202 protein-coding genes, 6 tRNA genes and 3 pseudogenes (1 of these 211 running past the window's edge) are annotated in these 230,686 nt (G+C 71.2%); 98 read left to right on the forward strand and 113 right to left on the reverse strand.

Annotated features, from left to right (window positions below; translation table 11 throughout):
• Positions 1-292: 292 nt before the first annotated feature.
• Positions 293-502 (reverse strand): e9imm peptide, encoded by a 210-nt coding sequence (locus OG892_RS11200; protein ID WP_371629037.1) that lies wholly within the window; start codon positions 500-502, stop codon positions 293-295.
• Between the two features lie 23 nt (positions 503-525).
• Positions 526-993 (reverse strand): NUDIX hydrolase, encoded by a 468-nt coding sequence (locus OG892_RS11205; protein WP_371629038.1) that lies wholly within the window; start codon positions 991-993, stop codon positions 526-528.
• 18 nt (positions 994-1,011) lie between these two features.
• Here OG892_RS11205 and OG892_RS11210 point away from each other — a divergent pair, with 18 nt between their 5' ends.
• The 12 genes from OG892_RS11210 to OG892_RS11265 all read left to right on the forward strand — a co-directional run bounded on the left by OG892_RS11210 (position 1,012) and on the right by OG892_RS11265 (position 8,324).
• The gene (locus tag OG892_RS11210; RefSeq protein ID WP_123526243.1) at positions 1,012-1,791 is read left to right on the forward strand and encodes a GntR family transcriptional regulator; all 780 of its coding nucleotides are present in this window, start codon (positions 1,012-1,014) and stop codon (positions 1,789-1,791) included.
• Positions 1,792-1,930: 139 nt separating this feature from the next.
• Positions 1,931-2,284 carry a hypothetical protein gene (locus tag OG892_RS11215; RefSeq protein WP_371629039.1) on the forward strand — a complete coding sequence of 118 codons (354 nt, stop codon included), beginning with the start codon at positions 1,931-1,933 and terminating at the stop codon, positions 2,282-2,284.
• A gap of 2 nt (positions 2,285-2,286) precedes the next feature.
• Entirely contained in the window at positions 2,287-3,642 is a 1,356-nt protein-coding gene (locus OG892_RS11220; RefSeq protein WP_371631617.1) for an FtsK/SpoIIIE domain-containing protein, read from the forward strand.
• Between the two features lie 84 nt (positions 3,643-3,726).
• Positions 3,727-3,930 (forward strand): hypothetical protein, encoded by a 204-nt coding sequence (locus OG892_RS11225; protein WP_371612578.1) that lies wholly within the window; start codon positions 3,727-3,729, stop codon positions 3,928-3,930.
• The gene (locus tag OG892_RS11230) at positions 3,930-4,592 is read left to right on the forward strand and encodes a DUF2637 domain-containing protein (RefSeq protein ID WP_371629040.1); all 663 of its coding nucleotides are present in this window, start codon (positions 3,930-3,932) and stop codon (positions 4,590-4,592) included. The genes OG892_RS11225 and OG892_RS11230 overlap by 1 nt, the downstream gene beginning before the upstream one ends.
• A gap of 21 nt (positions 4,593-4,613) precedes the next feature.
• On the forward strand, positions 4,614-4,805 hold the full coding sequence (locus tag OG892_RS11235; RefSeq protein ID WP_362539379.1) for a mobile element transfer protein: 192 nt from the start codon (positions 4,614-4,616) through the stop codon (positions 4,803-4,805).
• A 12-nt stretch (positions 4,806-4,817) separates the two neighbouring features.
• Positions 4,818-4,973: a hypothetical protein gene (locus tag OG892_RS11240; protein WP_123526237.1), complete on the forward strand. Its 156-nt coding sequence runs from the start codon at positions 4,818-4,820 to the stop codon at positions 4,971-4,973.
• Between the two features lie 23 nt (positions 4,974-4,996).
• The gene (locus OG892_RS11245) at positions 4,997-5,317 is read left to right on the forward strand and encodes a SpdD-like protein (protein WP_371629041.1); all 321 of its coding nucleotides are present in this window, start codon (positions 4,997-4,999) and stop codon (positions 5,315-5,317) included.
• Between the two features lie 89 nt (positions 5,318-5,406).
• Positions 5,407-5,601: a hypothetical protein gene (locus OG892_RS11250; protein ID WP_371629042.1), complete on the forward strand. Its 195-nt coding sequence runs from the start codon at positions 5,407-5,409 to the stop codon at positions 5,599-5,601.
• Positions 5,598-6,983 (forward strand): replication initiator protein RepSA, encoded by a 1,386-nt coding sequence (gene repSA / locus OG892_RS11255; protein WP_371629043.1) that lies wholly within the window; start codon positions 5,598-5,600, stop codon positions 6,981-6,983. Before OG892_RS11250 ends, repSA begins: the two co-directional genes overlap by 4 nt.
• Entirely contained in the window at positions 6,976-7,188 is a 213-nt protein-coding gene (locus OG892_RS11260; RefSeq protein WP_371629044.1) for an excisionase family DNA-binding protein, read from the forward strand. The genes repSA and OG892_RS11260 overlap by 8 nt, the downstream gene beginning before the upstream one ends.
• Complete coding sequence (locus OG892_RS11265; protein ID WP_371629045.1) at positions 7,188-8,324, forward strand: tyrosine-type recombinase/integrase; 1,137 nt, start codon at positions 7,188-7,190, stop codon at positions 8,322-8,324. The genes OG892_RS11260 and OG892_RS11265 overlap by 1 nt, the downstream gene beginning before the upstream one ends.
• 100 nt (positions 8,325-8,424) lie before the next feature.
• Here OG892_RS11265 and OG892_RS11270 read toward each other — a convergent pair.
• A tRNA-Val gene (locus OG892_RS11270) sits at positions 8,425-8,499 on the reverse strand.
• Positions 8,500-8,748: 249 nt separating this feature from the next.
• On the opposite strand from OG892_RS11270, the gene OG892_RS11275 reads away from it, so the two are divergent.
• From OG892_RS11275 to OG892_RS11290, 4 genes are all read left to right on the forward strand, one after another.
• Positions 8,749-9,513, forward strand: coding sequence for a DUF4097 family beta strand repeat-containing protein (locus tag OG892_RS11275; RefSeq protein WP_242436688.1), 765 nt, complete (start codon positions 8,749-8,751; stop codon positions 9,511-9,513).
• 71 nt (positions 9,514-9,584) lie between these two features.
• Complete coding sequence (locus tag OG892_RS11280) at positions 9,585-10,979, forward strand: hypothetical protein (protein ID WP_371629046.1); 1,395 nt, start codon at positions 9,585-9,587, stop codon at positions 10,977-10,979.
• A gap of 199 nt (positions 10,980-11,178) precedes the next feature.
• Positions 11,179-11,790 carry a DUF4383 domain-containing protein gene (locus OG892_RS11285; RefSeq protein ID WP_073735855.1) on the forward strand — a complete coding sequence of 204 codons (612 nt, stop codon included), beginning with the start codon at positions 11,179-11,181 and terminating at the stop codon, positions 11,788-11,790.
• 96 nt (positions 11,791-11,886) lie between these two features.
• Positions 11,887-12,105: a zinc ribbon domain-containing protein gene (locus OG892_RS11290; protein WP_371629047.1), complete on the forward strand. Its 219-nt coding sequence runs from the start codon at positions 11,887-11,889 to the stop codon at positions 12,103-12,105.
• A gap of 42 nt (positions 12,106-12,147) precedes the next feature.
• On the opposite strand, the gene OG892_RS11295 is transcribed toward OG892_RS11290, so the two are convergent.
• The 4 genes from OG892_RS11295 to OG892_RS11310 form a co-directional block, all read right to left on the reverse strand.
• Complete coding sequence (locus tag OG892_RS11295; RefSeq protein WP_371629048.1) at positions 12,148-12,807, reverse strand: O-methyltransferase; 660 nt, start codon at positions 12,805-12,807, stop codon at positions 12,148-12,150.
• A gap of 122 nt (positions 12,808-12,929) precedes the next feature.
• Complete coding sequence (locus OG892_RS11300) at positions 12,930-13,796, reverse strand: HAD family hydrolase (RefSeq protein ID WP_371629049.1); 867 nt, start codon at positions 13,794-13,796, stop codon at positions 12,930-12,932.
• Positions 13,793-16,372, reverse strand: coding sequence for a phosphoribosyltransferase (locus tag OG892_RS11305; protein WP_371629050.1), 2,580 nt, complete (start codon positions 16,370-16,372; stop codon positions 13,793-13,795). Before OG892_RS11305 ends, OG892_RS11300 begins: the two co-directional genes overlap by 4 nt.
• 136 nt (positions 16,373-16,508) lie before the next feature.
• On the reverse strand, positions 16,509-17,672 hold the full coding sequence (locus OG892_RS11310) for an HpcH/HpaI aldolase/citrate lyase family protein (RefSeq protein WP_371629051.1): 1,164 nt from the start codon (positions 17,670-17,672) through the stop codon (positions 16,509-16,511).
• 221 nt (positions 17,673-17,893) lie between these two features.
• Here OG892_RS11310 and OG892_RS11315 point away from each other — a divergent pair, with 221 nt between their 5' ends.
• Positions 17,894-18,775, forward strand: a complete 882-nt coding sequence (locus OG892_RS11315) for a TerD family protein (protein ID WP_371629052.1) — start codon at positions 17,894-17,896, stop codon at positions 18,773-18,775.
• A 57-nt stretch (positions 18,776-18,832) separates the two neighbouring features.
• On the opposite strand, the gene OG892_RS11320 is transcribed toward OG892_RS11315, so the two are convergent.
• The 6 genes from OG892_RS11320 to OG892_RS11345 form a co-directional block, all read right to left on the reverse strand.
• The gene (locus OG892_RS11320) at positions 18,833-19,567 is read right to left on the reverse strand and encodes a Tellurium resistance (RefSeq protein ID WP_073735861.1); all 735 of its coding nucleotides are present in this window, start codon (positions 19,565-19,567) and stop codon (positions 18,833-18,835) included.
• A gap of 173 nt (positions 19,568-19,740) precedes the next feature.
• Positions 19,741-20,898: a DUF475 domain-containing protein gene (locus OG892_RS11325; protein WP_073735862.1), complete on the reverse strand. Its 1,158-nt coding sequence runs from the start codon at positions 20,896-20,898 to the stop codon at positions 19,741-19,743.
• A 70-nt stretch (positions 20,899-20,968) separates the two neighbouring features.
• Positions 20,969-21,544, reverse strand: a complete 576-nt coding sequence (locus tag OG892_RS11330; protein WP_073735863.1) for a TerD family protein — start codon at positions 21,542-21,544, stop codon at positions 20,969-20,971.
• Positions 21,545-21,693: 149 nt separating this feature from the next.
• Positions 21,694-22,269 (reverse strand): TerD family protein, encoded by a 576-nt coding sequence (locus OG892_RS11335; RefSeq protein WP_024491201.1) that lies wholly within the window; start codon positions 22,267-22,269, stop codon positions 21,694-21,696.
• Between the two features lie 150 nt (positions 22,270-22,419).
• Positions 22,420-22,878 carry a peroxiredoxin gene (locus OG892_RS11340; RefSeq protein ID WP_073735864.1) on the reverse strand — a complete coding sequence of 153 codons (459 nt, stop codon included), beginning with the start codon at positions 22,876-22,878 and terminating at the stop codon, positions 22,420-22,422.
• Between the two features lie 251 nt (positions 22,879-23,129).
• On the reverse strand, positions 23,130-23,570 hold the full coding sequence (locus tag OG892_RS11345) for a DUF3052 domain-containing protein (RefSeq protein WP_073735865.1): 441 nt from the start codon (positions 23,568-23,570) through the stop codon (positions 23,130-23,132).
• A 539-nt stretch (positions 23,571-24,109) separates the two neighbouring features.
• Between OG892_RS11345 and aceE the strand changes: the two genes are divergently transcribed.
• Positions 24,110-26,851: a pyruvate dehydrogenase (acetyl-transferring), homodimeric type gene (gene aceE, locus OG892_RS11350; protein ID WP_371629053.1), complete on the forward strand. Its 2,742-nt coding sequence runs from the start codon at positions 24,110-24,112 to the stop codon at positions 26,849-26,851.
• A 70-nt stretch (positions 26,852-26,921) separates the two neighbouring features.
• On the opposite strand, the gene OG892_RS11355 is transcribed toward aceE, so the two are convergent.
• Together OG892_RS11355 and OG892_RS11360 are read right to left on the reverse strand one after the other, a co-directional pair.
• Positions 26,922-27,305 (reverse strand): peptidase inhibitor family I36 protein, encoded by a 384-nt coding sequence (locus OG892_RS11355; RefSeq protein ID WP_328867203.1) that lies wholly within the window; start codon positions 27,303-27,305, stop codon positions 26,922-26,924.
• A 216-nt stretch (positions 27,306-27,521) separates the two neighbouring features.
• Positions 27,522-29,009: an MFS transporter gene (locus OG892_RS11360; protein WP_371631618.1), complete on the reverse strand. Its 1,488-nt coding sequence runs from the start codon at positions 29,007-29,009 to the stop codon at positions 27,522-27,524.
• A gap of 239 nt (positions 29,010-29,248) precedes the next feature.
• On the opposite strand from OG892_RS11360, the pseudogene OG892_RS11365 reads away from it, so the two are divergent.
• The 7 genes and pseudogenes from OG892_RS11365 to OG892_RS11395 form a co-directional block, all read left to right on the forward strand.
• Positions 29,249-29,902, forward strand: a pseudogene (locus tag OG892_RS11365) (TetR/AcrR family transcriptional regulator); the annotation flags it as partial.
• A 222-nt stretch (positions 29,903-30,124) separates the two neighbouring features.
• Positions 30,125-31,336, forward strand: coding sequence for an alpha/beta hydrolase (locus OG892_RS11370; protein ID WP_371629054.1), 1,212 nt, complete (start codon positions 30,125-30,127; stop codon positions 31,334-31,336).
• A gap of 84 nt (positions 31,337-31,420) precedes the next feature.
• Positions 31,421-32,374, forward strand: coding sequence for a DUF4429 domain-containing protein (locus OG892_RS11375; RefSeq protein WP_073735870.1), 954 nt, complete (start codon positions 31,421-31,423; stop codon positions 32,372-32,374).
• A 121-nt stretch (positions 32,375-32,495) separates the two neighbouring features.
• Positions 32,496-33,915, forward strand: a pseudogene (locus OG892_RS11380) (sensor histidine kinase).
• Positions 33,912-34,598 (forward strand): response regulator transcription factor, encoded by a 687-nt coding sequence (locus OG892_RS11385; RefSeq protein WP_073735871.1) that lies wholly within the window; start codon positions 33,912-33,914, stop codon positions 34,596-34,598. The pseudogene OG892_RS11380 and the gene OG892_RS11385 overlap by 4 nt, the downstream one beginning before the upstream one ends.
• A gap of 179 nt (positions 34,599-34,777) precedes the next feature.
• Entirely contained in the window at positions 34,778-35,857 is a 1,080-nt protein-coding gene (locus tag OG892_RS11390) for an alpha/beta hydrolase (protein ID WP_371629055.1), read from the forward strand.
• 103 nt (positions 35,858-35,960) lie between these two features.
• The gene (locus OG892_RS11395) at positions 35,961-36,536 is read left to right on the forward strand and encodes an RDD family protein (RefSeq protein WP_371629056.1); all 576 of its coding nucleotides are present in this window, start codon (positions 35,961-35,963) and stop codon (positions 36,534-36,536) included.
• Between the two features lie 41 nt (positions 36,537-36,577).
• Here OG892_RS11395 and OG892_RS11400 read toward each other — a convergent pair whose 3' ends face one another.
• Positions 36,578-37,594: an aldo/keto reductase gene (locus OG892_RS11400; protein ID WP_327336713.1), complete on the reverse strand. Its 1,017-nt coding sequence runs from the start codon at positions 37,592-37,594 to the stop codon at positions 36,578-36,580.
• A complete protein-coding gene (locus OG892_RS11405; RefSeq protein ID WP_371629057.1) occupies positions 37,594-38,061 on the reverse strand; it encodes a MerR family transcriptional regulator in 468 nt (155 codons plus the stop codon). Before OG892_RS11405 ends, OG892_RS11400 begins: the two co-directional genes overlap by 1 nt.
• A gap of 80 nt (positions 38,062-38,141) precedes the next feature.
• Here OG892_RS11405 and OG892_RS11410 point away from each other — a divergent pair, with 80 nt between their 5' ends.
• The gene (locus OG892_RS11410; RefSeq protein WP_073735876.1) at positions 38,142-38,957 is read left to right on the forward strand and encodes a serine hydrolase; all 816 of its coding nucleotides are present in this window, start codon (positions 38,142-38,144) and stop codon (positions 38,955-38,957) included.
• Here OG892_RS11410 and OG892_RS11415 read toward each other — a convergent pair.
• Entirely contained in the window at positions 38,923-39,396 is a 474-nt protein-coding gene (locus OG892_RS11415) for an ATP-binding protein (protein ID WP_371629058.1), read from the reverse strand. The two genes, OG892_RS11410 and OG892_RS11415, sit on opposite strands and share 35 nt — an antisense overlap.
• Positions 39,397-39,494: 98 nt before the next feature.
• Here OG892_RS11415 and OG892_RS11420 point away from each other — a divergent pair, with 98 nt between their 5' ends.
• Positions 39,495-40,343, forward strand: coding sequence for a helix-turn-helix domain-containing protein (locus tag OG892_RS11420; protein WP_371629059.1), 849 nt, complete (start codon positions 39,495-39,497; stop codon positions 40,341-40,343).
• Positions 40,303-40,566: a DUF397 domain-containing protein gene (locus OG892_RS11425; RefSeq protein WP_371629060.1), complete on the forward strand. Its 264-nt coding sequence runs from the start codon at positions 40,303-40,305 to the stop codon at positions 40,564-40,566. The genes OG892_RS11420 and OG892_RS11425 overlap by 41 nt, the downstream gene beginning before the upstream one ends.
• Positions 40,567-40,630: 64 nt before the next feature.
• Here OG892_RS11425 and OG892_RS11430 read toward each other — a convergent pair whose 3' ends face one another.
• Positions 40,631-42,664 (reverse strand): alkaline phosphatase family protein, encoded by a 2,034-nt coding sequence (locus OG892_RS11430; protein WP_371629061.1) that lies wholly within the window; start codon positions 42,662-42,664, stop codon positions 40,631-40,633.
• Between the two features lie 229 nt (positions 42,665-42,893).
• Here OG892_RS11430 and OG892_RS11435 point away from each other — a divergent pair, with 229 nt between their 5' ends.
• On the forward strand, positions 42,894-43,517 hold the full coding sequence (locus tag OG892_RS11435) for a GNAT family N-acetyltransferase (protein WP_371629062.1): 624 nt from the start codon (positions 42,894-42,896) through the stop codon (positions 43,515-43,517).
• Between the two features lie 30 nt (positions 43,518-43,547).
• On the forward strand, positions 43,548-43,862 hold the full coding sequence (locus OG892_RS11440) for a hypothetical protein (RefSeq protein ID WP_073735882.1): 315 nt from the start codon (positions 43,548-43,550) through the stop codon (positions 43,860-43,862).
• Positions 43,863-43,895: 33 nt separating this feature from the next.
• On the opposite strand, the gene OG892_RS11445 is transcribed toward OG892_RS11440, so the two are convergent.
• Positions 43,896-44,552 carry a pirin family protein gene (locus OG892_RS11445; protein ID WP_371629063.1) on the reverse strand — a complete coding sequence of 219 codons (657 nt, stop codon included), beginning with the start codon at positions 44,550-44,552 and terminating at the stop codon, positions 43,896-43,898.
• 113 nt (positions 44,553-44,665) lie between these two features.
• On the opposite strand from OG892_RS11445, the gene OG892_RS11450 reads away from it, so the two are divergent.
• From OG892_RS11450 to fabF, 5 genes are all read left to right on the forward strand, one after another.
• Positions 44,666-45,865: a CdaR family transcriptional regulator gene (locus OG892_RS11450; protein ID WP_185092363.1), complete on the forward strand. Its 1,200-nt coding sequence runs from the start codon at positions 44,666-44,668 to the stop codon at positions 45,863-45,865.
• An 89-nt stretch (positions 45,866-45,954) separates the two neighbouring features.
• Positions 45,955-46,869: an ACP S-malonyltransferase gene (locus tag OG892_RS11455; protein WP_327336721.1), complete on the forward strand. Its 915-nt coding sequence runs from the start codon at positions 45,955-45,957 to the stop codon at positions 46,867-46,869.
• Positions 46,870-46,882: 13 nt separating this feature from the next.
• Positions 46,883-47,884 carry a ketoacyl-ACP synthase III gene (locus OG892_RS11460; protein ID WP_073735886.1) on the forward strand — a complete coding sequence of 334 codons (1,002 nt, stop codon included), beginning with the start codon at positions 46,883-46,885 and terminating at the stop codon, positions 47,882-47,884.
• Positions 47,885-47,948: 64 nt separating this feature from the next.
• The gene (locus OG892_RS11465; protein WP_053730594.1) at positions 47,949-48,197 is read left to right on the forward strand and encodes an acyl carrier protein; all 249 of its coding nucleotides are present in this window, start codon (positions 47,949-47,951) and stop codon (positions 48,195-48,197) included.
• Between the two features lie 77 nt (positions 48,198-48,274).
• Positions 48,275-49,537, forward strand: coding sequence for a beta-ketoacyl-ACP synthase II (gene fabF / locus OG892_RS11470; RefSeq protein WP_073735888.1), 1,263 nt, complete (start codon positions 48,275-48,277; stop codon positions 49,535-49,537).
• Between the two features lie 256 nt (positions 49,538-49,793).
• Here the strand turns inward: fabF and OG892_RS11475 are convergent, their stop codons facing one another.
• Positions 49,794-50,288, reverse strand: coding sequence for a DUF3145 domain-containing protein (locus OG892_RS11475; protein WP_123526144.1), 495 nt, complete (start codon positions 50,286-50,288; stop codon positions 49,794-49,796).
• Between the two features lie 352 nt (positions 50,289-50,640).
• Here OG892_RS11475 and OG892_RS11480 point away from each other — a divergent pair, with 352 nt between their 5' ends.
• Together OG892_RS11480 and OG892_RS11485 are read left to right on the forward strand one after the other, a co-directional pair.
• Complete coding sequence (locus OG892_RS11480) at positions 50,641-51,549, forward strand: SGNH/GDSL hydrolase family protein (RefSeq protein ID WP_371629064.1); 909 nt, start codon at positions 50,641-50,643, stop codon at positions 51,547-51,549.
• Positions 51,550-51,576: 27 nt separating this feature from the next.
• The gene (locus tag OG892_RS11485; RefSeq protein ID WP_371629065.1) at positions 51,577-52,575 is read left to right on the forward strand and encodes an aldose epimerase family protein; all 999 of its coding nucleotides are present in this window, start codon (positions 51,577-51,579) and stop codon (positions 52,573-52,575) included.
• A 42-nt stretch (positions 52,576-52,617) separates the two neighbouring features.
• On the opposite strand, the gene OG892_RS11490 is transcribed toward OG892_RS11485, so the two are convergent.
• The 3 genes from OG892_RS11490 to OG892_RS11500 form a co-directional block, all read right to left on the reverse strand.
• Entirely contained in the window at positions 52,618-53,457 is an 840-nt protein-coding gene (locus tag OG892_RS11490; protein WP_328867190.1) for an EI24 domain-containing protein, read from the reverse strand.
• A gap of 94 nt (positions 53,458-53,551) precedes the next feature.
• Positions 53,552-53,980, reverse strand: coding sequence for an organic hydroperoxide resistance protein (locus OG892_RS11495; protein WP_371629066.1), 429 nt, complete (start codon positions 53,978-53,980; stop codon positions 53,552-53,554).
• An 88-nt stretch (positions 53,981-54,068) separates the two neighbouring features.
• Entirely contained in the window at positions 54,069-55,088 is a 1,020-nt protein-coding gene (locus tag OG892_RS11500) for an NADP-dependent oxidoreductase (RefSeq protein WP_371629067.1), read from the reverse strand.
• A gap of 151 nt (positions 55,089-55,239) precedes the next feature.
• On the opposite strand from OG892_RS11500, the gene OG892_RS11505 reads away from it, so the two are divergent.
• The 4 genes from OG892_RS11505 (at position 55,240) to OG892_RS11520 (ending at position 59,161) form a co-directional block, all read left to right on the forward strand.
• Entirely contained in the window at positions 55,240-55,674 is a 435-nt protein-coding gene (locus OG892_RS11505) for a MarR family winged helix-turn-helix transcriptional regulator (protein WP_073735895.1), read from the forward strand.
• A 37-nt stretch (positions 55,675-55,711) separates the two neighbouring features.
• Positions 55,712-56,371: a hypothetical protein gene (locus OG892_RS11510; protein ID WP_371629068.1), complete on the forward strand. Its 660-nt coding sequence runs from the start codon at positions 55,712-55,714 to the stop codon at positions 56,369-56,371.
• 147 nt (positions 56,372-56,518) lie between these two features.
• Entirely contained in the window at positions 56,519-57,556 is a 1,038-nt protein-coding gene (locus tag OG892_RS11515; RefSeq protein WP_073735897.1) for a rod shape-determining protein, read from the forward strand.
• Between the two features lie 21 nt (positions 57,557-57,577).
• Positions 57,578-59,161, forward strand: coding sequence for a GAF domain-containing protein (locus tag OG892_RS11520; protein WP_328867188.1), 1,584 nt, complete (start codon positions 57,578-57,580; stop codon positions 59,159-59,161).
• Here the strand turns inward: OG892_RS11520 and OG892_RS11525 are convergent.
• Positions 59,139-59,570 (reverse strand): Lrp/AsnC family transcriptional regulator, encoded by a 432-nt coding sequence (locus OG892_RS11525; RefSeq protein WP_073735899.1) that lies wholly within the window; start codon positions 59,568-59,570, stop codon positions 59,139-59,141. The two genes, OG892_RS11520 and OG892_RS11525, sit on opposite strands and share 23 nt — an antisense overlap.
• Positions 59,571-59,680: 110 nt before the next feature.
• On the opposite strand from OG892_RS11525, the gene OG892_RS11530 reads away from it, so the two are divergent.
• Positions 59,681-60,886 (forward strand): MFS transporter, encoded by a 1,206-nt coding sequence (locus tag OG892_RS11530; protein WP_328867187.1) that lies wholly within the window; start codon positions 59,681-59,683, stop codon positions 60,884-60,886.
• 63 nt (positions 60,887-60,949) lie between these two features.
• Here OG892_RS11530 and OG892_RS11535 read toward each other — a convergent pair whose 3' ends face one another.
• A complete protein-coding gene (locus OG892_RS11535) occupies positions 60,950-63,133 on the reverse strand; it encodes a ThuA domain-containing protein (protein ID WP_371629069.1) in 2,184 nt (727 codons plus the stop codon).
• A gap of 6 nt (positions 63,134-63,139) precedes the next feature.
• Entirely contained in the window at positions 63,140-65,602 is a 2,463-nt protein-coding gene (locus tag OG892_RS11540) for a PQQ-dependent sugar dehydrogenase (protein ID WP_079193421.1), read from the reverse strand.
• 284 nt (positions 65,603-65,886) lie between these two features.
• On the opposite strand from OG892_RS11540, the gene OG892_RS11545 reads away from it, so the two are divergent.
• The 3 genes from OG892_RS11545 to OG892_RS11555 all read left to right on the forward strand — a co-directional run bounded on the left by OG892_RS11545 (position 65,887) and on the right by OG892_RS11555 (position 69,660).
• Entirely contained in the window at positions 65,887-67,347 is a 1,461-nt protein-coding gene (locus OG892_RS11545; RefSeq protein WP_371629070.1) for an acyl-CoA synthetase, read from the forward strand.
• Positions 67,340-68,797, forward strand: coding sequence for a carboxyl transferase domain-containing protein (locus OG892_RS11550; RefSeq protein ID WP_371629071.1), 1,458 nt, complete (start codon positions 67,340-67,342; stop codon positions 68,795-68,797). The genes OG892_RS11545 and OG892_RS11550 overlap by 8 nt, the downstream gene beginning before the upstream one ends.
• A gap of 65 nt (positions 68,798-68,862) precedes the next feature.
• Positions 68,863-69,660, forward strand: a complete 798-nt coding sequence (locus OG892_RS11555) for a VOC family protein (RefSeq protein ID WP_073735904.1) — start codon at positions 68,863-68,865, stop codon at positions 69,658-69,660.
• A 31-nt stretch (positions 69,661-69,691) separates the two neighbouring features.
• Here the strand turns inward: OG892_RS11555 and OG892_RS11560 are convergent, their stop codons facing one another.
• On the reverse strand, positions 69,692-70,963 hold the full coding sequence (locus tag OG892_RS11560) for an MFS transporter (RefSeq protein WP_371629072.1): 1,272 nt from the start codon (positions 70,961-70,963) through the stop codon (positions 69,692-69,694).
• Between the two features lie 319 nt (positions 70,964-71,282).
• Between OG892_RS11560 and OG892_RS11565 the strand changes: the two genes are divergently transcribed.
• Positions 71,283-72,302 carry a glycoside hydrolase family 16 protein gene (locus OG892_RS11565; RefSeq protein ID WP_328867182.1) on the forward strand — a complete coding sequence of 340 codons (1,020 nt, stop codon included), beginning with the start codon at positions 71,283-71,285 and terminating at the stop codon, positions 72,300-72,302.
• 112 nt (positions 72,303-72,414) lie between these two features.
• Complete coding sequence (locus tag OG892_RS11570; RefSeq protein WP_371629073.1) at positions 72,415-73,221, forward strand: SAM-dependent methyltransferase; 807 nt, start codon at positions 72,415-72,417, stop codon at positions 73,219-73,221.
• Positions 73,222-73,306: 85 nt separating this feature from the next.
• Here OG892_RS11570 and OG892_RS11575 read toward each other — a convergent pair whose 3' ends face one another.
• A complete protein-coding gene (locus OG892_RS11575; RefSeq protein ID WP_371629074.1) occupies positions 73,307-73,978 on the reverse strand; it encodes an NAD(P)-dependent oxidoreductase in 672 nt (223 codons plus the stop codon).
• Positions 73,975-74,898, reverse strand: a complete 924-nt coding sequence (locus OG892_RS11580; RefSeq protein WP_079193423.1) for an EamA family transporter — start codon at positions 74,896-74,898, stop codon at positions 73,975-73,977. Before OG892_RS11580 ends, OG892_RS11575 begins: the two co-directional genes overlap by 4 nt.
• Before the next feature lie 79 nt (positions 74,899-74,977).
• Here OG892_RS11580 and OG892_RS11585 point away from each other — a divergent pair, with 79 nt between their 5' ends.
• A complete protein-coding gene (locus OG892_RS11585; RefSeq protein ID WP_328867179.1) occupies positions 74,978-75,889 on the forward strand; it encodes a LysR family transcriptional regulator in 912 nt (303 codons plus the stop codon).
• Positions 75,890-75,903: 14 nt separating this feature from the next.
• On the opposite strand, the gene OG892_RS11590 is transcribed toward OG892_RS11585, so the two are convergent.
• The 5 genes from OG892_RS11590 to OG892_RS11610 all read right to left on the reverse strand — a co-directional run bounded on the left by OG892_RS11590 (position 75,904) and on the right by OG892_RS11610 (position 84,345).
• Positions 75,904-76,659 (reverse strand): SDR family oxidoreductase, encoded by a 756-nt coding sequence (locus OG892_RS11590; protein WP_328867178.1) that lies wholly within the window; start codon positions 76,657-76,659, stop codon positions 75,904-75,906.
• Positions 76,660-76,749: 90 nt separating this feature from the next.
• Positions 76,750-80,475 carry a glycoside hydrolase family 2 TIM barrel-domain containing protein gene (locus tag OG892_RS11595; RefSeq protein ID WP_371629075.1) on the reverse strand — a complete coding sequence of 1,242 codons (3,726 nt, stop codon included), beginning with the start codon at positions 80,473-80,475 and terminating at the stop codon, positions 76,750-76,752.
• An 87-nt stretch (positions 80,476-80,562) separates the two neighbouring features.
• Positions 80,563-81,597, reverse strand: coding sequence for an ABC transporter permease (locus OG892_RS11600; protein WP_073735910.1), 1,035 nt, complete (start codon positions 81,595-81,597; stop codon positions 80,563-80,565).
• Positions 81,594-83,189, reverse strand: coding sequence for a sugar ABC transporter ATP-binding protein (locus tag OG892_RS11605; protein WP_328867176.1), 1,596 nt, complete (start codon positions 83,187-83,189; stop codon positions 81,594-81,596). The genes OG892_RS11600 and OG892_RS11605 overlap by 4 nt, the downstream gene beginning before the upstream one ends.
• Before the next feature lie 115 nt (positions 83,190-83,304).
• A complete protein-coding gene (locus OG892_RS11610) occupies positions 83,305-84,345 on the reverse strand; it encodes a substrate-binding domain-containing protein (RefSeq protein WP_371629076.1) in 1,041 nt (346 codons plus the stop codon).
• A gap of 321 nt (positions 84,346-84,666) precedes the next feature.
• On the opposite strand from OG892_RS11610, the gene OG892_RS11615 reads away from it, so the two are divergent.
• The 15 genes from OG892_RS11615 to OG892_RS11685 all read left to right on the forward strand — a co-directional run bounded on the left by OG892_RS11615 (position 84,667) and on the right by OG892_RS11685 (position 101,929).
• Positions 84,667-86,427, forward strand: a complete 1,761-nt coding sequence (locus tag OG892_RS11615; protein WP_073735911.1) for an IlvD/Edd family dehydratase — start codon at positions 84,667-84,669, stop codon at positions 86,425-86,427.
• A gap of 9 nt (positions 86,428-86,436) precedes the next feature.
• On the forward strand, positions 86,437-87,381 hold the full coding sequence (locus OG892_RS11620; protein WP_371629077.1) for a dihydrodipicolinate synthase family protein: 945 nt from the start codon (positions 86,437-86,439) through the stop codon (positions 87,379-87,381).
• The gene (locus OG892_RS11625; protein ID WP_073735913.1) at positions 87,378-88,337 is read left to right on the forward strand and encodes a sugar kinase; all 960 of its coding nucleotides are present in this window, start codon (positions 87,378-87,380) and stop codon (positions 88,335-88,337) included. Before OG892_RS11620 ends, OG892_RS11625 begins: the two co-directional genes overlap by 4 nt.
• Before the next feature lie 49 nt (positions 88,338-88,386).
• A complete protein-coding gene (locus OG892_RS11630; protein ID WP_371629078.1) occupies positions 88,387-89,007 on the forward strand; it encodes a bifunctional 4-hydroxy-2-oxoglutarate aldolase/2-dehydro-3-deoxy-phosphogluconate aldolase in 621 nt (206 codons plus the stop codon).
• Positions 89,008-89,069: 62 nt separating this feature from the next.
• A complete protein-coding gene (locus OG892_RS11635) occupies positions 89,070-89,825 on the forward strand; it encodes a FadR/GntR family transcriptional regulator (RefSeq protein WP_371629079.1) in 756 nt (251 codons plus the stop codon).
• 174 nt (positions 89,826-89,999) lie between these two features.
• Positions 90,000-91,217 carry a lipase family protein gene (locus OG892_RS11640; protein ID WP_371629080.1) on the forward strand — a complete coding sequence of 406 codons (1,218 nt, stop codon included), beginning with the start codon at positions 90,000-90,002 and terminating at the stop codon, positions 91,215-91,217.
• A 599-nt stretch (positions 91,218-91,816) separates the two neighbouring features.
• Positions 91,817-92,806: an HEXXH motif-containing putative peptide modification protein gene (locus OG892_RS11645; protein ID WP_371629081.1), complete on the forward strand. Its 990-nt coding sequence runs from the start codon at positions 91,817-91,819 to the stop codon at positions 92,804-92,806.
• On the forward strand, positions 92,806-93,996 hold the full coding sequence (locus OG892_RS11650; RefSeq protein ID WP_371629082.1) for a YcaO-like family protein: 1,191 nt from the start codon (positions 92,806-92,808) through the stop codon (positions 93,994-93,996). Before OG892_RS11645 ends, OG892_RS11650 begins: the two co-directional genes overlap by 1 nt.
• A 151-nt stretch (positions 93,997-94,147) precedes the next feature.
• Positions 94,148-94,903, forward strand: a complete 756-nt coding sequence (locus OG892_RS11655) for a class I SAM-dependent methyltransferase (protein WP_073735917.1) — start codon at positions 94,148-94,150, stop codon at positions 94,901-94,903.
• A gap of 76 nt (positions 94,904-94,979) precedes the next feature.
• Positions 94,980-96,182 (forward strand): cytochrome P450, encoded by a 1,203-nt coding sequence (locus OG892_RS11660; protein WP_371629083.1) that lies wholly within the window; start codon positions 94,980-94,982, stop codon positions 96,180-96,182.
• A gap of 7 nt (positions 96,183-96,189) precedes the next feature.
• Positions 96,190-96,468, forward strand: a complete 279-nt coding sequence (locus OG892_RS11665) for a ferredoxin (RefSeq protein ID WP_371629084.1) — start codon at positions 96,190-96,192, stop codon at positions 96,466-96,468.
• A gap of 63 nt (positions 96,469-96,531) precedes the next feature.
• Complete coding sequence (locus OG892_RS11670; RefSeq protein ID WP_371629085.1) at positions 96,532-96,843, forward strand: aldo/keto reductase; 312 nt, start codon at positions 96,532-96,534, stop codon at positions 96,841-96,843.
• A 410-nt stretch (positions 96,844-97,253) separates the two neighbouring features.
• A complete protein-coding gene (locus tag OG892_RS11675; protein WP_371629086.1) occupies positions 97,254-100,097 on the forward strand; it encodes an FtsX-like permease family protein in 2,844 nt (947 codons plus the stop codon).
• A gap of 148 nt (positions 100,098-100,245) precedes the next feature.
• On the forward strand, positions 100,246-101,061 hold the full coding sequence (locus OG892_RS11680; RefSeq protein ID WP_371629087.1) for an ABC transporter ATP-binding protein: 816 nt from the start codon (positions 100,246-100,248) through the stop codon (positions 101,059-101,061).
• Positions 101,062-101,233: 172 nt separating this feature from the next.
• Positions 101,234-101,929 carry a hypothetical protein gene (locus tag OG892_RS11685; protein WP_371629088.1) on the forward strand — a complete coding sequence of 232 codons (696 nt, stop codon included), beginning with the start codon at positions 101,234-101,236 and terminating at the stop codon, positions 101,927-101,929.
• A gap of 269 nt (positions 101,930-102,198) precedes the next feature.
• Here the strand turns inward: OG892_RS11685 and OG892_RS11690 are convergent.
• The 3 genes from OG892_RS11690 to OG892_RS11700 all read right to left on the reverse strand — a co-directional run bounded on the left by OG892_RS11690 (position 102,199) and on the right by OG892_RS11700 (position 102,668).
• Positions 102,199-102,272, reverse strand: a tRNA-Ile gene (locus tag OG892_RS11690).
• A 245-nt stretch (positions 102,273-102,517) separates the two neighbouring features.
• Positions 102,518-102,590: transfer RNA gene (locus OG892_RS11695), tRNA-Asn, on the reverse strand.
• A 5-nt stretch (positions 102,591-102,595) separates the two neighbouring features.
• A tRNA-Asn gene (locus tag OG892_RS11700) sits at positions 102,596-102,668 on the reverse strand.
• Positions 102,669-102,849: 181 nt separating this feature from the next.
• On the opposite strand from OG892_RS11700, the gene OG892_RS11705 reads away from it, so the two are divergent.
• From OG892_RS11705 to OG892_RS11720, 4 genes are all read left to right on the forward strand, one after another.
• Positions 102,850-103,149: a hypothetical protein gene (locus OG892_RS11705; protein ID WP_073735922.1), complete on the forward strand. Its 300-nt coding sequence runs from the start codon at positions 102,850-102,852 to the stop codon at positions 103,147-103,149.
• Between the two features lie 106 nt (positions 103,150-103,255).
• Positions 103,256-104,701 carry an FGGY family carbohydrate kinase gene (locus OG892_RS11710; RefSeq protein ID WP_371629089.1) on the forward strand — a complete coding sequence of 482 codons (1,446 nt, stop codon included), beginning with the start codon at positions 103,256-103,258 and terminating at the stop codon, positions 104,699-104,701.
• Positions 104,702-104,869: 168 nt separating this feature from the next.
• Positions 104,870-106,603: an ABC transporter ATP-binding protein gene (locus OG892_RS11715; RefSeq protein WP_371629090.1), complete on the forward strand. Its 1,734-nt coding sequence runs from the start codon at positions 104,870-104,872 to the stop codon at positions 106,601-106,603.
• On the forward strand, positions 106,603-108,534 hold the full coding sequence (locus tag OG892_RS11720; protein WP_073735925.1) for an ABC transporter ATP-binding protein: 1,932 nt from the start codon (positions 106,603-106,605) through the stop codon (positions 108,532-108,534). The genes OG892_RS11715 and OG892_RS11720 overlap by 1 nt, the downstream gene beginning before the upstream one ends.
• A gap of 54 nt (positions 108,535-108,588) precedes the next feature.
• Here OG892_RS11720 and OG892_RS11725 read toward each other — a convergent pair whose 3' ends face one another.
• The 6 genes from OG892_RS11725 to OG892_RS11750 all read right to left on the reverse strand — a co-directional run bounded on the left by OG892_RS11725 (position 108,589) and on the right by OG892_RS11750 (position 117,077).
• Positions 108,589-109,782: an RNA polymerase sigma factor gene (locus tag OG892_RS11725; protein WP_371631619.1), complete on the reverse strand. Its 1,194-nt coding sequence runs from the start codon at positions 109,780-109,782 to the stop codon at positions 108,589-108,591.
• A 109-nt stretch (positions 109,783-109,891) separates the two neighbouring features.
• The gene (gene dnaG, locus OG892_RS11730) at positions 109,892-111,811 is read right to left on the reverse strand and encodes a DNA primase (protein WP_073735927.1); all 1,920 of its coding nucleotides are present in this window, start codon (positions 111,809-111,811) and stop codon (positions 109,892-109,894) included.
• A 493-nt stretch (positions 111,812-112,304) separates the two neighbouring features.
• Positions 112,305-113,564 (reverse strand): NAD(P)/FAD-dependent oxidoreductase, encoded by a 1,260-nt coding sequence (locus OG892_RS11735; RefSeq protein WP_073735928.1) that lies wholly within the window; start codon positions 113,562-113,564, stop codon positions 112,305-112,307.
• Between the two features lie 244 nt (positions 113,565-113,808).
• A complete protein-coding gene (locus tag OG892_RS11740; protein WP_327336761.1) occupies positions 113,809-115,164 on the reverse strand; it encodes a deoxyguanosinetriphosphate triphosphohydrolase in 1,356 nt (451 codons plus the stop codon).
• A gap of 36 nt (positions 115,165-115,200) precedes the next feature.
• On the reverse strand, positions 115,201-116,142 hold the full coding sequence (locus OG892_RS11745; RefSeq protein WP_371629091.1) for a sirohydrochlorin chelatase: 942 nt from the start codon (positions 116,140-116,142) through the stop codon (positions 115,201-115,203).
• An 89-nt stretch (positions 116,143-116,231) separates the two neighbouring features.
• On the reverse strand, positions 116,232-117,077 hold the full coding sequence (locus tag OG892_RS11750) for a Cof-type HAD-IIB family hydrolase (RefSeq protein ID WP_371631620.1): 846 nt from the start codon (positions 117,075-117,077) through the stop codon (positions 116,232-116,234).
• A gap of 133 nt (positions 117,078-117,210) precedes the next feature.
• Between OG892_RS11750 and OG892_RS11755 the strand changes: the two genes are divergently transcribed.
• Entirely contained in the window at positions 117,211-117,948 is a 738-nt protein-coding gene (locus OG892_RS11755) for a vancomycin high temperature exclusion protein (protein ID WP_371629092.1), read from the forward strand.
• A 176-nt stretch (positions 117,949-118,124) separates the two neighbouring features.
• Here OG892_RS11755 and cutA read toward each other — a convergent pair.
• Together cutA and OG892_RS11765 are read right to left on the reverse strand one after the other, a co-directional pair.
• Positions 118,125-118,328, reverse strand: a pseudogene (gene cutA / locus OG892_RS11760) (divalent-cation tolerance protein CutA); the annotation flags it as partial.
• 36 nt (positions 118,329-118,364) lie between these two features.
• Positions 118,365-119,021, reverse strand: a complete 657-nt coding sequence (locus OG892_RS11765) for an NADPH-dependent FMN reductase (RefSeq protein ID WP_371629093.1) — start codon at positions 119,019-119,021, stop codon at positions 118,365-118,367.
• A gap of 87 nt (positions 119,022-119,108) precedes the next feature.
• Here OG892_RS11765 and OG892_RS11770 point away from each other — a divergent pair, with 87 nt between their 5' ends.
• The 4 genes from OG892_RS11770 (at position 119,109) to OG892_RS11785 (ending at position 122,533) form a co-directional block, all read left to right on the forward strand.
• Positions 119,109-119,909: an aminotransferase class IV gene (locus OG892_RS11770; protein ID WP_371629094.1), complete on the forward strand. Its 801-nt coding sequence runs from the start codon at positions 119,109-119,111 to the stop codon at positions 119,907-119,909.
• Positions 119,910-119,998: 89 nt separating this feature from the next.
• On the forward strand, positions 119,999-120,460 hold the full coding sequence (locus tag OG892_RS11775) for a DUF5990 family protein (protein WP_371631621.1): 462 nt from the start codon (positions 119,999-120,001) through the stop codon (positions 120,458-120,460).
• Positions 120,461-120,860: 400 nt separating this feature from the next.
• The gene (locus tag OG892_RS11780; RefSeq protein ID WP_242436693.1) at positions 120,861-121,808 is read left to right on the forward strand and encodes a hypothetical protein; all 948 of its coding nucleotides are present in this window, start codon (positions 120,861-120,863) and stop codon (positions 121,806-121,808) included.
• A gap of 101 nt (positions 121,809-121,909) precedes the next feature.
• Complete coding sequence (locus OG892_RS11785) at positions 121,910-122,533, forward strand: class F sortase (protein WP_073735936.1); 624 nt, start codon at positions 121,910-121,912, stop codon at positions 122,531-122,533.
• Between the two features lie 21 nt (positions 122,534-122,554).
• On the opposite strand, the gene OG892_RS11790 is transcribed toward OG892_RS11785, so the two are convergent.
• Positions 122,555-123,343 (reverse strand): sulfite exporter TauE/SafE family protein, encoded by a 789-nt coding sequence (locus tag OG892_RS11790; RefSeq protein ID WP_371629095.1) that lies wholly within the window; start codon positions 123,341-123,343, stop codon positions 122,555-122,557.
• A 214-nt stretch (positions 123,344-123,557) separates the two neighbouring features.
• On the opposite strand from OG892_RS11790, the gene nirB reads away from it, so the two are divergent.
• From nirB to OG892_RS11805, 3 genes are all read left to right on the forward strand, one after another.
• The gene (gene nirB, locus OG892_RS11795) at positions 123,558-126,152 is read left to right on the forward strand and encodes a nitrite reductase large subunit NirB (RefSeq protein WP_371631622.1); all 2,595 of its coding nucleotides are present in this window, start codon (positions 123,558-123,560) and stop codon (positions 126,150-126,152) included.
• Between the two features lie 11 nt (positions 126,153-126,163).
• Positions 126,164-126,568, forward strand: coding sequence for a nitrite reductase small subunit NirD (gene nirD / locus OG892_RS11800; RefSeq protein ID WP_328868476.1), 405 nt, complete (start codon positions 126,164-126,166; stop codon positions 126,566-126,568).
• Positions 126,569-126,652: 84 nt separating this feature from the next.
• Entirely contained in the window at positions 126,653-127,582 is a 930-nt protein-coding gene (locus OG892_RS11805) for an oxidoreductase (protein ID WP_073735939.1), read from the forward strand.
• A 25-nt stretch (positions 127,583-127,607) separates the two neighbouring features.
• On the opposite strand, the gene OG892_RS11810 is transcribed toward OG892_RS11805, so the two are convergent.
• The 4 genes from OG892_RS11810 to dusB form a co-directional block, all read right to left on the reverse strand.
• Positions 127,608-128,018 (reverse strand): VOC family protein, encoded by a 411-nt coding sequence (locus OG892_RS11810; protein WP_073735940.1) that lies wholly within the window; start codon positions 128,016-128,018, stop codon positions 127,608-127,610.
• A 132-nt stretch (positions 128,019-128,150) separates the two neighbouring features.
• A complete protein-coding gene (locus tag OG892_RS11815; RefSeq protein ID WP_328867130.1) occupies positions 128,151-129,170 on the reverse strand; it encodes a helix-turn-helix domain-containing protein in 1,020 nt (339 codons plus the stop codon).
• A 530-nt stretch (positions 129,171-129,700) separates the two neighbouring features.
• Positions 129,701-132,412 (reverse strand): pyruvate, phosphate dikinase, encoded by a 2,712-nt coding sequence (gene ppdK / locus OG892_RS11820; RefSeq protein ID WP_073735942.1) that lies wholly within the window; start codon positions 132,410-132,412, stop codon positions 129,701-129,703.
• A gap of 531 nt (positions 132,413-132,943) precedes the next feature.
• Positions 132,944-134,092, reverse strand: coding sequence for a tRNA dihydrouridine synthase DusB (gene dusB, locus OG892_RS11825; protein ID WP_328696942.1), 1,149 nt, complete (start codon positions 134,090-134,092; stop codon positions 132,944-132,946).
• Between the two features lie 118 nt (positions 134,093-134,210).
• Between dusB and OG892_RS11830 the strand changes: the two genes are divergently transcribed.
• On the forward strand, positions 134,211-135,749 hold the full coding sequence (locus OG892_RS11830) for an MFS transporter (RefSeq protein WP_371629096.1): 1,539 nt from the start codon (positions 134,211-134,213) through the stop codon (positions 135,747-135,749).
• On the opposite strand, the gene OG892_RS11835 is transcribed toward OG892_RS11830, so the two are convergent.
• Positions 135,719-136,675 carry a helix-turn-helix domain-containing protein gene (locus OG892_RS11835; protein ID WP_371629097.1) on the reverse strand — a complete coding sequence of 319 codons (957 nt, stop codon included), beginning with the start codon at positions 136,673-136,675 and terminating at the stop codon, positions 135,719-135,721. The two genes, OG892_RS11830 and OG892_RS11835, sit on opposite strands and share 31 nt — an antisense overlap.
• 227 nt (positions 136,676-136,902) lie before the next feature.
• Between OG892_RS11835 and OG892_RS11840 the strand changes: the two genes are divergently transcribed.
• Positions 136,903-138,324, forward strand: a complete 1,422-nt coding sequence (locus tag OG892_RS11840) for an MFS transporter (protein WP_371629098.1) — start codon at positions 136,903-136,905, stop codon at positions 138,322-138,324.
• Positions 138,325-138,437: 113 nt separating this feature from the next.
• On the opposite strand, the gene OG892_RS11845 is transcribed toward OG892_RS11840, so the two are convergent.
• A complete protein-coding gene (locus OG892_RS11845) occupies positions 138,438-138,668 on the reverse strand; it encodes a DUF6243 family protein (RefSeq protein ID WP_371629099.1) in 231 nt (76 codons plus the stop codon).
• A gap of 333 nt (positions 138,669-139,001) precedes the next feature.
• Here OG892_RS11845 and OG892_RS11850 point away from each other — a divergent pair, with 333 nt between their 5' ends.
• Both OG892_RS11850 and OG892_RS11855 read left to right on the forward strand, forming a co-directional pair.
• Positions 139,002-140,015 carry an aldo/keto reductase gene (locus OG892_RS11850; RefSeq protein ID WP_073735950.1) on the forward strand — a complete coding sequence of 338 codons (1,014 nt, stop codon included), beginning with the start codon at positions 139,002-139,004 and terminating at the stop codon, positions 140,013-140,015.
• 86 nt (positions 140,016-140,101) lie between these two features.
• On the forward strand, positions 140,102-140,689 hold the full coding sequence (locus tag OG892_RS11855; RefSeq protein ID WP_371629100.1) for a TetR/AcrR family transcriptional regulator: 588 nt from the start codon (positions 140,102-140,104) through the stop codon (positions 140,687-140,689).
• 81 nt (positions 140,690-140,770) lie between these two features.
• On the opposite strand, the gene OG892_RS11860 is transcribed toward OG892_RS11855, so the two are convergent.
• Together OG892_RS11860 and OG892_RS11865 are read right to left on the reverse strand one after the other, a co-directional pair.
• On the reverse strand, positions 140,771-140,977 hold the full coding sequence (locus tag OG892_RS11860) for a hypothetical protein (RefSeq protein WP_073735952.1): 207 nt from the start codon (positions 140,975-140,977) through the stop codon (positions 140,771-140,773).
• A gap of 91 nt (positions 140,978-141,068) precedes the next feature.
• Positions 141,069-142,451, reverse strand: coding sequence for a glycine--tRNA ligase (locus OG892_RS11865; protein ID WP_024491652.1), 1,383 nt, complete (start codon positions 142,449-142,451; stop codon positions 141,069-141,071).
• A 155-nt stretch (positions 142,452-142,606) separates the two neighbouring features.
• On the opposite strand from OG892_RS11865, the gene OG892_RS11870 reads away from it, so the two are divergent.
• The 4 genes from OG892_RS11870 to OG892_RS11885 all read left to right on the forward strand — a co-directional run bounded on the left by OG892_RS11870 (position 142,607) and on the right by OG892_RS11885 (position 145,795).
• Positions 142,607-143,560: a metal ABC transporter substrate-binding protein gene (locus OG892_RS11870; protein WP_371629101.1), complete on the forward strand. Its 954-nt coding sequence runs from the start codon at positions 142,607-142,609 to the stop codon at positions 143,558-143,560.
• 56 nt (positions 143,561-143,616) lie between these two features.
• The gene (locus OG892_RS11875) at positions 143,617-144,399 is read left to right on the forward strand and encodes a metal ABC transporter ATP-binding protein (RefSeq protein ID WP_371631623.1); all 783 of its coding nucleotides are present in this window, start codon (positions 143,617-143,619) and stop codon (positions 144,397-144,399) included.
• Between the two features lie 2 nt (positions 144,400-144,401).
• On the forward strand, positions 144,402-145,295 hold the full coding sequence (locus OG892_RS11880) for a metal ABC transporter permease (protein WP_073735955.1): 894 nt from the start codon (positions 144,402-144,404) through the stop codon (positions 145,293-145,295).
• Between the two features lie 65 nt (positions 145,296-145,360).
• Positions 145,361-145,795 (forward strand): Fur family transcriptional regulator, encoded by a 435-nt coding sequence (locus tag OG892_RS11885; protein WP_073735956.1) that lies wholly within the window; start codon positions 145,361-145,363, stop codon positions 145,793-145,795.
• Between the two features lie 40 nt (positions 145,796-145,835).
• On the opposite strand, the gene OG892_RS11890 is transcribed toward OG892_RS11885, so the two are convergent.
• From OG892_RS11890 to leuA, 7 genes are all read right to left on the reverse strand, one after another.
• Positions 145,836-146,654, reverse strand: coding sequence for an isoprenyl transferase (locus OG892_RS11890; protein WP_073735957.1), 819 nt, complete (start codon positions 146,652-146,654; stop codon positions 145,836-145,838).
• A gap of 21 nt (positions 146,655-146,675) precedes the next feature.
• Entirely contained in the window at positions 146,676-147,422 is a 747-nt protein-coding gene (gene recO / locus OG892_RS11895; protein ID WP_024491646.1) for a DNA repair protein RecO, read from the reverse strand.
• A 58-nt stretch (positions 147,423-147,480) separates the two neighbouring features.
• Positions 147,481-148,164, reverse strand: coding sequence for a response regulator transcription factor (locus tag OG892_RS11900; protein WP_073735958.1), 684 nt, complete (start codon positions 148,162-148,164; stop codon positions 147,481-147,483).
• Entirely contained in the window at positions 148,161-149,330 is a 1,170-nt protein-coding gene (locus OG892_RS11905) for a sensor histidine kinase (protein ID WP_079193436.1), read from the reverse strand. The genes OG892_RS11900 and OG892_RS11905 overlap by 4 nt, the downstream gene beginning before the upstream one ends.
• 89 nt (positions 149,331-149,419) lie before the next feature.
• Positions 149,420-151,528 carry an MMPL family transporter gene (locus tag OG892_RS11910; RefSeq protein WP_371629102.1) on the reverse strand — a complete coding sequence of 703 codons (2,109 nt, stop codon included), beginning with the start codon at positions 151,526-151,528 and terminating at the stop codon, positions 149,420-149,422.
• A 161-nt stretch (positions 151,529-151,689) separates the two neighbouring features.
• A complete protein-coding gene (locus OG892_RS11915) occupies positions 151,690-152,367 on the reverse strand; it encodes a TerB family tellurite resistance protein (RefSeq protein ID WP_073735959.1) in 678 nt (225 codons plus the stop codon).
• Positions 152,368-152,608: 241 nt separating this feature from the next.
• The gene (leuA, locus tag OG892_RS11920) at positions 152,609-154,405 is read right to left on the reverse strand and encodes a 2-isopropylmalate synthase (RefSeq protein ID WP_371629103.1); all 1,797 of its coding nucleotides are present in this window, start codon (positions 154,403-154,405) and stop codon (positions 152,609-152,611) included.
• A gap of 322 nt (positions 154,406-154,727) precedes the next feature.
• Here leuA and OG892_RS11925 point away from each other — a divergent pair, with 322 nt between their 5' ends.
• The gene (locus OG892_RS11925) at positions 154,728-155,804 is read left to right on the forward strand and encodes a M4 family metallopeptidase (protein ID WP_371629104.1); all 1,077 of its coding nucleotides are present in this window, start codon (positions 154,728-154,730) and stop codon (positions 155,802-155,804) included.
• A gap of 38 nt (positions 155,805-155,842) precedes the next feature.
• Entirely contained in the window at positions 155,843-156,109 is a 267-nt protein-coding gene (locus tag OG892_RS11930; protein WP_328867123.1) for a protealysin inhibitor emfourin, read from the forward strand.
• Positions 156,110-156,138: 29 nt separating this feature from the next.
• On the opposite strand, the gene era is transcribed toward OG892_RS11930, so the two are convergent.
• The 5 genes from era to OG892_RS11955 form a co-directional block, all read right to left on the reverse strand.
• Positions 156,139-157,113, reverse strand: coding sequence for a GTPase Era (era, locus tag OG892_RS11935; RefSeq protein ID WP_199884410.1), 975 nt, complete (start codon positions 157,111-157,113; stop codon positions 156,139-156,141).
• Between the two features lie 63 nt (positions 157,114-157,176).
• Entirely contained in the window at positions 157,177-158,130 is a 954-nt protein-coding gene (locus OG892_RS11940; RefSeq protein ID WP_371629105.1) for a WxL protein peptidoglycan domain-containing protein, read from the reverse strand.
• Positions 158,131-158,218: 88 nt separating this feature from the next.
• Positions 158,219-159,586, reverse strand: coding sequence for a beta-xylosidase (locus tag OG892_RS11945; RefSeq protein ID WP_371629106.1), 1,368 nt, complete (start codon positions 159,584-159,586; stop codon positions 158,219-158,221).
• A gap of 217 nt (positions 159,587-159,803) precedes the next feature.
• Positions 159,804-160,157 carry a cytidine deaminase gene (locus tag OG892_RS11950; protein WP_024491636.1) on the reverse strand — a complete coding sequence of 118 codons (354 nt, stop codon included), beginning with the start codon at positions 160,155-160,157 and terminating at the stop codon, positions 159,804-159,806.
• A 54-nt stretch (positions 160,158-160,211) separates the two neighbouring features.
• Positions 160,212-161,105 (reverse strand): helix-turn-helix transcriptional regulator, encoded by an 894-nt coding sequence (locus OG892_RS11955; RefSeq protein ID WP_328867121.1) that lies wholly within the window; start codon positions 161,103-161,105, stop codon positions 160,212-160,214.
• A 101-nt stretch (positions 161,106-161,206) separates the two neighbouring features.
• Here OG892_RS11955 and OG892_RS11960 point away from each other — a divergent pair, with 101 nt between their 5' ends.
• Positions 161,207-162,652 (forward strand): MFS transporter, encoded by a 1,446-nt coding sequence (locus OG892_RS11960; protein ID WP_371629107.1) that lies wholly within the window; start codon positions 161,207-161,209, stop codon positions 162,650-162,652.
• Between the two features lie 45 nt (positions 162,653-162,697).
• Here the strand turns inward: OG892_RS11960 and OG892_RS11965 are convergent, their stop codons facing one another.
• From OG892_RS11965 to OG892_RS11985, 5 genes are all read right to left on the reverse strand, one after another.
• On the reverse strand, positions 162,698-163,051 hold the full coding sequence (locus OG892_RS11965; protein ID WP_371629108.1) for an MmcQ/YjbR family DNA-binding protein: 354 nt from the start codon (positions 163,049-163,051) through the stop codon (positions 162,698-162,700).
• The gene (locus OG892_RS11970) at positions 163,048-164,343 is read right to left on the reverse strand and encodes a hemolysin family protein (protein ID WP_073735967.1); all 1,296 of its coding nucleotides are present in this window, start codon (positions 164,341-164,343) and stop codon (positions 163,048-163,050) included. The genes OG892_RS11965 and OG892_RS11970 overlap by 4 nt, the downstream gene beginning before the upstream one ends.
• Entirely contained in the window at positions 164,340-164,837 is a 498-nt protein-coding gene (gene ybeY / locus OG892_RS11975; RefSeq protein ID WP_073735968.1) for an rRNA maturation RNase YbeY, read from the reverse strand. The genes OG892_RS11970 and ybeY overlap by 4 nt, the downstream gene beginning before the upstream one ends.
• A gap of 9 nt (positions 164,838-164,846) precedes the next feature.
• Positions 164,847-166,976, reverse strand: coding sequence for a PhoH family protein (locus OG892_RS11980; RefSeq protein ID WP_073735969.1), 2,130 nt, complete (start codon positions 166,974-166,976; stop codon positions 164,847-164,849).
• Between the two features lie 133 nt (positions 166,977-167,109).
• Positions 167,110-168,210 (reverse strand): carbohydrate kinase family protein, encoded by a 1,101-nt coding sequence (locus OG892_RS11985; RefSeq protein WP_073735970.1) that lies wholly within the window; start codon positions 168,208-168,210, stop codon positions 167,110-167,112.
• A gap of 334 nt (positions 168,211-168,544) precedes the next feature.
• On the opposite strand from OG892_RS11985, the gene OG892_RS11990 reads away from it, so the two are divergent.
• Positions 168,545-169,903, forward strand: coding sequence for an MFS transporter (locus OG892_RS11990; protein WP_073735971.1), 1,359 nt, complete (start codon positions 168,545-168,547; stop codon positions 169,901-169,903).
• On the opposite strand, the gene OG892_RS11995 is transcribed toward OG892_RS11990, so the two are convergent.
• From OG892_RS11995 to hrcA, 9 genes are all read right to left on the reverse strand, one after another.
• Positions 169,867-170,859, reverse strand: a complete 993-nt coding sequence (locus OG892_RS11995) for an adenosine deaminase (protein ID WP_073735972.1) — start codon at positions 170,857-170,859, stop codon at positions 169,867-169,869. The two genes, OG892_RS11990 and OG892_RS11995, sit on opposite strands and share 37 nt — an antisense overlap.
• Positions 170,860-170,892: 33 nt before the next feature.
• Positions 170,893-171,801 carry a ribonuclease Z gene (locus tag OG892_RS12000; protein ID WP_371629109.1) on the reverse strand — a complete coding sequence of 303 codons (909 nt, stop codon included), beginning with the start codon at positions 171,799-171,801 and terminating at the stop codon, positions 170,893-170,895.
• Positions 171,802-171,984: 183 nt separating this feature from the next.
• Entirely contained in the window at positions 171,985-172,344 is a 360-nt protein-coding gene (locus tag OG892_RS12005) for a histidine triad nucleotide-binding protein (protein WP_073735974.1), read from the reverse strand.
• A 333-nt stretch (positions 172,345-172,677) separates the two neighbouring features.
• Positions 172,678-175,908 (reverse strand): S41 family peptidase, encoded by a 3,231-nt coding sequence (locus tag OG892_RS12010; protein ID WP_073735975.1) that lies wholly within the window; start codon positions 175,906-175,908, stop codon positions 172,678-172,680.
• A 77-nt stretch (positions 175,909-175,985) separates the two neighbouring features.
• Positions 175,986-176,492, reverse strand: a complete 507-nt coding sequence (locus OG892_RS12015; protein WP_371629110.1) for a hypothetical protein — start codon at positions 176,490-176,492, stop codon at positions 175,986-175,988.
• Between the two features lie 133 nt (positions 176,493-176,625).
• Entirely contained in the window at positions 176,626-177,372 is a 747-nt protein-coding gene (locus OG892_RS12020) for a 16S rRNA (uracil(1498)-N(3))-methyltransferase (RefSeq protein WP_371629111.1), read from the reverse strand.
• Entirely contained in the window at positions 177,369-178,442 is a 1,074-nt protein-coding gene (locus tag OG892_RS12025) for a nitronate monooxygenase (protein WP_073735978.1), read from the reverse strand. The genes OG892_RS12020 and OG892_RS12025 overlap by 4 nt, the downstream gene beginning before the upstream one ends.
• A gap of 114 nt (positions 178,443-178,556) precedes the next feature.
• Positions 178,557-179,693, reverse strand: coding sequence for a molecular chaperone DnaJ (dnaJ, locus tag OG892_RS12030; protein WP_073735979.1), 1,137 nt, complete (start codon positions 179,691-179,693; stop codon positions 178,557-178,559).
• Complete coding sequence (gene hrcA / locus OG892_RS12035) at positions 179,694-180,710, reverse strand: heat-inducible transcriptional repressor HrcA (RefSeq protein ID WP_073735980.1); 1,017 nt, start codon at positions 180,708-180,710, stop codon at positions 179,694-179,696.
• 186 nt (positions 180,711-180,896) lie between these two features.
• Here hrcA and OG892_RS12040 point away from each other — a divergent pair, with 186 nt between their 5' ends.
• The 3 genes from OG892_RS12040 to OG892_RS12050 all read left to right on the forward strand — a co-directional run bounded on the left by OG892_RS12040 (position 180,897) and on the right by OG892_RS12050 (position 185,445).
• Entirely contained in the window at positions 180,897-181,619 is a 723-nt protein-coding gene (locus OG892_RS12040) for an MBL fold metallo-hydrolase (protein WP_371629112.1), read from the forward strand.
• Between the two features lie 25 nt (positions 181,620-181,644).
• Positions 181,645-182,463: a DUF3097 domain-containing protein gene (locus OG892_RS12045; protein WP_371629113.1), complete on the forward strand. Its 819-nt coding sequence runs from the start codon at positions 181,645-181,647 to the stop codon at positions 182,461-182,463.
• Between the two features lie 117 nt (positions 182,464-182,580).
• On the forward strand, positions 182,581-185,445 hold the full coding sequence (locus OG892_RS12050) for a hypothetical protein (protein ID WP_371629114.1): 2,865 nt from the start codon (positions 182,581-182,583) through the stop codon (positions 185,443-185,445).
• A gap of 34 nt (positions 185,446-185,479) precedes the next feature.
• Here the strand turns inward: OG892_RS12050 and hemW are convergent, their stop codons facing one another.
• From hemW to lepA, 4 genes are all read right to left on the reverse strand, one after another.
• The gene (hemW, locus tag OG892_RS12055; RefSeq protein WP_073735984.1) at positions 185,480-186,721 is read right to left on the reverse strand and encodes a radical SAM family heme chaperone HemW; all 1,242 of its coding nucleotides are present in this window, start codon (positions 186,719-186,721) and stop codon (positions 185,480-185,482) included.
• 56 nt (positions 186,722-186,777) lie between these two features.
• Complete coding sequence (locus tag OG892_RS12060; protein WP_073735985.1) at positions 186,778-188,685, reverse strand: ATP-binding SpoIIE family protein phosphatase; 1,908 nt, start codon at positions 188,683-188,685, stop codon at positions 186,778-186,780.
• Positions 188,686-188,970: 285 nt separating this feature from the next.
• On the reverse strand, positions 188,971-190,860 hold the full coding sequence (locus tag OG892_RS12065) for a long-chain fatty acid--CoA ligase (RefSeq protein WP_073735986.1): 1,890 nt from the start codon (positions 190,858-190,860) through the stop codon (positions 188,971-188,973).
• Positions 190,861-191,120: 260 nt separating this feature from the next.
• The gene (lepA, locus tag OG892_RS12070; protein WP_073735987.1) at positions 191,121-192,995 is read right to left on the reverse strand and encodes a translation elongation factor 4; all 1,875 of its coding nucleotides are present in this window, start codon (positions 192,993-192,995) and stop codon (positions 191,121-191,123) included.
• A gap of 225 nt (positions 192,996-193,220) precedes the next feature.
• On the opposite strand from lepA, the gene rpsT reads away from it, so the two are divergent.
• Entirely contained in the window at positions 193,221-193,487 is a 267-nt protein-coding gene (gene rpsT / locus OG892_RS12075; RefSeq protein WP_024490123.1) for a 30S ribosomal protein S20, read from the forward strand.
• 345 nt (positions 193,488-193,832) lie between these two features.
• On the opposite strand, the gene holA is transcribed toward rpsT, so the two are convergent.
• Positions 193,833-194,819 carry a DNA polymerase III subunit delta gene (holA, locus tag OG892_RS12080; protein WP_073735988.1) on the reverse strand — a complete coding sequence of 329 codons (987 nt, stop codon included), beginning with the start codon at positions 194,817-194,819 and terminating at the stop codon, positions 193,833-193,835.
• 126 nt (positions 194,820-194,945) lie between these two features.
• Between holA and OG892_RS12085 the strand changes: the two genes are divergently transcribed.
• Positions 194,946-195,191 (forward strand): hypothetical protein, encoded by a 246-nt coding sequence (locus tag OG892_RS12085; protein WP_073735989.1) that lies wholly within the window; start codon positions 194,946-194,948, stop codon positions 195,189-195,191.
• A 47-nt stretch (positions 195,192-195,238) separates the two neighbouring features.
• On the opposite strand, the gene OG892_RS12090 is transcribed toward OG892_RS12085, so the two are convergent.
• Together OG892_RS12090 and OG892_RS12095 are read right to left on the reverse strand one after the other, a co-directional pair.
• Entirely contained in the window at positions 195,239-196,123 is an 885-nt protein-coding gene (locus OG892_RS12090; RefSeq protein WP_371631624.1) for a YceI family protein, read from the reverse strand.
• Positions 196,124-196,310: 187 nt separating this feature from the next.
• Positions 196,311-197,141, reverse strand: coding sequence for an arylamine N-acetyltransferase (locus OG892_RS12095; RefSeq protein WP_371629115.1), 831 nt, complete (start codon positions 197,139-197,141; stop codon positions 196,311-196,313).
• 276 nt (positions 197,142-197,417) lie between these two features.
• Between OG892_RS12095 and OG892_RS12100 the strand changes: the two genes are divergently transcribed.
• Complete coding sequence (locus tag OG892_RS12100; RefSeq protein WP_371629116.1) at positions 197,418-197,873, forward strand: pyridoxamine 5'-phosphate oxidase family protein; 456 nt, start codon at positions 197,418-197,420, stop codon at positions 197,871-197,873.
• Positions 197,874-197,881: 8 nt separating this feature from the next.
• Here OG892_RS12100 and OG892_RS12105 read toward each other — a convergent pair whose 3' ends face one another.
• The 8 genes from OG892_RS12105 to OG892_RS12140 all read right to left on the reverse strand — a co-directional run bounded on the left by OG892_RS12105 (position 197,882) and on the right by OG892_RS12140 (position 208,988).
• Entirely contained in the window at positions 197,882-200,386 is a 2,505-nt protein-coding gene (locus tag OG892_RS12105) for a ComEC/Rec2 family competence protein (RefSeq protein WP_371629117.1), read from the reverse strand.
• Positions 200,383-201,198: a helix-hairpin-helix domain-containing protein gene (locus OG892_RS12110; RefSeq protein WP_371629118.1), complete on the reverse strand. Its 816-nt coding sequence runs from the start codon at positions 201,196-201,198 to the stop codon at positions 200,383-200,385. The genes OG892_RS12105 and OG892_RS12110 overlap by 4 nt, the downstream gene beginning before the upstream one ends.
• A gap of 558 nt (positions 201,199-201,756) precedes the next feature.
• Positions 201,757-202,602, reverse strand: coding sequence for a DegV family protein (locus OG892_RS12115; protein ID WP_073739067.1), 846 nt, complete (start codon positions 202,600-202,602; stop codon positions 201,757-201,759).
• A gap of 218 nt (positions 202,603-202,820) precedes the next feature.
• The gene (locus tag OG892_RS12120; protein ID WP_371629119.1) at positions 202,821-203,582 is read right to left on the reverse strand and encodes a hypothetical protein; all 762 of its coding nucleotides are present in this window, start codon (positions 203,580-203,582) and stop codon (positions 202,821-202,823) included.
• Positions 203,583-203,729: 147 nt separating this feature from the next.
• Positions 203,730-206,603 carry a leucine--tRNA ligase gene (leuS, locus tag OG892_RS12125; protein ID WP_328867105.1) on the reverse strand — a complete coding sequence of 958 codons (2,874 nt, stop codon included), beginning with the start codon at positions 206,601-206,603 and terminating at the stop codon, positions 203,730-203,732.
• A 295-nt stretch (positions 206,604-206,898) separates the two neighbouring features.
• A tRNA-Ala gene (locus OG892_RS12130) sits at positions 206,899-206,971 on the reverse strand.
• A gap of 111 nt (positions 206,972-207,082) precedes the next feature.
• A complete protein-coding gene (locus tag OG892_RS12135; RefSeq protein WP_073739064.1) occupies positions 207,083-207,316 on the reverse strand; it encodes a hypothetical protein in 234 nt (77 codons plus the stop codon).
• A 178-nt stretch (positions 207,317-207,494) separates the two neighbouring features.
• On the reverse strand, positions 207,495-208,988 hold the full coding sequence (locus OG892_RS12140; protein ID WP_371629120.1) for an MFS transporter: 1,494 nt from the start codon (positions 208,986-208,988) through the stop codon (positions 207,495-207,497).
• Positions 208,989-209,090: 102 nt separating this feature from the next.
• Between OG892_RS12140 and OG892_RS12145 the strand changes: the two genes are divergently transcribed.
• Positions 209,091-209,975 carry a helix-turn-helix transcriptional regulator gene (locus OG892_RS12145; protein ID WP_073739063.1) on the forward strand — a complete coding sequence of 295 codons (885 nt, stop codon included), beginning with the start codon at positions 209,091-209,093 and terminating at the stop codon, positions 209,973-209,975.
• Positions 209,976-210,008: 33 nt separating this feature from the next.
• Here OG892_RS12145 and OG892_RS12150 read toward each other — a convergent pair.
• From OG892_RS12150 to OG892_RS12180, 7 genes are all read right to left on the reverse strand, one after another.
• Positions 210,009-210,081: transfer RNA gene (locus OG892_RS12150), tRNA-Ala, on the reverse strand.
• Positions 210,082-210,209: 128 nt separating this feature from the next.
• Positions 210,210-210,863, reverse strand: a complete 654-nt coding sequence (locus OG892_RS12155) for a histidine phosphatase family protein (RefSeq protein ID WP_073739062.1) — start codon at positions 210,861-210,863, stop codon at positions 210,210-210,212.
• Positions 210,860-211,291: a ribosome silencing factor gene (gene rsfS, locus OG892_RS12160; RefSeq protein WP_024494266.1), complete on the reverse strand. Its 432-nt coding sequence runs from the start codon at positions 211,289-211,291 to the stop codon at positions 210,860-210,862. The genes OG892_RS12155 and rsfS overlap by 4 nt, the downstream gene beginning before the upstream one ends.
• A gap of 175 nt (positions 211,292-211,466) precedes the next feature.
• On the reverse strand, positions 211,467-213,230 hold the full coding sequence (locus OG892_RS12165) for an LCP family protein (RefSeq protein WP_371629121.1): 1,764 nt from the start codon (positions 213,228-213,230) through the stop codon (positions 211,467-211,469).
• Positions 213,231-213,249: 19 nt separating this feature from the next.
• On the reverse strand, positions 213,250-213,867 hold the full coding sequence (gene nadD, locus OG892_RS12170) for a nicotinate-nucleotide adenylyltransferase (RefSeq protein WP_073739060.1): 618 nt from the start codon (positions 213,865-213,867) through the stop codon (positions 213,250-213,252).
• A 38-nt stretch (positions 213,868-213,905) separates the two neighbouring features.
• Positions 213,906-214,070: a hypothetical protein gene (locus OG892_RS12175; RefSeq protein WP_024494263.1), complete on the reverse strand. Its 165-nt coding sequence runs from the start codon at positions 214,068-214,070 to the stop codon at positions 213,906-213,908.
• Between the two features lie 84 nt (positions 214,071-214,154).
• Entirely contained in the window at positions 214,155-214,316 is a 162-nt protein-coding gene (locus OG892_RS12180; RefSeq protein WP_199884546.1) for a hypothetical protein, read from the reverse strand.
• A gap of 110 nt (positions 214,317-214,426) precedes the next feature.
• Between OG892_RS12180 and OG892_RS12185 the strand changes: the two genes are divergently transcribed.
• Entirely contained in the window at positions 214,427-215,563 is a 1,137-nt protein-coding gene (locus OG892_RS12185; protein ID WP_328867103.1) for a M48 family metallopeptidase, read from the forward strand.
• Here OG892_RS12185 and OG892_RS12190 read toward each other — a convergent pair.
• From OG892_RS12190 to OG892_RS12215, 6 genes are all read right to left on the reverse strand, one after another.
• Positions 215,484-216,614, reverse strand: a complete 1,131-nt coding sequence (locus tag OG892_RS12190) for a hypothetical protein (protein WP_328867102.1) — start codon at positions 216,612-216,614, stop codon at positions 215,484-215,486. The two genes, OG892_RS12185 and OG892_RS12190, sit on opposite strands and share 80 nt — an antisense overlap.
• Before the next feature lie 334 nt (positions 216,615-216,948).
• Entirely contained in the window at positions 216,949-217,569 is a 621-nt protein-coding gene (locus tag OG892_RS12195) for a hypothetical protein (protein ID WP_073739057.1), read from the reverse strand.
• A 65-nt stretch (positions 217,570-217,634) separates the two neighbouring features.
• Entirely contained in the window at positions 217,635-218,918 is a 1,284-nt protein-coding gene (locus OG892_RS12200; protein WP_328867101.1) for a glutamate-5-semialdehyde dehydrogenase, read from the reverse strand.
• Between the two features lie 83 nt (positions 218,919-219,001).
• On the reverse strand, positions 219,002-219,502 hold the full coding sequence (locus tag OG892_RS12205; RefSeq protein ID WP_073739055.1) for a hypothetical protein: 501 nt from the start codon (positions 219,500-219,502) through the stop codon (positions 219,002-219,004).
• Positions 219,503-219,646: 144 nt separating this feature from the next.
• Complete coding sequence (gene proB / locus OG892_RS12210; protein ID WP_073739054.1) at positions 219,647-220,774, reverse strand: glutamate 5-kinase; 1,128 nt, start codon at positions 220,772-220,774, stop codon at positions 219,647-219,649.
• 92 nt (positions 220,775-220,866) lie between these two features.
• Positions 220,867-221,046, reverse strand: coding sequence for a hypothetical protein (locus OG892_RS12215; RefSeq protein ID WP_371629122.1), 180 nt, complete (start codon positions 221,044-221,046; stop codon positions 220,867-220,869).
• 12 nt (positions 221,047-221,058) lie between these two features.
• Here OG892_RS12215 and rfbC point away from each other — a divergent pair, with 12 nt between their 5' ends.
• Positions 221,059-221,721, forward strand: a complete 663-nt coding sequence (gene rfbC / locus OG892_RS12220) for a dTDP-4-dehydrorhamnose 3,5-epimerase (protein ID WP_073739052.1) — start codon at positions 221,059-221,061, stop codon at positions 221,719-221,721.
• Between the two features lie 6 nt (positions 221,722-221,727).
• Here the strand turns inward: rfbC and rfbD are convergent, their stop codons facing one another.
• Genes rfbD through OG892_RS12235 form a run of 3 tightly spaced genes read right to left on the reverse strand, consistent with a single transcriptional unit; the run spans position 221,728 to position 224,662 of the window.
• A complete protein-coding gene (rfbD, locus tag OG892_RS12225) occupies positions 221,728-222,576 on the reverse strand; it encodes a dTDP-4-dehydrorhamnose reductase (protein WP_371631625.1) in 849 nt (282 codons plus the stop codon).
• A gap of 32 nt (positions 222,577-222,608) precedes the next feature.
• Positions 222,609-223,595: a dTDP-glucose 4,6-dehydratase gene (rfbB, locus tag OG892_RS12230; protein ID WP_371629123.1), complete on the reverse strand. Its 987-nt coding sequence runs from the start codon at positions 223,593-223,595 to the stop codon at positions 222,609-222,611.
• Complete coding sequence (locus OG892_RS12235; protein WP_327340573.1) at positions 223,592-224,662, reverse strand: glucose-1-phosphate thymidylyltransferase; 1,071 nt, start codon at positions 224,660-224,662, stop codon at positions 223,592-223,594. The genes rfbB and OG892_RS12235 overlap by 4 nt, the downstream gene beginning before the upstream one ends.
• A 533-nt stretch (positions 224,663-225,195) precedes the next feature.
• Between OG892_RS12235 and OG892_RS12240 the strand changes: the two genes are divergently transcribed.
• Positions 225,196-227,268 carry a hypothetical protein gene (locus OG892_RS12240; RefSeq protein ID WP_371629124.1) on the forward strand — a complete coding sequence of 691 codons (2,073 nt, stop codon included), beginning with the start codon at positions 225,196-225,198 and terminating at the stop codon, positions 227,266-227,268.
• 61 nt (positions 227,269-227,329) lie between these two features.
• Here the strand turns inward: OG892_RS12240 and galE are convergent, their stop codons facing one another.
• Entirely contained in the window at positions 227,330-228,301 is a 972-nt protein-coding gene (gene galE / locus OG892_RS12245) for a UDP-glucose 4-epimerase GalE (protein WP_371629125.1), read from the reverse strand.
• Between the two features lie 205 nt (positions 228,302-228,506).
• On the opposite strand from galE, the gene OG892_RS12250 reads away from it, so the two are divergent.
• Positions 228,507-230,686, forward strand: the 5' portion of a protein-coding gene (locus OG892_RS12250; protein WP_073739078.1) for a bifunctional glycosyltransferase/CDP-glycerol:glycerophosphate glycerophosphotransferase. It continues 52 nt past the right edge of the window; only the first 2,180 of its 2,232 coding nucleotides appear in the window; its start codon is at positions 228,507-228,509; the stop codon falls past the right edge of the window.

Consider the following 230,686-nt stretch of genomic DNA (forward strand, 5'->3'; position numbering starts at 1 on the left):
CATGGCCCCTTAAGCTCCCGGCGAGTCGGGCAGTCTGTGGACCTGCCCGTTGAAGCACGACGTTGGGGCCATGATCTTAGAGGCTCGCCCCAAAGTGGCTGCCTAAAGCCGTGGAGCCGGCCGCCCCAGCCACAGAGGGTGTCTCCCGCTTCATGCCCGCAGCTCGCTAGCGCGCCGCCGGGCGCGGCCAGCCGGGGCGGAGACAGAGGCAGGCCGCGCCGCTGAGGCGGCGCGCGCCCGCGCCGTGCGCGGGCCTTGATGAAGTAGAGAAACTCTTACCGCGCAGCTTGGGTCAGAGTGCGATCGGCTTGTAGGCCAGGGCTCGATCGACGATCTTGTCGGCGTTCAGGTCGGGATCGAGGTCCCAGTAGATGTACTCGCTGATGTGGGGGCATGCGAGTCCGCGATGCAGGGTGTCCAGGATCTGGTCGCCCTCTGCTTCGCTGGCAATGTCGCCTTCCAGGAGGCGCTGAATGAGGGGTAGAGCTTCGTCACGGCTCATCCTCTCGTGAGGGCCTGGAGCCGTCACTGTGCCTGGTTCAACCGACGGCCGTCGTGACTCCGCACGTGGGGGCCGGCCCCGTCCAGGGCGTCCAACAGGCGGATCGCGTAGACCTCGGACATGCGCTCGGTGATCTGCTCCGGGGTGAGCCAGTCGACCGCGGTTGATTCGGTTGATGTGCGCTCGGTGCCCCCGGAGGGCTTGCACCGGAAGACCATGGCGACGATGCCCCTGGTCGTGTTCTTGTAGACGCCCGTGAGCTGGTCGACCTCGACGCGGATGCCGGTCTCTTCCCAGACCTCGCGGCGGACGCCCTGCTCTGGGGACTCCTCCAGCTCCAGCACTCCGCCCGGCAGCTCCCATGTCCCGTTGTCCGCGCGGCGGATCGCCAGGAGTCGGCCGTCCTCGCGCACGACAGCCCCCGCCACGGACACACTGTGCTTCGGCGTTGACGGAGCTTCCTGGGCGCTGTTACTCATGTACAGGAGCATAGGAGAGTGAGTAGGTCGATGGGAACAGCAGTAGGAGGTGACAGGGCCGTACCTCGGTACGTTCAGATCGCCGAGGAGATCGTTCAGCAGATCCGGGCCGGTGTCCTCAAGCCCGGCGACATGGTGCCCAGCGAATCCGAGTTGGTGGACCGCTACGGCGTATCCGGCGGGACGATCCGTAAGGCCATGGTGGAGGTCCGTGCGAGCGGCCTGGTGGAGACCCGGCATGGCAAGGGGTCCTTGGTGAAGGCTCGGCCCCCGGTGCGTCATCGGTCTTCCGATCGGTTCCGGCGCTCGCATCGCAAGGGTGGCAAGGCCGCGTACCTCGCGGAGTCGGAGCAGGCCGGCGCGACCGCCAAGGTGAGCGTGCTGTTCATCGGCCCCGCCGATGCACCCGCCGACATCGCGGAGCGTCTCGGTGTGGACCCCGGAGCCAAGGTGCTGGCTCGCCGCCGTCTCTACTTCCGCAATGGCACTCCGGTCGAGACTGCAACGTCCTACCTGCCGTGGGGCGTTGTGAAGGACATCCCGGAGCTGTTCTCCGAGAACCCCGGGCCCGGTGGGATCTACGCCCGGCTTGAAGACGACGGCCATGTCTTCGCGGAGTTCGTCGAGACCCTCCAGGCGCGGCCGGCCTCGAAGGCGGAGTCCTCCGAACTCGCACTGAGCCCCGGCGCCCCGGTCATTCACCTCATCCGAGATGCCGTGACCGAGGAGGGTCGTGTGGTCGAGGTCTGCGACACCCTCATGGCCGCTGACCAGTTCGTCTTCAGCTACAGGATCCCCGCCACCGACTGACGTCCGCTCAACTCATCCCAGCCCGCTGCGATTTCCTCTTCGTAGCGGGTTGACTCATGTACAGGAGTGATGCACTCTTCTTCATGTCACTCATGTACATGAGTGACGGAGTTCAGCACTTACAGAGGAGTGATTTGCTGTGCGTCAGATTCCCGTCGACACCACGAACGCGACCGTGATGGTTGCCAAGGCTCCCCAGCCGAAGGTCAAGGACCGCCGTACCGGTGAGATCGCCCTCGACAAGGACGGCGTCACGCTGATGACGGTGGAGGTCATGTTCTCCACGCCGGACGAGGTGGAGATCCTCAAGCTCACCGTTCCCCAGCCCGGCGTCTCCGAGGACCTGGCCATGGGCACCCCGGTCGCGTTGACCGGCCTGGTCGCCTCGGCGTGGGAGAACGAGTTCAACGGACAGAAAAGGCACGGGATCGCGTTCCGCGCGGTCGCTGTCACCTCGCTCGCCGCCGCTGCATCGCAGCCGAAGGCGGCCTGATGATGACCGGCTTCACGGTCGCCCTGGTGCTGGTTGTCGCCACCGCAGTGATCCTGCGGTGGCGGCGCCCCGCCTGGTACTGGCTGGCCTTCGGCGCTGTCTTAGCCGCTTTGCGGGTACTGGTCCGCTACGTCTCCGTGATGGACGCGTGCGGACTGACCGTCCCGCCCTCCCGCTGGCGTCTCGCCCTTGCCCGGATCGCGAACCGGCCCGTGCCGGAATCCCGCGCCCCGCGCATCCTGCGCGTCCACCCCACACGCACCGGCCTGGTGCTACGCCTCAAGCTCCGCCCCGGACAAGATGCGTTCGACGTCTCCGCCGCCTCGGACCGGCTGCGCCACTCCTTCGGCATGTACGGCGTGACCTCACGCGAACTGCGCTCCGGCGTCGTCGAAGTGCGGATGACCGGATACGACGTGCTCAAGCGGGTGCAGATGCCCGCCAAGACCGACCCTGCACCTATGCGGGTACCGGTCGCCCTGCGCGAGGATGGGGCAGTCCACTACCGCGACTACCGCAGCGTTCCGCACGGGCTCACCCTCGGCGCCACCGAGTCGGGGAAGTCTGTCTACCAGCGCAACCTGGTGGCCGGCCTCGCGCCCATGGACGTCGCCCTGGTCGGAATCGACTGCAAGCAAGGGGTCGAACTCTTCCCGCTAGCAAGCAGGTTCAGCGCCCTTGCCGACAACCCTGACACCGCCCTGGAGCTCCTCGAAGCTCTCGTCACGCACATGGAGAACGTCTACCAACTGATCCGGGCTGAACAGCGGATCACGGTGAACGTGCCGGACGCGGAGATCGCCGCTGACATCTGGGACCTGCCCGAACGCCTGCGCCCGGTGCCGGTCGTGGTCCTGGTGGACGAGGTCGCCGAACTCGCCTTGTTCGCGTCCAAGGACGAAGAGAAGCGTCGCGACCGGATCATCACCGCACTGGTTCGCCTCGCCCAGCTCGGCCGTGCCGCCGGGATCTACCTGGAGATCTGCGGGCAGCGCTTCGGCTCCGAACTCGGCAAGGGCATCACGATGCTCCGCGCCCAGCTCACCGGCCGCACCGCCCACCGCGTCAATGACGAGTCCTCCGCCAACATGGCCTTCGGCGACATCGCTCCGGACGCCGTCCTGGCTGCCATCCAGATTCCCACCGAGACACCCGGCATCGCCGTCACCGGCGACTCCTCCGGCGGCTGGGCCCGTATCCGCGCCCCGCACACCTCGCTGCGCCAGGCCGTGAACATCTGCAACCGGTACGCCGACCGCACCCCGGCCCTCCCCGTCCTCGCGGCCTTCCGCCCCATGGTCGGTTCCCTGGCCCCGGCCTCCGAGCCGCTCGCCAAGGCCACCACCGCCACGGCCTGAGTCCTCCCGCATTCCCGGTCGGCGCGACCGCATCGCGCCAGGTCCCTACCCGCTCCATGCCTGAAGGAAGGGAGACCGACTCCCATGTGTGAGCACATCGAGGACTTCCACCGCACCGTCCTGATGCTCGGCGCTCTGGCCCTGTACGCCGAAATGCCGGGTGCCGACGACGACTTCATTGACACCATCGGCCCGTCCCTGGCCGTGTCGCTTCCGGAGCCCCCGCCGGGGATGTTCCCGCCCGGCTACGACCCCATCGGCGGGACCGACCACCCCGGGGGCGTCTGATGGCCCGCCCCGCGTTCCGCGTGGACGCCGTCCTGGTCCAGGCCGTCATCGCCGGTGCCCTGTCCTTCGCCCACCTGCACGACCTCGCCGACGCCGCGGGGCAGGACGGCTGGAAGGCCTGGGCCTACCCGATCTCGGTGGACCTGCTCCTGGTCGCCGCCTGGCGACGCCTACGCAGTGAGGGCCCGTCCCGGCTGGCCTGGTGCTGGTTCCTCATCGCGCTGTTCGCCTCACTGGGTGCCAACGTCGCGACTGCCGGATTCCTCGACCTCACCCACCCGCCGGCCTGGTTGCGATTCGGCATCGCGGGATGGCCCGCCCTCGCCTTCCTCGGCGGCACCCTCCTCGCCCACTCGCACTCCGCCGAGGAGCCGGAGCCAGTTCCGCCGGCACCCGCAGTCCCGCATCCCGCGACAGAAGTCGAGCGGGAATCCGCCCCCGATCCGGCACCCGGGACCGAGCCGATCGCCGCCGCTGGCGAGAACACCCCGGCACTCGCCCCGGCCGGTCCGTCGGTCCCGGCCGCGCTGGTCGACCACGCCCGCAAGCTCGCCGCCGACCACCACGCCCGCACCGGCGGCCCGATCGACACCGACACCCTGCGCGCCCGGCTCGGTGTCCCGCCGCAGCTCGCCGAGACCATCGCCGCCCAACTCGCCTGATCAGACGGGAGAACCACCGCCATGCCCGCTCGTGACCACTTCCACTCCGTGATGCGGATCGGCCCCGTGCAGATCGGCACCCACCGCGACCGCCGCGGCCAGACCAAGCACGCCGCCGTCTGCAGCGCTGACCGCTGCGGCTGGTCCGCCGACTACTCCAGCCAGAGCGCCGCCCAACTGGCTGCCCGCACCCACCGCTGCACCGCCCGATAGGAGAACGCCCCCGTGGATGTCCCGCTCTGGTTCGCCCTGATCATCGTCGGCTGGCTCGGCATCAAGCTCATCCGCCCGCCCCTGTGGCTCGTCGCCGTCCTCCTGCTCGGCGGCTACCTCCTCGCCGACAGCCTCCTTGCCCCCGCCATCGACACCGCCGTCAAGTAACCACCCGCGAAGGGAGATCCACCATGTTCAAGCCCAAGGTTCCGACCATGCCCCAGCCCGCCGGCCTCATCACCCGACCGACCGTCGTCGAGCCGACCGCCGCGGTCCAGCACACCCCGCCGAGCCCTACCCCACTGAGTGTCCCGACCGCTGCGGCCAGGCCCACCGTCCAGTTCACGCCCGGCGCCGTCGTCGCCCTCGTGGGAGGTGGGACGGCCGTCGTCCTGGTCGTCGGCGCGGTCCTGGTCTCGATGCTCCTCGCGGTCGCCGTCACCGGCGCATCCATCGCCATCTGCGCCCTGGTTATCCGCTCGCTCATCACTTCCGCAGACCAGCACCGCTGACCGGACCCCGGACGGCGCACAAGCCGCCAAGCATCGCCGCCGCCCGGACAGTCCAGTCCCTTCCAACCGCAGCCGAAAGGACCGCCATCATGGCCCAGCACAGCCCTGCCCCGCTGCGTCTCTGCCCGGACTGCAACGGCTTCCCCGTCGTCGCCATCGACGCCGGCACGCTCCTCGACTACGGCACCCGCGGCACCCTTCTGGTCGCCTGCCGCCTCTGCCGCGGCACCGGCTCGGCCCGCACCGCGACTCCGGCCCCGGTCGTCCAGCGGGAGCACGCGTGACGGACTCGATCCTCGCGAGCCTGGACCCGGCCATCCTCGGCGATCTGCTGCGGGTGGCCGGGTCCACCGGCTTCGACCGCTGGCAGGACCAGATCCGCCGCACGGGCGGCTGCTCCAACCCCATCCACCTATCCGGCTGGACCCTCACCAAGGACAGGACCACCGGCCAGACCCTGCACCGCTACTCCACCAGCACCGAGCCCGGAGGACGGCTCCGCGTCGCCTGCGGCAACCGCCGCGCCTCCCGCTGCCCGGCCTGCGCCTGGACCTACTCCGCCGACACCTACCACCTGATCCGCGCCGGACTCGCGGGCGACCAGGACAAGGACGTCCCCGCCACCGTCCGCGGCCATCCCCGCGTCTTCACCACGCTCACCGCCCCGTCCTTCGGCCCGGTCCATAACCGTCCCGACTCCGGCCGCTGCCGCTGCGGCACCGCCCACAGGCCGGATGACGATGCCCTCGGCACCCCGCTCGACCCCGACACGTACGACTACGCGGGCGCGGTCCTCTTTAACAACCACGCCGGGGACCTCTGGCAGCGCTTCACCAATCGCCTCCGCCGCGAGATCGCCGCCCGCGCCGGCCTGACCCAACGCGAACTCAAAGAAGCGGCAAGGGTCTCGTACGGCAAGGTCGCCGAGTTCCAGAAGCGCGGCGCCGTCCATTTCCACGCCGTCATGCGCCTCGACGGCTCGGACGGGCCCGACAGCCCGCCACCCTCCTGGGCCTCCGTGCAGCTGCTCAGCGACTCCATCCGCGCCGCCACCGCTCACTCGTACACGACCATCACCGTCCCGGCCGCCGCCGGCCAAGCCGCCCGCCCGCTGCGCTGGGGTACCCAGCTCGACATCCGCCCCATCCGCGCCTTCGACGCCGGGACCGACATCACCGAACAGGCTGTCGCCTCCTACGTCGCCAAGTACGCGACCAAAGCAGCCGAGACGACCGGCACCGTCGACCGCCGCATCGGCAACCGCGAGGCCCTGGCCCTCCTCGACGTACCCGACCACCCGCGCCGCCTCATCGAAGCCTGCTTCGATCTCGATGCGCTCTACCCGGACCGGCGGCTGAGGGCCTGGGCACACATGCTCGGCTTCCGCGGCCACTTCTCCACCAAGTCCCGCCGCTACTCCACCACCCTCGGCGCACTCCGCCAGATTCGCGCCGACTACCGCGCAGCCCAGCAGCGCGAAGAACTCGGCCTGCCCGACCCGGACCAGGACCCGACCGTCCTCCTCCTCACCGACTGGCAGTACGCCGGACCAGGCCACAGCCCCGGCGAATCGATCCTTGCCGCCTCGATCGCCAGAGACCTGCAACACAACCGAGAAACCGCCCGCGAAGCCCTCGCCCTGGAAGGAGACAAGCCGCATGACTGACCGACTGCTCACGGTGGAGGAGGCCGCTCAACTCCTCGGTACAACTGCGCGTTTCCCGCGGCGCCTGATCGCCGAACGGCGGATCGTGTTCGTGAAGGTGGGGAGGCATGTCCGCATCCCTGAGAACGCCTTGACCGACTTCATAGCGGCCCACACCGTCCAGCCGATCGTCACGAGTCTGCGGCGCTTCGGGGCGGTGGCGTGATGGCGAACCAGAAGGGCAAACGCCGCCGCTTCGGTTCGGTCCGCAAGCTGCCGTCCGGCCGCTTTCAGGCCCGGTATCCCGGCCCGGATGGTCTGCTGCGTTCGGCTCCGGAGACCTTCCCCACTCAGACCGACGCTGATCGGTGGCTCGTCCGCAAGGAAGCGGAGATCCTCGACGGCCGGTGGAAGAACCCGGACGACAAGGTCCTCTTCGGGGTCTACGCCGACGCCTGGTTCAAGGAGCGCGACTACGCGGCGACCACCCGCGAGCGCAACGGCAGCGCGCTACGTCTCCACGTCCTGCCTACCTTCGCGAACGTGGTCCTGAGCGAGATCACCACACCGCAGATCCGCCGCTGGCGTGCCGGCCTCCTGGAGTCCGGTGTTGGTGAACCGACGGTCGCCAAGGCGTACCAGATCCTCCGCGCCATCATGAACACCGCAGTCGACGACGAGTTGATCCAGCGGAACCCCTGCCGTATCAAGGGCGCTGGGGCAGCGAAGACAGCCGAACGGCCGTTCCTCGATGTCACGGAGGTCTTCCAGCTCGCCGACGCCGTGCCTGCGCGTTTCCGGGTTTTCATCCTCCTGGCGGCCTTCACCGGCCTCCGCTTCGGGGAGCTCGCCGCGCTCCAGCGCCATGACATCGACCTCGAACGGCGAACCGTCGCCGTGAGGCGTGCCCTGGCCGAGACCCGCTCGCACGGCATCCTGGTCAAGGCACCCAAGAGCGCGGCAGGTGTGCGTACCGTCGCCTTCCCTGCCTCGCTGACGGAGAGCCTGGCTGCTCACCTTGATGTCTACGCCGAGCCAGGTCGCACCAGGCTGGTCTTCACGGGAGCAAGGGGCGGGCAGCTTCGCCGGAACAACTTCCGCCGCCTGTGGCTGCGAGCCCTGGCGACGACAGGTCTGGGAGACGTCCACTTCCACGATCTGCGCCACACCGGGAACACACTCGCCGCGACCGGCGGTGCGACCACACGGGAACTGATGCAGCGTATGGGCCACTCGTCGGTGCGTGCCGCGCTGATTTACCAGCACCTGGTGAACGGCCGCGACCATGCGATCGCCGCTCACGTCGACGAGCAGATCAGAAAGGCCCGGCCGGCAGAGCCCGACGACGCATCTGGCACGTGAATGGCACGACGCCACTCCCCCACCTGATTCGCGGACGAACGAACAAGGCCCAGGCTCTCGGCATACTGCCGGTGACCTGGGCCTTCTCCGTGTGTCCTGCTGGTGGGCGCGGGCAGTTTCGAACTGCCGACATCTGCTTTGTAAGAGCAGCGCTCTACCCCTGAGCTACGCACCCGTGGATGAGGGAACAGCCTACATGGACTACAGCCCCTGGTTACAAACGGTTGCCGGCGGCAGCGGCCCGGCGGCAACCGCACTCGTACGGGCAGCCCGCAAAGGCAGGCACGGGACGGGGAGAGACGGGGGATAGCCCCACCCCGCATACGGTGGTCGTCCTGATTCCCCGGGCTGCCGTTGCACACATACCGTGAGCCGGAACGCAGTAGAGGGAATCGGCCGGCGCACGACCTGGGGGACGAACACCGTGGCACACCACACCCGAACACTCATCGCGTCCGGCGGAGCGGTGCTTGCCGCGCTCGTGCTCTCCGGCTGCGGCGGCGCGGATACCGACGACGCACCGGTCGAGCACAAGTCGTTCGCGTTCAGCGGGAAGACGCTGACCATCGAGACGTCCAACACGACGCTGGAGCTCGTACCCGCGGACGTGAAGAAGGTCGAGGTGACCCGGCAGGTCGACGGGTGGGTGGTGCTCGGGAGCGGGCCCGATCCGCGCTGGGAGATGCACGACGGCACGTTGACGCTGAAGGTGAAGTGCGATGCCTTGATCAGCAACTGTGCGTCCAAGCAGCAGGTGAAGGTGCCGCGCGGGGTGGCGGTCACCGTGCGCGGGGACAACGGGAAGGTCACGGCGTCGGGCTTCGACACCGCGCTCGACCTGCGCTCCGACAACGGCAAGGTGACCGTGCGCGACGCCAGTGGGCCGCTGAAGCTGGACAGCGACAACGGCGGCATCGTCGCGGAGGGGATCTCCGGAGCGTCGGTCGAGGCCGACTCGGACAATGGTGCGGTGCGGCTCGGGTTCTCCGCTGTGCCCGCGTTGGTGGACACCAGCAGTGACAATGGCAAGGTCGTCATCGAGCTGCCGGGCGGCAGCACCTCGTACGCGGTGAGCGCCAGCGCCGACAACGGGAACACGTCGGTGGAGGTGCCGCGCAGCGACAACAGCTCCCATGTGGTGAAGGCCCGGAGCAACAACGGCGAAGTCACGGTGCGAACCGCGAACTAACCGGCCCGTGTGTTCGTCCTTACCTGGTGGGAGAATGTACCGGGCAGGGCGAATCGGCACGGGAGAGGGATGTGACGGCGACACACGCGAAGCCGCAGGCGAGAGCGGGTGCGAGTTCCGCCGTCAGGGATGTCCGTCGGACGAGTGGGGTCCGCGATGTCCTCGTGTTGATACTGCTGCCGGTGCCCCTGCTCGCGGGCGCCCTGTCGGGCGCCTTCGCCGGTGGTGGCACACGGCGCTGGTTCGGCGGGCGTGGGGAGGGGCAGCGGGCCGAGGCGCAGGCCGCGAAGGACGCCGCCGCCGAGGCCTTCGTCGAGCTGGACACGGCCCAGCGCGATCTGCAGATCTCCATCGAGACGATCACCGCGGTGGACAGCTCTCCCGCCGCGCGCAAGGCCGTGGACGGCTTCGCCGCGCTCGGGCGGAGCATCGACGCGGTCAGCAGCGCCTACATCGCCGCCGTCGACGCACACGATCTCGACCGGGACGATCTTGAACCGTCGGTCGCCGCACAGGCCAAGGCCCAGCTGTCCTCCGCCAAGAACGACCTCGTACGGGTCAAGGGCGAGCTGGACCGTTACGCGGCCGGTCTCGGGCCGCTGCTCGGCAGCGCCGAGACCCAGCTCGCGCGGCTCGCGCCGGCTGTGGAGCGGGCCCGGCAGGCGCTCCTGTCCGCGAGCAATGCTCTCGACGCGGTGCGGGAGTCCGGACTGCGGGCGGATGAGCTGGCCGCACGGCTCGCCGCCCTCGCCCCCGAGCTGACCAAGCTCAACCAGGGCGCCGGCCGGCACGGTGTGGCCGAGACCCTCCAGCGGGCCGATCAGGTCTTGCGCGACGCGGAGGCGGTACGGGCCGAGGCGGCTCAGCTGCCCGAGCGGGCCGCCGAGATCGACCGCCGGCTGGTGACGCTGCGTACGCGCGCCGAGGCCCTGACGACCCGGGCGTCTTCCGTCGAGCCCGTGCTCAGCGAGTTGCGGCGACGGTTCTCTGCCGCCTGCTGGCAGGACCTCCAGCCCGTTCCGGAGCAGGCCGCGGTCAACGTCCGCCAGGCCGAGGAGAAGCTCAAGGAGGCCGCGAAGGCGCGCAGCGAGCAGCGCTGGGCCGATGCGACCTCCCGCCTGAGTACGGTACGGGCCCTGCTCAACGCCACCGACGAAGCGGTGTCCGCGGCCGGTGACCGGCTGCACCGGCTGAACGAGGTGGCCAAGGACCCGCAGCAGGAGATCCAGCGGACCCGGTTCGCGATCCGGGACGCCCAGCGGTTGGCCATGGCCGGGCGCAACACCCCCGAGCCGCGCCACGCCCGTCCGCTGGACGACGCCGTGGCCCGGCTCGATCAGGCCGTCAGCGGTCTTGAGGGACGCCATCCCGACTACTGGCACTTCCTGACCGTCACGGAAGGCGTACGCCAGACCGCCGCGCACGTCGTGTCCGAGATCCGCGAGGAGCGCGGGGCCGGCACCTGAGCCCTCCCGCGCCGGCCTTCAGAGCCATCAGGGCCCGTCAGAGCCGTCCGGTATGCCTGTATGCCCGTGTGCCCTTGTGCTCGTGTGCCCTGTGCTCGTGTGCTCCTGTGCCCGTGTGCTCGTGTGCTGACGTACGGGTGCCGGGGTGCGGCGTACCCGTCGCCGAGCGATCCTGGTAGTGGCCGAAGGAGGCTCCTCCATGGCGACCCATGCGCCCCATGTACTGCGTCCGGCCCGTCGACCCGCCGCTCACCGCAGGGCCACTCGACTCGATGAGCACCTCCCGGTCGACCACCGCCTCAGCCGCGTCTACCGGGTGGGGGCGGGGCTGATGGGTCTGGTGCTGCTCGCCTTCGGCATCCTGGGGCTGATCGACAAGATCGGCTTCTTCGACACCGGTGGTGACACCGTCGCCGGCCTGAGCACCAACGGCGCGCTCAGCGTGCTGTCGATCTGTGTCGGGCTGCTGCTGTTCATCGGGATGGTGATCGGCGGCAACTTCGCCTCGACCCTCAACATGGTCATCGGCATCGTCTTCGTCCTCAGCGGCTTCGTGAACCTCGCGCTGCTCGACACCGGGATGAACTTCCTCGCCTTCCAGATCCAGAACGTGCTGTTCAGCTTTGTCGTCGGGCTGCTGCTGATGATGTTCGGGATGTACGGGCGCGTCAGCGGCGGACTCGCCCACGACAACCCGTACTGGCGAGCCCGCCATCCCGAGGAGGTCGCGGAGGAGGAGCGGCTCACGCGGCGCAGGCAGGTCGAGGAGATGCCCGTTGTCGTCCCGCCCTCCTCCGGGCGACGGGTATAACCCCGCAGGGGCCCGCAGGGCCGGTGCCGGTAGTGGTACCTGTAGGAGTGCCTCTGCCTCTGCCTGGAATCCGGTCCCTGCGGATAGCCTGAGCACATGCCTCGTTACGAGTACCGCTGCCGCTCCTGCGGACACACGTTCGAACTCCGTCGTCCGATGGCCCAGTCCTCGGCCCCCGCCTCCTGCCCCGCCGGGCACGAGGACACCGTGAAGCTTCTCTCCACCGTCGCTGTGGGCGGCTCGGCCGGTTCCGCGCCCGCGCCTTCGGGCGGCGACGGCGGTGGCGGTTGCTGCGGCGGGGGCTGCTGCGGCTGACCCGGCCGCCGCGGCATACGGCCGCTACCGCTACCGCCAGGGCTACCGCTTGCGCGACAGGGTCAGGCCGTCCGACACCGTGAGCAGCACGCTGTCCATCCGCGCGTCGGCGGACACGTGGTCGTTGAACTCCTTGATGGCCGCAGCTCCGCCGGTCGCGTCCGGGTCGGTCACGCGGCCGTGGAAGAGCACGTTGTCCGTGGCGATGACGCCGCCCCGGCGCATGCGGGGCACCAGCTCCTCCCAGTACGGGATGTAGCTGCCCTTGTCCGCGTCGAGGTAGGCGAAGTCGATGTGCGGTTCGGTGGGCATCGCGCGCAGGGTCTCCAGGGCGGGGGCGATCCGCAGGTCGATCCTGTCGGCCACGCCCGCCTTCGCCCATGCCTCACGGCCGTACGCCGTCCACTCCTCCGAGACGTCGCAGGCGATCAGCCGTCCGTCGGCGGGCATGGCCTGGGCCATCGACAGGGCGGAGAAGCCGGTGAAGGTGCCGACCTCCACGATGTGACGGGCCCCGGTCAGCCGGACGAGGAAGGCCAGCAGCGGGCCCTGCTCCTCTGCCGACTGCATGCCCGCGTGGTCGGGGAGACGGGCGTACGTGGTCTCGACGAGCTCGCGCTGCACCGCGTCCAGCGGCGGGTTGTGCGCCAGCATGTAGGCGTACAGCTCGTCCGTGATCTTGGTTTCGTTTCCCTTGGTCATCGCACAACTCCTTGGTCTGCCGCGTGCTCCCCCGGCGGGCGGGAACGCGGCGACTGTAGCCGCCGGTCACCGCCGGTTCGAGCGGATTCGACGGCGTGGCGGCCGGCATGGGCTCCCGGGTGTCAGGCCGCCCGGACCGGGCTCGACCTCCGCAGCAGGAAGCGCCGCAGGATCTCCTCGCCCGCGGCCACGCCCCGCTCCGCGGTCGCCTCCACGTGCGGGGCGCTCCAGCCCGCGTCGGCCAGTTCGCCGTGGCCGGGGCGCCAGCCGTGGTCGGCGGCGAGCAGCAGGTCGGCGTCCAGGAGGGAGTCACCGGCGGCGAGCGTGAGCGTGGCGCCCGCGCGGCGGGCCACCTCGCGCATCGCCGCGCTCTTGGTGAGCGGCCTCGGCACGACGTAGATCTTGCGGCCCTGGAGCGAGACGGACCAGCCGCGCGGCTCCGCCCATTCGGCCAGCTGCTGCCTCCAGTCCGGGGGCAGCAGGGCCCGGTCGACCACGAGGTAGGCGAAGAGGTCCTCCGCGACCCGCTCCTTGAGCAGCCAGGCGGGATCGGCGGCGGATATGAGGTGGGCGCGGATCTCGGCGAGCGGGGCGCACTCGTCGGCGAGCCGGCGGGTCACCGTCCGCTGCCAGTCCGGGTCGGACTCGCCGTCCACCAGGATGTGTCCGCCGTTGGCGCAGATCGCGAACCGGGGTGCGGGTCCCGGGAGATGGATGCGGTGGTACTGCTCACGGGTACGGGTGGTGGTCGGCACGAAGACCGTGGAGCCGGCCAGTTCGACGAGGAGTTCCGCCGCCGTCTCCGTGACGTACGAGAGCGGCTTGTGGTCGTACACCTCGACGCAGAGCAGCCTGGGGGCCTCCGCGTCCGGCATCGGGAGCTGGAGTGCGGCCGCCGAGTAGATGAGGGTGCGGTCGAGGTCGCTGGCGACCAGCGTCACCGGGGAGGGCGCGGGGAGCGTCACCGGGGAGGGCGCGGGGAGCGTCACTTGGACTCCACCGCCTTGCCGTCCGCACCGGTCGCCCCGCGCGTGTACTTGGGGTGGATCAGTCCGACGCAGGTGTACGGAAGATCGTCGACCTCCTCGACCGGGACGCCGCGCTGCTCGGCCAGCAGCCTGATGTGCTCCAGGTCCGCACCGGCGCCGCGCTTGGCGAGGATCTTCCAGGGGACCCGGCGCAGCAGGACCCGGGTCGTCTCCCCGACACCCGGCTTGACCAGGTTCACGTCGTGGATGCCGTACTCCTCGCTGATGCGCTCCACGGCGGCCCAGCCCTCCCAGGTGGGTGCGCGGTCGGCGGTGAGCAGTTCCTTGGCATCGGCGTCGACCGCTTCCGCGACCTCACCGAACCGGTCCGCGACGGTGTCGAGGAAGTGTCCGGAGACATCCGAACCGGCGAGCTCGCGGTAGAACTTCGCGCCGTGGAAGTCGTCCGGTCCGACCAGGTCGGAGCGCAGGACGGTACGGGAGATCAGGCCGGACACCGTGGAGTTGAGGCAGGCCGAGGGGATCAGGAAGTCCTCGCGGGTGCCGTACGTGCGGACGCAGCCGCCGGGGTCGGCCAGGACCGCGATCTCCGGGTTGAAGCCCTCGGTTCCGTCGGTCTCCTCGAACTCCGCGATGGCCGCGGCCAGTTCGCGGGTGATGGCGCCCTTGCCCGTCCAGCCGTCGACGAAGACGACGTCGGCCGGGTTGTGGTGGGCGGCCAGCCAGCGCAGGGCGTTGGCGTCGATGCCCCGGCCGCGCACGATGGAGACGGCGTAGTGCGACAGGTCGACGCCGTGGCGGTGGCGGGCCCAGCGGCGCATCAGTACGCCGACGGGCGTGCCGGCCCTGGCCAGCGAGACCAGCACGGGGCGGGGTCCGCGCTCGGCGAGGACGGTCTCGGTGACGGCACCGACGGCGCGGGCGATCCGGGCGGCCGACAGGTCCAGGGCCGCCTTGAACAGGTCCTGGTACTGGTCGGACGGCTGGTACTCGACGGGCAGCGACTCGGCGTAGTGCGCGCCGCCGCTCTGTATCGCCTCCTCGCGCTCCTCCGTGGGGGCCTCCAGCTCGGTGTCCGAGAGGTCCTGGAGCAGCCAGCCGACCTCGTCGGGCGCGTAGGAGGAGAAGGCGGGGCCGCGGAGGGGCTCGGGCAGCATGCGGGGTTCTTCCTGGCGGTCGGGGGACGGCGACGGGACGGAGGCGGTGGAGGGGACGGAGGCCGTGGACGGGCCGGACATCGCGGGTATCGCATCGGCCGGTATGTACGAGGGCACCACCGCGAGGAGGACCTGGGCCGTGTGCGGGGCGAGCCGCGCCAGCAGTCCGTCGGGGGCGTGCAGTTCGGGCGTGTCGGCGGTGGAGTCGACGACGGCCACGACCGCGTCGAAACCGGCGCCCGCGACGTTGTACGCGTACCGGGCACCGGGGCCGTCGGCCGGGTCGTCGTGGGCCGGGAAGACCAGCCGGGTGCGTATCGCGTAGCCCGGGTCGTCCACCGCCAGGACCGGGGAGCGGGTCGTGGTGGAGTAGCGGACCTCGGCGTCGAGGCGGTCCTCCAGCGCGGTGCCCAGACGCAGGGGGGCGTACATCAGCTCCTCGAAGCCGAGGACCAGTACGCGGCGCGCCGTGTCGTCCAGCTCGGCGGCGACGCGGTCCGCCATGGCGGGGAGGGCCGCTTCCAGGGTGGCGCGGTGCTCGGGGGTGAAGCCGTGCCTGCCGCCGTCGGGCACACCGGCGGGCCAGCGCAGGTCCACCCGGGTACAGGGGCGGGGAGCACCGGACGCGGTCTGCGGTGCCGCCGCTCCGGCGCTCTGCGCCAGGTCCTGCGCCGCCTCCTCCGCCGCGACCAGCGCCTGCCCCTTCTCCAGGACGCCGTCCGGGAGGCGGACCGTGCCCGCGTTCCTCGCCACCAGGTCGACGCGGGCGCCGATCTCCGCCGCGAACTCGGCCAGCCGGCCGCGGTCGGCCGGTGAGCGCATGTCGGCCAGGGCCACGATCACGTAGCGGTTGCGGGGGTAGCGCTCGTGCAGGGCCCGGATGGTGTTGAGGACGGTGTTGCCGGTGGAGAACTCGTCGTCGACCAGCACGAGCACCGCGTCGGCGGAGTCCGCAGCAGCCGGGTCGGCCGGATACGAAGCCGTCGCGTCGCCCGTCAGCAGGTCCGGGTCCTCCGGCAGCAGCAGGTGCGAGGTGGCGTGCGAGTGCGACTCCTCGAATCCGCCCGCCCGCGCCACGCCCGCCACGGGGCGGCGCGTCGAGTGGAGATACGGTGCGGTGCCGAGCCCGTCGGCGACCGCGTGGCCGAGGCCGGTGGCCGTCTCCGCGTAGCCGAGCACGACCGCGTGCCGTGACCCGGCCTCCCCGAGGAGTTCCCGCACCCGGCGGCCGAGCTGGAATCCGGCGCCGTAGACCACAGAGGGGTACTGCGGCACGTGCTTGCCGAGCACATGGGACACGAGCAGATGCGCCCGCTTGGGGTTGCGCCGCAGGGCGAGGCCCAGCAGCTCCCGCAGTTCGGCGTCGCCCACCAGCTCGACGCCCAGCCGCTCCGCGACCCAGCTACCCGACCACACCACGTTCGTCGTCTCTTTCCTCAGCCGTGCGCCCGCTCATCGGATCGCACTCGGAGCCACGCCCATCCGCACCCGCACCCGGGACCGCCCGGGACCGTCGTACAAACACCGTCACCGGACCACCCTCACCCGAACAGGCTCATTCCGCGAGGCTCGCGGCCAGCAGTTCCACGAAGCCCACGTCTTCCCTGGCCACCCCGAAGACCTCGGCCCGCTGAAGGGTGCGCTCGGCCCAGGCCCGGTGCGGCTTCACTTCGTTCATCTTGTTCGTGTACGCGGACCGCAGCACTCCGCCGCCCCCGCTCTCCGGCCGCAGGATGTCCTGGGCGTCGCTGAACTCTTCGTGACTGACCACCGACAGTGCGTGCACGGGTGCGACGTGCGACGGGTGGATGCAGGTCTTGCCGAGCAGGCCGTTGGCCCGGTCCAGCTCGATCTCCCGCAGCAGGCCGTCCAGGTCGTGCTCGATCAACGCGGTGCGCAGTTCTTCGGCCCGGCCCTCCAGGAAGGGGCTGCGGCGCAGCTGCGGCTTGAACATGCGCTCCTGGAGCCGGAAGTACTCCCACACGGGTCCGGTGATCGTGAAGCCGGTGCCGTCCGCCCGGCCCAGCACGTTGACCACGTCGGCGATGACGTCACCGACGATCCGGACGTCGTACGCGGTCATGTCGGGCGCCCTGCGCAGTCCGTACGCCGAGCAGAAGTCGGTGACGCCGAGCCGTAGCGCGAGCACCCGGTCCCGGTACGAGCCGACCGTGGCGGCGATCTCCTGGAGGACTTCCCGCCGGGTCTCCAGATGGAGCAGCTCGGGCGATTCGAGCACAGGCATGGCGAAGAGCCGCCGGCCACCGGCGCCCTCGGCCTTGGTGAGCGCCTCCATGAAGGGCACACCACGCTCCTGCGTGAACTTCGGAAGTACAAATCCGGACAACAGTCGGACGGAATCACCGAGCCTGCGCACCAGGTCCGTGATCTGGTGCGGCTCACGGACCCGGATGAAGAGGAGCGGCAGCTCACCGCCGCGCGCGTCGAGTTCCGCGAACTGGCCGACCAGGTTCTCCTCGGCTCCGGCCACCTCGGAGTCGTCGATCGAATCCTCCAGGCACAGCACCATGGAGACGACGCCCCTGGCCGCCTGCTTGATCACGTCGTCGGCGAGCGTCGGCCGGGTGGCGGGGCTGTAGAGGGTGGCGCCCAGCGCGGCCGAGAGGATCCGGGGCGGTGCGTCGGCGTCGAAGGAGCACGGCTCCTGGAAGAACAGGCCGTCCCTGACAGCCGGTGCGATATGACCGAAATGACGCATCTGATTCCCCCCGTGCTACCTGACCGATCGGACAACGTGTGGCCGGTAATAGTACGTACGGACGGGTGTCGGCAGTTCCCTGGCCACATGAATTCCGGGTAACTCGTCCATTTGGCGATGGTTCGGCAGGGTGCGGACGCGGCGCTTCCGGTATTCCGCCGGGACGCGACTCGCGACCCCCACGTTGTCCGCGGGGGCGGCCAGCAGGCAGGATGACCGCCATGACGCACGCGATGGTGAAAGGCTCGAACGTCCCACTCGACGCCATGGCCGTACGGGCGGTGCTGCGCTGGACCCCGGGCAACGGGGTCCCGGACGTGGACGCCTCGGCCCTGCTGCTCGGCTCCGACGGCCGCGTGCGCTCGGACGAGGACTTCGTCTTCTACAACCAGCCCCGCCACCCCTCCGGCCTGGTACGACGACTGCCGAAGCGGAGCCTCGCCACCGGGCTGACGGACACCATCGAGGCCGACCTGAACGCACTCGACCCCTCGGTCGACCAGGTCGTCATCGCCGCGTCCTCCGACGGCGCCTCCTTCGAACAGGTGCGCGATCTGTCCATCATGCTCTTCGACGCGGCGGCGGCGAGCGGTGAGCCGCTCGCGGTGTTCGAGATCCGGCCGGAGACCGGCGCGGAGACCGCGATCATCTGCGGCGAGCTGTACCGGCGCGGAGATGGCTGGAAGTTCCGGGCCGTGGGGCAGGGCTACCCCACCGGCCTCGTCGGTCTCGCGACCGCGTTCGGCATCTCGGTCGACGAAACGGCGGCCTCGGCCGATCCCGAACCGACTCCGGCCCAGGCCCAGGCACCACTGCCCGTAACGTCCGCACCGCCCGTCCCACCCGTACCGGCCTTCCCGCCCGCACCGGCGCCTGACCCGGACGCGCAGCTCACCGTGCAGCACCAGCAGCCCGCGTACGGCTACCCGCAGCCGGCCGTGGCCCCGCCCGTACCCGCGGCGCCGCAGCCCGCGTACGGCTACCCCCAGCCGGCCTCCGCGCAGCCCGCGTACGGCTATCCGCAGCCCGCGGCGGCGGCAGCACACGCCCCGGACCCGAATTTCGTCCTGCCGCCGCAGGGGCCGCAGTTCATACGCCCCTGAGCGGACACCCTCGGACCCGCCCTCGAACACTCGGCTGAACCCGGACACCCCCGGCCCCTACGTCCGGGACTTGTAGCCGCGTCCCCACTGCATCCCGTAGCCGTACAGCCGGTCCAGCTCCGACTGGAAGCCGTAGACGAACTTCACCTCGCGCCGCACGATCAGCTCGTCCTTGACGTTCTCCACCGTGAACACGGCGCACGAGCGTGCCTGCGGGGCCCGCTCGTCCAGCTCGATCTCGATGCGCGGCCCGTTGCCCGGGTAGAGCGTCACCTTGGCGTGCGTACGGTCGAAGGCCGGGGTCTGGTCGTAGATGTAGACGAAGAACAGCAGCCGCTTGATCTGGTCGCGCTGGTCGAGGTTGACGTAGACCGTCTCGCCGGACGGTGCGCCGAAGCGGTCGTCGCCGCTGAGCCTGATGTAGGGCGGCGCGTTCAGGTCACCGATCAGGTTGCCGAGCGGCTGCACCACGCCCTTGGTGCCGTCCGCCAGCTCGTACATGCAGCCCAGGTCCAGGTCGACGTTGACCACGCCCTGGGTGTGCGCCTGGACCACGTCCGGCTTGAAGAGCTTGAGCGGTCTCAGCAGCCGGCCGCTCTGCCGCGACCGGCCCTCGATGTCGGAGGTGCGCATCCGCCAGGAGAGGTTGACCCGGAGGTTGCCGGTCAGCGCGCCCTGTTTGGTCAGCGAGACCGTGGCATGCCGCCGCGAGAGCACGATGGAGTTGGTGGCCGCGTTGCCCGACTCGAACTGCGCTTCCCGCCCCGGCCACAAGTTGTCCCAGAACGCCATCCCCAACCCCCACACATATCGGCCACGCCGGATACCCGGCCCCGCACCCGCCGCATGCGCCACACACGACGCACGCACCGCTGCGGGGCGGCTCCGGGCCGGGTCCGGGATCTTCCCGAAGACCTTCACCGTACGAGCCGCCCCGCAGAGAGCGTTCCTCATTACCTACCGGGTCACACCCCGGCGGGCACTTCGGACGTGGAACCACCGTCCCCGCCACCGTCTCCGCCGCCGCCTTCGGCCTCCAGCGCCTTGTTGCGCCGGACCGACGACCAGAACGACCAGGCGATCAGGACGACCCCGACGAGACCCGTGATGAGCTCGTTGATCTCGTACTGGATCGTGACGAGCAGGATGACGGCCAGCGCGCCGATCGCGTAGTGCGCGCCGTGCTCCAGGTAGACGTAGTCGTCCAGGGTGCCCTGGCGGACCAGGTAGACCGTGAGCGAACGGACGTACATGGCACCGATACCGAGGCCCAGCGCCATCAGCACGATCTCGTTGGTGATGGCGAACGCGCCGATCACGCCGTCGAACGAGAAGGACGCGTCGAGCACTTCCAGGTAGAGGAACATGAAGAACGCGGCCTTGCCGGAGAGTACGACCGCGGAGACGTTCTTGCCGGTCCGCTTGGCCTGTTCCTCCTCCTCGTGCTCGCGTTCCTCCGCCTCTTCGAGCTTGTCCTCGAAGAAGCCGGAGAGCCCGCCGACGATGAGATAGGTGATCAGACCCGCGATTCCCGCGAGCAGGACCGTCTCCGCCTTGTCCGCGTGGCCGCCGCCGTGCTGGTGCGCGTTGGCCGCGAACGTCATCGACGTGATCAGCAGGACGATCAGCGCGATGCAGACCGACAGCATGTCGACCTTGCCGAGCTTGGCGAGCGGGCGCTCGATCCAGCGCAGCCACTGGATGTCACGGTCCTCGAAGATGAAGTCGAGGAAGATCATCAAAAGGAACATCCCACCGAAGGAGGCAATCGCCGGGTGGGCGTCCGTGACCAGTTCCTTGTAGCGGTCCGGGTCATTGAAGGAAAGATCAACGGCCTCGATCGGACCCAGTTTGGCAGTGATGGCCACGATCACGACGGGGAACACCAGCCGCATACCGAAGACCGCGATGAGCACACCGACCGTGAGGAAGATCTTCTGCCAGAAGGCACTCATCTTCTTCAGGATTCCGGCGTTGATCACCGCGTTGTCGAAGGACAGCGAGATCTCCAGGACGGTGAGGATCGCCACTACTCCGAAGGCCTCCCACCCCCCGTAGAACCACGCTGCGACCAGGCCGATCGCGGTAATCGCGAACGACCAGCCGAAGGTTTTCAGAAGCACTGGCTACCCCATCATTTATGTAACGGGTCTCCCCCGGTGAGTACGGGGCTCCCCCGCGCCGAGCGCGGCTTTACGAAACGTTGACCCCGAAGTCTAGAGCGATGCCCCGCAGTCCCGACGCGTACCCCTGCCCCACCGCACGGAACTTCCACTCGCCGCCATAGCGGTAGAGCTCACCGAAGATCATCGCGGTCTCCGTCGAGGCGTCCTCGCTCAGGTCGTAACGCGCGAGTTCCTGACCGTCGGCCTGGTTCACCACCCTGATGAACGCGTTGCTGATCTGCCCGAAGGTCTGGCCGCGGCTGTCGGCCTCATGGATCGAGACCGGGAAGACGATCTTGTCGCAATGGGCCGGCACCTGGGTGAGGTTGACGATGACGGACTCGTCGTCGCCCTCGCCCTCACCCGTGAGGTTGTCACCGGTGTGTTCCACGGAGCCGTCGGGGCTCGTGAGGTTGTTGTAGAACACGAACCACTCGTCACCGAGCACCCGGCCCGACTGGCACAGCAGCGCGCTGGCGTCGAGGTCGAAATCGGCCCCGGTGGTGGATCGTGCGTCCCAGCCGAGCCCGATGAGTACCTGGGTGAGATCGGGTGCGGCCTTGGAGAGGGAGACATTGCCTCCCTTGGCGAGTGTGACGCCCATGGTGTGTGTCCTCCCCGAGTGGATGAACCGTCTGTTGAGCGCGTCCGGCGCCGCACAGGGTGCGGCGCCGGACGGGGACGTGCTGGTGCCTGCCCGGGGCCGCGCGTGCGCGGGCCCGGAACCGGCGGGTCTAGTAGCCGGTCACGGTCCTAGACGTTGACGCCGAAGTCCTGCGCGATGCCGCGCAGACCCGAGGCGTAGCCCTGACCGATGGCACGGAACTTCCACTCCGCGCCGTTGCGGTACAGCTCGCCGAAGACCATGGCGGTCTCCGTCGAGGCGTCCTCGCTCAGGTCGTAGCGGGCGAGCTCGCTGTTGTCGGCCTGGTTGACCACGCGGATGTACGCGTTGCGCACCTGGCCGAAGCTCTGCTGGCGCGACTCGGCCTCGTAGATCGAGACCGGGAAGACGATCTTGTCGACATCGGCCGGGACACCGGCCAGGTTGACCTTGATGACCTCGTCGTCGCCCTCGCCCTCACCGGTGAGGTTGTCACCGGTGTGCTCGACGGAGCCGTCGGGGCTCTTGAGGTTGTTGAAGAAGACGAAATTGCCGTCGTTGCCGACCTTGCCCTCGGCGTTCGTCAGCAGGGCGCTGGCGTCGAGGTCGAAGTCTCCACCGGTGGTGGTACGAGCGTCCCAGCCCAGACCCACGATGACCGCGGTCAGGTTGGGCGCGGCCTTGGTCAGCGAGACGTTGCCGCCCTTGCTGAGGCTGACTCCCATGAGTCCTCCCATTGGTTTCCTTGGGGGCCGGCCGGTGCCGGCGCCTCCACGTTGCGTTGGCATCGGATCAACGAGTGGATCCTAGTGACCGGTTCCCGGCCAAAACAGGCTTTTGGCCGGGGGTCGCCCGGAGATCCCCCGGATCTCGGATCAGAGAGTGCCGAGCGCCTTGACGTAGTCGTTGAGGTCGCGCGCGTCGGGCAGGCCGTTGACGACCGTCCAGCGCACCACGCCCTCCTTGTCGATGATGAAGGTGCCGCGCACCGCGCAGCCCTTCTCCTCGTCGAAGACGCCGTACGCCCGCGAGGTCTCGCCGTGCGGCCAGAAGTCCGACAGCAGCGGGTACTCCAGGCCCTCCTGCTCGGCGAATACGCGCAGGGTGTGGATGGAGTCGTTGGAGACGGCGAGCAGCTGCGTGTCGTCGTTCTCGAACGTGGGCAGCTCGTCGCGCAGGGCGCAGAGCTCACCCGTGCAGACGCCGGTGAAGGCGAACGGGTAGAACAGCAGCACCACGTTCTTGGCGCCGCGAAATTCGGAGAGCTTCACGGTCCGGCCGTGATTGTCCTTCAGCTCGAAATCCGGGGCCTTGGTGCCGACCTCGATCGCCATGAAACGCGTCCCTTCGCTACGTCGCCGGGCTGGGCTGTCCGGGTGACTCCCACCACCCTACGCAGATGCCCCTGGCGGCCGTGCGGCACCCGCAGAAGGTCACCCCGCGGGTCCTCGCAGGTCCCTGCGGGCCGCTGCCGGGGCTTCACGGCTGCCGACGGGTGTCCCCGGGCGGGCTGCGGGCGAGACGGGTATACGAAGGCCCCCGGGCGGCTTGCTGCCGTCGGGGGCCTCCAGTGGCGATATGCGGTTCAGCGCCTGGGCTTGGCCGCCACCTTCGGTGTGGCCAGACGGCTGCCCGTCCAGTCCTTGCCCGCACTGATGCTCTTGGTCTGGGCGAGACCGGCTGTCTGGGCAGCCTCGTTGATGTCGCTCGGCTCGACGTATCCGTCACGGCCGGTCTTCGGCGTCATCAGCCAGACCGTGCCGCCTTCCTCGAGCAGACCAATGGCATCCACCAGCGCGTCCGTAAGGTCGCCGTCCTCGTCGCGGAACCAGAGCAGGACGACGTCTGCGACGTCGTCGTAGTCCTCGTCGACGAGATCCTGGCCGATAGTGGCCTCAATGCCCTCACGGAGCTCCAGCTCGACGTCGTCGTCGTAGCCGATCTCCTGGACCACCTGTCCGGGCTCGAACCCCAGGCGTGCTGCCGGGTTGGTCCGCTCCTCCGCGTGGTCCGCGGTCGCGCTCACGGGTTGCCTCCTGATCATGTTTCGGAAAATGCTGCAGCCACGCGCGTACGCGGGGCGTTGGCCGTAGTCCACACGGGAGCGGCGGATCGCGCAAGTACCCAGGGCACGAGACCGCCTAAACGGTGACGTTTCGTGCCACGTCGCCGCACTGTTGGCGGCCCCTTGCCGGAGCCTGCGCTACCGTCCACACCCTTTACGTCCTTGAACAGCTTATGCCGTTTCGGTCCGGCAATCGGAGTCGAGCAGTGTTTGGGAACACTTGGACGACTTGGGCGTATGGTTGCGGTTTCGCCCGACCCATCCTGCCCGACCTGCCCACAACACGCCTCCCGCCTCCCGGATACCCGCTCCGGCGCGGCCCATCCGGGGCTTGGGCCGTCCGGTGACACGGTGTCCCGGAAAGCCCCTGGTTACCCTTCGGTAGAGGTGACGTTTGCGCCCTCGCGGTACACGATGGGACGGCGTACGTGTACACATCCCGGGGGCGTGAATCCCGCAACCAGGCCCCGAAGCGCAGCACCGAACAGCGAAGGAACAGCGTGGCTTCCGGATCCGATCGCAACCCGATCATCATTGGCGGCCTTCCGAGTCAGGTCCCGGATTTCGATCCCGAAGAGACCCAGGAATGGCTCGACTCCCTCGACGCCGCCGTCGACGAGCGGGGCCGCGAGCGGGCCCGCTACCTCATGCTCCGGCTCATCGAGCGCGCACGCGAGAAGCGCGTCGCGGTGCCGGAGATGCGCAGCACGGACTACGTGAACACCATCGCCACGAAGGACGAGCCGTTCTTCCCCGGCGACGAGGACGTCGAGCGCAAGGTCCTCAACGCGACCCGCTGGAACGCGGCCGTGATGGTGTCGCGGGCTCAGCGTCCGGGGATCGGCGTGGGTGGCCACATCGCCACCTTCGCGTCCTCCGCCTCGCTGTACGACGTGGGCTTCAACCACTTCTTCCGCGGCAAGGACGACGGCAAGGGCGGCGACCAGATCTTCTTCCAGGGGCACGCCTCCCCCGGGATCTACGCCCGCGCCTTCCTGCTGGACCGGCTGAGCGAGGCGCAGCTCGACGCCTTCCGCCAGGAGAAGTCGAAGGCGCCGAACGGCCTGTCCAGCTACCCGCACCCGCGGCTGATGCCGGACTTCTGGGAGTTCCCGACCGTCTCGATGGGTCTGGGCCCGCTGGGCGCGATCTACCAGGCGCGGATGAACCGGTACATGGAGGCGCGCGGTATCGCGGACACCTCCGATTCGCACGTCTGGGCGTATCTCGGGGACGGCGAGATGGACGAGCCGGAGTCGCTCGGCCAGCTCTCCATCGCCGCCCGTGAGGGCCTGGACAACCTGACCTTCGTCGTCAACTGCAACCTGCAGCGGCTCGACGGCCCGGTGCGCGGCAACGGCAAGATCATCCAGGAGCTGGAGTCGCAGTTCCGCGGGGCCGGCTGGAACGTCATCAAGCTCGTCTGGGACCGCTCCTGGGACCCGCTGCTCGCGCAGGACCGCACGGGCATCCTGGTCAACAAGCTGAACACCACGCCGGACGGCCAGTTCCAGACGTACGCCACCGAGACGGGCGCGTACATCCGCGATCACTTCTTCGGTGACGACGCCCGGCTGCGGGACATGGTCAAGGACATGTCCGACCAGCAGATCCTGCACCTGGGCCGCGGCGGTCACGACCACCGCAAGGTCTACGCGGCGTACGCGGCGGCCAAGGCCCACAAGGGCCAGCCGACGGTGATCCTGGCGCAGACGGTCAAGGGCTGGACGCTGGGGCCGAACTTCGAGGGCCGCAACGCGACCCACCAGATGAAGAAGCTCACGGCCGAGGACCTGAAGCGCTTCCGGGACCGGCTGCACATCCCGATCGCGGACTCCCAGCTGGAGGACGGCAACCCGCCGTACTACCACCCGGGCCGCGACTCGGAGGAGATCCAGTACATGCACGACCGCCGCAAGGGCCTGGGCGGTTACGTCCCGACCCGGGTGGTGCGGGCGAAGCCGCTGGCGCTGCCCGACGACAAGGCGTACGCGAGCGCGAAGAAGGGCTCGGGCCAGCAGTCGATCGCCACCACCATGGCGTTCGTCCGCATCCTGAAGGACCTCATGCGGGACAAGGAGATCGGCAAGCGTTTCGTGCTGATCGCGCCCGACGAGTACCGCACCTTCGGCATGGACGCGTTCTTCCCGAGTGCGAAGATCTACAACCCGCTGGGTCAGCAGTACGAGTCGGTGGACCGCGATCTGCTGCTCGCGTACAAGGAGTCCCCGACCGGCCAGCTGCTGCACGACGGCATCTCGGAGGCGGGCTGCACCGCCTCGCTGATCGCCGCCGGATCGGCCTACGCCACGCACGGCGAGCCGCTGATCCCGGTGTACGTCTTCTACTCGATGTTCGGTTTCCAGCGGACCGGCGACCAGTTCTGGCAGATGGCCGACCAGCTCGCGCGCGGCTTCGTGCTGGGCGCCACCGCCGGCCGTACGACGCTGACCGGCGAGGGCCTCCAGCACGCGGACGGCCACTCGCAGCTGCTCGCCTCGACCAACCCGGGCTGTGTCGCGTACGACCCCGCGTTCGGGTACGAGATCGGGCACATCGTCAAGGACGGTCTGCGCCGGATGTACGGGGGGACGCCCGAGGAGAACGAGGACGTCTTCTACTACCTCACCGTGTACAACGAGCCGATCCAGCACCCGGCCGAGCCCGCCGATGTGGACGTCGAGGGCATCCTCAAGGGCGTCTACCGCTACAGCAGCGGCGAGAAGGGCGAGATCCCCGCCCAGATCATGGCGTCCGGTGTGGCGGTCCCGTGGGCGGTCGAGGCGCAGCGCATCCTCGCGGACGAGTGGAACGTGAAGGCGGACGTCTGGTCGGCGACCTCCTGGAACGAGCTGCGGCGCGAGGCCGTGGACGTGGAGCGGTACAACCTGCTGCACCCGGAGGAGGAGCAGCGCGTCCCGTACGTGACGCGCAAGCTCTCCGGCGCGCAGGGCCCGTTCGTCGCGGTCTCGGACTGGATGCGGTCGGTACCGGACCAGATCGCGCGCTGGGTGCCCGGTGCGTACCAGTCGCTGGGTGCGGACGGCTTCGGCTTCGCGGACACGCGGGGCGCGGCACGCCGGTTCTTCCACATCGACGCGCAGTCGATCGTCCTGGCGGTCCTCACCGAGCTGGCGAAGGACGGGAAGGTCGACCGTTCGGCGCTGAAGACCGCGGTCGACCGCTATGACCTGCTGGATGTGGCCTCGGCCGATCCGGGGGCCGCGGGCGGCGACGCGTAACCGGCACGCACGGCGGTACGGGCGGGGCGGTGGGACCGGGAGGTCCCGCCGCCCCGTCGTGTTCTCCGGGTCAGTTCTCCCAGACCTTGAAGGCGCGCACCTGGTACGGGGACTGCGGCACCCAGGTTCCGCCGCCCGGATAGGTGTCGAACTCACCGGTCTCGCCGCACTCGGCCGACTGGTAGGTGGTGACCGGGCGGCCGGTGCGGTTGGCGAGCGCCTGGCCGGTGGAGCCCGCCGGCAGCGGCACACAGCTGTCGATGTCGATGGTGGACAGCTCGTGGACCTGCCGGCCGCCGGCGAACTCCGGTTTCGCCCAGAGGCAGAGCTGACCGCTCCCGCAGGCGCCGAGCCGGACGGGCGCGGCCTCGGCGGGCGGGGCCAGGCCGGTGGGCAGAGCGGTGACGGCCAGGGCGGTGGCGGCCAGGACGGCGCCGACAACGGTTGTACGCATGTGAGTGAACCCCCGTGCTGATGTGGATCTTCCGCACCCAGCCTGAGCTGCGGGGCGGGCGTCCGGGAAGGGGCCGGGGGCCTTACCACCCTGATAGGCGACAGCCCCGCCGGAGCGTTCCGGCGGGGCTGTCGTGTGCACTGTGTTGACGCCTTCCGGCGCCGGGACGGGGGGGGGGCGGATCAGATGTGACCAGCTCCCGTGGGGGGGGTCGGATCAGATGTGACCGGCGCCCGCGCCCGCCTCCGCGTTCTCACCGCGCTTGGTGAGGGTGGCGACCAGGGCCGCGATCACCGCGACGATGCCCGCGACCATGAACGCCGTGCTCATGCCCGACACGAACGTGTCATGGGCGACGTTCACGATCTTGCCGGCGACCTCGGGCGGGGTGCCGGGGGCGACCGGCGGAATGCCGACCTTGACGGCCTGGGACGCCTGGTCCAGCTGCTCGCCCGACAGCGGGGGCAGCTGTGCGTCCTTCCAGTTGTCGGCGAGCTCGGCGTCGACCCGGGCGGCCATGATGGCGCCGAGGACGGCCGTACCGAGGCTGCCGCCGACCTGCATCGCGGCCTGCTGGAGGCCTCCCGCGACACCCGAGAGCTCCATCGGGGCGTTGCCGACGATGACCTCGGTGGCGCCGACCATGACCGGCGCGAGGCCGAGGCCGAGCAGGGCGAACCAGATCGACATGGTGACGGTGCCGGTGCCGACGGTCAGCTGGGACATGCCGAAGCACGCGATCGCGGTGCACACCATGCCGCCGACCAGCGGGACCCGCGGGCCGAACTTCGTGATCAGGAAGCCCGCCAGCGGCGAGGCGACGATCATCATCGCGGTCAGCGGCAGCAGGTGCAGACCGGCGTCGACGGCCTTCATGCCGTGCACGTTCTGGAGGTAGAAGGTGACGAAGAACAGGCCGCCCATGAAGGCGAAGGCCATCAGCACCATCAGGACCGTACCGGCGGAGAGCGGCACGGAGCGGAACATCGCCAGCGGGATCAGCGGTTCCCTGACGCGCTGCTGGACGAGGGCGAACCCGACGAACAGGGCGACGGCGGCGATCAGGAAGCCGATCGTCTTGGGGTCGCCCCAGCCCCACTCCGAGCCCTTGATGAGGGCCCAGATCAGGCAGAACATCGCGCCGGACAGCAGCGCGATGCCCGCGAAGTCGAAGGAGCGCGGCGCGTTCTGCGCGCGGTGGTCCTTGAGGATCAGCACGCCGAGCACGAGCGCGACCACGCCGACCGGCACGTTGATGAAGAAGACGGACTGCCAGCTGACGTGCTCGACGAGCACGCCGCCCAGGATCGGGCCACCGGCGGTCGAGGCGCCGATCACCATGCCCCAGATGCCGATCGCCATGTTCAGCTTCTCGGCCGGGAAGGTGGCGCGGAGCAGACCGAGCGCGGCCGGCATCAGCAGGGCGCCGAAGAGGCCCTGGAGCACCCGGAAGGTGATGACCAGGGTGACACTGCTGGAGAGGCCGATGGCACCGGACGCCGCGGCGAAGCCGACGACGCCTATCAGGAAGGTCTGGCGGTGGCCGAACCGGTCACCGAGCTTGCCCGCGGTGATCAGGGAGACCGCGAGGGCGAGCATGTAGCCGTTGGTGATCCACTGGACGTCCGCGAGCGAGGCGCCGAGGTCCTTCTGGATCGCGGGGTTGGCGATCGCGACGATCGTGCCGTCGAGCGCAACCATCATCACGCCGATGGCCACGGAGAACAGCGTCAGCCAGGGGTGGCCGCGCAGCCCCTTGGCAGGTGCGGGAACAGGGGCATCCCGGGGCTCCCGCGGTGCCTTTTCGACGGTGGTCTGACTAGTCATACCCGGAGATTAGTGTCAGTCGCTGACAGTTGACAAACCATTTCACAAGTCGGTAACTGTCACGTAGCTCACAGGTAAGCTGAGCTGGACAAAGCAGGGGAAAGAGGACCAGCTCAGTGACCGACGGGCAACAAACCGCCGAGCATCCGACCGGGCTGCGCGAGCGCAAGAAGCGCCGCACCCGGGACGCACTGCTCCATGCCGCCCTCGATCTTTTCACCACCCAGGGGTACGAGGAGACCACCGTCGACGAGATCGTCGACGCGGTGGAGGTCTCCCAGCGCACCTTCTTCCGCTACTTCGCCGGCAAGGAGTCGGCCGCCTTCGCCGTCCAGGAGATGGTGGAGTCGCGCTTCATCGCGGAACTGAGCCAACGGCCCGCGCCGGAAGCCCCCTTCGAGGCGATGCGCCGCGCGGTCCTGTGCGCCTGGGACAGTATCGGGGAAGCCATCGAGGCCCTCGTCCCGGTCGAACTCCACATGCGTACGTACCAGATGATCGAATCGACACCCTCGTTGCTCGCCGCCCACCTGCGGCGCAACAGTGAGCTGGAGAACCAGATAGCCCTGCTGATCGCGCAGCGCGAGGGCCTGGACGTGGAGCGGGACCCGCGCCCGCGCGTCGCCGTCGCCGCGTTCTGCGGGGTGATGCGGGTGACCGGCCAGCTGTGGGGGCACGGCCGGGAGACCAGCATGGACTCGCTGCGGACGCTGACCGAGGTGTATCTCGACCAGTTGGGGCCGGCCCTGGCCGAGGACTGGCGCACGCCCGCCAAGGGCCGTGTGCCGCATGTCTCGGACCCGGCGTATGGCCAAGGTCACAACACGCGGACCACGCAGAGCGGATGCGACACCTGCGGGGTGCCGAGCTCGGCGGAGCGTACGGGTGGCCCGTACGGAGCGTGAGGGAAGAGGCGTTCCATTCCCGACAGTCGGGTGATGTGTGTCACCCGCTTAACGGCGTGCGGCGCGCGTCTCCTAATGTGGGCCGCAGTGACTTCCTTCGATTCCTCCCCGACGCTCACCGCATGGCGCACTCTGCTCGCCATCGCGGTTGTGTTCGTGATGCTGGCGACCACGGGCTGGACCGCCGTGCGTCATCAACGCTCCGACGAGCCACGCACTGTCGCACTCGCCTCCTGGGCCAAGGGATCGATAGGGGGCCGCGCGCTTCCCCCCGCCGACGCCCAGCCGCACAGACTGGCACACTTCTTCGCCACGCTCACGGCCGCGCAGCGCGTCCGGCTGGCGGACAAGTACCCGCTGGTGGTGGGGAATCTGAACGGCGCGCCGATCACCCTGCGCTACCGGGCCAACCGGCTCGCGCTCGTCCAGGCGGGCACGGTCGAAGAGCAGCGCGCACACGACAGCCGGCTCTCCCCCGAGGGCCGCGCCGAGGCGGTCCGCCGGCTGGACCGCTTCCGCTCGATGCTCGGCCGGGACCGGCACTTCCTGGCGTTCGACCCGTCGGGCCGGGGCCACGCCGCCGAGGTCTTCGGTGATCTCGACCGGGCCGAACGGGTCTCGGTGGTCGTACCGGGCGTCGACACCAACCTGCTGACGCTGGAGCGGACCGGGACCAAGACCAACGCCGCGCCCGTCGGCATGGCCAAGTCCCTGTACGCCGCGGAGCAGACCGCGGGCCCCGGCGTACGCACCGCCGTGATCGCCTGGGCCGACTACACCGCGCCCGCGGGCATCGGCATGGACGCCGCCCTCGGGAACCTCGCCCAGCGCGGGGCCGTCCGGCTCGACGCGCTCGTCGGCGCACTCCCGGGCCAGGCACCCGTCTCGCTGTTCTGCCACAGCTACGGCTCGGTCCTGTGCGGCGTGGCGGCGAGCGGACTGCCCGCCCGGGTCACCGACATCGCGGTCGCGGGCAGTCCGGGCATGCGCGCCGACAACGCCGGCGCGCTGCACACCCGGGCCAACGTGTGGGCGATGCGGGACCACGACGACTGGATCGCGGATGTACCGAACCTCGAGGTCGCCGGTCTCGGCCACGGGGCGGATCCGGTCGATCCGGCCTTCGGCGCCCGGATCGCGGCGGCGGGCGACGCGATCGGCCACAGCGGCTATTTCGAGCCGGGAACCGAGAGCCTCGGCAACTTCGCCGCGATCGGTGTCGGCACCTACGGTTCGGTGACCTGTGCGCAGGCCGACACCGCTTGCCACGAACGAATTTCCGGCAACGAGACGGTCTGACGCGCGTAGAGAGCCGCGTCGGTCGCGGATTGCCGTCGACTCGAAGGGGGGACGTCCGGGCAAGTGCCGCATACGATGAGGCACATGGGTGATGTGCTGGCCGGAATTCAAGCCACCTGGGAGTTCGACACCGACTCCGTGCTCATCCGCTTCGAACGGGGTATCCGCACGCCGAGGCTCTTCCAGAGCCTCCGTGAGCGCCGCGTCCCGCACGCGGCGCTTTCGTCGGTGACGCTGACTCCGGGCAAGCGGGGCACGGTGGTGCTGCGTGCCGTCCCGAGACCCGGCGCCGACCCGCTGCTGGAGGCCGCGGCCGGGCAGCTCAAGGACGGCTGCGACCCGTACCGCCTGGTGCTTCCGGCCGAGCGCGAGACGCTCGCCGAGTACTACGCGGACGAGCTGCGGGCCCGGCTGGGCCCCGACGCGGGTGAACCCGCCGAGCGCTTCCTGGTCGCGGCGCCCGAGGCGCCGATGCGCTTCAAGGCGTACGACGGCCGGGCCAGCTTCGACGGGGACCGGATCTCCTTCCGCTGGTTCTGGACGGGCGCCTCCTCCGAGAAGTGGAAGGCGGGCGACCAGACGTTCCCGGTCACCGAGCTGAGCGGCGTCGAGTGGCGCTCCCCCGAGGCCTTCGAGGGCTATCTGCGGCTGGTGCCGAGAGGGCTCGAAGGCACGGGCCCGGCCACAACAGAGGCCGGCGGCGGTCCCGGCCCCGCGCTGTGCACGGGCACCGACCGGAGCGCGCAGTCCGTGGCCGCACGGCCCACCCGGGCCGACGAGGACCCCGCCGCGGTGATCTTCGGCCTCGGCTACGGCCCGGTGCACGAGTCGCTGCCGTTCGCCGCGGCCGTGCTGGAATCCGTCCGCAGGAAGCAGTCCGCGCCCGCCGCCGCGACAACGGCCCTGGCATCCGCCGGGCGGCGCGACCCTGCGGACATCGCGGAGCGGATCCACCACCTCGGCGAACTGCACCGGGCGGGACTGGTGACGGACGACGAGTTCAGCGCGAAGAAGGCCCAGCTGCTCGCCGAGCTGTAGCGGCGGCCTGCCCCGTACGAGACAGCTGCTCGCCGAGCTGTGGCGGCGGCCTGTCCCGTACGAGCCCGGGGCGGGTCATACCCGGGTACGGGGCAGGCGCCCGCGGAACCAGCACTCCGGTATGACGCCGACCGGTGGGCGCGCTGCCTACGCTGAGCAGCCCATGCCCACTTCATCCCCGCCCCCGCCCCCCGCGTCCCCGCCGACGGACGGTCTGCTGAGCGCCGCCCGCCGCCATCTGGGCCCGATGGCGTACGGGCTGTCCCATCCCTCGCATCCGCCGACCCCGCTGCTGGCCGACGCCCCGAAGCGCTGGCAGCGGGTCACGCCGTACATCGTCGTCGTCGCCCTCACGGCGCTCTTCGTGCCGGTCACGATCGCGGTCCTGACCGACCAGTACGCCATGGGCGGCGGGGTGGCGGGCGCCCTCGCCGTCGCCCAGGCCGCGCCGCTGCTGATGCTGGCGCACCGGCCGCTGCAGGCCTGGTGGATCATCTTCCCGGCCGACATCCTGGGCGCGGTCCTGGCGCTCACGCGACCGCCCGAGACGTACGACATCTGGCCGTGGACACCGCCCGCCCTGATCGGCTACCTCTTCCTGCTGCTCGCACTCGCCCTGCGGGAGACCCGGCGCACCCTGGTCGCCGTCTGGCTGGCGACGGGCGCGGCGAGTCTGGCCCTGTACCGGATCTCGCCCGAGCGCAGCAACGGCAGCACGCTACTGCTGGTGATCCTCGGCGCCGTGGTGCTGGTGATCGGCGCGGCCGTACGGGAACGCGGCGTCGCACAGCGCCGGCTGGCCGAGCAGGAGACCATCAGCGAGGCCGAGCGGGCGCGGCGCACGCTGCTGGAGGAACGCACCAGGATCGCCCGTGAACTGCACGACGTGGTCGCGCACCACATGTCCGTGATCACGGTCCAGGCGGACTCCGCCCCGTACCGGCTTGGCGGCCTTCCGGACGGTGTCCGCGAGGAGTTCGAGTCGATCGCCGCGAGCGCGCGGGAGTCCCTCGGGGAGATGCGGCGGCTGCTGCAGGTGCTGCGCAGCGAGGGCACCGAGGGCGAGCGGGCGCCGCAGCCGGGCCTTGACCGGCTGCAGCAACTGGTGGAGGCGACGGTACGGGCCGGGCTCCCGGCCGAACTGTCGCTGCCCGCCGGGCTGACGGGCCTGCCGCAGGCGGTCGACCTGTCCGCGTACCGGATCGTGCAGGAGGCCCTGGCCAACGTGGTCCGGCACGCGCCGGGTGCCCGGACCCGGGTGTCGGTCAGCTCCGACGGCGCGCATCTGACGGTGCTGGTCGTCAACGGCCCGCCGGAACAGACGGGTTCGCCGCGCGAGCCGCTGGAGACGACGGGGACGGGACACGGGCTGGTCGGGATGCGCGAACGCGTACGGTTGACCGGCGGCACGCTGGACACCGGGCCGCTGCCGGACGGGGGTTTCCGGGTGGCCGCGCGGCTGCCGCTGGCCACCGTCGGCGCCGCCGGGTGACCGGTCCGCTTCCCCGCCCGCTCCCGTCCCGCCTCCGGAGGACTCTTGACCATCCGTGTGATCATCGTCGACGACCAGGCCATGGTGCGGGCGGGGTTCGCGGCGCTGCTCGCGGCACAGGCCGATATCGATGTGGTCGGTGAGGCGCCGGACGGGCGCCAGGGCATCGACGTCAGCCGCCGGGTCCATCCGGACGTGGTGCTGATGGATGTCCGGATGCCCGAGATGGACGGACTGGCGGCGGCACGCGAGCTGCTGGACCCGCCGGTGGGCGTGGCGCACGTGCCGAGGGTGCTGATGCTGACCACGTTCGACGTGGACGACTACGTGTACGAGGCGCTGCGCGCCGGTGCGTCCGGCTTCCTGCTGAAGGACGCGCCCCCGGCGGACCTGATCTCGGCGGTACGGGTGGTGGCGGCGGGTGACGCGCTGCTCGCCCCGTCCGTGACCCGGCGCCTGATCGCGGACTTCGCCCGCCAACGGCCGTCCGGGGCGGGGCGCGGCGGGGCGGCGCTGCGGCTGAACGGGCTGACTCCGCGCGAGACGGAGGTGCTGGAGCTGATAGCCCGGGGGCTGTCGAACCAGGAGATCGCGGGGCAGCTGGTGCTGGCGGAGCAGACGGTGAAGACGCACATCGGGCGGATACTCGCGAAGCTGGATCTGCGCGACCGGGCCCAGGCGGTGATCTTCGCGTACGAGGCGGGCGTGGTGGTACCGGGCGAGAGCCCCTGAAGCCCGCGCGCGCCGGGGCCGTCCGGCAGCCCCCCGCATCCCTGATACACCCCCTACCCCGGTATCACTCCTCGGTTGGCCCCTCGGCGTGACGCCCCCGCACCCGTCCTCTTCCTACCTTCCTCCCGTCGCGCCGAACGGTGTGACGGGATCCGGCTCGGCCGGAGGGGGAGGGCCCGATGCGCCGTTACGCGAGGACCTTGGTGGCGGTCGCCCTGGCGACCACGGTGGTGGCCGGGACGGCCGGCTGGGCTTCCGGCAACGCCCAGCAGGCGCTGACCGGGCCGCCGCCCGGCACCGCCGCCTGGCGGGCGGACCAGGTGCTGGGCCGGGAGCTGCCCGACCCGGAGCGGGACACGCCCTCCGAAGTGAGCGCGTTCTTCCGGGGGTTGAGCGACCGGGACCGGCAGACGCTGGTCGTGCGGCACCCGCTCGTCGTCGGGAACCTCGACGGCGTACCGGCCGAGCTGCGCTACCGCGCCAACGCCCGTGCGCTCAGGAGCAGTCACGATCCCCGGTACGCGCATCTCGCCGCGGACCCGCACCGGCAGATCCTCGCGTTCGACCCGCGCGGCCGGGGTCAGGTGGCCGAGGTCTTCGGTGACCTGAGGGCCGCGCGGCAGGTGTCCGTGGTGGTGCCGGGCTCCGACATCGACGCCGGGACCTTCGACCGCCGCACCGATGTCTACGGCACCCCGGCCGGCATGGCCAGGTCCCTCCACGCGCAGACCGGCCGGGGCAGCGCCGTGATCGCCTGGGCCGGGTACACCACCCCCGTCGGCCTCGGCGTGGACGCGGCGACCGGTTCGCTCGCGGAGGCCGGGGCCGACCGGCTGACCCGGTTCGACGACGGGCTGGCCGCCGACGGTGTGCCCACGCCCGCCGTGTTCTGCCACAGTTACGGCTCCGTCGTCTGCGGACTCGCGGCGTCCCGGCTGCGCGCCACGGATCTGGTCGTCCTCGGATCGCCGGGGATGCGCGCCGACAACGTCCGCGACCTGCACACCGATGCCCGGGTGTGGGCCGCCAAGGACCCCAGTGACTGGATCGACAAGGTGCCCCACGTCGAGTTCGCCGGGCTGGGCCACGGCGCCGACCCGGCCTCCGCCTCGTTCGGCGCCCGCCGGGTGCCCGCGGAGGACGCCCAGGGACACACCGGGTACTTCGCTCCCGGAACCGAATCGCTGCGCGCGTTCGCGGCGATCGCCGAAGGCGCACATGCCGGACTGGACAAGCAACCGGTGCTCCCCGCACGATGAGCGCTCACGATTGCAACTGTGCGGGGGCAAACGGCCGTTACGGCCGACCCGGCCCACCGCCCAGGCGCTCCGCACCTCTTACCGGCACGGGAGAAACCTCGCCATGAGCTACGGCGATCCGAACAACCCCTACAGTCAGCAGCCGTACGACGCTCCCCCGCAGTACGGCTACCAGCAGCAGCCGCCGTACGGGATGCAGCAGCCGTACGGGATGTACCCGCCGGCCGGGATGTACGGGATGCCGGGGCCGGGGATGCCGCCGCTGGCCCACTGGGGAGAGCGGGTGGGGGCGTGGATGCTCGACCTGATGATCATCGTGGCGCCGATGTACGCGCTGGGGTTCATCGACATCCTGCGGAGCGATGACCCGGCGACCGCCGACCCCGGGCCCTTCTTCGCCGTCGGCGTGGCCTACTTCCTCGTCATGGGCTTCTACCAGCTCTACCGGGAGGGCAGGTACGGCCAGACGACCGGCAAGAAGGTCCTCCGGATCAGCGTGCGCCGTGAGGCCGACGGCACGACACTCGGTTTCGGCATGGCGTTCGTGCGCAAGCTCGCGCACATAGTGGACAGCCTGGCCTGCTACCTCGGCTGGCTCTGGCCGTTGTGGGACGTCAGGAGGCAGACCTTCGCCGACAAGATGTGCTCCACCGTGGTCATCAAGGTGGCCAAGGGCTGACCGCGCCCGGTCGGTCCGCCGGGCGCGATCAGCCGTAGCCGCTATTCGCGGGCGGTGGCGGTCGAGCTCATGTCCGGGTAGCGGTCCCCCGCGACCTGGCCGGCGATCGGCTCCAGCTGCGCCAGCTCCTCCGGCGTCAGCGTGATCCGGGTGGCGCCGACGTTCTCCAGCAGGCGGCTGCTCCTGCGGGTGCCCGGGATCGGCACCACGGCCAGCCCGTGCACCTGGGCACGCTGCTGCACCCAGGCCAGCGCCACCTGGGCGGCGGTCGCCCCGTGGGCGGCGGCGATCTTGCGGACCGGCTCCAGCAGCGCGGCGTTCGTCTTCGCGTTGTCGCCGGTGAAACGCGGCTGGAACTGGCGGAAGTCGTTCTTCGACAGGTCCTTGCCCGCGTCCGCGAAGGACCCGGTCAGAAAGCCCCGGCCGAGCGGCGAGTACGGCACGAGGGTCACGCCGAGCTCCACGGCGGCGGGCACCGCGCTGCGCTCGCTGTCCCGGCTGAACAGCGACCACTCGGACTGGAGGGCGGCGATCGGGTGCACGGCGTGCGCCTCGCGCAGCTCCGCGCCCGTCACCTCGCTGAGCCCGAGCTGCTTGACCTTGCCCTGCTGGACCAGCTCGGCCATGGCGCCCACGGACTCGGCCAGCGGCACGGCCGGGTCGCGGCGGTGCATGTAGTAGAGGTCGATCACGTCGGTGCCCAGCCGCCGCAGGCTGTTCTCGACGGCCTGCCGGATGTACGCGGGGTCGTTGCGGATGCCCCGGTAGTGCGGGTCGTCGTCCCGGCGCTCGATGGCGAACTTGGTGGCGAGGGTGATCTCGTCGCGGTGCGCCCCGACGAACGGCGCGATGAACGTCTCGTTGGAACCGCTCCCGTAGATGTCCGCGGTGTCGAAGAGCGTGACACCGGCCGCCAGGGCGGTCTCCAGCGTCTCGCGTGCGGAAGACTCGTCGGTGTCCCCGTAGAACTCGCTCATGCCCATGCAGCCGAGCCCCTGGACGCCGACCTGCGGGCCGCCCCTGCCGAGCTCCACGGTGGCGATCTTGTTGTCAGTCATCAGGTACTTGACCTCTCCGGCGCCCGTCGGGCGCCCGCGTAAAAGTCGATCTTGTGGTCGAGTACGGCGAGGGTGTCGTGGAGCTCCGCGATCCGCGTCTTCACATCGCGGCGGGTCGCCTCCAGCAGTTCCTGCCGTTCCTCGAAGGTGTCGTCGCCCTCGCGCAGCAGCTCCGCGTAACGGACCATGTGGGCGACCGGCATCCCGGTCAGCCGCAGCTTGCCGACGAAGGTCAGCCAGTCCAGGTCACGGTTGGTGAAACGGCGCTGACCGGTGTGTGACCGGTCGACGTGCGGCATCAGTCCGATCCGCTCGTACCAGCGCAGCGTGTGTGCGGTGAGCCCGGTGAAGGCGACCACCTCGCTGATCGTGTACTGGTCCTGCCCCTCGGGGCGCGGGTGCGCCTTGGGGGCCGATACGCAGATATCGGTCCTCGTCGAAGTCGTCGTGGTCTCCATCACCGTCATGCCTCCACGCTAGAACCTTGGAGTGCACTCGAAGCAAGCGCAACCGGAGCCGATTTTCCGCCGGTATTAGTCTCGTACGCATGCAGAGCCTGGCGATGATCGAGAACTGGCCCGTGCCCACCGCGGCGGCGGCCGTCGTACGAGCGGACGGCACCGTCCTCGGCCGGCACGGTCCGGGCGGCCACCGCTTCCCGCTCGCCTCCGTCACCAAGCCGCTCGCCGCCTACGCGGCGCTGGTGGCGTACGAGGAGGGCGCGGTCGAGCTCGACGAGCCTGCGGGCCCCGAGGGGTCCACGGTCCGCCACCTGCTCGCCCACACCAGCGGCCTCGCCTTCGACGAGCACCGGGTGACGGCCCCGCCCGGCACCCGGCGGCTGTACTCCAACGCGGGCTTCGAGGTGCTCGGCGACCATATCGCCAAGGCCACCGGCATCCCGTTCCCGGAATACGCCCGCCAGGCGGTCCTGGAACCCCTGCACATGACCGCGACCACCCTGGACGGCTCCCCCGCCCGCGACGGCGTCTCCACCGTCGAGGACCTGGTCCGGTTCGCGGCCGAGGTGCAGGCCCCCCGCCTCCTCGACCCGCGCACGGTGCTGGAGGCGCAGAGCGTCGTGCACCCCGGACTGAAGGGCGTCCTGCCCGGCTACGGCCACCAGAACCCCAACGACTGGGGCCTCGGCTTCGAGATCCGGGACTCCAAGTCCCCGCACTGGACCGGCGCGCACTCCTCCCCCGCGACCTTCGGGCACTTCGGGCAGTCCGGCACGTTCCTGTGGATCGACCCCGTCGCGGGGGCGGCCTGCGTGGCGCTCACCGACCGGCCCTTCGGCCCGTGGGCGGCCGAGGTGTGGACGCCGTTCACGGACGCGGTGCTGGCCGAGCTGGCGGCGTAGCCGGGGCGATCGTCGACGCGGCGGCCAGGCACTCGAACCACACCGTCTTGCCGCCGCCGTCCCGGCGCACCTCCACTCCCCACTTGTCCGTGACGGCATCCACCAGGACCAGCCCCCGCCCGCCCTCGTCGAGCACCCCGCCCTCGACCACGCGCGGCACCTCCGGGCAGCCGTCCGCCACCTCGACGCGGACACCCACGCCGCCCGGGAGCCGGAAGATGAACGTCTGGCAGCGGCGGTCCGGCACGTGCCGGACCACGTTGGCGATGAGTTCCGTGAATGCGAGCTCCGCCGCGTCGGCCACGGCCATCAGCCCCCACCCCTTGAGGTAGAGCCGCAGGATGCGCCGCAGATGCCGGGCCGAGTGCTCACCCATGGCGAAGTCGGATCGGTAGACCGGCTCTTCGGCCTCGGTCCAGGGGGCAATTACGTGATTCATGTCACCATCGTGCGAGCAAGTGACTACGCTCGGCTACCAAAGGAACCGAACGCCGCGAGGCGTTGCGCATCGCGCCTGCACACCGGAGGTCCCCCGCTGTGGCCAACATCCAGTCACTCGACCCCTGCGCGTCCCCCCTCGACTACTACGGCTGGGAATTACGCCGCCAGCGCGAGGCCGCCGGCCTCAGGCAGCAGCAGTTGGGCGACATCATCTTCTGCACGGGCTCGCTGATCGGCCAGGTCGAGACGACGAAGAAGATCCCCACCCGCGACTTCTCCGAGCGGGTGGACGCCGCCCTCGGCACGGACGGCGTGTTCTCCCGCCTGGTGGGCCTGGTCCTGCGCAGCCAGCTGCCGACGTGGTTCCAGGCGTACGCGGAGATGGAGGCGAAGGCCGCGTACATCTCCACGTACCAGGCGCAGTTGGTCTACGGGCTGTTGCAGACGGAGGACTACGCGCGGGCGGTGCTGGCCACCGGTATGCCGGACGATCTGGAGGGCCTGCTCGCCGCCCGGATGGAGCGCCAGCGCATCCTGGAGCAGGAACGGCCGCCGCTGGCCTGGGCCGTCCTGGACGAGGCCGTGCTGCACCGGCCGATCGGCGGCCACGAGGTCATGCGGGCCCAACTGGCACGGTTGTTGGACTTCGCGAACACCCGCTGGATGCGCATCCAAGTACTGCCCTTCGCGGCAGGTGAACACTCCAGTCTGGCTGGCTCGTTCACCACCATGCGCTTCGACGACGACCCAGACGTCGTCTACACCGAGGACCTCATCTCCGGCCATATGACCGCCAGCCCCGACACGGTCAGAGAGGGCTCGCTCCGATACGCTCATCTTCAGGCTGCCGCCCTCTCCGTAGAGGAGTCGGCGGCTCTGATCGCCCGCGTGATGAAGGAGCGTTATGGAGACCGGCCCCGACCTGAAGAGCGCGCAGTGGCGTAAGTCCAGCTACAGCGGAAACACCGGTGGCGAGTGCGTCGAGTGCACCGTGACAGGCGGCGCCGCCTGGCGGAAGTCGTCGTACAGCGGCAACACCGGGGGCTGCTGCGTCGAGGTGGCAACCGGCTGCGCCGCATCCGTCCCCGTCCGCGACAGCAAGGTCCAGGACGGGCCCGTCATCGTCGTCGCGGCCGACGCCTGGCGCGGCTTCGTCGCCGGACTCTGAGGCTCGTACGAGGAAGGGGCCCGGGACGGACCAGTGATAGTCGTCCCGGGCCCCTTCCGGCCGCTCAGACCGTCGACACACGCCCGGCGTACCGCTGGGTCCAGCCGGTCCCGGTGTCGGCGGTGAGCACCACGTCGTAGTAGCCGTCCTCCGTGGGCCAGTGGACGACCGTCGAGTGGCCGCCGGGGACGGTGTACTTCCGGGTGCCGCCGACGTAGTCGTTGGCCTGGAGGGTGTAACGGACGGGACGTCTGCCGTCGTTGCGCAGCTTCAGTCTGACGACGGCGTGCCTGCCTCCGCCCAACTCCGCCTCGACGCGCGGAATGCCGGTGTTCTTCTGGCCCGCGGGGGTCAGCTGTCCGGCGAAGGAGCGCAGGAAGCCGTCGGGTCCGTAGACGGAGAAGGCGTACTTGCCGTCGGTCTTCGTCGCGTCCCAGGTGTACGAACGGGGGGCCGCCCCGGTCACCGTGTACGGGGTGTTGTCGAAGGCGAGGTACCGGTCGGGGAAGACCTGGAGGCTCACCGCCTTGCCCGCCGGGCCCCCGGCCAGTGTCATGGACGCGGTCACCGTGCCCGTGGAGCGGTCCTCGGTGAGGGTGGCGTGCGGGTGGAAGGAGAGGGCCCTCGGCTTCATCCTGTTCCGCGACGGCTTCGGCGGGGTTCCGGTGACCGGGTCCGCGATGACGACCGGCCCGGGGCGCGGGTGCGCGAAGTCGATCGCGCTGGTGAGGTCGCCCGCGACGGAGCGGCGCCATTCGGTGATGTTCGGGCAGGTGAACGGCTTGCCCAGGTGGGAGGCCCAGGTCTCCAGGAACTTCACGGTGGAGGTGTGGTCGAACACCTCGGAGGCGACGTAGCCGCCCCGGGTCCACGGCGAGACCAGCACCATCGGCACCCGGGGGCCGAACCCGTACGGGGTGGTGCCGGAGAACTCCCCTGCCGTGCCCGGCTCCGGGCGCGGGGGCAGCACGTGGTCGAACTTCCCGTCGTTCTCGTCGTAGGTGATGATCACCAGGGTGTGGTTCCAGATGTCCTCGTTGCTCTGGAGCGTCTTGAGGACCTTGTTCATGTAGCGCTCGCCGTGCACGGTGTCGAAGCCCGGGTGCTCGCTCCACGCGGCGGGCATCACCACCCAGGAGACCTCGGGAAGCGGGTGCTCGGCGCCCGGCTCGCAGGCGGCGATCAGATCGCGGAGCACCGCGTCGAGGTTTGCCTCGGAGTCGTCGTTGGGCGTGGTGGCGCCCTCGTAGACGAAGGAGTTGGCCTTCCAGATCTTTCCGGTGCCCGGTTCGAGGTCGGCCGCGTCCGCCGTGCGGGGGTCGAAGGACTTGAAGCTGTTGGTGACGTTGCAGCCGTACTCACCGACGAAGCCGCTCTGGAGGCTTCCGGTGACACCGTTGCCGCTGTTGTCGGAGTAGACCCGCCAGTCGATTCCGGCCCGCTGGAGCTGCTCGGGGACCGTGGTCCAGCTGCGGCTGTAGCCGTTCTGCCTGGCGTTGGTGACCTCCCCGCCCCCCGAACCGGTCATCAGGTAGTAGCGGTTCGGGATGGTCGGGCCGTGCAGCGAGCAGAAGTTCATGTCGCAGACGGTGTACTGGGAGGCGAGCGAGTACATCCACGGCATGTAGTCGGGCGTGTAGTACCACATGCAGTGGTCGCCCTTGTCCTTCACCCAGGTGTTCCAGCGCCCCTCGTTGGCGCCGTAGAAGTTGTGGTTGTCGCTCCAGGTGGCGGTCGACGGGGCGGGCGGCACGATGGTGCCGGTCGCGTCGCGCTGCTGGAAGACGTCGGTGCCGTCCTGGAATCTCAGGACCTGCTTGTCGTGGTGCCCGCGTACGCCCGGCAGCTGGCCGAGGTAGTGGTCGAAGGACCGGTTCTCCTGCATCAGGATCACCACGTGCTTCAGGTCGGAGATGTCGCCGTGGAACCCCTTGGGCAGGTGGTATTCGGCGGCACTGGCCTGTTTCCCGGCGACCGCTTCCGCGACCGGACCGGCCGCCACCGCACCGAGGGCGACGGCGGCCGTCTGGAGGATCCGGCGCCGGGTGATGCGGGACTCCTGGGCGGGGCTCACGGTGTCTTCTGTGGTGAGAGTCATCAGGGGACCTCTGGGGGGAGAGTGATTCAGGGGGCAGATGTCGGCGCGTGCCTGCGAAATCTAGGCCGCCGCGGCGAACGGCGGGCGAACCATGGCCGTACTCCTGAGACACCGGCAGATGATCTCTCTCGCCGTTGCGCCGGTCGGGGACTTACCGGGGGTGAGGATGCCAACAGGCCGCGGTAATGCGGTAGTACGAGATGACGAATGGCCGATACCCTCCCCCGCCATGACCGACATAGTGCGCGCCGCCGCCTCCGACGTCCCGGCGCTAGCCGCCGTACTCGCCAGCGCCTATGCGGAGGACCCCGTCTGGTCCTGGCTGATGCCGCACGACCGGGACCGGCGGCTGCGGCTGCTGTTCACCGCGCACCTCGCCCAGCAGGTCCCGGCGGGCCGGGTGTGGACCGACCGGAACCGCACGGTGGCGGCGGTGTGGGCGGAGCCCGGCCGGTGGAAACTCCCGGCGAGCTATCTGCTGCGCAACGCGGGCACGCTGCTGCGCGCCGGACGGGCCCAACTGCCCAGAACAGGGCTGCGGTTGCTGGCACTGGAGCACCGTCATCCGGCAGACCCCGCGCACTGGTACGTCGAGTACATCGGCACCCACGCCGACGCCCGCGGCACCGGGCGCGGATCAGGGGTGCTGGGCGGGCTGCTGGAACGGGCGGACGCGGACGGACGTCCGGTGTTCCTGGAGTCGAGCAACCGGCGCAACCTGACATTCTACGAACGGCACGGATTCACCGTGCACGAGGAGATGACGTTCCGGGCCGGGCCGCCGATGTGGTCGATGTGGCGCCGGGAGACCACCGGGACAGGACCTGGTGCCCTTCCCGGCACCGGCCGGTGATGTCGCCCGAGCGAGAGGTACGGGACCCGGATGGGCGTGTACGACCGGCTGTTCGTGCCCCGCGACTCACCCTGCCCGCAGTGCGGTTCGCGGGCGGACCTGGTGATCCAGTTCCACTTCGGGGACGTGTGGCTGCACAGGTTCCGGGTCGGGGACACGATCGCGTGGTCGGCCGGGGCCAAGGGGTCCCCGAGGACGGGGCGCTTCGGAATCCCCGGCTATCCGGAATGGTGCAAGGCGTGCGGGCTGGACGACGAGGATCTCTACGTCGTGGAGTTCGACGGTGATGTGATCACCGGCCACCGCAGGGCCACCGAGGAGGACCTGGAGGGATTCGACTGGTGACGGGCCGGCCGGCGGACACCTCCGGCTCCCGGATCAGTCCGGCAGCTCCCAGACCAGCACCTCCGCCGGCCCGCCCGCGACCAGCTCAAGCCCCTCCTCCGAGGTGATCCGCGCCGAATCGCCCGGCGACAGCGCCTCGTCGCCGATCCGCACCTCTCCGGCGACCACATGGACGTACACCCGCGGCGAGTCCGGCAGCGCCGTCCGCTCGTCCGCCCCCAGCCGCCGGACATGGAGCATCGCGCCCGCCTCCGGGAGCGCGTACGGGGTGGAGTCGGCAATTCCGGCGACGGTCGTGTACGAGGGTTCACCGCCGGGCTCCAGCGGTGCGAGCCACATCTGGAGGAAGGTCAGCGGGGTGTCCCCGTCGTTGCGTTCGACGTGCCGGACCCCGCCCGCCGCGCTGAGGTGCTGGACGTCCCCGGCCCGTACGACCGTGGCGTGCCCTGCGGAGTCGCGGTGGGTCAGCTCCCCCTCCACCACCCAGGTCACGATCTCCGTGTGGCTGTGCGGGTGCTCGTCGAAGCCCGCGCCGGGGGCGAGGCGTTCCTCGTTGCAGGCGAGGACCGGGCCGAAGCGGAGGTTGTCCGGGTCGTAGAAGGTGCCGAAGGAGAAGGAGTGCCGGGACTCGATGCCGGCCGCCTCGTCCCCGCCCCTGAAGCGGTCGCCCGAGCGACGTACGGAAATCACCCGCCCCACGGTAGCCCGCACCGCCCCGCCCGGGGCCGGGACCGCCCGGCGGAACGACCCGCGGACCGCCCCGCCCCTCCGGGCAGCTGTCCGGATAGGGCAGTCTTGTGTCCGTGCCCCGACCCGATCCTGAGCAGCCCGCTGCGAACGACGCCCATCTCCATGCCGCGACGCTGAAGCGTCTGGAGCAGTCCTCCGGCCGGCTGGCCGCGAACGCGATCGCCCGCATGGACGAGTCACTGCCCTGGTACCGGGCCATGCCACCGGAGAACCGGTCCTGGATCGGCCTGGTCGCCCAGGCCGGCATCGCCGCGTTCACGGAGTGGTTCCGGCATCCGGAGACCCCGCAGGCCATCTCCACCGATGTCTTCGGCACGGCTCCGCGCGAGCTCACCCGGGCCATCACGCTGCGCCAGACCGTCGAGATGGTGCGTACGACGATCGAGGTCATGGAGGCCGCGATCGACGAAGTCGCCGCGCCCGGCGACGAGTCGGTGCTGCGTGAGGCGCTGCTCGTCTACGCCCGCGAGATCGCCTTCGCGACCGCGCAGGTCTACGCCCAGGCCGCCGAGGCCCGGGGGGCCTGGGATGCCCGGCTCGAATCGCTCGTGGTCAACGCGGTGCTTTCCGGGGAGGCCGACGAGGGCGCCGTGTCCCGGGCCGCCGCGCTCGGCTGGAACTCCCCCGAGCACGTCTGCGTACTGCTCGGAACGGCACCGGACGGCGACAGCGAGCTGACCGTGGAGGCCATCAGGCGGGCCGCCCGGCACGCCAAGCTCCAGGTGCTGACCGGGGTGCTCGGCAGCCGTCTCGTCGTCATCGCGGGCGGCAGCGACAATCCGCTCCAGGTCGCGAAGGCGCTGATCGGGCCGTACGCGGCGGGCCCCGTCGTCGCCGGTCCCGTGGTGCCCGACCTGCTGGCGGCCACCCGGTCCGCGCAGGCGGCGGCCGCCGGGCTCAAGGCGTGCGGCGCCTGGCAGGACGCCCCCCGGCCGGTGCTGGCGGACGATCTGCTGCCGGAGCGCGCGATGGCGGGCGACCCGGCCGCGCGGGACCAGTTGGTAGAGGAGATCTACAGACCGCTCGAAGAAGCGGGTTCCGCCCTCCTGGAGACGCTGAGTGTGTATCTGGAACAGGCGAGCAGCCTCGAAGGCGCCGCCAGGATGCTCTTCGTCCATCCCAACACCGTGCGCTACCGGCTGCGACGTGTGACAGACGTCACCGGTTGGTCGCCGTCGGATGTCCGCTCGGCGTTCACACTCCGGATCGCCCTCATCCTGGGGCGTCTGGCCGACAGGGATCTCCAGTCCTAGACTTTTGTCGGACATCAACAATTCCCCATACGGTTCTTCGTCCCTGTCCCCACGGGTGTTCCGGACCGTTCACAAGAGAGAGTGTGAGGGTGCTCGTACTCGTCGCTCCCGGCCAAGGCGCTCAGACGCCCGGCTTCCTGACTCCCTGGCTCGACCTCCCCGGTGCCGCCGACCGCATCGCGGCCTGGTCCGACGCCATCGGGCTCGACCTTGCCCACTACGGCACCAAGGCTGACGCGGACGAGATCCGCGACACCGCGGTGGCCCAGCCGCTGCTGGTCGCCGCCGGTCTGCTGTCCGCTGCCGCACTCGACGCGTCGCCGAGTGTCGTCGCAGGTCACAGCGTTGGTGAAATCACCGCAGCCGCTTTCGCCGGAGTCATCGGCGAGGACGCCGCACTCCGTCTCGTACGCACCAGGGGGCTCGGCATGGCCGAGGCCGCCGCGGTGACCGAGACGGGTATGGCGGCACTGCTCGGCGGGGACCCCGAGGTCACCATCGCGCACCTGGAGAAGCTCGGACTGACCCCGGCGAACGTCAACGGGGCCGGTCAGATCGTCGCCGCCGGCACCGCGGAGCAGATCGCCGCGCTCGTCGAGGACAAGCCCGAGGGAGTGCGCCGCGTGGTGCCCCTGAAGGTCGCCGGCGCGTTCCACACGCACCACATGGCTCCCGCCGTCGAGCGGCTCCGCGAGGCCGCCGAGGCCCTGGAGGTCTCCGACCCGGCCGTGACATATGTCTCGAACGCCGACGGTAAGGCGGTCGCCACCGGCGCGGAGGTCATCTCGCGCCTGGTCGGCCAGGTCGCCAACCCGGTGCGCTGGGACCTGTGCATGGAGACCTTCAAGGAACTGGGCGTCACCGCACTGATCGAGGCCTGCCCCGGCGGCACGCTCACCGGTCTCGCCAAGCGCGCGCTGCCGGGCGTGAAGACGCTCGCGCTCAAGACCCCCGACGACCTCGACGCTGCCCGCGCGCTCATCGCTGAGCACGCGGGCGCCTAAGGAGCCCGAGAGCATGTCGAAGATCAAGCCCAGCAAGGGCGCCCCGTACGCACGGATCATGGGTGTCGGCGGCTACCGCCCGACCCGTGTCGTGCCGAACGAGGTGATCCTCGAAACGATCGACTCCTCCGACGAGTGGATCCGCTCACGGTCCGGCATCGCCACCCGCCACTGGGCCTCCGACGAGGAGACCGTGGCCGCGATGTCCGTCGAGGCGTCCGGCAAGGCCATTGCCGATGCCGGGATCGACCCGTCGCAGATCGGCGCGGTCGTCGTCTCGACCGTCTCGCACTTCAAGCAGACCCCGGCCATCGCCACCGAGATCGCCCACAAGGTCGGCGCGGGCAAGCCCGCCGCCTTCGACATCTCGGCCGGCTGCGCGGGCTTCGGCTACGGCCTGACGCTCGCCAAGGGCATGATCGTCGAGGGCTCGGCCCAGTACGTGCTCGTGATCGGCGTGGAGCGGCTGAGCGACCTCACCGACCTGAACGACCGCGCGACGGCGTTCCTGTTCGGTGACGGCGCCGGGGCCGTGATCGTCGGCCCGTCCGACGTCCCCGCCATCGGCCCCACGGTGTGGGGCTCCGAGGGCGACAAGTCGGACACGATCAAGCAGACCGTGGCGTGGGACACCTTCCACGCCGACCGTCCGGAGAAGTTCCCGGCCATCACGCAGGAGGGCCAGGCGGTCTTCCGCTGGGCCGTCTTCGAGATGGCGAAGGTCGCCCAGCAGGCGCTGGACGCGGCCGGGATCGCCCCGGAAGACCTGGACGTCTTCATTCCGCACCAGGCGAACATGCGGATCATCGACTCGATGGTGAAGACCCTGAAGCTGCCGGAGCACGTCACGGTCGCCCGTGACGTGGAAACCACCGGCAACACCTCCGCCGCCTCGATTCCGCTCGCTATGGAGCGGCTTCTGGCGACCGGTCAGGCGAAGAGCGGCGACACCGCGCTCGTCATCGGCTTCGGGGCGGGTCTCGTCTACGCCGCGACGGTCGTTACCCTCCCCTAGGCACACCGGGTCTTTTCGACCCGGACACCCGAACCCAGCAGAAATACACCGAAGGAGCGCCAACATGGCCGCCACGCAGGAAGAGATCGTCGAAGGTCTCGCCGAGATCGTCAACGAGATCGCTGGTATCCCGGTCGAGGACGTCCAGCTGGACAAGTCCTTCACCGACGACCTGGACGTCGACTCGCTGTCCATGGTCGAGGTCGTCGTCGCCGCCGAGGAGCGCTTCGACGTCAAGATCCCCGACGAGGACGTCAAGAACCTCAAGACGGTCGGCGACGCCGCCTCCTACATCCTCAAGCACCAGGCCTGATCCAGCCGGTTCGTGTGTCGCCACCCGGCGGTGGCGCCGCTGATTCACGACCCTCTACACGTGGAGAAGATTTTCCAGTGAACTCGACCAATCGCACCGTGGTCGTCACCGGTATCGGCGCAACCACTCCGCTGGGTGGCGATTCCGCATCGACCTGGGAAGGTCTGATGGCCGGCCGGTCCGGCGTCAAGCCTCTTGAGGGCGAACGTTTCGCCGAACTGCCCGTCCGGATCGCGGCCCTCGCGGCCGTCGACCCGGGCGACGTACTGCCCCGCCCGCTCGCCCGCAAGCTGGACCGCTCGGCGCAGTTCGCGCTGATCGCGGCCCGTGAGGCGTGGGCGGACGCGGGCTTCACCGGCAAGGCCGGTGAGGACGCCAAGATCCAGCCCGAGCGGCTGGGCTCGGTCATCGCCTCCGGTATCGGCGGCGTGATCACCCTGCTCGACCAGTACGACGTGCTGAAGGAGAAGGGCGTACGCCGCGTCTCCCCGCACACCGTTCCCATGCTCATGCCCAACGGCCCGGCCGCCAACGTCGGTATCGAGGTGAACGCCCAGGCGGGCGTCCACACCCCGGTCTCCGCCTGTGCGTCGGGCGCGGAGGCGATCGGGTACGCCGTCGAGATGATCCGCACCGGCCGTGCAGATGTGGTCCTCGCAGGCGGTACGGAGGCGGCCATCCACCCGCTGCCGATCGCCGCGTTCGCCAACATGATGGCGATGTCCAAGAGCAACGACGAGCCCGAGAAGGCCTCGCGTCCGTACGACACGGCCCGTGACGGCTTCGTCCTCGGCGAGGGCGCCGGTGTCGTCGTCCTGGAGTCCGCGGAACACGCCGCCGCGCGTGGCGCCCGGGTCTACGCCGAGGTGCTGGGCCAGGGGCTGTCCGCGGACGCCCACCACATCGCGCAGCCCGAACCGACCGGGCGCGGTATCGCCGCGGCGATGCAGAACCTGCTGGACCAGACGGACCTCAAGCCGTCCGAGGTCGTGCACCTCAACGCGCACGCGACGTCCACGCCGCAGGGCGATGTGGCGGAGCTGAGGGCGCTGCGCAAGATCCTGGGCGACGACCTGGACCATGTCGCGATCTCCGCGACGAAGTCGATGACGGGGCACCTGCTCGGTGGCGCGGGCGGCATCGAGACCGTCGCGACGGTCCTGGCGCTGCACCACCGGATGGCTCCCCCGACCATCAACGTCGAGAACCTCGACGACGCGGTCGAGGCGGACATCGTGCGCGACACGCCCCGGCCGCTGCCGGAGGGGCCGGTCGCGGCGATCAACAACTCGTTCGGGTTCGGCGGGCACAACGTGGTGCTGGCGTTCCGTAGCGTGTGACCTTTCCGCCTTTACGCGTGAAGCCCGCTTCCCCCGTACCGGGGAGGCGGGCTTCCTGCTGTGCGCGGCCCTTCTTGGGGGCGCTGCCCCCAAACCCCCGCTCCTCAATCGCCGGAGGGGCTTGAGTGGGCCGCCGGTCCTTGGCATGGCTAAGGGCAACCCAGCGGCAGATTCCCGCCTCGCCGGCAAATCAAGCCCCGCCGGCGTTTGAGGCGCGGGGGCCTCCGGGGGCAGCGCCCCGCGAACCGAGTCCCGGTTACACCACCTGGTGGAGCCAGCGGACCGGCGCGCCCTCGCCCGCGTGGCGGAAGGACTCCAGTTCGTCGTCCCACGGCTTGCCGAGGAGCTTGGCGATCTCCGCCTCAAGGTCCGTCTCCCCACGGACGGAGCGCGCCAGCGCGGCCCGCAGCCGGTCCTCCGGGACCAGGATGTCGCCGTGCATGCCGGTGACCGCGTGGAAGATGCCCAGCTCGGGCGTGGAGCTGTAGCGCTCGCCCTCCGCGGTGGGCGACGGCTCCGCCGTCACCTCGAAGCGCAGCAGGTCCCAGCCCCGCAGGGCCGAGGCGAGCTTGGACGCCGTGCCGGGCCTGGCCTGCCAGGAGAACTCGGACCGCCAGGTGCCGGGCGCGGCCGGCTGTCTGATCCAGTCGAGCTGGACCCGCACACCGAGGACACCCGCCACCGCCCATTCGACGTGTGGGCAGAGCGCGCGCGGTGCGGAGTGAACGTACAGGACTCCACGTGTCGTCACCGGGACCTCCAGTGTGGGACGAGGTTCGCCTTCCCCAGCGGCCTCGCGCCCGTACCGCCTCTTTCCAGCCGCTTCCCGAGGTTGTCATCAGTAAACAGCATCGGGAGTTAATATCCGGAAAGGGGCCAGCATGTGACGTGATGTGAAGTTCGGAAGCCACCCGAGTGGAGCCGGACAGCCGAAGGAACCACTGGTTCGACGGGGAAAAGCTACCGTGCGGCGGCGTCCGAGGTGTGACGTACCGTCGGTCCTGGGCCCATGATTCGCTCAGCATTCACCCAGCGGGGCGCGCGGGCCCGCCGACCGGTGCCAAGAGGGTTTGCCGGGGGCATGGACAGGAGGGGACCAGGGGATGCCGGATCGCTCCGTACGGCGCCGATCGCGCGGCGCGCTGGCCGCGCTGGCCGCGTTGTCGTGTCTCGGCACGGCGGTACTGGCCGGCTGTGACTCCGGCTCGGACAACACGACGAAGGGTGCCTCTGCCGGGCACCCCTCGGCGGCCGCACCGGTCTGGGACCGCAGCCCGGGGTCCGTCGCGGCGGTCGGGGACTCCATCACCCGCGGGTTCGACGCCTGCTCGGTGCTGGCGGACTGCCCGGAGGTCTCGTGGTCCACCGGCACGGACAGCGCGGTGAACAGCCTCGCCGTGCGGCTGCTCGGCGCCTCCGGCGCGGCGGACCACAGCTGGAACCACGCGGCGACGGGGGCCCGGATCGCCCAGCTGCCGGAGCAGATGGCGCTGGCCGCGAAGGAGGACCCCGCTCTGGTGACGGTGATGATCGGCGCCAACGACGCCTGCCGGGACTCGGTGCGGGCCATGACTCCGGTGGCTGATTTCCGTAGGTCGTTCGAGGCGTCGATGCGTCAGCTGCGCGATACCGCGCCGAAGGCCCAGGTCTACGTGTCGAGCGTGCCGGACCTGAAGCGGCTCTGGTCGACGGGGCGCGGCAACCAGCTGGGCAAGCAGATCTGGAAGCTGGGCATCTGCAAGACGATGCTGGCCGACGCGGACGACATGAGCGCCTCGGCCGTGTCGCGGCGCGCGGAGGTGCAGGAGCGCGTGGTGGCGTACAACGGGGTGCTGCGCGAGGTGTGCGCGAAGGATGTGCGCTGCCGTTACGACGGCGGGGCGGTCTTCGACTACCGGTTCACCGGCAAGCAGCTCAGCCAGTGGGACTGGTTCCACCCGGGGCGCAACGGGCAGGCCCGGCTGGCGGAGATCGCGTACCGCAATGTCACGGCCGCCCGGCCCCCCGCCTAGGACCTGCCCGGTCTAGAGTTCGTGATCATGGACACGGGTTCGAACACGGTGACGCGCACGGAAGACTTCGGCACCCTCGGGGACGGCACAGCCGTGCACCGCTGGACGCTGGAGCGGGACGGCACCCGGGTGCGCGTGCTGACGTACGGCGGCATCGTGCAGTCGGTCGAGGTGCCGGACCGGGACGGGGTGCGGACCGGAGTGGCGCTCGGGCTGCCGGACCTCGCCTCGTACCTGAAGTACACCGGGCCCTACTTCGGCGCGGTGGTCGGGCGGTACGCGAACCGGATCGGCGGCGCGGCCTTCGAGCTGGACGGGCGGACCCATCGCCTCACGCGCAACGAGGGGCGCAACCACGTGCACGGCGGGGCCCGCGGCTTCGACAAGCGCGTGTGGGCCGCCCGGGAGATCGCGGACGGGGTGGAGCTGTCCCTGGTCTCGGCGGACGGCGAGGAGGGCTTCCCGGGGCGGCTGGAGCTCTCGGTGGCGTACACGCTGGACGCGGGCGGCGGGCTGCGGATCGCGTACCGGGCGACGACGGACGCGCCGACCGTGCTGAACCTGACGAACCACACGTACTGGAACCTGGCGGGCGCCGGCAGCGGCAGCGCGCTCGGCCAGCGGCTGCGGATCGCCGCCGGGCGGATCACCCCGGCGGACGCGGAGTCGCTGCCGACGGGCGAGTTCCGGCCGGTGGAGGGGACCCGGTTCGACTTCCGGGAACCCCGTCCGGTGTCCGGGGAGTTCGACCACAACTACGTACTGGACGCGGGCCCGCCCGGTCCGGCGGCCGAACTGTACGACGAGGTGTCCGGGCGCGTGCTGACCGTCGCGACCACGGAACCCGGTCTCCAGCTCTACACGGCGGACCACTTCGACGGGGAACCGTTCGTGCCGTGTGCCGGAATCGCGCTGGAGACCCAGCACTTCCCCGACTCCCCGAACCGGCCGGAGTTCCCGAGCACGGTGCTGCGGCCGGGCGAGGAGTACGCGTCGAGGACGGTGTACGGCTTCTCGGTGCGTTGAGCAGGTCCGCGTCAGCCGCCAGAGGTGCACACGAGCTGACGCTCAGTCCCCGAGGGCGTGCGGCGGGGAGAGTGCTGCCGGTGTTCCGCCGCCCGCGCTCGCCCCGTCGCCCGGGTCTCCGTCCGGGTCTTCGTCCGGCCCGCCGTTCTCCCCCACCAGTTCGCGCGCCAGCAGGGTCGCACCGGCGACGGCCCCCGGCATCAGGAAGACGGCGACGAACGGGACCAGGAAGGCGAGGCCCAGCGGTACGCCGAAGCCGAGGATCAGCAGCTTGCGGCCGCGCAGCAGGACCAGCCGGTCCTTCAGCACCATGCCGCGCCGCTGGAGCGCGACGGCGGTGAGCTCCTCCGCCAGGAAGTAGCCGGTGACGCAGAAGCCGATCAGCGGGACGACGGTCTGGCCGGCGACCGGGACGAATCCGAAAGCGAAGAGCAGCACCCCGTACAGCGCGACCCGCACCAGGATGCGGACGCTGTCGCGGGCGGAGATCCACAGTTCCCGCCACAGCGGCAGGCCCGACTCGGGCGCCTCGCCGCCCTCGGCCCGGTCGACCTCCTCCGACAGCGCCTCGTAGAAGGGCTGCCCGACCAGCAGCGTCACGGCGGTGAAGGTGATCACCGCCAGGAACAGCCCGAACGCGAAGACCAGCACGGTCAGGGTGTTGCGGAGCAGCCCCAGCCAGGGCGAGGACCAGTCGTCGGCGAAGGGGGTGGCCCAGGCCGCCAGGTCGTCGGCCCCGTAGCCGAGCCCGACGAGCGCGCCCGCGTACACCACCAGGGTGATGAGGCCGGGGATCAGGCCTATGCCGAGCCACCTGCCGTGCCGGACGACCCAGCGTTGCCCGTTGACCAACTGACTGAAACCCGCCCCTAGATCACGCATGGCGTCAGCGTAGCGGGGAGCCGTAAGGCGAACGGCCGAGGGCCGCACCCCGGGTGGGATGCGGCCCTCTGCCTCGTACGGGGGTGCGGCCGGGTCAGGCGACCGACAGCTCGACCTTGATGTTGCCGCGCGTCGCGTTCGAGTACGGGCACACCTGGTGGGCCTTCTCGATGAGCGCCTGCGCGATCGCGGTGTCGACGTTCGGGATGGTCGCGGAGATCGCGACCTCCAGGCCGAAGCCACCGGCCTCGGTCTTGCCGATGGAGACCGCGGCGGTCACCGTGGAGCCGGAGATGTCGGCCTTCTCCTGGCGGGCCACGACGCCCAGCGCGCCCTGGAAGCAAGCGCTGTAGCCGGCCGCGAAGAGCTGCTCCGGGTTGGTGCCCGCGCCGCTTCCGCCCATCTCCTTCGGCGGGTTGACGACCACGTCGAGCTTGCCGTCGTCCGAGGAGACCCGGCCGTCACGGCCGTTCTCCGCGGTGGCGACGGCGGTGTACGCGACGGCGATGTCCTGAATGGTCATGGTGTGAATCCTCCTGCTGATGCGCCGCGACTCGCGCCCACGATCGCGACGGCCTGGGATGAGCCTAACGGGTGCCCCTGCGGCGGTGTCAGCCGAGGGAAACGATCATCTTTCCGGTGTTCTCGCCGCGGAGCAGGCCGAGGAAGGCCTCGAAGCCGTTCTCGATGCCCTCGACGACGGTCTCGCGGTACTTCAGCTCGCCCGAGCCCAGCCAGCCGGCCACCTCCTGGACGAACTGCCCCTGGAGGTCGGCGTGATCGCCGACGAGCATGCCCTGGAGGCGCAGCCGCTTGCCGATGACGAGCGCGAGGTTGCGCGGGGCGGGGGTGGGCTCGGTCGCGTTGTACTGCGCGATCATGCCGCAGATGGTCGCGCGGCCGTGCACGTTGAGCGAGGAGATCGCGGCTTCGAGGTGCTCGCCGCCGACGTTGTCGAAGTAGACGTCGATGCCGTCGGGGGCGGCCTTGCGCAGCTGCTCCGCGACGGGCCCGTCCTTGTAGTTGAACGCGGCGTCGAAGCCGTACTCCTCGACCAGCAGCTTGACCTTCTCGTCGGAGCCGGCGGAGCCGATGACCCGCGAGGCGCCCTTGAGCTTCGCCAGCTGGCCGACCTGGCTGCCGACGGCACCTGCCGCGCCGGAGACGAAGACCGCGTCGCCCTCCTTGAAGGAGGCGACCTCGAAGAGGCCCGCGTAGGCGGTGAGCCCGGTCATGCCGAGCACGCCGAGGTAGGCGGAGAGCGGGGCGAGGGAGGCGTCGACCTTCACGGCGTGCTTGGCCGGGACGTCGGCGTACTCGCGCCAGCCGAGGCCGTGCAGGACGTGGTCGCCGACCGCGAACCCGTCGGCGTTCGATGCGACGACCTCGCCGACCGCGCCGCCCTCCATGGGGTGGTCCAGCTTGAACGGCGGGGTGTAGGACTTCACGTCGTTCATCCGGCCGCGCATGTACGGGTCGACCGAGAAGTGCAGGTTGCGGACGAGGATCCGGCCCTCGGCGGGAGCGGTGACCGGTGCCTCACGCAGCGCGAAATCCTCGGCCTTCGGCCAGCCGTGCGGACGGGCTACGAGGTGCCATTCACGGCTGGACGTGGGAAGAGCTGCAGACATGGGCTCGGTGTCTCCTCAGTATCTCGGGGGGATCGGGGGATCGGACAGGGTGCGCGGGAAGCCGTTCGGCCGGGGCGGAAAAGCTTCACCATGTGAAACACCATGCTCCTGGATATTTCATGTTGTCAAGTAACCGGCTATCCTCAGCGTCATGGCCACTCGTACAGACCCACTGACCCTCGAAGTCGTCGAGCTCATCGGCACCGTCGTGGCGCGCTACTACGAGGAGTACGAGCAGGCCGCGGCCGCGCACAGCCTCACCGGGGCGCAGGCCCGGGTCCTCGGACTCCTCTCCCTTGAGCCGATGCCGATGCGCAGGATCGCGCAGAAGCTCAAGTGCGAGCCGTCCAACGTCACCGGCATTGTGGACCGGCTGGAGGCGCGCGGCCTGGTGGAGCGCCGCCCCGATCCGGCCGACCGGCGGGTGAAGCTGGCCGCGCCCACCGAGAAGGGCACCCGGACGGCGCGGCTGCTGCGCGAATCGCTCGACTTCGCCCGCGAGCCGCTGGCCGGCCTCTCCGACACGGACCGCGCGGTGCTGCGGGACCTGCTGCGCCGGATGCTGGGCATGGAACCACCGGCCTGAGCCCTGCCCGGGGACTGGGTGTGGAAGCGTTGCCCCCATGACCGCTGCCACGCCCTTCGGCCCCCGAGAGTTCCAGCTCGTCCTGTTGCGCCGGATGGCCGACCACCAGCCGGACCTGGTCGAGGACGCCCGGCACGAGCTGAGCGCCACGCTCGCGGAGATGCGCGAGGCCAACCGGCGCTGGCAGGGAGGGGGCCCCTCCCATGCCCTTAAGGCTATGGGGGCGGTGCGGGCGCCGAGGGGGCGGGGGTCGCTGCGGCGCTACCGTTCCGTGCTCGGTGAGCCCGAGACCTCGCTGCGCCGCACGGTCGGCGATCTGGAGTGCGACGCGCTGCTGTGGCCGGTGCCGCTCTGGCCGGAGCTGCGGTTCGAGGTGATGGCGGGGCCCGGCGGGGCCGTGTGGAACGAGTGGCTGGTGCGGGCCCCCGGCGCGCCCGCCCCCGCCCTGCGCACCCTCGGGGACCTGCGCCCCTGGTCCTGCACCGTCGACGAGGTGGCGCGGGCCTTCGCACCGGCCCGCCCGATGGAGGGCAGCGCGCCGACCCGCTGGGCGCTGGCGATCACCGCTCCGGCCACGGCTCAGGACTCCGCTCCGGCCACGGCTCAGGACTCCGCTCCGGCAACCGCTACGGCCGCCGGGGAACCGTATGTCGCCGAGTTCACCTGGGGACTGTTCCAGCGGCTGCTGCCGCGCTGACGCGGTCGGCGGGACCCGGCCGACGAGCCGTCAGCCGCGTCCCCCCTACGGCGCATCCCAGCGCGCACAACGCCTCCCGGCGGCGCACGATACGAGGACAGCCGGCTGCCCGTCGGTACCCCCATCAGCGCTCTCGGGAGACCCGCCGTGACCGTCAGCCTCGATCAGTTGCGCCGTTGCCATGTCGCCGTCGACCTCGGGGCAGCCCGGACCCGGGTGTACGTCAAGGGGCTCGGCCTCGTCGTCGACGAGCCGAGCGCCGCCGCCGTGAACACCCGGACCGGATCGCTCATCGCCGTCGGCGCGCTCGCCGAACAGATGACGGGCCGCACCCCCGAGTACATCCGGGTGGTCCGTCCGGTCTCCGGCGGAACCGTCGTGGACATCGAGATGGCCCAGCGCATGCTGCGCCAGTTGCTGGGCGACAAGCTCCGCCGCCAGCTGCGCCGCAAGCCCCGGCTGCGCGCCGCCGCCTGCACCCCGCACGACAGCGATCCGCTCGCCCAGCGGGCCGCCGTCGAGACCCTGGTCGGCCTCGGCGCCCGCCGCGTGGAGCTGGTCGACACCCTGATCGCGGCGGCCGTCGGCTGCGGGCTGCCGGTCGAGCAGCCGACCGCCACCATGATCATGGTGTGCGGGGCCGCGACCACCCAGATCGCGGTGCTCTCGCTCGGCTCGATCGTCACCGCCGTACGCATCCCGATCGGCGGCGACGCGATCGACCACGCGGTCATCCAGCACCTGCGCCAGTACCACGAGCTGATGCTGCCGAGCCAGTCCGTGCGCCCCCTGCAACTGGCCCTCAGCGGCAACGGCCTGACCCCGCACGGGCCCGCCGTGACCGAGATCCACGGCCGGGACGTGGCCACCGGCCTGGCCCGCTCCGTACAGGTCGACACCGCCGCCGTGCGGCAGGCGATCCACCGCCCGCTCACCTCGGTCCTGGACGGACTGGGCAAGGTGCTGCGGGACTGCCCGCCCGATCTGGTGGCCGACCTCGCGGACTGCGGGATCATGATGGTCGGCGGCAGCGCGCTGCTGCCCGGCCTCGACCAGATGCTGCGCGACGCCACCGGCATGCCGGTACAGATCGCCGAGCGGCCCGACGTCTGCTCGGTCCTGGGGCTCGGCGCCATGCTGGACGGCAAGATCCGCCCGATGGTCCTCGACCCGCTCTCCTGCTGAGCACCCCGGGTCGGACGGCGGATGACCGACGAACCACGCGACGCGGCACCCCGCGAAGGAGTGCCGCAGGCGCCCCGGCTGCCGATGCTCCTGGAGGCGGTGCTGAGCGTCGGCACCGACCTCGGGCTGCGGGCCACCCTCCAGCAGATCATCGACGCCGCCACCGCCCTCACCGGGGCCCGCTACGGCGCGCTGGGCGTGCTGGACCCCGCGCGCGGCACCATCCGCGAACTGTTCGTCCGCGGACTGACCGACGCGGAGCGGGAGGCCATCGGGGACTTCCCGGACGGCCACACGGGGATGCTCGGGGCGCTCATCGAGGAGTCGCGGCCGCTGCTCTCCGACGACCTCACCGCCGACCCGCGCTCCACCGGCCTGCCTCCCGGCCACCCCCCGATGCACTCGTTCCTCGGCGCCCCGATCCTGGTCCACGACGAGGTCTTCGGGAACATCTACCTCACCGAGAAGAGCACCGCGCACTTCACCGAGACCGACGCGGCGCTGCTGCGGGTCCTCGCCTCGCAGGCCGGGATCGCGATCGGCAACGCCCGGCTCTACGAGACGGTCCGGCAGCGGGAACGCTGGATCGAGGGCGCTGCCGCGGTCACCAACACCCTGCTGACCGGGGAGAACGCGGCCGACGCCCTGATGACCGTGGCGGAACGCGCCAGAATCCTCAGCGACGCGTCGGCCGGGGTGATCCTCCAGCCCACCGAGGAGGGCGGGATGGAGATCGTCGTCGCGTCCACGCTCGACGACCCGGCCGGACTGGTGGGCACCGCCATCGAACCCGGCTCCCCCGTCCTGGTGCAGCTGCTGGGCGGCGAGCCGGTCTTCCTGGAGGACTCCGCGACCGATCCCCGGATGACCACCCACGTACGGTCCCGGTTCGGCCCCAGCATGATGCTGCCGTTGCAGAGCGGCGGCCGGCTCATCGGCACCCTTGCTCTGCCCCGGCGGCGCGGCGGCCGCCCGTACACGGCCGTGGACCGGCTGCTGGCCTCGCAGTTCGCCTCGCAGGCCGCCCTCGCGCTGGTCCTGGCGGACGCCCAGCAGGACCGCGAGCAGCTGGCGGTGTACGAGGACCGGGACCGGATCGCCCGCGATCTGCACGACCTCGTCGTCCAGCGGCTGTTCGCCACCGAGATGATGCTGGAGTCGACCCGCCGCCGGGCCGCCACCGGGCAGACCGACGAGCTGCTCGGCAGGGCCGTCGACGAGCTGGACTCCACGATCCAGGAGGTCCGGACGACCATCTTCGCCCTCCAGCAGCCGCCCGCGGCGGCCCCCACCACCTTCCGGGGCCAGGTGCTGCGGGAGACCCGGGGGGCGGCGGCGGTGCTCGGTTTCCCGCCGTCGGTGCACTTCACCGGGGCGGTGGACGCCCTCGTGCGGGAGCCGGTGGGCGGGCAGCTGCTGGCCGCGCTGCGCGGGGCGCTGGCGGCCGCGCACCGGCGGGCCGGGGTCTCGGAGATCGAGGTGGTGGTCGACGCGACGGCGGTGCTGCCGGACGGCCGGGCCGCCGTCCGGCTGACGGTCCGGGACGACGGGCGGGAGGAGGACGGCACCCGGCCGCCGGCCGTCAGCTGGCAGGCGCCCCTCTGAGCGCGACCCTGGTGTTGGAGTGGGCGACGCCCGCATCCCGCCTGAGCCTGCGCAGCAGTGCGTCGAGCGCCGCGGTGTCGGCGGCGACGGCGCGTACCAGGTAGTCGTGCCCGCCCGTCACGTGCACCACCTCGGTGATGCCGGGCAGGGTCAGTACGGCCCGTTCGAAGACCTCGTCGGTGGTGTCCATCCGCAGGGTCACGTCGATGAAGACGACGAGGCCGGTCCGGGTGTCGGCGGCGGGGTCGATGATCACGGTGAAGCCGCGGATGACACCGTCGCGGCGCAGCCGCCGCACCCGGTCGGCCGCCGCGTTGGCGCTGAGCCCGACCCGTTCCCCCAGATCGCGGTACGACATCCGCGCGTCCTCCTGGAGTACGCCGAGGATTTCCCTGTCCAGACGGTCCATACCGCGATTGTCTCAGCTTTCGGACATTTGCGACTTCGGACGTCCTTTTCCGGCCCCCGGATGGAGCACGCCGACGGGCCCGGGGGCTTCTTCCGACCTTGACTGACTGTGTGGAAACAGCCGTCAAGCAGTCACCCGCTCCGGCCGCCTCCGGCGCCGCCTACCGCAACCTCGTGATGGCCACGATCGGCTTCGCGCTCACCTTCTGGGCCTGGAATCTGATCGCGCCCATGTCCGACGCGTACAAGGAGCGGCTCGGGCTGAGTTCGTTCCAGCAGTCGCTGCTGGTCGCCGTGCCGGTGCTGGTCGGCTCACTGGGCCGGATTCCGGTGGGCGCGCTCACCGACAAGTTCGGTGCGCGGCTGATGTTCCCGGTGGTCTCGGCGCTCACCATCGTGCCGGTGCTGCTGCTGATCCCGGCGAAGGACTCCTACGGCGCGATGCTGGCGGTGGGCTTCCTGCTGGGGCTCGGCGGTACGACGTTCGCGATCGGCATCCCGCTGGTCAACTCGTGGTTCCCGCCCGCGGAACGGGGCCTGGCCCTCGGCGTGTTCGGCATGGGCATGGGCGGCGTGGCGCTGTCGGGCTACTTCACCCCGAGGATCGCCAAGCACGGCGACAACCTGCCGTTCCTGGTGGTCGCCGGGGCGCTCGTGGTGTACGCGGCGCTGGCGGCGGTGCTGGTCAACGACCGGCCGGGCCGGCAGGTGCCGACCGACACGCTGGCCCACCGGCTGGGCTCGGCGGGGCGGCTGCGGGTCACCTGGGAGCTGTCGGCGCTGTACGCGATCGGCTTCGGCGGCATCGTGGCGTTCGGCGTCTACCTGCCGACGTACCTGAAGACCTGGTACGACCTCTCGCCGACCGACGCCGGTACGAAGGCGGCCGGGTTCGCCCTGGTCACGGTCATCTTCCGGCCGATCGGCGGCTGGCTCTCGGACCGGATGCACCCGGCGCTGGTCTCCTCCGCGGCGCTCGGCGTGGCCGCCCTGATGGCGATCGTCCAGGCCTTCGACCCGAAGCTGGTGCCCGGCGGCACGATCGCGCTGCTGATCATGGCGGCCGGTCTCGGTACCGCGAGCGGCAGCGTCTTCGCCCTGGTCTCCCAGGTGACCCCGCAGGCGAAGGTGGGCAGCGTGACCGGGATCGTCGGTGCGATGGGCGGGCTCGGCGGCTTCGTGCCGCCGCTGGTGATGGGCGCGATCTACAGCTCGAAGGGCTCGTACTCGATCGGCTTCATGCTGCTGTCCGATCTGGCGCTGGCCGGCTGTGTGTACGCGTACGGGCGGATGCGGACCATCAAGCGGGAGGCCTGAGGGCCCGCACAGAAAAGAACGGCAGCGTCCCCGCCGGGACGCTGCCGTTCGTCGTGGGGCGGCTCAGTCCGCGGACCGGGCCTCGGCACGCTGCTGCTCGAACCGGTTCGCCCAGTACGCCGTCCGGTCGAGGTAGGCCGTCTCCGCGGCGGCCCCGGTCTTCCCGTACGCCCCTTCGTACGTCTGGTAGCCGTGTCCGGCGGGCGGGGTGCTCGACGCGGGTTCGATCGAGCTGCCCTCGTGCCATTCGTTGAAGGAGGTGACGGAGACCCAGGAGGGCGATCCGCCGATGGCCGGGTCGAGCGCGTTGCTCCACTCCAGGTCGTAGGAGGCGCCGTCCTCGCGTCCCAGGGTGGGGGTGGTGTTGCCGGGGACGGCCCGGTCGTCGATGTAGCCGGGGGCCACCGAGGGCGCCCAGACCAGGTTGTTGGCCTCGGCGTACTCCCCCGCCTGCTTCCAGCCGGGGGCGGTGGCGCCGGCGATGCCGTCGTAGGTGTAGATCCCGCCGAAGTGCGCGACCTTGGTGGTGTCGGTGGTCTGGGCGAGGACGATCGCGCTGTCGCTCACCGCGTCCAGGGCCGACCAGTCCTGGATCTTCAGGCTCTCGAAGATGTAGAACGCCGGGCGGTTGCCGTGCTCCGCGTCCCGGTAGTAGGCGGGGCTGTCGCCGTACTTGTCGTTCAGATAGGTGATGTCGTCGACCACGGAGGCCGCCGTCCGGTCGCCGTACGGTTCGATGTGCCAGGCGACCTTGATGCCGTGCCGGGCGGCGGCGTCCAGGACGACCGGGGCGAGCTTGTCCTCGTAGCCGCCCTGTCCCCACCAGCTGTAGACGATGACTCCGGCGCCCGACTGCTCGATCCACTTCATGTGCTGCTCGACGGCCCCGGCGGCGTCACCGGAGTCGTACGGGCCGAGCTTCGGGTAGAGGTCGGCGCCGATGTCGTCCGGCGGGGTGTGGCCGCCCTGCTCCCAGTGGCGCCAGCTGCCGTTGGTCTCCGGGGTGCCGTACCAGGGGTAGTAGAAGAGGTGCACGTCGGAGGAGCCCGCGGCCTTGGTTTCCTGCTCCTTGGCCAGGGTGAAGCTGTCGATGTCGAAGAGGGAGCCCGCTCCCCCGGTGAACCGGAGGAACAGCGGGCCGGAACCGGCGCCGGTGAGGGCGCCGGTCACCTCCGTGAAGGTCTCCCAGCCGCCGGTCGGGGCGACGTCCACGGAGCCGAGCAGCGGTCCGGTGGCCGAGCCGGAGTGCACCTCGATGGTGCCGCCGGCCCCGGCGGACGAGACCTTCGCGGTGAAGGAGGTGGCCCCGGCGGTGTCGACGGAGGCGTAGCCCGTCCAGTCGCCGTTGTCGATGTAGCCGAGCGTGGCCCCGCCGCCCGCTCCGGCGTGCGCGGCGCTCTGCACGCCGGAGGAGGAGGTGTACGACTCCGCCTCCACGGACTCGTCACCTGGGTCCGTGGTTCCGGAGCCGCAGTCGGCCGCCACCGTGCCGGCCGCGTACTGGATGCCGCCGAGCAGCAGTTGGCGGAAGTCCGGATCGCTGTACGACTCGATGGTGTGGCCGAGACCGGTGTAGAACGACCGCCCCTCCTGCTGCGGGTGGCACCAGGTGATCGGGTGGTCGTCGCCCATCTCGCCGCCGGTGTAGCTGCTTTCGTCCAGGGTCTGGAGGACATGGACGTCGGCGCGCGGGTTGGTGCGGTAGTTGTACAGCTCGTCGGTCCGGATCCACTCGTCGTCCAGGTGCGAGGTCGCCGGGTGGGCGTGGTCCTCCGTGACGACCTTGGCCTCCTGGATCGCCGGGTGGCTCTTGAACCAGGCGCCGACGAGGTGCTCGTAGGACGGCCAGTCGTACTCGGTGTCGGCGGCCGCGTGGACACCGACGAATCCGCCGCCGCCGTCCACGTACGCGGACAGGGCGTCCTGCTGCGCGGTGTCCAGGACGTCGCCGGTGGTGGAGAGGAAGACCACCGCCTCGTAACCGGAGAGGTTCTCCGGGGTGAAGGCGGCGGCGTCCTCCGTGGCCGTGACGTCGAAGCCGTCCGCCGCGCCCAGTTCCTGGATCGCGGTGATGCCGGCCGGGATCGAGTCGTGCCGGAATCCGGCGGTCTTGGAGAAGACCAGCACGTCGTACGGGTCAGCCGCCGCGGCGGCTCCCGCCGGGGCGGGGGCCAGGAAGGCGGCGCCGAGGGCCAGGGCGGCGGCGCACGCGACATGGCGTGCGCGCCGGACCAGTTGGCGTCTCATATGCCGTCACTCCCCCGTCTCGAAGGTGAAGGCGTCCAGGTCGAACAGGTTCCCCTGGCCCGTGGGCCCCTTGAAGACGAGGAAGAGTTCGGTGGTGCCCGCGGGCGCGTCGGTCACGTCCGCCGAGACGTCGGTGAAGGTCTCCCAGTCGCCGGTGGGTGCGACGGTCAGGGTGGAGAGCAGGGTGCCGGTGGGGGAACCCGCGCGGACCTCCAGCGTGCCACCGGGACCGGCGGAGGAGACCCGGGCCGAGACACCGGTGGCGTTGGCCAGGGCGTACGGCTCGAAGGAGATCCAGTCGCCGTTGTCGGTGAAGCCGACGGTGGCGCCGCCCTCCGCCGATCCGTGCTGGGCCGCCTCGACGCCGGACTGGGCGGCGAAGTGCTCGGCCTGCCGGTGCCGGGGCTGGAGGATGTTGGCACCGTGACCGGTGAGCCCGCCCGCGTCGGTGTACTCGGCGTCGAAGACCCCGTAGATGTTGGCGGCGCTGTCGTGCTCGCCGTCGACGGGTACGTCGATGGTGCCGGTGCAGCCGTCCTTCGAGGTGATCTGGTGCCGGTGGCTGTCGTGGCCCAGGAGGTAGGTCACCTTGACCTTCGAGCAGTCGACGGTGCCGTCCTCGGGGTCGGTGACCGTGACGGTGAAGGGCACGGAGTCACCGAAGGAGAAGAGTCCGCCGTTGGCCGGTGTGGTCAGGGTGACCGTGGGGGCGGTGTTGCCGGCCGTCACGACGAGGCTGGCGGTGCCGGTGAGTCCCTCGGGGTCGGTGACCGTGAGGGTCGGGTTGAAGGTACCGGCGGTGGTGTAGGTGTGGTGCGGATTCGCGTCAGTGGAGGTGGCGCCGTCACCGAAGTCCCAGGCGTAGCTGATCGCCCCGCCCTCGGGGTCCTCGCTGCCGGCCGCGGAGAAGGCGACGTCGAGCGGGGTGGGTCCAGAGGTGCGGTCCGCCGCGGCCTTGGCGACCGGGGAGCGGTTGCTGCCCGCCAGGTACTCGACGCGGTACAGCGCCTGGTTGCCGGAGCCGGTGCCGTAGTCCAGGACGTACAGCGCGCCGTCCGGGCCGAACGCGGAGTCCATCACCTGGGTCCCGGTCCACGGGAAGGAGTCGATGGTCCCGGGTGATCCGTCGGCCTTCACCTCGATCGGCTTGATCCACTTGCGGCCGTACTCGGCCGCGAAGAAGCGGCCGTCGAGCGATTCGGGGAACTTCACGGCCGAGTCGAGGTCCGCGTCGTAGTGGTAGACCGGGCCGCCCATCGGCGATTCGGAACCGCCCCCGAACTCGGGCGGTGAGCCCGCGTCCCCGCCGTACCTGATCCAGGCGGGCTGCACGGAGGGCAGCGTCGACTGGCCCGTGTTGCGGAAGGAGTTGTTGGCCGGGCCGCCCGCGCAGTCGTACTTCGCGCCGGAGGGGCCGCTCGGGAAGGTGTACTCGTTGTACGTCTCCGAGGCGGTGTTGGTACCGGTGCAGTAGGGCCAGCCGAAGTTGCCGGGAGCGGTGACCCGGTCGAACTCGACCTGGCCGCTGGGTCCGCGGTTGGCGTCGGTGGTGCCGGCGTCGGGGCCGTAGTCGCCGACGTATACGGCGCCGCTCTGCTTGTCGACGGACATCCGGAACGGGTTGCGGAAGCCCATCGCGTAGATCTCCGGCCGGGTCTTCTCCGTGCCGGGGGCGAAGAGGTTGCCGGCCGGGACGGTGTAGCCGCCGTCGGCCGTCGGCTTGATCCGCAGCAGCTTGCCGCGCAGGTCGTTGGTGTTCCCGGCGGAGCGCTGGGCGTCGAACTGCGGGTTGCGTTCGGTGCGTTCGTCGATCGGCGCGTATCCGGCGGACTCGAAGGGGTTGGTGTCGTCGCCGGTGGTCAGGTAGAGGTTCCCGGCGGCGTCGAAGTCGATGTCACCGCCGACGTGGCAGCACTGGCCCCGGTCGTTGGCGACTTCGAGGACGACCTTCTCGCTCGCGGTGTCCAGGGTGCCGTCGGCCTTCATCGTGAACCGGGAGAGGTTGAGGTGGCCCTTCCACGCCTCGAAGTCGGCGGCGGTGCCGGTGACCGGGGCGTCGCCGGCCGGGGTGTCCAGTACGGGTGAGTAATAGAGGTAGAGGTAGCGGTTGGTGGCGAAGTCCGGGTCGGCCGCGACGCCCTGCAGCCCCTCCTCGTCATGCGTGTAGACATTCAGCTTGGCGGCCGTCTTCGTCGTCCCGGCGGCGTCGGTCAGCCGGACCGTGCCGTCCCGGGCGGTGTGGACGACGGACTTGTCCGGGAGGACGGCGAGGGACATGGCCTCGCCCAACTCGTCGGTGCCGAGTGCCAGTTGGACCTGTTGATAGTCGGCGGCCGGGATGTCGGCCTGTACGTGGAGCGCGGTGGGTTCCACGGGCGCGGCCACCGCGGTGCCGGCGGCGAGACCGCCGGTGGCCACCAGGGTGAGGGCTGTGAGGACCCTGGACCACAGGGGTGGGGACAGAGGCATGAACGCTTCCTTCCTGACGGTGCGTGGGGTTGTCAGGCAAGGCGCTGTGTCGCGCTTTGCGACGTGCGTGTGCTGCCGGAGGGGCGGCGATGCGACCAGGTTCTTACTCCCTGCCGCGCCGAGATGCCCTGCCGGAGTGAACTTTTTGCATGCTGGCAACGCAAAATTAATTTGTCAAGGTCGTATCCAAATTCCCGCCGGATGCCCCGTACAGCCATCCGGCACGGATTCCGGATCACATTCCGAGGACGGAAGCGCTTCGCTTATCTAGGGTTCGCAGAGTGATGCCACTCTTGCCTGCACTCCAGGACCCCGCCGGTTCGCCGGCCGCCCGTGAAGCCGTCCGGTTCGGCGAACAGTCGCTCAGTTACGCCCGGTTGGCCGCAGCGGCGGACGCACTCGCTACCCGGATCGCGGAGGCCGGGCGGGTAGCCGTCTGGGCCACCGCGACCCCGGAGACCGTGGTCGCGGTGGTCGCCGCGCTACGGGCGGGCGTGCCCGCCGTGCCGCTCAACCCGAAGACGGGCGAGCGGGAGCTGGCCCATATCGTCTCCGACAGCGCGCCCTCGACGGTGCTGGCGGCGGCCGGTGACGTACTGCCTCCCGCACTGGCCGCGCTGGCCCGGGTGGACGTGGACACGGCCGCCGCACCTCGGACGCGCTCCACCGAGTTCCCCGAGCCCTCACCCGAGTCCCCCGCCCTGATCGTGTACACCTCCGGCACCACAGGCCCGCCCAAGGGCGCGGTCCTGCCGCGCCGGGCCGTCGCCGCCACCCTGGACGCACTGGAGGACGCCTGGCAGTGGACCGGCGACGACGTCCTCGTCCACGCGCTGCCGCTGTTCCACGTGCACGGCCTGATCCTCGGCATCCTGGGCCCGTTGCGGCGGGGCGGCTCCGTGCGCCATCTGGGCCGGTTCTCCACCGAGGGCGTGGCCCGGGAGCTGGGGGCGGGCGGCACGATGCTGTTCGGTGTGCCGACGATGTACCACCGCATCGCGGAAGCGCTTGCCGAACCGGCCGCGTCCGGCGGGCTCGCGAAGGCCCTCGCGGGCGCCCGGCTGCTGGTCTCCGGCTCTGCGGCACTGCCGGTCCACGACCACGAACGGATCGCGGCGGCGACCGGCCGCCGGGTCATCGAGCGGTACGGCATGACGGAGACGCTCATGAACACGGGCGTACGGGCCGACGGCGAAGCCCGCCCCGGTACCGTCGGCGCCCCGCTGCGCGGCGTCGAACTCCGCCTGGTCGAGGAGGACGGCAGCGCGCTCGCGGACCCCGCGTCCATCGGTGAGATCCAGGTGCGCGGCCCGAACCTGTTCACCGGCTACCTCAACCGCCCCGAAGCGACGGCCGCCGCGCTCACCGCCGACGGCTGGTTCCGCACCGGGGACATGGCCACCCTCGACCCCGACGGGTACGTACGGATCGTCGGCCGCAAGGCCACCGACCTGATCAAGAGCGGCGGTTACAAGATCGGCGCGGGCGAGATCGAGAACGCCCTGCTGGACCACCCGGGCGTCCGCGAGGCCGCCGTCACCGGTGAACCCGACCCGGACCTCGGCGAGCGGATCGTCGCCTGGGTGGTGCCGGCGGACCCCGCCTCCCCGCCCCCGGCCGACGAACTCGCCGCCCATGTCGCGGCCCAGCTCTCCCCGCACAAGCGGCCGCGCACCGTCCGCTACCTGGACGAGCTGCCGCGCAACGACCTGGGCAAGATCATGAAGCGGTCGCTCCATGGCTGACCGGCTCTCGGCCCGCGCGGCGATCGCCGCCGTCACCGCCGACTTCACCGAGTCCACCGCACCGCGCGAGGACACCGCGGCCGACGGCCCCCTCGGCTGGACGGGATACGCGGACTCCCGGGCACGGGCCACCGCCCGCACCGGCGAGCACGAATCCGTCGTGCACGGCCTCGCCACCGTCGGGGGCCACCGCTGCGTGCTGGTCTCGTTCGAGTTCGGGTTCCTCGGCGGCTCGCTCGGGCAGCGCACCGGGGACCGGCTGGAGGCGGCGTACGAGGAGGCCGTGGCCCGGCGGCTCCCCCTGGTCTCGCTGATCGCCACGGGCGGCAGCCGGATGCAGGAGGGCATGATCGCGCTCACCCAGCTGCACCGGGTGGCCGCCGCCTCCGCCCGGCTGCGCGCGGCCGGTCCGGCGCAGCTCGCCGTCCTGCGCGACCCGACGACCGGCGGCGGCTGGGCGACCCTCGGCGCGGGCGCCGACGTGATCCTGGCGCTGCCCGGCGCCCAGGTCGGCTTCGCCGGCTCCCGGGTACGGCCGCCCGGCGCGGACCCGGCCGCGTACACCGCGGAGGGCCAGCTGGCGGCCGGCCAGCTGGACGCGATCGTCCCGCCGGAGGAGCTGGCCGCGACCGTGGGCCACTGGCTGGGGGCGCTGGCGTACCGGGAGGCGGGGGCTACGGCGGGGGCCGGAGCGGAGGCGGGGGCTACGGCGGAGGCGGGGGCCGAAGCGGGGGCTACGGCTGAGGCGGATCACCCGGCCCCCGCACCGGCACCCGTCCCGGACGCCCTCTCCGCGACCGGGCTGCCCCGGACCGGCTGGGACGCGGTGCTCCGGGCCCGCTCCGCGTCACGGCCGCGCGCCGAGGCGTATCTGGACGCCTACTTCGGGATCCGCCTCCCGCTCCACGGCGACCGCTGCGGGGGTACGGACCCCGGGCTGCTCTGCGGCTTCGGGCTGCGCGAGGGGCGGCCCGTCGCGTACGTCGCCCAGTGCGGTACCCCGACCCGGCCGGCCGGCTACCGCACGGCGGCCCGGGTGATCAGGCTGGCCGACCGGCTCGGCGTCCCGGTCCTCACCCTGATCGACACCCCGGGCGCCGCCAACGACGCCGAGGCGGAACGGGCCGGTGCGGGCGCGGCCATCGCTGACGCGTTCGCGGCGATCGCGGCCGCCCGGGTCCCCGTCACGACCCTGGTGATCGGTGAGGGCGGTTCGGGCGGCGCGCTGGCGCTGGCCGCTCCGGGCAATACCCATGTCACCGCCGACAGCTACTTCTCGGTCATCGCCCCGGAGCTCGCGGCGGCGATCCTGAAGCGCTCCCCGGACCGGACGCACGCCACGGCGGACCAGTTGCGGTTGCGCCCGCAGGACCTGGTGGACCTGGGCGTCGCCCGCTCGGTCGTAGGGCCCGGCTCGGCGCGCACAGGAAGCAACAGGCCGATAGCGTAAGAGAAGGGAATAAATCAACAGGAATACATCGGGATAGGCCTTCGAGCGAAGAGAGAGGCCAGGTCATGGCCGCAGAATCAGAGGGCACTCCGTGCTGGGCCGACGCGACGTTCGGTGACATCGAGGGTGCGAAGCGCTTCTACGGCGAGCTGCTGGGCTGGACCTACGGCGACTCGCTGCCCGAGTACGGCAACTACACCCAGGCATACGTCGACGGCAAGACGGTCGCCGCCCTGATGCCTCCCGTGCCCGGCCACGAGGTACCGGCTGCCTGGACGCTTTACCTCGCCTCGCCGGACGCCGCGGCCACCACCGGGAAGATCCGCGAGAACGGCGGCGAGGTGCTGGTGGAGCCCATGCGGGTCGGGGAGTTCGGCACGATGGTGCTGGCCCGCGACCCGGCCGGTACGGCGTTCGGCGTGTGGCAGTCGGGCAGCCACGAGGGGTTCGGTGCGCGCAACGTGCCCGGCGCCTACTGCTGGGCCGAGGTCTTCACCCGGGACCCGGAGAAGGCGGACCCCTTCTTCCGTGCCGTGTTCGGGTACGGGCTCAAGCGCGTGGAGGACGACGCGGTCGACTTCGCGCTCTACGACCTGGGCGCGGACCCGGTGCTCGGCCGGATGAAGATGACGGAGGACTTCCCGCCGGAGGTGCCGCCGTACATGAACGTGTACTTCACCGTCGCGGACTGCGACGCGGCCGTGGAGAAAGCCGAGGCGCTCGGGGCTCAGCTCCGGTTCGGCCCGCTCACCATCCCGTTCGGCCGGTTCGCGACGCTGACCGACCCGCAGGGCGCGCCGTTCTCGCTGATCGACGGGACGACGACGGGCGGCGAGATGCCGAAGTTCGCGGACGTCGCCTGACTCCATGCCCCCGGGAGTTCCTCGCGAGCTCCTAGGCCTCGGGATCGCGTGCGTCGTACCGCGCGAACCGGGGCCACCGCAGGGCCAGCAGCAGCACGGCGGCCACGCACACGACCCCGCCCCCGGTGACGGCCACGGCGGGCGATGCGAGGTCGGCGACCGATCCGGCCAGGAAGTCCCCGAGCCGGGGGCCGCCCGCGACGACGACGATGAACACGCCCTGGAGCCGCCCCCGCATCTCGTCCGGCACGGCGGCCTGGAGCATCGTGTTGCGGAAGACCATCGAAGTGGTGTCGGCGGCCCCCGCGAGCGCCAGGAAGACGAGCCCGAGCCAGAGCTGCCGGGTCAGCCCGAACACCGCGACGGCGGTGCCCCAGCTCGCGACCGCGAAGAGCACGGCGAGCCCGTGCCGCCGGATGCGCCCCAGCCAGCCGGAGAACACCCCGCCCAGCAGCGCGCCCAGGGCCGGGGCCGCGACCAGGAGTCCGGTGGTCTTCGCGTCGCCCCCGTACCAGAGGACGGCCACGACGGGGAACAGCGCGCGGGGGTTGGCCAGCACCATGGCGCACATGTCGGTGAAGAAGGTCATCCGGAGATTGGGCCGGGTCCCCAGGAACCGCAGCCCGTCCATGACGGAGGCCCGCTTCGCGGCCCCGGCGGCGCCCTCGCCCCGGTCCGGCATCATCGAGGGCAGCCGCCACATCGCGTACAGCGAGGCGGTGAAGGTGACGGCGTCGATGCCGTAGGCGGCCCGGTAGCCCCACCAGCCGACGATGAGCCCGCCGAGCATCGGTCCGACGAGCCCGCCCGTGGTGCTGGTCATGGAGTTCAGCGCGTTGGCGGCGGGCAGCTGTTCGGCCGGCAGGAGGCGGGCGATCATCGAGCTGCGGGCCGGTGAGTTGAGCGCGAAGCAGACGGCCTGGAGCGCGACGACCCCGTACAGCAGCCCCACCCGCTCCACTCCGGCGACGGTGATCGCCACCAGGACGACGGAGAGCGCGAACGAGCCGTAGGCGCTGGCCAGTCCCAGCTTGCGCCGGTCCACGGTGTCCGCGACGGCCCCGCCGTACAGCCCGAAGACGACCAGCGGGACGAACGAGCAGGCCCCGATCAGTCCGACGGAGAACGCGGACCCGGTGAGGTCGTACACCTGGAGCGAGACGGCGAGCGCCGTCATCCCCTGCCCGACCCAGGAGACCGTGTTCCCGAACCAGAGCCGCCGGTAGTCGGGGGAGGTCCGCAGTGGGGTCAGGTCGGCGAATATTCGGGTGCGGGGTACATCGGGTTCGGTCGTTTCGGTCACGGAGCATGGTAGCGATCAGCCCGGAAGGAGCGGAGTGTCCCCCCCGCGCCCGGGTCCCGCTCCGTGCACGATCTCGCGCCCGCCACCGGAGCGGCGCACCGCCTCGCGACTTGAACGCACTCGACCCACACAGGACCCTCACGGCATCGGCAGCTGAAGGACCTTGCCCCAACTGGGCTTTTCCAAGGCCCAGTTGGCTTCAGGAAGTGAACGCCGTAGGCGTCTTGACGGGGTCAGTCGCCGTGCCCGACAGTCGTTGGCACAGCGGTTGAGAGCGCTCTCAGCCGCCTCTCCCCCCACCCCACGAAAGCAGCCCGCAATGAAGAGGATCGCTCTGCTCGGCGGATCTCCAGGCGTCTCCCCCGGCACCGGAAACCGCACCCGACGGCGTCTGCCGGTCGCACTCGCCGCACTCGCACTCTGCCTGCCACTGGCCGGCCTCATGGGTCCGGCGGGCCCCGCCGGGTTCTCCGGCACCGCCGCGGCCGCAGAACCGGACGCGACCGCCCGTACGGCGGAGGCCGACTGGACCACCATGTTCAGGGACGACTTCGACGGCGCGAGCGGAACAGGCCTCAACACGGCCGACTGGCTCTACGACATCGGCACCAGCTACCCCGGCGGCGCCGCCAACTGGGGCACCGGCGAGATCGAGACGTCCACGGACTCGACGGAGAACGTCTACCAGGACGGCTCGGGCCACCTGGTGATCAAGCCCATACGGGATGCCTCCGGGCACTGGACGTCCGGCCGGGTGGAGACACAGCGCACCGACTTCGCCGCACCGGCCGGCGGACAGATGCAGCTCAGCGCCTCCCTGAAGCAGCCCGACCCGGCGAGCGGGCTCGGCTACTGGCCGGCCTTCTGGGCGATGGGCGCCGACGCCCGCCCGACGGGGGCGACCAACTGGCCCAGCATCGGCGAGCTGGACATCATGGAGGACGTCAACGCCCTCAGCCAGCACTCCACCACCTTCCACTGCGGCCAGTGGGCCGGTGAGTGCCACGATCCCGACGGGATCAGCAGCGGGCTGCAGGCCTGCGACGGCTGCCAGTCCGGCTACCACACGTACTCGGTGACGGTCGACCGCCGGGACACGGCGGCCGAGCAGCTGCGTTTCTACCTGGACGGCGTCCAGACCTTCGCGGTGAACCAGAACGAGGTGTCCGACGCGACCTGGAAGGCCGCCGTCGACCACGGGTTCTTCGCCATCTTCGATGTGGCGATCGGCGGTTCGTATCCGGACAAGGTCTGCGGCTGCACCTCCCCCGGGGCCGACATCAGCTCCGGCGCGGGGATGAGCGTGGACTGGTTCTCGGCCGAGGTGAGTCAGTCATGAGCCGCTGAGCGCTCGTGGCTCCGCGCACCTGCGGTATCCGGACGCCGGGCACGGTCGACGGCAAATGATCGAAGCCGTGCGGCAGAACGGTGCCGTATGTGAGGCTCTGGCCATGAGCACACCTCAACAGCCTTCGGCAGAGCGGCTCCAGACCGACCGGCCGCACTCTGCGCGGGTCTGGAACTACCTTCTCGGCGGCAAGGACAACTACGCGGTCGACCACCGGACGGGCGATCTGATCCTGGAGATGTTCCCGGACATCGCGGACATCGCCCGTCTCCAACGGGCTTTCCTCGCCCGCTCGGTGCGCTTTCTGGCCGCGGAGGCGGGGATACGCCAGTTCCTGGACATCGGCGCCGGACTGCCCACCGCGGACAACACGCACGAGGTCGCCCAGCGGACGGCGCCGGAGTCCCGGATCGTCTACGTGGACAACGACCCGCTCGTGCTGGCCCACGCCCGCGCCCTGCTCACCAGCACCCCCGAGGGCGCCTGCGCGTACATCGACGCCGATGTGAAGAACGTCGACATGATCCTCGAAGAGGCCGCCAAGACGCTGGACTTCAGCCGGCCGATCGGTCTGACCATGCTGGGGATCATGGGGCAGCTGCCGGACGAGGACGATCCGTGGTCGCTCGTCGACCGGCTGACGGCACCGCTCGCGCCGGGAAGCCACCTCGCCCTGAGCGACGGCACCGACACGAGCGACACGCTGAACCAGGCCATCTCGGCGTACAACGCCAACTCGGCCGGCTCGTACCACCTGCGGAGCCCGGACAGGATCGCGGACTTCTTCCACGGCCTGGAGATCGTCGAACCGGGCATCGTCAGAACATCGGCCTGGCGCCCGGACCCCGGCGTCGAAGGTGCGGACATCCTGCGGGGCCACGCGGTCTGCGGAGTCGGCCGCAAGCCCTGAGGCGGTGTGACACGTGGACCGCGGCCGGAGAGGCGGCGCCGGTGAGCGGCCGGTGGGCGCCGAACACCCTGCCCGGGACGCCCCCCTACCGCACAGGGCGCTCCCCGCGGCTCCGCGCCACGGTGAAGTGCCTTTCCCCACGCGGGTGTTCGATCTCGTCGAGTGCGGCCACGGCGAGGTCCTCCGCGCTGATGCGCGAGGTGCCGTCGGGCTCGGTGAGCAGTGTGGTCGTGCCGCGGCGGTAGGTGCCGGTGCGGATGCCGGGTTCGAGGAGGGACGACGGGCTGAGGTAGGCCCAGTCGCCGTCCGGGTGCTCGTGGCAGGTCCGCAGCTGGGTCGTACTGGCTTCCGCGACGGCCCGCCAGGCGGCGGGGACGTGGTCCGGGTCGTCGATCACCAGCAGCCCGGGATCGCGTGGTGACCGCAGGGGACCCGCCCCGCCGATGACCAGCACCCGGACGCCCGCCCGGCCGGCCGCGTCCAGCACGGCCGAGGTGAGCGGGGCGATCGAGTCCTCCTGGCCCGGGGCCGGCCGGATGGCGAGAAGGGCGGCGTCGGCCCTGCCGAGAGCCTCGTCGAGGGCCGCGTCGCGCTGTTCCGCCGGGGCGCCCGCGTCAACGGTCACGGGTATGACGGCGGCGGACCGGGCTGCGTCCGGGTGTCTGGACGCGGCGGTCACCCGGTGGCCGCGCGCGACGGCTTCGGTGACGAGGCGTGAGCCGACCATTCCGGTGGCGCCGATGACGGTGATGTTCATGAGGCGGGCCCTTTCCGGGTGCCGGTCACGGGAGTGAACTGCCCCGCCGCGAGTGCCACGAGGGCCAGGGCGAAGCCGAGGAGCTGGAGTGCGTCGAGGCTCTCGTCGGCGAGCAGCACGCCGAGGGCCGCGGCGACCAGCGGCGAGAGCAGCCCGAGGAGGGCCGTCGCGGTGACCGGGAGGGCGCGCAGGCCCCTGAACCAGAGGGTGTACGCGATCAGCCCGCCGAACGTGCCCAGCCACAGGTATCCGGCCACGGCCCGGCCGTCCACCCCGCCGGGCACGCCCTCGATGATCAGTGCGGGGGCCAGCAGCACCAGTCCGCCCGCGGTGAGCTGCCAGCCGGCGAACCCGACCGCGCTGACGCCGTCCGGCCGGCCCCAGCGTTTGGTCAGCACCACGCCTCCCGCCATGGCCACGGCCCCGGCGAGCCCGGCGAGGATCCCGAGGGGGTCGAAGGCCGCACCGGGGCCGAGCACGACGAGCCCGACGCCCGCGACGCCGACGACGCCCCAGACCAGGCGCCACGGGGACGGCCGTTCGGAGAGGACCGGGAGGGCGAGGAGGGCCACCAGGATCGGCTGACTGGCCCCGAGGGTCGCCGCCACCCCGCCGGGGAGCCGTTCGGCGGCGATGAACAGCAGCGGGAAGAAGGCGCCGATGTTCAGGGTGCCCAGGAGCGCGGCCTTCCACCACCACGCCCCGCGCGGCAGGGTGCGCGCGATCAGGAGCCCGAGCAGGCCGGCCGGGAGTGCGCGCATGAGCGCGGCGAAGAGCGGCGAGCCGGGCGGCAGCAGCCGGGTCGTGACGATGTACGTCGTACCCCACACCGCCGGGGCGAACGCCGTGACGACCGTCAGCCCGGCCCGGCGGACCGGTGGCGTGGACGTCGTATGCGGAAGAGCTGTCGTTGTGGTCACTCCACCACTCTCGGGCCCGGATCATCCATGAGTCCAACACATGGTTTTCATGGCAACGATCGTGCGAGAAGATTGATGCATGGAACTCCGTCAACTGCGATACGTGCTGGCCGTGGCAGAGACCCGGAACTTCACGCGCGCCGCAGAGCAGTGCTACGTGGTCCAGTCGGCACTGAGCCACCAGATCAAGGCCCTGGAGGACGAACTCGGGGTGCGCCTGTTCGCGCGGACCAGCCGACGGGTCGAACTGACCGCGGCGGGCGAGGCGTTCCTGCCCTCCGCCCGTCTCAGCGTGGAGGCCGCCGGGCGGGCGGCCGCCGACGCCACGGCGGCCGTGGGGGAGCTGCGCGGCCCGGTCGCGCTCGGCGTCATCCCGACCGTCACCGCCCTCGACATCCCGCGGGCGCTGCGGACCTTCCACCACGCCCACCCCGCCGTCCGCGTCACCCTGCGCACCGCGGGCAGCGACGAACTGATCTCGGCCGTGGAAGCGGGCACGGTGGACCTCGCCGTGCTGGGCCTGCCGGCAAGGAGCCCCGCCCCCGCCGGAATCCGGACGCTCGAACTGGCCAGGGAACGGCTCGTCGCGGTCGTCCCCGCCGGGCACCGGCTGGCCGGGCGGCGCCGGCTGCGCCTGGCCGATCTGGCGGCGGAGACGTTCGTCGACTTCCCGGCCGGCACTCCCGGGCGCGCGCAGAGCGACCTGGCGTTCGAGGCGGCGGGCGTCCAGCGCGATGTGACCTTCGAGTCGATGTCCGCCGGACTGATCCTCGACCTCGTCGGGCAGCACCTCGCGGTCGCCCTGCTGCCGCCCGCGATCCTGGCCCCGGACGCGTCCACGGCGGCCGTCCCCGTGACGGACGGGCCGGTCCGGATCGAGTACCTGGCCTGGAGCGCGTTCAATCCCACACCCGCCGCGACCGCGCTGCTGACGGTGCTGCGCCCCGCCCCGGCCTCCGGTGTTGCCGGAGGCCGGGAGGGGCGCAGCTAGGGTTCTCGGTTGGATCACGCGAACCTGGCGGACACGCCTCCGTCCACGGCCCAGTCCGCGCCGGTGACGAATCCCGCGGCGTCCGACAGCAGGAAGGCGACCACGGAGGCGACCTGTTCCGGGGTGCCGAGGCGGCCCAGGATGTGTTTGGACACCGCTTCCCGGCGGACGTCCGGCTGCTCCTGCTCGAAGTACTCGGCCAGCAGGTCGGTCTCGATGTAGCCGGGGCTGACCGCGTTGACCCGGACGCCCCGGGGCCCCACCTCAAGGGCCATGCTGCGGGTCAGCCCCACCAGCCCGGCCTTGGCCGAGGCGTAGGGGAACATGCCGGGGCAGGTCATCGTGGCGTGCATGGAGGCGATGTTGACGATCGCGCCGCGTCCCCGGTCCGTCATGCCGGGCAGGACGGCCCGCGCCATGAGCCAGGCTCCCTTCAGGTCGACGCCGAACACCTCGTCCCACTGCTGGGTGGTCATGGTGACCACGTCGGCGTAGGAATTGCGTCCCGCGTTGTTGACCAGGCCCGTCGCCGGGCCGAGTTCCGCGCTCAGGGCGGTCACCGCGGCATGGACCTGGTCCTCGTTGGTGATGTCGCACTCCGCCCAGCTCGCGGCCGTACCGATGAGGCGCGCGGTCCGCCGCGCACCGTCACCGTCGATGTCCAGCAGCCCCACCCGGGCACCGGCGGCCGCCGCCGCTGTGGCGACGGCGGCACCGATGCCGCGGGCCGCGCCGGTGACCAGCACCACGTCGTCGGTCAGGTCGATCATGTCGGTCCTCTCGTCCCGCGCGAGGTGCGCGGGATGCCGTCGAATCAGATAACGAAACCAGACCCGTCCGTGGCGCGGCGCGGCCGGTTGTCAGGGCAGCAGTCGCACCCGTGCCGTGCCGCTCCAGCCGGCCGGCAGCGTGATCGCGGGGTCGATGTAGTTGCCCCAGGCCAGGTCGGGGTAGTTGAGCCGGGCGCTGACGATCAGGCCGACGCCGGGAGCCCGGAGCGGGAACGCGTCGCCGGTCAGCGCCTCGAACGCGTCGAGCACCACATGGGCGCCGGACGCGGACGCGTTCTTGCGGCCGGTCACGCGGACGGTGACGGTGTGCTCGCCCTCGGCCAGCCCGGTCCGTTCGAACGCGCGCTGCTGGAACACCTTGCCCGTGGCGTAGAGGTCCACCTCGGTGGCGGCGCCGCCGTCGACGGAGACCTCGGCGATCCCCTGGTTGGGGCCCTTGGGGCAGATGAAGCGGACGCCCGTGCCCCAGAACGTGGCCGTCGCGGTGTCGCCCGTGGTACTGCTGAAGGATTCGGTGCGCCCGAGGTCGCCGCTCGTCCATGCCTCGGCCGAGTCCGCGTGCGTCCACGACCCGGTGTAGAGGACCCTGTCGGAGGCGTCGTCGATGACCGGGTTCACGACCTGGAAGGCGTCGACGAGGGCGTGGGTGTCCTTCGAGGCGGCGTTCTTGGTGCCGGTGCACTCCACCCTGACGGTGTGCCGGCCGTACGTCAGCGGCTTGCTCCGGAAGACGAGTTGGGCCGGGGTCTTCCCCGCTCCGTAGAGGTCGACGGTTCCGGCGGCCTTGCCGTCCACCGAGATCTTCACGATGCCGAGGTTGTCCGCCTTGGCGGAGTAGAGCCCGACGCCGGTGCCGGTGAACGTCAGCTCCGCCGCCGCTCCCGCCGCCTTGGTGAAGGACTCCGTGCCGAACAGGTCACCGGCGGTGTAGTCGGCGCTCGCGTCCGCGTGGGTCCAGTCACCCGTGTAGACGATCTCGGAGGAGGCGTCGTCGATCAGGTCCGGTTCCATGGGCGCGAGGCGGACCGAGTCGGTGCCGTCGGACTCGACCTGCACTCCGGCCCCTTCGGCACCCGCTGTCGCCTTGGCGATCCTCACCCCCGCCTTCGTGCTGCGGAAGTCGTTGGTCCAGTGGGCGGTGCTGTCCTTGCCGAACAGGAAGTAGCTGTGGGTGTCCTGCCCCCAGGACCAGTCCGGCCGGGTGCGGTAGCCGTCGGTCCCGGAGCCCCGGGTCCTGGTCGCCGTGCCGGAGGTCCGTCCGATGTGGTCGTCGGGGTACGCGGTCCACTGTCCGTCGCGCTGCCAGCTCAGGGTGTCCGTCCCGTCGGCGAGGACGTACCGGACGCCGACGTCGCTGATCTGGCCGGAGGGCGGGTTGGCGATCGTGTAGGCCGTCGTCAGCAGTCCGCGCGGGCTCACGGTCACCTTGATGGTGGTGTCGATGGTGCCGAACCGCCCCTTCAGGGTGACGGTCACCTGGCTGCCGGTCGTGGCGACGGTCGCGGACGTGCCGGCCCACCGGCCGGGAACGGCGCGCGAGATCACCAGGTCAGGGCCGCCGCTGAGGATCCTGGTGCCGTCCGCGTGCGCCTCTGCGAGCCGTGCGGTGTGCTTGTCGAACACGACCGTGAAGGGGGCGTCGACGCCCTTGACGGTGATCGCGGTCGCGGTCTCGCTGACGGTGGGCGCCGTGCCGCTGTCCGAGGGGAAGGACGGCTCCGCCCGCTTGTTGAGCCACAGGCGGTACTCGTCCACGAGGGCTGTGCCGCGCCGGAAGGTGAGCCGCAGGGAGTCGCCCGGCGACCAGGCACCGGCCGGGACCGTGAGCGTGCCGCTGCTCCGGGGCGCGATGTCGATGCCCTGGAGGGTGCCCGTTCTGGCGCCGAGCTGCCAGCTGACCTCCAGCTCACCGAGGTTGCTGTGGTCGTGCCAGTTCTTGACGGGCACCGCGATGGCGCCTGACGGGGTCAGGCCGGTGAGCACCCCGTCGTCGATCCGCACCGGGGAGAAGGCCTTCTGGGTGAGCCAGAACTCGGGCTTGCGCCGCCGCCAGAGGTCGATGACGCCCCACTCGCCGTAGCCGACCGGCCCGTTGTCCAGGTGGAACACCTCGTCGATGGCCGCCCAGATGGCACCGCCCACGACGCCGTCGGTGGTACGGAACTTCTCCGCCAGCTTCGCGATGCTGTGTCCCCAGAAGTCGCGGACCCCTGGGTCCTCCCTGAGCGTGCCCACGTTGTAGCAGGGCACATGGGCGAACTCGCCGTACTGGATGGGTTGTTTGGCGTTCCCGTTGGCGTTCTGGAGATTGGGGTAGTGACCGCTGTAGATGTCGGTCTGGTTGCCGCCGTTGCTCTGGCCCTGGTCCTCGAAGAGCGTCGGGCGTGACGGGTCGGTCTCGTGGGCGTAGGTGTTCTCCGCGGCGAAGTTGCGGCCCATGCCGCTCTCGTTGCCGACGGACCACTCGATCACGGAGGCGTGGCTGCGGTCGCGCTCGATCATCTCGGCGAACTGGGTCGTGTACTGCTCGGTGTACGCGGGGTCGTCGACGGTGCTCTGCTGGAAGCAGACCGGCGACTCGACCTCCACGTAGAGCCCGAGCCGGTCGGCCCAGTCCAGCAGCGCGGGGGTCGGCGGGTAGTGCGAGGTACGGATGAAGTTGCAGTTCGCCTCCTTGTAGAGGCGGGCGGCCTGCTCCTCCATCGCCGGGTTCGTCGAACGCCCCTGCTTCTCGGTGATGCTGTGGTGGCAGACCCCCAGCAGGTGGACCGGCTTTCCGTTGACGACCAGCTGGTTGCCCCTGGCCTCGACCTGACGGAACCCGATCTTCCGGGTCACCGTCTGCGTCACTCCCCCGGCGGTGAACTCGGCCGACAGCGTGTACAGGTGGGGGTGTTCCGCGTCCCACTTGAGCGGGGCCTTGACCGGTATCGCGGCCTGGCTCTGCGGGTCCTTGTCCGTCAGGGTGATCTTCGAGGGCGTCAGCGGCACCGCCTTGCCGTCGGGGTCGGTGAGGGTGAGCTCGGCCGTTCCGCTCTGGCCGGACTGGAACGCGGCGGCCGCGGTGACGGTGAGCGTGGCGTCCTTGTACGCGCTGTCGAAGGTCGTGTCGGCGTGCAGCCTGGTCAGGTACGAGGCGGGGAGGGCCACCAGCGTCACGTCGCGCAGGACGCCGCCGATGATGTGGTGGGCGTAGTCGGACTGGCCCGCGATGCTGGTGGCCCGGTCGGTGACGCCGAGTGTGACGACGGCTTCGCGGCCGGGCGTGACCAGGGCGGTGATGTCGGCGTACCAGGTGGTGAACCCGCCGTCGTGGGTGCGTACGGCGGTGCCGTTGACCCACAGCCGGGCGTAGTTGTACACGCCGTCGAAGCGGAGCATGACGCGCTTGCCGGCGAAGTCCGCCGGGACGGTGAGCTTCACCGCGTAGGCGCATTCGGTGTCGGTGGGCACGGTCTCGCCCTGGAGGGCGGGTTCGCCCGGTACGTCGAGCGGGTGCCACGAGGACGTGTCGGTGCCGGTGGTCCAGAACGAGGCCGGGGGGCTGGACGTCCAGCGCCATCCCGAGGTGACGGGAACGAGCGGCGTACGCACGCCGGAGACGGTCTCCGGCAGCGGCGGGATCACGGGTGGGGCCGTGGCGGCATGGGCGGGCGCGGCGAGGAAGACGTCGCCCGCGACGGCGAGGAATCCGGCTGCCGCCAGACCCTTCAGCGCGCTGCGACGGGAGAACCCACCGGTCGGCCGGTCGGCGTCGGGGCAGTCGGAAGGCTTACGGCGGTGAGGGAGCGTCACGTCAGGCCTCTCTTCGTAACTTGGCTGCTGCTGGGGTGTGTTCGTGGGCCGGTGAGGGGATGGGCATCGGGGGTTTCGCCGGGTCCCTCAGCTGGGGAGCCCGACCGGGCGTTCGCCGCTGCGGCGTTGCTGGATGACGACGGCGATGACGAGGAGTGCGCCCTGGGCGACGTTCTGCCAGAAGGAGTTGATGCCCTGGACGGTGAGGCCGTTCTCCAGGGCTCCGAGCAGGGCGACGGCGAGCAGGGTGCCGCCGATACCGCCCTTGCCGCCCTTGAGGGCCGCGCCGCCGAGTGCGGCGGCGGTGATGGCCTTGAGTTCGAGGCCCTCGCTGCCGGAGGTGGGCTGACCGGATCCGGTGCGGGCGGTGAGCAGGATGCCGGCGACGGCGGCGACGATGCCGATGAGGGCGTAGACGCAGATCAGGTACTTGTTGATGTTGATGCCGGCGAGCCGGGCGGCGGTGTCGTTGCCGCCGATCGCGTAGATGTTGCGGCCGATGTCGGTGTACCGCAGCAGGAGATGGACGAGTACGGCGACGACGATGAGGATCCAGACCATGACCGGAAGTCCGGCGATCTTGCCCCGGCCGAGGAAGATGAAGAAGTCGTCGTTGAGGACGTAGCCCTGGGCCCGTCCGTCGGACAGGAGCTGGGCGAGTCCCTTGTAGGCGGCGAGGCCCGCCAGGGTCGCGATGGTGGGGTTGACCCGGCCGTAGACGATGATCAGGCCGTTGAGCACGCCGATGAGCAGGCCGACGCCGATGGCCGCCGCCATGCCGAGGAAGGCGTTGGTGTTGGTGCTGGTGAAGACCATGGCGCTGACGACGGAGGCCACACCGGTCTGCGAGCCGACCGAGATGTCGAGCCCGCCGCAGATGATCACGACGGTCTGCACGATCGCGAGGAGACCGGTGATGGTGGCGGCCTCTGCGATGACCTGCATGTTGGACAGGCTCAGGTAGTTGTCGTTGAGGATCCCGAACAGGACGAGTACCAGGATCAGCGCGCCGACGAGGCTGATGTTCTGCCCGCTGACGCGGGAGAGCAGCCTCGGCCGGGAGGGTCCGGGGTCTTCGGACGGCTCCTTGACCGCTGGGGAGGGGACGCTGGTGGTGGTCATGAGGTGGCTCCGGGGGTGCTGGTGCTGATGATGTCGTCGGCCATCGCGAGCGCGAGGATGGATTCCTCGGTGGCCTCGTCGTGGTTCAGCTCGCCGGTGATGCGGCCCTCCTGCATGACGACGACCCGGTCCGCGAGGCCGAGGAGTTCGGTGAGTTCGGAGGAGATGACCAGCAGGGCGACGCCCTCGGCGGCGAGGTCGGCGATGATCTGGTAGATCTCGGCCTTCGCCCCGACGTCGATGCCGCGGGTCGGCTCGTCCAGGATCAGGACCTTCGGCTTGCGGGCCAGCCAGCGGGCGAGGACCACCTTCTGCTGGTTGCCGCCGGAGAGTTTGCGCACCTCGTGGTCGATCGTCGGTGTGCGGACCCGGAGGCGGTCGGTGTAGTGCTGGGCGAGTTCGCGCTCCGCGCTCCGCCGGACGAACCGGGAGCGGCGCAGCCGGCCCAGGACGACCAGGGAGATGTTGGCCCGGACGGACTGCTGCAGGAAGAGGGCCTGGGCCTTGCGTTCCTCCGGCGCGAGTCCGAGTCCGGCCCGGATCACCGCGCCCGGACGGCCGCTCGGCAGCGGGGTGCCGTCGAGGGTGGCGCTGCCGCTGTGGACGGGCTGGTCACCGGCGAGGGCCAGGGCGAGTTCGGAGCGGCCCGCTCCGATGAGACCGGCAAGGCCGACGACCTCGCCCGCGTGGACCTGGAGCGAGATGTCGGTGACGTCGTCCGTGGTGAGGTTCCTGACGTCGAGGACGAGCCGGTCGGTGGCGACCCGCTGCCGCACGAACATGGTGGAGAGGTCGCGGCCCACCATCAGGCGCACCAGTTCCGCCTCGTCCGTCGAGTCCGCCTGCTGGACGCCGACCAGGCTGCCGTCGCGCAGCACGGCGATGCGGTCGGCGAGCCGGAAGATCTCCTGCATGCGGTGCGAGACGTAGACGATCGCGATGCCCTGGTCGCGCAGCCGCCGGATCAGCGCGAACAGGGCCTCCACCTCGTGCTCCGCCAGGGAGGAGGTGGGCTCGTCGAAGGCGATCAGGCGGGCCGTCGTCGTTCCGGTGAGGGCGCGCATGATCTCGACCAGCTGGCGTTGCGCCGGGGTGAGTTGTGAGCCCAGGAGACCGGGGTCCAGGACGCCGGCGAAGCCGAGCCGGGCCAGGTCGGCGTCGATCCGGCGGCGCAGCTCCGCCCGGTCGAACCGCCTGCCGGACTTACGGGGCAGGGCGCCCGCGTAGACGTTCTCGGCGACGGAGATGTGCGGGATGATCTCCGGCTCCTGCGGGATGATCCGGATTCCGGCCGCGCGCGCACGGGCCGGGGAGTCGAGGGTGACGCGCTCGCCACCGAGGACGATGTGCCCCTCGGTCGGCTGGTGGTCTCCGGTGAGGATCTTGAGCAGGGTCGACTTGCCCGCGCCGTTCTCGCCCATCAGCGCGGTGACCTGACCCGGCGGGAAGTCGAGCGTGATCCCGCTGAGCGCCTGCACGGCACCGAACTGTTTGGTGACACCCGAGATGCTGATGGCTCCGGCGCGGTCTGCGGCTTCGGGCGGTCCGCCGGAGGGGTCGGGGCCGGCTGTCGGGTGCGGGGGCTTGGTCATGTGTCGGTTCACCTCGAAGGCATGGCGCGCGGTGTGGTCGGGGGTGTGGGGCCGGGGTCCGGGGCGTGCCGCCGCCCCTCGGCCGCCACGGCTTGCCGCCGCGGGACGGGACGGTTCAGCTGCAGGTGAGGCCGGAGCTCTTCCAGGTGGAGTGGTCGACCATGGTGGTGGGGGCGAAGGCCTCCTTGGGGAAGTCCTTGCCGTTCTTGAGCTTGTCGTACATGGTCTGGACGGCCAGGGCGCCGACGTCCTTGCCGTTGATGAAGAGGGCCGCCTTCATGCCGCTCTTCTTGTCGGTCTGCCATTCCTTGCAGGCGAGGTAGGCGCCCAGGCCGACGCCGATGACGTGGTCGGGGCCGATCCCGGCGTTCTGCAGCGCGGTGACCCCGCCCATGGCGTTCTCGTCGTTGCAGCCCCAGACGACCCAGTTCTTCACCTTGGAGTTCGCGGTGACCGTCGCGGCGATCTTGTCCTGGGCGCCGGTGGGGGTGTTGTCGGTGGCCACGTTGATGGTCCGTACGCCCGGAACCGCCGCGTCGAAGGCCTTCCTGGCCGACGTGACGCGGTCGCCGCAGACGGTGACGTCCTGTTTCCAGGCCGAGACGACGCGGGTGTCCGAGGCCTTCCAGCCGGCCTTCTTGTACTCGGCGGCGGCGCGCTTGCCGACCTCGGTGCCCATCTGGGCGCCGCTGAAGCCGATGCGGGAGACCAGGTCGTCCTTGCCGCACTTGGCGGGGTCGGGGCCGGTGGTGCAGATCTGGTCGTCGGAGGTCAGCAGCGCGACCTTGCCGTCCTTCGCGGTCTGCGCGACCTGGGGCCCCACCGCCGGGTCCGGGACGACGATGATGACGCCCTTGGCCTTCTGGGCGACGGCGGACTGGACCTCGCTGACGGTCTTGTTGGCGTCGTTGCCCAGGTTGACCACCTTGAGGCCGATGCCGAGTTCCTTGGCCTTCGCCTTGGCGCCGGCCGCCTCGCCCACGAAGTACTCCTGGTCGCCCTGCTTCTGCAGGTACGTGATGGAGATCTTGCCGTCGACCTTGCCGACCGAGTCCTCCCCCGAGCTCTCCTTGCCCGACGAGCACGCGGTGCTCAGCGAGAGGGTGAGCAGCAAGCCGGTGGCGACAGCGGTGGACCGACGGGACGGACAGAACATGGGAGCTCCTTCGTGCTGGCAGCGACCGCCGCGGTTCGCGCCGCGGGGGTCGTGTCGTGTGGTGCGGACTGATGTGGTGGTTAGCGGGTCACGCCGGGGTGAGGGGGCGGGGAGCGACGCACCGAACTGCTCCGTCACCGTGCGTCCCACGGGCTCACCCTCGGTTGCGGCGACTGGCTTCTGGCGGTCTGTCCACGCAGGCTCTCGCGCTTTCGTCATTTGATAGCATCATTAAAATCGTCGCCAGGGCAACCCCTTGCACGGTCACAGCGCGGTCTCGGGCGTCAGAGCCTCACGGCCGTACCCACCGGAGGGCCACACATGGCAGAGCCAGAGATACCGTCAGCCGCCGCTCCCGCCACGGGTGGCGGGCCGCTCAGAAGCCGTGCCTGGTTCGGCGACGGCGGCAAGAACGGTTTCATCGCCCGACACCACCTGCGCGCCATGGGACGCGGAGGCCACAACTTCGACGGCCGCCCCGTCATCGGCATCTGCAACACGTACTCCGAACTGACCCCGTGCAACGGCCATTTGCAGATCCTGGCGGACGCCGTGAAGCGCGGAGTGCTCCAGGCGGGCGGCTTCCCGCTGGAATTCCCGGCCATGTCCCTCGGCGAACCGTTCCTCCGGCCGACCTCGATGCTCTACCGCAATCTCGCGGCCATGGAGATCGAGGAGCAGATCCGGGCCAACCCGCTCGACGCCGTCGTCCTGCTCACCGGCTGCGACAAGACCACCCCCGCCGCGCTGATGGGCGCCGCCAGCGCGGGCGTACCCGCCATCGTCCTGACCGGCGGCCCCATGCTGAACGGCCGTTTCAGGGGCCGGGACGTGGGCTCCGGCACCGACATCTGGCGCATGACGGAGGAACTGCGCGCCGGGACGATATCGCAGGAGGAGTTCACCGAGTTCGAGTCGTCCCTGAACCGTTCCGCGGGCCACTGCATGACCATGGGCACGGCCTCCACCATGGCCTGTCTGACGGAGGCACTGGGCATGATGCTCCCCGGCGGCTCCGGCCTGCCCGCCGTGGACGCCCGGCGCGGCACGCTCGCAGAGGAGACCGGCGCACGCGCCGTGGCGCTCGCGGGGAGCGATCTCACCCCGGGACGGATCATGACCCGGCACGCCTTCGAGAACGCCGTCCGGATCAACGCGGCGATCGGCGGCTCCACCAACGCGGTGGTCCACCTGCTCGCCATCGCCGGCCGGCTCGGCGTCCCGCTGGAGCTGGACGACTTCGACCGGCTCGGGGCCGAACTCCCCCTGCTCATCGACCTGATGCCCTCCGGGCGCTTCCTCATGGAGGAGTTCGCCTACGCGGGCGGGCTCCCCGCTCTCGTCAACGACCTGCGGGACGCTCTGCACGACGACACGGTGACGGTCACGGGCCGCTCCCTGACGGCCAGTTGTGCGGGCGCCCAGGTGTACGACCGCGAGGTCATCCGGGCGTTCGACAACCCGGTACTGCCCGCCGGGAGCGGAACGGCCGTGGTCCGCGGCAGCCTCGCCCCGGACGGAGCCGTCATCAAGCAGTCGGCCGCCGCACCGCACCTGCTGGACCACACAGGGCCCGCCCTCGTCTTCGACGCCCTGGAGGACTACCTCGCCGTCGTCGAGGACCCCGCGCTCGACGTCAGCGCCGAGACGGTCCTGATCGTGCGCAACACCGGCCCGCGCGGCTATCCGGGCATGCCGGAGGTGGGCAACCTGCCCCTGCCGAAGAAGCTGCTCGACGCCGGAGTCAGGGACATGGTGCGGGTGTCCGACGCGCGCATGTCCGGCACCGCCTTCGGCACGTGTGTGCTGCACGTGGCGCCGGAGGCGGCCGTCGGCGGCCCGCTGGCGTTCGTCCGCACCGGAGACCGGGTCAGGCTCGACGTACCCGGCCGACGGCTCGACGTGCTGGTCGACGAGCCCGAGATGGAGCGGCGCCGCTCCGCGTGGCAGCCGCCGGAGCCGCCCGCCACCCGTGGCTGGACCCGGCTCTACACCGAACACGTCACGCAGGCCGACACCGGAGCCGACCTCGACTTCCTGGTCGGCGCGACCGACTCGACCCCGCCCCGCCAGGCCTTCTGAGGAGCCGACATGGCCGCACACCTGACCAAGCCCGTCGACACACTGGTCCGCGGGGTCTCGCCCGTCCTGGAGGTGCCCTTCCACAGTGACGGGGCGCTCGACCCGGAGGGTTTCACCACCGTGGTGGACCGGGTGCTCGCGACCGGGGTCGGTTCACTGATGTTCCCGGGCTTCGCGAGCGAGTTCCACAAGCTCGAACCCGACGAGAGGGAGCTGCTCACCGGACTCCTCCTCCAGCGGACCCGCCCCCGCCCCGATGTCGCGGCCATCATCTCCGTACCCGACCACGCCACCCGCTCCGCGGTCCGCCAGGCGCTCCGGGCCGCCGAACTCGGGGCCGACGCCCTCAACCTGCTCCCGCCGCACTTCCTCGCGCCCTCCAGGGACGCCGTCTCCGCCCATCTGCGCGAGGTGCTCGCCGCCGTCGACCCGCTGCCCGTCGTGGTGCAGTACGCCCCGGCGCAGACCGGAACGGCGCTGGACGCGCCCACGCTGCACCAACTGGCCGCGGACCACCCCAACCTGCGCTGGGTCAAGGTCGAGTCCGCCCCGCCGGGCCGGCTCATCGCGGCGCTGGCCGCCGGGCCGCGTCCGCTGCCCTCGCTGGTCGGCTACGCCGGTCTCCAACTCCCCGACGCTCTGCGGCGCGGGGCGGTCGGGGTGCAGCCGGGCTGCTCCTTCACCGAGCTGTACACCGGAATCTGGGAGCTGTGGGAGCGCGGCGACGAGGCCGGGGCCGTCGCCCTGCACACCCGGATGCTGCCCTACCTCTCCTACTGGATGCAGAACGTGGAGCTCATCATCGCCGTGGAGAAGGAGATCTCCGTACGCCGTGGCTGGTTCGCCTCCGCGCACTGCCGGGCGCCGGGTTACCGGCTGGACGGGGAGGAGCTCGGCATGATCGACCGCTTCTGCGCGGAGTTCGCGCCCCTGATACCGGAACTGGCCCGATGAGCGCCGAAGTCGTCGTGTGCGGCGAGGCGATGCTCCTCATGCTGGCCGAGCCCGGAGTGCCGCTGGAACACGCGCTCTCCTTCCGCCGCTCCGTCGCGGGCGCCGAGAGCAATGTGGCCGCGGGCCTCGCCCGGCTCGGGCACTCCGTCCGCTGGCTCGGCCGCGTCGGTGACGATCCGGCGGGGCGGTCCGTGCTGGCCCAGCTCCGCGCCCAGGGCGTGGACACCGGGTACGCGGTGACGGACCCGGAGGCGCCGACCGGGGTCCTCATCCGGGACAGCCACCCGGCGCGCGCGATCGACGTGCAGTATCTGCGTGCGGGTTCGGCCGCGTCCCGGCTGTCGCCGGAGCAGCTGGAGCCCGGCATGTTCGAGGGGGCGCGGCTGGTCCACGTCACCGGGATCACCCCGATGCTGTCGGAGTCCGCGCACCGGGCGACATGGCGACTGGCCGAACTGGCGCGGGCGGCCGGCGCGGTGCTCTCGTTCGATCCGAACATCCGCCACAAGCTCGGTCCGCCGGACCGCTGGCGCGAGATCGTCGGCCCGCTGCTGGCCCGTGCGGACGTGGTGCTGGCGGGCGAGGACGAGCTGGAGGTGCTCGGCGTGCCGGACCCGGCCGCCCTGCTGGAGTCGGGACCCGGCACGCTCGTCGTGAAGCACCGCGACAAGTCCGCCACGTGCCTCACCCGCGACGCCGGGGCGCACCACCGTCCCCCCTTCGACGTGCCGGTCACCGACCCCGTGGGGGCGGGGGACGCCTTCGCCGCGGGCTTCCTCTCCGGTCTGCTGCACGGCTCCGACACCCCGGGTTGCCTGAGCCGGGCCGCCGCGGTCGCCGCGCTGGTCGTCCAGTGCCCGACGGACACGGACGGGCTGCCCGACCGGGCCGGTCTCGACCGCGCCCTGGCCGCGTTCACCGGCACGGGCGCCGGCACCGAGACCGTCATCCGCTGACGTAGCAGGACTCAGGAACAGAACTCAGGAGCAGGAGAGTACGAACGCCATGTACCGCTGGGAGACCGTCCAGGCCGTCACCGCACAGCGCGTGTTCGGCATCATCCGCACGACAGGTCCGGACGAGGCCGTCGCCGCCGCGGAAGCCGTGCTGAACGCCGGGCTGAACGCCGTCGAGATCGCCCTCACCACACCACGCGCCCTCACCGCCCTGGCTCACCTCACCGAGACCCGGAAGAGCGCCCTGATCGGCGCGGGCACCGTGATCGACGCGGCCGCGGCACGCGCGGCCGTGGAAGCGGGCGCCCGCTTCCTGGTGTCACCGAGCCTCCACCCGGAGGTGATCCGCACGGGCCACCGCTACGGGGTCCCGGTCTTCCCCGGCGTCAGCACCCCGACCGAGATGGTGCACGCCCTGGAGGAAGGCGCCGACGCGCTGAAGCTCTTCCCCGCGTCGGCCCTCTCGCCCGGCTGGCTGCGCGACGTACGCGCCGCACTCCCCCAGGCCCCCGTACTGCCCACCGGAGGTGTGACAATCGACAACGCGCCGGACTGGATAGCCGCGGGCGCGGTGGCCTGCGGCATGGGATCGGCCCTGACATCGGGCGGCGCCCGCGCCTCCGGTGAACGGGTGAGCACGCTCCTGCGCACACTCGCCGGGGCCCGTTGACGTCACCGGACGGCAGAATCGGCGGGTGCCGGGCGTTTCTAGAACGAGCGACAGGGAGTGGCGTGGAACTGCACGGACTGCACGGCCAGGTGGTCAACCGGCTCGGGGAGTCCCTCGCCGCGGAGGAGATCCGGGCGGGCGACGTGCTCCGCCTGGAGGACGTACAGGACCAGTACGGAGTCTCCCGCACCGTGGCCCGCGAGGCGGTCCGGGTCCTGGAGTCGAAGCGCGTCGTCACCAGCCGGCCCCGCATCGGCATCACGGTGCGGCCGATGACCGAGTGGAACCTCTACGACCCCCAGGTGATCCGCTGGCGGCTGGCCTCCCCGTTCCGCAGCGCCCAGCTGCGCGAACTCACCGAGTTGCGGGCCGCGGTGGAACCCTCCGCCGCGGCCCTCGCGGCGGTGAGCGCCTCGCCCGAAACCCGCGACGCGCTCGTCGCGCTCGCGGAGGCGATGGAGACCGTCGCCCGCGCCGATGACACCCCCGGCTTCATAGCGGCGGACCTGGCCTTCCACCGCGCCCTGCTGAACGCCTCGGGGAACGGCATGTTCGCCCAGCTCTCCGAGGTCACGGAAGAACTCCTCGTCGCCCGCCGCGACCTGCCCCTGATGCCCGAGCACGTGGACGCGGACGCGGTACGCCGCCACATGGAGGTGGCCGAGGCCATCGCCGCCGGACGCCCGGAGGCCGCGTCACGGTGCGTCCGCGCGATCGTCGACTCCGCCCACCGCGAGGTCGAGCAGCTGCTGGAGGGGGGCACCCACTGCGCGCTCAGCAGCAGCCCTGAACTAGCCGGACGGGACGACGCTTCGTAGCCGGAGGCCGTTCTCCCCTGGCCGGAGCCGTGGTTCCGATGGTGGCTTCTGCGTACGCATGGATCATTCATGGATTATTTCCGGTCAAAAGTGCCGATCCGTGGTGTTTCTGACCACAAGGGCACCTCTCCAGGCAAAGAGTGATCTTTTCGATTCCCTGACCGAGGAGCTCTCTTGCTACGTCGTCGCACCCTGAACCGCCGGGCCGTGGCCGCCTTCACCGCCGCGGCGTCCGCCGCGCTCGCCCTGACCGTCCCGTCCGGGGCGGCCTCCGCCGACCAGCCGCGCGCCCAACCGCCGACGAGCCCGGCCGCCGGCAACGGTGACGTGCTCAGCTCGGAATCGGGGGTCTTCTACCTCGATCCGCTCAAGGCGTTCAAGGTCAAGGCGACCGTCCACCGGATCATGTACCGCACCACCGACCGCACCGGCAAGGTCATCGCCGTCACCGGCACCGTACTGAACCCCGCGACATCCCCCTACGGACAACGCCCGATCGTCGCCTTCGCCCCCGGCACCCAGGGTCTGGCGGACAAGTGCGCGCCCTCGCGCCAGCTGGCCGAAGGCACCGAGTACGAGGCGCTGCCCATCAAGAGGCTCCTGGACCAGGGCTATGCCGTGGTGGTGACCGACTACCAGGGGCTGGGCACACCGGGAGTCCACACGTACATGACCCGCGAGGCCCAGGGCCGCGCCGTCCTGGACTCCGTCCGGGCCGCCCAGCGGCTGGACACGGTGGATCTCCCGGACGCCGGCCCGGTCGCGCTCTACGGCTACTCCCAGGGTGGCGGGGCAACCGCGTCCGCCGCCGAGCTGGCCCCCGTCTACGCACCCGAACTGAAGATCAGGGGCGCCGTCGTGGGCGCTCCGCCCGCGGACATGAACAAGGTGGCCGAGAGCATGGACGGCTCCGTCTACGGGGCGTTCTTCAACTACGCCCTCTCCGGCCTGGCCGCCGCGTACGGCATCGACATCGACCCGTACCTGAACGCCCGCGGCAAGCGCGTGACGAACGACCTGCGGGACAACCTGTGCACGACGCAGGCCCTCGCCACGTACCCGTTCCTGAACTCGCGGTTCCTGACGACCGACGGACGCCCGCTGACCGAACGCCTCAAGCGCGCCCCGTGGGACGCGATCGTGGCCGACCAGCAGCTCGGCAGGCGCAAGCCCGCGGTCCCCGTCCTGCTCTCCCACAGCGCCCTGGACGACGTCATCCCGCAGCAGGTCGGCAAGAACCTGGCGGCCGACTGGTGCCGCCGGGGCACGACGGTGAAGTTCGCCGGCAACTTCGTCCCCGGCCACATCGCCGCGACCGAGGCCACCGGCGCCGAGGGCCTCCCCTGGCTCGCGGACCGCTTCGCCGGCAAGCCCGCACCGAGCACCTGCTGACACCGCTCACGGCATCCGGCGCTCCGGCGCCGGGTGTTCGGTTCGCCCGTAGCTTCGGTCCGGCGCCGCGGGGCCTGACTTCTCGGCATGTTCCGGACAGAAGTGTGTCCGAGAGTGCGCGGGTGACACAGCGGGCCACGGTATGCAGGGATGTGCCGCTCCGGACCGGCGGCGGGTGGCCCCTGCCCGTGGGGCGGGTGCGACCGGCGGACCGGAACCCGCAGGCCGGGAGCCGCACGGGCGTCGGCGACGATCGTCCGGCGCCACCCGGGGGCGGTGCGATCGCGGCGGCGGTCGCCGCGGCCGGGCGGCCACCGCGCGTACGCCGTGACGAACGGACCGCGCCTTGTGCTCACTTCGGCGCGTGCCTACCGTGGTCGCGCCGTGACTCCCCGTCAATGTCGGAGGAGAGCGGTCGTCGAAGGGAGATCGACATGAACGAGGAGATCGAGCAGGTCGCCGAGGAAGAGCTTCCCGAGCTGGCGCTGATGGTCGACGTCCCCAGCTGATCCCGCGCCACCCAGGGTGGCGGGTCGATCCGGCCCGCCACCCGCCCGCTCGCGGCTCCCCGCTCCTACGGCAGCACGGAGGTACGCACGGTGCGAGTTGAACCCGACGCGCGCGAGAGCACCGAGGAGCGCTCCGCCCTGGCGCTCATCGCCCGGACGGCCCTGGAGCGGGTGGGACTGGAGGTCTCCCCGCAGGAGGCCGCGCATCCGGCGGTCATCGAGGCGGCGCACGTCGCACAGCACATCCTGCGGTCCGGTCCGCCCGCGCCCGAACGTCTTGCACGTCTGACCGGCATGCTCGACCGAGCCCGTGCGGGCGGAACGGCGGCTCCCGCGCCCGGACTTGCCTGGCCGACCGGCCTCGCCGAGCCGGGGCCCCACCTGGAGCGCGGTGTCGCCCGCGCGCTGAAGTCCGTACCGGACCAGAGCACCGAGTCCGGTGTCCCGCACCGCTCCGTGGTGGCCGGATGGCGCGCGCCCGAGAAGGATGCCGCGCGCCGAGCGGTCGCCCTGCTGGAGTCGGCCTGGCCCGGTGCCGCAGCCGAGTTGCGCACCGTCCTCGTCCAGATCGCTCTGCTGGACGGGCCCGCCATCGACGGCTTCACCGACTTCACCGTCCACGGCGCCGTCTTCGTCCGGCGCGACCGGCTCACACCGGACGCCGACGGGCTGCCCGGCCCCGTCCGGTTCGCCGAAGCGCTCGTCCACGAGGGCGCCCACACCCGGTGCAACGCCGCGTCCGTGGCGGCCCGGCCCTTTCTGCGGCCCGTGGAGGGCGACGGCCCGGTCGTCGCCACCCCGCTCAGGCTCGACCCGAGGCCGCTCACCGGGCTGTTCCAGCAGATGGTGGTCCTCGCGCGCAGCGTCCTGCTGTACCGGCGCCTGCTCGCCGACGACACGGGCGCCGACGACACGGGCGCGGCCGGTGCGGACCCCGCCGTGCGGGCGCGCCACGACCGGCTCGCCCGCTCCGCCGTCGAGGCGGTCGACATCATGACGCGGCACCGCGACGCGCTCACCGACCACGGGACGGCGGTTCTGGAGGACGCCGCACAGGTGGCGGCGCAGGTGCGCGTCTGATGCCCGCGTCCGCGTGGGCACCCCAGGTCTTCGCCCCGTACGACTCCTGGCCGCGGGTCGTCTTCGCCCGAGTGGCGGCGCGCTCACCGCAGTTCGACGCAGTCTGCGCCGCCGGCGACCGCCCGGTCATCGTGGGGAGCGCGGCCGGACACGACACGGAACGCGTCGCTGCGAGCGCGCGCGGCGAACTCCTCGAACGCGTGGGCAACATTTTGGCGGGTCGCGCGGCCGAGTCGGACGCGGCGGTCGTCGCGACCCACGGAGAGCTCCGCCGCAAGGGATTCCCCGCCGTCGATCCAGCCGGACTCGCGACGGACGGCACAACCACGACGCTGGAGGACGTGCGGGGGGCCCGCCGGCTCTGGGTGCTCGGACGCTCCCTGCGCTCCGGGGCCGACGTGCACGTTCCGGCCGGGGCGGTCTTCCTCCACCACCGGGCTCCGACCGGATGCGACCCCGGGCCGGGCGCCGGCTCGACCGGTCTCGCCGCCCATCCCGATCCGGAGGCGGCCACGCAGCACGCCGCCTGGGAGGTACTGGAACGCGACCTCGTCCGCAGAAGCTGGTACGGCCTCCTTCCGGGCCCGGAGGCAGTGGCGTCGCCCCGGCTGCCCGAGCCCCTGGCCGAACTGCTGGACGGCACCGGGACGACGGCGACCGCGCTCGACCTGCCGGCCCCCGCCGGAGCACGCTGCGTCGCCGTGGCTCTGCACGCGGCCGACGGAACGCGGCAGACCTTCGGAGCGCGCTGCGGCCCGGACACGGGTGGCCTCGGGCCGCTGACCGAGAAGGCCGCTTACGAGGCGCTCATGGTGCGCTGGAGCATGAACACGGTGGTGGCGAAGGACGCATGGGCGCGCTGGCGGGGCGAGGGGCCGCCGGGCTCCGCCGTCGAGCACGCGCTGTGGACCTTCCACCGGCAGGACAGCCTCCGACTGTGGACGTCACGCCCTCCGCCGAGCGGTGTCCGCCCGGCACCGGCCGCCGGGGTGGCGGGTTCGTCCGGAACGGTCGCCCTGTCCGAGCACACCGGCGGGGACCTCGTCCTCGTGGACACCACCTGCGGACCGGCGGGCGCCCTGGGTTCGACCGTCGTACGGGTCGTGGCTCCCGGGGCCCGTGCCCTGCCCACCGGCCCGGACGGCGAACGCGGCCTCCCGGCCACGCCGGGCCCGCACCCTTTCGGATGACCCCACGCCCCGCACCGCCCGCCCCGTCCCTGGCCCCACCCCCATCACCGTCCCCCGTCCCCCGTCCCCAGTCCCCAGTCCCACAGCCATGTCCGCGTCGCCGCCGTTCAGCAACGGCGACCGGACCGACCGCAGGCCGAGGAGCCCCGGCATGACCAGCCCCCAGGACCGCCCGGCCGCCACGGCCGCCCGGTACGCCGAAGACCACGCGGCCGACTACGACCGGTGGTTCGCCAAACCCGGCATCACCGAGGCGACCGTGGACACCCTGGCGAAGCTCGCCGGTGAGGGGCGGGTGCTCGAACTCGGGATGGGCACCGGCAGGGTCGCGCTGCCACTGGCCCGACGCGGCTTCGACGTCCACGGCGTGGAGGCGTCGGAGGCGATGGCGGCCCGGCTCCGCGCGAAACCCGGCGGGGACGATGTCCGACTGACCCTGGGCGACTTCGCCGAGGTGCCCGTGGAGGGGGTGTTCTCCCTCATCCTCGTCGTGGGGGGCACCCTGTTCGAGCTCGCGTCCCGCGAAGACCTTCAGCGCTGCCTGACCGCCGTGGCGGACCACCTCGAACCCGCGGGGGTCTTCGTTCTCGACGCTCACGTACCCGAGGCGCTGGCCGTCGCCGCCGCATCGGGGGTGCCCGAGGTCGTCTCGGAGACGGACGAGCACCTGATCCTCTGCCACCGCCGGATCGACCCGTCCACCGCGACCTACCGGTCCCACTATCTCGTTCACGAGGCGGATCGCACCCACCACCTGCGGGTCCGCTTCCACTACGCGTCACCGGGAGAGCTGGACCTGATGGCGGAGCGGGCAGGGCTACGGCTCCGTACGCGCCTGGGCTCCTGGGGCGGCGGGCCGTTCACGCGCGACAGCACCTACCACGTCTCCGTCTACGAACGCCGCTGACGGCACCTCCTGTCCGCCGTACTTCACGGTCGCCGACGCCCCGCGTCCTCACCACCGAGAACCCGTTGGAGCAGCAGTGACAGACACCGATGCCGAAGGCCCGGCCCCCAGCGCCGGCTTCCCCTTCCCGCACCACGACGGGCTGGGTCCGCTCCCGGAGCTGGCGGCCCTGCGGCGGGACGCGCCGTGTGCCCGGATCGTGCTGCCCAGCGGCGACCCGGCGTGGCTGGTCACCCGCTACCGGGACGTGCGCACCGTACTGGCCGATCCGCGCTTCAGCCGTACCCGTGCCACCAGGGGCGCGGGTCCCCGCATGGCACGCGTCACGACCCTGCCGGACTCGATCCTGGCGGCGGACCCGCCGGAACACAGCAGGCTGCGCAGGCTGGTCGCGCAGGCCTTCACCGCCCGGCGCGCCGAAGCCATGCGGGGTGACGTGGCCCGGCTGGTGGACGGGCTGCTCGACCGGCTCGCGGCACACGACCGGCCGGCCGACCTGGTCCCGCTGTTCGCCCGGCCGCTGCCGCTGGCCGTGATCTGCGATCTGCTCGGCGTTCCGCGAGCGGACGGCGACCGCCTGGACGCCTGGTGCGACGCCCTGCGCAATCTCACCGCCACCGCCGACGCCGAGGTCACGGCGGCCGTGGCGGAGATGACCGGATACCTGACCGAACTGGTCACGGCCAAGCGCCGACGACCGGGTGAGGACGTGCTGAGCACGCTGATCGCCGCACGGGACGAGGGGGACCGGCTCAGCCAGGACGAGCTGGTCTCCTTCGCTCTCGTCCTGCTCGCCGGAGGCTACGGCACCACCGCCGACAGGCTGGCCGGCTCCGTACACCTCCTGCTGGACGAGCCCGAGCGGTGGGAGCAACTGCTCCGCGAACCCGCGATGATCCCCCGTGCCGTCGAGGAGCTGCTGCGTTACGCCCAGACCAACGTCCAGGCCAACCTCCGGGTGGCCACGCAGGACGTCCGGATCGGCGGCGTCCAAATCTCCGCGGGCGAGGCCGTCATGGCGGTCAACTCGTCGGCCAACCACGACGAGACCGTCTTCGACACCCCGGACATCCTCGACCTCGCGCGCGCCCACAATCCGCACCTGGGGTTCGGACACGGTGTCCATCACTGCGTCGGGGCCCCGATCGCACGCGTCCAGCTCCAGGAGGCGCTCTCCGCTCTCGTACGCCGGTTCCCCGGACTGCGTGCCGCCGCACCGCCCCACTGGAAGACCGGCCTCAAGACCAGGGCCCCCCGCAGCCTGCCCGTGGACTGGTGAGCCGAGCGTGTCCCGTGACGAGAAGGCCCCTGCGGCTCACGCGGAGGTCCCACAGACGGCTCTCCGGGTCGTCGTCGACCCGGCCCGCTGCACCGGATCCGGCATCTGCCTCGCCACCGCGCCGAGGCACTTCGAACCCGCCGAGGGCCACCGCTCCCGCGCGAGGCCCGACGCCCCGGTCGCGGACGAGTCGGCCGCCGACGCGGTCGCCCTGTGCCCGGTGGAGGCGATCGGCTTCCTCACCTCAGGGCCGCCCGCACCAGCCCCGGCGCCACCCGGCCGCTGACGAGACGTGCGGTCCGCGCCCGGGTCCGCACCGCCGGGCCCAGCATCCCCGGAAGGTCCGCCCATGCAGACCCTGACCCTCAACATCGCGACCGGCGCGTGGAGCCCGCTGGCGCAGGGCGGAACACTCCTCGACGAGCCCACGCTGAGACACATCGCCCAGCAGCACGGGAAGACGCCCGCCCAGGTCGTCATCCGCCGGCACCTCCAGCTCGGCCATGTGGTGACACCCCGGTCCATGAATCCTGCCCGGATCACCGAGAACATCGCGGTCTTCGACTTCCGGCTCAGCCACGAAGAGATGCGCGCGATCGACGCCCTCGACAACGGCGGCCGCATCGGCCCCGACCCGGACACGTTCAACCGGCGCAGCTGACCAGCCGGCCCGCCAGGACCTGCTGGTCGGTGGCCTTCTTCAGGATCTGGCGCCCCTCAGGCCAGTTGATCCGCCGTCCCGGTTCACACTGCGGACGCATCACGGTAGCGGGTGAACCGGCCCCACTGTTGCGTAATTATTCACCTAGTCCCGCAACCCTTCATGTATTGATTGCAAAAAAGCAAGTGCCTAATGAAAGCACCATGAATTGTGGGTTCCGGGGAACCTCATTTCGTCATCTGACGCACATACCAGACACGTTGATCCGAGTAGGTGCGTGCATCGTATTGACGCTCCCGGACTCCCGGTGTGAGCATCTCCTCCCGTCAGGCACAAGCGACTGCCCGGCTTCGGCCCTGCGACGGACGCGACATCGGGGGCGCGGCCGGCGATCCAGCCAGGGGGAGCTCGTGTGGCGCACGGTCAGGGCACAGATCGGATTCCGGTCCGGGCGGGCGGTGGCACTGCTCGTCGCACTGGTTGTGGCAGTCACCTCCTTCACCGTGCTGACCGCGACCTCGGGCCGTCAGCGCCTTGAGGTCCGGGGCACGGTGGCAGCCAACTCCCGTGGCGCGTACGACCTGTTGGTGCGGCCACCCGGAGCGCGGTCCCGGCTCGAAACACAGCAGAAGCTGGTTTCGGCCACGGCGCTGAGCGACCTCCAGGGAGGCATCGGCGAGGAGCAGTGGCAGCGGATCCTGAAGGTTCCCGGGGTTCAGGCAGCGGCGCCCGTCGCCGTCGTCGGCTACATGCCGTCGGCCGTCCATCTGCCGGTCGACGTATCGAAGTTCGTCCGGCCGGGCGGGAAGGCCCAGCTCTGGCGTCTGAAGCCGGAGCTCATCTCCGAGCGGGGCCTCACGACGGTCCCGGCCGAGAGCTCGTACCTCTACGTGACGCCGCAGCGGCTCGATCACCCGAAGAGCGGACAGGGCGGAAGCGGGAAGGGCGCGGAGCTGAGCGGGCAGATCGATCTGGTCGGCGCGGACGGGGAACGGCGACAGGTCTGCAGCGTGGCGACGGGGAACGACCCGAAGACCAATCGGGCCGAGGGCCTGGTTCCGACCTGCGGGTCCACCCACTCGCGCAACAACGTCAACCAGCCCGGCGCGGCCAGTCCGAAGGCCACCGGGACGGGCATCGACCCCCCGGCCGGCATCGGCTACGTCACGTGGCGCTTCCCGTATCTGGTGGCGGCGGTGGATCCGGTCCAGGAGGCGCGCCTGGTGGGCCTGGACAAGGCGGTCCTGGAGGGCTCGTACTTCGCACCGGACCAGAAGACGGCGGTCGTCGAGCGCGACGGTTCGCGGTTCGCGGACATCCCGGTGCTGCTGGCCGACCGGTCCCCGGTCGAGGAGAAGCTGCGTGTCGAGGTCGAGGAACTCTCCCCCGAGGCGGCCGGACACATCTCCTCGGGAGAGAACTCGGGCACCCTGGCCCGGTCGCTGCCCGGCGCTCCCGCCCTGCGCAGCCACAGCGTGGAGTTCACCTCCGACGCCGCGTACGAGGCCATGAGCCGCGGTCTCGGCCAGGAGGACCCGTCGCCGGGAGAACCGTTCGCGTGGAGCAACCTGAGCTACTTCCTCAGCGCCTCCCCGGTCACATACGGTCCGTCCGGCGGTCAGTTGGCCGCCCGCTCCGTCCAACAGGGCCCCATGCCGGAACCGGACCTGGGGGAAGGCGAGCTGGGCGACGGATCCGATCTCGGGGACACGGCCGTGCGGTCGCTGGACCAGCATGTCTCACACATGTACGTGGGCAGCAACACCACCGATGAGCCCATGCCCCTGATCAAGCCGATCGGCCGTTTCGATCCCGACAGGCTCACGGCCGGGCAGAGCCACCTCGGTGCGGTGCCGCTGGAGACGTTCTTCCCTCCGCAGGCCGAAGGCGCCGACGCGGCCTCCAAGGCGGCGCTCAAGGGCAAGTCGCTGCTGCCCAACGGCAACGTCGCGGGTCTCCTGTCGGTCGCCCCCTCCATGATCACCACGCTCTCCTCCCTGCCGCTCTTCCACGACCCCGGGCAGTTCAGCGGGATCAACCGCCAGGGGGGTGTCAACGCCGCCAAGCCGATCAGCGTGATCCGCGTCAGGCTCGACGGCGCCCTCGGCACCGATGCCCTCTCCCGCGAACGGGTACGGCTGGCCGCGGAACAGATCCGGACCCGCACCGGGCTGGACGTGGACATCACCATGGGCTCCTCGCCGACCGCCGTCGACGTCGTCAACCCGGCAGGCGAGTTCGGACGCCCTGCGCTGACCCTTCGCCAGATGTGGTCCCGCAAGGGGGTGGCCACCGCGATCGCCGACGCGGTGGACCGCAAGTCCTTCATCCTGTTCCTGCTGGTCCTCGCGGTATGCGCGCTGTTCGTCACGGGGGCCACGTCCGCGGCGGTGCGGTCACGCCGCACCGAGCTGGGGGTGCTCGCCTGTGTGGGCTGGCCGGCCCGAAAGCTGTTCGCGCTGATCCTGGCCGAGGTGGTCACGATCGGCGCGGTCGCCGGGCTGGCCGGAGCCCTGCTGGCCGTTCCGGCGGGGGCCCTGGCAGGGGTGGAGGTGCGGTGGGCGCGGGCGCTCCTCGCGATTCCGGCGGCGGTGGGACTGGCCGCTCTGGCCTCGCTGTGGCCGGCCCTGCAGTCCGCGCGCTCCCACCCCGGTGAGGCGATACGCCCCTCGGTGAGCGCGCGCGCCCACCGTACGAAGGTCACCGGCGTCTCGAGCCTCGCCTGGGCCAACGTACGCCGGGTACCCGGGCGGACGGCGCTCGGCGCGATGGCGCTGGCCGGCGGGGTGGCGGCGCTGGTGATCCTGATCGGGATCGGCGCCGCGTTCGAGGGGGAAGTCGCCGGCTCCCTGCTCGGGAACGCCGTCACGGTCCAGGTGCGCACGACCGACTACGTCGCCGCCGCGATCACGGCCTTCCTCGGCGCCGCGAGCGTGGCCGACGTCATCTATACCAACATCCATGATCGCGCGGCCGAGTACGCCCTGCTGCGGGCCACCGGCTGGCCGGACAGCTCCCTCACCCGGCTGGTGCTCAGCGAGGCGGCTCTCACAGCCACCGCCGGGGCGGTGCTCGGCGCCGGACTCGCGCTCTGCGCCTGCTCGGCGCTCACCGGCGGGTACAGCCCGGTACTCGGACGGGTCGCCGCAGCCGTGGCCGGTGCGGCGGTCCTGACCACCGTCGCCTGTGCGGCGCTGCCCGCGCGAACACTCCGCACGGGTTCGACAGCGCAGACGCTGGCGGAGGAGGAGTGACGCGGTCACCCGCACGGAGCCGAGGCACGCCGGGCCCCGACGTCGGCCGCGCCCCGGGAGAACGCGATCAGCTCCGCCACCCCGGCGGGCGGGCGGCCGGACACCGGGAACCAGCCACGGAACCACGGAGCCACCGAGGAGAACTGCAGTGAGATTCCGCATCCCGAAGACCCGGACCACTCCCCCGGCAGCCACGAGCGCCCCGGGAGCCGTGATCACCGCCGAGTCCGTCGTGAAGGTATTCGGATCCGGCACGGCCGACCCGGTCACCGCCGTCGATCGCGTCTCGCTCACCCTGGAGGCGGGCAGCAGTGTGGCGCTCATCGGTCCGAGCGGGTCGGGCAAGTCAACGCTCCTGCACCTGCTCGGCGCGATCGAAGCCGCCGATGGCGGGAGCATCACGGTCGGCGGTACCGAGATCACGGCATCCGGACGGGCCGAACTCACCCGCTACAGGGCCGGCATCGGCTTCGTCTTCCAGCGCTTCCACCTCCTGCCCGCGCTCACTGCCCGGGACAACGTGGTCGCCCCCGTACTGCCCTACCGCAGCCGCGCGTCCGCACTGGGAAGGGCCGGCGAACTCCTCGCCGCCGTCGGCCTCGCAGGCCGTGAGGACCGGCTGCCGTCACAGCTCTCGGGCGGCCAGCAGCAACGCGTGGCCATCGCCCGCGCCCTGATCAACCAGCCGGCCCTGCTGCTGGCCGACGAACCCACCGGCAACCTCGACTCCGCCACGGGCACGGAGATCATCGAGCTGCTCCTGCGCCTCAACACCGAACAGGGCACCACCCTGGTCCTGGCCACCCACGACATGAGCATCGCCGCGCGCTGCGGGCGCGTCGTGAGCATGCGGGACGGCCGAGTCCTGGAGGACCGCCTCACCACACCTGCGCCGGAACATCAGTCCGAACACCCGGCAGGGCCGGCCTCGTCAGGTTCGAGGAATACCGCGTCGCCCTTTTGATGCGGCCACGGAGACGGGCGCACGGGGGACCCGTGCGGTACCGCCCCTGCCCGACGGTTCATCAATCGGGTTCCCAATCCGTTCTCAGGTCGCACCATCGCTGAGCAGCCATGATGCGGCGCCGCTCGGCCACCCCTGAGGCCGCGGCATCCCGCTATGCGATCATCTGCCAATGCTGGAGATCGCAGGTTACGAAGACGGTCCGCTGGTGGACGGTTCGAGGTTCCTCGGCCTGCCTCTCTTCTGGCCATGCCACCTCGGCTCAAGCCTGTGGGGCGAGGAAGCACAGGCCGTCGCCTTCGGCGCGGACTGGGACGACGCTCAAGAGCTGTACAAGACCCTCTCGTCCCCCGACGAGTGGCCGACGTTCACCGTGCACCTGCACTCCGGGTACGCGCTGCACGTCGTCTATCGCAACCTGGAAGGCGACCACGGCGTCGACTACCTGCTCTCCCACCCTGACTGGACGGAAGCCGTCACCCTCGCCACCGACGACGGCCACTTCATGGGCCCCGGCCTGTCCTGGCGTGAGCTCGAAGCCTCGACCGACCAGGACGCTGCATCCGGGGTCACCGACCCCAACACCCGCCTGCTGCTCCTCTTCCCCATGCTTGGGGATGCCGACGTATCTGAAGCCGCGGCACCCCGCCTCGCCTCAGCACTGGCGGAACTCACGATCGTCGAGGACCCTGCCGAGGTCGCTCGCGTACTCCTCGAAAATCAAGGCCAATGGAATCCGGCAAGCTGGCGCGAAGCCGATGGCACCTGGATCTCCGACGGCTCGCACAGCTTCCGCAACCCCGAGAACCACTTCGCGCTGCCCGCTCCACGGCTGACCGCAGCCAGCAACGCACTACGCGAGAGGTAAGTCATGGCCGGATCGGAGGGCGGCCGGGGCGGCTCACCGTCAGCGAAGCACTTGCCCCGGGGCAAGTAGTCGGTCCGCGGTCCCAGAGGAATCGGCGTCTCCGTTCGGCTCCACGGTCGCTGGCGTCGCCGCGATCAGCCCGAGACGGCCGACCCGCGTTCTCCAGTGGTTCCCAGCCAACGGCTTGGCCTCGGCTCGCCTGATGGGGCGACAGACCCCGGAAACGCCAAAGCCGCAGGTGAGATCGTTTCTTCACCTGCGACTCGCAGTGGGGCGGGTGGGACTCGAACCCACGGCCGACGGATTATGAGTCCGCTGCTCTAACCGGCTGAGCTACCGCCCCATTTCGGCGTGGCGCGTACATGTGTACGCGCCGTCTGCCGCAGCATAGCCGGTCATACGATCTCTCGCTCCGGGTGCCCGGGTACTCGTGACCATGAAGACCGCGCTGCTCGCTGCCCGGTTCCGGGTGACGTGAAGTTGACGCGAAAGAGTCACGCCGGCCCCACGTGCACCACGGATCCGGACCGCCGGGGGACCGGATTCGGGCACACGAAAAAGGACCCCGCAGGGCCCTCTTCCGTTCCGCTCCCCCGACTGGACTCGAACCAGTAACCCTCCGGTTAACAGCCGAATGCTCTGCCAATTGAGCTACAGGGGATCGCGCTCCCCCGACTGGACTCGAACCAGTAACCTGCCGGTTAACAGCCGGCTGCTCTGCCAATTGAGCTACAGGGGATTGCTGCGTTGCCTCGGACGGCACCTGCCTGGCGGATGCCGGGCGGCGGACGTTCGCTGCGACACATACATTAGCGCAAGCAGGGGGGTGCTTTGCCAATCGGTATCGGCCGGGGTGATCTCCGACGCCCGCGGGTAGGCGAGCAGCACACGTCGCACGGAGTGAAGGAAGGGTGGCAGCCATGCGGTACCGGCTCACGTTCATCGCCGGAGTGGCCCTCGGTTACGTGCTCGGCACGCGCGCCGGGCGGGAGCGTTACGAGCAGCTGAAGAAGTCCGCACGCCAGTTCGCCCAGAACCCGGCCGTGCGCAACACCTGCGAATCGGCGGCCCAGAGCGGCCGTGAGTTCGCCGGGAAGGCGGCCCACGCGGTGGGCGAGAAGGTCGGCGACAAGGTGCCGGCCTCTGTGGCGGACCGGGTGCGTTCGCTGCGCGGGCGCGGGGCGAACGGTGAGGACGACTGGGGTACGACCAACACCTGAGACCGGCCCCTGAGACCGGCACCCGAGGCCGGCACCTGAGGCCTCGTCTCTCACATCTGCCGCACCGCCGTGCAGGAATGCTCCGGCGGTGCGGCAGAATCTGTGTATGGGCATAGTCGCCGGCTTGGACAGTTCTTCCGCCTTCACGCACATCGTGGTCTGCGATACGGACACGGGTGCCGTACTGCGCCAGGGGTACGCCGCACACCCCGTGGAGGCGAAGGCCACCGAGGTCGACCCGCAGGCGTGGCTGCTCTCACTCGGTGAGGCGGCCACCGGCGGGCTGCTCGAAGGTGTGCAGGCCATCGGCGTGTCCGCGCAGCAGCACGGGCTCGTCCCGCTGGACCGGCAGGGCAATCTCGTACGTCCCGCGCTGCTCGGCAACGACAAGCGGGCGCAGGTCGCCGCGGCCGATCTGGTCGACGGGCTGGGCGGGCGGCAGGCCTGGGCCGAGGCGGTCGGGGCGGTGCCGCAGGCCGCGCAGCCGGTGTCGAAGCTGCGCTGGCTGGCGCGGACCGAGCCGGAGATGGCGCAGCGGGTCGCCGCCGTGCTCCAGCCGCACGACTGGCTGGTCTGGCAGTTGCTGGGCCGCCCGGCGCGGCGGACCACCGACCGGGGCGCGGCTTCCGGGACCGGTTACTGGTCGGCGGGCAGTGAGTCCTACCGGCCGGATCTGGTCGAGCTGGCGCTCGGCCGGCAGGCGGCGCTGCCAGAGGTGCTCGGGCCGTGCGAAGCGGCCGGGACGACGCCGGAGGGGCTGCTGATCTCGGCGGGTACCGGCGAGACGATGGCGGCGGCGTTCGGGCTGGGGGTCGGGGTCGGTGACGCCGTCGTGTCGCTGGGGGCCTCCGGCTCGGTGATGGCGGTGCACCACGAGGCGCTGGCCGATCCGACCGGGATGATCACCTCGTTCGCGGACGCCACCGGGATGCACCTGCCGGTGGTGCACACGTCGAACGCGGTACGCGCGCTGCGCGGGACCGCCGAGATGCTGGACGTGGAGGGGCTCGAGGAGTTGTCGGCGCTGGCGCTGAAGTCGACGCCGGGCGCCTCCGGGCTGGTGCTCCTGCCGTATCTGGAGGGTGAGCGGACTCCGCACCTGCCGCACACCGCGGGGACGCTGAGCGGGCTGCGGCGCGAGTCGATGAAGCCGGAGCACCTCGCGCGGGCCGCGTTCGAGGGGATGCTCTGCTCGCTGGCCGACGCGCTGAACGTGCTGCGCGACCGCGGGGTCGAGGTGCGACGGGTGTTCCTGCTGGGCGCGGCGGCCGAGCTGCCGGCCGTCCGGGCGCTCGCGCCGATGCTCCTGGGGACGCAGGTGGTCGTGCCGGAGCCGGCGCAGTACGCGGCGCTGGGTGCGGCCCGGCAGGCGGCCTGGGCGCTCGGGGTCTCGCAGGGGACGCTCGACCCGCGCACTCCCCCGGTCTGGCAGGACGCGGCGGCGCAGGTGCTGGATCCCGGTGAGGAGCTGCCGGTCGGCAAGGCGGTGCGCCAGCAGTACGTGGCGACGCGGGACCAGATCCACCCCGGGGCGTTCGACGCCGCGCACTGAGGGGGCTACCTTCGGTGACCCGGCGGAGTCCCGGAAGAACGTTCGACGTAAGAATTATGGACCGGGTCTGTTTTTTGACCTGGACTTGAATAAAAACGTTCGCGGTCGCGGTGTGCGGTGCCGGAAAATGGGTCGACTCCCGACCTATGCCGACTCCGAGAGACACGCGTGCTCATAAAACTCCTGCGGACCTATCTCGGTCCGTACAAGAAGCCGATCGCGCTGCTGGTCGTCTTCCAGCTGCTCCAGACCTCCGCCGCCCTCTATCTGCCCACCCTGAACGCCGACATCATTGACAACGGTGTCGTCAAGGGCGACACGGGTTACATCCTGCAGTACGGCGGCGCCATGATCGTCGTCAGCATCGCCCAGGTGGTCTGCAACATCGGGGCCGTCTACATCGGCGCCCGTACCGCGTCCGCGCTCGGCCGCGATGTCCGGGCGTCGGTCTTCGACCGGGTGCAGTCGTTCTCCGCGCGTGAGCTCGGCCGGTTCGGCGCGCCTTCGCTGATCACCCGTACGACCAATGACGTCCAGCAGATCCAGATGCTGATCCTGATGACGTTCACGCTGATGGTCTCGGCGCCGATCATGTGTGTCGGCGGCATCATCATGGCGCTCGGCCAGGACGTCCCGCTGTCCGCGGTGCTCCTCGCGGTGGTGCCGGTCCTCGGGATCGCGGTGAGCCTGATCGTGAAGCGGATGCGTCCGCTGTTCCGGACGATGCAGGAGCGGCTCGACACGGTGAACCGGGTGCTGCGCGAGCAGATCACCGGCAACCGTGTCATCCGCGCCTTCGTCCGCGACGACTACGAGGAGAAGCGTTTCCGGGGCGCCAACACCGAGCTGACCGATGTGGCGCTGTCCACGGGCCGGCTGATGGCACTGATGTTCCCGACCGTGATGACGGTCGTGAACGTCTCGTCGATCGCCGTCGTCTGGTTCGGTGCGCACCGGATCGACAGCGGCGGGATGCAGATCGGCGCGCTGACCGCGTTCCTCTCGTACCTGATGCAGATCGTCATGTCGGTGATGATGGCCACCTTCATGTTCATGATGGTGCCGCGCGCCGAGGTGTGCGCCGAGCGCGTCCAGGAGGTCCTGGAGACCGATTCCAGCGTGGTGCCGCCGGTCGAGCCGGTGACCGAACTGCGCGCCCACGGGCATCTGGAGATCCGCGGCGCCGACTTCCGCTACCCCGGTGCCGAGGCGTCGGTGCTGCGGTCCGTGGACCTGGTGGCCCGGCCCGGCGAGACGACCGCGATCATCGGGTCGACGGGCAGCGGCAAGTCGACGCTGCTCGGTCTCGTACCCCGGCTGTTCGATGTGACGGACGGCCAGGTGCTCGTCGACGGGACGGACGTACGGACGCTGGCGCCGGCACTGCTGGCGAAGACCGTGAGCCTGGTCCCGCAGAAGCCGTACCTGTTCTCCGGAACGGTCGCGACCAACCTGCGGTACGGGAACCCGGACGCGACCGACGAGGAGCTGTGGCACGCGCTGGAGGTCGCCCAGGCCAAGGAGTTCGTCGAGGGCCTGGAGCACGGTCTGAACGCGCCTATCGCGCAGGGCGGCACCAATGTCTCCGGCGGGCAGCGGCAGCGGCTCTCGATCGCCCGGACGCTGGTCCAGCAGCCGGAGATCTACCTCTTCGACGACTCGTTCTCCGCGCTGGACTACGCCACGGACGCCGCGCTGCGCGCGGCGCTGCTGCGGGAGACCTCGGCCGCGACCGTGGTGATCGTCGCGCAGCGGGTGTCCACCATCCGCGACGCCGACCGGATCCTGGTGATGGACGAGGGCCGGGTGGTCGGCTCCGGCAGCCATCACGAGCTGATGGAAGGCAATGAAACATACCGGGAGATCGTTCTCTCCCAGCTGACGGAAGCGGAGGCCGCGTAATGGCTGGGCCTGGCGGACGCATGATGGCCGGCGGGGCACCGACCCAGCGGTCCACGGACTTCAAGGGCTCGACGAAGCGGTTGCTGAAGCGCTTCGCCCCGGAGCGGGCCACGCTGTACGTGATGCTGGCGGCCGGTGCGCTGAGCGTGGCGCTCTCCGTGGTCGGCCCGAAGATCCTCGGCAAGGCCACCGACCTGGTGTTCGCCGGGGTCATCGGCCGGCAGATGCCGGAGGGGACGAGCAAGGAGCAGGCCCTCGCGGGACTGCACAAGACCAACAGCGGCCTCGCCGACATGCTCTCCAAGGTGGACTTCACCCCGGGCAAGGGCATGGACTTCGACGCGATCGGCCATGTGCTGCTGGCCGCGCTGATCACGTACGTCGGTGCCGGGCTGCTGATGCTGGTGTCGACGCGGCTGTCGATCCGGGTGATCAACCGGGTCGTGTTCCAGATGCGCGAGGACATCCAGACGAAGCTGTCGCGGCTGCCGCTGTCCTACTTCGACCAGCAGAAGCGCGGCGAGGTGCTCAGCCGGGCGACGAACGACATCGACAACATCTCGCAGACGATGCAGCAGACGATGGGCCAGCTCATCAACTCGGTGCTGACCATCATCGGCGTGCTGATCATGATGTTCTGGATCTCCCCGCTGCTGGCGCTCGTCGCGCTGGTGACGGTGCCGCTGTCGGTGGTCGTGGCGACCAAGGTGGGCAAGCGCTCGCAGCCGCAGTTCGTCCAGCAGTGGAAGGTCACGGGCAAGCTCAACGCCCACATCGAGGAGATGTACACCGGGCACAACCTGGTGAAGGTCTTCGGCCGGCAGGAGGAGTCCGCGCGGGACTTCGCCGAGCAGAACGACGCGCTGTACGAGGCCGGGTTCAAGGCGCAGTTCAACAGCGGGATCATGCAGCCGCTGATGATGTTCGTGTCGAACCTGAACTACGTGCTGATCGCCGTCATCGGCGGGCTGCGGGTCGCCTCGGGCGCGCTGTCGATCGGTGACGTGCAGGCCTTCATCCAGTACTCCCGGCAGTTCTCCATGCCGCTGACCCAGGTCGCCTCGATGGCGAACCTGCTGCAGTCCGGGGTGGCCTCGGCCGAGCGGATCTTCGAGCTGCTGGACGCGGAGGAGCAGGACGCCGACCCCGCGAAGGGCGAGGGCGCGCACCCGGAGGAGCTGCGCGGCAGCGTCTCGCTGGAGAACGTCTCGTTCCGCTACGACCCGGAGAAGCCGCTCATCGAGGACCTGTCGCTGAGTGTCGAGCCGGGTCACACGGTCGCGATCGTCGGACCGACCGGTGCGGGCAAGACGACGCTGGTCAACCTGCTGATGCGGTTCTACGAGGTGACCGGCGGCCGGATCGCCCTGGACGGGGTGGACGTCGCGACGATGTCGCGCGACGACCTGCGGTCCGGAATCGGCATGGTCCTCCAGGACACCTGGCTGTTCGGCGGGACCATCGCGGAGAACATCGCGTACGGCGCCTCGGGCGAGGTCGGCCGGGAGGAGATCGAGGAGGCGGCGCGGGCGGCCCACGCCGACCGCTTCATCCGCACCCTGCCGGACGGCTACGACACGGTGATCGACGACGAGGGCACCGGCGTCAGCGCGGGTGAGAAGCAGCTGATCACCATCGCGCGGGCGTTCCTGTCCGACCCGGTGATACTCGTGCTGGACGAGGCGACCAGCTCCGTCGACACCCGTACCGAGGTGCTGATCCAGAAGGCGATGGCGCGGCTCGCGCACGGCCGTACGAGCTTCGTGATCGCGCACCGGCTCTCCACCATCCGGGACGCCGACGTCATCCTCGTGATGGAGAACGGCTCGATCGTCGAGCAGGGCACGCACGACGAGCTGCTGGCGGCGGACGGCGCGTACGCGCGGCTGTACGCGGCGCAGTTCGCGCAGGCGGTCGCCGAGGTCGACTAGCCCGAGCCGCTCTGCGGCTGCCCCGGCCCGTAGGCGCGCGTGCGCGTGCGCGCGTCAGTCGAGGTAGCCGCGGAGCTGGTCGGCGAAGGCGTGGTCCCGGAGCTTGTTGAGGGTCTTGGACTCGATCTGGCGGATGCGTTCGCGGGTCACGCCGAAGATCCGGCCGATCTCCTCAAGCGTGCGGGGCCGGCCGTCTGCCAGCCCGTACCGCAGCTGGACCACCTTCCGCTCGCGCTCGTTGAGCGTGGAGAGCACCACTTCCAGGTGTTCGCGCAGCAGCAGGAACGCGGCGGACTCGACGGGGGACGCGGCGTCGCCGTCCTCGATCAGATCGCCCAGCGAGACGTCGTCCTCCTCCCCGACCGGGGCGTGCAGGGAGACGGGTTCCTGGGCCAGCCGCAGCACCTCGCCCACCCGCTCGGGGGTCAGGTCGAGCTGGGCGGCGACCTCCTCGTGCGTCGGTTCGTAGCCCCGTTCCTGGAGCATCCGGCGCTGCACCCGTACGACGCGGTTGATCAGTTCGACGACGTGGACCGGGACCCTTATGGTGCGCGCCTGGTCGGCCAGCGCGCGGGACATGGCTTGGCGGATCCACCAGGTCGCGTACGTCGAGAACTTGTAGCCGCGGGCGTAGTCGAACTTCTCGACGGCCCGGATCAGTCCGAGGTTTCCCTCCTGGACCAGGTCGAGCATGGTCAGTCCGCGCCCGACGAAGCGCTTGGCCACGGAGACGACAAGACGCAGGTTGGCCTCGATGAGGCGGCGTTTGGCCATCCGCCCCATGACGACGAGGCGGTCCAGGTCCACGGCGAGGCGGGTGTCGGGGTCCGGGGTGCGGGCGAGGCGCTCCTCCGCGAACAGCCCGGCCTCGACGCTGCGGGCGAGCTCCACCTCGTCGGCGGCGGTGAGCAGCGGGATGCGGCCGATCTCCCGCAGGTACTGCCGGAACAGGTCGGAGGACGGCCCGCCGGTGTCCGGCCGGCCACGCGGCGCCGGGGGCTCGGGCAGCTCCGCCGACTCCTCCATGACCGCCTCGGGTGAACCGGCCGCGTCGGAGGGGCCGGGTCGCGGCGGGTCCGCCGCGGCCTCCGGATGACGTACGGCCCGGTGCTGCGCGGGAATGGCCGCGACATGCTCGGTCTTGCTCACGGTCCGGGTCTGCACGGGGGCGACCTCCAGGTGATCGCTGCCGGACCGCGGGGATGGAGGACCACCGGTCGGTGGGCCGGCCGCGCTCCGATGACTCAGGCACCGCCACCCAGTGTGGGGTACGACACGCAGCTGCCACGAGGGGCGTGCGGGGACTTTCTGAGACCGAGCGGTTACCGAGGGGTCACCCGGGGCGCTCGCGGCGCGGTCAGAGCGCGTCGGCTCCGCTGTTGCGCAGGGACTGGGCGTACTGCTGGAGGACCCAGACCTCGTTCTGCGCGGCGGCCAGGTGGTCCGGGGCGACATTGCTGCCGAGCCGGGCAAGGCTGCCCTGGACGTCGTCGATCCGGCGGTCGACGGCCCGCAGCCGGACCTTGACCAGGTGTTCGCCCGCGTAGGCCTCGTCGATGGACTTGCCGTGGAAGACCTCGACCGCCAGCTCGGTGACCAGCTTGCGCACCGTTTCGTTGGGCGTCGCGTCGAGCACCTGGACGAGGTACTCGCGGGTCTCGGGGACGCCCAGCTCGGCGCCGCCCGCCTCCGCGATGCACTGGCGGACCGCGGCGTACGGCGGGGCGGTGAACTCGTCCACCCCGTAGGCATCGAAGGCCGGGGAGACCAGGGCGGGCTTCTGCAGGGCGAGCTTGAGCAGCTCGCGCTCGGTGCGGTGGGCCGGACTGCGGAGGTTGAGCGCGGGGCCGGAGGGGCCCGAGGGTCCGGCGGGGGGCTGGTTCTGCTGGTGCTGGGCTCCGGCGCGAGAGGCGGGGCGCGCGGGTCCGCGCTGGTCGCCGCCCCGGCTCCGGGCCCACTGGGCGAGCTGGTTGACCCGGTGCACGACGTACTCCTGGTCCAGGATGCCGACGAAGCCGGCCAGCTGGACGGCGACCTCGCGCTGCACGCTGCCCGTCTTGATCTTGGCGACGACGGGGGCGGCCTCGTCGAGCGCGGCGGCGCGGCCGGCCGGGGTCTCCAGGTCGTAGCGGCCGACGATCTGGCGGAGCGCGAACTCGAAGAGCGGGGTGCGGGGCTCCACCAGGTCGCGGACGGCCTCGTCACCCTTGGCGAGGCGCAGATCGCAGGGGTCCATGTTGTCCGGGGCGATCGCGATGTAGGTCTCGGCGGCGAACTTCTGGTCGTCCTCGAAGGCGCGCAGGGCGGCCTTCTGGCCCGCCGCGTCGCCGTCGAAGGTGAAGATCACCCGGGCGCTGCCGTTGTCCATCAGGAGGCGGCGCAGGATCTTGATGTGGTCGCCGCCGAACGCGGTGCCGCAGGTGGCGATGGCGGTGGTGATCCCGGCGAGGTGGCAGGCCATCACGTCGGTGTAGCCCTCGACGACGACGGCCCGGCTGGCCTTCGCGATGTCCTTCTTGGCCAGGTCGATGCCGTACAGCACCTGGGACTTCTTGTAGATCGCGGTCTCTGGGGTGTTGAGGTACTTCGGGCCGTTGTCGTCGTCGCGCAGTTTGCGGGCGCCGAAGCCGACGATGTCTCCCGCGGTGTCGCTGATCGGCCACATCAGCCGGCCGCGGAAGCGGTCGATGGGGCCGCGCCTGCCGTCCTGGGAGATGCCGGAGGCGATCAGCTCCTTGTCGCTGAAGCCCTTGCCGCGCAGGTAGCGGGTGAGGTGGTCCCAGCCGGCCGGGCTGTAGCCGACGCCGAAGTGGGCGGCGGCGGCCTGGTCGAAGCCGCGCTCGGCGAGGAACTTGCGGCCGATCTCGGCCTCGGGGCCGTCCAGCTGCTCGACGTAGAACTGGGCGGCCGCCTTGTGCGCCTCGACCAGCCTGATCCGCTCGCCGCGCTGGTGGGAGGGGTTGTACCCGCCCTCCTCGTACCGCAGGGTGATGCCGGCCTTGGCGGCGAGCCGCTCGACCACCTCGGAGAACTGGAGGTGATCGATCTTCATCACGAAGGCGATCGTGTCGCCGCCCTCCTGGCAGCCGAAGCAGTGGAAGAGACCCTTGCTGGGACTGACCTGGAAGGAGGGGGACTTCTCGTCGTGGAAGGGGCACAGGCCCTTGAGGTTTCCACCGCCCGCGTTGCGCAGCTGGAGGTACTCGGAAACGACGGCGTCGATCGGGACCGCGTCCCGTACCGCCTTCACGTCGTCGTCATTGATCCTGCCTGCCACGAGTGAAGTCTACGGGTGGGATACGACAGCCCTCGGCCGGGCGGGCGCGCGGGGTTGTCGGTTGCCCTTGTCCGGGGCGCGGGGTTCCGTCCTCAAACGCCGGACGGGCTTGGTGGTGCGGGTGCTCCGCGTGTGCGGGGCCGCTTTCCCGGTGGGTGGGGGTTCGGGGTCCCTCCGGGGCGTCTCCTCGAACGACGAACGTGCGGGGGGTCCGCATTGCGTACCCGGGTCTGTGTTCGTCGTTCTGCGGGGACTCCCCTGCACGCCCCCGAACCCTGCCGTCGCGCGTCTGCGACAGTCGTATCGCCGGTGTGCAGACGCGACTGGCGCTGGGGTGGGGACGTGCAGGGGAGTCCCCGCAGGAAATGGCGTACGACCCGGGTCCCTCACGTACCCGGGTGAACACGCCATTTCCGAGGAGACGCCCCGGAGGGGCACCACCCCCCGCCCACCGGGGCAGGCGCACCCCCACGAACAAGCCGCACCCGCACGATCAGATCAGTGACTCCAGCGGCACCGACGGATCGGCCAGCGCGTCCGGGTCGACCGGCTGACCGGCCTTGATCAGCTCCTGCACGGTGTCGGTGACGTCCCACACGTTCACGTTCATCCCGGCGAGCACCTTGCCGTCCTTCAGCCAGAACGCGATGAACTCGCGCTTGCCCGCGTCGCCGCGGATCACCACCTGGTCGTAGCTGCCGGGCGGGGCCCAGCCCGAGTACTCCAGGCCGAGGTCGTACTGGTCGGAGAAGAAGTACGGCACCCGGTCGTAGGAGACCTCCTGGCCGAGCATGGCGCGGGCCGCCGCCGGACCGCTGTTCAGCGCGTTGGCCCAGTGCTCCACCCGCAGCCGGGCGCCGAGCCCCGGGTGGTCGACGTTGGCGACGTCACCGGCGGCGTAGATGTGCGGGTCGCTGGTGCGCAGCGAGGCGTCCACGGCGATGCCGCCGCCCTGGGCGCGCGGGGCGATGTCGAGTCCGGCGGCCTCCGCGAGGGCGGAGCGCGGGGCGGCTCCGATCGCGGCGAGGACGTCGTGGGCGGGGTGCTCCTCGCCGTCGTCGGTGCGGACCGCGAGCACCATGCCGTCCTGGCCGACGATCTCGGTGAGCCGGCCGCCGAAGTGGAAGCGGACGCCGTGGTCGCTGTGCAGGTCGGTGAAGAGCTGGCCCAGCTCGGGGCCGATGACCTTCAGCAGGGGGGTCGCCTCCGGTTCGACGACGGTGACCTCGGCGCCGTATCCGCGGGCCGCCGCCGCGACCTCCAGGCCGATCCAGCCGGCTCCGGCGATCACCAGGTGGCCGTTGTCGCGGCCGAGCGCGGCCAGTACGTTGCGCAGCCGGTCGGAGTGGGCGAGGCGGCGCAGGTGGTGGACGCCCGCCAGGTCCGTGCCGGGGATGTCGAGGCGGCGCGGCTCTGCGCCGGTGGCCAGGAGCAGCTTGTCGTAGTGGATGACGGTGCCGTCGCCGAGCTCCACGGAGCGGGCGTCGCGGTTCAGTACGGTGACGGGCTGGCCGAGGTGGAGCTCGATGTCGGCCCCCGCGTACCAGGCCGTCTCGTGGACGAAGACGCTGTCGCGTTCCTCCTTGCCGGCCAGGTACCCCTTGGAGAGCGGCGGGCGTTCGTAGGGATGGTCGCGCTCATCACCGATCAGGATGACCCGGCCGCTGAATCCAGCCGAGCGGAGCGTCTCCGCCGCCTTCGCTCCGGCCAGCCCTCCGCCGACAATGACGAACGTCCGATGTGCGTCGACCACTTGATGCCTCCTCGGTGCTTGCTGCGCGGCGCCAACTGCGAGCGTCCCGCACGCAGCGTGATGGCGAAAGAGGGTGTGACCCGATCAGGTCACACCCAGTGGTCATGGGCCGGTCCGCGGACCGGTGCCGCACCACGGGGAACAGGGTGGCAGGTACGCAGCGGGCTGCGCGGTACCCGCCCCCCAGCACACCATCTGTCACATCGTCGGCGGCGCAGCCGCGCGGGAGGGGTGCGGTGCGGGGTCATCGGCCGGGCGCGCCGAGCGACTGGTGCAGGGTACGGGCCGACGCGTCGGTCAGGGCGGCGATCTGGTCGACCAGGACGCGCTTGCGGGCGCGGTCGTCGGGCGCGGCCTCGTACAGTGCGCGCAGCTGGGGCTCAAGGCCCTCGGGCGCGCGGGCGGTCAGGGCCGCGGCCAGTTCCGCGATGACGATCCGCTGGTCGGCGCGGATCGCCTCCTGTTCGGCGCGCTGCATGACGTAGCGGTCGGCGACCGCCTTGAGCACCGCGCATTCGTTGCGGGCCTCGCGGGGCACGACGAGCTCGGCGCCGTATCTGCCGAGCCGGCCGGTGCCGTACGCCTTGCGGGTGCCGGTCTCCGCGGCGAGGCAGAACCGGCCGATCAGCTGGCTCGTGGCGTCCTTCAGCCGGGCCTGGGCGACGGCGGAGCCGTCGTAGCCGTGCGGCCACCAGTCCTGGCCCATGAGCCGGTCCAGCGCGTCGGACAGCTCCTGCGGGTCGGTGTCCGCGGGGACGTACCGTCCGATGGCGACCCGCCAGATCTCCTGGCGTTCCGGCTCGGCGTCCAGGCAGTTGGGGTCGATGTGGCCGGCGTGCAGGCCGTCCTCGAAGTCGTGGACGGAGTACGCCACGTCGTCGGACCAGTCCATCACCTGGGCCTCGAAGCACTTGCGGTCCTGCGGGGCGCCCTGGCGGAACCAGTCGAAGACCGGCAGGTCGTCCTCGTACACGCCGAACTTCGGTGAGCCGGGGTCGGTGGGGTGGGCGCCCCGGGGCCAGGGGTATTTGGTGGCGGCGTCGAGGGCGGCGCGGGTCAGGTTGAGCCCGACGCTGACCAGCTCGCCGGTACGCGGGTCGGGCACGAACCGCTTCGGTTCGAGCCGGGTCAGCAGCCGCAGCGACTGGGCGTTCCCCTCGAATCCGCCGCAGTCGGAGGCGAAGTCGTTGAGCGCCTGCTCACCGTTGTGGCCGAAGGGCGGGTGGCCCATGTCGTGGGAGAGGCAGGCCGTCTCGACCAGGTCGGGGTCGCAGCCGAGTGCGGCGCCGAGTTCGCGGCCGACCTGGGCGCACTCCAGGGAGTGGGTGAGCCGGGTGCGGGGGCTGGCGTCCCAGGCGAAGCTGCGGGTGCCGGGGGTGACCACCTGGGTCTTCCCGGCGAGCCTGCGCAGCGCGGCGGAGTGGAGCACCCGGGCGCGGTCGCGCTGGAAGGCGGTGCGGCCGGGCCTCTTGTCCTCCTCGGTGTCCCAGCGCTCGGCGTCGGCGGCGCCGTAGGGCGCCGTGTCCGATGCGTGCGTGCCGTGCGGGTGGGTCGTGCGCCGGGAGTGGTCCGTGCCGTGCGTGCCGTGCGTGCCGTCCATGGCGACGACATTAATCGGCCGGGCCGACAGGAGGGCTCAGGCGGATGCCAGGAAATGTATGTTCATCGGAGTTTCGTCTGCCGGGACTCCGGCCGCCCGTGCCTGGTCGTAGCGGTGCAGCAGCAGCCGGGCCATCGCCGGGTGCGCGCCGAGCGGGGCGGCGGCGATCCACGGCGCGTCCCGGGACGCGGCCGAGGCGAAGCGTCCGGGGGCGGTGAAGTACCCGGCGACGGCGACCCGCCGGCGGCCCCGGGCGGCCAGCGCGCGCAGGGCGGCCGGGACGCCGGGCGTCGCGGCGGAGGCGTACGCCGGAACGACGGGCACCCCGCCGAGCCGTTCGCTGAGCAGGTGCGCGGTGCGGCGGGTGTCGGCGGCCGATTCGGGATCGCGCGAACCGGCGGCGGCGAGGACCACCGCGCTGTTGCGGCTCCCGTCGTCCCCGGGCCGCCACCCCGCCTCGGTGAGCCGGCCGTGCAGCGCCTCGACCAGCAACGGGTGCGGCCCGAGCGGTGCGGCGGTCCTGGTGCGCAGGGCCGGGGCGCCGGCGACGGCTTCCGGGATGTCCTGCTTGACGTGGTACCCGCGCCCCAGCAGCAGCGGCACCAGGACTGCCTCGCCTTCACCCAGTGCCTCCAGGGTCTCCGGTAGGAGGGGTGCGTTGAGCTCGATGTGCCCGAGCCGGACGTCGAGGCCCGGCCGCAGCTCCCGCACCCGGTCGAGCAGCCGGGTCACCGTGTGCAGCGCCTGCGGGTCCCGGCTGCCGTGCGCGACGGCGACCAGGGCGGGGGCGGGCGGGATCAGTGGGTTCGCGCCGCCCGGTGCGGGCTGGTGCCGGGTGCGGTGCATGGGCCGTCGGGTTCCGTTCAGGGAGACGAGGCTGAGCTGGGTGTCGAGCTGTGCGGTGATGCGGCTCAGCAGTTGCGACGTGCTGTCGAGGGGCAGGGGTTCCTCAGGGCGTTCGGGTGCCGGCTCCGTCATGAGCCGATGGTGCCGGGCGCAGGTTGCCGCGTCGTTGCGTGCCGGTCACGGGTGTTTTCCGGCGTCTCACCGCACGGCCGGGGCCGCTGTCAGACGGCGTCGGCCGCGGCGTCGGCGTCCTCCGCTCCGTGGAAGGCGCCGGTCGCGGCTTCGGCCAGCAGCCGTTCGATGACGTGGGCGACGCCGTCCTCCTCGTTGCTGACGGTGTGCACCGGTACGGCGGCCAGCACGGCCGGGTGGGCGTTGGCCATGGCGTAGCCGGTGCCGGCCCAGTCGAGGACGGTGAGGTCGTTGGGCATGTCACCGAAGGCGATGACCTCGGCCGCTTCGATGCCCCGTCCGGCGCACAGCATCGCCAGGGTGCCGGCCTTGGTGACGCCCCGCGCGCTGATCTCCAGCAGCCCGTGCCCGCCCGAGTGGGTCAGCTGTACGTCGCTGCCGGCGCCGGGCCGGGCCGCCGCCAGCAGGGTGTCCGCGTCGAGCCGGTCCGACCAGGCGAGCAGCTTGGTGACGGGGGCCTCGGTGAGCCACAGGTCGGCGAGGGAGGGTACGGGTATCTCGGCGCCGTCCTCGGCGAACCGCATCCGGAAGGCCGGTTCGTACAGCACCTGGTTGCCGGTCTCCAGGGCGAAGCCCACCTCGGGCAGCGCGGCGGCCAGTGCGGTGACCACCCGCCGGGCGGTGACCAGGGACAGGAGGCGGGAGGAGACGACGGTGCGGGTGGCGATGTCGTACACCATGGCGCCGTTGCTGCACACCGCCGTACCGACGAGGCCGGTGACCTCCGCGAGCCGGTCGACGAACCGGGGCGGGCGGGCGGTGACGATGACGATCTCCGCCCCGGCACCCTCGGCCGCGCGCAGGGCGCGCAGGGTGCGGGGTGAGAGCGTGCCGTCGTTGCGCAGCAGTGTGCCGTCGAGATCCGAGGCGATCAGTCGTGGGAGCAGCATCGGCCGATGCTACCGACGGCCGTCGGCGGAGAACCCTTTGGGCCGTTCTGTCGTCAAGTCACAGGGGGGACACTTCGGCACGGCTCGACACAGGACAGACAGGAACGGGGGCGCTCCCATGCGGCTGGAACGACGCGGAGCAGAGGCGGACGGCCGGGGCAGGCTCGCGAGAACGGCAGCCCGGCTGCGGACCTGGCTGCCACGGAGCCGGCGCGGGCGGCGGCGGGCCGTACAGGGGGTGATGGTTGCCTGTGTGCTGGGCCTGGCGCCCGCCACCTGGATGCACTCGGTCGCGGACGCCCGGGTCAGGACGGCGGCGGACGCGCCCGCGCGGCAGGTCGCCGTGGTGTTCGGGGCGGGGCTGTGGGACGGGAAGCCGTCCCCGTACCTGGCGAACCGGCTGCGGGCCGCGGCGGAGCTGTACCGGGACAAGAAGGTGAAGGTCGTGCTGGTGACCGGCGACAACAGCCGGGTGGAGTACGACGAGCCGGACGCGATGCGCACGTTCCTGGTCCGGCACGGGGTGCCGGACAACAGGATCGTCAGCGACTTCGCGGGCTTCGACACCTGGGACTCCTGCGTCCGGGCCAAGAAGATCTTCGGGGTGGACCGGGCCCTGCTGGTCACCCAGGGCTTCCATGTCCGGCGGGCGATCGCGCTGTGCCGGGCGGCGGGTATCGACGCGTACGGCGTCGGGGTCGACGCCAAGCACGACGCGACCTGGTACTACGGCGGGACACGGGAGATCGCCGCGGCCGGGAAGGCCGCCCTGGACGCGCTGTTCAAGCCCGACCCGCACTTCCTGGGCCCTCGGGAGCCGGGAGTGGAAACGGCCCTCGCGGCGGATGCGCGGTGAACACGGGCCCTCGCGGCGGATGCGCGGTGAACACGGGCCCTCGCGGCGGATGCTGTGCGTGAACACGGGCCGTCGCGGGAGGCACGGGGCCGTCAGCTCCCTCCCGGGGTGTCCGGGACGCCCGGCCTCTCCGATGCGACCGGGGAGGACGATGCGACCGGGGAGGCTGAGGTGACCGGGGCGGTCTCCGCCGAGACCCGGCCGAGGTAGCCGGCGCTGCCCCGTACCACCGGGATCGCGATGATCTCCGGGGTGTCGTAGTCGTGCGCCTCCTGGAGATGGGCCTCCAGTTCCTCGTACCGCTCGGCCGTCGTCTTGAGGAGCGGCTGCCACTCCTGCGTGGTCTCGACGGCGTTCTCCCACCGGTAGACGGAGATGACCCTTCGGTCTCCTCGGGTTCGGCAGCACTCCTGCGGTCAGCTGCCGTACGGCCGTGCCTTCTTCGCCTCCCGCAGGGCCCGGCCCCACCACACCAGCTGGTCGAGCAGCGACTTCGCGGCGGCGTCCGCACCGGCCGGGTCCTTGTGTCTGCCCTCGTCGTCGAACAGCGCGCCTGCGTTGTGGAAGGAGACGGTGTCGCGGATCGAGACGCTGTGCAGCTCGGCGAAGACCTGCCGCAGGTGCTCGACCGCGCGCAGCCCGCCGGAGACCCCGCCGTAGGAGACGAAGGCGACGGGCTTGGCCTGCCACTCGGCGTGGTGCCAGTCGATCAGGTTCTTGAGCGGGGCCGGGTAGGAGTGGTTGTACTCGGGGGTGACGACGACGAAGGCGTCGGCGGCCGCCAGCCGGGCCGAGACATCGGCCAGCAGGGCCTGGTCCTCGGGGCCGGGGCGGTACGAGAGGGCGGTCGGCAGGTCGAGTGCGGCGACGTCGAGCAGGTCGGTCTCGATGCCGGGGTGGGCGTCGGTGCGGAAGCGGAACCAGTCGGCGACGACCGGCGCGAAGCGGCCCTCGCGGTTGCTGGCGAGGATGACCGCGACCTTCAGCGGGGCATCGGCCGAGGCTCCGTCGGTGGCGCTGTCCGCGCCGGCGGGTGTGGTGGCGGCAGTGGTTTCGGCTGTGGTGAGGTCCATGGGAAGAGGCTCACACCTCAAGCATGGTTGAGGTCAAGCGTGGGCCGCCACCCCCGCCGCCCGGCGCGTCGGCATACGGTGGCACGCATGACGACGCCAGCAGCCGCACCGGTCCCGTACGCCGAGTTCGACGGACATCCGGCCACCGAGGACGATCTGCGGACAGCCGCCTTCTTCACCTACGGCCACTTCACCGCCATGCAGGTCAGGGAGGGCCGGGTACGCGGACTCCGGCTGCACCTGGACCGGCTGGGCAGCGCGAACCGGGCACTCTTCGAACTCCCGCTGGACGGCGGGCGGGTACGTGAACTGATCCGGCACGCGCTACGGGGCGCGGGGGTCGCGGACGGCTCGGTGCGGGTGCACGGATTCCTGCCGCCGGGCGCGACCGCGACGACCGTCATGGTCACGGTGCGCGGGCCGGCGAGGCTGCCCGCAGAGCCGAAGAGCATGATGTCGGTGCCGTACGCGCGTGCCGTGCCGCACCTCAAGCGCCCCGGCGAGTTCGGCCAGACGTACTACGGGAATCTCGCCTCCCGCGCGGGCTTCGACGATGCGCTGCTGACCCTGCCGGACGGCTCGGTGACCGAGGGGGCGTTCACCAACATCGGTTTCTGGGACGGCGATTCGGTCGTCTGGCCCCAGGCCCCCGCGCTGCTCGGCACCACCATGGCACTGCTGGAGCAGGAGTTCCCCGGTGCCGGGATCCGGTCGCGGCGGAGTGCGGTGACGCTGGACGGGCTGGCGGCCTACCGGTCGGCGTTCGTCACCAACTCGCAGGGCATCGCGCCGGTCCGGCGGGTCGATGACACCGCGTTCGTGGTGGACGAGGAGCTGATGACGCGGCTGGCGGCGGCTTATGGGAGGGCGCCCTGGGACACCGTCTGAGCACTCCGGCTCCGACGGGGACGGGGGCGGGCCGCCGAGAGGGGACCATGGGACCCATGGAGATCCCCACCGAAGGCCCGCAGTCGCGCATGCAGATCCACATCGAGGGCTCACGCCTGCCCGGCCGCGTCTGCGGGCCCGGCGGCGATTTCGACGGGTACGAGAACATCCACGTGGGCGTCCAGCGCAAGGACCGGCCCGGCGAACTCCTCGGGCTGCTTCCGGGCGACGCCCCTTCCGCCTCCTGGACCCTGGACTGCACGGCCGCCGCCACCGCGGACGGGGTCGAGATCAGCGGGCCGTACGTGCAGAACAGGCTCGGCGGGCGGTTCGTCCACCTGTCGTGGGGCACGGTCGACGAGAACGGCCTCTTCTCGATGTTCCGGCGGGCCAAGCTGATGTTCTCCGACATCGAGGCGGACACCCTGCGGGCAGCCGCACGCTCCGGTCACCTCACCGCCCGGCTGCCGCTCTCCGACGCCAAGGGCCAGCCGCTCTGCGCCCGGGTCAGGCCCCCGGTCGTCGAGTGGTCCGCCACCGCGCCGGAGTAGGAGTCCCGGCCCGGAAGGAAAGCCGGGCAAGGGGCCGGACAAGGAGCCGCCCTCGTCGGGCCCAGGGGGGGCGGGTCCGACGAGGGCGACGGCCGGGGGCGACGAGAGGACGCCGTCCCGTGGGGGGTGTGATGCGTGTGCCCCTCGACCACAAGGTCATGCATGTGATGTGCGCCACATCCGCCGCAGGGGTCATCACCCGATCGGCACCGGACGCGGAAGGAGGCCGCACCTCCCCCGCCATCACCGCTCTGACCTGCACGCATACCGGTTGGCAAGGAGGCTGCGCCGGTCCGGACGGGTGACAGCTGACTCGGTGTCAGCAGGCGTGGGCGGCCACCCGGCCGTTAGCTCGGAGCCAGGACACACCCGCCAGCGCCCCTTGCTCGGAGGAACCCCCATGCGCAGTCCTGCCCGCCTCGTGACCGGCACCGCCGCCGCGGCCCTCGCCGCCGCCGCGCTCGGCCTCTGCGCCGCCGCCCCGTCGGCGTACGCGGACGAACCGGGCCCGCTGGAGATCACCCCGGCGAGCGCGGCCCCGGGCACCACGGTCACCGTGAACACCAAGGCCTGCGGGAGCGACACCGGTGCGACGGGGGACGCCGGCTCCCTGGAGGCCTCGCGTTTCGCGCTGGCACCGGCCACCCTCAAGGAGGTCCTGGCCGGTTCGTTCCGGGTACCGGGCAATGTCGAGCCCGGCCCGTACAGCATCGACGTGGCCTGTGAGAACGGCAAGAAGGCCACCGGCGAGGTCGAGGTGGAGGCCGCCGGCACCACGGGCAAGGACGGCGCCGCCTCCCGGACGGCCCCGGCCCCGGACGGCTCCGACGACCGCTCCCCCGCGGACACCGGAGACTCCTCCGCGTACGACGCCCCGGCCGATTCCTCGGCCGCGGACTCCCCGGCCGCCGATGCGGGCGCCGACCCCTCGGGCTACGACTCGACGGGGCTCGACGAGGCCGAGGCCGCCGGTTCGGCCCTCGTGCCGGACTCCCCCACGGCTCCGGACCGGGGCACCTCCAGCGAGCGGCCGAGCCCGTCCGGGCACGAGAGCTCCGGCACGCACGACAGCTCCGCCGGACGCGACAGTTCCTCGGACCAGGACAGCTCCGCGTCCCACGACAGTTCCGCCGGGCGCGACAGCTCCTCGGACCACGAGACCTCCCCCGGCCACCGCACCTCGGCCGCCCCCACCGCCCCTACGGGGCACGTCAAGACCGGTATCGGCGGCAGCGTCGGACCGGACACCACCCAGATCGCGGCGGGCGCCGGCGTTCTCGCCGCGACCGCCGTCGGCGGAGCCTGGCTCCTGCGTCGCCGGGCGAGCGGCACGCAGGACGACAGCTGACGGAGATTTCCACCTCTCCGTACCGCCTGGTTCCCGTCCCGGTGGCCCAGCGCCACCGGGACGGGACCGCAACATCCACCTTCGTCACCCGGAGGACGACCGTGTCCCAGAAGGCCAAGGGCTGGCTGCTCGTCGTCGCGGCGCTGGCCGGTGTCTGGCTGATCCGGAACGGCGCCGACACCCGGCTGACCCCGCCGGGCCCGGCCTCCGCCGAGGCCTTCGCCGCCGGACCGGAACTGCTCCCGGGATCACCGGTCGCCGCGCCCCTGCGCCCCTCGGCCCCCGTCCGCATCCGGATTCCCGCCATCCGGGTGGACGCCCCGATGATGCGGCTCGGGCTCGGCCCCGACGGCAGCCTCGATGTGCCTCCGGCCGGGAACACCGACATCGTCGGCTGGTACAAGGACGGCACCCCGCCGGGCGCCAAGGGCAGTGCGATCGTGGCCGGCCATGTCGACAACGCGCAGGGCCCGTCCGTCTTCTACGACCTCGGCTCACTGAAGAAGGGCAGCACCGTCGAGGTGGACCGGCAGGACGGCCGCACCGCCGTCTTCGCACTCGACGCCATCGAGGTCTACGACAGCAAGGACTTCCCCGACAAGCGGGTGTACGGGTCCTCCGGACACGCCTCGCTGCGGCTGATCACCTGCGGCGGCGGATTCTCCGAGTCGACGGGTTACGAGGGCAACGTGGTGGCGTACGCACACCTCACCTCGGTGCGCTGAGCCCCGGCCGCGCTCCGGCGCTCACGCGTTCCACTGGTCGAAGGCGAGCTTCGCGACCAGCGAGAACACCACGACCAGCAGCACCCCCCGGACGAACTCGCTGCCCCTGCTCAACGCCATCCGCGCCCCGACCAGGCCGCCCGCCAGGTTGAACACCGCCATCAGAGCGGCCAGCTGCCACATCACGTTGCCCTGGTAGGCGAACATCGCCAGCGCGCCGCCGTTGGTGCAGACGTTGACGATCTTCGCGGTGGCCGAGGCCGTCACCAGATCCAGGTGGAGCACCGCGGTCAGCGCCAGCACCAGGAAGGTACCGGTGCCCGGCCCGAACAAGCCGTCGTACAGGCCGATGCCGCCGCCGACCAGGACGATCGCGGTGACGGTACGGGCCCGGGTGAGCTGCGGAGCCGTACCGTCCTGCGCCGCCCTGCCGAACCGGGGCCGCAGCATCACGAACGCCGCGACCGCCAACAGCACCACCATGATCACCGGACGGAGCACCTCGCTGCTGATCCCGGCGGCGAAGAAGGCACCGGTCATCGATCCCGCCAGGGCCGCGAGGCCGATCCGCAACGCCGTGCCGACCTTCACCGGCGCCTTGCGGGCGTAGGCGACGGCGGCGCCCGACGTGCCGACGATGGCCACCGCCTTGTTGGTGCCGAGGATGTGCGCGGCGGGGACGTGCGGCAGTCCCAGCAGCATTGCGGGCAGCAGAAGCAGTCCGCCGCCGCCGACCACCGCGTCGATCCAGCCGGCCGCGCCCGCGGCGAGGCACAGCACGACGAGGGTGGTCACGGTTATGTCAGGCATGATCGCGACCCTAAGGAAACGGCACGTGTCGCGTCCAACCCGTTCTCCCCCTCACAGACCGCCGCCTCCGGCGCTGAGCGCAAGGTTCCCCCCGGGAAACAGCGGGGAACCGGACGGGTAACACCCACCGGACACGCTTCCCCTCATGAGCAGACAGGCCGGGCTCCCCCGCTCCGGCAGCTCCGCCCGCTCACCAACGACGGAGGCTTCCGAGATGCCGGTGCCCACTTCCCCGACCGCCCGCGCCTCCCGTCCCGCGGCCGCGGCGACCCTTGTGGTCATCGGGCACGGGATGGTCGGCCAGCGGTTCCTGGAGGCCCTCGCGGAGCGCGGGCTGACCGGCGCGGCCGGCACCGCCAGGGTCGTCGTCCTCTGCGAGGAGCCGCGCGCCGCCTACGACCGGGTCCAGCTGTCCTCGTACTTCTCCGGGCGCACCCCGGACGAACTGTCGCTGGTCGAGCCCGGCTTCATGGAGCGGCACGGCTTCGAGCTGCGCCTCGGTGACCCGGCCGAGTCCGTGGACCGGGCGGCGCGCACCGTCACCGCGCGCTCCGGCGAGACCTTCGGCTACGACACGCTGGTCCTGGCCACCGGCTCCTACCCGTTCGTCCCGCCGGTCCCCGGGAAGGACACCGAGGGCTGCTTCGTCTACCGCACCATCGAGGACCTGCTCGCGATCGAGGAGTACGCGAGGACGGCGACGACCGGCGCGGTCGTCGGCGGCGGACTGCTCGGCCTGGAGGCCGCGGGCGCGCTGAAGGGGCTCGGCCTCGACACGCACGTGGTGGAGTTCGCGCCCCGGCTGATGCCGGTGCAGGTGGACGAGGGCGGGGGCGCGGCGCTGCTGCGCACCATCGAGAACATGGGCCTGACCGTGCACACGGGTGTCGGCACCCAGGAGGTGACGGCGGGCGAGGACGGCTCGGTGAACGGCATGTCGCTCTCCGACGGCTCCGCGCTGGCCACGGATCTGGTGGTCTTCTCGGCCGGGGTACGGCCCCGCGACCAGCTGGCCCGGGACTGCGGTCTGGCGGTCGGGCAGCGCGGCGGAATCGTCGTGGACGAGGAGTGCCGCACCTCCGACCCGGCGGTCTTCGCGATCGGTGAGTGCGCGCTCGCCCCGGACGGCCGGGTGTACGGGCTGGTGGCGCCGGGCTACGAGATGGCGCAGACGGCGGCCGGGGTGATCGCGGGCGGGAAGGCGTCGTTCACCGGTGCCGACATGTCGACGAAGCTGAAGCTGCTCGGGGTGGACGTCGCGTCCTTCGGTGACGCGCACGGCACCTCGGAGGGCTGCCTCGACGTGGTGTACGCGGACTCCCGCTCCGGCGTCTACAAGAAGCTGGTGATCGGCCAGAACGGCACGCTGCTGGGCGGGGTGCTCATCGGGGACGCAGACCAGTACGGCATGCTGCGGCCGATGACGGGCACCGTCCTGCCGGTCGCCCCCGAGCAGCTGGTACTGCCCGCCGGTACGGGCGGTCCGGCCGTCCTCGGCCCGTCCGCGCTGCCCGACGACGCGGTGATCTGCTCCTGCCACAACGTGACCAAGGCCGCGGTCTGCGAGCACGGCACGCTGCCCGAGGTGAAGAAGTGCACCAAGGCGGGTACCGGCTGCGGCAGTTGCGTCAAGGTCATCGGGCAGCTGCTCCCGCAGAGCCAGGACAAGGGCCTGTGCGGCTGCTTCCCGTACACCCGCGGCGAGCTGTACGAGATCGTCCGCGCCCTGGAGATCACCTCGTACGCCGAGCTGCTCGACTCGCACGGCCGGGAGGCGGCCCGGGGCGGTGACGGCTGCGAGGTCTGCAAGCCGACGGTCGGCTCCGTCATCGCCTCGCTGGCGCCGACGGTCGGCGCGAGCGGCTATGTGCTGGACGGCGAGCAGGCCGCGCTCCAGGACACCAACGACCACTTCCTCGCCAACCTCCAGCGCAACGGCTCGTACTCGATCGTGCCGCGCATCCCCGGCGGCGAGATCACGCCGGAGAAACTGATCGTGATCGGCGAGGTGGCCCGGGACTTCGGCCTCTATACCAAGATCACCGGCGGCCAGCGCATCGACCTGTTCGGCGCCCGCGTCGAACAGCTGCCGCTGATCTGGACCCGGCTGGTCGACGCGGGATTCGAGTCGGGGCACGCCTACGGGAAGTCGCTGCGGACGGTCAAGTCCTGTGTGGGGCAGACCTGGTGCCGCTACGGCGTGCAGGACTCGGTGAAGATGGCGATCGACCTGGAGCTGCGCTACCGGGGCCTGCGCTCCCCGCACAAGCTGAAGTCGGCGGTCTCGGGCTGCGCCAGGGAGTGCGCCGAGGCCCGCGGCAAGGACTTCGGGATCATCGCCACCGCCGGCGGCTGGAACCTGTACGTGGGCGGCAACGGCGGAGCCACCCCGCGCCACGCCGACCTGCTCGCCCAGGACCTGTCCGACGCCGAACTGGTGCGCCTGATCGACCGGTTCCTGATGTTCTACATCCGCACCGCGGACCGGCTGGAGCGCACCTCCACCTGGCTGGACCGCATCGAGGGCGGACTGGACCACGTACGCGACGTCGTCGTGCACGACTCGCTCGGGCTCTGCGACGAGCTGGAGCGGCTGATGGCCGACCACGTCCGCGGCTACCGCGACGAATGGGCCGAGACTATCAACGACCCGGAGCGGCTGCGCCGCTTCGTCTCCTTCGTCAACGCACCCGACGCACCCGACCCGTCGGTGAGGTTCGTCCCGGAACGCGACCAGGTCAAGCCCGACCTGGACATCCTCGCCGGCCCGGTCCTCGCCGTCCGCACGCTCGAAGGGACCGCCTCATGACCGCCCGGACGATGACCGAGACGACGACCGAGACGCCTACGGAGACACCTACCGAGACGACTACCGAGACGACGGAGACCGCGCGGGACATCCGGGTCGTCCGGCTCGCCGCCGGGGACGACTGGCTCGCCGTCTGCGACCGTTCGCTGCTCACCCCCGGCCGGGGCGTCGCGGCACTGCTCCCGGACGGCAGGCAGGTCGCGTTGTTCCTGGACCGCGCGGGACGTGCGTACGCGATCGACAACCGCGACCCGTTCACCGGGGCCTATGTCCTGTCGCGCGGTCTGGTCGGATCGGACGGCGGACAGCCGTTCATCGCCTCCCCGCTGCTGAAGCAGCGCTTCGACCTGGCGACGGGCGCCTGCCTGGACGACGACGAGGTCACCGTCGCGGTCTTCGAGGTCCGGGCGGACTGAACGGCCTGAACGGGCTGGGTGACCGGGCGGGCCGGCGGAACGGCCGCTTCCGGCCATCGTGCCGTCCGGTCGTACGCTTGATCCATGACCCAGCGCCGGTACGCGAACGAGATCCCCGACCAGAGCGGCCGCACGGCCGTGGTGACCGGAGCCAACAGCGGTATCGGGCTGATCACCGCGCGGGAGCTGGCGCGACACGGCGCCCGGGTGCTGCTCGCCTGTCGTGACGAGCGGCGGGGCAAGGAGGCGGCGGCCCGCATCCGCGGCGCGGTGCCGGACGCGGACGTGGAGTTCGCCGAGCTGGATCTGGCCGATCTGTCGTCGGTACGGGAGTTCGCCGCGGCGTACACCCCGGACCGGCTCGATCTGCTGATCAACAACGCCGGGGTGATGGCCCTCCCGTACCGGCGGACCGCCGACGGTTTCGAGACCCAGTTCGGCGTGAACCACCTCGGGCACTTCGCCCTCACCGGGCTGCTGCTGCCGAAGCTGCTCGCCACCCCGGGCGCCCGGGTGGTGAGCGTGTCCAGCGGTCTCCACGCGCTGTCCAACATCGACATGGGCGATCTCAACAGCGAGCGGAACTACCGCCGCTGGATCGCCTACGGCCGCTCGAAGACGGCCAACCTGCTGTTCGTCCACGAGCTGGCCCGGCGGACCGCCGCCATCGGCAGCGGGCTGGTCGCCGCCGCCGCGCACCCGGGCTACGCGTCGACCAATCTGCAGACGGCGGGCGTCCGGATGGAGAACCGCAGGGCGGCGGAACGGGTCATCGAGTTCGGCAACCGGATCATCGCCCAGCCGGCGGCCGCGGGCGCCCTGCCCACCCTGTACGCGGCCACCGCGCCGGGCGTCCGGCCCGACTCGTTCACCGGTCCGAGGCTGCTGGGGTGGCGCGGCGAACCGGCTCCGTCCTGGCGGGCGGGCTGGACGCTCAACGACGTGGCGAGCGAGCGGCTGTGGGTGGCGTCGGAGCAGCTGACCGGGGTCACCTTCGCGGGCCTCGGGGTCTGATCCCCGAGGCCGCGGCCTCGGTGGGTCAGCCCTGGCCCTCGACGGCGGACGGGTCCATCCACACGACCTCCCAGATGTGGTGGTCGGGGTCCTGGAAGGACCGGCCGTACATGAAGCCGAGGTCCTGCGGCTCGTTGGCGGGAGAGCCGCCGGAGGCGAGCGCCGCGTCGGCCAGCTCGTCCACCTTCTCCCGGCTCTCCGCGCTGAGCGCGAGGATCACCTCGGTGGTCTTCGCGGAGTCCGCGATCTCCTTCTTGGTGAAGTCCTTGAAGCGCGGCTCCTCCAGCAGCATGGCGAAGATCGTGTCGCTAATGACGAGACAGGCGGTGTGGTCGTCGCTGAACTGCGGGTTGAAGGAGAATCCCAGCTTCCCGAAGAATCCCTTGGTCGTCTCCAGGTCCTTGACCGGCAGGTTCACAAAGATCATCTGAGCCATGGCTGTCTCACTCTCTCGGTAGGTCGATCCTGTGCGCGTCGTGTGAACGCGTTGACGACAGGTAGACGCCGGGGCCGCCGGAAACTCATCGGTGCCGGACGGGGAATGTGCGCGAGCCGGATACCGCGCCGCTCACGACATGGCGAGCGGCGCGCCGCCCCGGAGCAGCGAGCCGCCCAGCGGGGTCACCGTGTGCAGGACCGAGCTGCCGTGGCGCAGGGTGTGCACCAGGCCCGCCTCACGGAGCACACAGGCGTGCTGGCTGGCCGACGCCAGGGAGACCCCGGCCCGGCGGGCGAGCTCGCTGGTCGTGCAGCCGTCCCCGATGGTCCGCAGGACCGTCGAGCGGGTGTGGCCGAGGAGCCGGCCGAGCCAGGGGCCCGGTTCCGCGAAGACCGGGGCATCGGCGTGGCCGACCGGGTAGACGAGCACCGGCGGCAGCAGCGGATCGCGCAGGACGACCGGGGCGCCCCGGCAGAAGAACGACGGCTGGAGGAGCAGCCCCCGGCCGTCCAGACGCAGTTCGCGGTCGACCGGGTAGTCGGCCTCCAGCACCGGCGCCCGCCAGCGGATCACCGGCGGGAGCGAGGCGAGCAGCTCTTCCGGGCCACCGTCCAGCAGGGCGCGTCCCCGGACCGCGCGGTCGGCCTCGACGCTCGCCTGGACATGCGGCCAGTACGGTTCGACCGCGGCGCGGTGGTAGGCGCGCAGGGCCCCGATGAGGCGGCCCAGCGGCTCGGAGCGCCCTTCCCGCAGCGCGTCCAGCCGCACCGGCCGGACCGCCCGCCGGGCCGTGGCGGTACGACCGTCGGGGTGTCCCTCGGCGCCCAGCATCGCCAGTTCGGCCCGCAGGCGCTCGGCCGGGGTGTCGCGCAGGACCTCCGTCCCGGTGCCGAAATCCAGTGGTTCCGAACCTTCCTGAGAAGGCGTCAGGAAGTCCGGGAAATAGCCGCGCGGTGGAACCACGGCGGACAGCAGACGTACTTCACCATTCAACCGGGGGCGGGTTTCCGTGCGCCATTTCCCGAACACCGTTGAAGCACGCCGGTCCCTCAGCCGGTGAAAACTGAGAATGGTCTCCCACAATGCGTCCGGCCCGGTGGCCATCCGCACCCTGGAAAGGTCCCACCCGGATATATGGATACGCAGCACCGAACCCCCACCCACTTGCACCTGCAATTCCCCCCGCGCAACAGTATGCGAACAGTCACACCACGTCACCACGGGGTTTCGGCCAGAGGTGAAACGTCTCGCCCCGACCTGGTGTCACCCGAAAGGCTGTACGACGTCGGGTTGCGATTCCAGAGCCACCGGAAGAGCGAGTGAAGGCCGTGGGGGGTTTCGCTCGTTCGGCGGCGGTCGGCAATGGTGCGGCTCCGTACCCGACGGGGGTAAGCGGGGTGCGGTTCATGGATGGGGATCCGTGAACCGCACCCCGGTCCGTTCCGAACTATCTCTTTGCGCATTGAACGAAGCAATGGGCGGCGGACATGACGAGGCGGCGGCACCCCCGCACAGGGTGCCGCCGCCTCCGGGGAATTCCGCGCCGGACGCCGGTCCGGTGAGGGTCGCCCCGACCGGCGGCCCCCGCGGAATGAGTGGTTCAGGTGCTCAGGTGGTTCAGATGGTTCAGGTCCTCAGATGGTTCAGGGTCCTCAGGCGGTTCAGGGTCCTCAGGCGGTTCAGCGGCTGTCGCTGCCGCGCGACTCCGCCGCCGCCCGGCCGGCCTCCAGGCGGGCCACCGGAATGCGGAACGGCGAGCAGGAGACGTAGTCCAGGCCCACCTCGTGGAAGAAGTGCACCGATTCCGGGTCACCGCCGTGCTCGCCGCAGATGCCGAGCTTCAGGTCGGGACGGGTCGCCCGGCCGGCCGCGACGGCGCTGCGTACCAGCGAGCCGACACCGTCCTTGTCGATCGTCTCGAACGGCGACACCCCGAAGATGCCCTTCTCCAGGTACGCGGTGAAGAACGAGGCCTCCACGTCGTCGCGGGAGAAGCCCCACACCGTCTGGGTCAGGTCGTTGGTGCCGAAGGAGAAGAACTCCGCCGCCTCCGCGATCTGACCGGCGGTCAGCGCGGCGCGCGGCAGCTCGATCATCGTGCCGATCTTCAGCTTGAGGTTCGTGCCGGTGGCGGCCTGGACCTCCGCGATGACCCGGTCCGCCTCCTCGCGGACGATCTCCAGCTCCTGGACCGTGCCGACGAGCGGGATCATGATCTCGGCGCGCGGATCGCTCTTGGCGTTCTTGCGCTCGGCGGCGGCCTCGGCGATCGCCCGTACCTGCATGGCGAACAGGCCGGGGATGACCAGGCCGAGCCGGACCCCGCGCAGACCGAGCATCGGATTCTGCTCGTGCAGCTTGTGCACGGCCTGGAGGAGCCTGAGGTCGTTCTCGTTGGCGTCCTTGCGGGACTCCGCGAGCGCCACCCGGACCGACAGTTCGGTGATGTCGGGCAGGAACTCGTGCAGCGGCGGGTCGAGCAGCCGCACGGTGACGGGCAGTCCGTCCATCGCCTCGAACAGCTCGATGAAGTCGGCCTTCTGGAGCGGCAGCAGCTGCTCAAGGGCCGTCTCGCGCTCCTGGTCCGTGTCGGCCAGGATCAGCTTCTCGACCATCTCGCGGCGCTCGCCGAGGAACATGTGCTCGGTGCGGCACAGCCCGATGCCCTGGGCGCCGAAGCGACGGGCCCGCAGGGCGTCCTCCGCGTTGTCCGCGTTGGCCCGCACCCGCAGCCGGCGCACCCGGTCCGCGTACGCCATGATCCGGTGCACGGCGGCGACCAGTTCGTCGGCGTCGTCGGCGCCCGCGTGCATCCGGCCCTCGAAGTACTCGACGACCGGCGACGGCACGACGGGTACCTCACCGAGGTAGACCTTGCCGGTCGATCCGTCGACGGAGACGAGGTCACCCTCCTCCACGACCGTGGTCCCGACTGTCAACCGGCGCCGCTTGGTGTCGACCTCGATCTCCTCCGCGCCGCATACACAGGTCTTGCCCATGCCCCGGGCGACGACGGCGGCGTGCGAGGTCTTGCCGCCGCGCGAGGTCAGGATGCCCTCGGCGGCGATCATGCCGTCCAGGTCGTCGGGGTTGGTCTCCCGGCGGATCAGGATGACCTTCTCGCCGGAACGGGACCACTTGATCGCGGTGTACGAGTCGAAGACGGCCTTGCCGACCGCCGCACCCGGCGACGCGGCGATGCCCCGGCCGAGCAGCCGCACCTCGGCCTCGTCGTCGAAGCGCGGGAACATCAGCTGCGCCAGCTGCGCGCCGTTGACCCGCTGGAGGGCCTCGGCCTCGTCGATGAGGCCCTGGTCGACGAGCTGGGTGGCGATCCGGAAGGCGGCACCGGCGGTGCGCTTGCCGACCCGCGTCTGGAGCATCCACAGCCGGCCGCGCTCGATGGTGAACTCGATGTCGCAGAGATCCTTGTAGTGGGTCTCCAGCGTCTCCATGATCGCGATCAGCTCGTCGTACGACTTCTTGTCGATGGACTCCAGATCGGCGAGCGCCACGGTGTTGCGGATACCGGCGACGACGTCCTCGCCCTGCGCGTTCTGCAGGTAGTCGCCGTAGACGCCCTGGTGGCCGCTGGCCGGGTCGCGGGTGAACGCGACGCCCGTGCCGGAGTCGGGGCCGAGGTTGCCGAAGACCATGGAGCAGACGTTGACGGCGGTGCCGAGGTCGCCTGGAATGCGCTCCTGGCGGCGGTAGAGCTTGGCGCGGTCGGTGTTCCACGAGTCGAAGACGGCCTTTATGGCCAGGTCCATCTGCTCGCGCGGGTCCTGCGGGAAGTCGCGTCCGGCGTCCCGGGTGACGATCTTCTTGAACTGCTTGACCAGCTTCTTGAGGTCGGCCGCGTCGAGGTCCACGTCGACGCTGACGCCCTTGGCCTCCTTGGCGGCCTCCAGCGCCTCCTCGAAGAGGTCGCCGTCGACACCGAGGACGGTCTTGCCGAACATCTGGATGAGGCGGCGGTAGGAGTCCCACGCGAACCGCTCGTCGCCGGACTGGGCGACGAGGCCGAGGACGGACGCGTCGGAGAGGCCGATGTTGAGGACCGTGTCCATCATGCCGGGCATCGAGAACTTGGCGCCGGAGCGGACGGAGACCAGCAGCGGGTCGTCCGACTGGCCGAGCTTCTTGGCCATCCGCGTCTCAAGGGCGTCGAGGTGCGCACTCACCTCGTCGCGCAGGGCGGCCGGCTCCTCGCCGCTGCCGAGGTAGACCTTGCACGCCTCGGTGGTGATCGTGAAGCCCGGAGGGACGGGGAGCCCGAGGTTGGTCATCTCGGCGAGGTTGGCACCCTTCCCGCCGAGCAGGTCCTTCAGATCCTTGTTGCCCTCGGTGAAGTCGTAGACGAACTTCTGCGGGTCTTCGTTTTCCGACACGGGTCTCGACTCCTCGACGACGCGGTGGCTGCCCTGACGGCGAGGAACATACCCAGATCGAAGGTGTCTGGGTACGTCCGCTTGGCCGTCGTACGGCCGCAACCACCTGTCCGCCAGCAGATCCAAAGAATCGCTCCGGCGATCAAGCCGAGGTCCTTCGTTCAGCTCTTGAAGGCGACATGGTCATTCCTTGAGGACAGGCACTCGTTTGAGCAACCCCATGCGCATCTGAGTACATTTCCCGAAGGCTGACACATGGCACTGAGTGCCAGCCCTTCCAGAAGTGCAGCCACCCGCAATACGCTCGTTTGAGCGTATGCCTCATCAAAGGTGGCGCGAATCACGCTGATTCCGGACCCTGGATTTCAGGATTCGGACGCCTCGGACAGTCACCCGGCACCCCGAGGTCCACTCCGAGGTCCACTCCGAGGTCCACTCCGAGGTCCACTCCGTCCAGGCTACGGGCGAACGTCCGCCCCCGCCCGGGGGCCACGGCCGGCAGCGAGGGGACCGCCAGCACGCCCGCCCGTCTCAGCCGCCCGACGTGTCCAGTTCCGCGTCCGCACTGACGCCCGCGCAGTCGTAGGGGTCCTTCAGCCAGCCGTCCGGGAGCACCACCCGGTTGTTGCCCGAGGTGCGGCCGCGCGGGCCGTCGGCGCCGTCCGGCCACGGCTGGTCCAGCCGCAGTTCGTTCAGCTGCGAACCCAGCTCCTCCAGCGAGGAGGTGACCGCGAGGTTCCTGCGCATCTCGGAGCCGACCGCGAAGCCCTTGAGGTACCAGGCCACGTGCTTACGGAAGTCGATCACGCCCCGGGTCTCGTCACCGATCCACTCCCCGAGCAGCGTCGCGTGCCGCAGCATGACGTCCGCGACGGTGCGCAGGGAGGGCGTCTGCCGCGTCTCCGTACCCTCGAACGCGCTCACCAGGTCTCCGAAGAGCCAGGGACGGCCCAGGCAGCCGCGTCCCACGACCACGCCGTCACAGCCGGTCTCGCGCATCATCCGCAGGGCGTCGTCCGCGCACCAGATGTCGCCGTTGCCGAGGACGGGGATCTCCGGGACGTGCTCCTTGAGGCGGGCGATGGCGTCCCAGTCGGCGGTGCCGCCGTAGTGCTGGGCGGCGGTCCTGCCGTGCAGGGCCATCGCCGTGACGCCCTCCTCCACGGCGATCCGGCCGGCGTCGAGGTAGGTGAGGTGGTCGTCGTCGATGCCCTTGCGCATCTTGATGGTGACCGGCAGGTCGCCCGCGTGGGAGACGGCCTGGTTCAGGATCGCGCGCAGCAGCGGCCGCTTGTACGGGAGCGCGGAGCCGCCGCCCTTGCGGGTGACCTTGGGGACCGGGCAGCCGAAGTTCAGGTCGATGTGGTCGGCGAGGTCCTCGTCGACGATCATGCGGACGGCCTTGCCGACCGTGACCGGGTCCACTCCGTACAGCTGGATGGAGCGCGGGGTCTCGCTCGCGTCGAACCGGATGAGCTGCATGGTCTTCTCGTTGCGCTCGACCAGTGCCCTGGTCGTGATCATCTCGCTGACGAACAGCCCCTTGCCGCCCGAGAACTCCCGGCACAGCGTGCGGAAGGGCGCGTTGGTGATGCCCGCCATGGGGGCGAGGACCACCGGCGGCTGCACGGTGTGCGGGCCGATGCGGAGCAGCTGGGGCGCGGGGGCGAGCGTGGTCATTCCCCCATTGTCGCGTACGCGGGGAACTGCTCGGTCGGCCGTCGCGGTGGTACCGGGTGCCGGCGCGGCCGGGGAGGTACTGTCAGCGAGGGTCGTTAGTTAGTCGTACTATCCATGCATGCCCGAGCTCAGCCACCGGAGACGGATGCTGGTGCTGGCGATCTGCTGCATGAGTCTGCTGATCGTCAGCCTGGACAGCACCGTCCTGAACGTCGCCCTCCCGTCCATGCGCCAGGACCTGCACGCGAGCGTCGCGGGGATGCAGTGGACGATCGACGCGTACACACTCGTCCTCGCCTCCCTGCTCATGCTCGCGGGCTCCACCGCCGACCGGATCGGCCGGCGCAAGGTCTTCATGGCCGGACTCGTCCTCTTCACCCTGGGCTCGGCGCTCTGCTCGATCGCGCCCAGCCTGGAGACGCTGATCGTGTTCCGGATGGTGCAGGCCGTCGGCGGCTCCATGCTGAACCCGGTCGCGATGTCGATCATCACCAACACCTTCACCGAGCCACGCGAACGCGCGCGGGCGATCGGTGTCTGGGGCGGTGTCGTCGGCATCTCGATGGCCGCGGGACCGGTGGTCGGCGGCGTCCTGGTCGATTCGGTCGGCTGGCGGTCGATCTTCTGGATCAATCTGCCGGTCGGTATCGCCGCACTGCTGCTGACCTTGAAGTACGTCCCCGAGTCGCGCGCCGCGAAGGCCCGCCGCCCCGACCCGGTGGGCCAGCTGCTGGTGATCGCGCTGCTGGGCTCGCTGACGTACGCGATCATCGAGGCGCCGCAGAAGGGGTGGACCTCCGCCGAGATCCTTTTGTTCGCCGCGGTCGCGGCGGCCTCGCTGACCGGCCTGCTGGTGTACGAACCCCGGCGCACCGATCCCCTGATCGACCTGCGGTTCTTCCACAGCGCCCCGTTCAGCGGAGCCACCGTCATCGCGGTCAGCGCCTTCGCCGCGCTCGGCGGCTTCCTCTTCGTCAACACGCTCTACCTCCAGGACGTACGTGGGCTGAGCGCGCTGGGCGCCGGTCTGTACATGCTCCCGATGGCGGCGGTGGTCTGCGTTCTGCCGCCGATCTCGGGGCGCGTCGTCGCCACCAGGGGGCCACGTATCCCGCTCCTGGTCGCCGGAGTCGCGATGGCGGCGAGCGGTCTGATGTTCGCGCTGTTCGACGCGGAGACCGACAACGCGCTGATGTTCACCGGCTATGTGCTGTTCGGGCTGGGCTTCGGCGCGGTGAACGCGCCCATCACCAACACCGCCGTCTCCGGTATGCCCCGCTCCCAGGCGGGCGTGGCCGCGGCGGTCGCCTCGACCAGCCGTCAGATCGGGCAGACGCTGGGCGTCGCCGTGATCGGCGCGGTGCTGGCGGCCGGTGTGTCCGGCGCCGGCTCCTCGGACGGCATCGGCCCTGCCGGTGACTTCGTGGCGGCGAGCAAGCCCGCCTGGTGGATCATCACCGGCTGCGGGCTGTGCGTCCTGCTGGTCGGGGCGCTGACCAGCGGGCGCTGGGCACGGGGCACCGCTCGCCGGACGGCGGAACTGCTGGAGGGGGCGGCGGGCCACGGTCCGGGCGGCGGGCGGCCAGGGGGTCACACTGGGGGCACGTCGGGCGACGGGTCCGGCGGTCAGTCCTCGTCCGCGAGCACCAGGGCCTGAAGCCGCTGGAGCCGCTCCCTGGTCTCCTCGTCGCGCGGTACGTAGGTGACCAGCCGCGGACCGGCCGACGGGCCCAGCCACAGATCCGAGGTCTCCACCCGCAGCAGCCCCACGTGCGCGTTCCGGAAGATCTTGGACCGGCCGCCGGAGCTGACGACCTCATGCCTCGCCCACGTCTCCCGGAACTCCGGTGACGCCGCCTCCAGCCGCTTGAGCAGGGCCTTCCACGAGGGCTCCGCCAGGTGCTCGGCCATCGCGGCACGGAACTTCGCCGTCAGGAAGCGGGTCACCTCCGCGATGTCCATGACGGTGGAACGCCACTGCTCGTTCGTATAGGCCAGCAGCATGATGTTGCGGTCCTCCGGCGCCACGGCATCCAGTTCGCAGAGCAGCCTGCCGTAGGTCCGGTTGTGGGCGAGGACGTCGTAGCGGCTGTTCTGGACGCAGGCGGGGATCGGCTCCAGCTGCCGCAGCATCGCGCGCAGCGCCGGGGTGATGCTCGGGCACTCCGTACCGGGAGCCGGATCGATGGCCCCGGCGAGGGAGAAGAGGTGGCTGCGCTCGCTGCGGTCGAGCAGCAGTGCGCGGGCGAGCGCGTCCAGGACCTGGGGCGAGACCTGGATGTCACGGGCCTGCTCGAGCCAGGTGTACCAGGTGACTCCGACGGCGGAGAGCTGGGCCACCTCCTCACGGCGCAGCCCCGGCGTGCGCCTGCGGCGGCCCCGGACCAGGCCCACCTGCTCGGGGGTGATCCGCTCCCGGCGGCTGCGCAGGAAGTCCGCGAGTTCGTGCCGCCGGATCTCGGTCGCGGTGGTCTCCGGGGCTTCGGTGGTCTCTGGGGCTGCGGTGGCTTCCGGGGCTTCGGTGACCTCTGGGGATGCTGAAGCCGTCGGGGCTGCGGGGCGCGTCCGGGCTGCGGTCGCCATCGTCGTCATTCCTCCAGCGTGCGGGACGGCCCGACGCCATGCCGGGTGCTATTTGTACCAGGATAAAGACACTCTGGTACCAGGCTTCGAGAAGAGCGATCGTCGATGCCGTGAGTGAATCCTCCGTACAGCCGAATGTCCGGCCGAAGACATCCGCCACATCCGCCACGTCTGCCATATCCGCCACGTCCGCCACGTCCGCAACGTCTGTCACATCCGCCGCGCCCGTGGTGCGGCACGACCACCCCACGCCGGTGCTCGGCGCGCTGGGGCTGTTCACCGTGCTGCTGGGGGCGGCCCTTCCCCTGATCGACTTCTTCATCGTGAACGTCGCCCTGCCCACCATCGACCACGATCTGGACGCGGGCCCGGCCCTGCTGGAACTGGTCGTCGCGGGCTACGGACTCGCCTATGCCGTGCTGCTCGTACTCGGTGGCCGGCTCGGTGACATGGCCGGCCGGCGCAGGCTCTTCCTGCTGGGCATCGCGGCCTTCGGGATCACCTCGCTGGCCTGCGGCCTCGCCCCGGACGCCTGGACGCTGGTCGGCGCACGGGTCGCCCAGGGCGCCGCGGCGGCGCTGATGCTGCCGCAGGTGCTCGCCACCATCCAGGCGGCCACCTCCGGACAACGACGGGCCAGGGCGATGAGCCTCTACGGGGCGACGGCCGGGCTCTCGATGGTCGCGGGCCAGATCCTGGGCGGCGTACTGGTCGCCGCCGCGCCGCTCTCCTCGGTGTTCGGCGAGAGCGCGGGCTGGCGTTCGGTGTTCCTGGTCAACGTTCCGGTGGCGGCGGTGGGGCTGGTGCTGGCGGCCCGCTCGGTGCCCGAGACGCGATCGGAGCGGCCCGCGCCGATCGACGTGCCGGGCACGCTGCTGCTGGCCGCGTCACTGGTCACGCTGCTGGCCCCGCTGACCGAGGGGCGGGCGGCCGGCTGGCCGCTGTGGACCTGGGTCTCGCTGGCGCTGTTCCCGTTCGCCGCGGCCGCCTTCTACCGGGTGGAGCGGCGGGCCGACCGGAAGGGCCTGATCCCGCTGGTCCCGCCGAGCCTGCTGCGGCTCGACTCGCTGCGGCGCGGCCTGTCGCTGGTGCTGCCGTTCTCGGTCGGCTTCGGCGGCTTCATGTTCGTCATCGCGGTGGCCCTCCAGCAGGGCCTGAAGCTGGGCCCGGCGGCGTCCGGCCTGTCGATGGCCCCGATGGCGGCGGCCTTCTTCGCCGCCTCACTGGCGGGACCGGGGCTGGTCCGGCGGTACGGCAGCCGGGTCGTGACGGCCGGCGGGATCATCCAGGCGCTCGGCGTGGTGGTGCTGGTGATCACCGTGTGGCGCGACTGGTCCGGTCTTGGAATGCTCGGGCTGCTGCCCGGGATGGCGATCGCCGGTCTCGGCCAGGGACTCCAGCTGCCCGTCCTGTTCCGCATCGTGCTCTCCGACGTACCGCCGGAGCGGGCCGGGGTCGGGGGCGGGGTCATGACGACGACTCAGCAGGCGGCGCTGGCACTGGGTGTGGCGACGCTCGGTTCGCTCTTCCTGTCGCTGGCCCCGGGCTCGGGGATGCGGGACGCGCTGGCCGTGACACTGCTGGTGCAGCTGGGTGCTGTGGTGCTGACGACGCTGCTGAGCCTGCGGCTGCCGCGCGCCGTGGCATGAGGGCGGGGCTCCGTCACAGCCGTGGGCCGTCACAGCCGTGGGCCCGGGACACCTGAGGTGTTCCGGGCCCACGGTCGTACGAGTGGTGCGGTCCGCGCTCCGCGGAAGGGGCGTCAGCTCTGCGCCGGGGCGTCCTGCTCCGGGGCGTCCTGCCCGGCTGCCGCGTCGTCCGACGGCGCGGGGTGACCGGCACGCTCCCGCATCTTGCGCAGCAGCTCCTGCTTCTGCTCGGTCGCCGTCTTCCGGTCGGCGTTGCGCTCCGGACCTGCGCCCTGCTTCTCGGCACGGGACAGCTTCTTCCGCTGTCCGCCGACGCCGAGGAGGTTATTGCGACTCTTGGCCACGGGGTTCTCCCATTCATGGTGAAAGTGAGGTCTGAGACGACCCTGGATCGATCCGGTGGGCGGCGGGTGCTCGTACCCGCCGCGCACTCACTCGTAGATCTGGAAGAACGAAGACATGCCGGAACGGTACCCCGCCCCGAACGGCTCCGGCACCGGATTTTCGTCCGGCCGGACTCACCCCGCCGACCGGAATCACCCCACCGAGGGAACATGGACTGACAGATATTGAAATCTGTCATCCCGCATGTCATGGTCGATATGTACGCACGACACCCGCCTTCTCTCCCTCCACTTTCCGCCTTCCGCCCGCCTCCGCCCACCCGGGAGTTCCTCATGACCGCCCTCCGCCCCCGCACCCTCGGCTCCACCGGCCCACAGGTCTCCACGCTCGGTCTCGGCTGCATGGGCATGTCCGCGCTGTACGGCGAGACCGACCGCGCCGAGTCGGTCGCCACCATCCACGCCGCGCTCGACTCCGGCATCAACCTGCTCGACACCGGCGACTTCTACGGCATGGGGCACAACGAACTACTGATCAACGAGGCCCTGCGCACCGCCCCCGCAGCCGCTCGGGAACAGGCCCTGACCAGCGTGAAGTTCGGCGCACTGCGGACCGTCGAGGGTGCCTTCAGCGGCTACGACGGCCGCCCGGCGGCGGTCAAGAACTTCGCGGCCTACTCACTCCAGCGATTGGGCCTCGACCACATCGACGTCTACCGGATCGCCCGGCTCGACCCCGACGTGCCGATCGAGGAGACGGTCGGCGCCATCGCCGAACTGGTCGAGGCGGGACACGTCCGCCACATCGGCCTCTCCGAAGTCGGCGCGCAGACCATCCGGCGGGCGGCGTCCGTAGCCCCGATCTCCGATCTGCAGATCGAGTACTCGCTGATCTCCCGCTCCATCGAGGCGGAGATCCTGCCGGTCTGCCGCGAGCTGGGCATCGGCGTCACGGCGTACGGGGTGCTCTCCCGAGGGCTGATCAGCGGCCACTTCACCCGTGACCGCGAGCTGGCCGCCGGTGACTTCCGGACCATGAGCCCGCGCTTCCAGGACGAGAACCTCAGGCACAACCTCGACCTGGTCGAGGCGCTCCGCAAGATCGCCGAGCAGAAGGGCGTCACGGTCGCGCAGATCGCCATCGCCTGGGTCCTCGCCCAGGGTGCGGACATCGTGCCGCTGGTCGGCGCCCGCAGGCGCGACCGGCTGACCGAGGCTCTCGGCTCCCTGGACGTCGAGCTGACCCCTGCCGACCTCGCCGCGATCGAGGAGGCGGTCCCGGCCGGTGCGGCGGCGGGCGCCCGCTACCCCGACAGCCAGATGGCACACCTGGACAGCGAGCGCTGACGTCCGGGTACGGTCGGAGCCGCCCGAAGGCGTCCCGACCCGCTCGACGCCCGCCTCGAAAGCCCGAAAGGCAGCACACACCCACCATGACGCCGCCGTCCGACCCGCTGACCCCCGAGCGCATCCTCGAAGCCACCGAGGACGTGCTGCGCCGCTACGGCCCCGCCAAGGCCACCGTGGTCGACGTGGCCCGGTCGCTCGGCGTCAGCCACGGCAGCGTGTACCGCCACTTCCGTACGAAGGCCGCCCTGCGCGAGGCCGTGACGGGCCGCTGGCTGACCCGCACGGAGCTGGCACTCACCGAGATCCTGCACACCCCGGCCCGGCCCGCCCCGGCGAAGCTGCGGCAGTGGCTGGAGACGCTGTTCGAGGCCAAGCGGCACAAGGCGGGCGATGATCCGGAGCTGTTCGCCACCTATGAGGTACTCGTGGGCGAGAGCACCGTGATCGAGGAACACATCCGCGAACTGGTGGGCCAGCTGCGGGAGATGATCGAGGAGGGAGCGGCCGACGGGCAGTTCACGGTGGCCGACCCCGCGGCGGCCGCCCAGGCGGTCTTCGACGCGACGGCCCGTTTCCACGACCCGGCGTATGCCGCGGAGTGGCAGAAACCCGCCATCGTCGCCGAGTTCACCGCCGTCACGGACCTGCTGCTGCGCGGCCTGCGGAGCTGACGACGGCCACGGACACAACCACGGCTACAGCCACAGCCACACCCACAGCCACGGGGACGGGGACGGGGACGGCCACGGGGACTATGTCGCCGTCGGGTCGACCGTCGCCTGGTGTGCCTGCGCGAGGTGCTCCTCGGCCTTGAGCCAGGGCAGGAACTGCACACCCTTGCGCCAGTCGCAGGTGTCGCAGCTCAACGCCCGCTGCATCCCCGACTTCCGTACGTGGACTATGTGTTCACGGCCGTGCTGGTCCCATCTGCTGACCTTGCTCGTGGTCATGGACGGCATCCGAGCCTCCTGTGGACGATTGTGCCCAGTGTGCACGAAGCCCCCGGTTCCGTTCGGGGAACCGGGGGCTTCGTCCAGCGGATGCGAGGCGTCAGCAGCCGAGCAGCCGCGCGCCCAGGTACGCCTGGATCTGGTCCAGGGAGACGCGCTCCTGCTTCATCGTGTCGCGCTCGCGCACCGTCACCGCGTTGTCGTCGAGGGTGTCGAAGTCGACGGTGACGCAGAACGGCGTACCGATCTCGTCCTGACGACGGTAGCGGCGGCCGATGGCGCCCGCGTCGTCGAACTCGATGTTCCAGTTCTGCCGGAGGTCGGCCGCGAGGCCCTTGGCCTTCGGCGAGAGCTGCGGGTTGCGGGACAGCGGCAGGACCGCGACCTTGACCGGCGCCAGGCGCGGGTCGAGGCGCATCACGGTGCGCTTCTCCATGACGCCCTTGGCGTTGGGCGCCTCGTCCTCGATGTAGGCGTCCAGCAGGAAGGCCAGGACCGAGCGGCCCACACCGGCCGCCGGCTCGATGACGTAGGGGGTCCAGCGCTCGCCGGCCTCCTGGTCGAAGAAGGACAGGTCCGTGCCCGAGGCCTTGGAGTGCGCCTTCAGGTCGTAGTCCGTGCGGTTGGCGACGCCCTCCAGCTCGCCCCACTCGCTGCCGCCGAAGCGGAAGCGGTACTCGATGTCAGCGGTGCGCTTGGAGTAGTGGGAGAGCTTCTCCGCCGGGTGCTCGAACCACCGCATGTTCTCCTCGCGCATGCCGAGGCCGGTGTACCAGTTCCAGCGCTGCTCCATCCAGTACTCCTGCCACTGCTCGTCCTCGCCCGGCTTGACGAAGAACTCCATCTCCATCTGCTCGAACTCGCGGGTGCGGAAGATGAAGTTGCCCGGAGTGATCTCGTTCCGGAAGGACTTGCCCATCTGCGCGATGCCGAACGGCGGCTTCTTGCGCGAGGTCTGCTGCACCTGGCCGAAGTTGGTGAAGATGCCCTGGGCGGTCTCGGGACGCAGGTAGGCGACCGAGCCGGAGTCCTGGGTCGGACCGAGGTGCGTGGAGAGCAGGCCGGAGAACTGCTTGGGCTCGGTGAACGTGCCCTTGTTGCCACAGTTGGGGCAGTTGAGGTCGGCGAGGCCGTTGACCGGCGGCTTGCCGTGCTTCTCCTCGTACGCCTCCTCCAGGTGGTCCGCGCGGTAGCGCTTGTGGCAGGAGGTGCACTCGGTCAGCGGGTCGGAGAACGTGGCGACGTGGCCGGAGGCCACCCACACCTCGGGGGCCAGGATGACCGACGAGTCGAGCCCGACCACGTCCTCGCGCGAAGTGACCATGTAGCGCCACCACTGGCGCTTGAGGTTCTCCTTGAGCTCAACGCCCAGCGGCCCGTAGTCCCAGGCGGCGCGCTGACCACCGTAGATCTCACTGCAGGGGAAAACGAAGCCACGGCGCTTGCTCAGGCTGACGATGGAGTCGATCTTGTCGGCGGCCACGGTGCTCTCTTCATTACGACGGCGACGAACGGAGAAGACCTCAGATTACCGGCGGGCACGCCCCTTCGATCAAATCGGTATCGGGACAGTCACTTCCGGAGGCATCTCATCAGCCTTGTTGACAATCGTTTCCATTTTTGTTGAAAATGACTGTCATGAACGAACGCCGCCTCATACCCACCGCCGCCGTCGCCGGAGCAGTCGTCCTCGGCCTCACCGCGCTCACCGCCTGCTCGTCATCCGATGCCGCCGACCACAAGAGCGGCGACAAGCTGAACGTGGTGGCGTCGTTCTACCCGATGCAGTTCCTGGCCGAGCGAATAGGCGGCGGCCACGTCTCCGTCTCCACCCTCACCAAGCCGGGCGTCGAGCCGCACGACCTGGAGCTCAGCCCCCGGCAGATCGGCGGCCTCAGCGACGCCGACTACATCCTCTACCTCAAGGGCATCCAGCCCGCCGTGGACGACGCGATCAAGCTCTCCGAGTCCAAGCACACGGTCGACGCCGCGAGCCTGACCACGCTGGAGGACCACGGCGCCGAGGTCGGCGGCGAGGAGCACGCCCACGAGCACGAGGGCGAGGAAGCCGGCGCCGACCCGCACATCTGGCTCGACCCGGTGAAGTACGCCGAGGTCGCCAAGGGGGTCGGGAAGTCCCTGGAGAAGACCGACCCGGACCACGCCGCGGACTACCGCAAGAACACGGACACCCTGGTCAAGGAGCTCGGCGCGCTCAACACCGGGTACGAGAAGGGGCTGGCGAACACCGCCACCAAGACCTTCATCACCACCCACTCCGCCTTCGGATACCTGGCCGAGCGCTACGGCCTCACCCAGGAGGGCATCGCCGGCATCGACCCCGAGGCCGAGCCCAGCCCCGCCCGGATCAGCGCCCTGCACTCCATCGCGGAGAAGAAGAAGGTCACCACGGTCTTCTTCGAGACGCTGGCCAGCGACAAGACGGCCAGGACCGTCGCCCGGGACACCGGCCTGAGGACCGACGTCCTGGACCCGCTGGAGGGAATCACGGACAAGTCCAAGGGCGATGACTACATCGAGGTCATGAAGTCCAACCTCGCCGCGCTGCAGAAGGCGCTCGGCGCGAAGTGAGCGACGACCCCACAGAACCGGCCGAACCGAACCCCGCAGCAGCACCGGAGGCGCTCATGCCCGAGCCCGCGAGCCCCACCCCAGAAGCCGTGATCGTCCTGCGCGACGCCACGGCCACCCTCGGGGCACGCCCCGTACTGCGCGGCGTCGACCTGACCGTGCGCCGCGGCGAGGTCGTCGCGCTGCTCGGCGCCAACGGCTCCGGCAAGTCGACCGCCGTACGCTCCGCCATCGGCCAGGTCCCGCTCACCGGCGGCGCCGTCGAGCTCTTCGGCACGCCGCTGCGGCGCTTCCGCGACTGGGCCCGGGTCGGCTACGTACCCCAGCGCACCACGGCGGCCGGCGGCGTACCGGCCACCATCCGCGAGGTCGTCTCCTCCGGGCGGCTGTCCCGCACCAAGCTGGGCCTGCCCCGCAAGGCCGACCGCGCCGCCGTCGACCGGGCCATCGAGCTCGTCGGCCTCACCGACCGCGCCACGGACTCGGTGAACGCCCTCTCCGGCGGCCAGCACCAGCGCGTCCTGATCGCCCGCGCGCTCGCCGCCGAACCCGAGCTGCTGATCATGGACGAGCCGATGGCAGGCGTCGACCTGGCCAGCCAGGAGATCCTCGCCGCGACCCTGCGCGACCAGGTCGCGGCCGGCACCACCGTGCTGCTCGTCCTGCACGAGCTGGGCCCGCTGGAGCCGCTGATCGACCGCGCGGTCGTCCTGCGCGACGGCTGCGTGATGCACGACGGACCGCCCCCGAAGGCCCTCGGGCAGCACGCGCTGCCCGGCCACGACCACGTACACCCCCACGCGGCTTCCGAGCCCGTCCGGACGGGACTGCTGAGCTGATCATGGAATTCCTCACCCCTCCCTTCATGCAGCGGGCGCTGATCGCCGCCGTACTGGTCGGCGTCATCGCCCCCGCCGTCGGCATCTACCTGGTGCAGCGCCGGCAGGCCCTGATGGGCGACGGCATCGGCCACATCGCGATGACCGGTGTCGGCCTCGGCTTCCTGCTCTCCACCAGCCCGGTCTGGATGGCCACCGCCGTCGCCGTCGTCGGCGCGGTCGTCATGGAGCTGATCCGCTGGTACGGACGCACCCGGGGCGACATCGCGCTGGCGATGCTCTTCTACGGCGGCATGGCGGGCGGTGTCCTGCTGATCAACCTCTCCGACACCGGCTCCAACGCCAACCTCACCTCGTACCTCTTCGGCTCCCTCTCCACGGTCTCCTCGGAGGACATCACCGCGATCGGTCTGCTGGCGGCGTTCGTGCTGCTGGTGACGGTGGGGCTGCGCAGGCAGCTGTTCGCGGTCAGCCAGGACGAGGAGTTCGCCCGGGTCACCGGGCTGCCGGTGCGGGTGCTGAACCTGCTGATCGCGGTCACCGCGGCGGTCACCGTCACCGTCGCGATGCGGGTCGTCGGGCTGCTGCTGGTCAGCGCCCTGATGGTGGTCCCGGTCGCCGCCGCGCAGCAGATCAGCCGGTCCTTCAAGGTGACCTTCGTGCTCTCGGTCGTCATCGGGGTGGCGGTGACGCTGGCCGGCACCGTGACCTCGTACTACCAGGACGTACCGCCCGGGGCGACGATCGTGCTGCTGGCCATCGGCGTCTTCGTCGCGCTGACCCTGCTCGCCACTCCGCTGGGAAGAAGGCGCGCGCGCATCGGCGAATCGGCCGCGGAGCGGTGCACCCTGGAGGTACCGGCCACCCGCCGGGCCACGGACGACGTCCGCGTCTGACCGCGCGGCCGGGCCGGGCTGGCACAATGGCCCGACAAACGTACGGGCGACACGAGGAGGCTCCTGTGGCGACGGCGCCGAGCAGGGACACGAACGCGGCCCCGGTACGCGGCCGCTCGACCCGGCAGCGGACCGCGGTGGCCGCGGCGCTCGACGAGGTGGACGAGTTCCGCAGCGCCCAGGAGCTGCACGACGTGCTCAAGCACCGCGGCGACTCGGTCGGGCTGACCACGGTCTACCGCACCCTGCAGTCCCTCGCGGACGCGGGCGAGGTCGATGTACTGCGCACCACGGAGGGCGAGTCCGTCTACCGGCGGTGCTCGACCGGCGACCACCACCACCATCTGGTCTGCCGGGTGTGCGGCAAGGCCGTCGAGGTGGAGGGCCCGGCCGTGGAGCAGTGGGCGGAGACGATCGCGGCGCAGCACGGCTACGTCAACGTGGCGCACACGGTCGAGGTCTTCGGCACCTGCGCGGACTGCGCGAGTACGCAGAAGTGATCCGGGTCCGCGGGGGCGCCGCCCCCGCGGACCCGCCCGCTCAGCTGCCGTTCCCCGCCGCCTCCACCGCACCGCCGAAGCGCCGGTCGCGCTGGGCGAATTCGAGGCAGGCGCGCCACAGGTCGCGGCGGTCGAAGTCCGGCCACAGCACGTCCTGGAAGACCATCTCGGCGTAGGCGCTCTGCCAGATCAGGTAGTTGGACGTGCGCTGCTCGCCGCTCGGGCGGACGAAGAGGTCGACGTCCGGCATGTCCGGGTAGTAGGTGTACTTCGCGAAGGTCTTCTCGTTGACCTTCGACGGGTCGAGCTTCCCGGCCGCGACGTCCTGGGCGATCCGCTGCGCGGCGTCGGCGATCTCGGCCCGGCCGCCGTAGTTGACGCAGAAGTACAGCGTCATCTTGTCGTTGTCCTTGGTCTGCTCCTGGGCGACCTGGAGCTCCTGGACTACGGACTTCCACAGCTTCGGCATGCGGCCGACCCAGCGGATCCGGATGCCGAGCTCGTCCATCTCGTCGCGGCGGCGGCGGATGACGTCCCGGTTGAAGTTCATCAGGAACTTCACCTCGTCCGGGGACCGCTTCCAGTTCTCGGTGGAGAAGGCGTACAGCGAAAGGTTCTTGACGCCCATCTCGATGCAGCCCTTGAGCACGTCCATGACGACGCCCTCACCGACCTTGTGGCCCTCGGTGCGCGGCAGCCCGCGCTCCTTGGCCCAGCGGCCGTTGCCGTCCATCACCACGGCGACGTGCTTGGGCACCAGCTCACCGGGGATCTTCGGCGGCACGGCACCGGACGGGTGCGGCTCCGGGGTCTTGTGGTCGCGCCGGTTACGGCCGCCGAGGATTCCGCGTACTGCCATGAGCTTCTCAGTCTCCCTGTGTCACTTTTCCACGTACCGCAGCGAGCGCAGCCCGCGCTCCAGATGCCAGTGCAGATAGGCGGACACCAGCCCGCTCCCCTCCCTGACGTGACGCGCCTCGCACGCGTCCGCCGTCTCCCAGTCGCCGGTGAGCAGTGCGCTCAGCAGGGTGACGGCCTCCGCCGAGGGTACGACGCTGCCCGGTACCCGGCAGTCGCCGCATATGACGCCGCCCGCCGCGACGGAGAAGAACCGGTTCGGTCCGGGCATTCCGCACCGGGCGCAGCCGTCGAAGCTGGGGGCGTAGCCGTTGACGGCGAGGGAGCGCAGCAGGAAGGCGTCGAGGATGAGGTGGGGGTCGTGCTCGCCGCGGGACAGCGTGCGCAGTCCGCCCACCAGGAGCAGGTACTGCTGGACGGCGGGTTCGCCCTCGTGGTCGGTGAAGCGCTCCGCGGTCTCCAGCATCGCGGTGCCGGCGGTGTAGCGCCCGTAGTCGGTGACGATCCCGCCGCCGTAGGGGGCGATGGTCTCGCTCTGGGTGCAGAGCGGCAGGCCGCGGCCGATGAGCTCGCTGCCCCGGGCGAAGAACTGCACGTCGACGTGGGAGAACGGTTCGAGGCGGGCCCCGAACTTCGACTTCGTGCGCCGTACGCCGCGTGCGACGGCCCGTACCCGGCCGTGGCCGCGGGTCAGGATCGTGATGATCCGGTCGGCCTCGCCCAGCTTCTGCGTGCGGAGCACCACGCCGTCGTCCCGGAACAAGCTCATGGCTCCATTGTCCGGTACGCGGGTGGCCCGCCGGGTCCGGCCCCTCGGCCCGGGCCGCTCAGTTTCCGGCCGCCCCGCCACCGGCGGCCACGACCAGCCCGGATTCGTAGGCGATGATCACCAGCTGGGCGCGGTCGCGGGCGCCGAGTCTGCCCATGATCCGGCTGACGTGGGTCTTGGCGGTGAGCGGGCTGAGGCCGAGGGTCTCGGCGATCTCGGTGTTGTTCAGACCGCGTGCGACGAGGCCGAGGACCTGGCGTTCGCGGTCTGTGAGCGCCTCGGGGCCGCCGGGTCCGGAGGCGGGCGGGGCGCTGGGGGCGCTGAGGACCCGGGCGATCAGCCGGGCGGTCGGGCCGGGTGAGAGCAGGGCCTCGCCCGCGGCCACCGTCTTGATGGCGGCGAGCAGATCGGCGGGCCGGGTGTCCTTGACCAGGAAGCCGGAGGCGCCCGCGCGCAGCGCCTCGACGACGTGCTCGTCGGTGTCGTACGTGGTCAGGACCAGCACCTTGACCCCGGCGAGGTCCTCGTCGGCGGCGATGCGGCGGGTCGCCCCGATGCCGTCGAGTTCGGGCATCCGGATGTCCATGACGACCAGGTCGGCCCGTTCGGAGCGGGCGAGGGCGACCGCTTCGAGGCCGTTGGCGGCCTGGCCGACGACCTCCATGTCCGGGTCGGAGCCGACGAGCATCGCGAACGCGGCCCGCACGAGCGTCTGGTCGTCGGCGAGCAGTACGCGGATCATGAGAGGGTCTCCGGTTCGTGTTTCTGGACGGGCAGCAGCGCGGACACCTCGAAGCCGCCACCGGGGCGGGGACCGGCGTCCAGGGTGCCACCGGTACTGCGGGCCCGTTCCCGCATGCCGACGATGCCGAACCCGGGCGCGGAGCCGTCGTCCACCGGTCCGGTGCCGTCGTCGGTGACGGTGACGCGCAGGGCGCCGGCGGCGGGCTCCACGACGACGCCGACGCGGACGCCGGTGCCCGCGTGCCGTACGGCGTTCGTGAGGGACTCCTGCACGATCCGGTAGGCGGCCGCTCCGGTCGCCGGGGCGAGCCGGCCCTCCGGCTGGTGCACCCGGAGGTCCACATGGGCCCCGGCCGCCTCCGCGGCGCGTACGAGGCCGGGCAGCGCGGCCAGGTCGGGCACCGGTCCGTCGGCGTCGTCGCGGCCCGCGTGCCCGGTGTCGCGCAGCACCTGGAGGGTGGTGCGCAGTTCGGCGCGGGCCTCCCGGCAGGTGCCGGCGATGTCGTCCAGCGAGGCGGCGACCGCCTTCCGGTCGAGCCGGTCCGGGTCGACGGTGAGGATGTGCGAGGCGACCGAGGTCTGCACGCCGATCAGGGTGATGCTGTGGGCCAGCAGGTCGTGCAGGTCGCGGGCGATCCGCAGCCGTTCCTCCGCGACCCGCCGCCGGGCCTCCTCCTCACGGGTCCGCTCGGCCCGTTCGGCGCGTTCGAGGACCGAGGCGACGTACTGGCGGTAGATGCGCACGTCCACCCCGCAGAACAGCACCGCGACGATCCAGCCGGAGATCCGCAGCAGTTCGAGCCCGTCGTGCGTGCTGATGCCGAGCACCACGGTCATCATCGCGGCCATCACGGCGATGCCGGTGAGCAGGGTGCGCAGCGGGCGGCCGGTCACGGCCACGGTGTAGAGCGCGATCCAGGTCTGCGGCATCGTGGCCGTGTGGTCGTTGTCGAGGCCGTGGTAGAGCGCCAGCAGCGGGACCATGGCGGCCACCACGAGCACGGGTGCGCGCCGCCGCCAGCCGAGGGCGACCGCGCTCGCCGCCAGCAGCAGCCAGCCGAGCGCGTCGGGCGGCCGGCCGCCGAACAGGGCGAGGGCGGCGGAGAGCGCACCGGCGCCCACGGCTACGAGGGCGTCGGTGCGGGTGCGGTGCGGCGCGTGCATGGGGTCGCGGTTGACGACGGCCAGGACGCGCTCGCGACGGCGCGTGGTTCGGGACACGCGGCCATCCTCCGGTACGGGGCGGGGCACTGTCAGGGCGCCCGGAGGAGTTCCGGTTCCTGCGGCGCGGCGGGTGGGGCGGGCGTCCGGCTGAGCGCCCCCGGCCACCACATCCGGCGCTGCAGGGCCACGGCGGCCGAGGTGACGAGGTAGGTGCGGACGAGGAAGGTGTCCAGGAGCACGCCGACGGCGATGACGAAGCCCATCTCCACCAGGCCGGTCAGCGGCATGTTCGTCAGGACGGCGAAGGTGGCGGCGAGCACCAGGCCGGCGGAGGCGATCACTCCGCCGGTGGTGCGCAGGGCGGTGAGCGCGGCGGCGGTCGGTTCGGCGCCGGCCAGGGCCTCCTCGCGTACCCGGTGCATCAGGAAGATGCCGTAGTCGACGCCGAGCGCCACCAGGAAGACGAAGGACAGCAGCGGCAGTCCGGGGTCGGTGCCCTTGAGTCCGAGGATCGGTTCGAAGAGCAGTCCGCCGATGCCGAGCGCGGCGCCCCAGACGGCGACGACGGCGGCGACGAGGAGCAGCGGGGCGACGAGGCTGCGCAGCAGGACGATCAGGATGAGCAGAACGGAGAGCAGGACGAGCGGGACGACGGTGCGCAGGTCGCGGGAGCTGGATCGCTCCAGGTCCATCTGCTGGGCGCCGGGGCCGCCGACGTGGGCCCCGTCCAGGCCCGTGCGCAGGGCGTTGACGGTGTTCCGCTCCCCCGCGGACTCGGGTGCGTCCCTGGCGACGACGGACAGTTCGGTCCAGCCGCCGCCGCTGCGGCCGCGCTCCGCGGAGGCGACCCCGTCGGTGGCGCGGGCCCGGTCCAGGGTCTCGTCGGCCCGGCCGGTGGGTGCGAGCACGGTGATCGGCTGGCTGGAGCGGCCGGGGTAGGCGTCGGCGAGTGTCTCCATGGCGGCGACCGAGTCCGGTTTGCTGGTGAAGGAGTCCTCCAGTTTGAGGTCGCCGGGCCTGCTGAACACGCCGAGCGACAGCGCGCCCAGCAGTACCCCGCCGGTCACCAGCACCGCGACGGGCCGGCGGCCGGCCGATCCGCCCATGACGGCGAAGAGCGAGCGCCGGCGCACGGGTTCGCCGCCGTACGCCGGCACGAGCGGCCAGAACACCCGGCGGCCCAGGAGCACCAGGAGCGCGGGAAGCAGCGTCAGCATGGCCAGGAGCGCGCACAGCACCCCGACGGCGGCGATGGGTCCCATTCCCCGGCTACTGGTGAGATCGGCCGCCAGAAGGCACAGGAGGCCCGCCGCAACGGTGGCGGAGGAGGCCACGACGGCGGGGCCGCAGCCGCGCAGGGCTGCCGCCATCGCTTCCTGCGGCCGGGCGTGGCGGGTGAGCTCCTCCCGGTAGCGGGAGACCAGCAGGAGCGCGTAGTCGGTGCCGGCGCCGAAGACGAGGATGGTCATCACGGCGGAGCTCTGGCCGGTGACGGTGATGTCGAAGCCCCGGTTGAGTCCGTGGACGACGGCCATCGAGAGGGCGTCGGCGACGCCCGCGACGGCCAGGGGCACCAGCCAGAGCAGCGGGCTGCGGTAGATCAGGATCAGCAGGATCGCGACGACGGCGACGGTGGTGTAGAGCAGCGGGCCGCCGAGCGAGCCGTATACCTTCTGCGCGTCGGTGTTCATCGCGCCCGGACCGCCGACCCGGACGCTCAGCCCGTCGCCGCCCTTGGCGGTCTCGCGCACCTCGTCGACGAACGCGGTCCGGGCGTCGTCGTCCTGGCCGGGCTCGGTGGTGGAGACGGGGTACATCAGGGTCGTGCCGTCCTCTGAGGGGACGGCGCGCGGGGGCGCGGTGAGGGTGTGGTCCGCGGCCACCCGGGCGGACTGCCGGGCTGCCTCCGTGCGGTCGGCCGGGGTCAGCCCGGCGTCGCGGTGGTAGACGAGGACGAGGTCGGTGGACTCGCCGCCGGGCAGCGCTTCCTGGATCTTCGCCACCTGCGTGGAGTCGGCGCTCGCCGGCAGGTAGTCCACGGCGTGGTTGGCCTGTACGTCCGAGAGCTTCCCGGCGAGGGGTCCGGCGATCGCGATGACGGCGACCCAGAGCGCGACGACCGCCCAGGGCAGCTTCCGCCACCGGCTCCACGCCCGCGGCCCTGCCGGTCCGCCCCTGTCCTGCGTTGCGGCCCGCATACGGGCCCCCTTCCGTCGGGGTGTCTGGATTCATGTCCAGACTCCCGTCGGGCCGGGGGCGCATCATCGCGCCGGAGACCGACATCCCCGTTACTGCCGGGGAGGGTGCCGTGCGCCGGCGTACTCCCTCGGGAGTAACGGCCGGTGGGGGCGGGGGGCGTTCAGGAGGGCGTACGCGCCGCCGCGGCGAGCAGCCGGGCCGTGTCCTGCGCGCAGAGCTGGAGCGCGCCGCCGACGGTGGTCAGCACCTCGCGTTCGGCCTGGCTGTACGGGCCGTCGGCGAGCGCGATCCTGGCGCCCTGGAGCAGAATCGATTCGCGGCCGGTCTGGGCCAGGTGCGGGGCGAGCGGCTCCAGCGCCTCGTGGAGCTCGATGGCGAGGGCCGCGCCGCACGCCTCCGCGGCCGGGTCGAACGCCGAGCCGTGGCCGATGTCGACGGAGAGGACCTCGACGACGGTGGCGAGCTGCTCCTGCGTGCAGCCGTCGAACCCGGCGCCGCGCACGGTGGCGACGGCGGTCTCCAGGACCGTGCGGGAGGTGGTCCCGCCGGCCGCCAGGACGCCGAGCGCGACGGTGTGGACGCCGTCCTTGAGCATCGCGGAGAACCGGGTGGTGGTGGGGTGGTCGAGTGTGTCGGTGCCGAAGTGGTCGTGGCACGCGGCGCATTCGACGACCGGGCCCACGGTGCCGCGCCGCAGCAGCGGTACGCCGAGGAAGGTGAACCGGCGACGTCCGGTGAGGCGGCGGTAGTTGCGGTCGCCTCCGCAGCCGGTGCAGAAGAACTCGCCGTCCCCGACGGTGTCCCACATCGTACGGATGCCGCAGATACGCAGCTTCATGGCGCGTTGTCCCAGGGCTGACCGCACGTCGCACACCTCCGTAACTCCCCCGTAGCCCTGCGGACACGGGAGGTACCAACGCGGCAACATTGCCGTGTTGGACGTGATGTTAACCACATCCGTGAAGCGGCGTCAGCATCTCGCCCGTCACAACCACCCCGAGATGGCCGAACCCCGCCTCCCGGATGCGGGAGGCGGGGTTCACGGACCGTACTGATTCATGCCCTTTCGGGCGGGCGGGTCAGCGGGTGGCGCGGTTGACCGCCGAGACGACCGCCTTCAGCGAGGCCCGGGTGGTGTTGGCGTCGATGCCGATGCCCCACAGGACCTTTCCGTCGATCGCGCACTCGATGTACGAGGCGGCCTGGGCGCTCGCGCCCTCGCTCATCGTGTGCTCGGTGTAGTCCAGCAGCCGGGCGTCGATGCCGATGGCCTGCAGCGCCTCGAAGAACGCCGAGATCGGGCCGTTCCCGGTGCCGGTGAGCACGGTGTCCGCGCCGTCCACGGTCGCCTCGACGGTGATCGTGTCCTGACCGTCGGACCCGATGGTGCTCTGGCCGGAGCGGATCTGTACGCGCCCCCACTGAGCCGCGGCGTTGCCCGGGTTGGGCAGGTACTCGTCCTGGAACGTGGTCCAGATCTGCGTCGGAGTGACCTCGCCGCCCTCGGCGTCGGTCTTGGCCTGAATGATCCGGGAGTACTCGATCTGCATCCGGCGCGGCAGGTCCAGCTTGTGGTCGTTCTTCAGGACGTACGCGATTCCGCCCTTGCCGGACTGCGAGTTGACCCGGATGACGGCCTCGTAGGAGCGGCCGACGTCCTTCGGGTCGATCGGCAGGTACGGCACCGCCCACTCCAGGTCATCGACCGTCTTGCCCTGGGCGGCCGCGTCGGCCTCCATGGCGTCGAAGCCCTTCTTGATGGCGTCCTGGTGGGAGCCGGAGAAGGCGGTGTAGACCAGGTCGCCCGCGTAGGGGTGGCGCGGGTGGACCTCCATCTGGTTGCAGTACTCGCTGGTGCGGCGGATCTCGTCGATCTGCGAGAAGTCGATCTGCGGGTCGACGCCCTGTGAGAAGAGGTTCATGCCCAGCGTGACCAGGTCGACGTTGCCGGTGCGCTCGCCCTGGCCGAACAGGCAGCCCTCGATCCGGTCGGCCCCGGCCATCAGCGCCAGTTCGGCGGCGGCGACGGCGGTGCCGCGGTCGTTGTGCGGGTGGACGGACAGGCAGACGAACTCGCGGCGCGACAGGTTGCGCGACATCCACTCGAACCGGTCGGCGTGCGTGGACGGCGTCGAACGCTCCACGGTGGCGGGCAGGTTGAGGATGATCTCGCGACCGGCCTCGGGCTGCCAGACGTCACACACCGCCTCGCAGACCTCCAGGGCGAATTCCAGCTCGGTGTCGGTGAAGATCTCCGGGCTGTACTGGTAGCCGAAGATCGTCTCCTCGCCCAGGATCTTCTCCGCGTACTCCATGACCAGCCGGGTACCGTCCACCGCGATCTGCTTGACCTGCTCCTTGGAGCCGCGGAAGACCACGCGGCGGAAGGTGGGGGCGGTCGCGTTGTACAGGTGGACGGTGGCGCGGTGGGCGCCGCGCAGCGATTCGACGGTGCGCTCGATCAGTTCCTCGCGGGCCTGCGTCAGGACGGAGATCGTCACGTCCTCGGGGATCGCGCCCTCTTCGATGATGGAGCGGACGAACGCGAAGTCGGTCTCGCCGGAGGACGGGAAGCCGACCTCGATCTCCTTGTAGCCCATGCGTACGAGCAGGTCGAACATCTCGCGCTTGCGGGCCGGCGACATCGGGTCGATCAGCGCCTGGTTGCCGTCGCGCAGGTCCGTGGAGAGCCAGCGGGGTGCGACCGTGATCCGCTTGTCCGGCCAGGTGCGGTCGGGGATCTCGACGGCCTCGTACTGCCCGTACTTGCCGATCGGCATCCCGGAGGGCTTCTGGAGCCCGGTGGCGTTGGTGATCGGCGTGGGGCGGCCGACGGCGTTCGCAACGGGGTTCTGAGCGGGATTCACTGCGGTCATGGCGTGGGGCTCCTCGGAGTCCGGCAAGAAGGGTTCCCCTGCTCATCGAGAGCTGGGGGAAGGCCGACTGTGTCGCTGCAACACAAGACTCCGCGGGGAGGGGGTCGGCCTACGACTACAGACCCTCGCCGCGGCAGCTAAGAAGAAGCAGCCCGAAACGCATGATGCGAAGAGACTAGCCGAGCGACGCCCGAGGCGTCTGTGCCGTATCAGTATGCGGGACCGGAGGTCGGTAACGGTTAAACAGTGACCGATCACTCTAATTCGTCAATCCTGGTGGCAACCAGTGACACAGAGATCACGCGCTGCCACAGTCGAGTGCATGCAGCCTCGAACTCAGCACAGCTTCCAGCCCGTCTTCTGCACCATCGTGCCGCCCCACGTCCTCGACAAGCTGTCCCAGTCCGACGATCCCGTCCTGGCGGACCCGGCCCGCCGCACCCTGGAGGCCGACGCCGCCCGGCGCACCCGCCGCCAGGTGACGACCCCCGTCCCGGCCCGCGTCGCCCCCGCCCCTGAGGACGAGCGCTCCGGCAAGCCCGACCGCACCCTCTACGACTGCCGGCACGGCACCGAGCTGCCCGGCACCAAGGTCCGCGCCGAGGGCGAGGACCCCACGTCCGACGCCAGCGTCAACCGCGCGTACGCGGGTCTCGGCGCCACCTTCGAACTGCTGCTCAAGGCCTACGGGCGGCGTTCGATCGACGGCAACGGACTGCCGCTGATCGGCTCCGTGCACTACGACGAGAAGTACAACAACGCCTTCTTCGACGGCGAGCAGATGGTGTTCGGCGACGGGGACGGGGAGATCTTCCTGGACTTCACCGTCGCCATCGACGTCATCGCCCACGAACTGGCGCACGGCCTGACCCAGTACACGGCCAATCTGAGCTACTACGGCCAGTCCGGCGCGCTCAACGAGTCCGTCTCGGACGTCTTCGGCTCCCTGGTCAAGCAGTACTCGCTGGGCCAGACCGCGGAGCAGGCCGACTGGCTGATCGGCGCGGGCCTGCTGGCGCCGCGCGTCCAGGGGGTGGCGCTGCGCTCGATGAAGGCGCCCGGCACGGCGTACGACGACGACGTGCTCGGCAAGGACCCGCAGCCCGCGTCCATGGACGACTACATCCGCACCGGCGACGACAACGGCGGTGTCCACCTCAACTCCGGCATCCCCAATCGCGCGTTCTACCTGCTGGCGACCGCGCTCGGCGGCAGTTCCTGGGAGAAGGCCGGACAGCTCTGGTTCGATGTGCTCACGGGTGGTGAACTGGCGGTGGACGCCGACTTCGCGGCCTTCGCCCGGCTGACCGTCGCGGCGGCACGCAGCCGCTTCGGTGCGGGCGACGAGGTGGAGGCGGTCCTCAAGGCCTGGTCGGAGGTGGGCGTACCGACCGCTTAGGCAGCACCCAGGGCGCGTCCGCAGGGGAAGGACACCGTATGCGGATCAAGGTGAGCAGGACCGGCGGCTTCGCCGGTATCGCACGCCACGGCGAGATCGACACCTCCGGCCGGGCCGACGGCCGCGAGTGGGAGGCCCTGGCCGAATCGGCACTCACCGGCGGCCGGGACACCCCGCCGGCCGGCGTTCCGGACGGCTTCGGCTACCGGATCACGGTCGGTGACCGGACGGTGCACTGCGCGGACCCCCGGCTGACCGACGCCCAGCGCGCCCTGGTCTCACGCGTCCTGAAGGAGGGCGCGTGAGACCGGCGGCTTGCTGCTGAGGGGAACGCTCAGAACCCCAGCTTGCGCAGCTGCTTCGGGTCGCGCTGCCAGTCCTTGGCGACCTTCACGTGCAGGTCCAGGAAGACCGGCGTGCCGAGCAGGGCCTCAATGTGCTTGCGGGACTTGGTGCCGACGTCCTTGAGCCGCTGGCCCTTCGGGCCGATGATGATGCCCTTCTGGCTGGGCCGCTCGATGTAGACGTTGGCGTGGATGTCGAGCAGCGGCTTGTCCGCCGGGCGGTCCTCGCGCGGCAGCATCTCCTCGACGACGACCGCGATGGAGTGCGGCAGCTCGTCGCGTACGCCTTCGAGCGCGGCCTCCCGGATCAGCTCCGCGACCATGACCATCTCGGGCTCGTCCGTGAGGTCGCCCTCCGGGTAGAGCGGCGGGCTCTCGGGGAGCAGCGGGGCGATCAGGTCGGCCAGCAGGCCGACCTGGTCGTCCTTGACGGCCGAGACCGGGATGATCTCCGCCCATTCGAAGCCGAGCTCTTCGCCAAGGCGGGAGACGGCCAGCAGCTGTTCGGCGAGCTGCTTGGACTCGACCAGGTCGGACTTGGTGATGATCGCGATCTTGGGCGTCTTCTTGATGCCGGCGAGTTCCTTGACGATGTACTTGTCGCCGGGGCCGAGCTTCTGGTCGGCGGGCAGGCAGAAGCCGATGACGTCGACCTCGGCCCAGGTGGTGCGTACGACGTCGTTGAGACGCTCGCCGAGCAGGGTGCGCGGCTTGTGGAGGCCGGGGGTGTCGACCAGGATCAGCTGCGCGTCCGGCCGGTGCACGATGCCGCGGACCGTGTGCCTGGTGGTCTGTGGCCGGTTGGACGTGATCGCCACCTTCTGGCCGACCAGAGCGTTCGTAAGGGTGGACTTGCCCGCGTTGGGACGGCCCACGAAGCAGGCGAAGCCGGCCCGGTGCGGGGCGGTGTTCTCAGCCTGCTGCGCAGCAGCTTCTGGGTTAGGTCGAGCGCTCATGGCGCCCATTGTCCCCGATCCCGGCGGCACTGCCGCACCAAGGCGGCCGGCGGCGCCGCCGGGTCGCTCGTCTCAGGCCGTGCGGCGACGGCTCCGACGTGCCCGTATCCACAGTCCCGCACCCCCGGCGAGCAGCACCAGGAGCACCCCGGCGACCAGCCAGGGCAGCGCGAAGTACCCGGCGGCGGCGGACTCGCGGGTGTCGCGGGCGCTGGCGGTCAGCTTGACCTCGCCCCACTCCAGCTGCGGCGCGCCCTTCCACTCCTCGGTGAGCCGGACCTCCTGGCGGGGCAGCAGCTCGGACGGGATCCGTTTGAGGTCGCGGGCGAGCAGGGAGCGGCCGAAGAGCCCCTCCGCCTTGAGCGCGACCTTGGGGCTGAGGGTGACGTTGCCCCGGTTGTGGAGCGTGTACGAGATGACGGCGCGGGACTTTCCGGTGCCCGGGACCAGCGGCTGGGTGTGCTCGACCCTGACGTCGTCGACGGAGAGCGCGGGCATCGTCGGGCCGTTGACCCGCAGATAGATCCGGGCGCCGACGGCCTTCTGGATCCCGACGGCCACCGCGCCCGCGTCGGCGGGGTCGATGCGCTCGTCCAGCGCGACGAGGGCGCCGGGGTGGTCGCCCGGTTCGGCGTCCTCGGGGACCTTGATCGTGACGGGCACGGTGACCGAGCCGTGCGGCTTCACGGTGACCCGGTCGCGGCCGGCCTTGGCCCAGGCGCCGACGGAGCGCTGCTTCTCGTTCCGCGCGCGGACCGCGAATCCGCCGTCGCGTTCGGTGTTGTACGCGTCGGCCGCGTACAGCCGGAAGGTCAGCGGGGCGGCGGTCTTGTTCTTGACGGTCACCTTGTCGGTGAGGGTGGCTCCGGGGTCGGCCGAGAGGTAGAAGTACGGCCGGGTGCCGGTGGCGGTGGTGGCCGGGAAGACCGACCAGCTGCCGTTGTCGGCGGCGCCCGCCACGGGGGCGCCCAGCAGGAGCAGGGCTGTGGACAGCAGGGACGACAGGAGTACGGACAGCTTGCGCACGGTGCGGGCCCCCAGGGTGCACGCGTTGGCGGGGTGGATGGACCGGACGGGTGCGCGCCCGGCCCACCGGTGGATCAGCGCTCCCGGCTCACGTCAGGGTGAGGGTGAGCACTCCGGAGTAGGTGCCGGCGGCGGCGTACGCCGGCACGTCCAGCGACAGTCCGGCGTCGACGGTGAACTCGCCTCCGGTGAAGGCGCCGTTCGGCGTGGAGGCCAGGGTGGCCCCCGCGCTGCCGACCGAACCCTGTGAACCCGCCGCGCAGGTGCTCGGGCTGCCGGCCTTCGTCGTGCAGGCCGGGCTCCAGCCGAGCGCGGAGGCGCCGATCGTGGCACCGGCCGGGCCCTTGAAGTCGGTGACCTTGCCGGTCAGCGACCAGCCCGCGGGGCCGCCGCGGAAGTCCTTGACCGTCACCGTCCGCAGGTCGCCGGTGGATGCGCCGCCCTTGCCGAAGTCGACCGCAGAGAGTTCGACGGAGTCCCCGGCCTGCGACATGGAGAGCGTGCCCGCCTTGACGGTCGAGGTCAGCTTCTGGCTGCCGTCCGGTGTCTCCCCGCCGCCGCCGGTGACGGTGTAGGCCTGGGGACCCGCACCCTTGGCGGCGTCCCAGGCTGCGCCCTCGTAGGCGACGATCGCGGTGGTCGCCGGGTCGTTGACGGTGAGCTGCCCGGTGAAGCCGCCCGAACCGTCCGCGGTGGCCGTCGCGGTGTCACCGGTCTGGGCGTCCCCGGCCCGGCCGGCGAGGGTGACGGACGCGCCCTCGGTGAATTTCGAACCGGCCACGCTGACCTGGTCACCGGCCGCGCCGGAGGCCGCACCGAGCTGGATGGCGCGCTCGTTGACCTGGCCGCCGCCGTCCGTCGCGATGACCGTCTGGGAGACGGGCGCGGGCGGATCGGTGACCGTGCAGGGGGTGTCCAGCTCCATGATGTAGCTGGTGTGGATGTTGTAGTCACCGGGCGAGAGGGTGATCTCGCCGGGCGCGGTGACCGTGAAGGTGCCGGTCATGGAGAACGACGGGAACTCGCCCTTGCCGGGCACCGGATCGTTCTTCTTCGGGCCCGCCACCGTGATGTCGGCGGACTGCGCCCCGGCGACGGTGACCTTGCCGGTCGGCGTCATGATGTCGGCGGGCAGCGCCAGATCGACCGGGTTGCTCGCGGCCGGTTTGACGACGGTGTACGTCACCGTGACCGTGTCGCCGACCTTCGGGGCCGCGTTGTCGACGCTGATCTGCGCCGATGTCGTCCCGTCGATCGGCGGGATCCCGGCGATCGCGGGCGGGATGCAGTGGGTCGGGAAGTCCACCGCCACGGACGCCGCCGCCATGGCCTGGGCGGGTCCGGCGAGCAGTCCTCCCCCGGTGACGACGAGCGCGCCCACCCCCAGCGCGGCGGCCCAGCGGCGGCTTCGACGCCGCGTCCCCGGGCTGTCGGATCTTCGAATGGCTGGACTCATGGAGCCCCCTCCTGCGGAATGTGCGACGCGGCGGCTCTTCCGCGCCGGCAGGGGGCCATTGATGACTCCGGCCGAAAAGAAGTCAATGGAAGCGAAATGCGCTGACTGATGGACCATCAGATACTGTCAAGATCCATGCTTCCCGCACATCGTGTGCGAACGCCCGGCACCGATGGGGTGCCGGGCGTTCGCACACGATGTGCCGGTCCCGCGAAGGTCAGCCCGCCGTCACGGTGAGCCGCAGCACCCCGTCCGGCCCGGCGAGCAGCACCGGGGTGTCCGCCCCTCCCAGGTCCCGTACGGCCGCTCGGTCCTCCGGCGAAGGCGTCTCGGCCTCAGAGACGACCGCGGCCGCCTCCAGCGAGGTGGCGCCGCTCGCCACGGCCATGGCGACGGCGGTACGCAGCGCACTCAGGCGCAGCGACTCCAGCTCCACCGTGCCCGCCACATACGTACGTCCGGTCTCGTCCCGTACGGCCGCGCCCTCCGGCACACCGTTGCGGGCGCGGGCGCTGCGCGCCAGTGTGACGATCTTGCGGTCCTCGGCGCCGAGGTCGGTGCTATCGCTCATGTGCCGAGCATACGAAGCGTGCGGACCGGCGCGGCATCCGGGCGCCCGGCCATCTCATCCCCGGACCTGGCGCATCATGCCCCGGCGGCCCTCCGGCGAGGCCAGCAGGCGGAACTTCTCCTCGGTGCCGGTGCCCGGCCAGGGGTTGTGCAGCACGATCACCAGGTCCGGGCGGGCCGGGATGCGCAGCTGGGTGGCCTCCACGACCAGGGTGCCCACCACCGGGTGGTTCAGCTCCTTGCGCATCTGGCCGCCGGGCGCGATGTCCCGCCGCTCCCAGAGCGCGGCGAACTCGGGGCTGCGCTCCCGCGCCTCGGCCACGATCTCCCGGAATCCCTCGTCGTCGGGGCATTCCGAGCAGGCGGCCCTGAACTGGGCGACGACCTGGGCCGCGATCTCCTGCCAGTCCTTGCGCCGGGCGCGGTGGACCGGGTCCGTGAAGAAGTCGATCACGCAGTTCTGCGTCCGGCCCGGCCCCATCCCCATCACCGTCGCGGCCGCGTCGTTGTACAGGATGACGTTCCAGTACGCGTCCATGATGTGGGCCGGGAACGGCATCCAGCGGTCCAGCAGCCGCTGCAGGCCGTCGCACATGTCCGCGTGGGCCGGATCGACCTGCGCGGCGGGCGGGTTGAGCCCGGCGAGCACGTAGAGGTGGCGGCGTTCGGCGCTGCTGAGCCGCAGCACCCGGGCCACCGAGTCCAGCACCTGCGGCGACACGGTGATGTCCCGGCCCTGCTCCAGCCACTGGTACCAGGAGACGCCCACCCCGGCGAGGACGGCGACCTCCTCGCGGCGCAGCCCCGGGGTACGGCGCCGGGCACCGCCGTCCGGGAGGCCCGCCTGGGACGGGGTGACCCGCGCCCGCCTGCTCATCAGGAATTCCCGCAGCTCGCCGAGACGGTGCGCCTTGCCCGCGTCCGCCGTGATCCGGGCCGGTGTGCCCACGTACTCCCCCTGGTGTCCGGGCCCGCGCCTGCCTGGTGGTGCGGCCAACAGGATAAGTTCCCGCTCCCCACGGATATTCCGGCGCCCGCAGGCTCATGGGCATGGCGATCCATCCCCCGGCTCAAGAAGCTGTCACCCCTCCCGCACCCGCTGCCCCGGACCGGCTCTCCGGCCGGGCCCGGCTGGTGCTCCTCGTCCTGTGCGCCGCCCAGTTCATGGTGTCGCTCGACTTCTCCGTACTGAACGTGGCGCTGCCCGTCCTCGGTGACGACCTCGGCCTCGGCCGGTCCGGTCTGCAGTGGGCGATCACGGCGTTCGCGCTGCCGTCCGGCGGATTCCTGCTCCTCTTCGGCCGGATCGCGGACCTCTACGGCCGCCGCCGGATGTTCCTCACCGGCCTCGCCGTCTTCGGGGCCGCGTCACTGCTGGCCACCCTCGCCTGGAACCCGGCCGCATTCCTCACCGGCCGGGCGCTCCAGGGGCTCGGCGCCGCGGTGATCGTGCCGACCGGGATGTCCCTGCTCACCACCACCTTCCCGGAGGGTCCGCTGCGCGACCGCGCGCTCGGCATCAGCGGCACGCTGCTCTCCCTCGGCTTCACCGTCGGCATGGTGGCCGGCGGGACCCTGACCGACACCCTGGGCTGGCGCTCCACGATGGGGCTGCTGACGGTGGCCGCGGTGGCGGTGCTCGCGATGGCCCCCGCACTGCTCACCGAGTCCCGCACACCGGACCGGCCGCGGCTCGACATCCCCGGTGCGGCCACGGTCACCGGCGGGCTCCTCGCCCTGATCTACGCCCTCTCCACGGCGGCCGAGCACGGATTCGGGCGCGGGGACGTACAGATCGCCCTCGTCCTCGGGGTCGCGCTGCTCATCGCCTTCGCGGTCGTCGAGTCGCGTGCGGCGGCCCCGCTGGTCTCGCTGCCGATGCTGCGCCGTCGCACGGTGGCCTTCGGCAACCTGGGCGGGCTGCTCACCTTCTCGATGATGAGCACCGTCGTCTTCGTCCTGACCCTGTACCTCCAGGAGGTGCTGGACCTGTCGGCGTTCGGGACCGGGCTGGTCTTCGGGGTGCAGGGCCTCGCCTCCGTGGCGGCCGGGGTGTACGCCCCGAAGGTGATCGGCCGGATCGGCGCCCGGCGGACCCTGTCCTTCTCGCTCCTCGGCCAGGGCCTGTTCATCGCGGCGCTGCTGGGCCTCGGCGCGGACTCGGGCGTCTGGCTGGCGACCGCCGCGGTCTCGCTGGCCAGCGTCTGCCACCTGGGCGCGATCATCGCGTACGGGCTGACCGTCACCTCTGGCGTGCCGAACGAGGAGCAGGGCCTGGCGACGGGTCTCGTCACCACGACCCAGCAGGTGGGCCTCACCATCGGCATCCCGGTGCTCGGGGTGATCGCGACGGCCGACAGCTCGCTGCTCGACGGAGTCCGCACCGCGGTAGCGGTGGCAGCGGGCCTGCTGATCGTCACGGCGGGAGTGGTGGCAACGGGCCTGAGAACCATCTCAAGCCCCGCCGCGGCAAAATCAAGCCCCTCCGGCGATTGAGGAGCGGGGGCCCGGGGGCGGAGCCCCCGAAACCACCGGCACCACCTACCCCCGGTCCAGCCGCAACCGCTCCGCCCGGGGCAGCCCCGCCACCACCAGGTCGTAGCTGTCCTCGATCAGCTCACGCAGCTTCGCCGCCGGCAGCCCCGACACCGTCACCGTGTTCCAGTGCCGCTTGTTCATGTGCCACCCCGGCGCCACGGCCTCGTACTCCTCCCGGAGCCGCACCGCGTCGTCGGGGTCGCACTTGAGGTTCACCGTCAGCGGTCGCCCGTCCAGCGCACTCAGCGCGAACATCTTGCCGAGCACCTTGAAGACGGACGCCTCCGGCCCGAACGGGAACACCTCGGTGCTCGCGTTGAACTCCAGGCAGAACGCCCTCAGCTCCTTGGGAGTCATGCCGCCGCCTCCTCGTCCGCCGGAGCCAGCGGCTCCACCAGTACCGTGACGATCTTGTTCCGGCGGCCCGCCGGGGACTCGGCGGTGAGCCGCAGCCGGCGCCCGTCGGGCAGCTCCACCTCCGAGGACGCACCGGCGATCGGGACCCGGCCCAGCGCCTTCGCGAGCAGCCCGCCGACCGTCTCCACGTCCTCGTCGTCGTACTCGTCGAGGCCGAACAGCTCACCGAGGTCCCCGATGTCCAGGCGCGCGGTGACCCGGAAGCAGCCGTTCTCCAGCTCCTGGACCGGCGGGAGTTCGCGGTCGTACTCGTCGGTGATCTCGCCGACGATCTCCTCCAGGATGTCCTCGATGGTGACGATGCCCGCCGTGCCGCCGTACTCGTCGATCACGACGGCGACGTGGCTGCGGTCCTGCTGCATCTCGCGCAGCAGGTCCCCGGCGTTCTTCGTGTCGGGCACGAACGCCGCGGGGCGCATCGCGGTGGAGACCAGATCGGCCTCCGACTCCCGGTTGATGTGCGTCTTGCGGACCAGGTCCTTGAGATACACGATCCCGACGATGTCGTCCTCGTTCTCCCCGGTGACCGGGATCCGCGAGAAACCGGAGCGCAGCGCGAGGGTGAGCGCCTGCCGGATCGTCTTGTAGCGCTCGATGCAGACCAAGTCGGTGCGCGGCACCATCACCTCGCGCACGAGCGTGTCACCGAGCTCGAAGACGGAGTGCACCATGCGGCGCTCCTCGTCCTCGATCAGCGACTCCTGCTCCGCGAGGTCGACCATGGCCCGCAGTTCCGCCTCGCTGGCGAACGGGCCCTTGCGGAACCCCTTGCCAGGCGTCAGCGCGTTGCCGAGGAGGATCAGCAGCTGCGGGACCGGGCCCATGATCCTGGCCAGCGGCAGCAGTACGTACGCCGCCGCCGTGGCCGTGTTCAGCGGGTGCTGGCGGCCGATGGTGCGCGGCGAGACCCCGATGGCCACGTAGGAGACGAGGACCATGACCCCCATGGCGACGGCCAGCGCCTCCCACGTCTCCGGGAGTTCTTTGAGACTGGCGTAGGTGACCAGCACCCCGGCGGCCATCTCGCAGGCGACCCGCACCAGCAGGGCGACATTGAGATAGCGGGTGGGATCGGCCGCGACCTGTTCGAGCTTGTCTCCGCCGCGCCGGCCCGAGCGGACCGCCTCGGCCGCCCGGAAGCTGGACGTACGCGCGATTCCGGCCTCGGCACACGCCGCCAGCCAGCCGACGACGACCAGCAGGACGACGCCGAAGACGAGCGGCAGGCTCACGAGACGGTGGGGGCGGGCGACGGGCCGGTCATGCCGCGCTCACCGCGCCAGCCGTCCACGATCGCCGCCTGGAGGCCGAACATCTCGGCCTTCTCGTCCGGCTCCTCGTGGTCGTAACCGAGCAGGTGCAGCACCCCGTGGACGGTGAGGAGCTGGAGCTCCTCGTCCATGGAGTGCTGCGTCTCGGCGTCCTCGCCCTGCTTCTTGGCGACCTCCGGGCAGAGCACGATGTCACCGAGGAGCCCCTGCGGGGGCTCCTCCTCGTCCTTGGCCGGCGGACGCAGCTCGTCCATCGGGAAGGACATGACATCGGTCGGACCCGTCAGATCCATCCACTGGATGTGGAGCTGTTCCATGGCGTCGGTGTCCACCACGATCACCGAGAGCTCGGAGAGCGGGTGGATCCGCATCCGGGCGAGTGCGTAGCGGGCGATGTCGAGGATCGCCTGCTCGTCGACCTCGGTTCCGGACTCGTTGTTGACGTCGATCGACATGGTGCGCTGCTACTGCTTCCCGTTGTGACGGCCCTGGCCCTTGCCGGCCTGGCCGTGCTGCTCGCCTTGGCTGTCGTACTTCTCGTACGCGTCGACGATACGGCCGACCAGCTTGTGCCGGACGACATCCTGGGACGTGAGCCGGGAGAAGTGCACGTCGTCGACGCCCTCCAGGATGTCCTGCACCTGGCGCAGACCGCTCTTGGTCCCGTTCGGCAGGTCGACCTGGGTGACGTCACCGGTGACGACGATCTTCGAGTCGAATCCGAGCCGGGTGAGGAACATCTTCATCTGCTCGGCGCTGGTGTTCTGCGCCTCGTCCAGGATGATGAAGGCGTCATTGAGGGTGTTGTGCGTCAGCAGATAGTCCTGGGTGACGTACAGCGAGTCCTCCGCCGCCACCTGGATGCAGACGGCTTCCTCGCGGCCGGCCGGTTCGATGCTGTCGATGAAGCGCACAGGGCGGCCACCGCCTCCTGCCTCGCGGTACTTCTCCGCCTTACGAGCGAGGCGGAAGGGCTCGATGCCCTCGGGGAGCCGGATCTCGACGATGTGTGCGTCGTAGCGGTGATGGACCTCGCGGCCCCCCGCGAATCCCGGTGCACGCCCTTCAGCGGCCCTCCGGCGGGTGTACGCGACCCCACCCAGGGACTGTACGAGGGCGATCACGTCGTCGCGCAGCATGATCGATGCCGTCGAGTACTGGACGCGGCATGTCCGGTCCGTCTGAGTGACGGGCCCCCCGTCCGCGTCGAGCAGTCCTTGAAGAACGGCAAGACGGACGTCGGCGGAGTTGAAGAGGTATGCGTCCGGTACGAACTTGGAGTGCGAGCGCGTGCCCACCAGGTCGAGTTCGCGCAGCGGACGAGTGACCGGGTTCTCCAGCGTGACCACATCGCCCGGAGCCTTCACCCGGTTCAGAACGTAGTCGGGCCCGCCCTTGTGCCGTACGGAAACGCCCGGGAGCGCGCTCTCCAGCGCATCGGCGAGCTCAGGATCCTCGGTGGCGAACGACGGAGTCGTCGACCCGGTCAGACAGCCGTCGCCCAGCAACAGACCCAACGCGTACGGGTCCATCGGAACCCCGCGCTCGGGGAAGCCGACCGGAGCGGTGAGCATCGGCAGCTCATAGCGCCGGGCGTGCGCCGCGCGAAGGTTGCCGATCATCTCCTTGGTCTCCAGGACCCGCCACGGCTTGTCCCGCCGCTCGTCCGCCGCCGTACGGACCGTCCACAGGTGCTCACCGCAGCACAGGGTCCAGGAGCCGTCCTGGGCACTTACGCGGTAAATGTCCTTCTCGCCTTGCGGGTACACCCCGAGCACGGGCGTGGGCGCGCCATCGGAGCCGATGACGAGGTCGCCCACCTCCAGTGTGCCGATCGGACGCCAGCCGTCCGGTGTCAGCACGTTGGTGAAGACGGGCTGGGCACGGCCCCGCATATATGCCAGCGGCGCGACCTCGATCGTGCCCGCCGCCATCAGCCGCGGGATCGAGTCGGGGTCGAGCATGTCGTGCAGCGCGTCGTAGAGCGGGCGCAGGTACGGGTCGATCTTGTCGAAGAGCGTGCCGGGGAGGAAGCCGAGCCGCTCCCCCGCCTCGACCGCGGGCCGGGTCAGGATGATGCGGCTGACCTGCTTGGACTGCAGGGCCTGGACCGCCTTGGCCATGGCGAGGTACGTCTTGCCGGTACCGGCGGGGCCGATACCGAACACGATCGTGTGCTTGTCGATCGCGTCGACGTAACGCTTCTGGTTGAGGGTCTTCGGACGGATCGTGCGGCCGCGGCTGGAGAGGATGTTCTGGGTGAGCACCTCGGCCGGCGTCTCCGCGCCGTCCGCCTGGCCGTTGTCCGTGGCCCTGAGCATCGCGATCGAACGTTCCACAGCGTCCTCCGTCATCGGCTGACCGGTGCGGAGCACCAGCACCATCTCGTCGAACAGGCGCTGGATCAGGGCGATTTCCGCCGTGTTCCCCGTCGCGCTTATCTCATTGCCCCGGACGTGGATGTCGGCTGCCGGGAACGCCGCTTCGATCACGCGCAGCAGCGAGTCGCCCGATCCCAGGAGCATCACCATGGGGTGTGCGGCCGGGATCCTGATGTGGGCACGCGCCTGCGGCTGTGTTGGTGTCTGAGTCATGGGCCGGCCCTCGGGCCTGCGCATACCTCCCGTTGCAGGGTTCTCGCTGCTCGACAACCTCTGGAGTACCAAGCCTACGACTCTGTACTGACAACACCGAGAGGTTTTCCCGGGCGGGGCGCGGCCCGCCCGGTCACGGCCGGAAGCCGATCGTCGGGACGGCCCTGCGCAGCGGCCAGTGGCGGGCCGCTGCCGGGAGCAGGTCCTCAAGGAACGCGTACCGCTGGAGCGCCGCCGGGTCCTGGCCGGCGCAGGTGCGGACCTGCTGCCACCAGGCGGCGATCTCCGCCCAGCCGGGGGCCGAGAGCGAGCCGCCGAACTCCTGGACGGAGAGGGCGGCGGTGAGTCCGGCGAAGGCGAGCCGGTCCGCGAGCGGCCAGTTGGCCAGGGTGCCGGTGACGAACCCGGCGACGAAGACGTCGCCCGCGCCGGTCGGATCGAGCGCCTCGACCGCGATCGCGGGGACCTCGGCCGCGGTCCCGTTGGCCGAGTCGACCGCGTAGGCGCCCTCCGCACCGAGGGTGACGACGGCCAGCGGTACGTGCTCCGCGAGCGCGTGCGCGGCGGCGCGGGGGCAGTCCGTACGGGTGTAGCGCATGGCCTCCTGCGCGTTGGGGAGGAACGCCCGGCAGTGCGCCAGGTCGGTCAGCCCCGCCAGGTCCCAGCGGCCGGTCTCGTCCCAGCCGACGTCCGCGAAGACCATGGCGCCGCTGCGGGCGGCCGAGGCCACCCACGGCTCGCTGCGGCCCGGGACGAGCGAGGCGACGGCGGCGCGGGCCCGGGGCGGGCACCGGGGGAAGGCGGCGGCCGGGCCCGGCTCGGCGGGCGGCGGGGCCTCGTGGCCGTGCGAGACCATCGTCCGCTCGCCCTCGTACGCCATGGAGACGGTCACCGGGGAGTGCCAGCCGCGCACGGTGTGCGACATCGAGAGGTCGATGCCCTCGCCCTGCTCCAGGGCGTCCCAGCAGTACTCGCCGTAGTGGTCGTCGCCGAAGGCCGCGGCCAGGGAGGTGTGCAGGCCGAGCCGGGCCAGTGCGGTGGCCATGTTGGCGACCCCGCCGGGGCTGGAGCCCATGCCGCGCGCCCAGGACTCGGTGCCGCGCACGGGGGCGCTGTCCAGGCCGGTGAAGATGATGTCGAGGAAGACCGTGCCGGTGAGGAAGACGTCGCAGTCCGGGTCCTGCGGCGCGCGCAGTCCGTCCAGTGGGTCGATTCCTGGCATCCCAGTGCTCACCTTGCACTCCCCGGTCGTGGCAGTTCCGGCCAGTGTGCCCGATTCACTCCGCCGTTCGGGGGGTCCACGCCGAGTCCGGTCACACAGAGCCTGACCTGCATAAACATGCGTTGCTACCCGCATATCAACGCGACAAACACATAAGTGGCTTAGATCACAGCGAGGCGACTTTCGGTCGGGCGGGGGCGCTTGATACAAATTGGCCCGCGAGCACCGTTGGAGGCATTTTCCGGCGAGTGTGTCGACTTCTTCGCATTTCCTTCATTTTCTGCGTTTTCGCCTTACCCCCTCTCTGTCTTCTCCCGCCTCTTCTGGCATGTCTTCAGGAACGCCCATGTCCTCGCGCCCTCGCGCCGCGTGGCCGCTGGTCGCCGTGTTCACCGCCGGCTACCTCGCCTCATATCTGCTCCCCACCATCGTGGGGAGGCTCTCCGTCTATCTGGGCCTCAGCCCGGCCCAGGGCGGTCTGGTCGGCAGCGCCCTGCTGCTGAGTTCGGCCTGTGCCGGGTTCTGCCTGGCGGGCCGGGTCGAGACGTACGGGCCGCGCAGACCCGCGCGGATCGGACTGACGCTGGCCGCGCTCGGCTACGGCTGCGCGGCGCTGACCGGTTCCGTACCGCTGGTGGTCATGGGTGTGGTCGTCGGCGGCTTCGGCTCCGGCGCGGCGACCGCGGTCGCCGCGGCGGGCATCGCCGCCCAGCGCGATCCGCACCGGACCTCGTCCCTGGGGCTGCTCAGCGTCTCCGCGACCGCCGGCGTCCTCTACCTGACGATTCCTCACCTGGGCGGCGGCCACCGGCTGCCGTTCGCCTCGATCGCTGTGGCCGCGCTCCTCGTCTGGCCCGCGACGTCCCGGCTGGGCGGCGCGGTGCCCGCGGGTCCCGCCGTTCCCGCCGCCGGCCGGCTGCCGCACCGCCGCTCCGGTCTGGTGCTGGCGGGCGGCATGCTCGTCTGGTCGATGGCGCAGAACGCGCTCTGGGGTGTCAGCAGCCGCATCGGGATAGTGCAGGTGGGCCTCTCCGAGGTCTCCATAGGGGCGGTCTTCGCCGCCGCACTCGGCGCCGGGCTGCTCGGCGTGATGGGCGCCGGGCTACTGGGCGCACGGCTCGGACGCGCGGTCCCGATCGGGCTGGGCACCGTGATCATCGCGGTGATGATCGTGGTCAGCTCCTCTGCCGGCGGCCTCCGCTCGTTCGCGACCGGCGAGATCGTCTGGAACACCTTCTACCCGGTGGTCCTGTCGTACCTGATCGGTCTGGCCGCGTCACTGGACATACGCGGCCGCTGGGCGGTCCTCGCGGGATCGGCCTCTTCGGTGGGTGTGGCCTGCGGGCCGCTGCTGGGCAGCGTGTTGTCCGAGGCGTCCGGCTATCGGGTGATGGGGCTGATCCTGGGCGCCGTGACCCTGCTGGTCGCGGTCCCGGTGACGGCCGTCGCCCTGCACGCCGGTGGCCGTCCGCTGGTGCCGGGTTCGGTGCGCCGCAGGGGCGGTGCTCCGGTGGCCCTGCTCGCCGTCACCACCGGCGCGGTGCCCGGCGCCGTGCCCAGGCTCGGCGCGCCCGAGCAGGCCGTCACGGAGCTCAGCCTGCCCGAGTTGCGCCGCAGGCGACTGGTCAGGAGTGCGTTCCGGACGGCCGGCCCGGCCGGCGGGGACGGTCAGTCGAACGCGTACGCCTCGACCTCGGACAGGTAGCGCGCCCGGCGCTCCTCGTCGTGGTCGAGGAAGGCCGCCTCGAAGGAGTTGCGGGCCAGGGTGCGCAGCTGTTCGCGCTCCAGGCCGAGCGCCTCGTGGACGGCGTGGAAGGTGTCCCCGACGTACCCGCCGAAGTAGGCGGGGTCGTCGGAGTTCACCGTGCAGAGCAGCCCGGCGTCCATCATGGCCCGCAGCGGGTGCTCCTCCAGGGTGTCGATGGCCCGCAGCCGTACGTTGGACAGCGGGCAGAGGGTGAGCGGCACCCGGTCCGCGACCAGCCGCTTCACCAGCTCCGGGTCCTCCATGCAGCGCAGCCCGTGGTCGATGCGCTCCACGCCGAGTACGTCGAGGGCCTCCCGGATGTAGGCGGGCGGCCCCTCCTCGCCGGCGTGCGCGACCTTGCGCAGCCCGAGCGCCTCCGCGGCGGCGTACACCTCGCGGAACTTGGCGGGCGGGTGGCCGACCTCCGCGGAGTCCAGGCCGATCGCGCTGATGCGGTGCAGATGCGGCTTCGCGGCCTCAAGGGTCTCCAGCGCGGAGTCGGCGGACCGGTCGCGCAGGAAGCACATGATCAGCTGGGTGGAGACCCCGTGCTTCTCCTCGCTGCGCTCCAGCGCCCGGCCCAGCCCTTCGACGACCGCGGCGATCGGGACACCTCTGGCGGTGTGCGCCTGCGGGTCGAAGAAGATCTCCGCGTGCCGCACACCCTGCGCCGAGGCGCGGGCGAGATAGGCGTCGGCGAGCTCGGTGAAGTCGTCCTCGGTCCGCAACACCGCCATCAGCGCGTAGTACAGGTCGAGGAAGCTCTGCAGATCGTCGAAGAGGTAGGCGGTGCGCAGCTCCTCGGTGTCCGCGTAGGGCAGCCGCACGCCGTTGCGGGCGGCGAGCGCGAAGGCCAGCTCGGGTTCGAGGGTTCCTTCGATGTGGAGGTGGAGTTCTGCTTTGGGGAGGTGCACGGTTTCTCGCTAACGCAGGTGGTACTGGTGTTGTTACTGGTGACGCGTGGGGACCGGGACGGTGATCAGGTCCTGGGCGACGGTGAGTTCGCCCTCGAATCCGGCGGCGCGGGCCTGTGCCTCGAACGCCTCCTGGTCCGGGTAGCGCTGCGAGAAGTGGGTGAGCACGAGGTGCCGTACGCCCGCTTCCCGCGCCACCCGGGCCGCCTGTCCGGCGGTGAGGTGGCCGTGGTCGGTGGCGAGCCGTTCGTCCTCGTCGAGGAAGGTCGACTCGATGACCAGCATGTCGCATCCCTCGGCGAGCGCGTACACGCCGTCGCAGAGCCTGGTGTCCATGATGAACGCGAACCGCTGTCCGCGCCTGTGCTCGGAGACGTCGTCGAGGGTGACTTCGCCGAGGGCGCCCTCGCGCTGGATCCGGCCGATGTCCGGTCCGGCGACGGAGTGCTCCGCGAGCAGGGCGGGCAGCATGCGCCGCCGGTCGGGTTCGACGAGGCGGTAGCCGTACGACTCGACGGGGTGGGACAGCTTGTGGGCGCTGAGCGTGTACGCGTCCGTGGTGGCCAGCGGCCCGTCGGCGGCGACCGGGGCCTGGTCCAGCTCGACGGACTCGCGATAGGCGGTCGCGTACCGCAGCCGGTCGAAGAAGTGCTGTCCGCTCGCCGGGTAGTGCGCGGCGACGGGGTGCGGGACCTGGTCGAGGTTGATCCGCTGGATCACCCCGGCCAGGCCGAGCGAGTGGTCGCCGTGGAAGTGCGTGACGCAGATCCGGTTGATGTCGTGCGCGGCGACACCGGCCCGCAGCATCTGGCGCTGGGTGCCCTCGCCGGGATCGAAGAGGAGGCCCTCGCCGTCCCAGCGCAGCAGGTAGCCGTTGTGGTTGCGGTGCCGGGTCGGGACCTGGCTGGCGGTGCCGAGGACGACGAGTTCACGTGCGGACACGGTGTGGGGTGGTCCGTTCTAGGGCCTGTCCGGTGGATCAGGGTCGGATAGGGCGCGGCGTCTGGTGCGGTGCATCGCAAGGCGCCGGAGCGTCTCGATAGCGGAGCTATTGGGGCGTTTCGGCAACGCGGCGAGGTGCCGTGCCAGACGCCGCGCCCCCGGCCATGATCCGCCGGACAGGCCCTAGCCGGGGGGCCACTGGAGGCCGCGGCCTCCCAGGACGTGGGCGTGCGCGTGGAAGACGGTCTGTCCGGCGCCCGCACCGGTGTTGAACACGACCCGGTAGCCGCTGTCCGCGATCTTCTCGTCGGCGGCGACCTGCCCGGCCTCGCGCACCACGTCCGCGAGGACCTGCGGTTCCGCGGCGGCCAGGGAGGCGGCGTCGGGGTGGTGGAGGCGCGGGATGACGAGCACGTGGGTGGGGGCCTGGGGATTGATGTCGCGGAAGGCGACGGTGGTGTCGGTCTCCCGGATGATGGTGGCCGGGATCTCACCCGAGACGATCTTGCAGAACAGGCAGTCGGGCTGCGGTTCTCCTGCCATTTGGCGCTCCTTGAGTCTCGGTGATCAGTCAGGGGCCAGCCTAGCCGGACGGGCGCGGCCGTTTCCGGGGCCTGAGCCCCAAAATCCAGCCCCGCCGGCGATTGAGGCGCGGGGCCCGGGGCGGAGCCCCGATATCCAGCCCCGCCGGCGATTGAGGCGCGAGGCCCCGGCCGGAGCCCCAAAATCCAGCCCCGCCGGCGATTGAGGCGCGGGGCCCGGGGCGGAGCCCCGGTTACGGGACGGGGCGGGGTGGGGAACAGGCCCGCCGCAGGCGCCCCGGCGCCCCGGGACCCGCCCCGCCCCGCCCCACACCCCGCCCCCCCCCACACGTCACTACGGCAGCCGCGGCGCCGTCTTCGCCGGGGTCCTGGTCAGCGACTCCAGCGCGATCCGGATCGCCTCGTCCAGCTGCGGATCCCGCCCCGCCGCCCGGTCCTGCGGCGTCATGACGACCTCGACGTCCGGATCGACGCCGTGGTTCTCGACGCCCCAGCCGTACCCCTCCATCCAGAAGGCGTACTTGGGCTGGGTGACCAGCGTGCCGTCGACCAGCCGGTACCGGCTGTCGATGCCCACGACGCCGCCCCAGGTGCGGGTGCCGACCACCGGGCCGATGCCCATCAGCTTGATCGCCGCGTTCACGATGTCGCCGTCGGAACCGGAGAACTCGTCCGCCACCGCGACGACCGGCCCGCGCGGCGCGTCGCCCGGGTAGCTGTGGGGCTGCCTGCCGCGGGGCAGGTCCCAGCCGACGATGCGGCGGCCCAGCTTCTCCACGATCAGCTGCGAGATGTGGCCGCCGCGGTTCTCCCGGACGTCCACCACCAGCCCTTCGCGGGCGACCTCGGTGCGCAGGTCGCGGTGGATCTGGGCCCAGCCCGGTCCGGCCATGTCGGGGACGTGGACGTAGCCGAGGCGCCCGCCGGAGTGCTCGTGGACGTAACGGCGCCGGTCGGCGACCCAGTCGTGGTAGCGCAGCGGCTCCTCGTCCGCGATCGGTACGACGACGACATGGCGCGGGTCGCCGCCGTCGGCCGGTGAGACGGTCAGTTCGACCGGGTGGCCGGCCGAGCCGGTGAGCAGCGGCCCGGGGCCGCTCACCCGGTCCACGGGGTGGCCGTCGACCGCGAGGATCGCGTCCCCCGCGCGGACGGCGACGCCCGGTGCGGCGAGCGGTGCGCGGGCGGCCGGGTCGGAGGTCTCCGAGGGCAGGATCCGGTCGATGCGCCAGCTCCCGTCCTCGGCGCGGGAGATGTCGGCGCCGAGCAGGCCCTGGCGGGCCGAGTCGTCGTGCCAGCCGCCGGTCGGCTGCACATAGGCGTGCGAGGTGCCGAGTTCGCCCTGTACCTCCCACAGCAGGTCCATGAGGTCGTCGTGGGTGGCGACGCGCTCCAGCACCGGCCGGTAGCGGTCCAGGACGCCGGTCCAGTCGGTGCCGCCCATGTCGGGGCGCCAGAAGTTGTCCCGCATGATGCGCCCGGCCTCGTCGTACATCTGGCGCCATTCGGCGGCCGGGTCCAGGGTGCGGCGGATCCGGGAGAGGTCGACGGTGACGCTGCCGTCGCCGTCGTGGTCGTCGTCGGAGCCCGCCGACACCCGGCTGTCGGACGGTACGACGCGCAGGGCGCCCCGGCTGTGCAGCACCAGCCGCCTGCCGTCGCCGCTGACCGCGAACCGGGCGATGTCCGAGGCGAGTTCCTCGCAGCGCAGCTTCTCCAGGTCGTACCGCTCCAGCACGGTCTCCGGGCGGCGGGCGTCGGGCGTGGCCGCGCTCGTGCCGAGGACCCCGACGACCGGGTGGCGCAGCCAGAGCAGTCCGTCCTTCGCGGCCCGCAGCGAGGAGTAGCTGGCCGCCTCGACGGGCAGGGCGACGATCCGGTCCGCGAGGCCGTCCAGGTCGATGCGGGTGACCGGGAGCGCGGTGGGGTTGTCGTCGCCCTCGCCGCTCTTCTCCCGCTCGGTCGGGCGGCCGTGCAGCTGCGGCCCGAACGGGGAGGGGGTGGTCGCGGCGAGCGTCAGCAGGTGCGGCCGGCAGCCGCCGATGAAGGCCAGGTCGAAGACGTGTGAGTCGTAGACCGGGTCGAAGGCCCGCTCGGAGAGGAAGGCCAGGTGCTTTCCGTCGGGGGTGAAGGCGGGTGCGAAGTCGCGGAACCGCAGCGGGGTCGCCTCCGCGACCGTCAGGTCTGCCAGATGGGCGAGTTTGAGCTGGCTCAGCGGCTCTGGGCCGGGGTGCGACCAGGCGAGCCAGGAGGAGTCGGGCGAGAAGACGAGCCCGGAGGCGTCGCCGTGCTCGCTGCGGTCCACCTCGTGGACCTCGCCGCTCTCCCGCTCGACGATCAGTACCCGTCCGTCGTGGGCGGCGACGGCGAACCGGCTGCCGTCGGGGGCGGGCGCCAGGTCGAGGACCCGGCCGATCCGGCCCGCGGCGAGGCGGTGCGGTACGGCGTCGGTCGAGGTGCCGGTGGCGGGGGCGCACTCCAGCGCGTCGTCGCCCTCGGCGTCGGTGACCCAGACGACGTGCTGGTCGCCGTCGGCCTGGAAGGTGCGGGGCAGCCGGGCCCGTACGCCTGGTTCGACGGCGAGCGCGCGGGCCGGTCCCTCGCGGTGGGTGACCCAGTGGACGGCTCCGCGGGACCCGACCGCGCTGCCCCGCCCCGTACGGTCCGGGGACGCGGCGCTCAGGTGGCTGCCGGCGTGCACGGGGTGCGGCTGGAGGTCGGCGCGCTGGCCGCCGAGGCGGATGTCGAGGCGGCGGGGGCCGTCGCTCTCCAGGCCGTCCAGGAGCCACAGTTCACCGGCGGACGCGTAGGCGACCCGGGTGCCGTCGGTGGTGGCGTGCCGGGCGTAGAAGCCCTCGATGCCGGTGTGGCGGCGCAGATCGGTGCCGTCGGGGAGCGAGGAGTAGAGCGCGCCGACGCCTTCGTGGTCGGAGAGGAAGGCGATGCGCCCGCCCACCCACATCGGGCACTCGATGTTGCCGTCGAGCTCCTCGTTGACCCGGACGAACTCCTGCGGCTCCCCGTCGACCGGCGCCTCCTGCGCGGCGATCCAGAGCTTGCCGGCCGTGCCGCCCCGGTAGCGCTTCCACTTGGCGGCCTCGCGCCCCATGGTGGCCGAAAGCAGCAGGATCCGTCCGCCGGGCCCGTACGCGAGGGAGCCGACCGGCCCGTACGGCAGGGTCCGGGCGGGCCCGCCGTCGACCGGTACGGCGCGGGCCCAGGTGCGGCGCAGCGAGACCTGTCCCTGGGTGCTGAGGACCAGCACCTCACCCTCCGGGGTCCAGCCGTGCACGGCTGTCCGCGCGTCGCCCCAGTAGGTCAGCCGCTTGGAGGGGCCGCCGTCGACGGGGGCCAGGTGCACCTCGGGCGCCCCGTCCCGGGTGGACGTCCAGGCGACGAGGGTGCCGTCGGGAGATATCCGCGGCTGGGCCACGGGGCGGTTGTCCGCGCTGACCCGCCAGGCTCGGCCGCCGTCGAGCGGCGCGAGCCAGACGTCGTCCTCGGCGGTGAAGGCGATCAGGTCGCCCTGGACATCGGGATACCGGAGGTAGGAAGGCTGTGTCACAGCGATCACCCTAGGCCGAGGCCGCAGCCGGGGAAACGGAGTTGGCCGGAGTACGACGCAGTCGGTGTCCCGCCCACTTACTTGCCCTGCGGCGTTTCGGTCACCGTGACCGTGACCGTCACGGTCGGCCGGGCGCCTCCCCCACTGTCTCCCCCGCTGCCGCCCGCCGGGGGCCGCGGCGGCGTGGACGAGGAGGGCGCGGCGTCGCAGTTGCCGAGCATCGTGGCGCGGAAGACCGTCTTCCCGGCCGCCTTCGCGGTCATGTCACCGCTGACGCAACGGCCTTCGACCTCCCGGTCGACCTTGCCGTCGAGGCTGATGTCCTTGCCCTCCTTGGTGCGGCCGTGGCAGTCCACGTCCGCGATCCGGCTGGTGGCGGGGGTGGACGAACCGGTCCGGGAGCCGGCGCTCGCGCCCCCGCCGGTCCGTGCCGTGCAGCTCAGCCACTCCACGTGCACCCCTTCGTGCTCCAGCGCGCGGGTGGCGGTCTGATCGGTCGTCACCGCGATGGACGCGGAGTTCAGGCCGTTGACCGGGTCGCAGGCCGAGAGTCCGGCGACGACCGTGCCGGTGAGGCAGATCACGGCCGGAAAGCGTCGGATCCCTCGATTGCGCCATGCCCTTGATGTCCCCATACGGGCAGCTTCCCACCGCTCCTGACGGTGCGGTAGACCGCTTGCGGCCAGAACCGGCCAAGGTTCGGGGAAACGGCCCGATTCATGACCAGCGGCCGGTGCGGCCGAGCAGCAGGGCCGTCGCCGCCGTGCCCGCCGTGGACGTACGCAGCACGGTCGGCCCGAGCCGGCAGGTCCGGGCCCCGGCGGCGGCGAACGCGGCCAGTTCCTCGGGCGAGACACCGCCCTCCGGGCCGACGACCAGCACGATCTCGCCCGCTTCCGGCAGCTCGACGGTGGCCAGCGGTTCGCCGGGGTACCCGCGGTCCTCGTGCAGTACGGCCGCGAAGTCGGCGGTGGCCAGAAACGCGGCGACCTGCTTGGTCGTCATCGCGTCCGCCACCTCGGGGAACCGCACCCGGCGCGACTGCTTGCCGGCCTCGCGGGCGGTGCCGCGCCACTTCGCCAGCGCCTTGAGGCCCCGGTCGCCCTTCCACTGGGTGATGCAGCGCCCGGCCTGCCACGGCACGATCGCGTCGACGCCGGTCTCCGTCATCGTCTCGACGGCGAGCTCGCCCCGGTCACCCTTGGGCAGGGCCTGCACGACGGTGATGCGCGGCCCTGGCCGGGGTTCCTCGTGGACCGGCTCCAGGCCGCCGAGCACCAGCCGGTCCTTGCCCTCCGCGGCGGACACCACGCCCTGTGTCCAGCGGCCCCGGCCGTCCGTCAGGACGACCTCCTCCCCGGCGTGCAGGCGCCGGACCGAGACGGCGTGCCGTCCCTCCGGGCCGTCCAGGACGAACCCGGGCCCCGTGGGCATCTCCTCGACGACGAAGACGGGTGCCGTCACTGCGTGCTCCTTGTGCTCACTGCCGCCCGTGCGGCGTCCAGTTCCTCCACGAGCAGGGCGACGAGCCGGCCGGCCGTCAGCTCGCGTGCCATCCGGTGCCCCTGGCCGGCCCACAGCGCCATGCCCTGCGCGTCCCCGGCCTTGGCCGCCGCCTTGCGCAGCGGCGCGGTCAGCTGGTGGATCTGCGGGTAGGCGGCGGGGGCGTACGGTCCGTGCTCGCGGACGAAGCGGTTGACCAGGCCGCGGGCCGGGCGCCCGGAGAAGGCCCGGGTCAGGGTGGTGCGGACGAACAGCGGGTTGGTCAGGGCCTGCTTGTGCAGCAGGTGGGCGCCGGACTCCGGGCAGATCAGGAAGGCGGTGCCGAGCTGCGCGGCATCGGCCCCGGCCGCGAGCACCGCCGCGATCTGGGAGCCGCGCATCAGCCCGCCGGCGGCGATGACCGGGATCTGCACGGTCTCGCGGACCTGGGCCACCAGGCTGAGCAGCCCGGTGCCGATCCCGTCGGCCTGCGGGTCGTCGCGGTGGGTGGACTGGTGGCCGCCCGCCTCGACGCCCTGGGCACACACGGCGTCGGCGCCGGCCCACTGCGCGGCCTGGGCCTCCTCGGGCGTGGTGACCGTCACGACGGTGTACGTGCCCACGGCGGCGAACGCGTCGAGGGTGTCGCGGGTCGGGCAGCCGAAGGTGAAGGAGACGACCGGGACCGGGTCCTCCAGCAGGATGGCGAGCTTGGCCTCGTAGCCGTCGTCACCGTCGGACTCGGTCTCGCCGAGCGGGGTTTCGTACCAGGTGGATTCGCCCGCGAGCTGGTGCCGGTAGACCTCGACGGCGCTCGGGTCGGCGAGGTTGGGCTGCGGCATGAACAGGTTGACGCCGAAGGGCTGGCCGGTCAGTCCGCGGACCAGCTTCACGTCGTTGTACATGCCGTCCGCCGTCTTGTACCCGGCGGCCAGGAAGCCGAGCCCGCCGGCCTCGGCCACGGCTCCGACGAGCTGCGGGCAGGAGACTCCGCCCGCCATCGGGGCCTGCACGATCGGATACCGGCAGAGATCGGTCAACGCGGATGGCATGACGGCATCGTGTCATGCCCGTCCTGTCCCGTGATGCGCACCCCGTGGCCGCGATATGTCCGCAATGCCGTACGGGCCCGGAAATCCGGGCCCGTACGGTGGTGACGCGTCGGATCAGCGCCCGTTGAACGCGTCCTTCAGCCGGGAGAACAGGCCCTGCTGGCCGGGCTGGAACTGGCCGGTGGGCCGTTCCTCACCGCGCAGTTTCGCCAGCTCCCGCAGGAGGCGTTCCTGCTCGGGGTCCATCTTCGTCGGGGTCATCACCTCGACGTGCACGATCAGGTCGCCGCGCCCGCCGCCCCGCAGGTGCGTGATGCCGCGCCCGTGCAGCGGGACGGACTGGCCGGACTGGGTGCCCGGCCTGATGTCGACCTCCTCCAGTCCGTCGAGCGTCTCCAGCGGCACCTTGGTGCCGATGGCCGCCGCCGTCATGGGGATGGTGACCGTGCAGTGCAGATCGTCGCCGCGCCGCTGGAAGACCGCGTGCGGCAGCTCGTGGATCTCGACGTAGAGATCACCGGCCGGGCCGCCGCCGGGGCCGACCTCGCCCTCGCCCGCGAGCTGGATGCGGGTGCCGTTGTCGACGCCTGCGGGGATCTTCACGGTGAGGGTGCGCCGCGAGCGGATGCGGCCGTCGCCTGCGCACTCCGGGCAGGGGGTCGGCACGACCGTGCCGAAGCCCTGGCACTGCGGGCAGGGCCGCGAGGTCATGACCTGGCCGAGGAACGACCGGGTGACCTGGGAGACCTCGCCGCGGCCGCGGCACATGTCACAGGTCTGGGCCGAGGTGCCGGGTGCGGCACCCTCTCCGCTGCACGTCGTACAGACGACGGCCGTGTCGACCTGGATGTCCTTGGTCGTACCGAAGGCCGACTCCGAGAGGTCGATCTCCAGCCGGATCATGGCGTCCTGGCCGCGCCGGGTCCGCGAACGGGGTCCGCGCTGCGACGCCGTGCCGAAGAACGCGTCCATGATGTCGGAGAAGTTGCCGAAGCCGCCCTGTCCGAATCCGCCCGCGCCACCTCCGCCCGAGGCGGACAGCGGGTCGCCGCCGAGGTCGTATACCTGCTTCTTCTGCGCGTCCGACAGGACCTCGTAAGCGGCGTTGATCTCCTTGAACCGCTCCTGGGTCTTCGGATCGGGGTTCACATCCGGGTGCAGCTCGCGTGCGAGCCGCCGGAAGGCCTTCTTGATCTCGTCCTGCGAAGCGTCGCGGCGCACGCCGAGTACGGCGTAGTAGTCCGTGGCCACTTACGACTCCGCCAGGATCTGTCCGACGTAACGTGCCACTGCGCGTACCGCTCCCATCGTTCCGGGGTAGTCCATGCGGGTCGGTCCGACCACGCCGAGTTTGGCGACTGCCTCGTCGCCCGAACCGTAGCCGACCGCGACGACGGACGTGGAGTTGAGTCCCTCGTGGGCGTTCTCGTGCCCGATTCGTACGGTCATGCCCGAGTCCTTGGCCTCGCCGAGCAGCTTCAGCAGCACGACCTGCTCCTCCAATGCCTCCAGCACCGGCCGGATCATCACGGGGAAGTCGTGCCCGAATCGGGTGAGGTTGGAGGTGCCGCCGATCATCAGCCGCTCCTCCGTCTCCTCGACGAGGGTTTCGAGCAGGATCGAGAGCACGGTGGACACGGTCGCCCGGTCCTCGCTCTCGAAGGATTCCGGCAGGTCCTGCACCAGCTGCGGGACGTCCGCGAAGCGGCGTCCCACCACCCGGCTGTTGAGCCGGGCGCGCAGATCGGCGAGAGAGGTCTCACCGAACGGCGTCTGGCAGTCGACCAGCCGCTGTTCGACCCGGCCGGTGTCCGTGATCAGCACGAGCATCAGCCGGGCGGGGGCCAGGAGCAGCAGTTCCACGTGCCGCACCGTCGAGCGGGTCAGCGAGGGGTACTGCACGACGGCGACCTGCCGGGTCAGCTGCGCGAGCAGCCGTACGGTCCGTCCCACGACATCGTCGAGGTCGACCGCGCCGTCGAGGAAATTCTGAATGGCCCGGCGCTCCGGCGACGACAGGGGCTTGACGCCCGCGAGCCGGTCGACGAAGAGCCGGTAGCCCTTGTCCGTAGGGATGCGTCCCGCGCTGGTGTGGGGCTGGGCGATGAAGCCCTCGTCCTCCAGCACCGCCATGTCGTTGCGGACGGTGGCCGGGGAGACTCCCAGCTTGTGCCGTTCCGTGAGCGCCTTGGAGCCGACGGGCTCCTCGGTGCCGACATAGTCCTGGACGATGGCGCGCAGCACTTCGAGTCTGCGTTCGCTGAGCATCGCGCACACCTCCAGCTGTCTACCTCGGTCGATCTCGGGTCGTTCCCGGGACTCCTCCTGGCACTCTGTCCATTCGAGTGCCAGCAATCTCCCCGGTCAGTGTACGGCGACGGGGTGGGCCCCTAGCAAGGGCGACCGGCCACGCTACCGCGAGACCGCGCAGGTCGTTGCCGATAGCGTCGCCGTATGGACGTCGCTTGGGAAGAGTTCGGCTGGGAGCGGTTGGGTGACGGAGTGGGCCGGCGGCGGCTGCCGGGCTGGGACGCGACGGCCGCACTGGTGGCCGGAGCGGACGGGATGCTGCTCTGCGACACGGGCTCGACGCTCCGGGAGGGCGCCGGACTGCGTGACCAGATCGACCGGCTGACCGGCCGGAGGGTGACACATGTCGCACTGAGCCATCCGCATTTCGACCACGTACTGGGCACGGCCGCCTTTGCCGGGGCGCGGGTGTACGGGGCGGCCGGCCTGCCGGAGCTGCTGCGGGCCGAGGCGGAAGACCTGCGCCGCTCGGCCGTCGCGCACGGGGTGCCGGAGCAGGAGGCGGCACAGGCGGTGGAGGCGCTGGTGGTCCCGCACCACCAGGTGCGCGGGGAGCAGGCGCTCGACCTCGGCGGCGGCCGCCGGGTGCTGCTGGCCGAGGTGGGCCCTGCGCACAGCGGGCACGATCTGGCGGTGCTGGTGCCCGGCTCGCCCCCGGTCGTCCTCTGCGGCGACCTGGTCGAGGAGTCCGGCGAGCCGCAGGCCGGTCCGGACGCGGTGGTCTCGCGCTGGCCGGCCGCGCTGGACCGGCTGCTGGCGCTGGGCGGTGAGGACGCGCTGTACGTGCCGGGTCACGGAGCGGTGGTGGACGCGGCGTTCGTCCGGGCACAGCGCGACGCGTTGGCGCACCGCTTCGGCGTGTCGTGAGGCCGTCGCGTCCTATCGTCGTGCGATGCGCAGCTATCAGCCGGACCTGACCCCGCCGTGGAAGAAGTCCGCCCCCGCCCCCGAGGTGCCCGCAGAGCCGGATCTGGTCGTGGAGGAGGCCGTCACCGGATTCTGCGGTGCGGTGATCCGTTGCGAGAAGACGGCAGAGGGGCCGACGGTGACCCTGGAGGACCGGTTCGGCAAGCACCGGGTCTTCCCGATGGCGCCGAGCGGCTTCCTGCTGGAGGGCCGGGTGGTGACGCTGGCGCGCCCGTCGGCCGGCGGGCCCGTCCGCCCCGCCCGGACGGCTTCCGGCTCGGTGGCGGTCCCCGGGGCGCGGGCACGGGTGGCGCGGGCCGGGCGGATCTACGTGGAGGGGCGGCACGACGCGGAGCTGGTCGAACGGGTCTGGGGCGACGACCTCCGGATCGAGGGCGTGGTCGTCGAGTACCTGGAGGGCATCGACGACCTCCCGGCGATCGTGCGCGAGTTCTCCCCGGGACCGGACGCACGCCTCGGTGTACTGGTCGACCATCTGGTGCCGGGTTCCAAGGAGTCCCGCATCGCGGCGCAGGTGACGGACGGGAACGTCCTGGTGGTCGGCCATCCGTACATCGACGTGTGGGAGGCGGTGAAGCCGTCGTCCGTGGGGATCGGCGGCTGGCCGGTGGTGCCGCGCGGCCAGGACTGGAAGACCGGCGTGTGCCGTTCGCTGGGGTGGCCGGAAAACACCGGTGCGGCCTGGCAGCGGATTCTGTCCTCGATCCGCTCCTACCGCGACCTGGAGCCCGAACTCCTGGGCCGGGTCGAGGAATTGATTGATTTCGTCACGCTTCCCGACTGATGTCCTACGGGTCTTCCCGCCAATCCCGGGCTGATCCCTACAATTCCCTGCGCCTCGCACGCATCATCGGTTATTGAGTGTTTCCTGGCTCTTTTCGCGAGGGAAGGCACGGGGGCGATGGCGCGCGAGGTATGGCGGGACAGTGCGGACAACGAGGCGGCCTCGGCCGTCTTCCACTTCGTGCAGCAGCTGATCGACCGGTACCGGGACAACCGCCCGGTGATGCCGTTGGTGGTCCTCCAGGCCGCCGACGCCGACGTCCCGTCCGCCGTGGATGCCAGGGTCGAGCAGATCGTGCGCCAGATCCACCACGCCAACCAGCTGCGCCGGGTGCCGCTGAAACTGCTCGACGGCCGTGGCGAGACGCCGTACGAGGCGGCCCTTGACATGGTCCGCACGCTGACCGAGAAGCCGTGGGAGACCCGGAGCAGCTCGCAGTTCAAGCCCTTCACCTTTCCCCGCTCGCGGCTGCTCGGCGCCATCGAGCAGGCCACCGCCGCCGTGGTCAGGGAGCCGGACCGGGGCGGCTCGCCCGAGGAGCGCGCCGAACGGATCCTGGAGCGGCTGAGCACCCTGCGCTGGCGGGCCGGCCGGCACGGTCCGCGCAACTGGCTGGGCGCGTTCCGGGAGTCGGTGCGGCCGGAGACGTTCCTCGGGGCCGTCGTCATCGCGGTGCTCGGTGTGCTGCTCGGCGAGATCGGCTGGGTGCCCACCGCCCTGGTGGCCGTGGGCGCGGTGCTGGGGCTCGCCGTCGTGCGGCTGGTGACGACGTCGGCGCCGCCGCTGCTGTGGCTGCGGCGGGCCAGCAGGTGGTTCGCCACCACGTCCTCGCTGGCGGCGGCCAGCACCGGGTACCCGTCCGACGGCTGGTCCCGGTTCTCGCCCAGCGGGTCGTGGCGGGTCATCCGGGTCCGGGCCTCCGTGGTCGCGGGGCGGGTGGCCGACGCGGCGGCGGGCGACGAGCAGTCCCGCCAGTTCCACCTGGAGCTGCGGGTCCAGGCGCTGCTGGAGGACCTGCGGAACAACTACCGCCCCCACGCGCTGGACTGGCGGGCCGGTAAGCGCACCGTGCCTCCGGTGGTGTTCCTTCCCACCGCCTGCCAGAACAACGGCGGAGTCCAGCTGATCAACGCCATCAACAACGTCCGCTCCCGGCGCAGCGAGGTGGACCCGCTGCTGCTCCTGGCCTCGCTGCCGGCCGCCGAGATACTGCGGCACACCCCGCCGCTGCCCCCGGAGCCGCTGCCCACGCACACCGGTGCGGCGCGGGCCCGTTACGACGACTGGATCAGCCATCTCAGCATCGGGCAGTCCCCGACGGCCGCCGCCACCCTCGCCTGGGTGCTGCGGCTGCCGCTCTCGACCGAGCAGCTGACCCATGAGCACGCGCACGCGCAACTGGTCACGGAGCGGATACGCCGCACGTGGGTCTGGTGGGTGATGTCGCGTACGACCCTGGCGTGCCTCGTGGTCGGCGCCCTGCTGGCCACCTTCCTGGTGAGCAGTGAGCTGGCGGACCGGTACTGCCACGGTCCGCTCACCGACGTGAACACGGACTCGGTGAAGCTCGCGGCCCCCGGCGGCGGGCCGAAGGAGTGCATAGGCGTCTCGACGACGACGCAGGTGCGTTTCGCGGCGGGCAACGAACTGTCGCTGGACGGCTCCGGCAAGGGCGTCACGTTCGACCGGATCGAGCGGGCGGTGGAGGCGGAGAACGCCGCCATCGTGCCGGGGGACGACTACGTCACCGTCATCTACGCGGGCCCGTTCACCGCCACGTCCCCGGAGGGCACCCGTAAGGCCCTGGAGGAGCTGACGGGTGTGTACCTGTACCAGCACCACACCAACAAGCTGGACTTCTCCGTCAAGCTCAAGGTGCTGGCCGCCAACGGCGGGCAGGACATGCTCCAGCAGATACCGGCGGTGAGGAAGATCATCGAGGTGGCCGCGAAGGACCCCAGCGTCGTCGGTGTGGTCGGGCTGGGGCGTGACACGACCGACAGCCCCGAGGCCACCGAGCTGCTTCAGGAGGCCGGTCTCCCGGTGGTGGACACGACCAACTCCGGCGGCTACCTGGCCAAGGGCTACTCGAACTACTTCGGCATCGCGGCGACCGACGAGGAGCAGGCGGACGCGATGGCCCTGGTGGCCCGGCAGGTGGCCGGGAAGTCCGCGCACCCGCGGGCCCTCGTGCTCTCCCGGCGCCTCGGCAACAACGACAAGGACCAGTACACGGTCGAGCAGCGCAGGGTGGGCAGCGCGATGCTGAAGAAGGCCGGGTTCAAGCTGTCGGAGCTGGCGGAGTACAGCCTCGGCCGCCGCAACAGCGCCGATCTCGACAAGCCGGTCCAGAAGATCTGCGAGGCGGACCCGGCACCGGACGCCCTGTACTTCGCCGGCCGGGTCGAGGACGTCAACAATCTGATGGGCCGGCTCGCCCAGGGCTGCGCGGGAAAGCCGATCACGGTCTTCACCGGCGACGACCTGACCAAGGCCCGGTTCGCGGACAGCACGGATCTCGCGGAGGACGTCACGCTCTACCACACGGCGCTCGCCCCGATGGGCCGCGGCCGGGCCGACGGTTTCTACCCGGAGGCGCACCGGACCCTGGAGGGCCTGCTGCCCGAGGGCGGGACGCTGCCCCGGCTGCCCGCCACCAAGGCCTACCAGGACGGCCTGTTCGCCAGCGGGCAGTCGGTCATCTCGTACAGCGCGACGGCCGCCCTCTACGACGCCGCCAGCCATGGCGACACGATGAACAGCGCCGCCGAGACATGGGCGAACCTGTACGCGGTGAACCTGAAGTCGATGCCCACCGGCACCGTCACCTTCCGCGGCTTCATCCCGTACGAGGCGCAGGCCGGCCACGGTCTCGACGTCGTCGAGATCACCTATCCGGACGGCCGGATCCACAGCAGGGTGATCTGCGGCCGGCCCGCCGGGGCCGACAAGCTCACCCCGGCGGGCTGCCCGGTGGGGTGAGCAGCTTCAGGGGCCGGTTGCGGCGTGAGCCCGCTCAGTCCACCAGGTCCCGCACCACCGCGTCGGCCAGCAGCCGCCCGCGCAGGGTCAGCACGGCCAGGCCGTCCGCGAAGGGGCCGGGCTGCAGCAGACCGTCGTCCACGGCCCGCCGGGCCGCCGCGAGCCCGGCCGGGGCGAGCAGGGACAGCGGGCAGCCGTCGGAGAGCCGCAGTTCCAGCAGGATGCGCTCGACGCGGCGGTCCTCCGCGGAGAGGATCTCGCGTCCCGCCCCGGGCGAGCGGCCCTCGGCCAGCGCCTGCGCGTACGCCCCCGGGTGCTTCACGTTCCACCAGCGCACGCCGCCGACGTGGCTGTGCGCCCCGGGTCCGGCGCCCCACCAGTCGGCGCCGCGCCAGTACAGCTCGTTGTGCAGGCAGCGGCCCTCGGGCGTCCGGGACCAGTTCGACACCTCGTACCAGGAGAAGCCGGCCGCGGCCATCGCCTCGTCCGCGATGAGATAGCGGTCGGCGTGCGCGTCGTCGTCCGTCATCGGGATCTCGCCCCGCTTGATCCGGCGGGCCAGCTGGGTGCCCTCCTCGACGATCAGTGCGTACGCGGAGACGTGGTCGGGCCCGGCGCCGATCGCCGCGTCCAGCGAGGCCCGCCAGTCGTCGTCGGACTCGCCGGGGGTGCCGTAGATCAGGTCGAGGTTGACGTGCTCGAAGCCGGCCGACCGCGCCTCCGCGACACAGGCCTCCGGGCGGCCCGGGGTGTGCGTGCGGTCGAGGATCTTCAGTACGTGCTGCCGGGCGCTCTGCATCCCGAAGGAAATCCGGTTGAAGCCGCCCTCGCGCAGCTCGGCCAGGTAGGCCGGGCCGACCGACTCCGGGTTGGCCTCCGTGGTGATCTCGGCGTCGTCCGCGAGACCGAACTCCTCGCGGATCGCCCCCAGCATGGAGACGAGGTCGGCGGCGGCGAGCAGGGTCGGCGTACCGCCGCCGACGAAGACCGTACGGACCGGCCGGGGGTCGTCGCCGAGGATCTTGCGGGCCTGGCGGACCTCACCGATCAGGTGGGAGGCGTAGTTGTCCCGGGAGGCCAGGGCGCCGCCGGAACCGCGCAGCTCGGTGGCGGTGTAGGTGTTGAAGTCGCAGTAGCCGCAGCGGGTCGCGCAGTACGGCACATGCAGGTAGAAGCCGAGCGGCCGGCCGGCGGCGCCTTCCAGGGCATGGCGGGGCAGCGCCCCGTCGTCGGGCACGGGCTCACCATCGGGCAGTACGGAAGGCATACCGTCCATTGTCGCGCGCCGCCCGGCGACCGGACGCCACCCCCGTGCCCGGCCCGCTGCGGGCCCTACAGGGCCTGGAGGACCAGCAGCGCCAGGTCGTCGTCCGGCGGGCGCTCCGCGAAGGAGTGCACCGCCTGGTTGATGCGGTCCGCGATCCCCTCGGCACTCAGCCCGGTGCAGTCGGCCAGCGCCTGCGCCAGCCCGTCGCCGTCGTCGAACATCACCGGCCCCGAGCGCCGCTCCGTCACCCCGTCGGTGACGCACAGCAGGCTGTCGCCGGGGGCCAGGTCGAAGCTCTGGCTCTCGTACGTCGCGTCGTCGACGACACCGAGCAGCAGCTGCGGCTCCGCGGCGATCCGCACCGTGCCGTCGGGGCGCAGCAGCAGCGGCAGCGGGTGGCCGGCGCTCGCCAGGGTGCAGCGCGCGCCCCCGTCCGGCAGCGGCACGAGCTCCCCGTACAGCAGGGAGAGGAACCGGGGCCCGCTCTCCGCCGACTGCTGGCCGCCCGCGGCGGCGACCATCAGCGCGGCCGCCTCCGCGGCCTCCATGGCGTCGTCGAGGAGGAGCCGGTTGAGCCGGACCAGCACCTCACCGACCTGGAAGCCCTCGCGGGCCAGCAGCCGCAGCCAGGGGCGGGCGAGGCCGGTGACGACGGCGGCCTCCGGACCGCTGCCCTGGACGTCGCCCAGGACGAAGCACCAGCGGTCGCCGGGGCACGGGAAGATGTCGTAGAAGTCACCGCCGACCACCCCGTCGTCGCTGGGTTCGTACACCAGCGAACTGGCCACGCCCGGTATGTCGGCGACCTTGCTGGGCAGCAGCCCGCGCTGCAGGATGCGGCTGATGGTGGCCTGCCGGGTGTAGGCGCGGGCCGCGCCCACGGCGAGGCCGACCCGGCGCACGAAGTCCTCTATCAGGGCGGTCACCTCGTCGGGGACGCGGGCGATGCCCTCGCGGCCGACGAGCACGGCGCCCAGGGTGCGGCCGCCCGAGGTGATCCGGTACGCGAGGGCGACGCCGTCGCTCCCGTCCGCCGGTTCGGCGTCCTCCGCGCTGCCGGGCCAGGGGATCGAGACAGGTCCGGTGCCGACCCGCTCGGGGAGCCGGAGCGGATCGCCCTCCAGTACCTCGCGCAACGGGTCTATGCGGGTCTCGTCGATGTGCCAGACCTTGGCGAGCCGGGGGACGGCCGCCCGGCCGCCGCTCTCCGGCTCCAGCCAGATCGCGCACCAGTCGGCGAGCCTGGGGACCAGTAACTGTCCGGCGAGCGCGGCCACGATGTCCTCGTCGAGCTGCCCGGCCAGCAGGTCGGAGGCCTCCGCGAGGAACGAGAGCGCGCCGCGTCCGGCCCAGTCCGCGTCGTCCCGCAGGGCGCGCCGGGCGGTGGGGGCGAGGAGTTCGGCGGCGCGCAGGCCCTGCTGGAAGCCGGGTTCCGTGCGGGCGTCCGCGAAGGGGTTCCAGTCGTCGACGGGGAGCCGGGCCCAGACGGTCTTGAGGCCGGTGCGGTAGGTGATGCCCCAGCGCTCCGAGAGGGTGGCGACGAGTTCCAGCCCGCGCCCGTACTCGGCGGGCTCCCCGGGGCCGGCCGCACCGTCGGATCCGGCGCCGTTCTCGCTGCCGTCGCTGCGCACGGCACGGGCCGGGTGGTGGTCGGAGACCTCCAGCACCAGTGCGGACGCCTCTTCCTCGGTCGCCTCCTCCAGCCGGAAGAGCAGTTCGACGTTGGTCCCGGCGTGCACGACGGCGTTGGTGACCAGTTCGCTGACGATCACCGCCGCGTCGTCGGACAGCCGGTCGCTGAACCCCACCGCTGCCGGCAGGCCGAGCCCGCTCCACTCGGCGAGCGCCGCCGCGACGAACCGCCGGGCCGCGGCGGGCGCGAGCAGGTTCCCGGGCAGACTCGTACGGGCGACCGGCTGGCTGCCCGTGGACTCGGCGCTGGTTCCGGGACGTTGCACGATGTCCCGCTGCAAGGGAATGGACCCCACCGGGCGGCTCCTGACCTGTTCTGGCTCTGCCTGTTCTCGCTCTTGCGCCGCTGACGACAGGGACAGAGTGACAGATCGGCCCACCCCACACGCGCCGAGTTACCGAAGTGATCGGAGAAGCGAGCGCCGGAGCGCACGCCGGGGCAGGCACGGGGGGGCACGGGGGCGACGTCCAGGCCCCCGCGCAGGAGCGCGGGGGCCTGGCGGCCGGAACCGGTTGGCGGGTGGCCGGAAGCGGGTGGCGGGCGAAGGCCGGGTGGGCCGCCGTCCTCACGCCTCGCGGGAGCCCGCGTACATGTCCTCGATCAGGTTCTTGTAGGCGCGCTCGACGACGGGCCGCTTCAGCTTGAGGCTGGGCGTCACCTCACCGTGCTCGATGTCCAGGTCACGCGGGAGCAGCCGGAACTTCTTGATGGTCTGCCAGCGCTGGAGCCCCTCGTTGAGGCGCCTCACATAGCCGTCGATCATCTCGACGGTCTGCGGGGCCGCCACGACGTCCGCGTACGACTTGCCCTCCAGGCCGTTCTCGGCGGCCCAGCCGAGGATGGTCGGCTCGTCGAGGGCGATCAGCGCGGTGCAGAAGTTACGGTCCGCGCCGTGCACCAGGATGTTGGAGACGAACGGGCACACCGCCTTGAACTGACCCTCGACCTCGGCCGGGGCGATGTACTTGCCGCCCGACGTCTTGATCAGGTCCTTCTTGCGGTCGGTGATCTTGAGGTAGCCGTCCACGGACAGCTCGCCGATGTCCCCGGTGTGGAACCAGCCGTCGGCCTCCAGCACCTCTGCGGTCTTGTCCGGCAGCCCCTGGTAGCCCTGCATCAGACCGGGGCCGCGCAGCATGATCTCGCCGTCGTCCGCGATCCGCACCTCGGTGCCGGGGAGCGGCTTGCCGACCGTGCCGGTGCGGTAGGCCTCGCCCGGGTTGACGAAGGAGGCGGCGCTGGTCTCGGTGAGGCCGTAGCCCTCCAGGATGTGGATCCCGGCGCCCGCGAAGAAGAAGCCGATGTCGGGTGCGAGGGCCGCGGAACCGGAGACGCAGGCGCGGAGTCGGCCGCCGAAGGCCTCGCGGATCTTCGCGAAGACCAGGGCGTCCGCGGCCTTGTGCTTGGCGCCGAGCGCGAAGGGCACGGAGGCGGTGCCGGTGCGCCGGAAGTTGTCCTGCGAGACCTTCGCGTACTCACGGGCGACCCCGGCCGCCCACTGGAAGATCTTGTACTTGGCCGCGCCACCGGCACGGGCCTTGGCCGCGACGCCGTTGTAGACCTTCTCGAAGATGCGGGGGACGGCGGCCATGTACGTCGGCTGGACGATCGGCAGGTTCTCGATGATCTTGTCGACCCGGCCGTCGACGGCGGTGACGTGGCCCACCTCGATCTGGCCGGAGGTGAGGACCTTGCCGAAGACGTGCGCGAGCGGCAGCCAGAGGTACTGGACGTCGTCCTTGGTGATCAGGCCGGTGGAGACGGTGGCCTTGGCCATGTACGACCAGTTGTCGTGCGGCAGCCGCACGCCCTTGGGGCGGCCGGTGGTGCCGGAGGTGTAGATGAGGGTCGCGAGCTGCTCGGGGGTGATCGCGTCGACCCGCTCGGTGATCGCTGCGGGGTTCTTCGCCAGGTGCTCGGTGCCCAGCGCCTCCAGATCGGCCAGCGTGAGTACCCAGCCCTCGGGGTCGCCCTCGGCCGGTCCGGCGCCCTCGGCGTCGATGACGACGACATGGGCGAGGTCCGGCAGCTCGGCACGGCGCTCCCGGGCCTTGGCGAGCTGTACGGCGTCCTCTGCGATCAGTACCCGGCTCTGGGAGTCGGAGAGGATGAACGCCGACTCCTCGGCGTTGGTGGAGGGGTAGATCGTGGTGGTGGCGGCGCCCGCGCACATGACGCCGAGGTCGACGAGGATCCACTCGACCCGGGTGGACGCGGCGAGCGCGACCCGCTCCTCGGGCAGCACCCCCAGCGCGACCAGCCCGGCCCCGATGGCGTACACCCGCTCGGCGGCCTGCGCCCAGCTGAGTGACTTCCACTCGTCGGCGCCCCGGCCGTCGGCCGCGGGGACGGGGTAGCGGTACGCCTCGGCGTCCGGGGTGGCGGCCACCCGGTCGATGAAGAGGGTCGCCACGGACGGCGGACGGTTCTCGATCATGGTCTGTGCGTCGCTCACGACATCCTCCGGGCCTACGGCAGTGCTTCACGACCGGCTGCTGGTTCGCGGTTTGCTCTCCGCGTGTGTCTGGTGCTTGATCCTGCTTGTTTAACTCATGAGTAACTACGAAGTCGTGATCAGGGTAGAGCGCCCGCGTCCGCCGCGTAAGAGGCAATCGAACCCCGCTTCATAACGAACGGGCCCCCGCGCCGCAGCGTTCTGCGATGCGGGGGCCCATGGGTCTACCGATCAGTAGGGTCGGCGGGCGGGCGCAGGGGTCACTTCTTGGCCTTGCCTTCCCCGGCGGACTCGTCGGTCGACAGCACGGAGATGAACGCGTCCTGCGGCACCTCCACGTTGCCGACCATCTTCATCCGCTTCTTGCCTTCCTTCTGCTTCTCCAGCAGCTTCCGCTTACGGGAGATGTCACCGCCGTAGCACTTGGCGAGAACGTCCTTGCGGATGGCGCGGACGGTCTCACGGGCGATGACCCGGGAGCCGATGGCCGCCTGGATCGGCACCTCGAAGTTCTGCCGGGGGATCAGCTTCTGCAGCTTGGCGACGAGCCGGACGCCGTACGCGTACGCCTTGTCCTTGTGCGTGACCGCGGAGAACGCGTCGACCTTGTCCCCGTGCAGCAGGATGTCGACCTTGACGAGCTCGGCGGACTGCTCGCCGGTGGGCTCGTAGTCGAGCGAGGCGTAGCCGCGGGTCTTGGACTTCAGCTGGTCGAAGAAGTCGAAGACGATCTCGGCGAGCGGCAGGGTGTAGCGGATCTCGACCCGGTCCTCGGAGAGGTAGTCCATGCCGAGGAGGGTGCCGCGGCGCTGCTGGCACAGCTCCATGATCGCGCCGATGAACTCGCTGGGCGCCAGGACCGTGGCCCGGACGACCGGCTCGTGCACCTTGTCGATCTTGCCCTCGGGGAATTCACTCGGGTTGGTGACGGTGTGCTCGGTCCCGTCCTCCATCTCGACCCGGTAGACCACGTTGGGCGCGGTGGCGATGAGGTCGAGGCCGAACTCCCGCTCCAGCCGCTCCCGGACCACGTCGAGGTGGAGCAGCCCGAGGAAGCCGACGCGGAAGCCGAAGCCGAGCGCCGCGGAGGTCTCCGGCTCGTACACCAGGGCGGCGTCGTTGAGCTGGAGCTTGTCGAGGGCCTCGCGCAGGTCCGGGTAGTCCGACCCGTCCAGCGGGTACAGACCGGAGAACACCATCGGCTTGGGGTCCTTGTAGCCGCCCAGCGCCTCGGTCGCCCCCTTGTTCAGGGAGGTGATCGTGTCACCGACCTTGGACTGCCGGACGTCCTTCACGCCGGTGATGATGTAGCCGACCTCACCCACGCCGATGCCGTCGGAGGGCGTCATCTCCGGGGAGGAGACGCCGATCTCCAGCAGCTCGTGGGTGGCGCCGGTGGACATCATCCGGATGCGCTCGCGCTTGTTCAGCGAGCCGTCGACGACACGGACGTACGTCACGACACCGCGGTACGAGTCGTAGACCGAGTCGAAGATCATCGCGCGGGCCGGGGCGTCGGCCTTGCCGACCGGCGCCGGGACGTCCCTGACCACGCGGTTCAGCAGCGCATCCACGCCGACACCGGTCTTCGCGGAGACCTTCAGCACATCCTCCGGCTGGCAGCCGATGAGGTTGGCCAGCTCCTCGGAGAACTTCTCGGGCTGGGCGGCCGGCAGGTCGATCTTGTTGAGCACCGGGACGATGGTGAGGTCGTTCTCCATCGCCAGGTAGAGGTTGGCGAGGGTCTGGGCCTCGATGCCCTGCGCGGCGTCGACCAGCAGGACCGTGCCCTCACAGGCCGCGAGCGAGCGGGAGACCTCGTAGGTGAAGTCGACGTGCCCCGGGGTGTCGATCATGTTGAGGACGTGGGTGCGGCCCTGGTCCTCGCCGACGGTGGGCGCCCAGGGCAGCCGTACCGCCTGGGACTTGATGGTGATGCCACGCTCGCGCTCGATGTCCATCCGGTCGAGGTACTGAGCGCGCATCTGCCGCTGGTCGACCACACCGGTCAGCTGGAGCATCCGGTCGGCAAGGGTCGACTTGCCGTGGTCGATGTGCGCGATGATGCAGAAATTGCGGATCAGCGCCGGGTCGGTACGGCTCGGCTCGGGCACGTGGAGAGGAGTCGCGGGCACGCAGGGTCCTGATTCTTGAGACGCCGAACGCCGTGTCTCGGGTCGATGTCGGGTCGGACGGATCTGTACTCGGATCTGTACGTAGCTCCCATCGTCCCACGCCCGCGGAGCGGAGACCGGTTTGGGCCGGTCGGAGCGCGGCTGCTACCGTGGACAGCTGTGCCTCGTGGCATTCCTGCCGCAGGGCGCACATCGAAGATCCAACGAACCTGAAAAGGCTCTTTCGTGGCGAACATCAAGTCCCAGATCAAGCGGAACAAGACCAACGAGAAGGCGCGCCTGCGCAACAAGGCCGTCAAGTCGTCGCTCAAGACCGCAATCCGCAAGGCCCGCGAGGCCGTCGTCGCGGGTGACGCCGAGAAGGCCACTGTGGCCGTCCGCGACGCCTCCCGTGCGCTCGACAAGGCTGTCTCGAAGGGTGTCATCCACAAGAACGCCGCCGCCAACAAGAAGTCGGCGCTGGCCACCAAGGTTGCCACCCTCCAGGGCTGAGCATTCCCGATGTGATCGCCGGAACGGATCCAGCGGGCCCTCTCTCCCGCTCCTGACCGGCCCCCGCGCCGCACACCGAACCTGCGTTCGCCACGCGGGTGCGGCGCACCAAGCACAGACTGAAGGCCCCGTCCGTTCCCCTCCCCAGGGAAACACCCGGGGCCTTCGTCATGCGCGCCCACCAGACAACGGCTCGCCCAGATCAAGCACCGGTCCGGCGCAGCCCACCCCGGCAGACCCAGCCCGTCCGGCGATTGAGGACACCCGAACGGCAAGTTCAAGCCCGTCCGGCGATTGAGGACACCACAGCGGGCCCACCGAACGGCGGCGCGACGCCGCCCCCCGCTACCGCCCCGCCCGAGCCGCCCGCGCCACCGCCACCACGGCCTTCTCCAGCGCGTACGCCGGATCGTCCCCGCCCCCCTTGACCCCCGCATCCGCATCCGCGACCGCCCGCAGCGCCACCGCGACCCCGTCAGGCGTCCACCCGCGCATCTGCTGCCGCACCCGGTCGATCTTCCACGGCGGCATGCCCAGCTCGCGGGCGAGATCCGCCGGCCGCCCCCCGCGCGCCGACGACAGCTTGCCGATGGCCCGCACCCCCTGCGCGAGCGCGCTGGTGATCAGGACGGCCGCCACCCCCGTCGACAGCGACCAGCGCAGCGCCTCCAGCGCCTCCGCCGCCCGCCCCTCGACCGCCCGGTCGGCGACCGTGAAGCTCGACGCCTCCGCACGTCCCGTGTAGTAGCGCGCGACGACCGCCTCGTCGATCGTTCCCTCGACGTCCGCGACGAGCTGCGACACCGCGCTCGCCAGCTCCCGCAGATCGCTGCCGATGGAATCGACCAGCGACTGGCACGCCTCCGGCGTCGCCGAACGCCCCAGCGCCCGGAACTCGCCCCGTACGAAGGAGAGCCGCTCGGCCGGCTTGGTGGTCTTCGGACAGGCGACCTCCCGCGCACCCGCCTTGCGTGCCGCCTCCAGCAGTGCCTTGCCCTTGGCACCACCCGCGTGCAACAGCACGAGCGTGATCTCCTCGACCGGATCGTCCAGGTACTTCTTGACGTCCTTGACCGTGTCGGCGGGGAGATCCTGCGCATTGCGCACGATCACCACCTTGCGCTCCGCGAAGAGCGACGGGCTCGTCAGCTCGGCAAGCGTGCCGGGCTGGAGCTGGTCGGAGGAGAGGTCCCGGACGTCCGTATCGGCGTCGGACGCGCGGGCCGCCGCCACCACCTGCTGCACGGCGCGGTCCAGGAGCAGGTCCTCCTGGCCCACGGCGAGCGTGAGCGGGGCGAGCGGGTCGTCGGTGGAATTCCTTCTGGTGGCCATCGCCGTCCAGCATCCCACGCGCCGCTGACAGCCCGGCCGGCCGCTGTCGGGCCGCCCTTGTCCGGCCGCCCTTGTCCGGGCCGCCCACTGTCGGGGCCGCCGCCACCCGTGCCGGAGAATGGGCGGGTGAGCGATGTGAGACATGTACTGGTGCTGCCCGACCGCGATACGGCGCAGGAGGTGGCGGACGAGCTGTCCGACCGGTTCGGGGTCACCGAGGAGCCGCAGCTCGTGCGCGACGCCCTGGCCGGCGAGGACGACGCGGAGGACGCCCAGTGGCTGGTGGTCGTGGAGGACCCGGACCGACGGCTGGACGCCTCGTCTCTCGACGGGTTCGCCGCGGAGTACGAGGGGTGGCTGGAGACCCCTTAGGCAGCGTCCGGGCGGGCCCCAGCACGTCGGAGCCCGCCCGGACTGGCTCAGCCCTTCGGGACGATCTGGATGTCCATGTCTATGGAGATGCTGGAGCCGACAGCGGCGATCCCGCGGGCCAGCATCGTCTGCCAGGTGAGGGTGAAGTCCTCGCGGTGCAGCTCGGTGGTGGCCCGGCAGGCCGCCCGCGTCTCGCCCTCCAGGCCGCTGCCGAGGCCGAGGTAGTGGGTGTCCAGCGTGACCGTACGGCTCACGCCGTGCAGGGTGAGCGCGCCGCTCACCCCCCAGCGGGTGCCGCCGCGGTGGACGAACCGGTCGCTGTAGAACTCCAGCGTCGGATAGCGGCCGACGTCGAGGAAGTCGCCGGAGCGCAGGTGGTCGTCGCGCATCTGGACGTTCGTGTCGATCGAGGCGGCGTCGATGATCACGTGCATGGCCGAGTTCTCCATGCGGTCAGCGATCCGGACCGCGCCCGCGAAGGTGTTGAACCGGCCGTGGATGCGGGCCATCCCGATGTGCCGGGCCGTGAAGCCGATCTGCGAGTGCATCGGCTCGATCTCCCACTCACCCGGGTCGGGCAGCTGCGGAGGCGCGGACATCTGAAGGGTCACATCGCCCAGACCCGCGTTCTCGCCCTCGGTGACCGAGGCCGAGCCGTGGAACGGGGTGAAGCCCTCAGCCGTGACGGCCAGCCGGTACTCCCCCGCCGGGACGGTGGCGAGGACATTGCCGTACGGGTCCGTCTCACCGGCGACGACCTTGCGCCCCTTGGCGTCCGTGACCACGAAGTCGGCCTGCCGGACGGCTTCGTTGACGGGGTCGAGCACTCGGCAGCTGAGGACTCCCGCCGAGTCCGGTACGGCGAGTCCCGCGAGGGCACTGCCGCGCACGGCACCCGTCGCTCCCTTGTTTCCGAGCCAGCGGCCGAACATCTTCACGTACTCCCCGGGGGCATCTTCACCTTGGGGCCGGGTGGCTGGACGTCGTTGTCGGAGCAGCGGCCCGCCGACGAGCATGCATTCGATCACCCTTGTGGCGTTCGAGGCAAACAGAGCATCTCGGCGGTGCTTGGGCGGAGGTGTTACCGAAGGTCCGAATTTGTCACTCCGTTTGTGTGTGTCACCCATTCGGGGCAGACGGACCGTCTCTGCGGACGGTGGGCAGCCGGTCGAGGTCGAGTCCGAAGTGCTCGCGGTACGCGGCGAGCACCTCCTCGTCGCCTCCCAACGGAGTCTCGTGCCGCTCGCCGCCGGCCGTCGTGACGAGCGTCCGGCCACTGAGCGTGATCCGGCCGGTGGCGGTGAACCGGGAGCAGACCGTGGACCGGGTGAAGCCGGAGTCGGGTGAGGTGCGGTGGTACCAGGCACCGGACCGGAAATCCGCCAGCGCCCGGGGCCGCAGGTCCAGCAGGAACTGCGGCACACCGTCACGCAGCACCTCGACGTCCCCGTAGCGCTCTCCGCCCTCCCCGGCGGCCCGACTGATCCGGAAGGTGCCGCGTGGGTCCTCCTGGTCGGTGCGGTCGTCGAGTGCGAGCGGCTGCTGGGCGTGGTCACCGAAGCCGACGTCCGCGAGCCACGGGCCGGTGCCGTCGTCCGTCCCCACGCGGAGCGCCAGGTGGTCGTAGGGAATGCCGGGCTTCCCGTCCTTGCCGTGGACCCGGGCCTGGAGCAGCGTGACCTCGAAACCCAGCTCCCGCAGCAGCGCGGCGAAGGCCCCGTTGAGTTCGTAGCAGAACCCACCGCGGCGGCCGGCCACGATCTTGTCGAGGAGTGCCTGCTCCTCCAGCACGATGTCCTCGCCGAGATGGATCGAGAGGTTCTCGAAGGGCACGGCGGTGAGGTGGCGCAGTTGCAGCTCGCGCAGTGCCGCCGCGTCGGCGCGGGCGGGCCGGGTGGCGCCGATGCGTGCCAGGTAGGAGTCGACGGTGTGCGGCAGGTGCGGGTCCATCCCGGCAGTCTGTCCCGGTGCGCGGTGGCCCGCCATGAGGCGGTGGTCCTAGGGCCTGTCGTCGAACTGCCGTCGTCGCCCGAAGGGCGGCCGCACGGCGTCAGGCGCGTGCTCTCGGCGTGCCGGCCCCAGACCCCTGTACTGGACGTACCGGGGTCTGGGGCCGGTGCGGCGAGAGTGCGTGCATGGCGTCGCGCGGCAGACGGCAGTTCGACGACAGGCCCTAGGACCGGCGGCGGAGGCGCGGTGCCGGGTGCACTGGCTAGCGTGCGGGAGATGACGAAGCACGAGCCGGCCCGCAGCCGGGAGCAGCGCAAGCAGGATGCGCTCGATCGCCTGGAGCAGGACGAGGACGCGTGGGTTTCCACCGCCTCGCAGGACGGCGTACCGACCCTGGTGCCACTGTGGTTCGTGTGGGACCGGGGGACGCTGCTGATGGCCACCCGGCGCACCAACCCCACCGCGGTCAACGTGACACCGGCCGGGCAGGCCCGGATCGCGGTGGGCCACACCCGCGATGTGGTCCTCATCGAGGCGACCGCCGAGGTGATCGAAGGGGCGGACCTTGCCCCGGAGTCGGGCGACGCCTTCGCCGCCAAGTTCGACTGGGACCTGCGGAACAGCCCCGCCTGGGTGTACCTGCGCTTCACTCCGACCGCGATCAAGGCGTGGCGCGAGGCGAACGAGCAGACCGGCCGTGAGCTGATGGCCGAGGGCCGTTGGCTGGACTGACGGTTCGGTCATGACCGGCCCACCGCCCGCAGCCCCGGCCCGGCACCCGTCACCGCGATCGCGCCGTCCCTGTCGGTGCGGAGCACCACCGCTCCCCCGGCCCTGAGCGTCTCGACCGTACCGGCGGCCGGATGCCCGTACGGGTTGTCCCGACCCACACTGACCAGGGCGAACCTCGGATGCACGGCCCGGAGCAGGGCGGCGTCCTGGTATGCGGAGCCGTGGTGGGCGACCTTGAGCACATCCACCCGCGGGAGGGCCGGGTAGCTGCGCAACAGTCGCTGCTGGGACGGGGGTTCGAGGTCACCGGGGAGCAGCAGGGTGAGCCCACCGGCCCGCACGAACAAGGTGACGCTGGCATCGTTCGGCCCCTGCGGCGGGGGCCCCGCCGCCCGACCCGCCGGGTCCACGGACGCACCGCCCACCGGCCACAGCACCTGCCAGTCGAGCGCGCCGATCCGGCGGCGCTCACCGGGGACGGTCCGCACCACGGAGACCCGGGCCGCCGCTGCCGTTCTCCTCACGAACGCGGCCTGCTCCGGCGGTTCGTCCAGGCTCGTCGTCTGGATCACGCCCACCGGTCTGCCCCGCAGAACACCGGGCAGACCCCGCACGTGGTCTGCGTGAAAATGAGTCAGCAGCAACAACGGGATGCGGGTGATCCCCAGGTCACGCAGGCACCGGTCCACGAGCCGGGGATCCGGTCCGGTGTCGACGACCACACCCGAGCCGGGCCCCGCCGCGAGCACCAGGGCATCGCCCTGGCCCACGTCGCACATCGCGAACGCCCACCCGGGCGGCGGCCACCCGGTCAGCACCCGGGTCAGCGGAACCGGGCGCACCACCGCGAGCACCAGGAGCAGCGCCGCGGCGCAACACACCCAGGGATGCCGTCCGACGCGCCGGGCGCACAGCACCACCAGCCCGGTCAGCGCGGCCAGCAGCAGCGCGCCCGTCCGCCCGTCGGGCCAGCCGATCTCCGCACCGGGCAGCGCCGCACCGGTCCGGGCAACCGAGGCGATCCACCCGGCCGGCCACCCCGCCACCCGGGCGAGCAGCTCGGCCACCGGCATGGCCACCGGAGCCAGGGCCAGCGCGGCGAACCCGAGCACCGTGGCGGGCGCGACCGCGAATTCGGCCAGCAGGTTGCACGGGATCGCCACCAGGCTCACCCGGGAGGCGAGCAGCACCACAACGGGCGAGCACACCGCCTGCGCCGCCGCCGCGGCAGCCAGCGCCTCGGCCAACCGGGGCGGTACCCGGCGCCGTTGGAGCGCGTCGCTCCACCGCGGGGCGATGGTCAGGAGCGCGCCGGTGGCCAGGACCGACAGGACGAATCCGTAACCGCGCGCCAGCCAGGGGTCGTAGAGCACCAGCAACAGGACGGCGGCGGCCAGCGCGGGGATCAGTGTCCTGCGCCGCCCGGTGCCGATGGCGAGCAGTGTGATCAGACCGCAGGCCGCGGCCCGCAGCACACTGGGTTCGGGCCGGCAGACGAGGACGAACGCGAGCGTGAGTCCGCCGCCGAGCAGGGCGGTCATCCGCAACGAGATCCCCAGCACGGGGGCCAGTCCTCGGCGTTCGGCCCGCAGCGCGCTGCCGGGCGGTCCGATGAGCAGGACCAGCAGGATCGCCAGGTTGGCACCCGAGACCGCCATCAGATGGGTGAGGTCGGTCGCCCTGAACGCGTCGTGCAGTTCCGGCGTGACCCGGGTGATGTCACCGACGACCAGTCCGGGCAGGAGCGCCCGCGCATCGGGGCCGAGCCCCTCGGTCGCGGTGCGCAGCCCGGCGCGCAGGCTGCCCGCCGTGCGCTGGACGAGTGTGGGCGGGCCGGTGACGCGGGGCGGGCCCTTGCCGGAGGGACGGAGAACCGCGACGGCCCGCTCCCCGGCGTGCAGCGGTGGCGCCAGCCGGCCGCTGACCTGTAATCGGGTGGAGGGCAGCAGCCGCTGCCACTGCTCCGCCGCACCGCCGGGTGTGACGATGACCAGCACCGGCGTGCGCAGCCGGGACGCCGAGCCGCTGGGCCCCGTCCGCAGCCGGGTGATCTCGGCGTCCAGGAGCAGGGCGGCGGGGGTGCTGTGGTCACCGCGTACCCGGGGAAAGGTCTGGCGGGCGTCGGAGGTGAGGGTGATCTCCGCCTCGATCCTCGCGAACTGCCGGGCCAGCGCGGGCACCGGCCCCTGTCGCACGTCGGCGCTGTGCAGCCCGGCCGACGCCGCCCCGGCGGCCGCGCAGAGGAGCACCGCCGCAGCCGCCGTCGCGTGCGGACGCCACCGCCCATCGCCCACCCGCCGGGATCCAGCCACGGCCAGGAGGACCATGGCCGCTCCGAGGCAGAGCACCACCCCCGCCGCCGCCCACCGGCCCGGCGCTCCCGCCGTCAGCGCGGCCGAGGCCCAGGCCGCCAGTGCCGGGGCAACCAGTCGCAGATCGGCCGGACCCTCCTGCCGGGGGTCGGCGTCCCCGAGCCGCCTGCCCGACGCCGCGTGGACGTCCGCGGCGCTCACGGTCGCACCAGGGGCTGGAGGTCGGCGAACCGGCGGTCACCGATCCCCGTGACCTCGTGGAGTTCGTCGACGGACCGGAAACCACCGTGCTCGGTGCGGTAGTCGACGATGTGCTGGGCGAGGACGGGCCCCACTCCGGGCAGGGTTTCGAGCTGATCGGCGGTCGCGCCACTGAGGCTCACCGGTCCAGTGGCGGGCCCCGTGGCCGTCGGCCCCGCGCCACCCCCGCCCGCACCGCCCGCACCGCCCGCACCGCCCGCGGCAACCGTGCCGGGCGGTGCGCCCACCAGGATCTGTTCCCCGTCCACGAGCACCCGGGCCCGGTTGAGGCCGTCGAGATCGACACCGGGCCGGACCCCGCCCGCCGCCTCCAGCGCGTCGGTGACCCGGGCGCCGGACGGCAGCCGGTGAATCCCGGGCCGCCGCACCTTCCCGCTCACATCCACCACGATCCGCCCGCCGGTGGTCCCCCCGACGGCGGGTGGCGGCCCGGGGGACGGCTCGGGCGCACCCGACCCGCCGGCCGCCGGGTCCGCGTCGGCCGGCGGCACAGCAACGTGCCCGGCCTGGCTGACGGAATCCGGGGCACGTACGCCTTCGGGGCGTGCGGACCAGAAGTGCATCCCGGCGAAGACAGCCGCCGCCACCAGGACAACGGCCAGCGCGGCGAGGGTCCTTGGCTCCAGCCCGCATCTGAGCTGCACCCACATCGGCAGCCTGTCCCGCAGCGCGGGAACCCACCGCGCCCGCCACCCCTCGCGTTCCGCCCGCGCCGACGGGCCGGCCGACGGCTCCGGGGCCGCAGCTTCCACTGCTTCCGCTTCCGCCACGGAAGCCCCGTCCGCCACGTCTACGACGCCCGCCGGAACCGGACCCACGTCTGCCGCAGGAACCGGACCCACGTCTGCCGCCGGAACCGGACTCGCGCCCGCCGCAGGAACCGGACCCGGCCCCGTGTCCACCGCATGCCGGGCCACCCGCCGCTCATACCCGCCCGCCATGAGCGCGTCCGCACGGGAGCGCGAGGCCGCCGCGGCGGCGGCGCGGTCCGGTGCGTGTCGTCGGCCGGGTCCGTAGCCCGCCCCGCTCCGGACAGCACGCCCGTCCGAGTCGGGAACGCGGCCCGGCCCGCTGCCGGGTCCGCCGCCTCGTCCGCCTGCCCTACCGAAGGGGCGGGTCCTGCCGAAGGGGCCGGTACGGCGGATTCCGCCGCTGGGTCCGCTGGGTCCGCTGGGTCCGCTGGTTGCACGATGTGATCGGGAAGCCATGCCTCACGACGTTAGGCACTTCCGCCGGAACCCGCTGACCTCGCCCAATTACGGTGGAAAACCTGCCCGTTGTGGATAACTCCACCACTCCGGACGGTGACATCAGCGCGGCGAGATCACAGCTCCCAGCAGCCCCGGACCGGTGTGCGCGCCGATCACCGCACCCACCTCGCTGACATGGAGATCGACCAGCCCGGGAACGCGCTCGGCCAGCCGCTCGGCCAGCCGCTCGGCCCGCTCCGGGGCCGCCAGGTGGTGCACCGCGATGTCCACCCGCCCGCTCCCCGCACGCTCGGCGACGATCTCCTCCAGCCGGGCGATGGCCTTCGAGGCCGTTCGCACCTTCTCCAGCAGTTCGATGCGTCCGCCGTCCAGCTGGAGCAGCGGCTTCACGGCCAGGGCCGAGCCGAGCAGCGCCTGTGCGGCACCGATCCTGCCACCGCGGCGCAGGTAGTCCAGGGTGTCGACGTAGAAGTACGCGGACGTGCCCGCCGCACGCTTCTCCGCGGCCACCACCACGTCGTCCAGGCTGCCGCCCCCGTCCGCGGCCTCCGCCGCCGCCAGGGCACAGAAGCCGAGGGCCATCGCGACCATCCCGGTGTCCACCACCCGCACCGGAACCGGCGCGTCCTTCGCCGCCAGGACGGCGGCGTCGTACGTGCCGGAGAACTCCCCGGACAGGTGCAGCGAGACGACGCCGCTCGCCCCGGCGTCGGCGGCCGCACGGTAGGTGGCGGCGAACACCTCCGGGCTGGGCCGGGACGTCGTCACGGGGCGGCGCTTCTGGAGCGCCAGCGCGAGGGAGCGGGCCGAGATCTCGGTGCCCTCCTCCAGCGCCTGGTCACCGAGGACGACGGTCAGCGGCACTGCGGTGATGCCATGCCGTTCCATCGCCTCGGGCGGCAGGTAGGCCGTTGAATCGGTGACGATCGCGACATGGCGGGACATGAGCGGGAGGTTACCTTCCGGCGTGGTGGCTCGGCAGTCCGACCCTGCCCGAATGATCAGTTCCGGTCGCTTCGAGCCGCATCCTGCCATGCCCGGTACCGTTCGGCGCGCCGGTCCAGCGCCGGTCCAGCGCCGGTCCAGCGCCGGTCAGCGCCGGTCAGCGCCGGGGCCCCGGCCGGCGCCGCGCCCGTATCCCGCCGCACAGGACGTTCGGTGCTTCAGTTCGTGGTCTCGGGCCGCGCCGACTTCTGCCACGGATAGGTGGTCCGCTGCCGCGGGTCCGCAGCCGTGATGGCCTCCGCGATCCCAGCGTCTCCCGGCTGTCCGTTGCCCTGCCCCTGCCCCTGCCCCTGCCACCGGGCATTCCCAGGGGCCCCGGGCGCTCCAGTCCGGTCCTGCACTCCCGGAACTCCCGGAACTCCCGGAACAGGCTCCTCCGTCGTCCAGTGCCGCAGCGCACCGGCCTCCACGTCAATCTGCTCGTTCAGCGTGGCCAGGTCGTCGTCGGCGAACTGGCGGGCCCGGTCACGCGCGGCCCAGCGCAGCGAATCCGCGGAGCGCGTGATCTCACCGGTGCGCTTCTTGAGGCCGGGCAGCAACGAGGACACCGTCTTCTTGTCGGGTTCCCGCTCCAGCCTCTTCAGCTCGTCGTCGAGCTCACGGCCGTGCACGCTCAGCCGCTGGAAGAGAGCCAGCGACTCGGACAGCGAGGCGTCCTCCGTCACGCCCGTCTGCAGGGCCTCCTGGGTGGCCCGCATCGAGGTGCGCAGCGAGAGGCGCAGTTGGGCCAGCTCCCCGACGACGCCCACCTGTCCGTAGCTCTTCGCCCGCAGCGTGGTGTCCTCCACGGCGCGACGCGCCTGCGTGATCGTCCGGTCCACCCCGCGGCTGGCCGCCCGGATGATCTTGACACTCACATAGATGCCCAGGGCCACGAACGCGACGACGAGCAGCCCCAGGATCAGGATCACGGCTTCCATGAGCGCCCCTCGGATGGTGTGACGGCTGCCGACACGTGTTTACCGGCCCCTCCACCGTAAACGGAACGGGCAGGCGGAGGGTTCCATCGGAACCCCCAACCTGCCCGTAGGGGAAAGCCCTCACACCGTCACGACGACGGCCGGCGGCTACGCAGGGACGATGTTCACCAGCTTCGGCGCCCGGACGATCACCTTGCGGATGCCCGCCCCGCCCAGCGCGGCGACGACGGCCGGGTCTGCCAGCGCCAGGCTCTCCAGCTCCGCGTCCGTGATCGACGGGGAGATCTCCAGGCGCGCCTTGACCTTGCCCTTGATCTGCACCACGCAGGTGACGGTCTCGTCGATGACGTACGCCGGGTCGGCCACCGGGAAGTCCTGGTGCACGACGGAGTCGGTGTGGCCCAGCCTGCGCCACAGCTCCTCGGCGATGTGCGGCGCCAGCGGCGCCACCAGCAGCACCAGCGGCTCCGCGACGGACCGCGGCAGCGGGCCGCCCGCCTTGGTCAGGTGGTTGTTCAGCTCGGTGACCTTGGCGATGGCCGTGTTGAAGCGCATCCCGGCCATGTCCCCGCCGACACCGTCGATCGCCTTGTGCAGGGCGCGCAGCGTGTCCTCGCCGGGCTCGCCGTCGACGACGGTGACCTCGCCGCTCTCCTCGTCCACGATGTTGCGCCACAGCCGCTGCAGCAGCCGGTACTGGCCGACGACCGCGCGGGTGTCCCAGGGGCGCGAGACGTCCAGCGGGCCCATGGCCATCTCGTACAGGCGCAGGGTGTCCGCGCCGTACTCGCCGCAGATCTCGTCGGGCGTCACGGCGTTCTTCAGGGACTTGCCCATCTTGCCCAGGACGCGGGAGACCTTCTCGCCCTCGTAGTAGTACGCCCCGTCGCGCTCCTCGACCTCGGCCGCCGGGACCGCGATGCCCCGGCTGTCCCGGTAGACGAACGCCTGGATCATGCCCTGGTTGTACAGCTTGTGGAACGGCTCGGAGGAGGAGACGTGGCCCAGGTCGTGCAGCACCTTGGACCAGAAGCGGGCGTACAGCAGGTGCAGTACGGCGTGCTCCGCGCCGCCGACGTACAGATCGACGCCACCGGTCGGCTGCCCCTCGCGCGGGCCCATCCAGTACTGCTCGATCGCCGGGTCGACCAGCTTGTCGCTGTTGTTCGGGTCCAGGTAGCGCAGCTCGTACCAGCAGGAACCGGCCCAGTTGGGCATGGTGTTGGTCTCGCGGCGGTACTTCTTCGGGCCGGCGCCGTCGCCCAGATCCAGCGTGACGTTGACCCAGTCGGCGTTGCGGGACAGCGGGGTCTCGGGCTGGGTGTCGGCGTCGTCCGGGTCGAAGGTGCGCGGCGAGTAGTCGTCGACCTCCGGCAGCTCCAGGGGCAGCATCGACTCGGGCAGCGGGTGGGCGATGCCGTCCTCGTCGTACACGATCGGGAAGGGCTCGCCCCAGTAGCGCTGACGGCTGAACAGCCAGTCGCGCAGCCGGAAGTTGACGGTGCCCTCACCGACACCGTGCTCCTTCAGCCACTCGGTGATCCGGATCTTGGCGTCGACGACGCCCAGGCCGTCCAGCGAGATCTCGTCGTTCGCGGAGTTGACCAGCTTGGCGTCGTACGAGCCGAAGGCGTCCTCCCACGTCGAGGCGTCCGTGCCGCGGTCGTCCGACGGCTGGACGACGCAGCGCATCGGCAGCTCGAAGGCGCGCGCGAAGGCGAAGTCGCGCGCGTCGTGCGCCGGTACGGCCATGATCGCGCCGGTGCCGTAGCCCATCAGCACGTAGTCGGCGATGAAGACGGGTACCTGCTGCCCGCTGACCGGGTTGGTCGCGTACGCGCCGGTGAAGACGCCGGTCTTGTCCTTGGCCTCGGCCTGCCGCTCCACGTCGGACTTGGCGGCGGCCTGCTTGCGGTACGCGGTGACGGCCTCGGCCGGGGAGGCGTGTCCCCCGGTCCAGACCGGGTGGGTGCCCTCGGGCCAGGCAGCCGGGATGATCCGCTCGACCAGCTCGTGCTCGGGCGCCAGCACCATGTAGGTGGCGCCGAACAGGGTGTCCTGTCGGGTGGTGAAGACGGTGATGTCACCGGCGCCGTCGACCGGGAAGTCGACGCGCGCACCCTCGGAGCGGCCGATCCAGTTGCGCTGCTGCAGCTTGATGGCCTCGGGCCAGTCCAGCCCGTCCAGGTCGTTCAGCAGCCGGTCGGCGTAGGCGGTGATGCGCATGTTCCACTGGCGCAGCTTGGCCTTGAAGACGGGGAAGTTGCCGCGCTCGGAGCGGCCGTCGGCGGTGACCTCCTCGTTGGCCAGGACGGTGCCCAGGCCCGGGGACCAGTTGACGGGCGCGTCGGAGGCATAGGCCAGGCGGTGACCGCTCAGCACGTCGGCGCGCTCGGCCGCGCTCAGCGCGCTCCAGTCGCGGCCGTCCGGGGTCGGGCGCTCACCGCTCTCGAACTGGGCGACCAGCTCGGCGATCGGCCGGGCGCGGTCGGCCTCCGCGTCGTACCAGGAGTTGAAGATCTGCAGGAAGATCCACTGGGTCCACTTGTAGTACTCGGACTCGATGGTGGCGAACGAGCGGCGCTTGTCGTGGCCCAGGCCCAGCCGGCGCAGCTGCGCCGTCATGTTCTCGATATTGGATTCGGTGGACAGCCGCGGGTGCGTGCCGGTCTGTACGGCGTACTGCTCCGCGGGCAGGCCGAATGCGTCGAAGCCCAGGGTGTGCAGGACGTTGTGGCCGGTCATCCGCTGGTGGCGGGCGAAGACATCGGTGGCGATATAGCCCAGCGGGTGGCCCACGTGCAGGCCCGCACCCGAGGGGTACGGGAACATGTCCATGATGAATTTCTTCGGCTTGGCGGCCAGCTCCGGATTGTCCGCCAGGTCGCCGGACGGATTGGGTGCCTCGTACGTGCCCTCGGCGTCCCAGAAGTCCTGCCAGCGTGCCTCGATGTCGGCGGCCATCGCTGCCGTGTAGCGGTGCGGCGCAGCAACGTCGGCTGCGGAATTCGTCTCGCTCATGATCCTCAAAGCTCCATCGATCGTCATCTGCCGGCGCCCACGTCTACGGACACGCGTCTACGGAAACGAAAAATCCCCTCGCACAGGAGGGGACGCCGCGCCGATGCCGACCAGGCATTCTCACCGGTCGGGAGTGATCAGCGCGGCTCGCTAAGCAGAAGGCGTACGGCACGCATGGCGTCAGGGTACCGCAATGGCCCGGCCGTGGTGGGCCGGGGCCCGCTCCCCGGCGTGACCCGGCACACACGAGCAGCGGGCCATCCGATTCGGATGGCCCGCTGCTCGATCTTCACTGTGGAGCTAAGGAGAATTGAACTCCTGACCTCCTGCATGCCATGCAGGCGCTCTACCAACTGAGCTATAGCCCCGCGCTGCGCCGCCCGGTCTCCCGTGGCGACATCGAGAACATTACCGGTCACCCCGGCCGTCCACCAAATCGTTTCCGGTACGCCCGGTTCCGGCTCTTCGGCGGGGCCCGGTCAGGCGGTGGCGAAGGAGTAGAAGCGCTTGAGCGTGCAGTGCTCCTCCAGCAGACGGCCGTAGATCGGCTCGCCCTCCAGCTCCCGGTAGGTCTCGATGGGGTCGCCCTTTATGACCAGTGCCCGCGCGCACTCCTCGCACCAGTACTGGAAATCCGGGTTGACCGGATCCATGTCCCTGACAATGGGCGTACCGCTGCCGCACCAGTCGCACTTCCGCCTGTGGGCACCCATGGGTCAGCTCCGGACCGTGGGGGGCGAACCGCCGGCGGGACAGCCGGCGCGTACGCGGGCCTCGGGAAGAGGGGGCAGGTCCGGGACCTCGTGGCGACTCGCAGACATCGCGCACTCCCTCCCGTTCGGTCCGTCGCCCCCTCCGGCGGTCCGATTCTGCCATGACCCCGCAAGGGGGTCAGCCCTGCCGGGATCCCGTCATCCGCCGACGCCGTACGAGACCCGCGAGCACACCCGCGACGGCAGCCCCCGACAGTGCGAGAGCACATACCCACAGCGCCTCTCCCGAACCCTGCGCCCCCGGCGTATCAAGGCGGTTGAGGTAGAGCGTGCCGAACCCCGCGACGCCGATCAGCTGGCCGAGCTGGGTGACGGTGACGAGTACGCCGCTCGCGTCGGCGGCGTCCTCCGGCCGTACGTTCGCCAGGGCACCCGTAAGAGTGGGGCTGAAGCCCAGCGCCATGCCCGCGCCGATGACGACGAAGGCCGCGTACAGGCCCGCACCACCGTCGCCGCCGTCGCGCAGCAGAAAGCCGAGCAGCACCGAACCGACGGCCGCGAGCACGAATCCGGCCGGGGCCAGGGCTCCCTGGAGCCGGGCCGGCCAGCGCCTCCAGGTCAGTCCGACCGCACCGAAGGTCACCGCGGTCGGCACGAACATCAGCCCGCTGCGCAACGCCGAATACCCCAGACCTCCCTGCACATGCAGCGTCATCACAAAGAGGAAGCCCGCGTTGACGCCCATCACCAACAGGACGCGCAGCGCCGCCCGCGCGATGCCGGGGACACGGAGCACCCCGGGTGCGATGAGCGGTGCGCCGCCGCGTGCGGCCAGCCGTGTCTCGTACGTAGCGAACCCGGCGAAGAAGACTGCGGAGGCGAGCAGGCAGATCCAGGTCCAGGCGGGCCAGCCCAGCTCCTGCCCGAGCACCAGCGGGACGGTCAACAGGACGACGGCCGAGGCGAGCATCAGCAGCCCCACCAGGTCGAGTCCGCGAGCCCGTGCCGCACGCCGCGCCCGTCCGGCACGCGGCTCACCCGGCAGCACGCGGACGCCGAGCACCAGCAGAACCAGCCCGATCGGCACGTTGACCAGGAAGACCGGCCGCCAGCCCGTCCCGAACAGATCGGCGCTGACCAGCACCCCGCCCACCACCTGTCCGGCGGCGGCTCCGGTGGCCAGCACCGCCGCGTAGGCGCCCAGCGCGCGCACCCGGGCCTCGCCGCTGAAGTGCCGCTGGATCAGGCTGAGCACCTGCGGGATCATCACCGCCGCACCGACCCCCTGGATCACCCTGAAGGTGATCAACTGGCCCGTTCCCGCGGCGAGTCCGCAGACGAGCGAGGCGACGGTGAACACGGCGAGGCCCGCCAGATGGGCGCGGCCGTGCCCGAAGACGCTGCCGAGCCGGGCACCGGTGATGAGCAGGACGGCGTAGGAGATGGTGTACCCGGCCACCACCAGCTGCAACCCGGCCCCGGAAGCGCCGAGTTCGGTGCGGATCGTCGGGGCGGCGACGTTGACGATGAAGATGTCGAGCAGCGCCATGAACTGGGCCGCCAGCACCAGGGCGAGGAGCCGTCCGGGCTGGCTGTCAGTGGTGGGGTCTTTACTGGGCAGGGAACGTGGAGTTGCCTCGGAAGTCGTGCCCGTGGCCGCGGTCGTGGTCATGACCTCAAGGCTGGTCCCAGTCGCATACGGGTAACGAGAGCCCGTTGATGCTGGTACTGGCAGCACCTGGCAACACCCGGCAGGAACACCGACGATGGGGGTGTGACGACGGTGACGGCACAACATCGGGCAGCACAGGAACGACAGGGCCGGCGCCCCGAGCTCGCCGACTTCCTGCGCAGCCGCCGGGCCAGGGTGACCCCGGCCGACGTGGGCATGGCGCCGGGGTTCCGGCGCCGTACTCCGGGCCTGCGCCGCGAGGAGGTCGCCCAGCTCTCCGGCGTCGGCGTCACCTGGTACACCTGGCTGGAGCAGGGCCGCCCGATCAACGCCTCCGCGCAGGTCCTGGACGCGGTGGCGCGCACCCTCCGGCTGGACGCGCCGGAGCGCGAGCACCTCTACCACTTGGCCGAGGTCGCGTGCATACCGGGCAGACAGGGCGACACGATCGAGGTCGGCCAAGAGGTCCAGGGCATCATCGACGCGCTCGATCCGCACCCGGCGGTCGTCTACAACACGCGGTACGACGTGCTGGCCACCAACCCCGCCTACCGGGATCTCTTCGGCGTACCCGAAATGATGGACACCGGGATCCGCAACGTGCTGTGGGCGCTGTTCACCGTGCCCGCGGAGGACTGCCCGATCGTCCACCGCACCCAGGAGCTGCCGCTCATGGTCGCGACCCTGCGGAGCGGCTACGGACGCCATACGGGCGAGCCCGCCTGGGAGACGCTCGTCGCGGCCCTCTCCGCGGCGAGCCCGTACTTCGCCCAGCTGTGGCGCAGCGGGGACGTCGCCCCGCCCGGCCCCCGGGTGAAGACCTTCCGGCACCACGCGGCGTCCGCCGAGATACGGATGACGTCGGTGTCGCTCTCCGTCAACGGGCTGCCGGAGTGCCGGATCGTCGCCTACACCCCGGCCGACCGGGAGAGCGAGCGGCAGATGACGGTGCTGCGCGGCCGCAGAAAAGAAGATCCCGCCCCCTGACGGGGACGGGATCTTCATCGTGGATCTTGATTGTGGAGCTAAGGAGAATTGAACTCCTGACCTCCTGCATGCCATGCAGGCGCTCTACCAACTGAGCTATAGCCCCGCTGTCCGCTGTGTTTCCCTGCGTTTCCGCGCTGCGAACAAGAAGAACTTTAGCCTGTGACCAGCCGGAAAGTGAAATCCGGCCGATGCCGCCCGAGGGCGCCGTCCGGGCACCACGTAGGCACCCGGTCAGTCGTCGTCGCCGAGCACCGGCTCGGGCAGCGTGCCCGCGTTGTGCTCCAGCAGACGCCAGCCGCGCGCGCCCTCGCCCAGCACCGACCAACAGCAGTTGGTCAGCCCGCCGAGCCCTTCCCAGTGGTGCGACTCCAGGCCCAGCAGCCGGCCGATGGTGGTCCGGATGGTGCCACCGTGGCTGACGACGACGAGCGTGCCGTCGTCCGGCAGCTTGTCGGCGTGCGCGAGCACCACGGGAGCGGCCCGGTCGGCGACCTCGGTCTCCAGCTCACCGCCGCCGCGCCGCACCGGCTCACCGCGCTTCCACGCCGCGTACTGCTCGCCGAACCGCCCCACGATCTCCTCGTGGGTGAGGCCCTGCCACGCGCCCGCGTAGGTCTCACGCAGACCGGGGTCGTGCGCGGTACCGAGACCGGTGATCGCGGCGAGCTCGGCGGCCGTGGCCGCCGCCCTGCGCAGGTCGGAGGCGACGATCGCGTCCGGCTTCAGCGAGGCGAGCAGCCGGGCGGCCCGACGGGCCTGCCCGACGCCCGTCTCGGTCAGCTCGATGTCCGTGGACCCCTGGAACCTGCGCTCCAGGTTCCACGCCGTCTGGCCGTGTCGCCAGAGGACGATCCTGCGGCCCCTGCCGCTTCCGCTGCCGTTCAGCTCTGGTCACCTTCCGTGCCACCGGTGAGCTGTGCGTGCTCCTCGGCCTTGCCGCGGGTCTTCACGGCGTCCTCGGGCAGAGCGATCTCGGGGCAGTCCTTCCAGAGGCGCTCCAGCGCGTAGAAAACGCGCTCCTCGCTGTGCTGGACGTGGATGACGATGTCGACGTAGTCGAGGAGGATCCAGCGGGCGTCGCGGTCACCCTCGCGGCGGACCGGCTTGACGCCGAGCTCCTTCTGGAGCTGCTCCTCGATCTCGTCGACGATCGACTTGACCTGGCGGTCGTTGGGGGCCGAGGCCAGCAGGAAGGCGTCCGTGATCGACAGCACATCGCTGACGTCGTACGCAATGATGTCGTGCGCGAGCCGGTCGGCGGCCGCCTGAGCGGCAGCGTTGATGAGCTCGATGGAGCGGTCCGTGGCGGTCACAAGCAGGCTTTCGTCGGCGGGCAGATCAACCTCTAGGGTCTCACGGACCGCCGACAGCCCACGCAGCCATTTTTCCGAAGAGCATCCCGGCGCCTGCGGCACGGGTCCCGGAACCACCGCGCGGCGGTTCCGGGACCCGTGCCGGCGGCGGCCGGCCGGCCGGGATCGGGCCCGGTCAGCCGACCTTGTAGTCCTGTCCGAGGACCACGGACACGTCCGCGTTCCCGGTCGGCTTGCCCTGCTTCACCGCGCTCGTCGGCAGATCGAGGGTCTTGGCGACCTGGGTCGCCTTCTCCTTGCCCGCGGCGTCCTTGTAGATGACCTCGGAGGAAGCCTCGGCGTCGGACTTGCCGCCGTTGACGAAGACGTAGCCGCCGTTGACCAGCTTGATCCGGGCGGACTCCGTGCCGCGGTCGCTGCCGGTGGCGTTCTTGATCGCGACCCGGACCGCCGCGTCAGCCGACGGGGCCTTGACCGTGCCGCCCAGGATGTCCTTGACGACGCTGTCCGTGGCCGAGTCGGTGAGGCTGCCGTTTTCCTGGACCGGCAGCAGCGCGGTCTTGTAGTCCCCGACCTTGGCGTGCTCCGCGAGCTTGGCCAGGGAGGCTCCGAGGTCCTTCTCGGGGAGCGAGGGGTCGAGGATCTGGGCCAGCGTCTGCACGGTGACGGTGGCGGCCTTCGGATCGTCCGAGATCTTCCGCAGCACTCCGCGCATGACCTGCCCGAACCGCATCAGTTGCTTGGCCTCGGCCTCGTCGGGGCCTCGGTAGGTGGCGTACGCGACGGCCATCGGGCCGCTGAGCGTCTGCGCCTTGCCCTTCTTCACCAGGGGCGAGGCGCCCTTCTTGGCGTCGGGCACATCGGTGTCGGTGTCGACGTCGATGTTCCCGACCAGGTCGACGAGGTTCTCCAGATACGGGGTGTCGAGCCGCCAGGTGCCGCTGATCTCGGTGCCGAGCAACGTGTCGATGGACTCACGTGTGCCGGTGGTGCCGTCGTCCTCGACCGATTTGCCGAGCGTGCTCGTGTTGCCGTCATCGTCGGAGACGGCGAGGGAGTTGGGGAGCAGGACCGTGGCTCCCTGCTTGGTGGTGACGTTGTCGACGAGCAGCGCCGTGGAGGTACCGCCGCCCTTGGTGTTGTGGAGATGGACCACGATGACGTCGCGCCGCTGCGGGCCGGTCGTCGCCGTCTCCTCCTTCTCCGAGCCGGAGAAACCGGGCAGCTTGTCCTCGGCCCACAGGTAGCCGACGCCGCCGACCACGACCAGGGCCACCACGAATATCAGCGCGACCATCCGGTTGTGGCCGCGCCGCCGCGCTTCCTCCCGGCGCTCGCTGCGGCTCTCGGTGAACTTGAGCCAGTCGATGACGTCTTCGGAGTCCTCGTCGGGCTCCTCGATGAAGGAGAACTGCTCGGTGCGGTAGTCACGGTCGCCGCGGCGCTGCCCCGGAACGGCCGCCTCCGGCTCGGCGTCCGGCGCCGGGTCGGGTTCCCTCGGCGGCGGAACAGGCGTGGCGGCGGGAGCGGGCGGCGCGCTCTGCTGCGGGACGTTCCACTGGGTGGTGTCGACCGCGGCGGGCTGCTGCCCGGTGTCGTAGCCGTAGCCGTCGTACCCGTATCCCTGCTGGGGGTGGGCCTGAGGGTGGGACTGGGGCTGCTGGGCGGCGTACGGGTCGTACTGCTGCTGCGACGGCGGCCCCGGCTGCTGCTGCTGCTGCTGTTGCTGCTGGGCGTACGGGTCGTAGCCGTAGCCCTGGTCCGTCTGGGGCGCCTGCGGGGGCTGTTGAGCCTGCTGTTGCTGCTGTGCCTGCTGCTGGCCGTACGGGTCGTACTGCTGCTGCACGGGCTGCTGATACACCGGCTGCCCGTACTCGTCGTAGCCGACGATCTGCGGCTGCTGGTAGTACGGGTCGTACGGATTCTGTCGGTCGTTCACCGGTGCCCCTCTCCGTGGCTCACTCGCCGCGGTAAAGCTGGCGCTTGTCGATGTAGCGGACCACGCCGTCCGGCACCAGGTACCAGACCGGATCGCCCGCGGCGACTCTCCCACGGCAGTCTGTGGAGGAGATGGCCAGCGCGGGAACCTCCACGAGAGAGACACCGCCCTCCGGCAGACCGTCGTCCGTGAGTACGTGCCCCGGCCGTGTCACACCGATGAAGTGGGACAGCGAGAACAACTCGTCGGCGTCCCGCCAGGTGAGGATCTGGGACAGCGCGTCGGCGCCGGTGATGAAGAAGAGGTCCGCGTCCCCGTGGACCGCGCGCAGGTCCCGCAGGGTGTCGATCGTGTACGTGGGGCCCTTGCGGTCGATATCGCTGCGGCTGACCGAGAACTGCGGGTTCGATGCCGTCGCGATGACCGTCATCAGATACCGGTCCTCGGCCGCGGACACATGCTTGTGGCTCTTCTGCCACGGCTGCCCGGTCGGGACGAAGACCACCTCGTCGAGGTGGAACTGGGCGGCCACTTCACTGGCCGCCACCAGGTGTCCATGATGAATCGGGTCAAAGGTCCCGCCCATCACGCCGATTCGGCGCTTTCCGGGGCCGGTAGGCACTTCCTGCTCTCCCATGCGTGCAGAGCCTACTGGCACAGCTGTACGCCTCGGCCTCAGCGGTCGCGGTTGAAGCGCGTGGTGATCCACAGAAGGAGGAGAAGCGCGACAAACGCGCCGCCACCGGTGAGGTACGGGCTGAGGCTTTCGTGATTGCCGCCGTGCTCGGCGCCCTCGGCGGCGACGGTGACCAGCTGGTGTGCGGTGCTCGTGAGGCTCATCTTCGGCAGGACCTATCGATCGGGAGTCGGAGGGAAGACGTCGCGGACATCGTATGCGGGAGGCCTGGGCACGCTCACGCCGACTCAGTCGTTGTCGTCTTTGTTGTCGTCGTTGCGGTATCCGCGCAGCAGGAACCAGGCCAGCAGCGCGGCTCCGACCAGCGAGCCGAGCAGCACGATGCGGAGTGTGTTGCCCGGTCCCTGCTCTTCGGATGCGGCGGCGAGCAGAGCAACGGTATGCGGCATGTCGGGCGTCTCCTCAGTTATCCACAGCCCCCCGCACACCGTAGCGCCAGCGCCTAGGCTGGGATTTATCAGGGGGCGAGCAACGTCTCGTACGAACAGGGGGCCTATTCATGACCGAAAGCAGTCACGAGAGTCACGAGAACGTGCCGAGCAGGCAGCGCAGGCGTTTCCCGGGAATCTCGTCCCGGGCGTACGAGCACCCGGCGGACCGTTCGGCCCTGGTCGCCCTGCGCAAGCTGACCGGTTTCGACACCGTCTTCAAGGCCCTGAGCGGGCTGCTGCCCGAGCGCAGTCTGCGACTGCTCTTCCTGTCGGACTCCGTCCGGGTGAGCGATGCCCAGTTCACCCATCTCAACAGCATGCTTCGGGACGCGTGTTACATCCTGGACCTGGAGAAGGTCCCGCCGATGTACGTGAACCAGGATCCCCAGCCCAACGCCATGTGCATCGGTCTCGACGAGCCGATCATCGTGGTGACGACAGGTCTGGTGGAGCTCCTCGACGAGGAGGAGATGCGGGCGGTCGTCGGCCACGAGGTGGGGCACGCCCTCTCCGGTCACTCCGTGTACCGCACGATCCTGCTCTTCCTCACCAACCTCGCCCTGAAGGTCGCCTGGATCCCGCTCGGCAACGTCGCGATCATGGCGATCGTGACGGCGCTGCGCGAGTGGTTCCGCAAGTCGGAGCTGTCCGCCGACCGGGCCGGGCTGCTGGTCGGCCAGGATCTGCGGGCCTCGATGCGCGGGCTCATGAAGATCGCCGGAGGCAACCACCTCCACGAGATGAACGTCGACGCGTTCCTCGCCCAGGCCGACGAGTACGAGAAGGGCGGCGACCTGCGCGACTCCGTGCTCAAGATCCTCAATGTGCTGCCCCGTTCGCACCCGTTCACCACGGTCCGGGCGGCCGAGCTGAAGAAGTGGTCGGAGACCCGCGACTACCAGCGGATCATGGACGGGCACTACCCGCGCCGGGACGAGGACAAGGACACCTCGGTCACGGACGCCTTCAGGGAATCCGCCTCGCACTACGCCGATTCGGTGCGCGGCAGCAAGGATCCGCTGATGAAGCTGGTCGGCGACATAGCGGGCGGCGCCGGCGATCTGGGCGGCAAGCTGCGGGACAAGTTCACCGGCCAGGGAGGCAGCGGGGGCGGCAAGGGCGGCGCTACGGACGGCTCGCAGGAGTCGACGAGCCCCGACGACCCTGAGCAGGGGCCCCAGGAGCCCGGGGCGGCGGGGAGCTGACCTCCAGCGTCCCGCACAGCCCCGCGGTGGGCCGGCCCGTGTCGTACGGGTCGGTGCCCGCCGGGCCCCGGGAGACCGCTCGCCGGCCGGCCAGCAGCGGCCGCAGCGCACCGCTGGTGTCGGCCGTGCAGGACTGCGGTCCGGCCTGGACGTAGCTGGTCCGCACCTCCAGCCGGCCCAGCCGCAGGTCCTCCCGGTCGAGCCGGAAGCGCAGCTCCCGCCGCACGGTGAAAAGCGACGCGCCATCGGCCTGCTGGGGCCCCGACACGGTCGGGCGGAGCGCGTAGGTGAAGGTGTGGTCGGACGCCACCTCCAGTGCGTCGGTCCCCACCTCGGCGTACCGCAGCGTGCCCCGGACGCGGACCTCGGAGGCAGGGGTGACCTCGGCCGGGTCGAACCGCACGAGCCAGCCCGTCGCGGCATGCTGCCCGTCGTCGTACGGCTCGGTCATGCTCCGCTCGAACTGGGCCGTCTGGTCGGGGTCGAGCAGTGATTCCACCGGCCGGACCGTGTTCCCGCCGAGGACGTCCGGGTCGAGCGAGGAGGCGACCAGGTAGTTCTTGACGGTGGCCAGGGCGGCGACCACCTGGCTCTCCGAGAAGTTGTCCGTCCGCCGGGCAACCGGCGGGCTGATGCCCTGGGCGCCCTTCGGGTAGTCGGCGGCGGGGCTGCTCTCGAACAGGCCGGCCGGTGTGCCGGGGGGCACGACGCCGCGCGGCGCCAGCGGAACGAAGATCATCCGCAGCGGCTCCGCCCGTCTGCCGAGGGGGGCCTGGTAGGGGTGGCGGAAACCCATGAAGACGGCCGTACCGAAGGCCAGGGCTATCAGGATGACCAGGGCGAGCGCTGCCCGGGAGCCGGTGCGCACGGCCCGGCCGGGCAGGCTCCGTACGGCACGGGCGTGCTCCCCCATCCGCTCCTGCGCGGAGAACTCCTGGAGCCGGGCGGCCCGGACGAAGGACTCGTCGAAGACGAGCGACCGGTACTCGTCCTCGCCGCCGCTCGCGCTGTTCTCCGCCGGGCCTTCGGGGGGATCTCCGTGGTCTGCCATGCCGTCTCCCGACTCCCACGTCGCCGACCGGAGGCCGGTGCGGTGCGCCCCCGCCCCGGCCGGACGGCCTGGGCGGGTCCTGCCCGTGATGCGGGAGCATGCGCGGGCAGGTGAGGAGCCCCCTCTTCGAGCAGGTGAGGGGTCATACCTTGAGAGTAGGTCGATTACGGCGAACGTAAACGCGGAGGCGGGCGGAGAACCACCGCGGGGATACCCGGGCAGGCGGGGCGGGCCGGGGTTGTGGGGCCGAGGGGACGGGGGTCCGCCAGGGGCTTCCCAGGGCTTCGCCAAGGGTGCTTCAGGGCTTCGCCAGGGCGTGCCGTCAGGGGTTTCGTCAGGGCGTGCGCGGGGCCATGGAGACCACCGGACGGAGGTAGCTGCCTGGCGCGGGCGGGACCATGGACGGAACCACAGAGGGGACCGCGGAGGGCGCCGGGGCACTGTCCACCCCGGTCGTGGCCGGTGGCGGGACCTGGTCCTGCCGGTCGCCCGAGGTGTTGCGGTAGACGGCGCTGAAGGCCAGCGCGATCATGCCGATGCCCATTACCAGGGCGAGCAGCCAGGCCACCGGACGGTGCCAGCGGGCCGCTCCCCGGTAGGGACGCAGAGCACCGCCGTGGCGCCCGTAGGGGCCGCCGTCGTAGTAGTCGTCGTCCACGCCGGGGCGGTCGTCGTAGGCGCTGCCTCGGCCGTAACCGGCGCCCGGCCCGTAGCCCTCGTCGTACAGCTCGTCGTCCAGCGGCCCGCCGCCGGAGCGGGCCCGGAAGGCCTCCGCGTCGGCGCGTGCCTCTGCGGCCGCCGACATCCGCTCGACAGCGGTCGGTTCATGGAAGGCGGCGGCCTGTACGAAGTCCTCGTCGAACACCACGGAGGCGAAGTTCTCGTCCGCGCCCCCGCGGTCGTCGTCGGGCTCCCAGCCGTTCGGGAACGGCCTGCCCCCCACGTCGTCCGGCACGGCTTCAGCCTAGCCCCGGCGGGTCGTTCTGTGCAGGGAGACCGCACATCCGGCGCATCCCGAGCTCACCTCACATGGCCGTCGCCGGTCACGATGTACTTCGTCGAGGTCAGCTCCGGCAGCCCCATCGGGCCCCTGGCGTGCAGCTTCTGGGTGGAGATTCCGATCTCGGCGCCGAAGCCGAACTGGCCGCCGTCGGTGAAGCGCGTCGAGGCGTTCACGGTCACCGTCGTCGAATCCACCAACTGGGTGAAACGGCGGGCCGCGGCCTGTGAGGTGGTCACGATCGCCTCGGTGTGGCCGGACGACCAGAGCCGGATGTGTGCCACGGCCGCGTCCAGCGACTCCACGACGGCGGCCGCGATGTCGTACGAGAGGTACTCGGTCTCCCAGTCCTCCGGCGTCGCCGTCACCATGGTGGCCTTGGACCCCTCGGCGTACTCCATGACCCGCTCGTCACCGTGCACGGTCACACCGGCCTCGGCCAGGGCGTCCAGGGCCCTCGGCAGGAAGGCCCCGGCGATGTCCTTGTGGACCAGGAGCGTCTCGGCGGCGTTGCAGACGCTCGGGCGCTGCGCCTTGGAGTTGACCAGGATGTCGACGGCCATGTCGAGGTCGGTCTGCGCGTCCACGTACACATGGCAGTTGCCGGTACCGGTCTCGATCACCGGGACGGTGGATTCCTCGACGACGGTGCGGATCAGGGAGGCGCCGCCGCGCGGGATGAGGACGTCGACCAGGCCGCGCGCCCGCATCAGTTCGCGTACCGAATCGCGGTTCTCGCCCGGCACCAGCTGGATGGCGTCGGCCGGCAGTCCGGAGCCGCCGACCGCGTCACGCAGGACCCGGACCAGCGCCTTGTTGGACGCGTGGGCGGAGGACGAACCGCGCAGCAGGACCGCGTTGCCCGACTTCAGACAGAGCGCCGCGGCGTCCACCGTCACATTGGGCCGGGCCTCGTAGATGATCCCGACGACGCCGAGCGGCACCCGGACCTGGCGCAGGTCGATGCCGTTGGGCAGCGTCGAGCCGCGCACCACCTCACCGACCGGATCGGGCAGTGCAGCCACGTCCCGCACGTCGGCGGCGATGGCGCGGATCCGCTCGGGGGTGAGGGTCAGCCGGTCGACGACCGACTCGCTGGTGCCGGCCTCACGGGCGCGCGTCACGTCCTCGGCGTTGGCCGCGATGATGTCGCTCGTCCGTACCTCGAGCGCGTCCGCGATCGCCAGCAGCGCGTCGTCCTTCGCCGCGCGCGGAAGCGGCGCGATATCGGCGGCGGCGGAGCGTGCACGGTAGGCGGCCTGGGCGACCGGGGACATGTTGTCGTACGGCGAAAGCGTGGTCATGCCCGCAGAGTAGTGCGCACACTGCGGGCATCCGTCGCGTATCCCGTGATGCGAGACGGCCGCCGCCCGCCGCGGCTGCCGGGTCAGTAGGGGTGCACACCGACCGGGGCCGCCGGGGGCGGCCCGTATCCCTCGGCGATGCGCTGGTGGTACGTCTCGCGGTCGATGACCTCCAGACCGACGATCTCCCACGGAGGCAGTCCGGCGCTGGAACGGTGCTCACCCCACAGCCTCAGGGCGACCGCCGCCGCGTCGTGCAGATCGCGCGCCTCTTCCCAGTACCGGATCTCCGCGTGGTCGTTGGCGTATCTGCTGGTCAGCAGGAAGGGGTGGTCGTGCGCGAGCTGTTCGAGGCCGCGTCTGACCTCCTTCAGCGGAATCTCAGTACCTGAGACGCAGAGCGTGATGTGCCACAGCTTCGACTGGGTGAGCTCATGACCCACCGCCGTCTGTTCGGCCCCGGCCGGCCGCTCCTCCCTCCGCTCCGCGGACCTTCTCCCGTCGAAGTCGGCACCCGCTCCGACGCTGGTCAGGGCGCGGCCACCCGTTCCTCGGGGCGGCGCCCCCGGGCGCGCTCGTCTCACCGGCGGCCTCCTGTGAATGTGTTGCTGAGCGGTGTACCCCGCAGTGTCCCTGCTACAAAGTGGACCAGTCCTCGGCCCGGCGTGGGGCGGTTTTCGTGAAGGTCTCTGCCCGAAGGCTGGACTTTCAGCCGTTTCAGGGGCCCGTCAGCCGTGCAGAACTACAAGATCGTCCCTGTGTACGACCTCGCGCTCGTAGGCGGGCCCCAGTTCGCGTGCCAGATCGCGGGTGGAGCGGCCGAGGAGCTGCGGGATCTCCTTCGCGTCGAAGTTGACGAGTCCCCGGGCCACCGGCCGGCCGCGCAGATCGCGCAGCTCCACCGGGTCGCCCGCGGCGAACTCGCCCTCCACCGAGGCGATCCCGGCCGGCAGCAGCGAGCTGTGGCGCTCGACGACCGCCTGCACGGCACCGTCGTCCAGGGTCAGCGCACCCTGCGGGGTGGAGGCGTGGGCCAGCCACAGCAGCCGGTCCGCGCTGCGGCGTCCGGTGCGGTGGAAGTACGTACCGGTGTCGCGGCCGGCCAGCGCGTCCGCCGCGTGGCTGGCCGAGGTCAGCACGACCGGGATGCCCGCGGCGGTGGCGATCCTGGCGGCCTCGACCTTGGTGACCATGCCGCCGGTCCCGACGCCCGCCCGCCCCGCGCTGCCGATGCTGACCCCGGCCAGATCGGCGGGGCCGGTGATCTCCGCGATGCGGGTGGTGCCGGGGATGCTCGGGTCGCCGTCGTACAGGCCGTCCACGTCCGAGAGGAGGATCAGCAGGTCGGCGCGGACCAGGTGGGCGACGAGCGCGGCGAGCCGGTCGTTGTCACCGAACCGGATCTCGTCGGTGGCAACGGTGTCGTTCTCGTTGACGATCGGCAGCGCGCCCATGTCCAGGAGCTGGTCCAGGGTGCGGTAGGCGTTGCGGTAGTGGGCGCGGCGGCTGGTGTCGTTGCTGGTGAGCAGGACCTGGCCGACGCGTACGCCGTAGCGGGCGAAGGAGGCGGTGTAGCGGGCGACGAGCAGTCCCTGGCCGACGCTGGCGGCGGCCTGCTGCCTGGCCAGGTCCTTGGGCCTGCGGTGCAGGCCGAGCGGGGCGAGTCCGGCCGCGATGGCGCCGCTGGAGACCAGCACGACCTCCCGCTCACCGCCGCCGCGCACCTTGGCGAGCACGTCGACGAGGGCGTCGACGCGGTCGGCGTCGAGGCCGCCCGCTGCGGTGGTGAGGGAGGAGGAACCGACCTTGACGACGATCCTGCGGGCCTCCGTGACGCCCTGCCTTGCCCCTGACACGCGTATCCCCCGTGGTTCGCCCTCGATCGGAATCCGCAATCTACGCGAGCGCCGGAATCGGCGCGTGGGCGTTCCGCACGGTGGACCCCGGTTCATCCTGATCCGTGCCGCTCCGTGTCCGGAATGCCCCGCTTCTCGTTGCAGCAGTTGTCGGCAGTACTGCCGACGGATTCGAGAAACCCAGGCAATCCCGACAACTCCAGCGACTCCAGCGACTCCAGCAACTTCAGCAGCTCCACCAGCTCCAGAGACTTCAGCAACTTCAGGAACAAGGACGTGATCGCATGCGCCAGCTCTCCATTCCAGGGGCCTGGGTGCACGAGCCCGAGGTCCTCACGGACGGCCGAGGCAGCTTCCACGAGTGGTTCAGGGCCTCGGATCTCGACGCGGCGCAGGGACACCCGCTGGGGCTCGCGCAGGCCAACTTCTCCAGTTCCGCCCGGGGCACGCTGCGCGGGATCCACTTCGCCGATGTGCCGCCGGGCCAGGCGAAGTACGTGAAGTGCGTGCGTGGCGCGGTGCTCGACGTGATCGTGGACATCCGGGCCGGCTCTCCCACGTACAAGCGGTGGGAGGGGGTGCGCCTCGACGACAGCGGTCACCGGGCGGTCTACCTCGCGGAGGGGCTCGGCCACGCCTTCATGGCGCTGACGGACGACGCGTGCGTCCTGTACCTCTGCTCGGAGGGTTACGCGCCGGCGCGTGAGCACGGCATCGATCCGCTCGATCCGGAGCTGGCCATCGACTGGCCGCTGGACGTCGCCCCGTTGCTGTCCGGGAAGGACGCGGCGGCTCCCTCGCTGGCAGAGGCCGAGGAGCAGGGGCTGCTGCCCTCGTACGCGGAGTGCGAGGCGTACTACGCGCGGCTGCGGACGGCCGGTCCGCCGCCCGCCGGACTGCGGGCGGGGAGCGGACCGGTGCTCAGCGGGGCCGGGCCGGGCCGCTGAGCAGAATCAGGGGCGTTCCGCGGCGAGCAGCGCCGGGAACGCCTCGCCCAGGGCGGTGCGCCAGTCCCGGATCGGCTCGATGCCGGCCGCCTCGAAGCGGCTCTGCGCGAGCACGCTGAACGCGGGGCGGGGGGCGGGCCGGACGAAGGCCTCGCTGGTGGCCGGGCGGACCCGGGCGGGGTCGGCGCCGAGCAGCCGGAAGATCTCCTGGGTGAAGCCGAACCAGGTCGTCTCGCCGCCGCTGGTGCCGTGGTAGACGCCCGCCGGGGCGGTGCCCGCCAGCGCGGCCCGGCCGAGCCGGACCAGCCGGGCCGCCAGGTCGACTGTCCAGGTGGGCTGGCCGCGCTGGTCGTCCACCACGTCGAGGGTCTCCTTGGCGCCCTCCAGCCTGATCATCGTCCGGACGAAGTTGCCGCCGCCGGCCCCGTAGAGCCAGGCGGTGCGGATCACGTAGCCGGTCTCGGGGAGGGTCTCCAGGACGGCGCGTTCGCCCGCGAGTTTGGTGCGTCCGTAGGCGCTGCGCGGGCCGGTGGGGGCGTCCTCCCCGTACGGCCGGGCGCCGTCCCCGGCGAACACGTAGTCCGTGGAGACGTGGAGCAGGACGGCGCCGTGCTCGCGGCAGGCCCGCGCGAGGACCGCGGGTCCGGTGCCGTTGACCCGCAGCGCGGCGTCCTCCTGGCTCTCGGCGTCGTCGACGGCGGTCCAGGCGGCGCAGTTCACCACGACCGAGGGGCGGTGGGCGGCGAACGCCTCGCGGACGCGGTCCGGGTCCGCGATGTCCAGGGCCTCGCGGTCCGTCGCGACGGCGGTGACGTCCTCGTGGGCGAGGGCCGCCAGCAGGTCCTGCGCGAGCATTCCGGCCGCCCCGGTGACCAGCCAGACCGGGCTCACAGCGCCGCCCTCTCCTTGAGCGGCTCCCACCAGGCGCTGTTCTCGCGGTACCAGCGCACGGTCTCCGCGAGGCCTCTGCGGAAGTCCTTGCCCGGTTCGTATCCCAGCTCCTCGCGGATCTTGGTGCAGTCCACCGAGTAGCGCCGGTCGTGGCCCTTGCGGTCCTCGACGTGGGTGACGTCCGCGTCCCAGTCGGCGCCGCAGGCCTCCAGCAGCAGTCCGGTGAGCTCCTTGTTGGACAGCTCGGTGCCGCCGCCGATGTTGTAGACCTCGCCCGCCCGGCCCCGGGTGCGGACGAGTTCGATGCCCTGGACGTGGTCGTCGATGTGCAGCCAGTCGCGGACGTGGGCGCCGTCGCCGTACAGCGGTACCGGGCGGCCCTCCAGGAGGTTGGTGACGAAGAGCGGGATGACCTTCTCGGGGAAGTGGTGGTGCCCGTAGTTGTTGGAGCAGCGGGTCACCCGCACGTCGAGCCCGTGGGTGCGGTGGTACGAGAGCGCGATCAGGTCGCTGGACGCCTTGGAGGCGGAGTACGGGGAGTTGGGGGCGAGGGGTTCGCTCTCGGTCCAGGAGCCCTCGTCGATCGATCCGTAGACCTCGTCGGTGGAGATGTGCACGAAGGTCGAGACGCCCACCAGGTGTGCGGCGTGGACGAGGGTGTGGGTTCCCACGACGTTGGTGCGGACGAAGGCGGCGCCGCCGTCGATGGAGCGGTCCACATGCGATTCGGCGGCGAAGTGCACCACCTGGTCGTGTCCTGCCATCAGGCCGCCTACCAGCTCCGCGTCGCAGATGTCGCCCCGCACGAACGAGAAGCCCGGGTGGTCGCGGACGTCGTCGAGGTTGGCCGGGTTGCCCGCGTAGGTGAGCTTGTCGAGGACCGTGACGGCCACGTCACCGGGTCCGTCCGGGCCCAGGAGCGTGCGGACGTAGTGCGAGCCGATGAAGCCGGCGCCGCCGGTCACCAGGATGTGGGTCGTCATGAGGAGATCTGCACCTTGCTGTGGTCGCCGAGGACGAGACGGTGGGCGGAGGGGCTCCGGGGGGCGGGGGTCACCTCGACCTCGTGGCCGATGAGGGAGGCCTCCACGCGGCGGACGCCGTCGATCGAGGCGCCCCGAAGCACGATGGAGTACTCGATCTCGCTGTCCTCGATCCGGCACTCCTGGGCGACCGAGGTGAACGGTCCGACGTAGGCGTCGCTGATCACCGAGCGGGCGCCGATGATGGCGGGGCCGACGATCCGGCTGCGGGTGACCCGGGCGCCCGGTTCGATCCGTACCCGGCCGATGATCTCGCTCTCGTCGTCGACGTGGGCGCCCTCGGTGGAGGGTTCGACGCTCTCCAGGACGGTCCGGTTGACCTCCAGCATGTCGGTGACGTTGCCGGTGTCCTTCCAGTACCCGCGGATCATGGTGGAACGGACGTCGCGCTCCTGGTCGATCAGCCACTGGATGGCGTGGGTGATCTCCAGTTCGCCGCGCCAGGACGGGCGGATGGAGCGGACCGCCTCGTGGATGGCCCGGGTGAAGAGGTAGACGCCGACGAGCGCCAGATCGCTCTTGGGCTCCCTGGGCTTCTCCTCCAGGGCCACCACCCTGCCGTCCCCGTCCAGCTCCGCGACGCCGAACGAGGTCGGGTCGGGCACCTGGGTCAGCAGGATCTGGGCATCGGGCCGGTCCGCCCGGAATTCCTCGACCAGGCCGGTGATCCCGCCGATGATGAAGTTGTCCCCGAGGTACATGACGAAGTCCTCGTCACCGAGGAAGCGCTGCGCGATCAGGACCGCGTGGGCGAGGCCGAGCGGTTCGGACTGCGGGATGTAGGTGACGTCGATACCGAACCGGGAGCCGTCCCCGACCGCCGCGCGGATCTCCTCCTCTGTGTCGCCCACGATGATGCCGACCTCTGTGATGCCCGCTTCCGCGATGGCCTCCAGGCCGTAGAACAGCACAGGTTTGTTCGCCACCGGGACCAGCTGTTTGGCCGAGGTGTGGGTGATGGGACGAAGCCGGGTGCCTGCCCCACCGGAAAGTACGAGAGCCTTCACTGTTTCTGCCCCCACGATGAGATGGCGGTCCTGTCGCGGCTGCGACCTGTCGGGCGACCTTACTTAGATTCGCTGCCCTATCTACGGCAAAACAGCCCTCATGGCCCATTACCGACACATCCGGACGAAAAGCGACGGAAATCCGTAACCGTGGGTCACCTTTCCACGTCCGCCCGGCTCTCGGGTGCGGAAACGCATTTCACTGCGTCGAACTGGATGACGACTGCATCGGTTCCCGCGATCGGCCGCGGCGCCCCGGCCGCCGGCCAGGCGTGATCCGCACTTCCGAGGACACATCACACCAATTCCTGAACCCTGGAACGGGTTGTGCCCATCCGCTCTACTCTCACGAATCCTTCACGCTCGTCTCATGAACGGACGAGCCGCCCTCCATATGGTGGGGCGCCTGAACCCCCACACCACCCCTGCCCACCGGGCGCACCGGTCCTGGACCGGCCCGCCCGGTGGGCCGCACCGATACGTCGGAGCGGCCCACGGCGCACGCGAGCGCTCGCGCTCATTGGAGTCCCCCAGTGCAACCACTCCCCCCGCTCCTGCGGTACGCCGCGCACGCCCTCCCCCTCGCCGTACTGGCCGCGTCCTTCGCCGCCCAGGCTGCCGCGGCCGCCGTCCCGCACCTCGCGCTGCTGGCCACCGCGACGGCCGCCAACCTGCTGGCCGAGGCAGCCCTGCACCGGTGGCGGCCCGGCCAGGTCTCGTTGCTCGCCAAGGTCAGGGCCGATGTCATGGTGCGTCGGCTGACCTGCGATTTCCTGCTGATCGTGGGGCTGCTCCGGCTCGGCGGCGACCACCGCGAAACGGTCTACCTTCCGCTCGTCCTCGGCCTGCTCCTCTTCTACGCGCTCCACTTCGCCGGCCACGCGGCGGCGATCCGGGTGCGCGGTGCGCGGACCCTGCCGCTGCTCACCCGCAATATCGACGCCTCCGCCCTGGGCATCACCCCGGCGCCCCCGGCCCTGCTGATGCGCCGGCACGGGCCGCGGCTGCTGCTGTTCGGGCTGCCCGCGACCGCGGGCCTGCTGGTGACGGCCGCGAGCGACGAGCCGGAGTTCGGCGCGGCGGGCATCGCGCTGTCGGCCGTCCTCGCCGCCCTCGCGCTGGCCCGGCTGGTGCGGTGCCTGGTCCGGCGCCGCCCCGCGTCGCCCCAGGAGGTGCTGGACTGGTTCGACGGCTGGCTCGCGGAGTACCGGCCGACCGTCGGCATGTACTTCTCCGGCGGCGTCTCGTCCGCGTACCAGGCCAACATGTGGCTCGACGCGCTGTCCGGACTCGACGGCCGCCCGGTGATCGTGCTGCGCGAGCGCTTCATGATGCAGCGCATCGGCGCCACGGACATCCCCATCGTGTGCATCCCCAAGGTCGCCCAGCTGCTCCGTCTGGAGCACTCCACCCTGAAGCTGCTGATCCACCCCGCCAACTCCGGCAAGACCTCGCAGGTCCTGCGGATCCCGTCGATCAAACACGCCTTCGTCAACCACGGCGAGAGCGACAAGCTCTCCAGCTGCAACCCGTACGCGAAGGCGTACGACGAGGTGTGGGTCGCCGGACCGGCGGCGCGCGAACGCTACGCGCTGGCCGACGTCGGCATCGAGGACCGCGACGTGGTGGAGATCGGCCGCCCCCAGCTCGCCCCGATCGCCCCGTACGCGGGCCCGCCCGCCGGTCCGTACACGACCGTGCTCTACGCCCCCACCTGGGAGGGCTGGGACGGCAATCCGGGAAACACCTCGATCGTCCTGGCCGGCGAGAACATCGTCCGGGCGCTGCTGCGCGACCCGGCCGTCCGGCTCCTCTACAAGCCGCACCCGATGACCGGCTCCGTCGACCCCCGGGCCGCCGCCGCCGACGCCCGCGTCCAGGCCCTGATCCACGAGGCCAACCGCGCCCGCACCGGCCCGCGCCCCGGTCCGCAGGCCGCCGCCGAGCCGGCCCGCCGGGCCGCGGAGCTGAAGGCGCTGACCACCGCCTCGTTCCGGGACGACGCGGACGACGCGGAACGCATGCTGGTGCAGAGCACGCCGGAGCCCGGCCGGGCCGAGGCGGTCGCCGCCGCGACGGCGGCCTGGGAAGCGGCCCACTGGGCGTCGCTCCCGCCGGCGGAGCACCAGGTCATCACGGCCTCGCAGCCCGCGCTGTACTCCTGCTTCAACGAGGCGGACCTGCTGATCAGCGATGTGTCGAGCGTGGTCACGGACTACCTGGCGGCCGAGAAGCCGTACGCCGTCGCGAACACCGGCGAGCTGTCCCAGGAGCAGTTCCGCGAGGCGTTCCCGACGGTCCGGGCGGCGACGATCCTGACGCCGGACGCGGCCGGTGTCGCCGCCCTCCTCGACTCGGTACGCCACCCCGCCGGCGACGGGCTTGCCGCCGCCCGCGCCGGTCTGAAGCTCCATCTCCTGGGCCGCTGCGACCCGCCCTCCCACGCACGCTTCAACGAGGCCGCCCTCGGGCTGTGCGAGATCGCGGACGAGCACCGCGTACGGATGGCGCGCCGGCTGCTCCCGGGGATACCGGCACAGCGGGGCGCGCCGGCGGAGGCCGACGCGGCGGGCGAGGAAGCGCTGGAGCCCGCACCGGAGGGATAGCCGCGAGGGCCCGTGGGACCAAACCCACGGGCAACGCGCCTGCGCCGCCCGTGTGCCCGGTCTACGGGTGGCGCAGCCGCCAGCCCTGCCAGGCGGAGTCGATCATCTCGTCCACGCCGTACCGGGCCGACCAGCCCAGTTCCGCCCGGATCCGGTCGGCGGCCGCGACCACCCGCGCCGGGTCGCCGGGGCGGCGGGCGGTCACCTCGGGGGCGATGTCCCCGTTGTCCGTCACCTTGAGGATCCGGTCGACCATCTCCCGTACGGAACTGCCCTCACCGCGTCCGATGTTGAGCGTGAGATCCGTACCGCGCTCCGCCTCTTCGAGTCGGCGCGCGGCCGCGAGGTGGGCGGAGGCGATGTCCTCGACGTGGATGTAGTCGCGGACGCAGGTGCCGTCCGGCGTCGCGTAGTCGTCGCCGAAGATCCGGGGGGCCTCGCCGGCCTCCAGGCGCTCGAAGACCATCGGGATCAGGTTGAACACCCCGGCGTCGGCCAGCTCCGGCGACGCCGCACCGGCCACGTTGAAGTAGCGGAGCGAGGCGCAGCGCAGCCCGTGGGCGCGGGCGGCGGCGTGGATCAGCCACTCCCCGACGAGCTTGGTCTCGCCGTACGGGCTCATCGGCGCGCACGGGGTCTCCTCTGTGACGAGGGTGACATCGGGCATGCCGTAGACGGCGGCGGAGGAGGAGAACACCAGCCGGTCGACGCCCGCGTCGACCATGCTCTCCAGCAGCACCTCAAGGCCCGTCACGTTCTCGCGGTAGTAGTGCAGGGGCCGCTCGACGGACTCGCCCACCTGCTTCTTGCCCGCGATGTGCACCACACCGGTCACCCCGTGCTCGCGGATCGCCGCGTCCAGGGCCGGGCGGTCCAGGACGCTGCCGGTCACCAGGGGCACCCCGGCGGGCACCTTCTCGGCGCTCCCGGTCGACAGGTCGTCGTACACGACGACCCGCTGACCGCCCGCGACCATCGCACGCACGACGTGTGCGCCGATGTATCCCGCTCCGCCCGTAACCATCCAGGTCATGTCGTGCGTCTCCCTGTCAGAGGCCAAACCCGTCCCGTTCACCCTACGTGCCCGGAAAGCCGGACCGCCGGGCCCGCCCTTGCCGCTCAAAGGTGGCTGACAGCAATCAATTACGCTGTCCGGGTGCTGGACTCCGCCGCACTGTTCGGCGGTGCGCACCGCGCACCTCGCACACACCCTCGGCAGCTCTCTGGACTGGTGGACGATGCCCCGACTGACACTCATCGTGCCTGCGTACAACGTGCAGGGGTACATCGGGGAGTGTCTCGACTCCGTGCTCCAGCAGGACTTCACCGACTTCGAGGTCATCGGCGTCGACGACTGCTCTCCGGACGGCTCCGGCGCGATCCTCGACACATACGCGGAACGCGACGCCCGCGTGCGTGTGCTCCACCTCACCGAGAACGTGGGTCTGGGACACGCCCGCAACGCGGGGATGGACGAGGCGACCGGTGACTATCTGCTGTTCCTCGACAGCGACGACACCCTCGCCCCTGGTTCGCTGGCGGCCATCGCGGCGCGCCTCGACGCGACGGACGACCCGGACGTCCTGGTCTTCGACTACACCCGCACCTACTGGGACGGGCGGCTGCTGCGCAACAAGCGCGCGGAGCTGCTGGACGAGAGCGGTCCCGCCGTCTTCGCGCTGGCGGACCGGCCGCAGCTGCTGGACCTGCTGCAGATCGTGTGGAACAAGGCCTACCGCCGCGCGTTCGTCACCGGGCACGGTTTCCGCTTCCCGCCCGGCTACTACGAGGACGCTCCGTGGACGTTCTCCTCGCTGATCTCGGCGGAGACCATCGCCGTCCTGGACCGCTCCTGCGTGCTGTACCGGCAGCGGCGTGAGGGCGGGAACATCCTCCGCACGGTCAGCCGCAAGCACTTCGACGTCTTCGACCAGTACGACCGCGTCTTCGCCTATCTGGACGCGCGGCCGGAGCTGGATTCCTGGCGCCCGGCGCTCTTCAGGAAGATGACCGACCACTTCCTGACCGTCCTGGAGAAGCCCGGCCGGCTGCCGCAGAGCGCCCGCGCCGAGTTCTTCCACCGCGCGGCCAAGGACTACCGCAGCCGCCTCCCGGAGGACTTCCAGCGGCCGCTGGGCGGCAAGGGCTACAAGTACGCCCTGCTCGGCCTCGACTCCTACCCGGCGCTGGTCGGCGTCACCCGGGTCAACAACGTGCGCAACCGGGCCAAGCTGGGCGGCCGGGCCCGGGTCGGCCGGGCCAAGCGCGCCGCGCTCGGCATGTTCTACAAGTCCCAGCTGCGCATGCCGCTGGACGACAAGCTCGCGGTGTTCTCCGCGTACTGGGGCCGCGGCTACTCCTGCAACCCCGCGGCCATCGAGGCGGAGCTGGGCCGGCTGGCCCCGGACATGCGCCGGGTCTGGGCGGTCAGGTCCGAGCACCGCGACCGGGTGCCCAAGGGCGTCGAGGCCGTGGTGGTCGGGTCCCGCGAGTACTGGTCGGTGATGGCCCGCGCGAAGTACCTCACGAACAACGTGAACTTCGGCGACACCGTGATCAAGCGCGACGGCCAGATCCATCTGCAGACCCACCACGGCACCCCGCTGAAGACGATGGGCCTCGACCAGGCCCAGTACCCCGCGTCCACCAGCATGGACATGGAGAAGCTGCTCCGCCGGTGCGACCGCTGGGACTACAGCCTGTCCGCCAACCGCTTCTCCACCACCGTGTGGGAGCGGGTGTACCCCTGCCGGTACACCTCGCTGGAGACCGGCTACCCGCGCAACGACGTACTCCTCAACGCCACCGCGGCGGACGTCTCACGGGCCCGGAGCGAGCTCGGCCTGGCGGACGGATCGACGGCCTTCCTCTACGCGCCGACCCACCGCGAGTACGAGAAGTCCTTCGCCCCGCGGCTCGACCTGCCGAGGCTGGCGGAGGAGCTGGGCCCCGACGTCACCCTGCTGGTGCGCGGCCACTACTTCTACAAGCCGACCGGCCGGCTCGCCGACCTCCAGGCCAGCGGCCGGATCATCGACGTCTCCGCGCACGGGAACGTCGAGCAGCTCTACCTCGCGGCGGACGCCCTGATCACGGACTACTCCTCGGCGATGTTCGACTACGCCAACCTGGACCGGCCGATCGTGATCTACGCCGACGACTGGGAGACCTACCGGGCCGTGCGCGGCACCTACTTCGACCTGATGGCCGAGCCCCCGGGCGCCGTGGCGACCAGCCAGGCGCAGCTCGCCTCCGTGCTGGGCTCCCGGGAGTGGCGGAGCGAGGAGTCGGCCGGGCTGCGCAAGGCGTTCCGGGAACGCTTCTGCGACTACGACGACGGGCGCGCCGCCGAACGCGTCGTGCGCCGGGTGTTCCTGGGCGAGGAGACGATGCTGCCCTACCTCCCGCTCGACGAGCG

Origin of the sequence: Streptomyces sp. NBC_00341, from assembly GCF_041435055.1 — a bacterium.
Taxonomy (GTDB): Bacteria; Actinomycetota; Actinomycetes; order Streptomycetales; family Streptomycetaceae; genus Streptomyces.

Bases quoted from the DNA above. Each gene is read 5' to 3' on its own strand.
- OG892_RS11200 (WP_371629037.1), bottom strand. From the start codon at position 502: ATGAGCCGTGACGAAGCTCTACCCCTCATTCAGCGCCTCCTGGAAGGC.
- OG892_RS11205 (WP_371629038.1), bottom strand. From the start codon at position 993: ATGCTCCTGTACATGAGTAACAGCGCCCAGGAAGCTCCGTCAACGCCG.
- OG892_RS11210 (WP_123526243.1), top strand. From the start codon at position 1,012: ATGGGAACAGCAGTAGGAGGTGACAGGGCCGTACCTCGGTACGTTCAG.
- OG892_RS11220 (WP_371631617.1), top strand. From the start codon at position 2,287: ATGACCGGCTTCACGGTCGCCCTGGTGCTGGTTGTCGCCACCGCAGTG.
- OG892_RS11225 (WP_371612578.1), top strand. From the start codon at position 3,727: ATGTGTGAGCACATCGAGGACTTCCACCGCACCGTCCTGATGCTCGGC.
- OG892_RS11230 (WP_371629040.1), top strand. From the start codon at position 3,930: ATGGCCCGCCCCGCGTTCCGCGTGGACGCCGTCCTGGTCCAGGCCGTC.
- OG892_RS11235 (WP_362539379.1), top strand. From the start codon at position 4,614: ATGCCCGCTCGTGACCACTTCCACTCCGTGATGCGGATCGGCCCCGTG.
- OG892_RS11245 (WP_371629041.1), top strand. From the start codon at position 4,997: ATGTTCAAGCCCAAGGTTCCGACCATGCCCCAGCCCGCCGGCCTCATC.
- OG892_RS11250 (WP_371629042.1), top strand. From the start codon at position 5,407: ATGGCCCAGCACAGCCCTGCCCCGCTGCGTCTCTGCCCGGACTGCAAC.
- OG892_RS11260 (WP_371629044.1), top strand. From the start codon at position 6,976: ATGACTGACCGACTGCTCACGGTGGAGGAGGCCGCTCAACTCCTCGGT.
- OG892_RS11265 (WP_371629045.1), top strand. From the start codon at position 7,188: ATGGCGAACCAGAAGGGCAAACGCCGCCGCTTCGGTTCGGTCCGCAAG.
- OG892_RS11285 (WP_073735855.1), top strand. From the start codon at position 11,179: ATGGCGACCCATGCGCCCCATGTACTGCGTCCGGCCCGTCGACCCGCC.
- OG892_RS11290 (WP_371629047.1), top strand. From the start codon at position 11,887: ATGCCTCGTTACGAGTACCGCTGCCGCTCCTGCGGACACACGTTCGAA.
- OG892_RS11295 (WP_371629048.1), bottom strand. From the start codon at position 12,807: ATGACCAAGGGAAACGAAACCAAGATCACGGACGAGCTGTACGCCTAC.
- OG892_RS11310 (WP_371629051.1), bottom strand. From the start codon at position 17,672: ATGCGTCATTTCGGTCATATCGCACCGGCTGTCAGGGACGGCCTGTTC.
- OG892_RS11315 (WP_371629052.1), top strand. From the start codon at position 17,894: ATGACGCACGCGATGGTGAAAGGCTCGAACGTCCCACTCGACGCCATG.
- OG892_RS11320 (WP_073735861.1), bottom strand. From the start codon at position 19,567: ATGGCGTTCTGGGACAACTTGTGGCCGGGGCGGGAAGCGCAGTTCGAG.
- OG892_RS11330 (WP_073735863.1), bottom strand. From the start codon at position 21,544: ATGGGCGTCACACTCGCCAAGGGAGGCAATGTCTCCCTCTCCAAGGCC.
- OG892_RS11335 (WP_024491201.1), bottom strand. From the start codon at position 22,269: ATGGGAGTCAGCCTCAGCAAGGGCGGCAACGTCTCGCTGACCAAGGCC.
- OG892_RS11340 (WP_073735864.1), bottom strand. From the start codon at position 22,878: ATGGCGATCGAGGTCGGCACCAAGGCCCCGGATTTCGAGCTGAAGGAC.
- OG892_RS11355 (WP_328867203.1), bottom strand. From the start codon at position 27,305: ATGCGTACAACCGTTGTCGGCGCCGTCCTGGCCGCCACCGCCCTGGCC.
- OG892_RS11360 (WP_371631618.1), bottom strand. From the start codon at position 29,009: ATGATGGTTGCGCTCGACGGCACGATCGTCGCGATCGCCAACCCCGCG.
- OG892_RS11375 (WP_073735870.1), top strand. From the start codon at position 31,421: ATGGGTGATGTGCTGGCCGGAATTCAAGCCACCTGGGAGTTCGACACC.
- OG892_RS11390 (WP_371629055.1), top strand. From the start codon at position 34,778: ATGCGCCGTTACGCGAGGACCTTGGTGGCGGTCGCCCTGGCGACCACG.
- OG892_RS11395 (WP_371629056.1), top strand. From the start codon at position 35,961: ATGAGCTACGGCGATCCGAACAACCCCTACAGTCAGCAGCCGTACGAC.
- OG892_RS11400 (WP_327336713.1), bottom strand. From the start codon at position 37,594: ATGACTGACAACAAGATCGCCACCGTGGAGCTCGGCAGGGGCGGCCCG.
- OG892_RS11405 (WP_371629057.1), bottom strand. From the start codon at position 38,061: ATGACGGTGATGGAGACCACGACGACTTCGACGAGGACCGATATCTGC.
- OG892_RS11410 (WP_073735876.1), top strand. From the start codon at position 38,142: ATGCAGAGCCTGGCGATGATCGAGAACTGGCCCGTGCCCACCGCGGCG.
- OG892_RS11415 (WP_371629058.1), bottom strand. From the start codon at position 39,396: ATGAATCACGTAATTGCCCCCTGGACCGAGGCCGAAGAGCCGGTCTAC.
- OG892_RS11425 (WP_371629060.1), top strand. From the start codon at position 40,303: ATGGAGACCGGCCCCGACCTGAAGAGCGCGCAGTGGCGTAAGTCCAGC.
- OG892_RS11430 (WP_371629061.1), bottom strand. From the start codon at position 42,664: ATGACTCTCACCACAGAAGACACCGTGAGCCCCGCCCAGGAGTCCCGC.
- OG892_RS11435 (WP_371629062.1), top strand. From the start codon at position 42,894: ATGACCGACATAGTGCGCGCCGCCGCCTCCGACGTCCCGGCGCTAGCC.
- OG892_RS11440 (WP_073735882.1), top strand. From the start codon at position 43,548: ATGGGCGTGTACGACCGGCTGTTCGTGCCCCGCGACTCACCCTGCCCG.
- OG892_RS11460 (WP_073735886.1), top strand. From the start codon at position 46,883: ATGTCGAAGATCAAGCCCAGCAAGGGCGCCCCGTACGCACGGATCATG.
- OG892_RS11465 (WP_053730594.1), top strand. From the start codon at position 47,949: ATGGCCGCCACGCAGGAAGAGATCGTCGAAGGTCTCGCCGAGATCGTC.
- OG892_RS11480 (WP_371629064.1), top strand. From the start codon at position 50,641: ATGCCGGATCGCTCCGTACGGCGCCGATCGCGCGGCGCGCTGGCCGCG.
- OG892_RS11485 (WP_371629065.1), top strand. From the start codon at position 51,577: ATGGACACGGGTTCGAACACGGTGACGCGCACGGAAGACTTCGGCACC.
- OG892_RS11490 (WP_328867190.1), bottom strand. From the start codon at position 53,457: ATGCGTGATCTAGGGGCGGGTTTCAGTCAGTTGGTCAACGGGCAACGC.
- OG892_RS11495 (WP_371629066.1), bottom strand. From the start codon at position 53,980: ATGACCATTCAGGACATCGCCGTCGCGTACACCGCCGTCGCCACCGCG.
- OG892_RS11500 (WP_371629067.1), bottom strand. From the start codon at position 55,088: ATGTCTGCAGCTCTTCCCACGTCCAGCCGTGAATGGCACCTCGTAGCC.
- OG892_RS11505 (WP_073735895.1), top strand. From the start codon at position 55,240: ATGGCCACTCGTACAGACCCACTGACCCTCGAAGTCGTCGAGCTCATC.
- OG892_RS11510 (WP_371629068.1), top strand. From the start codon at position 55,712: ATGACCGCTGCCACGCCCTTCGGCCCCCGAGAGTTCCAGCTCGTCCTG.
- OG892_RS11520 (WP_328867188.1), top strand. From the start codon at position 57,578: ATGACCGACGAACCACGCGACGCGGCACCCCGCGAAGGAGTGCCGCAG.
- OG892_RS11525 (WP_073735899.1), bottom strand. From the start codon at position 59,570: ATGGACCGTCTGGACAGGGAAATCCTCGGCGTACTCCAGGAGGACGCG.
- OG892_RS11535 (WP_371629069.1), bottom strand. From the start codon at position 63,133: ATGAGACGCCAACTGGTCCGGCGCGCACGCCATGTCGCGTGCGCCGCC.
- OG892_RS11540 (WP_079193421.1), bottom strand. From the start codon at position 65,602: ATGCCTCTGTCCCCACCCCTGTGGTCCAGGGTCCTCACAGCCCTCACC.
- OG892_RS11545 (WP_371629070.1), top strand. From the start codon at position 65,887: ATGCCACTCTTGCCTGCACTCCAGGACCCCGCCGGTTCGCCGGCCGCC.
- OG892_RS11550 (WP_371629071.1), top strand. From the start codon at position 67,340: ATGGCTGACCGGCTCTCGGCCCGCGCGGCGATCGCCGCCGTCACCGCC.
- OG892_RS11555 (WP_073735904.1), top strand. From the start codon at position 68,863: ATGGCCGCAGAATCAGAGGGCACTCCGTGCTGGGCCGACGCGACGTTC.
- OG892_RS11565 (WP_328867182.1), top strand. From the start codon at position 71,283: ATGAAGAGGATCGCTCTGCTCGGCGGATCTCCAGGCGTCTCCCCCGGC.
- OG892_RS11570 (WP_371629073.1), top strand. From the start codon at position 72,415: ATGAGCACACCTCAACAGCCTTCGGCAGAGCGGCTCCAGACCGACCGG.
- OG892_RS11575 (WP_371629074.1), bottom strand. From the start codon at position 73,978: ATGAACATCACCGTCATCGGCGCCACCGGAATGGTCGGCTCACGCCTC.
- OG892_RS11585 (WP_328867179.1), top strand. From the start codon at position 74,978: ATGGAACTCCGTCAACTGCGATACGTGCTGGCCGTGGCAGAGACCCGG.
- OG892_RS11590 (WP_328867178.1), bottom strand. From the start codon at position 76,659: ATGATCGACCTGACCGACGACGTGGTGCTGGTCACCGGCGCGGCCCGC.
- OG892_RS11600 (WP_073735910.1), bottom strand. From the start codon at position 81,597: ATGACCACCACCAGCGTCCCCTCCCCAGCGGTCAAGGAGCCGTCCGAA.
- OG892_RS11605 (WP_328867176.1), bottom strand. From the start codon at position 83,189: ATGACCAAGCCCCCGCACCCGACAGCCGGCCCCGACCCCTCCGGCGGA.
- OG892_RS11610 (WP_371629076.1), bottom strand. From the start codon at position 84,345: ATGTTCTGTCCGTCCCGTCGGTCCACCGCTGTCGCCACCGGCTTGCTG.
- OG892_RS11615 (WP_073735911.1), top strand. From the start codon at position 84,667: ATGGCAGAGCCAGAGATACCGTCAGCCGCCGCTCCCGCCACGGGTGGC.
- OG892_RS11620 (WP_371629077.1), top strand. From the start codon at position 86,437: ATGGCCGCACACCTGACCAAGCCCGTCGACACACTGGTCCGCGGGGTC.
- OG892_RS11625 (WP_073735913.1), top strand. From the start codon at position 87,378: ATGAGCGCCGAAGTCGTCGTGTGCGGCGAGGCGATGCTCCTCATGCTG.
- OG892_RS11630 (WP_371629078.1), top strand. From the start codon at position 88,387: ATGTACCGCTGGGAGACCGTCCAGGCCGTCACCGCACAGCGCGTGTTC.
- OG892_RS11650 (WP_371629082.1), top strand. From the start codon at position 92,806: ATGCCCGCGTCCGCGTGGGCACCCCAGGTCTTCGCCCCGTACGACTCC.
- OG892_RS11655 (WP_073735917.1), top strand. From the start codon at position 94,148: ATGACCAGCCCCCAGGACCGCCCGGCCGCCACGGCCGCCCGGTACGCC.
- OG892_RS11670 (WP_371629085.1), top strand. From the start codon at position 96,532: ATGCAGACCCTGACCCTCAACATCGCGACCGGCGCGTGGAGCCCGCTG.
- OG892_RS11685 (WP_371629088.1), top strand. From the start codon at position 101,234: ATGCTGGAGATCGCAGGTTACGAAGACGGTCCGCTGGTGGACGGTTCG.
- OG892_RS11705 (WP_073735922.1), top strand. From the start codon at position 102,850: ATGCGGTACCGGCTCACGTTCATCGCCGGAGTGGCCCTCGGTTACGTG.
- OG892_RS11710 (WP_371629089.1), top strand. From the start codon at position 103,256: ATGGGCATAGTCGCCGGCTTGGACAGTTCTTCCGCCTTCACGCACATC.
- OG892_RS11720 (WP_073735925.1), top strand. From the start codon at position 106,603: ATGGCTGGGCCTGGCGGACGCATGATGGCCGGCGGGGCACCGACCCAG.
- OG892_RS11740 (WP_327336761.1), bottom strand. From the start codon at position 115,164: ATGGACGGCACGCACGGCACGCACGGCACGGACCACTCCCGGCGCACG.
- OG892_RS11745 (WP_371629091.1), bottom strand. From the start codon at position 116,142: ATGACGGAGCCGGCACCCGAACGCCCTGAGGAACCCCTGCCCCTCGAC.
- OG892_RS11755 (WP_371629092.1), top strand. From the start codon at position 117,211: ATGCGGCTGGAACGACGCGGAGCAGAGGCGGACGGCCGGGGCAGGCTC.
- OG892_RS11765 (WP_371629093.1), bottom strand. From the start codon at position 119,021: ATGGACCTCACCACAGCCGAAACCACTGCCGCCACCACACCCGCCGGC.
- OG892_RS11770 (WP_371629094.1), top strand. From the start codon at position 119,109: ATGACGACGCCAGCAGCCGCACCGGTCCCGTACGCCGAGTTCGACGGA.
- OG892_RS11775 (WP_371631621.1), top strand. From the start codon at position 119,999: ATGCAGATCCACATCGAGGGCTCACGCCTGCCCGGCCGCGTCTGCGGG.
- OG892_RS11780 (WP_242436693.1), top strand. From the start codon at position 120,861: ATGCGCAGTCCTGCCCGCCTCGTGACCGGCACCGCCGCCGCGGCCCTC.
- OG892_RS11790 (WP_371629095.1), bottom strand. From the start codon at position 123,343: ATGCCTGACATAACCGTGACCACCCTCGTCGTGCTGTGCCTCGCCGCG.
- nirB (WP_371631622.1), top strand. From the start codon at position 123,558: ATGCCGGTGCCCACTTCCCCGACCGCCCGCGCCTCCCGTCCCGCGGCC.
- nirD (WP_328868476.1), top strand. From the start codon at position 126,164: ATGACCGAGACGACGACCGAGACGCCTACGGAGACACCTACCGAGACG.
- OG892_RS11805 (WP_073735939.1), top strand. From the start codon at position 126,653: ATGACCCAGCGCCGGTACGCGAACGAGATCCCCGACCAGAGCGGCCGC.
- OG892_RS11810 (WP_073735940.1), bottom strand. From the start codon at position 128,018: ATGGCTCAGATGATCTTTGTGAACCTGCCGGTCAAGGACCTGGAGACG.
- dusB (WP_328696942.1), bottom strand. From the start codon at position 134,092: ATGACCACGCTCGCCCCCGCGCCCCAGCTGCTCCGCATCGGCCCGCAC.
- OG892_RS11830 (WP_371629096.1), top strand. From the start codon at position 134,211: ATGCCCGAGCTCAGCCACCGGAGACGGATGCTGGTGCTGGCGATCTGC.
- OG892_RS11835 (WP_371629097.1), bottom strand. From the start codon at position 136,675: ATGGCGACCGCAGCCCGGACGCGCCCCGCAGCCCCGACGGCTTCAGCA.
- OG892_RS11850 (WP_073735950.1), top strand. From the start codon at position 139,002: ATGACCGCCCTCCGCCCCCGCACCCTCGGCTCCACCGGCCCACAGGTC.
- OG892_RS11855 (WP_371629100.1), top strand. From the start codon at position 140,102: ATGACGCCGCCGTCCGACCCGCTGACCCCCGAGCGCATCCTCGAAGCC.
- OG892_RS11860 (WP_073735952.1), bottom strand. From the start codon at position 140,977: ATGCCGTCCATGACCACGAGCAAGGTCAGCAGATGGGACCAGCACGGC.
- OG892_RS11870 (WP_371629101.1), top strand. From the start codon at position 142,607: ATGAACGAACGCCGCCTCATACCCACCGCCGCCGTCGCCGGAGCAGTC.
- OG892_RS11875 (WP_371631623.1), top strand. From the start codon at position 143,617: ATGCCCGAGCCCGCGAGCCCCACCCCAGAAGCCGTGATCGTCCTGCGC.
- OG892_RS11880 (WP_073735955.1), top strand. From the start codon at position 144,402: ATGGAATTCCTCACCCCTCCCTTCATGCAGCGGGCGCTGATCGCCGCC.
- OG892_RS11890 (WP_073735957.1), bottom strand. From the start codon at position 146,654: ATGGCAGTACGCGGAATCCTCGGCGGCCGTAACCGGCGCGACCACAAG.
- recO (WP_024491646.1), bottom strand. From the start codon at position 147,422: ATGAGCTTGTTCCGGGACGACGGCGTGGTGCTCCGCACGCAGAAGCTG.
- OG892_RS11900 (WP_073735958.1), bottom strand. From the start codon at position 148,164: ATGATCCGCGTACTGCTCGCCGACGACCAGACGCTCGTGCGGGCCGCG.
- OG892_RS11905 (WP_079193436.1), bottom strand. From the start codon at position 149,330: ATGCACGCGCCGCACCGCACCCGCACCGACGCCCTCGTAGCCGTGGGC.
- OG892_RS11910 (WP_371629102.1), bottom strand. From the start codon at position 151,528: ATGCGGGCCGCAACGCAGGACAGGGGCGGACCGGCAGGGCCGCGGGCG.
- OG892_RS11915 (WP_073735959.1), bottom strand. From the start codon at position 152,367: ATGAAGCTGCGTATCTGCGGCATCCGTACGATGTGGGACACCGTCGGG.
- leuA (WP_371629103.1), bottom strand. From the start codon at position 154,405: ATGACCGCAGTGAATCCCGCTCAGAACCCCGTTGCGAACGCCGTCGGC.
- OG892_RS11925 (WP_371629104.1), top strand. From the start codon at position 154,728: ATGCAGCCTCGAACTCAGCACAGCTTCCAGCCCGTCTTCTGCACCATC.
- OG892_RS11930 (WP_328867123.1), top strand. From the start codon at position 155,843: ATGCGGATCAAGGTGAGCAGGACCGGCGGCTTCGCCGGTATCGCACGC.
- era (WP_199884410.1), bottom strand. From the start codon at position 157,113: ATGGGCGCCATGAGCGCTCGACCTAACCCAGAAGCTGCTGCGCAGCAG.
- OG892_RS11945 (WP_371629106.1), bottom strand. From the start codon at position 159,586: ATGAGTCCAGCCATTCGAAGATCCGACAGCCCGGGGACGCGGCGTCGA.
- OG892_RS11950 (WP_024491636.1), bottom strand. From the start codon at position 160,157: ATGAGCGATAGCACCGACCTCGGCGCCGAGGACCGCAAGATCGTCACA.
- OG892_RS11960 (WP_371629107.1), top strand. From the start codon at position 161,207: ATGGCGATCCATCCCCCGGCTCAAGAAGCTGTCACCCCTCCCGCACCC.
- OG892_RS11965 (WP_371629108.1), bottom strand. From the start codon at position 163,051: ATGACTCCCAAGGAGCTGAGGGCGTTCTGCCTGGAGTTCAACGCGAGC.
- ybeY (WP_073735968.1), bottom strand. From the start codon at position 164,837: ATGTCGATCGACGTCAACAACGAGTCCGGAACCGAGGTCGACGAGCAG.
- OG892_RS11980 (WP_073735969.1), bottom strand. From the start codon at position 166,976: ATGACTCAGACACCAACACAGCCGCAGGCGCGTGCCCACATCAGGATC.
- OG892_RS11990 (WP_073735971.1), top strand. From the start codon at position 168,545: ATGTCCTCGCGCCCTCGCGCCGCGTGGCCGCTGGTCGCCGTGTTCACC.
- OG892_RS12005 (WP_073735974.1), bottom strand. From the start codon at position 172,344: ATGGCAGGAGAACCGCAGCCCGACTGCCTGTTCTGCAAGATCGTCTCG.
- OG892_RS12025 (WP_073735978.1), bottom strand. From the start codon at position 178,442: ATGCCATCCGCGTTGACCGATCTCTGCCGGTATCCGATCGTGCAGGCC.
- hrcA (WP_073735980.1), bottom strand. From the start codon at position 180,710: ATGCTCAGCGAACGCAGACTCGAAGTGCTGCGCGCCATCGTCCAGGAC.
- OG892_RS12040 (WP_371629112.1), top strand. From the start codon at position 180,897: ATGGACGTCGCTTGGGAAGAGTTCGGCTGGGAGCGGTTGGGTGACGGA.
- OG892_RS12045 (WP_371629113.1), top strand. From the start codon at position 181,645: ATGCGCAGCTATCAGCCGGACCTGACCCCGCCGTGGAAGAAGTCCGCC.
- OG892_RS12050 (WP_371629114.1), top strand. From the start codon at position 182,581: ATGGCGCGCGAGGTATGGCGGGACAGTGCGGACAACGAGGCGGCCTCG.
- hemW (WP_073735984.1), bottom strand. From the start codon at position 186,721: ATGGACGGTATGCCTTCCGTACTGCCCGATGGTGAGCCCGTGCCCGAC.
- holA (WP_073735988.1), bottom strand. From the start codon at position 194,819: ATGGCCACCAGAAGGAATTCCACCGACGACCCGCTCGCCCCGCTCACG.
- OG892_RS12090 (WP_371631624.1), bottom strand. From the start codon at position 196,123: ATGTTCGGCCGCTGGCTCGGAAACAAGGGAGCGACGGGTGCCGTGCGC.
- OG892_RS12095 (WP_371629115.1), bottom strand. From the start codon at position 197,141: ATGGACCCGCACCTGCCGCACACCGTCGACTCCTACCTGGCACGCATC.
- OG892_RS12100 (WP_371629116.1), top strand. From the start codon at position 197,418: ATGACGAAGCACGAGCCGGCCCGCAGCCGGGAGCAGCGCAAGCAGGAT.
- OG892_RS12115 (WP_073739067.1), bottom strand. From the start codon at position 202,602: ATGTCCCGCCATGTCGCGATCGTCACCGATTCAACGGCCTACCTGCCG.
- OG892_RS12120 (WP_371629119.1), bottom strand. From the start codon at position 203,582: ATGGAAGCCGTGATCCTGATCCTGGGGCTGCTCGTCGTCGCGTTCGTG.
- leuS (WP_328867105.1), bottom strand. From the start codon at position 206,603: ATGAGCGAGACGAATTCCGCAGCCGACGTTGCTGCGCCGCACCGCTAC.
- OG892_RS12135 (WP_073739064.1), bottom strand. From the start codon at position 207,316: ATGGGTGCCCACAGGCGGAAGTGCGACTGGTGCGGCAGCGGTACGCCC.
- OG892_RS12140 (WP_371629120.1), bottom strand. From the start codon at position 208,988: ATGACCACGACCGCGGCCACGGGCACGACTTCCGAGGCAACTCCACGT.
- nadD (WP_073739060.1), bottom strand. From the start codon at position 213,867: ATGGGAGAGCAGGAAGTGCCTACCGGCCCCGGAAAGCGCCGAATCGGC.
- OG892_RS12175 (WP_024494263.1), bottom strand. From the start codon at position 214,070: ATGAGCCTCACGAGCACCGCACACCAGCTGGTCACCGTCGCCGCCGAG.
- OG892_RS12180 (WP_199884546.1), bottom strand. From the start codon at position 214,316: ATGCCGCATACCGTTGCTCTGCTCGCCGCCGCATCCGAAGAGCAGGGA.
- OG892_RS12185 (WP_328867103.1), top strand. From the start codon at position 214,427: ATGACCGAAAGCAGTCACGAGAGTCACGAGAACGTGCCGAGCAGGCAG.
- OG892_RS12190 (WP_328867102.1), bottom strand. From the start codon at position 216,614: ATGGCAGACCACGGAGATCCCCCCGAAGGCCCGGCGGAGAACAGCGCG.
- OG892_RS12200 (WP_328867101.1), bottom strand. From the start codon at position 218,918: ATGACCACGCTTTCGCCGTACGACAACATGTCCCCGGTCGCCCAGGCC.
- rfbC (WP_073739052.1), top strand. From the start codon at position 221,059: ATGCGCCAGCTCTCCATTCCAGGGGCCTGGGTGCACGAGCCCGAGGTC.
- rfbD (WP_371631625.1), bottom strand. From the start codon at position 222,576: ATGCTCGCGCAGGACCTGCTGGCGGCCCTCGCCCACGAGGACGTCACC.
- rfbB (WP_371629123.1), bottom strand. From the start codon at position 223,595: ATGACGACCCACATCCTGGTGACCGGCGGCGCCGGCTTCATCGGCTCG.
- galE (WP_371629125.1), bottom strand. From the start codon at position 228,301: ATGACCTGGATGGTTACGGGCGGAGCGGGATACATCGGCGCACACGTC.